This is a genomic window from Labedella gwakjiensis (genome assembly GCF_003014675.1).
GTDB classification, from domain to species: domain Bacteria; phylum Actinomycetota; class Actinomycetes; order Actinomycetales; family Microbacteriaceae; genus Labedella; species Labedella gwakjiensis.
Genome location: NZ_PYAU01000001.1, coordinates 170,018 through 400,703, shown reverse-complemented (window position 1 = coordinate 400,703; position 230,686 = coordinate 170,018). Strand labels below are relative to the sequence as shown.

The window sequence follows — 230,686 nt, the reverse complement described above, 5'->3', positions numbered from 1 at the left end:
CATCGAGCGGTCGACGCAGGACATGTCGCCCATCGCGGTCGACGACCGCATCGAGGTCCGCCCCGGTCGCGTCGTGAGCGTGCCGGTGCTCGCGAACGACTCGGACCCGAACGCCTACACGATCGAGCTCACGGACGAGCTGGGCGACGTGCCCTCGAACGTGACGGCGGAGGTCGACGGCGGCACTGTCGAGATCGAGGCTCCGGACGAGGAGACCAACTTCGCGATCCGCTACACGATCTCGAACGGGCACGGAGGCACGGACAACGCCTACGTGCAGGTGCGAGTGACCGAGCAGGCGCGCATCCAGCCGCCGGGTGTGGAGGACCACGTCGTCGAAGCCGACGAGGTCGTCGCGAAGCGCACGGTCGACATCGACCTGCGCGAGGGCGCGTCGAACCCGGGTGGACGCGCCGCCGATCTGGTCCCGACGGTCGAAGGCCCGAACGCCGGTGCCGTCGAGCTCCTCGAGGACGGCACGGCCAGGGTGACCCTGGGCGACACCCGCACGGCCATCACGTACCGCCTGACCAACGACGTCGACGACCTCAGCTCAGCGGCCTTCATCGTCGTGCCCCCGTTCTCCGACGGCCTCCCACCCCGACTCATCGAGGACGAGCGCATCGTCGAGAAGAACCAGACGAAGACGTGGAAGCTCAGCGAGATCGCCGAGTCGCCGACGGGCAAGGACATCGCGCTCACGAAGGCCGACAAGGTCACGAGTACGCGCAGCGACGGAACGCCGAACTTCGTCAACGACCAGACCGTGACCTTCACGCCGGCGAAGGACTATCGCGGACCCGCCTCGCTGAGCTTCGAGGTGAGCGACGGCACAGCTCTCGGTGTCGTGCTCCTCACGATGCCGATCACGGTCGGCGACCCGGAGATGAAGGACGAACCCCCGACCTTCACGAACCCCACCCTCTCGATCGAAGCCGACGGGACACCGTTCCCCATCGACCTGCGCGAATCGGCGGCGCACCCCAACGCCGAGGTGCTGCGTTCGATCTCGTTCGGGTCCCTCGGCCAGCCCACCGGAGGGATCCAGGCGAGCCTGAGCGGGTCGGAGCTCACCGCGAGCGCGCCCCTCGGCGTGCAGCCCGGAACGTCCACGACGATCCCCGTCACGCTGACCTACCGTGATTTCGAGGTGACGGGTCAGATCAACATCCGCGTCGTCGCGTCGTCGAGACCGCTCCCGCAGGCCTACGACGATTCGGCGGCGGACGCCCGGAAGAACAGCACGGTGACCATCCCGGCGACGGCCAACGACTTCAACCCGTTCCCCGACCAGGACCTCACCATCACAGACGTGGCCGTCGAGACGGGCGATGCCAGGGCCTCGATCAGCGGCGGGAACGTCGTCATCGCGACGGGCGCACCGAAGAGCCAGGACATCAGCGTCCTGTACACGATCCAGGATGCGACGAAGGATCCGTCTCGGACGTCGCAGGGCCGCGCGACGGTCACCGTGACGGACGTGCCGGACGCGCCTCCGGCCCCCGCCCTCACGGCGAGCGACCGCAACATCGCCGTCACGGTGAGCCCGACACCGGCGAACAACGGCTCGGAGGTCACCGGCTACACGGTGACCCGCAACGACGGCACGGTCAAGACGGACTGCTCGCCCGGCGTCCCGTGCAACTTCGCCGGCACGAACGGAACGACCTACAGCTTCACCGTGACGGCGACGAACGGGGTGGGCACGAGCGAGCCCTCGCCGGCGAACAGCGAGGTCTCCTACGGCAAGCCCGGTGCGCCCACCAACGCAGCGATCAACAAGACCAACCAGTACGCGCCGAGCACGTTCCGCCTCTCGTGGGCGGCTCCAGCCGACAACGGCGGCCGTATCGACCGCTACGAGTACCAGTTCGACAGCCAGCCCGTGCAGTCGACGACGGCGACGACGGCGACCTCCCCACGGGCCGACGCCGGCGAGCACTCCTTCTACGTCCGCGCCTGCGGACCGGGTGGGTGCAGCGACTGGAGCAACCGACCGAGCCAGACCATCGAGAACGAGCCGCCGCCGCCCGCGAAGATCGTCCTCTCCGAGGGTGACGGGTACAGCGGTGGAGGAACGGGCAAGCACTACCGCCTGGTCGTCACGGGATTCCCGGCCAACAGCAGCTTCGTCGTCGAGTGCTACGCGAGCGCCGGCAAGGTGATCACATCCCAGCGGGACATCAACGGCAACGTCTACCGGACCGACGGCGGTGGCGGGTGGACCGGACAGACCGGTTGCTACGACGGATTCAAGGGCGACCACTGGGTCATCATCACGATCGGCAGCGTCAGTGCCGAATCGAACAGAGTGAATTGGGGAGCTTGACAACAATGACCGTCACGACCGAACAGGCCACCTGGTTCCACGACGCCTTCGAGAGCCTCGTCGACAACGTCGACAAGGCGATCCTGGGGAAGAAGAACGTGATCAGGCTCGTCGTCGCCGCGATGCTGAGCGAGGGGCACGTGCTGCTCGAGGACTACCCGGGCACGGGCAAGACCGTGCTCGCCAAGGCCCTCGCGAACACCCTCGACGGCACGCACTCGCGCATCCAGTTCACGCCGGACCTCCTGCCCTCCGACGTGACGGGCGTCACGGTCTACAACCAGGAGTCGCGGACGTTCGAGTTCCACAAGGGCCCGATCTTCGCCCAGATCGTGCTCGCCGACGAGATCAACCGCGCGTCGCCCAAGACGCAGTCGGCCCTCCTCGAGGTCATGGAGGAGGCTCTCGTCACGGTCGACGGCGCGCCGCATCCCGTCGGCAGCCCGTTCATGGTGATCGCGACGCAGAACCCGGTCGAACAGGCCGGAACGTACAAGCTGCCCGAAGCCCAGCTCGACCGCTTCCTCGTGAAGACCTCGCTCGGATACCCCGACCGGGAGACGAGCGTCGACCTCCTGCTCGACGCCGCCAACCGCGCCAGGGCCTCACGCGTGTCGCCCATCATCGGACCGGAGTCGGTGACGGCCATGATCCAGCTGGCATCCGAGGTGCACGTCGAGCGCGCGGTCATGGAGTACATCGCCGATCTGCTCCAGGGCACGCGTGACGACGAGCATGCCGCCCTCGGCGTGAGCATGCGCGGCGGACTCGCCCTCGCGCGGATCGCCAAGACCTGGGCCCTGTCGCAGGGGCGCGTCTACGTGACCCCCGACGACATCCGCGACCTCGCCTCGCACGTGCTCGCCCACCGCATCATCGTCGACGCCGAGGCGGAGTTCGCCGGCACGACGGCGCAGGAGATCGTCGATCGCGTCCTCTCGCGGGTGACGCCGCCGGCCGCCCGGGCTGCGTAGCGATGGAGTGCACCGGACGATGACGAACGCGGCGACCGAGCTGTTCGGAACGGACGCGAAGCCCACCCGGCTCGCGTCCGTCCGGCGTGCCCTCGCGACGGCCGCTCGACCGGTCGCGTCCGCCGCGACCCCCGTCGTCCGTGTCGTGACCACGACGGGGTGGCTCGTCCTCGTCGCTGCCGTGGTGTTCCTCGTCGTCGGACTGCTGTTCTCCTGGTCGGAGTTCCTCGCGATCGCCTTCGCCGCGATCGGTGCTCTCGCCGTGGCTCTGATTTCGGTCCTCGGCCGGACGAGTTTCCGCGTCGACGTCACGCTCAGTCCCACCCGCGTCGTCGTGGGGGAGCGTGCGATCGGTCGCGTCGAGATCACGAACGTCGGAACGAGACGGACCTCCGCCACCCGACTGGAGCTGCCGGTGGGCGAGGGGCTCGCCGTCTTCGCGATCCCCGGGCTGTCGCCCGACGCCGCCACCGACGAGCTCTTCGCGGTCCCCACCCACCGACGTGCCGTGATCGACGCCGGTCCTGCCGTCACGGTGCGAGGGGACCAGGTCGGCCTCTTCCGTCGTACCGTGCGCTGGACGGACCCCATCGAGCTCTTCGTCCATCCCGTGACCACGCGACTGCAGCCGAGCGCCGCCGGACTCGTCCGCGACCTCGAGGGCCAGACGACGCAGAAGATCACCAACAGCGACATCGCCTTCCACGCCTTGCGCGAGTACGTCGTGGGCGACGACGTCCGGCACGTGCACTGGAGGAGCTCGGCGCGCACGGGCCAGCTCATGGTGCGCCAGTTCGAGGAGACGCGGCGGTCGCAGCTCACGATCCTGCACACGTCGGACGAGCGGTACTTCGCCTCGGCCGACGAGTTCGAGCTCGCCGTCTCGGTGACGGCGTCGGTCGCCACCCAGGTCATCCGTGAGGCGACGGCGATCGACGTCGTGACCGAGGACCGTCGACTGCGCACCCACACGGCCGGGGCCCTCCTCGACGACTCGTGTCGCATCGAGGTCCTGCGGGACGGCGCGGGGACCCCGCGCGACTTCGCCCGTGACGCCACCGCGATGCTCCCCGTGCCGAGTGTCGCCGTCATCGTCGCGGGCAGCCGCATGACGGCGACGGACTTCCGGGCGATCGAGAAGTTCTTCCCCTCGGAGACCCGTGTGATCGCCTTGCGCGTCGCCGCCGGCGAGAACCCGCAGGTGAAGATCGCCGGCGGTCTGCAGATCTTCACCGTCGGAACCCTCCGAGACCTGCCGAGAGTCCTGGCGAGGGCCTCGTGAGCGGGATCGAGGACACGTCGACGCAGGCGAACGCCGGGGTCGGGACGCGACGGGCGCGGCGGGCGGGGGCCGGGAGACCGCGGGCGGTCGGGCGCGGTGCGCGAGGCGCGGGCGGGTGGCGTCCACCCACCGCCGGGCTCGCGGGCAGCGCCGACAGGCGTTCCCTGATCGACCTCGGCGCGGTCTCCCTGCTCCTCGTGATCGCCCTCCTCGGTTTCGCCCCTGTCCTCGCGGGCGGATGGTTCGTCGTGGCCGGCGTGCTCGGCCTCCTCGTCGGCGTCGCATCCGGCTGGCTCTCGCGCGTCCTCGGCCTGTCGGCGATCCTCACAGCGCTCCTCGCGATCGTCCTCTACTTCCTCGTCGGAACACCGGCGGCCATCCCCGGGCAGTCGATCCTCGGTGTCCTCCCGACGCTCGGCTCGTTGCGCGGGCTCGCCATCGGGGCGGTGTTCGGCTGGGCCGACGTCCTCACCCTCGGCGCTCCGGCCGCTGCTCCCGACTACCTCCTCGTGCTGCCGTACGTCAGTGCCTGGCTCACGGGCCTCGTGACCGCCGTCCTCGCCCTCCGCTGGCTCCCGCGCGGCACCCGTTCACTCGGACGCGTCTCCGTGCTGCTCATCGCGCCGGCCGTGCTCTACGCCGCCACGGTCGTCATCGGCACGGACGAGCCGTTCTGGGCCGTCGTCCGCGGAACCGCGTTCGCCGTCGTCGCCCTCGTCTGGCTCGGGTGGCGCAATCCCTTCGGTCGCAACGCGAGCCTGCAGGACCGGGGGACCCTCGCACGTCGGAAACTCGTGGGCACCGCCGTGGTGGTCGCGGCCGGCGTCGCCGCCTCCACCCTCGGGGGCGCCGTGACGTCGCCGACGGTCGACGAGGCGCGGTTCGTGCTCCGCGACGTCGTGCAACCGCCCTTCGACCCGGTGGACTATCCCAGCCCGCTCGCCGGCTTCCGCAACTACACGGCGGACCTCGACGAGACGATCCTCTTCACCGTCGACGGCCTCGTCCCGGGCGACCAGGTGCGCCTCGCCACGATGGACCTGTACACGGGGCGCCTGTGGGACGTCGCCGGAGCGGATGTGGCCACGAACGGGTCCGGCTCCTTCCGACTCGTCGGCGGCACGTTCCCCGAGCCCGAGCTCTTCACGGAGGCGGACACGCGATCCCTCCAGGTGACCGTCGGAGGCTACTCGGGTGTGTGGATCCCCGGGGTCGGTGCTCCGTCGAGCATCACGCTCGAGGGTGCCGACACCGAGCGCGCCGAGAGCGTGCGCTTCAACGCATCGACCTCCACGACCGTCCTCATGTCGGGATTGTCGGAGGGGGACGAGTACGCGCTCACGAGCGAGACGCAAGTGGTGCCGTCGGACGACGCCCTCGCGAGCGTCGAGCCGGCCGCCGTCTCGATGCCGCCGGTCACCGACGTCCCCGAGGTGGTCGCGTCGAAGATGGCCGAGTACATCGGCAACGCGGCCACGCCGATCGAGCAGATGCGCGCCCTCGAGACCGCCCTGCACACGAAGGGCTTCCTGAGCCACGGACTCGCTTCCGACAGCGTGCCGTCGCGCGCCGGACACGGCGCCGACCGCATCGAAGAGCTCTTCACACGCAATCAGATGATCGGCGACCAGGAGCAGTTCGCCGCCGCCATGGCGCTCATGGTCCGCGAGCTCGGCTACCCGGCTCGCGTCGTGATGGGCTTCGCTCCGGAGAACGTCGTCGACGGCCAACCGACCGAGGTCCTGGGCGGTGACGTGACGGCGTGGGTCGAGGTCCCCTTCGAAGGTGTCGGATGGATCCCGTTCTACCCCACGCCGGACGAGACCGAGATCCCGCAGGATCAGAACCCGAAGCCCCAGACGGAGCCGCAGCCCCAGGTCCGTCAGCCTCCGCGCGTGGAGAAGAAGCAGGAGGACCTGCTGACGTCCGTCGACACCGAGGACGGCGACGAGGACGACAAGGACGAGGCGTTCGTGCTGCCGGCCTGGGTCGTGTGGACGGCCATCGGCGTCGCGTCCCCGTTCCTCCTCCTCGGACTCTGGATGCTCGTGATCGCGCTCGTGAAGAGTGCGAGACGGCGCCGTCGTCGTCGAGCGCCGACGGGTCACGAACGCGCCGTGGGTGCGTGGGAGGAACTCGTCGACGGCCACGCCGAACTCGGTTTCGCCGTCCCGGTCAACCAGACGCGGGCGGCCACGGCCTCGAGCTTCGCCGCCCAGCGTGCACGCGCCGGAGCGAAGAGGAGATCGTCCGCCGTCGAGGCGCCGGCGGCCGACCCCTCCGTCTCCGCCGCTCTCCGTGGTCTCGCGGCCCGTTCGGATGAGGCCGTCTTCGCCGGCGGCGATCCGTCCACAGAAGCGGTCGACGCGCTGTGGTCGGGGACGCGGAGCGAGGTGCTCGGGGCGACGCGCGGCGTAGGCTGGTGGAGGCGGCTGCGCAGTCGCCTCCGCGTCCACCGCTCGGGTACCGCCCGCTCGCATCGCGCGGACGCCGACCGATCACGACGACGGAAGGGGGCGACGAGCCGTGTCGCAACCGGACGCCCCTGAGCACTGGAACGGTGTTCCCATCCCGCCGCGCCCGCCCCTCCCCGGCGTGCCGGCGGCTCCTCCCGTCCCATCGCTCCCGCCCCTCGCGGCGGGACCAGCCGCGGCGGGACCAGCCGCGGCAGAGACGAACGCCGCCGTCGACTCATCCGCTCGCAACCAGCCCGCTCCTGGCCCGGCGACGGGTTCTGCTCCGCGTCCCGGCTTCATCGGGCTTCCCCCGGGCATGGGCGGGTCGGGCCAGCGCGCCCACGAATCATCCGCCGCCGCTCCCGCCGCCCCTCCACCCGCCCATGCAGACACAGACACGCACACAGACATGGACGCCCCTGCCGCGTCCTCTGAGCCTGCGGCACCTGTCGCACCTGCGGCACCCGTCCCACCTGCGGCACCCGTGATTCCTCCCGCATCCACGACTCCTCCGACGGTGGGGTCGTCCGCTCCGCCGTGGCCGGATGCGCCCTCGCTCGACACCGTGCGTCCGCCGATCGGCGGCGCCTCCGCTCCCCACCCGCCGGCCGACGTCCCGGTCACGGCTCCCACCACGATCGAGAGTCCTGTCCTCCACTTCCCCGACGGGTCGAGTGCGGTGATCGGGCGGGGAGTGCTGCTCGGCCGTGATCCGGTGACGCAGAGCGAACACCCCGCAGCCGTTCTCGTGCGCGTGCACGATGTCGCGAGGAGCGTCTCGAAGACGCACGCCCTCGTGACGTGGGAGCGGGGACACGTGTGGGTCTCCGATCTGCACTCGACGAACGGCACAGCGATCGTGGACGACGACGGCTTCGAGACGGCCTGCTCTCCGGAGGTCCCGACACCGGTGCCGAGCGGACACAGCCTCCTGCTCGGTGCCCTCCGCGTCGTCGTCCAACGCACCGGTCGGTGACCCTGACGGGTCCTCACCACGTGAGCCGATCGACCCCCCTTCCGTGGACTGCCGAGGGTCATGCCTCCCCACGTAGGCTGAGGAGTCAGGCTCGTGATCGAAAGGGTTCGAAAGTGTCGTCGCCGGGTTTCCGCTACAGTCTCGAGACTCCGGCCCCGTCGTGGTTGTACCTCGTCGGCGCCGAGACGGTCGTCGGCATGTTGACGCCCGTCGATCAGCCGGTCGTCGACGCCGTGTGGCGCGTCGTCTCCCGACCGGACACCCGCTTCGACGACGTCATCTCCGTCATCCCGGAGACGCTCGCCGACGGCCGACTCCTCTCGTTCGTCGCTCTCGCGGTGCGTCCGGACACGCAGGACACGGCGACGGTGTCCGCTCTGGTGCACGGCGACGGGATGCTCGACGTCGACGTCGTGGGAGGCTCCGCGCGAATCGCGCCGCCGGCCGACAGGGCGTGGGCGCGGTCGGAGCTCTCCGGGGTGATCGCCGTCAGTAGCATCACGCGCGGCGGCGCGGGCATCGGCGCATCCGTCGAGTTCCCCGTGGCCGGGGGGATCATCGTCGCGGATCGCATCGCCTGGGGTGCGCGGCGGATGCTCCCAGAGCAGCACGGCGTCGATCCCGACCGACTCGTGCGTGCGGCGGACCTCACGGGAGAGGTCGACAGGACGGTGCGGAGGGACGATCTCCCGACCGCGTCGGCGTCGGCGTCTGCGGCCGTGTCGGATCCCGCGACGTCACCACCCGGGTCAGGGGATCCGGCTGATGCGCCGGTCGGGCCGATCGCGACAGGATCGGTGCCCGTCGCCGCCGACGACATCCCGGACTCCATCCTGCATGACGGCCGAACCGTTCTGCGTTCGTCCCTCCGCACCGGTCAGGTGCGGTCGGCTGACGGGGTGGACCCGGGGACCCCCGACTCGGCGCCTCCCGCACCGCGGAGGCCGCCGACTTTCGCCTTCCGCGTCCGCGACGGCCAGCCGTACCCCCTCGACGTCGTGCACTACGTGGGACGCAATCCGAAGCAGCCCCGCATCCCCCTCAACGAGCCGGTGAGGCTCTTCTCCGTCGCCTCCCCGACCAAACTCGTGTCGTCGACGCACCTCGAGCTGCGGCAGCAGGGCGACTCCGTCGTCGTGACGGATCTGCGTTCGACGAACGGCACGTCCGTCATCCTCCCCGGCCGAGATTGGCAACGGCTGCGCGGTGGACAGGGCATCGCGGTGATCCCCGGGACCTTCGTCGACATCGGTGACGGAGTCGTCCTCGAGATCCTGCCACCGAGCTTGTCCGAGCAAGGCTCACGATAGAGGGGGCAACGGCGTCGAATCCGCCTAGGATTGTGCTCATTCGCGCGGCCGTCCAGCGGTGTCGTCGTCGGCGCGACAACCCGTGATCGGAGGTGACCCCGCATGAACTCCCGGCTGCCCTCCGCGCCGCCTGTTCTGCCCGGATTCACCTTCTCGGCCATCCTCGGTTCCGGCGGGTTCGCCGACGTGTTCCTCTACGAGCAGGATGCTCCGAGGCGACAGGTCGCCGTGAAGGTGATGCTGAGCGGATACGCCGACAAGGCCGCCAGGGACGTCTTCCGTGCGGAGGCCGACCTCATGGCGCAGCTCAGCACGCACCCGGCCATCCTGACGGTCCACCAGTCCGGCGTCTCGGCCGACGGTCGTCCGTACCTCGTGATGGAGATGTGCCCGACGAGCGTCGGAGACCGATATCGGGACCACCCGCTGAGCGTCGCCGACGTGCTCCGGATCGGCATCAAGATCGCCGGTGCCGCGGAGTCCGCCCACCGCGCCGGCGTGCTCCACCGTGACATCAAGCCGTCGAACATCCTGCAGACGGTGTACGGGAACCCGGTGTTGAGCGACTTCGGGATCGCAGCCGTCATCGGGACGGTCGCGCCCGACAGCAACGTCGGGCTCTCCGTCCCGTGGTCGGCGCCCGAGATCGTCTCCGGCGTCTCGACGGGTGGCATCTCGTCGGAGGTCTGGTCTCTCGGTGCGACGGTGTACTCGCTCCTCGCGGGACGGAGCCCGTTCGAACAGCCGGGCGGTGAGAATTCTCCGGCCGACCTCATGACCCGGATCGCTCGAGCCAAACTCCCCCCGCTCGGGCGCCCCGACGTGCCGGAACGACTCCATGACGTGCTGCGACGGGCGATGTCCCGACGTCCGGAGGCCCGGCAGTCGAGCGCCCTCGAATTCGCGAGGGAACTCCAGATGGTGGAGGCGGAGCTCGGCATCGCGCAGACGCACCCCGACATCGCGATCGACGGCTGGGCGCGAGCCGCCGTCTCCGATCCGGCGGATCGCACCCGCGCGAACGCCATCCGACAGGTGGACCCGGGGCGTCGTCCCCGCAAGACGAGGACGAGTCCCTCGGACGTCGCACCGGTCGAAGACGCGCGGACCGTGGTGCGCGAGTCGCTCGGATCCCGTGGTCGGTCGACCACAGGGGTGCGGGACGATCAGCGCAGAGGGTCGCGTCGTCGCACGGCCGTGATCGCCGTGTCGGCTGCCGTCGTGGTGCTCGCGGCCGCCGTCGCGACCGTCGTGCTCACCGGAGACCGCGGGGACGGGACCATCCCCGTCGTCAGCGACATCGCCGCCACCGTGGAGGACGGCACCGCCGTCTTCTCGTGGACCTCGGCTGACACCGTCGACGGTGACAACTTCGTCATCATGAGTTCCGACGGCAACGAGAGCACCCAGCGCACCTCCGAGTACCGCATCGACGGGACTCCGGGCGACTCCGTGTGCATCACGGTGGCCGTGCGCCGTTCCGGCCGCCTCGGGGAACCGAGCGCGGAGAAGTGCGTCCAACTCCCCGACGGGAGCGGATGATGCTGGGCGAATGGATCCGTCGTCGTCGCCGTCGACTGCTCTCGGGGACGGCAGCGGTGGGACTCGTCGCCGTGCTCGCGACGGTGGCCGTGACGTCCACGGGCTACCGGACGCAGAACACCGAGCTCGATGATGCCGCCGTCTGGGTCGTGAACGGCCAGGACGGCGCGGTGGGCCGGGCGAATCTCGAAGTGGGCGAGTTGAACAGCGCCTTCCCCGTGGAGTCCGCCGACCTGGACGTGCTGCAGAGCGGGGAGACGGTCGTCGTCGTGGACAGGGGAAGGTCGTCCCTGTCGCTCGTCGACGTGGCGAACGCCGTTCCGGGCGACGAGGTTCCTCTCCCGTCTGGCACCGAGACGGTCGGCCTCGCGGGCGACCGTGTGGTCATCGTCGCAGACGGCGACGTCTGGATCGTGCCGCTCGACGGACTGCGGGACTTCGACGCCACCACGGAGGCGACGCTGCAGTTCGGCGAGGGGGCCGTGTCCGCCATCACCCCCGGCGGACGTCTCGCGGTCTTCTCGCCGTCCGTCGGCGAGGTGAGCACATTCGACGCGGCGACCGAGGACGGGCCGAGCGAGTCGACGGAGGTCGATCCGTTCGACGGAGACGACATCGGGATCACGGTGATCGGTGAGACCGTCGCCCTGCTCGACAGGGAGAACGGGGTGCTCCAGGTCGGCGAGGAGCGCCGCACGCTCGACGAGTCGACGGTGGGAGCCGAGATGCAGGCCCCGAGCGATCAGGGCGACGCCGTCGCCGTCGCTCTCTCCTCTGGGCTCCTCGAGGTGCCCCTCGCCGGCGGGGACCCGAACCGTGTCGCGGACGCGCAGGGGTCACCGGTCGTCCCCTCGATGGTCGGCGGCTGCCTCTACGCGGCGTGGGGCGACGGCTCGCTGTGGGAGCGGTGCGGCTCGTCCGCGCCGCGATCGGCCGACCTCGACGGACTCGGGGAGTCGTCGGCCGCGACGTTCCGCGAGAACCGCGGTCGCGTCCTCCTGAACGACGGACGGTCCGGACGCTCCTGGGCCGTGCAGGACGGTGACGTGCTCATCGACAACTGGCAGGACCTCCTCGACGACGACGAGGACCGCCAGGACATCGAGCAGAACGACGAGGACGCACCGCGCGAGTACGACACCCGTCCATTGCCTCCGGTCGCGGTCGAGGACACCTTCGGCGCTCGCCCTGGACGCACCTCGCCGCTCCCCGTTCTTCTCAACGACTACGATCCGAACGGCGACGTCCTCGTGATCGACTCCGTCGGCGCGATCGCGGAGGACGCCGGCCGGATCGACATCGTCTCGGACGGACAGGCGTTGCAGGTCACCCTCTCCGAGGAGGCGAGCGGATCCCTCACCGTCGACTACACGGTGAGCGACGGCCGCGGCGGGTCGGCGACCGCCTCCGTCGAGGTGGAGGTGAGGGACGCAGAGGAGAACACGGCTCCCATCCAGGTGCGTGCACCGAAGACGCTCGTCGCCGCCGGCGGGCGTGTCTCGACCAATGCGCTCACCACCTGGTACGACCCCGACGGTGATCCGTTCTACCTCGTCTCCGCGACCGCGGCCGACCCGGAGCTCGCCGTGTCGAAGCCGGACGGCACCGTCGTCTTCACATCGTCAGGCGACACCATCGGTCGCTCCGACGTCGCGCTCGTGGCGTCCGATGGCAGCCTCGAACGCGCCGGACGGCTCTCGGTCACCGTTCGGGAGAGCGGGGACGTGCCCATCATCGTCGAGCCGTTCTCGGCCGTCGCGAATGCGAACGAGGAGATCACCGTCTCGCCCCTCGTCCGCGCTCGGGGCGGTGTCGACGCGATTCGTCTCGCCGGCGTGTCCGACAAGGACGGTGTCGCCGTCGTGCCCGACTACGACGCCGGCACGTTCCGGTTCACCGCGGCGGCGGCCGGCACCTACTACGTCGACTTCTCGGTCACCGACGGCACGAGCACGACGGCTGGTGTCGTGCGGGTCCAGGTCACGACGCCGCCGTCGGTCGGGGCCGCGCCGATCCCGGCCCCCCACACGGTCTTCGTGAGAGCGGGCACGCCTCACACCATCGACGTCCTCGAGACCGACAGGGATCCGGCCGGGGGAATCCTCCTCGTGACGGACGTCGACACCGAGGAGCTCGCATCGAGCATCCGGGTCGAGGTTCTCGAGCAGCGCTCGGTTCGCGTGGTCCTCACCGGTCCGCTCGCACAGCCCGTCACGGTGCCGTACACGCTCAGCAACGGATACGCCGAGGCGACCGGTTCGATCACGGTCATCGAGATCCCGGAGCCGACGAGACCGCAACCGCCGATCGCGACCGCCGATACGGTGTCCGTCCGCGTCGGCGACGTCGTCGACATCCCCGTCCTCGACAACGACGAGCATCCGGACGGCAGCCGGTTGACTCTGGCGACGGAGCTCCCGAGAGGACTGCCGGACGACCGGGGACTCGCCTTCGTGTCGGGAGACGTCGTCCGGTACCTCGCTCCGTCGACTCCCGGCGAATCCACCATCACCTATCGGGTGCTCGGACCGGACGGCCAGTGGGCAGATGCCGACATCACCCTGAGCGTGCGAGAGGTCGATCGTTCGTCGAACTCCGCCCCGGCTCCCCGGGCGGTCACCGCTCGCGTCTTCGCGGGGGAGACCGTGCGGGTGGAGATCCCCCTGTCCGGCATCGACCCGGACGGCGATTCCGTGCAACTCGTCGGCCAGTCGAGCTCGCCGGAGCGCGGAAGCGTCGTCGCGAGCGGTCCGACCTGGTTCGACTACCAGGCGGGTGCATACGAGGCGGGGACGGACACCTTCGAGTACACCGTCGTCGACGCCCTCGGCGCACAATCGACGGGCACGGTGCGCGTCGGTGTCGCGACGCGGGCCGACGCTGCACGCAATCCCATCGCCGTCGAGGACCTCGTGATCACGAGGCCGTCCCGCACGGTCACCATCCCGGTGCTCGACAACGACTCCGACCCGGACGGCGGCGCGCTGCTGATCGCGAGTGTCGAATCGACGGACCCCTCCATCGTCGCCTCGATCGTCGGCGACTCCATCGACGTCATCGTCCCCGCCGCCGAGGGCCGGTACGGCTTCGTCTACACGATCGCCAACGAGCGGGGAGGCACGTCGTCGAACTTCATCACGGTCGTCGTGGACGCCGATGCCGCGCCGGCGGTACCGGTCGCTCGCGACTCGATCGTGCGCGTCGAGGACGTGCTCGACCGAGACTCGGTCACGGTCGACGTCCGGGCGAACGTCCGGTACGTCGACGGCCCGGTGTCCGAGCTGTCCGTCGGCGTCCCCGATCGTTACGCCGACGTCGCGACCGTCGACGAGGACGGAGACATCGTCGTCCGGATCGGCGACGCGAGTCGGGTCATCCCCTTCCGCGTCTGGAACCCGGACGAGGAGGGCGTCGAGGGCTGGGCGTTCGTGCGTGTACCGGGACTCGACGACGCGCTGCCCCAGCTCCGCAGCACCGCAGCCCCGTTGACCGTGCGGAGCGGTGAGACGCTGCGCATCGACCTCGCGGACTACGTCGTCGCCATCGGTGACCGCGACGTGCGGATCACCGACAGCAGCGCCGTGCGTGCCACTCGTGCGAACGGGGACGATCTCGTCGTCGACGACGACACGCTCGCGTTCACGAGCGCCGACGCGTACTTCGGGCCGGCGTCGATCTCGTTCACCGTGACGGACGGAGCAGGCGCCGACGACCCGGCCGGACGCATCGCGACGCTCGTCCTCCCGATCACCGTCACCCCGCGGGACAATCAGCCGCCCGTGTTCGCCGGCGGAACGATCGACGTCGAGCCGGGTTCGACGCGCACGCTCGACCTCGCGCGCCTCACGACCTACCCGTACCCGGAGAACCTCGACGCTCTCTCGTACTCGATCCAGGCGCCCGCGCCCGAGGGGGTCGAGGCCTCGATCGACGGTCGCTCGCTCACGGTCGAGGTCGCGTCGACAGCCGACGTCGGTTCCACCGTGGCGCTCTCGATCGGTGTGGAGGACGACGCCAACGCCGGGACCGGCGGATCCATCGACCTCCGGGTCGTGCCGTCGACGCTCCCGCTCGCCGTCCCGCAAGCGGACACCGTGCAGCTGGCGCGCGGCTCGAGCGAGACGATCGATGTGCTCGCGAACGACGGGGCGACCAATCCGTTCCCCGACACGGCGCTGCGTGTCATCGACGTCAGGGGAATCGCCGGGGGCGGTCTGCCCGCGGGCGTCTCGGTCTCACCGTCGGCCGACCGGAGTCTGCTCACCGTGAGCGTCACGGCCGACGCGGCCATCTCCGATGCCGTGCTGCAGTATCAGGTGGCGGATGCGACCGGTGATCCGAGCCGGTTCGTGTGGGGGACCGTGCGCATCTCCGTCCAGGATCGTCCAGAGCCCGTGACGGCACTCGCCCTCCGTTCGGCGGGGGACCGGAGTCTCACCCTCGGCTGGACGCCAGGGAGCTTCAACAACGCGGCGATCCAGAACTTCACCGTGACGCTCATGAACGCGTCGACCGGAGCCGTGATCTCGTCGACTCCGTGCGCGTCGTCGACCTGTACCGTCCAGACGCCGGGAAACGGTCGAGAGAACGCCGTTCGGGTCCAGGTGACCGCGACGAACGCCGTCGGGACGAGCGAACCGACGACGCTCGGTACGCCCGTGTGGTCCGATCTCATCCCGCCGGCCCCCGAGAATCTCACATCGACTCCCCTCGACGGCGGGCTGCGTGTGTCGTGGACGAAGCCGTCGGATTCGTCGGCGGCCAGCCCGATCGTCGCGTACGACGTGACGGTCGGAGGGGTGACGCAGACGCAGACGGTGAGCCGGAGCGACCCAGCGGGAACGCGTTACGTACGGTCGGTCCAGTCCCCGTCCATCCCGAACGGGACGCCCGTGACGGTGACGGTGCAGTCCCGCAACGACTTCGCCGGTGCCACCCCGCAGTGGAACGCGGCCACGGGCTCGAACACACCGGCGGGCGCGCCGACAGCCGGGGCGGCACCGACGGCCGAGGCCGACCAGTCCTCCGGCACACGGGTCTCGGTGAGCTGGCCCGGAGTCTTCTCCGGCAACGGGGCGGCGATCCAGCGGTACTACGTCGCGTTGTCCTCCGACGGCACCCTCCCGTCGTGCCGGGTCGACGGTGTGACCGACGGGAACCCGCAGCTCCGCCTCTCCGATCCGGACGGTGAGCTCGTGGAGGTCGGCACCGCCACGTCGTACGTCTTCAGGGGGCTCACCCCGAACACCGACTACCGCGCCGTCGTGTTCGCCTACAACGGGCAGGGGTGCACGGAGAGCGCCCAGGTCTCCGCGACGCCGCTGCAGCGCCCCGGCACACCGACGGCGTCGTTCGGCCGGCTCGCGAAGTTCGGTGAAGGTCTCTACTCGTACGTCGCCGACGTGGACTTCGCCTCGAGCGGGGGCGCCCAGTCGACAATCGTCTCGTACCGGTCGACCGGTGGCGGGTTCTCCTCCGAGCGCACGCTCGACGACTCAGGGTTCATCATCCCGTCGGATCAGCAGTGGGGCTACGTGCTGCAGCTCCAGTTCCAGGTGTGCGAGACCTACGGAAGTACTCGGCTGTGCAGCGAGTGGTCTGGCGCGACCTCCACTCCGAATGCCGTCGTGAGCACGCGGGTGTCGCCGCAGACGAACGACCTCACGACGAGCTTCGCCGACGGTAAACCCATCGGCGGCGAGCCCGGCCCATACCTCCTGTTCAGCTGCGACAACTTCGCGACGGCTGGAACACCACTGGGTGTCACCGGGTCGTGCACGAACACGTCGGGCACTCGTGGCAACATCTGGGTGGAGGTCTCTCTCCCCGGTCAGCCCGTCCACAAGGACCAGTACAGGTCGTGACGGTGCAATGCCAGACTCCTTGAACCCGACGAAAGAGAACGCGACATGACGATGACCCCGGAGCAGGCCACGTGGTTCGCCGGCGTGTGCGATCGGATGATCGCGAACGTCGACCAGGTGCTCCTCGGCAAGAGTCACGTGATCCGGCTCGCGTTCGTCGCCCTGTTCAGCGGGGGACACCTGCTCCTCGAGGACGTGCCGGGTACCGGCAAGACCTCGCTCGCGCGGGCGATCGCGCAGAGCATCGACGGCAGCGCCAGCCGCGTGCAGTTCACACCGGACCTGCTCCCCGGCGACATCACGGGCGTGAGCATCTTCGATCAGAAGAGCCAGAGGTTCGAGTTCCACCAGGGCCCGATCTTCGCGAACATCGTGCTCGCCGACGAGATCAACAGGGCGAGCCCCAAGACACAGTCCGCCCTCCTCGAGGTCATGGAGGAGGGGCAGGTCACGGTGGACGGGGTCCGGCACCGCGTTGATGCCCCCTTCATGGTGATCGCGACGCAGAACCCGATCGAGCAGGCCGGCACCTACAGGCTCCCCGAGGCCCAGCTCGACCGCTTCCTCCTGAAGACGTCGATCGGCTACCCCGACCACCAGTCCACGATGCGCATCCTGGAGAACCCGCACGCGAGCGAGGCCCACGAGATCTCGGCCGTCGTGCCGGCCTCGACCGTCGCGGACATGGTCTCCCTCGTGTCGACCGTGCACGTCGACCCCTCGATCAACGACTACATCGCCCGCATCGTGGAGGGCACGCGATCGGCCTCGGAGGTGCGACTCGGCGCGAGCGTCAGGGCCGCTCTCGCCCTCGTCAGGGCGACGAGGGCCCTCGCAGCCTCCGCCGGACGCTCCTTCGTCATCCCCGACGACGTGAAGGCGCTCGCCGAAGCCGTGCTGGGCCATCGTCTCGTCCTCGACCCCGAGGCCGAGTTCGACGGCGTCACGCCGTCGAGCGTCGTCTCCCGCGTCCTCATCGACACGCCGCCACCCCAGGACCAGGGCTCGCGATGACGCTCCTCCGTCGCGCGACCGACGGCCCGAGCCAGGTCGGAGTGCTCGCTGCGGCGATCCGGGGTGTCGTGAGCGTGACGACGGCATGCGCCGACGCCGCCGTGTCGGGGTGGCGACGCGTCGCCGCCGTGGTCGAGCCGCTCGGATGGGTGATCGCAGGCGTCGTGTGCATCGCCTTCGTGGTCGGGTACCTCGCCGGCTGGACCGAGTTCGTCGCGATCGCCTGGACGGGACTCGTCGTCCTCCTCCTGGCCGCCGCGTTCCTCATCGGGAGGTCGAGTCACGAAGCCACGATGCGCATCCCCCTCGGCCGTGTCGTCGTCGGCGACCAGGCGGCGATCCAGCTCACGGTGACGAACCCGACGCGTCGCCGTCTGGGGCGCGTGCGCGTCGAGGTGCCGGTGGGGGAGTCCATCGCCGATTTCGCGATCCCCGGCCTCGCGGTCGGTGCGCGCTTCGAGGACGTCTTCGTGATGACGGGTGCTCGGAGGGGCGTCGTGCCGATCGGTCCGGTGCGCACGATCCGCGCCGACCCCATCGGTCTCGTCACACGCGAGCGCCGATGGGACAAACAGGTCGACCTCTTCGTCCACCCGCGGACGATCTCGATCCCGAGCATCAGTACGGGGTTCGTCCGCGACCTGGAGGGGATCCCCACGAGCGAGCTCACCGCGAGCGATCTGTCGTTCCATTCCCTGCGGGAGTACGTGCCCGGCGACGAGCGCCGGGCGATCCACTGGAAGAGCACGGCCAAGACGGGCCAGTACATGGTGCGGCAGTTCGAGGAGACCAGGCGCAGCCACCTCATGATCGTGCTCGGTCTCCACCCCACCGAGTTCGCGACGGATGAGGAGTTCGAGATGGCCGTCAGCGTCGCCGGCTCCCTCGGCACGCGCGCCATCGCGGACGGCCGCGAGGTCGCCGTTGTGGCGAGCGCGGTGACCCGTGCCGGTGTCGCGTCCCCGCGCCCGATCGAACAGCTGTCATCGCTGTCGCCCAGCCGACTGCTCGACGACCTCTGCCGCGTCGACCCCGCGGCCACCGCATTGCGACTCGGCGACGTCGTGCGTTTCGCATCCGACGGCGTCGCCGGTGTCTCCCTCGTCTTCCTCGTGTGCGGTTCGACGGCGACGGCCTCGTCCTTGAGCGCCGCCTCCGCGAACCTCCCCGCCGGGGTCGCGGTGGTCGCCGTGGTCTGCGACCCGGAGATCGTGCCGAGCATGCGGCGCGTCGGCGACTTGACGGTCCTCACCATCGGCTTCCTCGACGATCTCGGCAAGACCCTGCTCCGGGCGGGGACATGAGCACGGAGTCGAGGGGCCGTCGCGCGCGCCGGGCTGCGTCCCTGCGGCGGTCGCCGGACGGGAGCAGGCGGTACGTCGTGGGGACGCTCGTCGCGTCCTCGGCAGCGATCCTCGTGGCGGCGGTCGCTCTCTGGCCGATCTACGAGTCGCCTGCTCTCGTCCGAGTCGTCCTCGGTGCCGTCGCCGTGGGCCAGATCGTCGCCGTCGTCGGAACCGTCAGGCGGCTCGGTCCCTGGTGGCTCGCGCTGCTGTCGACGATCGCCGTCGCCCTCGTCGGCGTCCCGCTCGCCGTCCCCTCCCAGTCGATCGCCGGATTCCTGCCCTCGGCCGGGGGACTCGTCGCGCTCGCCGAGGGCGCCGTCCTGTCGTGGAAGCGGCTCCTCACGATCGTGACACCCGTCGGTGACTATCAAGCCCTCCTCGTTCCGGCGTTGCTGCTCGTGCTCGCCGCGACCGTCATCACGACGTCGGTCGCTCTGAGGGCGCGCGTGCCGGACACCGCCGCCATCGTGCCCGTGCTGCTCCTCGTGTCCGGAATCGTGCTCGGTCCTCGCGAGCCGGTCCTCCCGGTCGCGACGAGCGTCGCACTCGCGGCCGTCCTGCTCCTCTGGCTGACGGCACTGCGTGAGCGGCGGACGGCGATGGCCTCGCCCTCGTCCGGTGCGACGGGATCCATCGTCTTCACCGGTCGTGATCGACGCCGCTCGGCCGTTGCGTCGGTGCTCGCGGCCGTCGCGGTCGTCGCGGTCGCCGTCGGCGTCGGTGCTGGCGCGACCGCGCTCCTCCCACCGTCCGCCGACCGCGCGATCGCGAGGGACGCCGTGGAGAAGCCCTTCAGCCCGCGCGAGTATCCCAGCCCTCTGTCGACCTTCCGCGCCTACAACGCCGCGGGGGAGGCGGACTCCGTCGTGTTCACGGTCGATGGTCTCTCGTCGTCGCGGGTCCGGTTGGCCGTCATGGACGACTTCGACGGCGTCGTGTGGGGGGTCGGTGACGCCGAGGACCCGTCGGACTCCGGCTCGTTCGAGCGGCTCCCGTTCCGCCTCGATCCTGCCGTCGACGGCGCATCGTCGACGGTCACGGTCACGGTCGGATCCTACGACGGCGTCTGGTTGCCCGGCGTCGGATACCTCGGTTCCGTCGACTTCGACGGCGCCCGCACCGGAGTGCTGTCGGATTCGTTGTACTACAACGCGAACTCCGGAACTTCGGCCGTCACTGCCGGACTCCAGGAGGGCGACACCTACACGGTGGAGGGCGTCGAACCCGCGACCGCGACGATCGAGGAGGTCGCCGGCCTGGTCCCTGCGTCGACGCCTTCCCGGCCGCGGGATGCGCCGGACGCACTGCTCGACTTCCTCGACCGGTACGTCACGGCCGGCGACGGCGCCGGAGCGAACCTCTCATCGGTCCTCGACGGCCTCGCCTCGGTCGGCTACATCAGCCACGGCGTCGACCCTGACGAGCCGTCGAGCCCATCAGGGCATGGGCTCGACCGTCTCTCACGTCTCCTCTCCGACACCCCGATGGTCGGCGACGCCGAGCAGTACGCGTCGCTCGCGGCTCTCGCGGCGCGCCAGCTGGGCTTTCCCTCGCGGGTGGTCATGGGCTTCTCGCACGACGCCGGCGACGCGGAGTCCGGCGGCCCCGTCGCGTTCACCGGCTCGGACGTCGCCGCATGGATCGAGATCGAGGTGGCCGGGAGCGGGTGGGTCGCCGTCGATCCGACCCCGGCCGAGAGGCCGGTGCCCGAGGAACAGCCGGAGGACCCGTCCCTCATCGCACGGCCGTACCCGGATCTGCAGCCGCCGGCCGACGACGAGCCGGATCGGAGCGAGCAGACGGCTCCGGACTCGAGCGAGCCGGAGGACCAGGCGGCGGTGAATCCGATCCTCGAGATCCTGCTGCGCATCGCACGCGTGTTGTCCTGGGTCGTCATCGTGGTCGCCGTCATCCTCTCCCCGTTCATCGCGGTGGTCGCCGCGAAGGCCCGTCGTCGTGCGCTGCGTCGCCGGGCGCGCGACCCGGAGTCCCGGATCACCGAGGGGTGGCGCGAGTTCCGCGACGCCGTCGTGGACTACGGGATCGAGCCGCCACCGGCGTCCACCCGGCACGAGGTGGCGACCCTCCACGGATCGCGCGGCGCGCACAGGCTCGCTGTCCTCGCCGACCGCGTCGCCTTCTCGGACCTGGAGTCGTCGCCGGAGGACGCCGACCGCGCGTGGCGGCTCGTCGACGAGCTCCGACGCACGCTCGGGGAGCGCGTGGACAGGAGGGGCCGGATGCTCGCCCTCGTCTCGCTCCGATCCCTCGGGCTCCGGCGTGCACGATCGAGACCGGCCGGCCGTGCACCGCGGCGAGCACCCGGGCGGAAGGGGACGAGTGATGAGCGCTGACCGCGGTGGAAGCGGGGAGGACGGCGCTGGTCCGTTCGCGGGAGGCTGGCCGTCCGACCCGGAGCGGAAGCGTCGCGATCGCGACACGGTCGTCGCCGCGTTCGCGACGGTGCTCTACCTCGCGCTCGTGGTGTGCGCCTTCGGCTTCGTGAGCCTCCTCGCGGACGTCGACGTCGTGTCCCGCGGTGGAACGGGGGGACTCGTCGGTCCGGCGATGGTCGCGACGGCCGTTATCGTCGTCCTCGCCGCACTCGTGCGGGACGCCAGGCGAGCCGGCGGCGCCGCCGGTCGCGGGGCCGCGTGGTCGCTCCTCGTCGGTCTCGGCGCGACGGTCGGCTTCGTCGGCGTGGGAGTGGTGCTCGTCGCCGTCGAGGCCCGTCGGTGGTTCGACGGAGTCCTCTTCGCGTCGTCGACCCTCATGTCGGCTTTCCCCTGGATCGTCGGTGTGCTCGCGGCCGTGGTCGCCATCGCCTTCGCGGCCGTCACGGCCGGCTCGACGGGTCGTCGGCCGCGATGGCCGTGGGAGGCCCACGACGACTCCCCGTCGGAATGATTCCCACGCCGTTTCCGGGCGCGTCCCACCGCTGAGCCCCCTGCCGCACTACGGTGTACGCATGGAGCGGTCCCTCGAGACGACCGTCGCGCAGGCCGTCGACGCGTGGTTGCGGTGGCTGCCGCGATGGCGCCCGGCCACGACGCGTGGTCGCACCCGGTTGTGCCGTCGCTGCTTCGGCTCGCCCGTGATCGCGGCGGCCGGCCTCGACACGGACGTCCCTCACGCCGTCCAGCACGGCCTCTCCACCCGCATCAAGACCATCGTCGACACGGTCGTCGACGAGTACACGGAGCGCAACCTCCCTCTCCTCCACAAGGAGCTCCTCGATTCGGAGCGGAGGAAGGCCGCGGGGTACCGGCCCGACCAGGGACTCGATCCCGAGTTCGACGGCCTTCCGCTCGATCCCGAACCGGAACCGAACGAGCCGTACCTCTTCACGTTCGCCGAGTTGGCCGGCGAGTCTGATTCGGGACCGACCGCTCCGCCGAGGGAGCTGTCGGACGAGGAGAAGCAGGCGCTCCGCACCGAGTTGCGTCTCGCCGACGAGTGCGCCACCCATGCCGGTCGACTCGTGTGCATCGCACTCGAGGAGCATCGCGGGCGGATAGCCGAGGGCGTCAGGCGATACGTCGAACCCCAGGTGGAGGCGCTCCTCGCCGACCTGACGATCAACCTCGACACGCCGCCGTCCCGCTGGTCATGACGCGCGAATGACGGGTACTTCTGCCCCTGGTTCCCGCCTGCCCCGTCGATAGACTGGGCGAGCCGTATCGACGAAGGGGAATGTCATGTCGAACCCGCCCGGACCGTACCCCCAGGGGAACCCGCCATACCCGAACGGACAGCAGCCGCCGTATCCGCAGGGGCAGCCGCAGAATCCTCAGCAGTCGGCGTACGGCTCCGGGCAGCAGGGGCCGTATCCGCAGAATCCGCAGGGTCCCTACCAGGGTGCTCCCTCCGCCCAGCCGACGTCGGCGTATCCCACGCAGACCTACGCGACCACAGGCCAGCCGACGCCGACGTCTCCCTACGCTCAGACGGCGCCTCCGGCGAAGAAGCCGCGCAGTCGCGGTCGCGTCATCGGCTGGATCGCCGCAGCCGTCGTCGTCCTCCTGCTCGTGGCCGGAGGGATCGTGGGCAGTGTCGTCGGCACGCAGGCGAACGCTCCGGAGCGCGAGGTCGAGGAGTACCTGAATGCGCTGATCGCCGGTGACGCGGAGGACGCGCTCGCCGTCTCGAACGCCGAGGCGGGCGACGCCGACGTCCTCTTGACCGACGACGTCTACGGCGACACCGACGACCGCATCTCCGGCTACGAGGTCGGGGAGGCCGAGATCAGCGGGGACACCGCAGAGGTCCCGGTCGAGATCACCCAGGGCGACGAGTCCTACGACGCGACGTTCACGCTCGAGAAGGCGGGCAAGGCCTTCGTCGTGTTCGACACGTGGAGCCTGCAGGCGCCGGAGCTCGGTGTCGTCACGTACTCCGTCTCGGGTCCGGAGGACACCGCCGTGACGGTCTCGGGCGTCGACACGACGGGTGTGGCCGCGGCGGACGGCGCCGTCGCGCTGCCCGCCCTCCCGGGCACGTACACGGTCGCCCTCGCGGGGGAGTCCGAGTACCTCGCGGCCGAGCCTCTCACCGTCACGGTCCTGGGATTCGGTGCGGACGCCGCGACGTCCGTCAACGCGGCGGGGGAGGAGTCCACGGCCCTCACGGTCACCTTGACCGATGCCGCAGTGACGGCCGGCGAAGAGGCCGTCGAGGCATACATCGACACGTGCGCGGCCTCCACGGACTTCCGCCCGGAGGGGTGCCCCTTCACAGCGCAGGGCGAGACTCCGGGGTACGAGTACACCAACTGCGTATGGACCCTCGACCCGCGGCCCACCTTCACGATCGGGGAGTACGACGACGGCGAATGGCCGGTCTCGACGGACAGCTCCGGTTCGGCGAGTCTCGAGTGCGACGTCCGCGACCCCGGTTCGGGTGCGACGGGCACCGCGACGGCCGGCCCGATGGGCGTCGATGTCGGCGGTGCCATCACGGCGTTCGGCGAGGACGGCGCGACCTACGCTCCGTAGGATCCTCTCGTCATCGGACGACTCGCTCGCAGCCCCGGTCGGCCGGGGCTGCGAGCGTTTGACCGGTGCATCACCGGCGACTACACTTGACCGGGTGTGCGCTTCGGTGCGCCGGTGCGTGGTGCCTGAAAAGCCATGACGCCCCGACCGTGACGAATCGCACTCTCCCAGGGACTCTGATCTGCGTGAGCAGTCGAGACGCCCCCACGGCATACCCACCACACAAACCGGTCCTCGATTCCTTGAGGTCCCGGTGGGTCCAATTGAACTCGTCGCGATGGTGACGGTCCTCGTCCGCGAGTGATCGTCACGGCGGCGAATGCGCGAAATCCGCTGTCACCGTGCAGCACAATCAAGGAGAAGAAGTGCCAACCATTCAGCAGTTGGTCCGCAAGGGCCGGTCGCCGAAGGTCTCGAAGACCAAGGCTCCCGCCCTCAAGGCCAACCCGCAGCAGCGCGGCGTGTGCACCCGTGTGTACACGACCACGCCCAAGAAGCCGAACTCGGCGATGCGCAAGGTCGCTCGTGTGAAGCTCTCCAACGGGACAGAGGTCACGGCCTACATCCCCGGCGAGGGCCACAACCTGCAGGAGCACTCGATGGTGCTCGTGCGCGGCGGCCGTGTGAAGGACCTCCCCGGCGTCCGTTACAAGATCGTCCGTGGAGCGCTCGACACGCAGGCCGTGAAGAACCGCAAGCAGGCCCGTAGCCGCTACGGCGCGAAGAAGGGTTAAGCACAATGCCTCGTAAAGGACCCGCTCCCAAGCGCCCCGTCGTCGCCGACCCGGTGTACGGCGCCCCCGTGGTGAGCCAGCTCGTCAATAAGATCCTCCTCGACGGCAAGAAGGGCCTCGCCGAGCGCATCGTGTACGACGCGCTCGCCGGTGTCTCGTCGAAGAACGGCCAGGACGCCGTCGTCACGCTCAAGAAGGCGCTCGACAACGTCCGTCCGACCCTTGAGGTCAAGAGCCGCCGCGTCGGCGGCTCGACCTACCAGGTGCCCGTCGAGGTCAAGCCCCACCGGGCGAACACGCTCGCTCTCCGCTGGCTCGTGAGCTACGCGAAGGGTCGTCGTGAGAAGACCATGACCGAGCGTCTCACCAACGAGATCCTCGACGCATCAAACGGCCTCGGTGCCGCGGTCAAGCGCCGCGAGGACACCCACAAGATGGCCGAGTCGAACAAGGCGTTCGCGCACTACCGCTGGTAGTCGCGGATTCGGGGGTCGGCACTCGTGTCGACCCCCGACCTCGTTCGCATTCGAACCCCAACTTCCCCGGAGGAATACCCGTGGCACAAGACGTGCTCACCGACCTGAACAAGGTCCGCAACATCGGCATCATGGCTCACATCGATGCCGGCAAGACCACCACCACCGAGCGCATCCTGTTCTACACGGGTATCACCCACAAGATCGGCGAAGTGCACGACGGTGCGGCGACGATGGACTGGATGGCGCAGGAGCAGGAGCGCGGCATCACCATCACGTCCGCCGCGACGACCTGTTTCTGGAACAAGAACCAGATCAACATCATCGACACGCCCGGTCACGTCGACTTCACCGTCGAGGTGGAGCGTTCGCTCCGCGTGCTCGACGGAGCCGTCGCCGTCTTCGACGGCAAGGAGGGCGTCGAGCCCCAGTCCGAGACGGTGTGGCGTCAGGCCGACAAGTACGACGTCCCGCGCATCTGCTTCGTCAACAAGATGGACAAGCTCGGTGCCGACTTCTACTTCACGGTCGACACGATCATCAAGCGCCTCGGCGCCAAGCCCCTCGTGATCCAGCTCCCCATCGGTGCTGAGAGCAACTTCGAGGGCGTCGTCGACCTCGTCGAGATGCGCGCGCTCACGTGGCGCGGCGACTCGAAGGGTGACGTCGAGCTCGGTGCCAAGTACGACATCGAGGAGATCCCGGAAGACCTCAAGGAGAAGGCCGCCGAGTACCGGCAGGCACTCCTCGAGACGGTCGCCGAGACCGACGACGCACTGCTCGAGAAGTTCTTCGCCGGCGAGGAGCTCTCGGTCGCCGAGATCAAGGGCGCGATCCGCAAGCTCACCGTCAACAGCGAGATCTACCCGGTCCTCTGCGGCTCGGCCTTCAAGAACCGCGGCGTGCAGCCGATGCTCGACGCCGTCGTGGACTACCTCCCGTCGCCGCTCGACGTCCCCGCCGTCGAGGGTCACGACGTGAAGGACGAGGAGAAGATCGTTCTCCGCCACCCCGACTCGACGGAGCCGTTCTCGGCCCTCGCGTTCAAGGTCGCCGTCCACCCGTTCTTCGGTCGTCTCACCTACGTCCGGGTCTACTCCGGCCAGGTCGACTCCGGAGCCCAGGTCATCAACTCGACCAAGGGCAAGAAGGAGCGCATCGGGAAGATCTTCCAGATGCACGCCAACAAGGAGAACCCGGTCGACGCCGTCACCGCCGGTCACATCTACGCGGTCATCGGCCTCAAGGACACGACCACGGGTGACACGCTGTGCGACCCGACGAGCCAGGTCGTCCTCGAGTCGATGACGTTCCCCGAGCCCGTCATCGAGGTCGCCATCGAGCCGAAGACGAAGGCCGACCAGGAGAAGCTCTCCGTCGCCATCCAGAAGCTCGCGGAAGAGGACCCGACGTTCCGCGTCGAGCAGAACGCCGAGACCGGCCAGACGGTCATCAAGGGAATGGGCGAGCTCCACCTCGACATCCTGGTCGACCGCATGAAGCGCGAGTTCAAGGTCGAGGCGAACGTCGGTAAGCCCCAGGTGGCCTACCGCGAGACGATCCGCAAGGGCGTCGAGCGTCATGACTTCACGCACAAGAAGCAGACCGGTGGTTCGGGTCAGTTCGCGAAGATCCAGTTCGCGATCGAGCCCATGGAGGTCACGGCCGACAAGACCTACGAGTTCGTCAACAAGGTCTCCGGTGGTCGTATCCCGCGTGAGTACATCCCGTCCGTCGACCAGGGCTTCCGCGATGCGCTGAACGTGGGTGTCCTCGCGGGCTACCCCATGGTCGGCGTCCGCGCCACCCTGCTCGACGGTGCATCGCACGACGTCGACTCCTCGGAGATGGCGTTCAAGATCGCCGGCTCCATGGGCTTCAAGGAGGCTGCTCGCAAGGCGAGCCCCGTCATCCTCGAGCCGCTCATGGCCGTCGAGGTGCGTACGCCCGAGGAGTACATGGGCGACGTCATCGGCGACCTGAACTCCCGTCGCGGCCAGATCCAGTCCATGGAGGACGCCTCCGGCGTCAAGGTCGTCCGGGCCAACGTCCCCCTCTCGGAGATGTTCGGGTACATCGGTGATCTGCGGTCGAAGACTTCGGGTCGCGCGGTGTTCTCGATGACCTTCGAGAGCTACGCTGAGGTTCCCAAGGCTGTCGCCGAGGAGATCGTCCAGAAGGGCAAGGGCGAGTAGTTCGCCCGGAGGGCTCCTCGCGTCCACATTGTCGATGCAGGCAGTGTCTATGACGCGGGGAGACCCTTGTAACATGAATACACAAACCCCCGTAGAAAACCGGGCGCAATCCAGCGTCCGGGTACCTACACGAGTCCTGAGGAGGACCCACAGTGGCTAAGGCCAAGTTCGAGCGGACCAAGCCGCACGTCAACATCGGTACGATCGGTCACGTCGACCACGGCAAGACCACCCTGACCGCAGCGATCTCGAAGGTTCTCGCCGACAAGTACCCGTCGGCCACCAACGTTCAGCGCGACTTCGCGTCGATCGACTCCGCTCCCGAGGAGCGTCAGCGCGGCATCACGATCAACATCTCGCACGTCGAGTACGAGACGCCGAAGCGCCACTACGCGCACGTCGACGCCCCTGGTCACGCCGACTACATCAAGAACATGATCACCGGTGCTGCTCAGATGGACGGCGCGATCCTCGTGGTCGCCGCCACCGACGGCCCGATGGCTCAGACGCGTGAGCACGTTCTTCTCGCCAAGCAGGTCGGCGTTCCGTACCTGCTCGTCGCGCTGAACAAGTCGGACATGGTCGACGACGAGGAGATCCTCGAGCTCGTCGAGCTCGAGGTCCGTGAGCTCCTCTCCAGCCAGGACTTCGACGGCGACAACGCCCCGGTCGTCCGCGTCTCGGGCCTCAAGGCTCTCGAGGGCGACGAGCAGTGGGTCAACGCCATCGTCGAGCTCATGGACGCCGTCGACGAGTCCATCCCGGACCCGGTGCGCGACAAGGACAAGCCCTTCCTCATGCCGATCGAGGACGTCTTCACGATCACCGGTCGTGGAACCGTCGTCACGGGCCGCGCCGAGCGTGGCACGCTCGCGATCAACTCGGAGGTCGAGATCGTCGGCATCCGTCCGACGCAGAAGACGATCGTCACGGGTATCGAGATGTTCCACAAGCAGCTCGACGAGGCGTGGGCCGGTGAGAACTGTGGTCTGCTCCTCCGTGGAACGAAGCGTGAGGACGTCGAGCGCGGTCAGGTCGTCGTCAAGCCGGGTTCGGTCACGCCGCACACCCAGTTCGAGGGCACCGCGTACATCCTCTCCAAGGACGAGGGTGGGCGTCACAACCCGTTCTACGCGAACTACCGTCCGCAGTTCTACTTCCGCACCACGGACGTCACCGGCGTCATCACGCTGCCCGAGGGCACCGAGATGGTCATGCCTGGTGACACCACGGAGATGACGGTCGAGCTCATCCAGCCGATCGCCATGGAAGAGGGCCTCGGCTTCGCTATCCGTGAGGGTGGCCGCACCGTCGGTGCCGGTACCGTCACGAACATCCTCAAGTAGTCTTCCCGACTACCTGAACGAAGGGCCCCGGAGCATCCGCTCCGGGGCCCTTCGTCGTATCGCGGCCTGCCTGCTCGGCACGGGCGAGACCGCTGACGGGGCTGCGGGGGTGTGGACGATCCCGGCGAGAGGGAGCGCCCCGGCGGCACACTGGAGGAGTGGGGACGACGTCGGGGCTGGTGGGCGGACCGGCGCGTGGGCGCGTCGCATCAGCCGGTCGTCCTCTCGCCGCCCTCGGCGTTCTCGCTGTCCTCGCGATCGGCCGGTGGTACGTCCCCGCGCCGACAGCCGGGGCGGTCATCGCATCGAGTGTCCTGGTGAGTCTCCTCGCCCTGGTGACGGGTGCTCTGATCGCGGCACCCGAGCACCCGTTTCTCCGTCAGGTTCCCCCGACCCGGAGTCTAAACGCTCTCCTCGGAGGCGTCGTCGTCGGCGCGGGTGCGGTCTCCGTCGCCTCCGGCCTTCTCGTCGCGTCGTCGACGTATCGGCGCGGTCTCGAGCCGAGCCCGCCCCTCTCGATCATCGCCGCGCTCGCGGCGTTCGCGCTCGCGACAGCCGTGATCGAGGAGGTGGCCTTCCGGGGCGTCCTGTTCTCGCTCGTCGACCGCATCGGTGGTCCTCTCGTCGCGCTCGCGACGACGTCCATCGCCTTCGGGCTCGTGCACGTGTTCAACCCGGCCTCGTCGCCGTGGGCGTGTGTCGCCCTCGCACTCGGTCCCGGTCTCCTCTTCGGCGCGCTCGTCGTCCGAACCCGCAGGCTTCTCTCCGCCGTCGCAGCACACGCGGCCTGGAACGGCACGCAGATCCTGACGGGCGGCCCGGTGTCGGGCATCCGGCTGCCGGGTCTGGCGGTCGTCGAGGTCTCGGGGCCCGTGCTGCTGACGGGCGGTGCGTTCGGCATCGAAGGGTCGGTCGTGCTCGTGGCGACGAGCGCGCTGGCGTCGTTCCTGCTGCTCAGGTCGCCGGGCGGGGCCTGGAGAGGTCTGAGACGAGCATCCGGGGCTCGGCTGGGCTCGTCGGGGTGATCACCCAGAGAGCATCGTCGGTGTCCCGCGCCGCGTGACGGATCGCGTCGTACAGTGCGTCGAACTCCCTCGCCACGGCGTCGGTATCGCCGGCCGGCACGCGGACGTCGATGCCCGGGGTCGCAGCGGCGCCGACGATCTCCCACAGCACGAGCTGCGCCGCGAAGTAGGCGTAGCCGTGCAGGTCGTCGCGGAGGACGGAGGAGAGTGCGCGCACCATCGCGAACTGCTCGAGCGACAGCGTGCGCCCGTCCACGTCGAGGGCGCGTGTGGGTTCGGCGATACCCATCCCGTGCGTCACGTGGGGTGTGAAGGGATCGAGCATGAGGACCGGTAGAGGACCGGAGACGTTCGACGTCCACCACGTATGCACAGTGGCGGCGGGAGTGCGCTCTTCGGACTGGGAGAAGGCCACGTATTGCGGTGGCGTCTCCACGGGTCTGTCGGCATACCGCGTGCTCATCGATGCCGAGACCGGCCAGGCGGTGTCGGAGGGGAGGCTGATGAGGGGCACGGGAGGGGCCGGCGACGACGGCGCGACGTTCGGTGGCACGAGACCGGCGGGTGAGAGGCGCGTGGTCCGCTCGAGGTCGTCGAATCGCTCGTCCGTCGCCTTCCGGCTGGTCGACCGGTCCGCGGGACGATCGCCGGTCGTCTGACGCGCGCGGGTACGGCCCCGCCGGTCGACCGGGAGGACGGTTCGGCGCGTCGCGGCGGACCGGTGCTCTACGTCACCCGGGGCGTTCGGCCGTTCGCTCCGATGTGCGCCGACGGAGGACGGCGTCGAGCGCTGCGTCGTTCGCCCGACCCGGACGGCGTGAGGGGTCGGACGCTTCCGCTGGGCGCCCCCGGAGTGCAGTGAGGACGCGGTGCGAACCCGGCGATCCTCCGCATCGATGTCCGCCCGCTCCGCCCGCTCCGCCCGCTCCGCTGCGGCTGTATCGCGCCGCCCCCGGTGACCCTCCAACAGGCTGTACAGCACCGGGAGGACGATGAGCGTGAGGAGGGTCGACGAGACGAGCCCGCCGATGACGACGAGGGCGAGCGGACGGGAGATGAAGGCGCTGCTGTTCGTGAATCCGAGCGCCATGGGGACGAGGGCTGACACGGTTGCCGCTGCCGTCATCAGGATCGGGCGAATGCGTCTGGTCGCGCCGTCGAGGATGGCATCGTACAGGGCGACGCCGGCGGCTCGTCGTTGATTGACGAGATCGATCAGGACGATGGAGTTGGTCACCACGATCCCGACGAGCATGAGGCAGCCGATGAGGGACGGCACGCCGACGGGTTCTCCGGTGACGCGTTGGACGACGGCGCCCCCGGTCGCGGCGAAGGGCACCGCGACGAGCAGAAGCGCCGGCTGGAGGAGGGAACGGAACGTGGCGACCATGATCGTGTACACGATGAGGACGGCGATCAAACTGATGACCCCCATCTGCGCGAAAGCGTCGATGCGCGCCGTGACGGCTCCGCCGAGTCGGACCTGGGCGCCGTCCGGGAGATCGATGCCGTCGATCGCCGTCGCGAGATCGTCGGAGGTTGCGCCGAGATTGTCGGTGCGCGGTGAGACGGTGATGACGGCCGAGCGCAGACCCTGCTGACTCTGGACGACGATGGGGCCATCGACCTTCTCGACGGTCGCGAACGTCGAGAGGGGAACGTCACCGTGTACGGGGGTCGAGATCGGGACGTTCGACAGGTCTGCCGTCGTCGAGACAGTCCTCCCCGGCATGATGACGATCTGCACGGGATCTCCGTCGACGATCATGTCGCCGGCGTCCGTCATGGACAGAGCGTTCGCGACGGCCTCACGCACCTCCTGGTCGGTGAGACCGTATTCGACGGCTGTGGCGCCGTCGACGTCGACATCGAGCCGTTCGACGGTGCTCGCGAGCGTCGACTCGGCATCGGCCACGGAGTCGAGACCCTCGATCTCGGTCGTCACGGTCTGGACGGCCTCGGAGAGACTCGAGTCGTCGAGGGCGGTGACCGAGATCTCGATGCCGGCGGAGAAGTCCATATCGCTCGTGATCGAATAGTCGAGCTCCCCGAGGGAGCCGTCATCCGCGCGGTCCTCGAGGCGGTCCCTGATGTCGTCGATCATGGCCGTCTGGTCCACACCGTCGTCCGTGGACACGAGGTACGACGCGAGTCCGCCTCCACCGCCGAGAGCGGCGTCCCGCAGCACGGAACCGGAGGAACGGAGCGATGTCTGGACGCGTTCGACGCCGTCGATGCCCGTCAGCTCCCCCTCGACCACATCGGCGGCGGTCTTCTGCGCATCGATGCTCGTGGCCGGGTCGAGTCTCTGCAGGACGCGGATCTGGGTGTCGCCGAGAGGAGCGAGGTAGCCAGTGGAGAGTCCGGGAATGAGCGCGGCGGTCGCCGCGAGCACGGCCAGGCTGAACGCGACCACCCGACCACGATGGGCGAGCGACCACGTGAGGAGGGGGCGGTAGACATCGTCGAGGCGAGTGCGGACCCGTTCGTCGAAGCGGACGGCACTCGTGCCGAGCCCACGGGGACGGACGAACCAGTACGCGAGGACGGGGACGACCGTGAGCGACACGACGAGCGACGCGAGCATCGCGGCCGCCGCGGTGAGAGCGAATGGTCGGAAGAGCTCCCCGAGCGTGCCGGAGATGTAGGCGATGGGGAGGAAGACGGCGACCGTCGTGAGCGTCGAGGACAGGACCGCCCCGGCGACCGAGGAGACGCCGGTGGTGATCGCGGAGATCCGGTCGCTCGAGACGAGCATCTGACGCTCGATGCTCTCGACGACGACGATGGAATCGTCGACGACGCGCCCGATCGCGACCGTGAGTGCGGCGAGGGTGATCATGTTGATCGAGAAACCCACGGCGTTCATCGCCACTCCCGCGAGAAGGAGCGAGGCGGGGATGGACACCGCGGTGACGAGGGTCGTCCGAACCGAGCCCAGGAAGAAGAGGACCACGATCACGGCGCACACGAGGCCGATGAGGCCCTCCGTCGTCAGGGTTTCGATCGACTTCTCGATGTAGGGCGACTGGTCGAAGACGACCGTCGAGTCGAGATCGTACTGCTCGTCGAGCGACGCCATCTCGGCCGTCACCGATCGTGACAGCTCGACGGCGTTGGCGTTGGGCACCTTCGATACGAGGAGGACGACGGTCGGCTCCCCGTCGACCCGAGCGGCGACCGAAGCGCCGGCCACCATCTGTCGGACGCTCGAGACGTCGCCGACGGTCATGGTGCTCCCCGTGGCGGGGGCGACGACGGGAAGGGCCGCGACGTCGTCAGCCGAAGCAACGGCCTTCCCGCTCTGTACGGCGAACGTCCTGTCGCCTTCCGTGATCGACCCCGATGCCTCGACGAGTCCGCCCGACACGATGGCGGCCTTCAGCTCCTGCACCCCGATTCCCGTCTCGTCGCTCTTCGCCTGATCGATCTCCACTCTCATCTGATCGGGAGCGACGCCGACGAATCGGGCCTCTCTGACACCGTCGAGGCCCTCGATGCGCTGTGAGATGGAGTCCTGGAGGGTCGTCGTGAACTGGGTATCACCCGGGCTGACCGCGAACTGCATGACGGGGAAGTCGTCGACCGAGGCCCCGGACACCTGCGGTTTCACGTCGTCCGGCAGGAGAGCACTGTTCTCGGCCAGCTTGGTGGACAGCTGCTTCACGATCTCGGTCGTGTCGAGTCCGAGCTCGAACGTGGCCGTCACGAGGGACAGATCGGTGCCGCTGTACGTCGTCGTCGAGACGAGTCCGTCGACCGACTCGACGATGGTCTCGACGACCTGCGACACCTCCGTGTCCACGACGTCGGGCGCGGCGCCGTCGTACGAGGTGACGATGGAGACGTTGGCCGATGCCACCGCGGGGAGGAGGTCCTGACGCATCGAGGCGAAGGAGATGGCGCCGAATGCGGCGGCGACGAGGGCGAGCAGAGTGATCAGCGACCGATTGCGGAGGCTGAAGCCGGCGAGGTTGTTCACGAGGGGTTCCGCTTCTGATGGGTGCGATGGCGGGGGAGAGGGCGGCCGTCGAGACGGCGTCGCGGACGACGACGGTCGCGTACGGCCGCCCTGGACATCACCGCGACGAGCGCGGCTTGTCCCATTCCCAGTTCACGGTCTGGGTGGTTCCGTACGAGCCGTTCGCACCGCCGGTGCAACTCGCGGCGCCGCATGACACCCCGATTCCGATGAACAGGACGATGGCGACGGCGCGGAGCCCGCGGCCGCGGCGAACGGAGTGAGCGGAGCGGGCATCTTCGAGATCAGTTGCCACCGGACACGCTCCACCCGTGGGTCTGGGTCGTCCCGAGCGTGCCGCCCGTGATGTGAGCGCCGTCCGGAACGCCGGGCGCCGTGCGGTTGTCGTCACTGCATCCCACGAGTCCGGCGCCGAGGACGCCGGTGACGAGGATCGCCGCCGCGGCCCGGCCGGCCCATGGCTTCTTCAGTGTTTTCATCAGTAATCCCTTCGAATCCGCGGGGAGCGCCCGCGGGACTGGGTGGAGGTGGACGGTTCGAGTGTGGGGGCCGAGAGGCGTCTCGTGTAACCCGAACGGGGGTGATTTCGTCCCCCCGATTACTCCCCCCTCGCCTCGCCGCACCGGCTGTACCCCGTACTGGGGTGAGGGTTACTCACATATGGCAGTGAGGATCGCTCAGTTTTGCGTTACCGTGAGACCACTGCGATCCACTCGACAAAGGGGGAGATGCCGACGCAGCGGCAGCTCACACATGAACACTTCATCAGCCTTCGTCCGCACGTCGGCCGCCGCCGGGATCGTCGCTTTCGCGGCCCTCACGACGGCGTTCACGGGCGGAGCCGCCTTCGCCGCTGGCGAGGACTACGTACCCGACACCGGGCTCTCCAACGAAACTCCGACGCCGGCAGTGCTGCCCGCCGACTCTCCGGCCGTCCTCCCGGCGGAGGACCCGCAGGCCGATCCGGCCGACGGTCTCGCCGTCACCGGCTCCGACGCCGCGCTGATCGCCGGTCTCGCCGGTGCCTTCATCGTCGGCGGCGCCGCCATCACGATCGCAGGTTCCGCCGCGCGTCGCCGCGCCTCCCGAACCCGGGGCTGAGCCCGACGGGAGGAGATCCTCTGGATCCTTCCCTCTTCAGACACGGACGCCCTCCGAGCCGCTCGACGGTACGGGGGGCGTTCGTCATGTCCTCACGGGCGTTCGTCATGTCCTCACGGGCGATCGGCCCCGTCCGCCCATTTCGGCCCCGACAGGCCGTCACCGAAAGTCCCGGGAATCCGGGGGAGCGGCCGCGACACGCCCGGGTTGCAGGAATGCTCCGCGTCTCGTAGACTTTCCTAGTTCAACATTCCCAGGTCGTCGTGCGCCGTAACGCGCTCATCGGCCCGTGGATCACTGCCAGGCAGTGCATAGGCAAGGCCCTCCGATTCCTCGCGAATCGTGCACGGGCGCAACGTCTAGGCCGCGGGTAGCAGAACAACGACTCAACCGAATCCCACCGATCCGGCTACACGCATGTCCGATGTCAGTTTCATTCGATATCGGCAGCGAGGAGCGCGGGACGGGGCGGAGCGGAGCGGTTTGACAGAAGAACAGTGGTGCGACAGCAGGAGTGCCCGGCACGGACGTGCGAACGTCCGATGCGAACGAAGCGCGTCCAATGCGAGGGATCGTAAGACGCAAGACAGAGAGTGAGTCACACAATGGCGGGACAGAAGATCCGCATTCGACTTAAGTCGTACGACCACGAGGTCATCGACACCTCGGCACGCAAGATCGTCGACACGGTCACCCGCGCGGGTGCGACCGTCGTCGGCCCCGTGCCGCTCCCGACGGAGAAGAACGTGGTGGCCGTCATCCGTTCCCCCCACAAGTACAAGGACAGCCGGGAGCACTTCGAGATGCGCACCCACAAGCGCCTTATCGACATCATCGACCCGACGCCGAAGGCCGTCGACTCGCTCATGCGACTCGACCTGCCCGCCGACGTCAACATCGAGATCAAGCTCTGAGTCGATCGATCAGAGCCGGATAGGGACACAGAATATGTCAACGCAGAACAAGACCAGCAGGGGCCTGCTCGGCACCAAGCTCGGTATGACCCAGGTGTGGGACGAGAACAACAAGCTCGTTCCCGTCACCGTGATCCAGGTCACCCCGAACGTCGTGACGCAGGTCCGCACGCCCGAGGTCGACGGCTACGACGCCGTCCAGATCGCCTACGGGCAGATCGACCCCCGCAAGGTGAACCAGCCCGCCGGCGGTCACTTCGAGAAGGCCGGCGTCACGCCGCGCCGTCACCTCACCGAGATCCGCACCGCAGACGCCTCCGACTACTCACTCGGTCAGGAGCTCACGGTGGACGGGCTGTTCGAGGCCGGCCAGAAGGTCGACGTCGTCGGCACCTCCAAGGGTAAGGGCTTCGCCGGTGTCATGAAGCGCCACAACTTCAAGGGTGTCTCCGCTTCGCACGGTTCGCACCGCAACCACCGCAAGCCGGGCTCCATCGGCGCCTCCTCGACCCCCAGCCGTGTCTTCAAGGGCATGCGCATGGCCGGTCGCATGGGTGGCGAGCGCGTCACCGTGCTCAACCTCCACGTGCACTCCGTCGACGCCGAGAAGGGACTCATCCTCGTCAAGGGTGCCGTCCCCGGCGCGCGTGGTCGCCTCGTTTTCGTCCGCAACGCAGTGAAGGGAGCCTGACCCCATGGCTACTGAACTCGACGTTCTCGACACCGCAGGTAAGAAGGCCGGCTCCGTTGAGCTCCCCGCCGATCTCTTCGATGTCCAGACCAACATCCCGCTGATCCACCAGGTCGTCGTCGCGCAGCTCGCGGCCGCTCGCCAGGGCACGCACAAGACCAAGGGTCGCGGCGAGGTCTCCGGTGCTGGTCGCAAGCCGTTCAAGCAGAAGGGAACCGGTCGCGCTCGTCAGGGCTCGATCCGCGCCCCCCAGATGACCGGTGGTGGAATCGTCCACGGACCGGTGCCCCGCAGCTACGCGCAGCGCACCCCCAAGAAGATGATCGCCGCAGCCCTCCTCGGTGCCCTCTCGGACCGCGCCCGGGGCAGCCGTCTCCACGTGGTCGAGACGCTCTCGGTCGCCGACGAGCGCATCACCAAGGCAGCAGCCGTCTACCTCGGCGGCATCGCCTCCTCGAAGCACGTCCTCGTGGTGCTCGAGCGCGACGACGAGCAGAGCCTGCTCGCCGTGCGCAACCTCCCCACGGTCCACGTGCTCAGCCAGGACCAGCTCAACGCGTACGACGTGCTCGTCTCCGACGACATCGTCTTCACCAAGGCAGCCTTCGACGCGTTCGTCGCGGCGAAGTCGAAGAAGGAAGAGGTGACCGCGTAATGGCCGCCAACAAGGACCCGCGCGACATCATCATCAGCCCGGTCGTCTCTGAGAAGAGCTACGGACTCATCGATGAGGGCAAGTACACGTTCGTCGTGGACCCCCGCGCCAACAAGACCGAGATCAAGCTCGCCATCGAGAAGATCTTCTCCGTCGAGGTCGCGTCCGTGAACACCCTGAACCGTCAGGGCAAGACGCGTCGCACCAAGTTCGGCATCGGCAAGCGCAAGGACACCAAGCGCGCCATCGTCACACTCAAGTCCGGTTCCATCGACATCTTCACGGCTGTCGGCTAGGAAACGGGAGGAAGAAAACATGGCTATTCGCAAGTACAAGCCCACGACGCCTGGTCGCCGCGGCTCCAGCGTCGCCGACTTCGCCGAGATCACGCGATCGACGCCCGAGAAGTCGCTGCTCCGCCCGATCTCCAAGACCGGTGGACGCAACAACCAGGGCCGCATCACGACCCGTCACATCGGTGGTGGCCACAAGCGCCAGTACCGTGTCATCGACTTCCGTCGCAATGACAAGGACGGCGTGAACGCCAAGGTCGCTCACATCGAGTACGACCCCAACCGCACCGCCCGCATCGCGCTCCTCCACTTTGTGGACGGCACGAAGCGCTACATCCTCGCGCCGAACAAGCTCTCCCAGGGCGACATCGTCGAGTCGGGTGCCGGCGCGGACATCAAGCCGGGCAACAACCTGCCCCTGCGCAACATCCCCACGGGTACGGTCATCCACGCGATCGAGCTCAAGCCCGGTGGCGGCGCCAAGATGGCCCGGTCCGCCGGTGCGTCGGTGCGTCTCGTCGCCAAGGACGGCCCCTACGCGCAGCTCCGTCTGCCCTCCGGTGAGATCCGCAACGTCGACGCGCGCTGCCGCGCGACCGTCGGCGAGGTCGGCAACGCCGAGCAGTCGAACATCAACTGGGGAAAGGCCGGCCGCAAGCGCTGGAAGGGCGTCCGCCCGACCGTCCGCGGTGTCGCGATGAACCCGGTCGACCACCCGCACGGTGGTGGTGAGGGCAAGACCTCCGGTGGACGCCACCCGGTCAGCCCGTGGGGCCAGAAGGAAGGCCGCACCCGCCACCCCAACAAGGAGAGCGACAAGCTCATCGTCCGCCGTCGCACCGCCCTCAAGAAGCGCAAGTAGGAGTTGTAGAAGATGCCTCGCAGTCTCAAGAAGGGCCCCTTCGTTGACGACCACCTGTTTCGCAAGGTCGTCGCGCAGAACGAAGCCGGCTCCAAGAACGTCATCAAGACCTGGTCGCGCCGCTCGATGATCGTGCCGGCCATGCTCGGCCACACGATCGCCGTCCACGACGGTCGCAAGCACATCCCGGTGTTCGTCACCGAGACCATGGTCGGTCACAAGCTCGGCGAATTCGCGCCGACCCGTACCTTCCGTGGCCACGTGAAGGACGACAAGAAGGGCCGCCGCCGCTGACCGCGGTGGCAGTAGGAGGAATAGAAATGGTGGAAGCCACCGCACGCGTGCGACACATCCGCGTGACCCCCATGAAGGCTCGTCGTGTCGTCAACCTCATCCGCGGCAAGCAGGCTCAGGAGGCACTCGCCATCCTGAAGTTCGCCCCGCAGGCTGCGTCCGAGCCGGTCTACAAGCTCGTCGCGTCCGCTATCGCGAACGCACGGGTCAAGGCCGACGCGACCAACAGCTACCTGGACGAGCAGGACCTGTACATCGCCAAGGCATTCGTCGACGAGGGCGCGACCCTCAAGCGTTTCCAGCCGCGTGCCCAGGGCCGTGCATTCCGCATCAACAAGCGCACGAGCCACATCACGGTTGTGCTCGCCACTCCCGAGGAGGGGACGAAGTAATGGGTCAGAAAGTCAACCCGTACGGCTTCCGCCTCGGCATCACCACCGACCATGTGTCGCGTTGGTACGCCGACAGCACGAAGCCCGGACAGCGCTACGCCGATTACGTGGCCGAGGACGTGAAGATCCGTCGCCTGCTGAGCACCTCGCTCGACCGCGCCGGTGTCTCGCGCATCGAGATCGAGCGCACGCGTGACCGCGTCCGTGTCGACATCCACACGGCTCGCCCCGGCATCGTCATCGGTCGCCGCGGCGCCGAGGCGGAGCGGATCCGCGCCGACCTGGAGAAGCTCACCAAGAAGCAGATCCAGCTGAACATCCTCGAGGTGAAGAACCCCGAGGCCGACGCTCAGCTCGTCGCTCAGGGCATCGCCGAGCAGCTCACCGCTCGCGTGGCGTTCCGTCGTGCGATGCGCAAGGGACTGCAGGGCGCTCAGCGCGCCGGCGCCAAGGGTGTCCGCATCCAGGTGTCCGGTCGTCTCGGCGGCGCCGAGATGAGCCGCTCGGAGTTCTACCGCGAGGGCCGTGTGCCCCTGCACACGCTCCGCGCCAACATCGACTACGGCTTCTACGAGGCCAAGACGACGTTCGGTCGCATCGGCGTGAAGGTGTGGATCTACAAGGGCGACATCACGAACAAGGAACTCGCTCGCGAGCAGGCCGGCCAGAAGTCCAGCCGTCCCGAGCGCAGCGACCGCCCGCGTCGTGCCCCTCGTAACGAGGCGCCCGTCGCCGCAGGAGTTGAGGCATAACCATGTTGATCCCACGCAGAGTCAAGCACCGCAAGCAGCACCGCCCCGTGCGTACCGGTCAGGCGACCGGTGGCACGAAGGTCAGCTTCGGCGAGTTCGGCATCCAGGCCATGACGCCCGCTTACGTGACCAACCGTCAGATCGAGTCCGCTCGTATCGCCATGACGCGTCACATCAAGCGTGGCGGAAAGGTGTGGATCAACATCTACCCCGACCGTCCGCTCACCAAGAAGCCGGCCGAAACCCGCATGGGTTCCGGTAAGGGTTCGCCCGAGTGGTGGGTCGCGAACGTCAAGCCCGGCCGTGTGCTCTTCGAGGTCGCGGGAGTCGACGAGACTCTCGCCCGCGAAGCGCTCACCCGTGCAATCCACAAGCTGCCCCTCAAGGCACGCATCATCAAGCGCGAGGAGGGCGACGCATAATGGCGATCGGTTCCAAGGAGCTCAGCCCCACCGAGCTCGACACATTCGAAGACGAGCGACTCGTCGACGAGCTGCGCAAGGCCAAGGAAGAGCTGTTCAACCTGCGCTTCCAGGCGGCCACCGGCCAGCTCGAGACCCACGGTCGACTGCGCGCCGTCAAGCGCGACATCGCCCGTATCTACACGGTCATCCGCGAGCGTGAGCTCGGGATCCGGGCCACCCCCGCTCCCATCGAGGTGCAGGCCAAGGCCCCGAAGAAGAGCAAGAAGGCTGCGAAGGAGTCCGCTGAGGACACCACCGCGACGCCTGACGAGACGAAGGAGGCCTAGACATGGCTACTGCAACGGAGAAGGCTGCGCAGGGTCACGAGTCGGCCGAGCACGACGTCAAGGACGCCGCGAGCCGTGGTTACCGCAAGACGCGTCGCGGCTACGTGACGAGCGACAAGATGGACAAGACCATCGTGGTCGAGGTCGAGGACCGGGTGAAGCACCCGCTCTACGGCAAGGTCATCCGCCGCACCTCCAAGGTGAAGGCTCACGACGAGCTCGAGACCGCCGGCATCGGCGACCTCGTGATCATCTCGGAGACCCGCCCGCTCAGCGCCACCAAGCGCTGGCGCCTCGTCGAGATCCTCGAGAAGGCCAAGTAAGCCCCCCGGGCTTACTTCGTAGAAGGAGTACAGGATGATTCAGCAGGAATCGCGCCTGAAGGTCGCCGACAACACCGGCGCCAAGGAGCTGCTCACGATCCGCGTCCTCGGTGGCTCGGCTCGTCGCTACGCCGGCCTCGGTGACGTCATCGTCGCGACCGTCAAGGACGCCATCCCCGGCGGCAACGTCAAGAAGGGCGACGTCGTCAAGGCGGTCGTCGTCCGGGTCAAGAAGCAGACGCGTCGCAACGACGGGTCGTACATCAAGTTCGATGAGAACGCGGCAGTGATCCTGAAGGGCGACGGCGACCCCCGTGGAACCCGCATCTTCGGGCCGGTCGGTCGTGAACTTCGCGACAAGAAGTTCATGAAGATCGTCTCGCTGGCGCCGGAGGTTATCTAAATCATGGCGAAGATCAAGAAGGGCGACCTGGTCCAGGTCATCAGCGGCCCCAAGCAGGACCGTGGTGGCTTCCGTGGCAAGCAGGGACGCGTCATCGAGGTGCTCGTGGAGCGAAACCGCGTCATCGTCGAGGGCGTCAACTACGTCACGAAGCACGTCCGTCAGGGCCAGACGCAGCGCGGCACGAAGACCGGTGGTATCGAGACCCACGAGGCTCCGATCCACATCTCCAACGTGGTGCTGCTCGACCCCGACACCAAGAAGCCGGTCAAGGTCGGCTACCGTTCCGAGGAAGTCGTGAAGGACGGCGTCTCCAAGACGCGCCGCGTTCGCATCGACAAGAAGTCTGGTAAGGACCTCAAGTAATGACTGAAACTGCTGTGGCTGGCAAAATCCAGCCCCGCCTCAAGGAGAAGTACAAGGGCGAGATCGCCCCGAAGCTGAAGGGCGACCTCGGCTTCACGAACGTCCACCAGATCCCGACCCTGACGAAGATCGTCGTGAACATGGGTGTCGGCGACGCGGCCCGCGATGGCAAGATCATCGACGGCGCGATCGCTGACCTCACGCTCATCACGGGTCAGAAGCCGCAGGTCACCAAGGCCCGCAAGTCCATCGCGCAGTTCAAGCTCCGCGAGGGTCAGCCGATCGGTGCGCACGTCACGCTGCGCGGCGACCGCATGTGGGAGTTCCTCGACCGCCTCCTGTCGCTCGCCCTGCCCCGCATCCGCGACTTCCGCGGACTGTCGGACCGTCAGTTCGACGGCAACGGCAACTACACGTTCGGTCTCACGGAGCAGGCAGTGTTCCACGAGATCAACCAGGACAAGATCGACCGCGTCCGCGGTATGGACATCACGGTCGTGACCACGGCGAAGACCGACGACGAGGGACGCGCGCTGCTCAAGGCGCTCGGGTTCCCCTTCAAGTCGGCCGACTCCGCGAAGTAGGCTCTGCGTCCGCAGGGCTCACCGGGGTCCGGCAACCGCCGGACCCCACCACCACAGGTCGTCACTCGCGTAACGGGTGCCGAAACCTGGTGAACGAAGGAAATCCATCATGACGATGACAGATCCGGTCGCAGACATGCTGACCAGACTGCGGAACGCCAACTCGGCGTACCACGACAGCGTCTCCATGCCCCACTCGAAGCTCAAGGGGCACATCGCCGACATCCTCAAGTCGGAGGGTTACATCTCCGAGTGGACCGTCGCCGATGCGGCCGTCGGCCAGACGCTCACCCTGAGCCTCAAGTTCGGCCCGAACCGCGAGCGGTCCATCGCCGGCATCAAGCGGGTCTCGAAGCCCGGTCTCCGCGTCTACGCGAAGTCGACCGAGCTCCCCACCGTCCTCGGTGGTCTCGGTGTCGCGATCCTGTCCACCTCCTCCGGTCTGCTCACCGACCGCCAGGCTGAGAAGAAGGGCGTCGGCGGGGAAGTCCTCGCCTACGTGTGGTAATCCGTCATGTCCCGTATTGGAAGACTCCCCATCGACATCCCCGCAGGGGTGACCGTCTCGATCGACGGTCGTAATGTCGCCGTCAAGGGCCCGAAGGGCGAGCTCGCGCTCACCGTCGCCGCCCCCATCGAGGCCGCGATCGAGGACAACCAGGTCCTCGTCACCCGTCCGGACGACGAGCGCACCTCGCGCTCGCTCCACGGCCTCACCCGTACGCTCATCGCCAACCAGATCGTCGGCGTGACGCAGGGCTACACCAAGGGCCTCGAGGTCGTCGGCACCGGTTACCGCGTTCAGCAGAAGGGCAACTCGATCGAGTTCGCCCTGGGCTTCTCGCACCCCGTCGTCGTCGAGCCGCCGGCCGGCATCACCTTCACGGTGGAGGGCAACAACAAGCTCACCGTGTCGGGTATCGACAAGCAGGCCGTCGGTGAGGTCGCCGCCAACATCCGTAAGATCCGCAAGCCCGAGCCCTACAAGGGCAAGGGTGTGCGTTACGCCGGCGAGAACGTTCGTCGCAAGGCCGGAAAGGCTGGTAAGTAACCATGGCTGTCAAGACCAAGTCCGCTGCCCGTGGCCGTCGCCACGCGCGTCTGCGGAAGAAGATCGAGGGTACGGCTGTCCGTCCCCGTCTCGTCGTGACGCGCTCGGCTCGCCACGTCTTCGTCCAGGTCGTCGACGACGCCCAGGGCCACACGCTCGTGTCCGCTTCGACGCTCGAGACCGACCTGCGCTCCTTCGACGGTGACAAGACCGCCAAGGCCAAGCGCGTCGGCGAGCTCGTCGCAGAGCGTGCCAAGCAGGCCGGCATCGAGGGTGTCGTTTTCGATCGTGGCGGGAACCGCTACGCAGGACGCGTCGCGGCGATCGCCGAAGGTGCTCGAGAGGGTGGATTGAACCTGTGAGCGAAGAGACCAACAAGGAGAAGGTTGTGGCTGAGACCACTGAGCCTGCGAAGACCGTGGAAACGCCCGTGGCCGAGACCGCTGAGAAGCCGGTCGAGACCGCTGCCGGTAGCGAGAGCCAGACGCGCGACGAGCGCTCCGGCCGTCGCGGCGGCGGTGGCGGCGGTCGTGACCGCAACCAGGGCGGACGCGACCGTGGAGGCCGCGACCAGGACAAGAGCCAGTTCCTCGAGCGCGTCGTGACCATCAACCGCGTGTCGAAGGTCGTGAAGGGTGGACGTCGGTTCAGCTTCACCGCCCTCGTCGTCGTCGGTGACGGCAACGGTCTCGTGGGCGTCGGCTACGGCAAGGCTCGCGAGGTCCCCCTCGCGATCTCGAAGGGCGTCGAGGAGGCGAAGAAGAACTTCTTCCGCGTCCCCCGCGTCGGTTCGACGATCCCGCACCCCGTCCAGGGTGAGGCCGCTGCCGGCGTCGTGCTGCTGCGTCCGGCTGCCGCCGGTACCGGTGTCATCGCCGGTGGTCCGGTCCGCGCCGTGCTCGAGTGCGCCGGCATCCACGACGTCCTGTCGAAGTCGCTCGGTTCCTCGAACACGATCAACATCGTCCACGCCACGGTCACGGCCCTGCAGCAGCTCGAGGAACCTCGTGCCGTCGCAGCCCGTCGTGGTCTCGAATACGACCAGGTCGCCCCCGCGCGCCTCGTCCGTGCAGAAGCCGACGCCGCAGCTGCGGCCGCGGCGAAGGTAGGTGCCTGATGGCCGCTCGTCTGAAGGTCACGCAGACCAAGTCCAAAGTTAGTGAGAAGCAGAACCAGCGCGACACGCTGCGTAGCCTCGGCCTCAAGCGCATCGGCGATGTCGTCGTCCGCCCGGACGACGCGCAGAACCGTGGCTACGTCAACACTGTTGCTCACCTCGTGAAGGTTGAGGAGATCGACTAATGGCTGACGAGAAGAACGACGTCACCGAGGAGACCCCGAAGAAGAAGGCTGCGCCCAAGGCGAAGTCGACGACGACGGAGAAGGCTCCCAAGGCCGAGAAGGCAGCTGCTCCGGCGAAGGCGAAGGCCGACACGGCCGCAGCCGACAAGCCGAAGAAGGCGCCGGCCAAGAAGGCAGCAGCTTCGACGTCGGCATCGGCCGACACCACCGAGGCCGCGCCCAAGGCGGAGAAGAAGGCTGCGAAGCCGACCGAGGAAACCGTGGCTCGCGCTCAGGTCCTCAAGGTCCACCACCTCCGTCCGGCCGCCGGTTCCAAGAAGGCCAAGACCCGTGTGGGTCGTGGTGAGGGATCCAAGGGTAAGACCGCGGGCCGTGGAACCAAGGGCACGAAGGCCCGCTATTCCGTCAAGGCCGGTTTCGAGGGTGGCCAGCTCCCGTCGCACATGCGTGCGCCGAAGCTGCGCGGCTTCAAGAACCCGTTCCGCGTCGAGTACCAGGTCGTGAACCTGGAGAAGCTCGCCGAGCTCTACCCCTCGGGTGGAGACGTCACGGTGGCCGACCTGGTCCAGAAGGGCGCCGTTCGCAAGAACGAGCTCGTCAAGGTCCTGGGCGGCGGCGACGCCGACCTGAGCGTGAAACTCAACGTCACGGTCGACAAGGTCTCCGGTTCCGCACAGGAGAAGATCCTCGCGGCCGGCGGCTCGGTAAAGTAGTCCCGAAGTAATCCCGACCGGCTCCCCTTCGCGAGCGCCTCACCGTCACCGGTGGATGCTCGCGAAGGGGGACGTCAGTGGACCATGTACGCCAACGGGCCCGATGATCGGATAGATTCGATTGTCGGGCCCGTTCCGCGTGGTCCATCGTTCAGACCGGGACGACGAGCTCTCACCGGCTCGAAACCAGGAGGCCCCCTTTGTTCAGCGCCGTAGCGCGGATCTTCCGCACCCCAGACCTTCGTCGGAAGATCGGCTTCACCCTGGGCATCATCGCCCTGTACCGGCTCGGCACGTTCGTCCCTGCCCCGTTCGTGGACTTCCAGAACGTGCAGACCTGTCTGCAGCAGAACCAGGGGACGTCGGGCCTCTACGAGCTCGTCAACCTCTTCTCGGGCGGCGCGCTCCTCCAACTCTCCATCTTCGCGCTCGGCATCATGCCGTACATCACCGCGTCGATCATCGTGCAGCTGCTCCGCGTGGTCATCCCGCACTTCGAGACCCTCCACAAGGAGGGGCAGGCCGGCCAGGGCAAGCTCACGCAGTACACCCGCTACCTCACGATCTTCCTCGGCATCCTGCAGTCGACGACCCTCGTCACGGTGGCGCGTTCCGGTGCCCTCTTCGGCACGAACGCGAGCACCGAGTGCTCGCAGCTGCTCACGAGCGACACCTGGTACGCGGTCCTCCTCATGGTCGTCACCATGACCGCCGGTACGGGACTCATCATGTGGATGGGCGAGCTCATCACGGAGCGCGGCATCGGCAACGGCATGTCCCTCCTCATCTTCACGTCGATCTCGGCGACCTTCCCGTCAGCCCTCTGGGCCATCCAGCAGGCGCGAGGCTTCGAGGTCTTCCTCCTCGTCATCGCCGTGGGACTCGTGATCGTCGCCCTCGTGGTGTTCGTCGAGCAGTCGCAGCGGCGCATCCCCGTGCAGTACGCGAAACGGATGGTCGGTCGCCGCACCTACGGCGGGAACAACACCTACATCCCGATCAAGGTCAACATGGCCGGCGTCGTGCCCGTCATCTTCGCCTCGTCGCTGCTGTACCTCCCTGCGCTCATCGCGCAGTTCAATCAGCCCGCCGCCGGCGAAGAGCCCGCAGCGTGGGTCACGTGGGTCACGAACTACCTGACGCAGGGCGACCACCCGCTCTACATGGCGCTGTACTTCCTCCTGATCGTGGGCTTCACCTACTTCTACGTGGCCATCACCTTCAACCCGGAGGAGGTCGCGGACAACATGAAGAAGTACGGCGGCTTCATCCCCGGCATCCGTGCGGGACGACCCACGGCCGAGTACCTCGACTACGTGCTCACGCGCGTCACGCTCCCCGGCTCGATCTACCTCGGTCTGATCGCCCTCATTCCGCTCGTCGCACTCGCACTCGTCGGAGCGAATCAGAACTTCCCGTTCGGCGGCGCGTCCATCCTGATCATCGTGGGCGTGGGTCTCGAGACGGTCAAGCAGATCGACTCGCAACTCCAACAGCGCCACTACGAGGGGCTGCTCCGGTGAGCGGGGCCGAGACGGCGGGTGCACGGCTACTCATCGTCGGACCTCCCGGTGCGGGCAAGGGCACCCAGGCCAAGCTCATCGCGTCGTCGTTCGCCGTACCCGCCATCTCGACGGGCGACATCTTCCGAGACAACATCAAGAACGGTACGGAGCTCGGCCAGCAGGTGCAGTCGATCGTGTCGAGCGGCGGCTACGTCCCCGACACGCTGACGAACGAGATCGTGCGCGACCGACTCCACCAGGACGACGCCATCGACGGCTTCCTGCTGGACGGCTACCCTCGTACGACGGAGCAGGTCGCCGAGCTCGACCGGATCCTCGGCGAGACCGGCACATCCCTCGACGCCGTCGTCCTCCTCGTCGCCGACACGGATGAGGTCGTCGCACGACTTCTCAAGCGGGCCGTGGAGCAGGGACGAGAGGACGACACCGAAGACGTCATCCGGCACCGCCAGGACGTCTACCACGAGCAGACCGAGCCCGTCATCGCGCTCTACCGGGAACGCGGCCTCGTGGCGGAGGTCGATGGCCTCGGAGGTGTCGACGAGGTCGGTTCGCGCGTCACTCAGGCTCTCGCCGAGCGCGGCATCGAGCCCGCCGGCGTCGACGCCGTCTGACTCTTGTGTTCCGCAAGTCTCTGTACAAGTCGCCGGCGCAGCTCCGGCTGATGATCGAACCGGGTCTGGTCACCGCGGCGGCCCTCGACGCCGTCCGGGCGGCGATCCGACCAGGGGTGACGACCCTGGAGCTCGACGCGATCGCCGAGAGCACCATCCGGGCGTGCGGCGGCATCCCGAACTTCCAGCTCGTGCCCGGCTACGTCCACACGATCTGCGCGTCGGTCGGAGCCGATGTCGTCCATGGGATCCCCAACGACGTTCCGCTCCGACCGGGCGACATCGTGTCGATCGACTGCGGGGCGGAGGTCGACGGATGGAACGGAGACTCGGCGTTCACCGTGGTCCTCGACGACGACGATCGGCCTGAGCTCGTCGCCGAACGGCGACAGCTGTCCGACGTCACCGAGGCATCGATGTGGGCCGGTATCGCCCGTCTGGCGTCCGCTCGTCACCTCAACGAGGTCGGGATCGCCGTCCAGGAGGCGATCGAGAGTCGGAGCGAGTACGGCATCATCACCGACTACATCGGCCACGGAATCGGTCGCTCGATGCACGAGGCGCCGCCCGTGTTCAACTACCGTGTGGCGCAGAAGGGCCCGGAGGTCAAGACGGGCCTCGCTGTGGCGATCGAGCCCATGGTCGTCACAGGAAGTCCGGAGACCTTCGTCCAGGACGACGAGTGGACCGTGACGACGGTCGACGGCGGAATGGCGTCCCATTGGGAGCACAGCGTCGCCGTCCACGACAGGGGGGTGTGGGTCCTCACCGCCGGTGACGGGGGAGCGGCAGGTCTCGCGCCCTTCGGAGTGACGCCCGTCCCTCTCACCTGACCGCCTCGTGCGGAGGCGTCGCGTCGAGCGATCCCGGTATCGCGTTCGGCGTAGGGTCGGAGCATGTCGAATCCGTCCGCTGCGCGCGTCTTCTTCCTGTCCCCGCTTCCGGCCGATGCCGAGCCGGACGACGCCGCGATCGCGGCGTCCATCGCCGAGTCCGACGCCCGCGACCCGCGTCTGAGCGTCCTCGACCTCGGGGCGTCCCGGGGCGACGGCATCTTCGAGACGCTCGGCGTGATCGACGGGCGTGCTCACGGCATCGAGGACCACCTCGGGCGGCTCGTCCGCTCCGCGCGGATGCTCGATCTCCCGGCTCCCCACCTCGGACAGTGGCGGGCGGCGATGGAGCGCGCCGTGGCGAGCCTCCCCTCGACGGGCCAGGGCTCGCTCAAGATCGTGCTCACGCGGGGGATCGAGGGATCCGGGACCCCGACGGCGTGGATCGTCGCTCGCGCCTCGACATCGGACTTCGCGGAGCGCCGCACTGGCATCCGCGTGGTGACGCTCGACCGAGGCTGGCCGCTCGACGTGGCCGATCGTGCGCCATGGCTGCTCGCGGGAGCGAAGACGCTGTCCTATGCCGTCAACATGGCGGCCATCCGTGAGGCGAAGCGGCGCGAGGCGGATGACGCTCTCTTCGTCTCCTCCGACGGCTTCGCGCTCGAGGGGCCGACGTCGAGCCTGCTCGTGCGCTTCGGCGACACGATCGTGACGCCGTCGACCGACGGGGGCATCCTGCCCGGGACGACCCAGGCCGCGATCTACCGCTGGCTGGAGAGCGAGGGCAGGCTCGCGGAGTACGACACCGTGCCGGCTGCGCGACTCGCCGAGGCGGACGCCGCCTGGTTCGTCTCGAGCGTGCGCCTCGCGGCCCCGATCACCGCCATCGACGATCGGCAGCTCGCAATCGATCGCGATCTGACGGACGGGATGAACGCGATGCTCCTCTCCCGCTGAGGCCGCTCACGCGTCCATCGTGTGGACGAGTTCGTCGATGAACGACGGAAAGTCCACGGACCCCTTGATGATGCGCTGCACGTCCTCGCGACCGGAGAAGACCTCGACGATCTGATCGAAGACCGGTTGGAAGCGCGCGCGACCGTCCGCGCTGAACGCGATGAGAGCGACGACGTTCACCCGGGCCTCGCCCCACGGCATGCTGTGCTCGTTCACCGCGATCGCGATCGCGGTGCGCTTCGCCGACATCGCCATCGCGTGAGGGACGGCGAGGGTGTCGGTGAAGGCCGTCGATGACATGCGTTCGCGCTCGACCACACCGTCGAGGTAGTCCTCGTCGATCGCTCCGTCCGCGATCATGAGCTCGCCGAGCCGTCTGATCATCGCCTCTTCGTCCGCCGCCGTCTCGTTGCGGACGAAGAAGGCGGGGGAGAAGTATTCGAGCAGTTCGGTCGCGATCTCCGAGCGGCGCCTGCTCCGACGCACTCGTGACACGGCGCGACGCACGCGATCGCCGTCCGCTTCGCCGAAGAACGGTCCGATCACGAGGACGGAATCGTCGGGGACGGGAGGCTCGATCGTCGAGAGCACGAGGTCAGCCCCGAGGGACGACCAGGGGACGTCCGAGCGCGTGACGACGCGGTCGACCGCGACCACGTCGCCTACCGACGCGATGATGCGTGCGCGGAGCACGCTCTGCAGGTCGTAGTAGTTGGGGCAGACGAGGACGACGGGCTCCAGATCCTCGCGACGCGCCTCCTGCTGCAGGTGCGCCCCGACGTGCATGGCGATGTACGCGATCTCGTCGTCGTCGATCTCCACTCCGCTGAGGTTCCGCAGCTCGCGCGCGATGAAGACGGCGAGCTCGTAGATCATCGGATAGGACGTCTTGATCGATCGGGTCAGGGGATTGCGGGAGAAGGATCGATCGCTCGCGCGCTCGAGGAGGTTGTGGACGTGGAGAGCGAGTCGGGTGTTGAAGTCGTCGTCCTCGAGATCGACGGCGTACTCCGCACCGGCACGAGCCGTGATGCGGCGCACACGTTCCAATTCCTCGTCGGCGAGGTAGCGCCGCCGCCCGGTCTCTCCGCCGTCGGGCTGCTCCTCCGGTTCCGCGCCGGGGGCGACGGCCCTCGTCGACAAGAGGTATCCGAGGTACTCGGCGTCCCCTCGACCCAGCGTGACGCCGAAGTGCTCGCGGACGAGCCCGTCGAGGAGGGCGGGGAACTCCTCCCCGTGGAAGTCCTCCGATCGCGTCGGCCGTTCGTCGTCCGGAACGCGGTTGTCGTGGGATACCCGATCCACCGCGATCGCGATGTGCAGGAGGACATTGTCCGTGCCGTAGTCGTTCACGTAGTACGAGCGCGCCTCGAGCTCGCCGAGGAGCGCTGTCTTGAACGCGCTGAGACTGTCGGAGGCGAACGCCCGCTCGACGGCATCGAGGTCGATGCGAGCCTGGGCGGTCTCGTCCCGGAAGAGACGGCTGATGAGGCGACGGCGGTCACGCTCGGCGCCGGCGATCGAGACGATCGGTCCCGAACGGGTGATCTGCAGATCCACGTCAGCGACGATGGGGCGGATCTTCGCGAGATCCGCTTCGATCGTGGAGTCGCTGACGTGCAGCCGCTGGGCCAGAGCGAAGACGTCGACGCCGGCAGACTCCGCGAGGAGGGCCCTGATGATGCGCGTGCTGCGTTCCCGCGGCGTCTCGGTGCTGCCGATGGTGCGTTCGAGACGGCGGAAGCGCGCATAGGCGTCGTCGTCGAGGCGGTAGCCGCTCGGGCCCGAGACGACGAGGTCGTCGGCGCCCGGACGGCTACGGAGACGGGCCAGGTAGGTCCTCACGCTCCGCGGCGTGACGCCGAGCGCGTCCGCGAGTTCTGACGCGGTGACCCACCCGGAGGCGCGCGCGAGATGCGCGAGGATGCGATCCTGTCTCTCGCGTGTCACGGTGGCTCCTCGGGGTTCGACGATCGTTCGTCGGTGCGTACTGTCGGTGCGTACGCTCGGCGCGTACGGTCGAGTCAATCATCTCGGACGCCGTCGTGGTCCCTCGGTGCAAGGAGTGAGACTTTCCGCCCCTGCGGAAGCTTTCCTGGTGGCACTCCATCTCGGGAGGGACGAGACTTCCGGTACGGGTGCGTTCAGCATCCGCAGAACCACGACGGAAAGCGCAGGGGCGGATCGATGGAGATCCTCGTAGTGTGTGGAGTTGGCGCGTCCTCGACGTTCGTCGCCCTCCGTCTGCGACGCTCGGCCGCGGAACGCGGCATCGACCTGAGTGCTCGCGCCGGCTCCCTCGAGCTCCTCGACTCCGCCATCATCGGAGCGGATCTGGTCCTCGTCGGGCCGCATCTCGCCGCGCGCCTCGCCGACGTCCGCGCCACGGCCCGCGCCGTCGACGAGAGGATCGTCGTCGCCCTCCTTCCCGAATCCGCCGTCACGTCTCGCGACGGCGACCTCGCTCTCCAGACCGCCCTCGACGCCGCCGGGGTGGGATCATGAGCGACGGCCGGAGCATCGACACGGGTGCACGAGCCGCCGATCGTGCAGGAGAACGTCAGCAGGCGGCTGCTGAGGAGCCCACCATGGTCACACGCACCGTTCGCATCGGATCGTCGCACGGACTGCACGCACGCCCCGCGAAGCTGTTCACGCAAGCGGCCGCAGCCGCCCCGGGCGCCGTCACCATCGCGAAGGGCGACGGCAAGGCCGTCAACGCCGCGAGCATCCTCGGCGTGATCTCTCTCGGCGTCGAGTACGGCGACTACGTGACGCTCTCGACGGAGGGCGACGGGGCCGAGGCGACCCTCGACGAGCTCACGGAGCTCCTCGTCACCGACCACGACGAGGCCTGATCCCCACATGACGACCGCCGCCACAGCACAACGAGGAGACCGCTCATGCGCATAATCGGAACCGGAATCGGCCAGGGGGTGGCGACGGGTCCCGTCGTCCGCATGCCCGAACCGCTCGCGACGCCATCGGACGTCCAGAGCACGATCGGCGCCGAGGCCGAGAAGGCCCGCACCGTCGAATCACTCGCCCGGGTCGCGCGAGCGCTCGAGGAGCGGGGCGCGAAGGCGGGCGGAACGGCGCGAGACGTGCTGGAGGCCCAGGCGATGATGGCGGAGGACCCGACCCTCGCCGACTCGCTCGACGAGCTGCTCGCCCAGGGGAAGACCGCCGAGAGGGCGGTCTCGGAGGCCTTCGCGGCTTTCCGTGACCAGCTCGCGGCCATGGGCGGCTATCTCGGTGAGCGTGCGGCAGACCTCGACGACGTCGCGCAGCGCGTCATCGCCGACCTCCTCGACGTGCCCGCACCCGGTGTCCCCGATCTCGAGGAGCCGTTCGTGCTCGTCGCGCGTGATCTCGCACCGGCCGACACGGCGCTCCTCGACCTCGACAAGGTCCTCGCGCTCGTGACGAGCGACGGCGGCCCCACCTCTCACACCGCGATCCTCGCGCGGGAGAAGTCGATCGTGGCGATCGTGGGCGCAGCCGACGCGCTCTCGCTCGGGGAGGGGACGACCGTCGTCGTCGACGCCGCCGCGGGAGTCGTCATCGCCGAGGCGTCGGCCGAGGAGGTCGCCGATGCGAAGGCCCGCATCGCCGAGCGCGCCGCTCTCGTCGACGCCCCGGCGACCCCCGGGGCGCTCGCCGACGGAACGTCCATCCCGCTCCTCGCGAACCTCGGCTCCTCGAAGGCGGCGAAGGCTGCTGCGGAGGGCGGCGCCGAGGGTGTCGGATTGTTCCGCACCGAGTTCCTCTTCCTCGACGCTGGTGGCAGTGCCCCGACCATCGAGGAGCAGCGGGCGCACTACGTCGAACTGCTCGAGGCGTTCCCCGGTCAGAAGGTCGTCGTCCGCCTCCTGGACGCCGGAGCCGACAAGCCGCTCGCCTTCCTCAACGACGCGCACGAGGAGAACCCCGCTCTCGGCCTGCGCGGTCTGCGGGCCCTGCGCGTCAGCGAGGACATCCTCCGCGAGCAGCTCACGGCGCTCGCCGAGGCGGACAAGCTCACCTCCGCCGACCTCTGGGTCATGGCCCCGATGGTGTCGACGGTCGAGGAGACCGCGTACATCGTGGCTCTGTCGAAGGAGCTCGGCCTCAAGACGGCCGGCATCATGGTCGAGGTCCCGTCGATCGCGCTGATGGCCGACAAGGTGTTCGAGATCGCCGACTTCGCCTCGATCGGCACGAACGACCTCACCCAGTACACGCTCGCGGCCGATCGCCTCCTCGGCTCGGTCGCCTCCTTCCAGGACCCGTGGCACCCCGCAGTGCTCCGCCTCGTCGGCGAGGTCGGCGCGGCCGGCGGGCGTGCAGGGAAGCCCGTCGGGATCTGCGGGGAGGCAGCGGCCGACCCGCTCCTCGCCGTCGTGCTCGTCGGCCTGGGTGCCACCACTCTCTCGATGTCGCCGTCCGCTCTCGCGGACGTGCGCGCATCGCTCCTCCGTTACACCCTCGACGAGGCGAAGAGCCTCGCCGAAACCGCCCTGGCCGCCTCGGGTGCGGCCGAATCCCGAGCCGCGGTCACCGCCGCGGTCGAATCCCTCAAGGAGACACACTCATGACAACGACGTCCACCACGTCGACGCAGAGCGGCGGCGCGCGCGTCGCCGTTCAGCGCTTCGGCACGTTCCTCTCCGGCATGGTCATGCCGAACATCGCGGCGTTCATCGCCTGGGGCATCATCACCGCCTTCTTCATCGAGACCGGCTGGACCCCCGTGGCGCAGCTCGGCGGGTTCGAGGGCGCCGACGGTACCGCCTATCCCGGCATCGTCGGCCCGATGCTCACCTACCTGCTCCCGCTCCTCATCGCCTACACCGGCGGCAAGATGGTCTACGACACGCGTGGAGGCGTCGTCGGCGCCATCATGACCATGGGCGTCATCACCGGTGCGAACACGACGATGATCCTCGGTGCGATGATCTGCGGCCCCCTCGGCGGCTGGCTCATCAAGCAGGTCGACAAGATCTGGGACGGAAAGATCCGCCCCGGCTTCGAGATGCTCGTGAACAACTTCTCGGCCGGCATCCTCGGCTTCGGCCTCTCGATGCTCGCCTTCTTCGGGCTCGCCCCGGTCCTGTCGTTCGTGAGCCAGGTCCTCGGCAACGCCGTGGAATGGCTCCTCTCGGCCGGCCTGCTGCCGCTCGCGAGCATCTTCATCGAGCCCGCGAAGGTCCTGTTCCTCAACAACGCCATCAACCACGGTGTCCTCACGCCCCTCGCGGCCGACCAGGTGGCCGAGTCCGGCAAGTCGATCCTCTTCCTCCTCGAGGCGAACCCCGGCCCCGGCCTCGGACTGCTGCTCGCGTTCTCGTTCTTCGGCATCGGCGCGGCCCGCGCGACGGCTCCTGGCGCGATCATCATCCAGTTCTTCGGCGGGATCCACGAGATCTACTTCCCGTACGTCCTGAGCAAGCCCCTCCTGCTCCTCGCGGTCATCGCGGGTGGTGCGACAGGTGTCGCGACGAACGTCGCGTTCAACTCGGGGCTCGTCGGCGTCGCCTCGCCCGGCTCGATCTTCGCCGTTCTCGCAGCCACGGAGCGCAACAGCTTCCCCGGTGTCATCCTCTCGGTGATCCTGTCGGCGGCCGTCTCCTTCCTCATCGCGTCGATCATCCTCCGCGCCTCGCGCAAGCGTGACCTCGCGTCCGGCAACGCCGGCGACCTGTCGGCCGCCGTCGCGAAGACGCAGGCCAACAAGGGCAAGGAGTCGAGCGTCCTCGGCAACCTGGCCGGCCAGCCCGTCGCCGCCGCCGGCGACCCGCAGACCGCGCGTCTCGTCTCGAACATCGTGTTCGCGTGCGACGCCGGCATGGGGTCGAGCGCCATGGGTGCGTCGGTCCTCCGCAACAAGCTGAAGAAGGCGGGCGTGGAGGGTGTCACCGTCACCAACCAGGCCATCGCCAATCTCACGGGAGATGCCGACCTCGTGATCACGCACAAGGACCTTACGGACCGCGCACGCCAGAAGTCGCCGAACTCGCAGCACGTCTCGGTCGACAACTTCATGAACTCGCCGAAGTACGACGAGGTCGTCGGCCAGGTCCAGAACCAGAAGGAGACCACCAAGTGAGCGACGACATCCTGACCCGCGCCAACGTCGTGTCGGAGGGATCCGCGACGACGAAGGACGACGCGATCCGCGAAGCCGGTGCCCTCCTCGTCTCGTCGGGAGCGGTCGATGCGAGCTACGTCGACGCGATGCTCGAGCGCGAGACCAGCGTGTCCACCTACATGGGCAATCTGCTCGCGATCCCGCACGGCACGAATGAGTCGAAGGACGCCATCAAGACGTCCGCCCTCTCGCTCGTGCGGTACGACCACCCGATCGACTGGGACGGCGAGGAGGTGCGCTTCGCCGTCGGCATCGCCGGTGTCGGAGACGAGCACCTCGGGATCCTCTCCAAGATCGCCGTCGTGTTCTCGGACGAGGACGAGGTCGCGAAGCTCGTGGCGGCGAAGGACGCGGACGAACTGTACGCGCTCCTCGAGGAGGTCAACGCGGAATGAAGGCCGTTCACTTCGGCGCAGGCAACATCGGGCGCGGCTTCATCGGGCTCCTCCTCCACGAGGCGGGCTACGAGGTGGTCTTCGCCGATGTGAACGCCGACCTCATCGATGCGATCCAGTCGGCCGACTCGTACGACGTCCACGAGGTGGGCGAGGGCGGCCGGACGAAGACGGTGACGGGCTTCCGCGCCATCAACAGCGCGGTCGACGAGGAGGCACTCGTCTCGGACATCGCCACGGCCGACATCGTCACGACGGCCGTCGGTCCGAACGTGCTGCGCTTCGTCGCGCCCGTGATCGCGAGGGGGCTGCTGGCCCGATCGGCCGGCTGTGCGCCCCTCGCGGTCATGGCGTGCGAGAACGCGATCTCCGCGACCGACACCCTCGCCGCCGAGATCCGTTCGGCGGCGGGGGAGCGGGCGACCGAGGTCGAGAACGGAGCGGTCTTCGCCAACACGGCCGTCGACCGCATCGTGCCCGGCCAGGATCCGGCGGCGGGGATCGACGTCACCGTCGAGACCTTCTGCGAGTGGGTCATCGAGGCCGAGCCGTTCGCGGGTGCGGCTCCGGTGATCCCGGGCGCGACGTTCGTCGACGCTCTCGGACCGTACATCGAGCGAAAGCTCTTCACCGTGAACACGGGGCACGCGACGGCGGCGTACGCCGGCTTCGCCGCGGGTCACACGAGGATCGCCGAGGCCTTCGCCGACCCGGCGGTGCGCGACCTGGTCGAGCGCGTCCTGCGTCAGACCTCAGCGCTCCTGGTGGCGAAGCACGAGCTCGATCCCACGAAGCAGGACGCGTACCGCGAGAAGATCCTGGTCCGCTTCGCGAACGACGCGCTCCCCGACACGGTGGTGCGGGTGGGACGGCAGCCGCTGCGCAAGCTCTCACGCGATGAGCGCTTCATCGGCCCTGCCGCCCAACTCGCCGAGCGGGGGATGCTCACAGACGACCTCGTCGAGGCGGTCGGCGTGGCCATCGGCTTCGACGTGCCGGAGGATCCGGAGAGCGTGGAGATGCAGCAGCTCCTCCGCGATCTCACTCCCGAGGAGTTCGTGGAGAGGGTCACGGGGTTGTCCGCCGACCACCCCCTGAGCCCGGCGCTCGTCGAGATCGTCTCGACGCGCTGACCGCGCCGCCACGCACGCTCGGACCCACGGCCCGGCCCTCGATCGCGAGGAGCCGGGTCGTGTCGTGTCGAGAGACCCGGCGAGTGGCGGAACGGCGCGGAATGGCATAGGATATCCCTTTGGTGCCGTGTGCCATCGTCCAGCATGTCTGTCGACGGTCGGCCGAGGCTCCACCATCACCCGCACGACCAGTGCGGATCTACCCCCAGCGACAGTAACGACAGTGAGGCTATGGCCAAGAAAGACGGTGTCATCGAGATCGAAGGCTCGGTGGTCGAAGCGCTGCCCAACGCGATGTTCCGCGTTGAGCTGACGAACGGCCACAAGGTCCTCGCCCACATCTCCGGAAAGATGCGGCAGCACTACATCCGCATCCTCCCAGAGGACCGGGTGATCGTGGAGCTCACGCCCTACGACCTCACCCGTGGTCGAATCGTCTATCGCTACAAGTAGGTCTGCGCTGTAAGTAACGGCCGGGATCTCTCCCGGTACGAGGACAGCGAGAACGAGGAAACACGATGAAGGTCAACCCCAGCGTCAAGCGGATCTGCGAGAAGTGCAAGGTCATCCGCCGCAACGGACGCGTCATGGTCATCTGCGAGAACCCGCGCCACAAGCAGCGCCAGGGCTGAAAGCCCGCGGTTCTCCAGAGCCACGCACACTCACAACTGAACACCTGATACAGCGGTTCCAGAAACCCACAAGAGCGGCACTCGTGCCGATCGGTGGGGGACACCCAGGGTCGGAGGCCCTGGCACCGGAATCGCTCCACACCTCCACTCACTCCTAGGAGAGCCACAATGGCACGTCTCGCCGGCGTAGACATTCCCCGCGACAAGCGCGTGGAAGTCGCACTGACGTACATCTACGGAGTCGGACGCACGAGGGCCCTCAAGACCCTCGCCGACACCGGAATCAGCGGTGACATCCGCGTGAAGGACCTGACCGACGAGCAGTTGGTCTCCCTCCGCGATTACATCGAGGGCAACTACAAGGTCGAGGGTGACCTGCGCCGCGAGGTGCAGGCCGACATCCGCCGCAAGGTCGAGATCGGTTCGTACCAGGGCATCCGCCACCGTCGCGGCCTCCCGGTGCACGGACAGCGCACCAAGACGAACGCTCGCACCCGCAAGGGCCCGAAGCGCACCGTCGCCGGCAAGAAGAAGGCGCGCTAACCAGCGCCCGCCACCAGGATTCCAGGGAGTAGACATGGCAGCACCGAAGACGGCAGCTCGTAAGCCGCGCAAGAAGGAAAAGAAGAACATCGCCGTGGGCCAGGCCCACATCAAGTCGACGTTCAACAACACGATCGTCTCGATCACGGACCCGTCAGGCGCGGTCATCGCGTGGGCGTCCGGTGGAGACGTCGGATTCAAGGGTTCGCGTAAGTCGACCCCGTTCGCCGCCGGCCTCGCCGCCGAGTCCGCCGCCCGCAAGGCGCAGGAGAACGGCATGAAGAAGGTCGACGTCTTCGTCAAGGGACCGGGCTCCGGTCGCGAGACGGCGATCCGCTCGCTGCAGTCGGCCGGCCTCGAGGTCGGTTCGATCAACGACGTCACGCCGCAGGCGCACAACGGGTGCCGCCCGCCCAAGCGCCGCCGCGTCTGAGCCGCTCACACGGCCTTCCCGCGCTCCGGGCCCGCCGTTCTCTCGGCGGGCCCGCTGCGCGGCCGACGACAACTCAATACCTCACCAACGCAAGCGTCATATAGCGGACGCTTGGCCGAAAGGAATCAACAGTGCTCATCGCACAGCGCCCTACGCTCTCTGAGGAGAACATCTCCGAGTTCCGTAGCCGGTTCATCATCGAGCCGCTCGAGCCCGGCTTCGGCTACACGCTCGGCAACTCGCTCCGTCGCACCCTGCTCTCCTCGATTCCCGGCGCCGCTGTCACCAGCATTCGCATCGACGGCGTGCTCCACGAGTTCAGCACGATCCCCGGTGTGAAGGAAGACGTCACCGAGATCATCCTGAACATCAAGGGTCTCGTCGTCTCGAGCGAGCACGACGAGCCCATCACGGCCTACCTGCGCAAGACGGGTGACGGCGCCGTGACGGCTGCCGACATCTCGGCGCCGGCCGGTGTGGAGATCCACAACCCGGACCTCGTCATCGCGACGCTCAACGACAAGGCGAAGTTCGAGCTCGAGCTCACGATCGAGCGCGGCCGCGGCTACGTGTCGGCGACGCAGAACCGCAACGAGTTCTCCGAGGCCGGTCAGATCCCGATCGACTCGATCTACTCGCCCGTCCTCAAGGTCACCTACCGTGTCGAGGCGACGCGTGCCGGTGAGCGCACCGACTTCGACCGTCTCGTCGTCGACGTGGAGAGCAAGCCGGCGATCACGCCGCGCGACGCGATCGCGTCGGCCGGTAAGACGCTCGTCGAACTGTTCGGTCTGGCCCGCGAGCTCAACACCGCAGCCGAGGGCATCGAGATCGGCCCGGCGCCGGTCGACGCCGTCCTCTCGAGCGAGCTCTCGATCCCGATCGAGGACCTCGACCTGTCGGTCCGCTCGTACAACTGCCTCAAGCGCGAGGGCATCAACACGGTGTCCGAGCTCGTGGCGCTGTCCGAGAACCAGCTCATGAACATCCGCAACTTCGGTCAGAAGTCGGTGGACGAGGTGCGCGACAAGCTCACCGAGATGGGCCTCTCCCTCAAGGACTCGGTCCCCGGTTTCGATGGGGCCCACTTCTACTCGGGCTTCGAAGAAGAGACCAACTAGGTTTCGCCAGCTTTCCCACTGACACAGGAGTAATACACCAATGCCTACGCCAACCAAGGGCCCCCGTCTCGGAGGCGGTCCCGCCCACGAGCGTCTCATGCTCGCGAACCTCGCGGCTGCTCTCTTCACGCACAAGCGCATCACCACGACCGAGACGAAGGCGAAGCGTCTCCGTCCCGTCGCCGAGCGTCTCATCACGTTCGCGAAGCGCGGCGATCTGCACGCTCGTCGTCGCGTGCTCGGCATCATCACCGACAAGTCCGTCGTGCACGAACTCTTCACGGAGATCGCGCCGCTCGTCGCCGAGCGTGAGGGCGGTTACACCCGCATCACGAAGACGGGCTTCCGCAAGGGCGACAACGCGCCCATGGCCGTCATCGAGCTCGTCCTCGAGCCCGTGACGCCGAAGGTCAAGCGCTCCAAGACCACGGCGGCTGCGTCTGCCGCTCCGGTCGAGGAGAAGAGCGAGCCTGAGTCCACCGAGGTCGAGGAGACCGAGACGGTCGAGGAGCCCACGGTCTCCGAGGAGACCGAGACCGCCGAGTCGACCGAGGTCGAGGAATCGGCTGAGGCGAAGTCGGACGACTCCAAGTAGTCCACACGCATCACCACGAGGTCCCCCGGAGCCAGGCTCCGGGGGACCTTCTGCATACGGGGGCGCCATCTCGAGGTCGTGGCGGCGTCGTCTCAGGACGGCGCACCCGGTCCACGAAAGGAATCGCCGGTGCGCTGCTCTGGGGAGCAGCACACCGGCGATCCGACGTCGACGTCGTTCAGGAGACGACGAGCGACTCCCTGCGTTTCGGCGCCGGCGTCGTCGAGACGGTGAGGTCACGGCGCGCGGTGCGCAGGAACTCCGCCGACTCGAGAGCGATCGCTCGTTCGGACGGGCTGATGCGCTCCCAGGCCCCTTCGCGCACGTAGCGAGCGACGCGAGCCGGCACGATGGGAGGGGAGCCGTCGGCCGTCTCGAGCACAGCGAGGTGGACGGCGTGTGCCCGTCCTTCCAGAACGACCCGGCGGAGCCCGTCACCGGTTTTCGGCGCGGGCTGATCCTGGAGCTGCTCCGCTCGGGAGAAGACGCGAGAAGGAGCCGTCTCCTCAGGGATCCGGAGGAGACGATCCATGAGCGAGCCGTCCGCGGCAATCCCTGCCGTCCATGCCGTGAGAAGGGGAGCACCGAGGAGGGCGACGATCATGAGCGCGAGCCAGGGGGCGATGCCGGGGATCATGACGGCGGCGGCGGCGAGCGCCAGACCGAGGAGGAGGTGCGGCCAGTGGACGCGGAGCAACTCGGACACCCCTGGGACGTCACCGTCGCGACGCTGAGTGCCCCATGAGATGCGTGCGCCCGTGAGGATGCCGACGATCGAGATGGTCTGCATCATCATCGTGACGGGCGCCATGAGGGCCGATACGAGGATCTCGACGATGCCGCTCAGGACGACGATGCCGGCGCCGCCGAGGGCACGCCTCATGTCCTGGTCCCGCAGCACGAGGGCGACCCCGAGGACCCGGGGCGTGAAGACGAGGATCATGGACAGGACGAAGACCGCTCCAGCTGTCGCGGGATCGACTCCGGGCACTCCGGGGGTCGCGGTGTCCGTGGCCGCCGCGAGCAGACCGGCGCCGATGAACAACAGCCACAGAGGCGACACGAGGTACGACATCGCACCCAGGAACAGGTGTGTCCGACTCATGGGGTGGAGTCCCGCGGTGCCGAGGAGCCGCACGTGCTGCAGATTGCCCGCGGCCCATCGCCGGTCTCGCTGGGCGTAGTCGAGGAGTGTCGGAGGGAGCTTCTCGTAGCTTCCACTGAGTGCAGGGAGCATCCAGACCTCGTAGCCGGCACGCCGCATGAGGGCGGCCTCGACGAAGTCGTGGCTGAGGATCTCTCCGGAGAACGGCCCAGAGCCGCTGAGGACGGGGAGTCCGCAGTAGCGGGCGAACGCCTCCGTCCGGATGATCGCGTTGTGGCCCCAGTAGTTCGACGACCCGCCCTGCCACGCCGACATCCCGGCCGTCACGACCGAACCGTAGGCGAAGCCGGCGAACTGCTGCAGGCGGGCGAACCTCGTGCGCCCGCCGATCGCCAGAGGCGGCGCCTGGACGATCCCCACGCCGGGATTGAGCTCCATGATTCGGGTCATCGTGATGATGGTGTCCGCTTCCATGAGGCTGTCGGCGTCGAGCACGATGAAGTAGTCGTACGCTGCGCCCCATCGCCGACAGAACTCGGCGAGGTTCCCCGCCTTCTTCCCGCCGTTGTCGGTGCGACGACGGTAGAAGACCTCGCAGACACCCGCGAGGTTCCCGCGGAGCTCCGTCCAGGCGAGTTCCTCCGCGACGAGGATGTCGGGGTCGACGGTGTCGCTCAGGATGAAGAAGTCGATCAATTCGGGATGGCGGCTCCGGCCGATCGATTCTCCGATGGCACGGAGGTTCGCGAAGACGGCGTGCGGGTCTTCGTTGCGGACGGGGACCACGAGAGCGACCCGACTCGTGATCGCTTGCGCGTCGGACGCGCTGGCCGGTCCCACGAGGCCCGTGACGGGTCTGCGGGCGACGAGATGCGCGAACCCGGCGACGGCGGTCCAGAAGGCGAACGCGATCCAGGAGAAGCAGAGAAGGAAGAGGACGAGTCCCGCCACCTCCGCGAGGGTGAGGCCGGCTGGAGCCACGGCACGCCACGCGGCGATCGTGCCCAGGACGGTCGTGATGCCTGTCGCGATGAAGAGGGGCGCTGCGGCGGAGCCGCTGGAGCGCTCGGAGTCGGACGCCGCGAACGCCACAGAGGTCGTCCCGTGACGGCCGCTCATCGTGACGGCACCCAGCTCAGGCGACGGACGGTCGGCTCGACTCGAGTGCGACGACGGCCCCAGCGGGGACCGTCGAGGCTCTGCGGCGGCATGGCGAGCGGACGTTCCGCCGGCACGACGCGGGGTCGGCGCGCAGAGAGCGCGGTGCGGTGCGCGCCGGAGATCGTCGACGGATCGGCGAACAGGACATCGACGTTCCACATGCCCGCCCCGCTCATGACGAACGCCGAGACGGCCTCGTCGACGGAGACGGGGGACCCGTTCCCGTGACCGTGCTCGTCGCGAACGCGAGTGATCCAGTCGGCGAGGTGGACACCCGCCTCGTGAGCGGTCATGGCGCCGCGTTCGCGCCGGAGCCGGAAGATGACGGCGTCCGAGACCGCGGCCGGATAGCCGAGGTCGCGCACGAAGCGCTCGAGGAGACGGTGCCGGTCGGCTTCCCCCGAGCTGTCACCGCCCGTGTTCGTCGTGATGGCCGCGTGTGCGCGCGCGTCGGAAGAGCATCGAATCATGTGGTCCCCCCAGGTACCGATGATGAGTGAGTATCCGCGCGCCATCGAGCGGCACCGGCTACGTCCGGCGTACGAAAGTGTAGTAAGCCTCATGTTTTGGTGGAGAAGCCTGTGGATAAGCATCCTGGGGACGACGGGTTGCGCACGATGGGTGCAGCGCCGCTGTCATAGGCTCGGATCATGTCGAACGCCACGCCCCTGTCCGAGAGGGTCCCGGTTCCGGCCGCCCTCCCCGTCCCGTCGCACCGCGACGTGCGCGAGTGGCGGGCGGCGACAACCGATGACATCGACGCGATCCTCGCGACGCAGAGGCTCATGGACGCCGTCGACCACCCTTCGTGGACGACGCCCCGTTCGGAGATAGCCGAGGATTTCGAGAGCACCCACATCGACCCGACGACGGATTCGCTCATCGCGCTCTCCGCCGACGGGACGGTCCTCGCGTGGGGGATCACGTCGCTCGGACCGGGCCAGGAGACACGCGTCCAGTCGTACGTCCTCGGGGGAGTGCACCCCGAGTGGCGCGGACGGGGGATCGGACGGGAGCTGATGGCCTGGCAGGTCGCACGATCGCGGCAACAGCTCGCCTCGTCGGGCAAGGCGCTTCCCGGATGGACGGTCTCGTACCAGGAGGAGTCGAACACGACCGCCGTCGCCCTCGCCGGGCGTCTCGGGATGCGTCTCGAGCGCTACTTCACGTCGATGGAGCGTCGGATCTCCGAGCCGATCCCGGACATCGAACTCCCCGACGGCGTCTCGGTGGTTCCTTTCAGCGAGGACCTCGCGGAGATGACGCTTCTCGCGCGCAACGACGCGTTCCGCGATCACTGGGGAAGCCAGCCGACCCTCGCCGAACGGTGGCGGCAGTTCACAGAGGGGGAGGAGTTCCGAGCGGACCTGTCGTGGGTCGCCGTCGAGGACCAGCCGGACGGTGCCCGTCGTGTGATCGCCCTCGCGCTGTCCACGGTCAATGAGGACGACTGGGGTGTCCAGGGGTTCTCGAGCGGCTACGTCGCGCTGATCGGTGTCGTGCGCGACCGTCGCGGTCGGCGGCTCGCCCCCGCATGCATCTCCGTACTCCTCCGCTCGTACGCGTCGGCGGGATTGGAGAGGGCGATCCTCGACGTCGACACGGAGAGTCCGACGGGAGCGCATTCGTTGTACACGGGCATGGGCTTCGTCGCCACGACCCGATCCGTCGCACTCGTGATCGAGTACTGAGCATCGACGGAATGAACGCAGACATCTCGGAGCACGACCGATCGACCCGGTTCCGGCTCGACGTGGCGTATCAGGGCTCGGACTTCGCCGGATGGTCGCGCCAGCCGGGGCTCAGAACGGTACAGGGCGTCCTGGAGGAGGCGATCGCGACGTCGTTCGGAGGTTTCATCGGCCGGCCGGCGCTCGTCGTCGCCGGGCGGACCGACGCCGGAGTGCACGCCGTCGGTCAGGTGACCCACCTCGACCTCTCCCCGGACGCCCTCGACAGGCTCGCCCGTCAGCGTGGGGGCCGTGCGGACCCTGCCGGTGCGCTCGCCCGGCGGACGAACGGCGTCCTCGGAACGTACTCGGACGTCGCGGTGACGCGAGCCTCTGTGGCGCCGGCGGGCTTCGACGCTCGCTTCGGGGCGCTGTGGCGGCGCTACGAGTACCGGGTCGCCGATCTCGTCGCCGGGCGCAACCCGCTCCAGCGTGCCAACACGGCGTGGGTGCCGACCGCGCTCGATCTCGATGCGATGAACGACGCGGCGGCCGTTCTCCTCGGTCTCCACGATTTCGGTGCGTACTGCAAGCCGCGCGAGGGGGCGACGACGATCCGCACCCTCCTCGACTTCTCGTGGCGTCGCGACGAGGACCGGGTGCTGCGCGCCGACGTCCGCGCTGACGCGTTCTGCCACAGCATGGTCCGCTCGCTCGTCGGTGCGACCGTCGCCGTCGGAGGGGGGCGTCTGTCCATCGCGGAGGTCGTCCGGCTCCGCGACGGCGCGACGAGGGACGACGCGTACGCCGTCATGCCGGCTCGCGGGCTCACGTTCATGGAGGTCGCGTATCCACCGGACGATCAGCTCGCCGAGAGGGCGGCGCTCACGCGCGCCCGCCGCTCCCTCTTCCCGCAGTTTGCTCAGACGGAAGACGTCGAGTAACGTAGACCCTTGGTGTGCGTCCATCTGAGACGCATTCCCGAAGTTGAGCCCTCCACCTGCGGCGTTCTCCTCGAGAACTCCCAACGGAGCGGGATTCACGATCGACCAACTCCGATAGAAAGCAGCACTCCTGTGACGCGCACATTCACCCCCAAGCCCGCGGAGATCCAGCGCGACTGGGTCGTCATCGACGCGGAGGACATCGTCCTCGGCCGTCTGGCGAGCCACGCCGCCGTCCTCCTCCGCGGCAAGCACAAGCCGACCTTCGCGCCGCACGTCGACACCGGTGACTTCGTCATCATCGTCAACGCCGACAAGGTCGCCCTCACGGGCTCGAAGGCTCTTCAGAAGAAGGCCTACCGCCACTCGGGCTACCCGGGCGGTCTCAGCTCCGTGACCTACGCAGAGCTCCTCGAGAAGAACCCCGTCCGCGCCGTCGAGAAGGCGATCCGCGGAATGCTCCCGAAGAACTCGATCGGCCGCGCCCAGCTCCGCAAGCTCAAGGTGTACACCGGCAACGAGCACCCCCACGCTGCCCAGCAGCCCAAGACGTACACCCTCGGCCAGGTCGCGCAGTAAGCGCCGGCGAAAACGACAAAGGATTCCACACCGTGGCTCAGATCAGCGATTCCATCGACCAGACCTCCGACAACTTCTCGACCGAGACCCCCGCGACCGAGAGCACGACGCCTCGTCCCGTGCTCAACGTCCCCGGCGCGGCCGTCGGCCGTCGCAAGCAGGCCATCGCCCGCGTGCGCATCGTCCCGGGTGCCGGGACCGCGACCGTCAACGGTCGCGAGCTCGCCGAGTACTTCCCCAACAAGCTGCACCAGCAGCTCATCAACGACCCGTTCAAGGTGCTCGACCTCCTCGGCAGCTACGACGTGATCGCCCGCATCTCCGGCGGTGGCCCCTCGGGTCAGGCCGGTGCCCTGCGTCTCGCGATCGCCCGTGCGCTCAACGAGATCGACCGTGAGAACAACCGCCCGACGCTCAAGGCTGCCGGCTTCCTGACGCGTGACGCTCGCGTCATCGAGCGCAAGAAGGCGGGTCTCAAGAAGGCCCGTAAGGCCTCGCAGTTCTCGAAGCGCTAGTCGCGGGCGAGAACCACTACTCGTGGCACGTCTGTTCGGAACGGACGGCGTCCGCGGCCTCGCGAACAAGGACCTGACCGCCGATCTGGCGCTCAGGCTCGCGCAGGCCACGGCCGTCGTCCTGGGCAAGGGACGCAGCGCCGAAGCCCGACGGGCCGCCGGAAGGCGGCCCGTCGCGGTTCTCGCGCGTGACCCTCGCGTCTCTGGAGACTTCCTCTCGGCCGCCGTCGCGGCGGGGCTCGCGAGCTCCGGCATCGATGTGCTCGACGCCGGCGTGCTCCCGACGCCTGCAGCCGCGTTCCTGATCCAGGACATCGGTGCCGACTTCGGCGTCATGATCTCCGCCTCGCACAACCCGGCGCCCGACAACGGCATCAAGATCTTCGCGCGCGGCGGGACGAAGCTCCCCGACGTGGTCGAGGAACGCATCGAGTCCTACCTCGAGCGCGACATCCTCATGCCGACGGGGGGAGATGTCGGGCGGATCCGCCGATTCGCCGACGCGGAGGACCGGTACGTGGTCCACCTCCTCTCGAGCCTCGAACGGCAACGGCTCGACGGCATCCACGTCGTGCTGGACTGTGCGAACGGCGCAGCATCCGGGGTCTCTCCCGAGACCTTCCGAGACGCTGGTGCACAGGTCACCGTCATCGGCAACGAACCCGACGGCATGAACATCAACGAGGGTGTGGGATCGACCCACCTCGATTCCCTCGCCTGCACGGTCCGCGAACTCGGCGCCGACGTGGGTATCGCTCACGACGGGGACGCCGACCGCTGCCTCGCCGTCGATGCCGACGGTCACGTGGTCGACGGTGACCAGATCATGGCGATCCTCGCCGTATCGATGAAACGACGGGGTGTGCTCGCGTTCGACACCCTCGTCGCGACGGTCATGAGCAATCTCGGTCTCAAGATCGCGATGGCCGAGCACGACATCGCGATGGTGGAGACGCGCGTCGGCGACCGCTACGTACTCGGGGCCATGAGCGACGGCGGGTACTCCCTCGGAGGGGAGCAGTCCGGGCACGTCGTCATGAGTCGCTACGCGACGACGGGCGACGGCATTCTCACGGGACTCCACATCCTCGCCGAGATGGCCCGTTCTGGCCGGTCGCTCGCCGATCTCGCGTCGGTGATGACCGTGTACCCGCAGATCCTCGTGAACGTGACGGGCGTCGACCGGTCGGCCCTCGACTCCGACGAGGTCCTCGCGGCCGCCGTCCGGGCCGTCGAAGACGAACTGGGCGACTCCGGACGCGTCCTCCTCCGCCCGAGTGGCACCGAGCCGCTCGTCCGGGTCATGGTCGAGGCGGCCGACCAGACGACGGCCGACGAGCACGCGCACGCACTCGCTGCGATCGTTCGCGAGCGGCTCGCCGTCTGACGTCCGCTCTGGACCCGCCCCGTCCGGTGGGGCGCGACCGGCGGTTCGACGCGCTCAGATCTTGCGGAGGAGAACCTTGCGCACCGTGTGATCCGAGTCCTTGACGAGGACGAGCTTCGCCCGCGCTCGCGTCGGTCGGATGTTCTCGAGCAGGTTGGGCTCGTTGACGGTCGTCCAGAAGTAGCGGGCGCGTTCCCTGGCCTCGTCGTCGTCCAGGTCGGAGAACACCTGGAAGTACGAATTGGGATTCGTGAAGGCGCCGCGCTTGAGCGCCATGAAGCGCTCCTCGTACCAGGCCGCGATGTCCTGTGTCCGCGCGTCGACGTAGAGCGAGAAGTCGAACAGATCCGAGACGCTCATCTGTCCGGCCGCTGGAGCCTGGAGGACGTTGAGGCCTTCGACGATGAGGACGTCCGGCCGGCGCACCACGACGCTCGCCGACGGCACGATGTCGTAGACGAGGTGCGAGTAGAACGGCGCCCGCACCTCGGGGGCCCCGCTCTTCACCTCGGTGACGAAACGCAGGAGTGCCCGGCGATCGTACGACTCCGGGAAGCCCTTACGATCCATGATCCCGCGTCGTTCGAGCTCGGCGTTCGAGTACAGGAACCCGTCGGTGGTCACGAGTTCGACGTGCGGGGTGTCCGGCCAGCGCGACATGAGCTCGCGCAGAAGTCGCGAGACCGTCGACTTCCCGACGGCGACCGATCCCGCGACGCCGATTACGAACGGCGTGCGCGCATTGTCCTCTCCGAGGAACGCCGTCCGCTCGTCGTGGAGCCGCCTCGCGGAGCGGGCGTAGAGGCTCAGGAGCCGACTGAGTGGGAGGTAGACCTCGGCGACCTCGCGCATGTCGAGACGATCCCCGATACCGCGGAGTTGGACGATCTCGGCATCGGTGAGCGGAGACACCGCGCCGGGCGCGAGACGCGACCAATCGGCGCGGTCGATCTCGTCGAACGGTGTCGTCTGTGTGGATGCAGCGTGAGAGTCGGGCATAGATCGCCCAGTCTATTGTTCCGGGTAGGCTGGAGCGCATGTGTGGAATCGTGGGTTACGTCGGTCCGCTCGACAGCATCGATGTGCTCATGGGTGGCCTCGGGCGTCTGGAATACCGGGGCTACGACTCGGCGGGCGTCGCCGTCATCGACGGTCACGGTGACCTCCATACCCGCAAGCGCGCCGGCAAGCTCGCCGTGCTGAGCGGCGATCTCGCGTCCGGGAACCTGCCCGAGAGCCACACGGGGATCGGCCACACGCGATGGGCCACCCACGGCGGCCCCACCGACGCGAACGCGCACCCGCACCTCGGGGATGATGGCCGCCTCGCGCTGATCCACAACGGCATCATCGAGAACTTCGCGACGATCAGGGCGGAGCTCATCGAGGCGGGGGAGACGTTCCTCAGCGAGACGGACACCGAGGTGGCCGCTGTGCTCCTCGGGCGGGTCTACCGCGAGACGGGCGACCTCCGCGAGGCATTCCGCCGCGTCGTCGGTCGGTTCGAGGGTGCGTTCACGTTGTTGGCCGTGCACCAGTCCGAGCCGGGACTCGTGGTCGGAGCGCGCCGCAACTCGCCGCTCGTGATCGGGCTCGGCGACGGCGAGAACTTCCTCGGTTCGGATGTCGCCGCGTTCGTGGAGTACACCCGTCGCGCGCTCGCGATCGGCCAGGATCAGATGGTCGCGATCACCACGTCGGGCGTCGAGATCACCGACTTCGACGGCAACTCCGTCGAGGCCGAGCCGTTCGAGGTGAGCTGGGATGCGTCGGCCGCCGAGAAGGGCGGTTGGTCGAGCTTCATGGCCAAGGAGATCAGCGAGGAGCCGGAGGCCGTCGCCAAGACGATCCTCGGTCGCGTCGACGATCGGGGCGCGGTCTCGATCCCCGAACTGGACGGACTCGACGGCCTCTTCCTCGACATCGATCGGATCGTCGTGATCGCCTGCGGCACGGCGTCGTACGCCGGCCAGGTGGGCAAGTACGCCATCGAGAAGTGGGCTCGCGTCCCCGTCGACGTCGAGCTCAGCCACGAGTTCCGCTACCGCGAGCCGGTCATCACCCCCCGCACGCTCGTCGTGTCGATCAGCCAGTCCGGCGAGACGATGGACACGCTCATGGCGGTGAAGTTCGCCCGCGAGTCCGGCGCACGCACGGTCTCGATCTGCAACACGCAGGGAGCGACGATCCCGCGCGAGTCGGACGCCGTCGTCTACACCCATGCGGGACCCGAGGTGGCGGTCGCGTCCACGAAGGCCTTCGTCGCACAGATCACCGCGCTCTACCTCCTCGCGCTGCACGTCGCGCGCGTCCGCGGCGCGCTGTCCGCCGAGGAGATCGCCCCTCTCGCACGGGAGCTGCAAGCGGTTCCCGACAAGATCGCGGCGGTCCTCGAGAACAACGAGAGGATCGAGGAGCTGGCTCGCTGGATGGCCGACACCCGCGCCGTGCTCTTCCTGGGCCGCCACGTCGGATTCCCGATCGCGCTCGAAGGTGCGCTGAAGCTCAAGGAGCTCGCCTACATCCACGCGGAGGGCTTCGCCGCCGGCGAGCTCAAGCACGGCCCGATCGCCCTCATCGAACCCGGACAGCCGGTGTTCGTGATCGTCCCGAGCCCGCGTGGCTCGCAGACGATCCACTCGAAGGTCGTCTCGAACATCGAGGAGATCCGTGCACGGGGCGCGCGCATCATCGCCATCGTCGAGGAGGGCGACGTCGCCGTCCTCCCCTCGGCCGATGAGGTCATCCGGATCCCGCTCGCCGGGCCGCTCTTCGAGCCGCTCCTGAGCGTCGTGCCGTTGCAGGTGTTCGCGATGGCTCTCGCGAGCGCGAAGGGTCTCGACGTCGATCAGCCGCGGAACCTCGCGAAGTCCGTCACGGTGGAATAGGGCCGTCGTGGGGCGGGGATCACGATGATCGTCGGTATCGGGGTCGATGTCGTGGATCTGGCGCGCTTCGAACGCGCCGTCGGGCGGACGCCGGGTCTGCGCGACCGCCTGTTCGCTGAGAGCGAACGCAGCCTCCCTCTGCGTTCGCTCGCCGGCCGGTTCGCCGCGAAGGAGGCGCTCATGAAGGCTCTGGGCACGGCTGAGGGTCTCGTCTGGGTCGATATCGCGGTCGTCTCGGCTCATGGAGGCGCGCCGGCGTTCGCCCTCTCGGGCTCGACCGCGCGGGCTGTCGAGGCGCGCGGAATCGACGTGTTGCACCTCTCCATGAGCCACGACGCCGGTGTCGCCATCGCGTACGTCGTCGCCGAATCGCGAGGTGGCGCGTGACCGGCCTGCGGGAGGCCGTGGTCGACCTCGACGCGGTCAGTTCGAACGTCCGTCGGATGCAGTCGCTCACGGGTGGCCGGATCATCGCCGTGGTCAAGGCAGACGGGTACGGACACGGGGCGCAGCAGGTAGCGCGAGCGGCCCTCCGTGGGGGAGCGGAGATCCTCGGGACGGCGGACGTCGACGAGGCGCTAGCCCTCCGGGCCTCGGGGATCGACGCGCCGCTCCTCAGCTGGCTCCATGCGCCCGACCAGGACTTCGCGCCCGCCGTCGCCGCCGGTGTCGCGCTCGGGGTGTCGAGCGAGCGCGAGCTTCTCAGGGCCGCCGATGCCTCGACGGACGGAGCGCCGGCGCACATCCATGTGAAGTTCGACACGGGACTCAGCCGGAACGGTGTGCCGCGGTCCGAATGGACGCGTGTCGTCGACGCGACGGCGTCCCTCGTCGGTACCGGCCGCGTCGACCTCGACGGAATCTTCACCCATCTCTCGAACACGTCCGACGACGACGACCGCGCGGCCGTGCGCGTCTTCGAGGAGGCGATCGAGCTCGTCGGGTCGCGCGGACTGAACCCCGGCATGATTCACGCTGCGGCGACGGCTGCGGCGATCGCCGTGCCGGAATCGCGCTTCGACACGGTCCGGCTCGGCATCGGGATGTACGGCTTCTCGCCCGTTCCCGGTGTCACGGGAGCGTCCCTCGGACTGGTTCCGGCGATGAGCCTCGTCTCGCGCGTGGCGTCCGTCAAGACGGTCGCTCCCGGCACGGGAGTGTCGTACGGATACCGGTACCGGACCACCGATCGGTCGACCCTCGCCCTCATTCCCGTTGGGTATGCCGACGGGATCCCCCGGCAGGCGTCCTCGCTGGGCGAGGTCGCGATCCGCGGGCGTCGGCACCGCGTTGCCGGGCGGATCGCGATGGACCAGTTCGTCGTCGACGTCGGCGACGAGGCCGTCGAGGTGGGAGACGAGGTCATCCTCTTCGGCGACCCGGCGACGGGCGTGCCATCGGCCGCCGAGTGGGCCGAGCACGCTGGCACGATCGACTACGACATCGTGACGCGGATCGGTCCGCGGGTGCCCAGGCGCTACACGGGAGGCGCCTGATGGCAGGCGAGCGCCACGACGTCGCGACCTCCGACGCCATGCACGCCCTCGGCGTCCGCCTCGGGTCGTCCCTCGCCGCCGGCGACCTCCTCGTCCTCACGGGCCCGCTCGGTGCGGGGAAGACGACGCTCACGCGCGGGATCGGAGAGGGGCTGGGTGTCCGTGGGCCCGTGCAATCGCCGACCTTCGTGATCGCTCGCACCCATCCGAGCCTCGTCGGAGGCCCTCCGCTCATCCACGTCGACGCATACAGGCTGGGCGACCCGCTCGAATTCGACGACCTCGACCTGGACCTCGCCCACTCCGTCGTCGTCGTCGAGTGGGGGCGCGAGGTGGCGGCGGTGGTCGCTGACGAGTGGCTCGACATCGAGATCGAACGACCGACGGGAGCGACCGACCGGGTCGACGGAGCGGACGAGATCGACCCCGTCGACGAGCCCCGCGTCGTCACCGTCCGAACCGTCCGGGTCGACCAGCCCCGCGGGTAGGCTGGCAGGCGTGATTCTCGCCATCGATTCGTCCATCGGGACCTCCGTGGCACTCGCCGACGGCGACGGCCGTCTGCTCGCCACCGCCGGCGAGACCGACCACCTCTCCCACGCCGAGGTCATCGGCACCCTCATCCGCCGCGTCCTCGACGAGGCGGATGCCGCACCGGCCGACGTCTCGGCGGTCGCGAGCGGGATGGGCCCCGGTCCGTTCACGGGGCTTCGCATCGGCATCGCGGCAGCCCGCGCGTTCGCCGTCGCACGCGGGCTCCCCGTGATCCCCGTGGTCAGCCACGACGCCGTCGCCGCAGAATTCCTCGAGTCCGGCGTCTCGCGGGACCTCGTCGTCGTGACCGACGCCCGTAGACGGGAGGTGGCGTGGTCGCGATACGCCGCGGCGAGCGGTTCGCGTGCCCCCGTGCGTGCGGTTGGGCCACTGCTCGCGGCGCGGGAGTCCTTCACCGTCGAGGACGCGGATCGCGTCGACGCCGTCGAGGTGTCGGCCGCCCACATCGCTCTCCTCGCAGCGATGACCCTCAGCGGCGAACGCGCGAGCGATGCCGATGAGCCCGTCTACCTCCGAGCCCCCGACGTGACTCTCTCGACCCGGAAGAAGGTGTCCCAGTGAGCATCTCGATCCGGCCGGCCACCGACGCGGATCTCGAGGACATCACACGTCTCGAGGACGAGACTTTCGTCTCCGATGCCTGGTCACACGAGCAGATGGCCGCCGAGCTCCGCAGCGAGCACACGTCGTACGTCGTCGTCGTGGACGACCAGGAGGGCATCGTGGGGTACGGGGGAGTCCTCGCTCCCACGGCGTCCTCCGACGCCGACATCCAGACGATCGCCATCGCACCGTCGTTCCGACGGGCGGGCCTCGGCCGGGCCGTCATGGCCGAGCTGATCGGTGCCGCGCGTCTCGCCGGGGCTGAACGCGTCTTCCTCGAGGTGCGTGCCGACAACCCGGCGGCGCACACGCTCTACATCGACCTCGGATTCGTCGACGTCGGGGTACGAGCCCGCTACTACCAGCCCGACGACGTCGACGCCATCGTGATGCGACTCGAGTTCGAGCCGCCGGCCGGGGTCGGGCCGGTCGGGAGCGCCTCGTGAGTGCCGACGAACCGCTCGTCCTCGGCATCGAGACGAGTTGCGATGAGACCGGCATCGGGATCGTCCGCGGACGCCGGCTCCTGTCCAACCGCATCGCCTCGTCCATGGACGAGCACGCCCGCTACGGCGGTGTGGTGCCCGAGGTCGCGGCGCGGGCACACCTCGAGGCGCTCGTGCCGACCATCGAGTCGGCGGTCGCCGAGGCGGGGATCGATCTCGACGACCTCGACGCCGTCGCCGTGACCATCGGTCCGGGACTCGCGGGAGCCCTCATGGTGGGAGTGGGCGCGGCGAAGGCGCTCGCCGTCTCGCTCGGAAAGCCCTTGTACGCCGTCAATCATCTCGTGGGGCATGTCGGTGCCGACCTCCTCGCCCCCGACGCCGACGACATCGAGTACCCGACGGTGGCGCTGCTCGTGTCGGGCGGGCACACCTCCCTCCTGCTGGTGAGGGATCTGGTCGACGACGTCGCGCTCCTGGGCGAGACCATCGACGACGCAGCCGGCGAGGCGTTCGACAAGGTGGCCCGCGTCCTCGGGCTGCCCTACCCCGGCGGTCCGCAGATCGATCGTGCGGCTGCGGCGGGCGACCCGGCAGCGATACGTTTCCCGCGGGGGCTGACGTTGCCGAAGGACCTGGAGCGGCATCGCTACGACTTCTCCTTCTCCGGTCTGAAGACCGCCGTCGCCCGGTGGGTCGAGAAGCGCGAGGCGGATGGCGAGCCGGTCCCCGTCGCCGACGTCGCGGCTTCGTTCCGCGAAGCGGTCGTCGACGTCCTCATCACGAAGGCGATCGCGGCCTGCCGGGACCACGACGTGCCCCGCCTCCTCCTCGGGGGAGGGGTCGTCGCCAATCGTCGCTTGCGGGAGGTGGCTGGCGAGCGTGCGGCCGCCGCCGGCGTCGCGCTCCGCATCCCGCCGCTGGACCTCTGCACCGACAACGGTGCGATGATCGCCGTGCTCGGGGCTGAGCGGTTGCGTGCGGGCAAGCCGCCGTCGTCGCTCGGCGCCGCGGCCGACTCGACGCTTCCCGTGACCCTCATCCAGGTGCCGTGACGCCCGATCGGCACGCCTCGGCGTCGACTACGCTGGGACCGTCGACGAGGAGGACAGCGTGAGCGGCACAGGCGAATGGGGACGTGGGCCGGAGACGCCGCCGGCGGGTCCCTCGAGTCCCGATCCCTTCGTGCCGCCGTCGAACCCCGCTTTCGGTGCTCCGCGCCCGTCCGCGCAGGGAGCACCCCCGTCGTCCTGGCCGTCGGCCGGGTCCGTCGCCTTCACCCCCTCGGTCGGCGCGCCCACCGGGTCCGCCATCGCGGCGCTGGTCCTCGCGATCGTCGGCGCTGTCGTGGGTCTCGCGATCGGGTGGGGCTTCCCCCTCTCCGTGATCGCTCTCGTGCTCGCCCTGAAGTCTCGAGCGGCATCCCGGACGCTGGCGACCTGGTCGATCGTGCTCGTGGCGGTCAGCGCTCTCGGATCGATCGCCTGGCTCGTCTACAGCGCCGTCTACCTGCTCGGGTAGGGCGGCGTCGCGCACCGTCGTTGTGGAGGAGGGCGACGTGGTGCGACCATGAGTCCATGACGAATTCCGAGGGTGGCGCTCCGAACGGCTCGATCCCGCAGCAGGGAGGCTACCCACAGCAGCCCGGGGGATATCCGTCGGCCCCCGGCGGTCAGCAGGCGTACGGCGGTGCTCAGCAACCGTACGGCGGTGCTCAGCAGCCGTACGCCGCGTACGGCTCGCCCTACCCTCCGGCGCGTCCGACCAACACTCTCGCGATCGTCACGATCATCGCAGCGTTCGTGGTGCCGCTCGTCGGGATCGTGACGGGGCACATCGCCCTCAACCAGCTCAAGACCTCGGGAGAGCAGGGGGAGGGGCTCGCGAAGGCCGGCCTGATCATCTCCTACGTCTACTCGGGGATCGTCGTCCTCATCCTCCTGATCTCGATCGTGGCGCCGTTCCTCTTCCTGGCGGCGTTCCTCCCGGCTCTGGACTCCATCCCTACGAGTCCCTGACGCTCGTCTCGTCGGACGGGACCCGCTCGACGAGCAGGGCGCGGTGTCGGCCGGCGACGCGCGTCAGCACGATCGTCGCGGACTCCGGGCCTGAAAGGGACATCTTTCGCCGGAACACGGCCGGATCGATGTCGGCTCCCCGCTTCTTCACCTCGAGGACGCCGACGCGACGCGTCCGCAGCTCCTTCTTGATGGTCTTCTCATCGAGCGGCAGGTCGGCGATCACTCGGAACGCCTGGGCGAACGGTGTCGCGACGAGCTCGTCCGACGTGAGGTAGGCGATCCGCTCGCTCAGGATCCCTGCACCGGTCCGGCGCGCGAGATCGCCGATCAGTCGCGCTCTGATGACGGCGCCGTTCGGCTCGTAGAGGTAGGAGCCGATGGGGCGCACGTGCTCGTCCTCGCTGTCTCCGTCCGACACCATCTCCGCGGCCCCCGCGTCGGAGACGACGAGCGCCGATCGCCTGACTCCCTCTCGTGCGAGGACACCTGTCCACAGGCCGAGTTCGACGACGTCGCCGTCGACGCTGACCCACTGCGCCTCGACATCGTCGGGGATGCGCGAGCGGTCGAAGCCCGGGCCGAGCTTGATGCCGACGGGCTTCCGACCGGCGATCTCCCAGAGGAGGTCGAGCGACGGCGTGTACTCGTCCGGGTCGGTCACGCGCGTCGTCTCGGAGTGTCCGGCGGACCGTCGTGCCGGGTCTGCGTACACGGCGTCGAACCCGTCGATGTCGACGTCGCGGGCATCGGCGTGGACGACGCTCGACGACGGGAATGGGGCGAGGTTGTAGCTCGCGATAGCGGCGGTGACCTCATCGATCTCCACGGCGGTCACGGCGATGTCGAGGCTCGCGAGGGCGAGTGCATCGCCGCCGATGCCGCACCCCAGATCCACGACGCGGGTGAGCCCGGCCGAGGCGAATCGGCCGGCGTGCAGGGCGGCGACGCGAAGGCGGGTCGCCTGCTCGAGGCCTGCCTGGGTGAAGAGCATGCGTTCGGCGAACGGTCCGAATTTGCGCGACGCACGTGCGCGGAGTCGTGCCTGGCCGAGGACGGCGGACACGAGCGCGGCCGGGTGCCCCTCCGCGCGGAGGCGGGTCACGGTCGAGACGAGCTCGGACGGCGTGCCGGCGGCGACGGAGTCGAGGAGGGCGAGGCCCGACGGGGTCAGCAGTTCGACGAGTTCGGCCCTGTCCATCCGGCAACGCTATCAGCGGGTCGGCCGAACGTTGGCACTCACGTTGCACGAGTGCCAGGGCATCCGTAGACTGGCATTAGCACTCTCAGGGTGAGGGTGCTAACCCATTCTTCGCAATAAGAAAGAGGTCAACCGTGTCGGTCTCCATCAAGCCGCTCGAGGATCGCATCGTCATCCAGCAGGTCGAGGCGGAGCAGGTGACTGCTTCCGGCCTGGTCATCCCGGACACCGCCAAGGAGAAGCCGCAGGAGGGCGAGGTCATCGCCGTCGGCCCCGGCCGCATCGATGACAACGGCAACCGCGTGCCCCTCGACATCTCCGTCGGCGACCGCGTCCTGTACTCCAAGTACGGCGGAACCGAGGTCAAGTTCGGCGTGGACGAGTACCTCGTCCTGTCCGCTCGCGACGTCCTGGCGGTCGTCGTCCGCTGACACTCCTGCTCACCGCAGTGATGAGAAGGTCCGCTCGATTCCGATCGAGCGGACCTTCTCCCGTCGTCGGGCCTTGCGGCCATCGATGCGCGGCAGGATATCCACGGGTGTCGGCGGTCGGCGGGCGGCGCGGTCGGCCTCTCGCTCAGTAGGATCGATCTGTGGCCAATCGCTCTGACGTGAACCGGAGCGAGGCCGGACCGCTCGGCTCCGATGCGCCCACGACCCCGGCCGGGCCGGGGCGTGGGCTCGCCTACGCAGCGTCAGCGTACGGTCTCTGGGGTCTGCTGCCCGTCTTCTTCCTGGCTCTCAAGCCGATGGGCCCGGTCGAGCTGGTCGCGTGGCGCATCGTCTTCTCGCTCGTCTTCTGCGCGCTCCTCCTCACGGTCACGCGCCGGTGGGGCGCCTTCCGTGTGATCGCCCGGCACGGCAGGACGATGGCGATCATGGCGGTCGCCTCCGTCCTCATCTTCTGCAACTGGCAGACGTACGTGTTCGGCACCCTGAGCGGCCACGTCGTCGACGCGGCACTCGGCTACTTCATCAACCCGATCTTCACCGTCCTCATCGGCGTCGTCCTCCTGAGGGAGAGCCTCCGGGTGGCACAGTGGATCGCCGTCGGGATCGCGGCGGTCGCCGTGGTCGTCCTCGCTGTGGGGTACGGGAGTGTGCCGTGGATCGCCCTCGTGCTGGCCACGTCGTTCGGGCTCTACGGCTACATCAAGAAGCGAGTCGGCGGTACCGTGGACGCCCTCTCGGGACTCACCATCGAGAGCCTCTACCTGCTGCCCGTCGCCGGAGTCGCCCTCGTGATCGTGTCGACCACCTCGGGTCTGCTGATCGGGGCACCCGGCCCGTGGCATCTCGCCCTCACGGTCCTGTCCGGTGTCATCACGGCCGTCCCGCTCCTCTTCTTCGCGGCCGCGTCGCGACGTCTTCCCCTCGTGACGATGGGCCTCGTGCAGTTCGTCGCGCCGCTCCTGCAGTTCATCGTGGGCGTCGTCTTCCTCCACGAGGCCATGCCGCTCGAGCGGTGGATCGGATTCGGCCTCGTCTGGGTCGCGCTCGTCGTGCTCATGATCGACCTCGCGGCGGCAGCCGGTGCCGCACGGCGTACGCCTCCCGTCCTGCCCTGAACGACGGATTTCGTCGTCCGGACCGCCTCGATTCGCGGAATGTAACGATTGGGTCGCGTTACACGGCCGTAACGCGACCGTATTGTGTCTGGTTCCACCCGCCGTTAGCTTTGGCTGCACGCGTCGATAGACCCTGCCGACGCGAAACTTCTCTATCAGAGGCAATTGAAGGAGCACCATGAGCGTATTCGCGAGCCCCTCGCGTTCACTCCGCCGACGCGTCGGCGTCGGTATCGCCACGGTCGGAATCGGCACCCTGCTGCTGGCCGGCTGTTCGGCGTCCGGAGGCGGTACCGAGGAGTCGGCCGACCCGAGCGCCGAGGCGTGCGGACCCGAGGCCGTCGAGACCACGGCGGTCGAGCCCGCGGAGATCACGGCAGCTCAGGACCGTGACACGTCCCTGACCATCGGATCGATCCTGCCGACCACGGGAACGCTGGCGTTCCTCGGCCCGCCCGAGATCGCGGGTGTCGACCTCGCCATCGCAGACATCAACGCCTCCGAGTCCGGCGTGCTCGGCGGCAACGCCGCTGTGATCCACCGTGACTCCGGTGACACCACCACCGACATCGCGACGCAGTCCGCGTCCGACCTGCTCAGCCAGGGCGTCTCGGGCATCGTCGGAGCCGCGTCCTCCGGCGTCTCGTTCACCTTCATCGACCAGGTGACGGGTGCGCAGGTCGTCCAGATCTCGCCGGCAAACACGTCGCCCGACTTCTCGGACTACGACGACGGCGGCTACTTCTGGCGGACCGCTCCGTCCGACGTCCTCCAGGGCCGCGTGCTCGGAAACCTCATGGTCGAGGACGGTGCCACCAACATCGGCCTCCTCTACCTCAACGACGCCTATGGAACCGGCCTCGCCGAGAACGTGAAGACGGCTGTCGAGTCGGCCGGTGGAACGATCGTCGCCGAGGAGGCCTTCAACGAGGGTGACAGCCAGTTCAGCTCGCAGATCGACGCGATCATGGCCGAGGACCCCGACGCCATCGCTCTCATCGCGTTCGACCAGACGAAGGTCATCGTGCCCGAGCTCGTCGGAACCCAGGGCTACCCGGGTGAGGACGTCTACTTCGTGGACGGCAACCTCGCCGACTACTCGGCCGACTTCGACGAGGGAACCCTCAACTGCGCGAAGGGCACCCTCCCGGGTGTGCTCGCGACGGACGACTTCCGTTCGCGTCTGCTCGGCATCAACCCCGACCTGACCGACTACAGCTACGCGGCCGAGTCGTACGACGCCGTCATCCTGATGGCGCTCGCCGCCATCGCCGCTGACGACGCATCGGGCCCCGGCATCCAGAGCCAGATGCAGGCCGTCTCGGAGGGTGGCACCAAGTGCGAGACCTTCGAAGAGTGCTCAGCACTGCTGGCCGACGGTGAGGACATCGACTACGACGGCATCTCGGGTCCCATCACGTTCGACGAGAACGGCGACCCGACCGAGGCGTACATCGGCGTATACCAGTACGGCGAGGGCAACACCTACGCACCGCTCGACTCGCAGTTCGGTTCGCTCGGCTAGACCACGCACCACCCGTGACGGGGCGTCGGATCTTCGGATCCGGCGCCCCGTTCGTCGTGCGGGCGACACCCCGGGCCGGCGCGGCCGCCTTCCCTCGTGACCGATCGGCGCAGCGGGTGGCCGGCCCGCCGTGTGCAGGCACTCGACCGGACCCGCGGAGCCGGCCGAATGGGTCAGGACCATCGGGCCCTCGTCGTCCGGGGGACCTGTTGTGACCGTGCGCCGACCGGTAGGCGGCCCCGTGACCGACGTCGTCCGGAACGTGCCGTAGCGTCCGTCCAGGGGGCGTCGGGATCGCGATGGTGCCGGATGGCGAGCGCCGGTCGTGCAGCTGAGACGACGAAGGCCCTCCGGACGGTGTCCGGAGGGCCTTCGTCGTCAGTAGTCGACGGCGCGGTGCGTCAGGCCGTCAGTGGCCCTGATCGGCCGCGAGGGTACCGAGGTAGAGCTCGATGACCTTCGGATCCTGGGAGAGCTCCTTGCCGGTGCCCGTGTAGGCGTCGCGGCCCTGATCGAGCACGTACGCCCGATCGCAGATCTGCAGGCAACGACGGGCGTTCTGCTCCACCATGATGACGGAGACGCCCGCGCGATTGATCTGGTGGACGCGCAGGAAGGTCTCGTCCTGACGCACGGGAGAGAGGCCGGCCGACGGCTCGTCGAGGAGGAGGACCGACGGGTCGATCATGAGTGCACGACCCATGGCGACCATCTGACGCTCACCGCCCGAGAGCGACCCGGCGCGCTGCTTCCGCCGCGAACCGAGCTCCGGGAACAGCGTGGCGACGAACTCGAAGCGCTCCGCGAACAGCGACGGCTTCTGGAAGAGCCCCATCTCGAGGTTCTCCTCGATCGTCAGCGTCGGGAAGACGTTGTTGTTCTGCGGCACCATCCCGACGCCCTTGGCGACGAGCTTGTTCGCCTTGAGTCCTGTGATGTCCTCGCCCTTGAGCGTCACCTTGCCGCCGCGGATGTTGACCTGCCCGAAGATCGCCTTCAGGAGGGTCGACTTGCCGGCGCCGTTCGGGCCGATGATCCCGATGAGTTCGCCCGGGTAGGCGTCGATCGAACATCCGTTGAGGATGTTCACGCCGGGCAGGTAGCCGCCCACGAGGTTCTCGGTGCGGAGGACCGCGTCCGTGCGCTCGGCGGTCGCCGCGCCGGACGCGCTGCTGCTCGTGTCACTCATGCCTTGTCCTCCTTGGACTTCTCGTGCACCTCGTGGGCCGCAGCCAGGGCGTCCTCCACGATGCTGTGGCCACCGGTGAGGTCGCCGAGGTCCGTGTCGTGGTGGGCGCCCAGGTAGGCGTCGATCACAGCGGGGTCCTTCATCACCGTCTCAGGCGGCCCCTCCGCCACGACCTTGCCCTCGGCCATGACGATGACCCAGTCGGAGATGTGCATCACCATGTGCATGTCGTGCTCGACGAACAGCACGGAGGTGCCGTCGGACTTCAGGTTCTTGATGTGGCCGAGCAGCGACTGCGTGAGGGCAGGGTTCACACCGGCCATCGGCTCGTCGAGCATGATGAGCTCCGGGTCGCTCATGAGCGCCCGGGCCATCTCGAGGAGCTTGCGCTGACCGCCCGACAGGGAGGCGGCGTAGTCCTCGCGCTTCGCATCGAGCTTGAAGCGCTCGAGCAGCTCGTCGGCCTTCACGGTGATCTCGGCCTCGCGCGCCTTCCACAGCGGACGGACGAGCGCCGTGAAGACGTTCTCGCCCGGCTGCTTCGTCGCGCCCAGGAGCATGTTCTGGAGCACGGTGAGGCGACCGAGGGACTTCGTGAGCTGGAACGTCCGGACCATTCCCGCACGAGCCACCTTGAAGGCAGGGACGTTCGCGAGCGAACGACCGTTGAACGTCCACGTGCCGGTGTTCGGCTTGTCGAACCCCGTCAGGAGATTGAACATGGTCGTCTTGCCCGCGCCGTTCGGTCCGATCAGAGCGGTGATCTTGCCGCGGGGGATCTCGAGGTGCGCGACGTCGACCGCCGTGAGTCCGCCGAAGCTGCGGGAGACGGCGTCGGCGACGACGATCGGATCGACCTTCTCGCATCCGGGGCCGACCTGCCCCTTCACGAAGGGATGGGTCGTGGGGATGGCATCGGGGGGCGTCGTGCCTCCGGTGGTGGGATCAGACACTGAAGCTCAGCTCCTTCTTGTTGCCGAAGATGCCCTGTGGACGGAATATGACAAGCAGCATGAGAGCCACACCCACGAGCATGAAGCGGATCTGACCGGCCTGCGTGGTGGAGAGGAAGCCGAGGAAGCCCGACTCGATCGCCCCGTAGAGCACGCCCTGCGTGAGCGAGAGCACGACCCAGAAGATCATGGCGCCGATGATCGGTCCGAAGATCGTCGCGGCTCCTCCGAGGAGCATGATCGTCCAGATGAAGAAGGTGAGACCGGTCGTGTAGTTGGCCGGCTGCACCGCGCGGGGGAGGATGAAGATGATGCCGGCGACCGACCCCATCACGCCACCCATGACGAGCGCCTGCATCTTGTAGGAGAAGACGTTCTTGCCGAGGCTGCGCACGGCGTCCTCATCCTCACGGATGCCCTTGACGATGCGGCCCCACGGGCTGCGCATCAGGAGGAACACGAGCACGCTCGCGAGGATGACGAGGCCCCAACCGACGATGCGGACCCACCAATCGTAGGCGTTGTACGTGAACGGACCGAAGCCGTAGGTGCCGTCAGGGATCGGATTGCTGGCCGCGAACGTGCCCTTGAACCCCGAGAGCCCGTTGGCGGCGCCGGTGACGTCGGTCAGACCCGTCGTCGTGACGATGTACCGGACCACTTCTGCGGCCGCGATCGTGACGATCGCGAGATAGTCGGCTCGGAGCCTCAACGTCGGGATGCCGAGGAACAGCGCGAAGAGAACCGACGCGATGAGTGCGCAGAGGACGGCGACCGGGAGAGGAGCCCCGAACTCGATCGTCGGGATGGCGAAGCCGTAGGCGCCGATGAGCATGAAGGCCGCCTGGCCGAAGTTGAGCAGACCGGTGTAGCCGAAGTGCACACCGAGACCGATCGCCGCGAGGGCGTATGCCGCGGTGGTCGGGCTGATGAGCTCGCCGACGGCATTGCTGAAGATGTTTCCCCAGTCCATGATTTCCTTCCTAGCCGATCCGCTCGCGGCGTCCGAGAATCCCCTGGGGGCGGACCAACAGCACGACGATCAAAACGATGAGAGCCGCCGCGTACTTGAGGTCGGCGGGGATGAAGAGGGTCGAGAGTTCGACGAAGAGCCCGACGACGATGGATCCCACGAGAGCACCGTACGCCGATCCGAGGCCGCCGAGGGTCACGGCGGCGAACATCAGGAGCAGCACCTGCTGTCCCATGTCCCACGAGACCTGCCGGTACAGGGCGAGCATCACACCGGCCAGTCCGGCGAGACCACCGGCGATGATCCAGACGGTGCGGATGATGCGATCGACGTCGATGCCCGATGCGGCCGCGAGCGACGGGTTGTCCGACACTGCTCGCGTCGCCTTGCCGGTCCGGGTGCGGGTGAGGAACAGACCGACGGCGACGAGGACGACCACCGAGAGCCCCATGCTGAGGAGCGAACCGGTGGTGATGCGCACGGGCCCGATCACGATGGCGTCCGACAGGCCGACGTTCATCGTCTTGGTGTCACCGCCGACCATGAAGAGGTAGAAGTAGCGCAGGAAGATCGCGAGACCGATGCTCACGATCATCGCTTGAACGAGCTTCACCCCCTTCCGCCTCAGTGGTCGCCAGAGGACCGTGTCCTGCAGATAGCCGAATGCGGCTCCGAGGATCACCACGATGGGGATGGCGATGAAGATGTTGAGGCCGAGGAGGACCGCGAAGACCCACGAGAGGATCCCGCCGAAGGTCACCATCTCGCCGTGGGCGAAGTTGTTGAGCCCGGTCGTTCCGAAGATCAGCGTGATACCGATCGCTGCGAGCGCGACGAGGAGGCCGAAGTTGAGGCCCGAGACGAGGCGCTGGAGGAACAGGTCGGCGAACCCGGACGTCTGCCGGGTGTCCTCACCGAGCGGGAACAGTCGCGAGATGGAGTTCGTCTGCCATTCGTCGGCCGAGACGTTCGCGGTCGTCCTCTCGGGGTCGCGGAGGTCGAGTCCGTCCGGCAGGGTGTCGGGGTCGAGGGTGACGGTGTAGTCGCCTTCCTCGGGGACCTCGACGCTCCAGCGTCCGTTCTCGTCCGAGATCGCCGTCTGCTCGAAGCCGCCGCCCTCTACGGTGATCTCGACCCCTTCGACAGGATCGTCGCCGTCGCGGAGGATGCCCCCGATCGAGAGGACGGGGCCGGAGGGCTCCTCGCTCGGGTCCGTGGACGCGGATGCGACCGACGACCCCACGCCGAGGAGGGCGAGGGCCGCGAAGAGCGTCGCCAGAACGAGTGCGACGGGTCGCGGAACGCGTCCCGATGTCTTACCTGCGTGCAAGGAATTACCTCCCAGGAGGCGACGGCGATGTCGCCGTAGCCTCGTCCAGTGCCATGTGACGGTGCTTGAGGCTACGGCCTCAACATGACGGTCATGTTTCGCGCCCCTGACGAGTGGCGTTGGGCAATTATGCACTGTGGGAATAGCACTCCGTGCATTGCGCTTTAAGATGGTACAAACAGGCCGGGCCCGACGAGTGCGCCCGCTCGCCCGCGGGAACATCGCACACTGAGAGGCGCCAATGGACACCGACCCCTTCGGCTTTATCGGACTCACCTACGACGACGTCATGCTGCTTCCGGCGCATACCGACGTGATCCCGAGCGAGGCTGACACCTCCTCTCGGCTGACGAAGCGCATCAGAGTGGCCACTCCGATCCTCTCGAGCGCCATGGACACGGTCACCGAGGCGCGCATGGCGATCGCCATGGCGCGCGAGGGCGGCATCGGAATCATCCACCGCAACCTCTCGATCGCGGATCAGGCCGAGATGGTCGACCGGGTCAAGCGGAGCGAGTCGGGCATGATCACGAACCCCGTCACGACCACTCCGGACGCCTCCGTCGCCGAGGTCGATGCGCTCTGCGGGCAGTTCCGGGTGTCCGGTCTCCCCGTCGTGAACCCGGACGGCACGCTCGTCGGTATCGTCACCAACCGCGACATGCGATTCGTCGCCGGCTTCGAGAAGTCGACGACGAAGGTCTCCGAGGTGATGACGAGCGACGGCCTCATCACGGGTGCTGTCGGGATCAGCCCGGAGGACGCGATCGCTCTGCTCGCTCAGCACCGTATCGAGAAGCTCCCCCTCGTCGACGCGGCCGGCAAGCTCAAGGGACTCATCACCGTCAAGGACTTCGACAAGAGCGAGAAGTATCCACTCGCCACGAAGGACGAGAGCGGACGCCTCCGCGTCGGCGCGGCCATCGGTTTCTTCGGTGATGCCTGGCAGCGGGCTCAGGCCCTGCTCGAGGCGGGCGTCGATGTGTTGGTCGTGGACACGGCCAACGGCGATTCCGCCGGTGTCATCGACCTCATCCGTCGATTGAAGTCCGACCCCGCCTTCGCGGGCGTCGACGTGATCGGGGGCAACGTCGCCACGCGCGAGGGCGCCCGCGCGATCGCCGAGGCCGGAGCCGACGCCATCAAGGTGGGGGTCGGGCCGGGCTCGATCTGCACCACCCGCGTGGTCGCCGGGGTCGGCGTTCCCCAGGTGACGGCCGTCTACGAGGCCTCACTCGCCGCGCGCGAGTTCGACATCCCGGTCATCGCCGACGGCGGCCTCCAGTACTCGGGCGACATCGCGAAGGCCATGGTCGCGGGCGCCGAGACGGTCATGCTCGGCTCGCTTCTCGCCGGTTGCGACGAGAGCCCCGGCGACCTCGTCTTCGTCAACGGCAAGCAGTTCAAGAACTACCGCGGCATGGGATCGCTCGGGGCCATGCAGACCCGCGGAGAGCGCACGTCCTACTCGAAGGACCGGTACTTCCAGGCCGACGTGCCGAGCGACGACAAGCTGATCCCCGAGGGGATCGAGGGCCAGGTTCCCTACCGCGGTCCGTTGTCCGCCGTCGCCTACCAGCTCATCGGAGGACTTCGCCAGTCGATGTTCTACGTGGGGGCGCGCACGATCGACGAGCTCAAGCAGCGCGGCAAGTTCGTGCGCATCACTCCTGCCGGTCTGAAGGAGAGCCACCCGCACGACGTCCAGATCGTCGTCGAGGCGCCGAACTACCGTCGCTGATCCATCCGCACCATCACCCTGATCGGGCCCCGAACGCGTATGCGTTCGGGGCCCGATCGGCGTCCGTCGGTGCACGCCGGTAGGCTTACCCCGTGAGCATGGAAGTTGAGATCGGCCGCGCCAAGCGCGCCCGCCGGGCCTATTCGTTCGACGATGTCGCCATCGTGCCGTCCCGCCGCACGCGCGACCCCGAGGACGTCTCGGTGACGTGGAGCATCGACGCGTTCCAGTTCGCGACCCCGATCCTCGCCGCCCCGATGGATTCCGTGGTGTCGCCGAGGACGGCGATCATGATCGGACAGCTCGGCGGACTCGGTGTCCTCGACCTCGAGGGCGTCTGGACGCGTTATGACGACCCGGAGCCCGTGCTCGCCGAGATCCGGTCGCTCCCTGCCGCCCAGGCGACAGCTCGCATGCAGGAGCTCTACTCCGCGCCGATCCGTCCGGAGCTCGTCACACAGCGCCTCGCCGAGATCCGCGAGGCCGGTGTCACCGTGGCCGGCGCCCTGTCGCCTCAGCGCACGCAGGAGCTGTACAACACCGTCGTCGAGGCGGGTGTCGACATCTTCGTCATCCGCGGGACCACGGTCTCGGCCGAGCACGTCTCCAAGAACCAGGAGCCGCTCAACCTCAAGGAGTTCATCTACGAGCTCGACGTCCCGGTCATCGTGGGCGGCGCGGCCACCTACACGGCGGCGCTCCACCTCATGCGCACGGGCGCGGCCGGCGTCCTCGTGGGCTTCGGCGGGGGAGCGGCGTCGACGACGCGCGCGTCCCTCGGGATCCACGCGCCGATGGCGACGGCCGTCGCCGACGTCGCGGGTGCCCGACGCGACTACCTCGACGAGTCCGGCGGCCGGTACGTGCACGTGATCGCCGACGGCGGTCTCGGATCATCCGGTGACATCGTGAAGGCGATCGCGTGCGGAGCCGACGCGGTCATGCTCGGAACGACGCTGGCGCGCGCCTCCGATGCGCCCGGTGGCGGGTTCCACTGGGGGACCGAGGCCTACCACTCGCAGCTTCCGCGCGGACGCCGTGTCGAGGTCGGCCAGGTCGGGTCGCTCGAGGAGGTCCTCTACGGGCCGGCGACCACGGTCGACGGCACGGCGAACCTCGTGGGAGCGCTCCGGAGGTCGATGGCCACCACCGGGTACAGCGATCTCAAAGAGTTCCAGCGGGTAGAGGTGGTTGTCGCCCCCTACCCCGTGCAGTAGCGTCGAAAACGGGGCCGTCGGGTCCCTCTGCTGACGTCCTTTTGGAGGCGATGATGGCCCAGAATTCTGTTTCACGGTCCAACAAGATCGGGCCGGAGGAGCGACTCGCAGCGATCGAGGCCTTGAAGTCGAAGGAGCTCGACGTCCTCGTCGTCGGAGGCGGCATCGTCGGCACGGGCGCGGCGCTCGACGCCGTGACCCGCGGACTCTCCACGGGTCTCCTCGAGGCCCGCGACTGGGCGAGCGGAACGTCGAGCCGGTCGTCGAAGCTCGTGCACGGCGGCATCCGCTACCTCGAGCAGCTCGACTTCGGACTCGTCCGCGAGGCGCTCATCGAGCGCGGGCTCCTCCTGCAGAGGATCGCCCCCCACCTCGTGAAGCCGGTGCGGTTCCTGTACCCGCTCACCAAGCCCGTATGGGAACGGTTCTACATCGGTGCGGGCATGTTCCTGTACGACATCTTCAGCTACTCGGGAGGACGCCCTCCCGGCGTCCCGCACCACCGTCACCTCAGCAAGCGTCAGATCCAGCGCTCGATCCCCTCCCTCGCGGCGAACGCCTTCACGGGTGGGCTCACCTACTACGACGCGCAGGTCGACGATGCGCGCTACGTCTCGTCACTCGCCCGCACCGCATCGTTCTACGGCGCCCACGTCGCGAGCCGCGTGCGCGTCGAGGGCTTCATCAAGGTCGGTCAGAGGGTCGTCGGCGTCACCGCGCACGACTTGCAGACCGGCGAGACGTTCGAGATCCGCGCGAAGCAGGTCGTGAACGCGACGGGTGTCTGGACGGACGACACCCAGGCCCTGGTGGGGGAGCGCGGTCAGTTCAAGGTGCGTGCGTCCAAGGGTGTCCACCTCCTCGTGCCGCGCGACCGCTTCCAGTCGACGATGGGCATGATCCTCCGCACCGAGAAGAGCGTGCTGTTCGTGATCCCGTGGGGTCGGCACTGGATCATCGGCACGACGGACACGGACTGGAATCTCGACAAGGCGCACCCGGCGGCGACGGCGGCGGACATCGACTACATCCTCGAGCATGTCAACCAGGTGCTCGCCGTACCGCTCACTCGCGAGGACGTCGAAGGCGTCTACGCCGGTCTCCGCCCCCTGCTGGCGGGCGAGAGCGACCAGACGTCGAAGCTCTCCCGGGAGCACATCGTCACCCACTCCGTCCCCGGACTCGTCGTGGTCGCGGGCGGCAAGTGGACCACCTATCGGATCATGGCGAAGGACGCGATCGACGCGGCCGCCGACGCCCTCGACGGACGGATCCCACCCTCGACCACCCAGGACATCGCCTTGCTCGGTGCTGAGGGATACCAGGCGGCGTGGAACAAGCGGGGCAAGATCGCCCGGGCGTTCGGCGTCCACAAGGTGCGTATCGAGCATCTCCTGAACCGGTACGGGGTTCTCACCGACGAACTCCTCGACCTGATCCGGAACCGACCGGAGCTCGCCGAGCCCCTTCCGGGAGCCGACGACTACCTGCAGGCGGAAGTCGTCTACGCGGCATCGCACGAGGGGGCCCTTCACCTCGAGGACGTGCTGGCGCGACGCACCCGCATCTCGATCGAGGCATGGGATCGCGGAGTGTCGGCCGCGCCGATCGCCGCGGCACTCATGGCCGACGTCCTCGGCTGGGACGAGGAGCGCACGGAACGCGAAGTGCAGAACTACCTCAAGCGTGTCGCGGCCGAGCGGGCGTCGCAGGAGCAGCCGGACGACGAATCCGCCGATCGTGTGCGTCTCGAGGCCCCCGATATCGCGGCCGTCACCGACTGACGAAGGAGCTACTCACGATCGAGGGCGCCAGGTATACCTGGCGCCCTCGATGCCGATCTGCGGCCGTCGAGTGACTCCTGCGGAAGCGACCATCGCCACGACGGCGGGGTTCTGCCCGCCGAGGTCCTCCCAGGTGACACGGAGAACCTGGAGGCCCAGCGCGCGGAGTCGATCCTCGCAGCGCTTCTCCGCCCAGACGACCTCCTCCGGAGTTCGTCCTGCCGCGAATTCTGCGGCGGAGTACTTCCGTCGACCATCGAACTCGAGGACGATTCCGAGGTCGGGCCACGCGAAGTCGACGTATCCCACGAGGCCCGCGTCGTCGTCATAGCGATGTTGCAGCCGCGGAGGCACGAAGCCGGCGTCGTGGAGAAGGAGACGCACGAAGGACTCTCCGCCGTTCGCGGAGAGGGACGACGCCATCGAGAGCAGTGCCGGCTCTGCTGAGATCCACGGCCGGGACCGAGGGCCGAGTCTTCATCCAACAGGGCCCTGGCGCTCGTCATGCCCCGCGACATTGCGTGATCCGCCATCGCGAGCGCCGAGGCGCGCGCTCCCGAGCGGGCGACGTCGACGATGGTCCGCTCGAGAGCCGTGCAGTTGACGCCGCCCACGACCACGATCGCAGGTGGTCGGGACGTCCGGTGCCGGCTGTAGAGCCCAGAGGAGCGACCCCGGACGCCTCATCGATGATCGTGTGCACGGTCTCCGGCCACGACCCGACGATCGGTAGGTGATGGATCGCTGCGGCGGAGAAGTGGCTGAGAACAGGCGCGGTCGGCGAGCAGGCCAGCGTGGCATGGATGAACGCGCGATACCTGTCGTCCGGATCCATCGCCGACCACTTCTCGGTCGGCACGTACACCCCGCGCCGAACCCGGTGCAGGCCCTCGGCTGCTGGCGACGGCGGTGTGCGTCCTCCACTGCGTCGGGTCGCGGTGAAGTCGAACGGGTAGTCGGGTGCGTCGAAAACGGATGGCATGCGTCGACGTTCCTCCTTCGCTCGTGCTCGCGGGCCGGGAATGGCCGCCTCGGGGGAGACGAGCGCCGGGTTGCCGCTGTGGACGACGAGGGAGGCGTCGACGGCTACACATCTGTGCCGAGGGCGTCAGCTGAAACTAGGGCCCTCGCTCGGGAGTAGCCCTTTCGCTGAGGGCGTGGAGGAGTGGCGCCGTCCGGGGAGGGTGTGTTCGGGGGGCGGGTAGGCTGGAGGGGTAGTCGGACGAAGGGATTGAGCGATGGTCGACGTGCGGCGGGTCAAGCTCCCGGGTGTCGGTGTCCTGCACTCCTTCATCACGGACGACGGCGGAAAGGTCGGCGTGATCGCCCACCGGTCCGGGCACAGCGACCTCGTCACGTTCTCGGACGACGAAGACGGATCCAACGCCACCAAGGTGTCGCTCAGGCTCTCGGAGGACGAGGCGCACACCCTCGCAGAGCTCCTCGGCGGAACCCGCATCACCGAGTCGCTCACGGCGCTCGATCAGCTCCCCGGCCTCTCCATCGACTGGTTCACCGTCGACTATGAGGACCACATCGCCGGACAATCCCTCGGCGACCCGGCCGAGCACGGCATCATCGGCCTCACCGTCGTCGCCGTGGTGCGCGGTGAATCCACCAACCCGGCCCCGGCGGCCGACTTCCGCGTCTTCCCCGGCGACATCCTGGTCGTCGCCGGAAGCCCGGAGAAGGTGGCGAAGGCCTTCTCGTTCTTCCGCACGGGAGAGACGAAGAAGGCCCCCGTCGACTCGTCCTCCGGGAACTGACGGATGCCGCTTGCCGCTGCCGCCGTCGAGGGATCGCACTTCGGCGCCGACATGGTCGTCGTCGGCCTGCTCTTCCTGATCGCCTACGGGCTCGGCCGTCTCGGAAAGCTCATCGGCCTCCCCGCGATCCCCGTGTACATGATCGTCGGGCTCCTCGCGTCGCCGTACACGGGATGGTTCCCGCTGACGCTCGAGGGCGACTACATCGGCCTCATCGCGGTCATGGGACTCGTCCTCCTGCTCTTCAACCTCGGTCTCGAGTTCGATCAGGACGAGTTCTTCGGCAACGCGGGGAAGCTCCTCGTGTCGGGCGGGACGTACATCCTCGTCAACATGGCCGCCGGGCTCGGCTTCGGCTTCCTCGTGGGGTGGGGGACGCCGGAAGCCCTCATCATCGCGGGGATCACGGCCACCTCCTCGAGCGCGATCGTGACCAAGCTCCTCATCGAGCTCGGCCGCCTGACCAATCGCGAGACGCCGATGATCCTCGGCATCACGGTCGTCGAGGACGTCTTCATCGCGATCTACCTCGCGATCGTCGGCGTCGTCCTGTCGGGGCAGACGGAGCTCTGGCCCGTCGTCGGCCAACTCGCTCTCTCCTTCACGTTCATCGTCGTGATGTTCAGCGTCGCCCGCTTCGGCGGTCGGGTCGTCTCGCGGCTGTTGCGCACGAAGGACGACGAGCTCTTCACGATCCTCTTCTTCGGCCTCGCCGTCCTGTTCGGCGGGATCGGCGAACTGCTGGGCGTGACCGATGCCATCGGCGCATTCCTCATCGGGCTCGTGCTCGGCGCCACGCGCTTCCGGAACCGGATCGAGACGATCGCCGTTCCGCTCCGCGACGTCTTCGGCGCCTTCTTCTTCCTCAACTTCGGTCTGGCTCTCGATGCCTCCAAGTTCGGCGGCGTCCTCCTCCCGGTGCTCGGCGCCGTGCTCATGACCGTTCTCCTGAACGTCGTCGCCGGACAAGTCGTGTCCCGCCTCAACGGACTCGGGGCGCAGGAGGGGATCAACACCACGGTCATCCTCCAGAACCGCGGGGAGTTCGCTCTGATCCTCGCGACGCTGTCGCTCTCGGCCGGTCTCGACGAGCGCATCCAGCCGTTCGCCGGCCTCTACGTGCTCATCCTCTCCATCGGCGGACCGATGATCGCTGCCCAGTCTGAGCGGATCGGAGCGGTCATCCTGCCGTCGAAGCGACGGCGACGGCGCGCTCAGGCGCTCGCAGCCGCGACAGGCGGGGTCGTGCCGGGGGAGTCGCGTCGCGGCGCGATGACGGACGAGGAGATCGCCCTCGTCGAGGCGGCGATGGCGGGCGACGCCGGTTCGAGCGACGACACCGACGACCGACGCCGGGGAGGCCGCGATGACTGACGACACGGACACCGAGGCCCGGATCGTGCCGGATACGCCGCTGTGGCGCACTCTCGTGCGGCCGCGGTGGATCGCTCTACTCGCGCTCGCGCTCGTCGTCGCCGGCGCCTTCGCGGCGCTCGGACACTGGCAGCTCTCGCGAGCGGTCGAGTCGAGCGACACCGGAACCGTCGCGGGCGTCGCCGAGACGCCGACTCCGCTCGCCGACGTGTTGGAGGCGCCGACCGACGTCATCCGCACCGACGACGTCGGGCGTCTCGTCGAGGTCGAGGGCGTCTGGGTGGAGGGCGACTTCCTCGTCATCTCGGAACGTGTCAACGACGGTCCGACGGGGTGGTGGGTCGCCGGGCACCTCGCAACGGGGGCCGACGGTACCGGTCCGTCCCTCGCCGTCGCGATGGGATGGACGGACGACGAGGACGTCGCGAGGCAGACGGCCGCGGCCTGGAACGCCGGTGGAGCCCCTGACGGAACGGTGGAGCTCACGGGTCGCATCGTCGACTCGGAGGCACCGATCGTCCCCGACGAGCAGGGCGACCCGCACGAGATGACCACGCTGTCCGAGGCGGCGCTCATCAACATCTGGCAGCCGACGGCCTCTCCCGACATCTACAGCGTCAACCTGATCTCCGCCGAGGCGCCGAGCGGGCTCGAGAAGATCTACTCGCCGCGCCCGGAGTCCGCGACGACCGTCAACTGGCTCAACATCTTCTACGCCGTCGAGTGGGTGGTGTTCGCGGGCTTCGCCGTGTACTTCTGGTACCGACTCGGGCGGGACGCCTGGGAGCGCGAGGCCGAAGAGAAGGCCCTCGTGGAGGTATCCGGGCCGTGACGATCCGCAGGGGCACGGGCGTCTAAACTGGACGCATGCCCCTCGAACCCCGCGAGAGCGACCTGCCTCGCATCCGCGGCGCGCTGCGCTTCTACAAGATCGCGTCCATCATCACGGGCGTCATGCTCCTGCTGCTCTGCCTGGAGATGATCGTCAAGTACGGACTCGGCTACGAGCTCGAACTCGCCGGTCCCTACGGCTTCCTGGCGTTCGTCCCGCGGGAGACGGCAGTGGCCGTCAACCTGTCGACGGGCATCCTGATCGCGCACGGGTGGTTCTACGTCGTCTACCTCTTCAGCGACTTCCGGCTCTGGTCCCTCATGCGCTGGCCGTTCTGGAAGTTCCTCCTCATCGCCAGCGGTGGAATCGTGCCGCTGCTCTCGTTCTTCCTCGAGGCCCGTGTGGGCCGAGAGGTCACCTCGTACCTCGAACGCCGAACCGCGGCGTCGACCCAGAAAGTGGAGGCCCCGACCGCATGAGCGAACTGCCCGATGGCCCGCGGCCCGTCCTCGTCGTCGACTTCGGAGCGCAGTACGCGCAGCTGATCGCGCGGCGCGTCCGCGAGGCCGGCGTCTACTCCGAGATCGTCCCGCATTCGATCTCCGCCGACGAGATCGCGGCGAAGAACCCCGTCGGGATCGTGCTGTCGGGCGGACCGTCGAGCGTCTACGAGGAGGGTGCGCCCTCGCTCGACCCGAAGGTCTTCGACCTCGGGGTGCCGACGCTCGGCATCTGCTACGGATTCCAGGTGATGGCGACGGCCCTCGGCGGCACGGTCGCCCGCACGGGTGCGCGTGAGTACGGGTCGACGGCCGCGAACGTCGCCATCGAGGGCGGCACGCTGCTGCACGACCAGCCGACGGACCAGACCGTGTGGATGAGCCACGGCGACTCGGTCGCCACGGCCCCCGAGGGCTTCGACGTGCTCGCCTCCACCGCGTCGACGCCCGTGGCCGCGTTCGCCAACGACGAGCGTCGGCTCTACGGCGTGCAGTGGCACCCCGAGGTCAAGCACTCGGCGTTCGGCCAGCGCGTCATCGAGAACTTCCTGCACCGGGGGGCGGGTATCGCCGCCGACTGGAACGCGGGCAACGTCATCGCCGACCAGGTCGACCGCATCCGTGCCCAGGTGGGCACGGGCAAGGTCCTGTGCGCCCTCTCCGGCGGCGTGGACTCCGCTGTCGCGGCGGCTCTCGTCCACGAGGCCGTCGGAGACCAGCTCGTGTGCGTCTTCGTCGACCACGGCCTCCTGCGCCAGGGCGAGCGCCGCCAGGTCGAGGAGGACTACGTCGCGGCCACGGGTGTGCGCCTCGTCACGATCGACGCGCGGGAGCGCTTCCTCGAGGCTCTCGCCGGTGTGAGCGACCCCGAGCAGAAGCGGAAGATCATCGGCCGCGAGTTCATCCGCACGTTCGAGCAGGCACAGGCAGACCTCGTCGCGGAGTCGTTCGAGCAGGACGGCGACCCCATCCGCTTCCTCGTCCAGGGCACGCTGTACCCGGACGTCGTGGAGTCGGGCGGCGGCACGGGGACGGCCAACATCAAGAGCCACCACAACGTCGGTGGTCTGCCGGAGGACCTGCAGTTCGAGCTCGTCGAGCCGCTCCGCACCCTCTTCAAGGACGAGGTGCGCGCGATCGGCCGCGAGCTCGGGCTTCCCGAGGTCATCGTGGGTCGCCAGCCGTTCCCCGGTCCCGGACTCGGCATCCGCATCGTCGGCGAGGTCACGCAGGAGCGTCTCGACCTCCTGCGCGAGGCCGACGCGATCGTGCGGGCAGAGCTCACGGCGGCCGGCCTCGACGCGGAGATCTGGCAGTGCCCCGTCGTGCTGCTCGCCGACGTCCGCTCGGTGGGGGTGCAGGGCGATGGCCGCACCTACGGTCACCCCATCGTGCTGCGTCCCGTCTCGTCCGAGGACGCGATGACCGCCGACTGGACACGCCTGCCCTACGACGTGCTCGCCCGCATCTCCAACCGCATCACGAACGAGGTCGACGGCGTGAACCGCGTCGTGCTCGACGTGACGTCGAAGCCGCCGGGGACCATCGAGTGGGAGTGATCCCCGTCCCGTCGAGATGACGGGAACGACGAAGGGCCGGGAGCGATGCTCCCGGCCCTTCGTCGTTGTCGATCAGTCGATCATCAGTTGCGAGCGATCGCGAACATCCGCAGGAGCTCCGTGTAGAGCCAGATGACCGTGACCATGATGCCGAACGCGCCCGTCCAGCCGTACTTGCGCGGAGCGCGGTTGCGCACGCCCTGTTGGATCATGTCGAAGTCGAGCACGAGCGAGTACGCGGCGAGCAGGACGACGAACACGCCGAGGACGAGGCCGAGCGGGATGCCGGCGATCTCGACCTGGCTGTTGAGGCCGAAGGCGCTGTCCGTGACGCCGAACATCATGAGGCCGACGTTGACGAGCGAGTACAGCGCGTAGCCGACCATGGCGATGAGGAAGATCTTCGTGGCCCGCTTCGAGGCGCGCACCTTGCCGCTCGCGAAGAGCGCGAGGGTGACGCCGACGACGGCGAGCGTCGCGATCGTCGCCTGGCTGACGATGCCCGGCCAGCGCATCTCGAAGAAGCTCGAGATTCCGCCGACGAAGAGTCCCTGCGCACCCGCATAGGTGAGGATGAGGGCCGGGGACGGCTCCTTCTTGAAGATGTTGACGAGCGCGAGCACGAACCCGACGATCGCAGCGGGGATAGCCAGGGCGGGGACGGCCCAACCGACGACCGCTGCGACGAGCAGCACGCCGAAGGAGATGCCGGTCTTCATGACCGTGTCCTCCACCGTCATGCGGTCCGTCTGCGACGGAGCGGCGGCGGGGCGGTTGTACATCTCGACGAGCTCTTCAGCGCTCAGCCCCTGCTGTGCGGTCGCGACCTGACCCCCCTGGAAGGCGTTGTTTCTAAAGGCGGGGTTGTTCGATGCCATTGCTGTAGTCCTACTCTCAGTCAGTGCGGCTGGGATGCGGCGCCCCCTGTGTAGGAGCGATGCGTCCACGCTATCTCACAACGCTGGGAGACAGCTTCCGATTCCCGCGGATTTCCGCGGCTTTCGGCGCCTCCGAGGCATCCAGGAGCGGAGGCCCGTCACCGTTTGTCGGCTCGTTAGGCTGGACGCATGGAACCCGGTGCGCGACCCCGTCCTCTCGTGATCGGCCACCGCGGAGCCCCCGGGTATCGTCCGGAGCATTCGCGTTCCGGCTACGAGCTCGCCTTCGCCCTCGGCGCCGACTCCGTCGAGCCCGACGTCGTGGCGTCGAAGGACGGCGTCCTCGTCATCCGACACGAGAACGAGATCTCCGGCACCACGGATGTCGCGAGCCGCGCGGAGTTCGCCCACCTGCGCACGACGAAGACCATCGACGGCGACGAGCACACCGGCTGGTTCACCGAGGACTTCACGTGGCAGGAGCTCTCGACGCTGACCGTGCGGGAGCGGCTGCCGTCGATCCGCCCGTCGTCGGCCTCGTTCGACGGGAAGCAGGGCATTCTGCGTCTCCGCGATCTCGCCGAGATCGTCGACGCGGCCGCGGAGCAGCAGGGTCGTTCCCTCGGGATGACGGTCGAGATCAAGCACGCGACGTACTTCGAAGGGGTCGGGCTGCCGCTCGACGAGCTCGTCGCCGCCGAGTTGCGCGACACCGGGTGGGGGAGCGGGCGGCCCCTCATCGTCGAGAGTTTCGAGAAGACGGTGCTGGCCGGGGTGCGTGCCCGCGGGATCGGCGCGGAGGTCGTGTACCTCGTGGAGCGGTCGGGGGCGGCCGCCGACCTCGTCGCTCGAGACGGCTCCGCCGCAGTCACGTACGAGCAGGAGCTGTCGGACGGTGGCCTCGACACCCTCGTCGGCCTCGTGGACGGGGTGAGCGCCGACAAGGCGCTCGTCCTCTCGCTCGATGACGACGGCGTGGCGAGTGGCGCGAGCGATCTCGTCGACCGGCTCCATGCGCGCGGCCTCACCGCCTACGCCTGGACCCTCCGCCCGGAGAACCGCTTCCTGACGACCGGGTTCCGTCGTGGCCCGACCGATTCCTTCGGAGACTGGCAGTCCGAGTTCGACGTCATCCTCCGGACAGGGATCGACGGAGTGTTCCTCGACCACCCGGACCTGGGCGTGTCCGCACGCGACGCGCTCGCCGACCGACGGTAGCCCGCCGCGAGAGGCCTCCGCCCGCTCCTGGGGCCGAGCCGATGTCTGAGGCCGTCGGTAGACTGTCGGGGACATGTCGAGCTCTTCTTCCTCCGCCGAGAACACGGCCGAAAACACCCCTGAAACGGCCGCATCGGCCGCCGCTCCATCCGTGACTCCGCTGATCGTCGACTGGCCCACGGCGGCCGTCCCCGGTGGAGGGACGCCCGGCTCCGGACCCGACCCGCTCCTGGACGGACTCAATCCCCAGCAGCGAGCCGCGGTCGAGTATCGCGGCCCCGCGCTGCTGATCGTGGCGGGCGCCGGCTCGGGCAAGACGAGCGTGCTGACCCGACGGATCGCGAGCCTCCTGCGCTCCCGCGAGGCGTGGCCGAGCCAGATCCTCGCCATCACGTTCACGAACAAGGCGGCAGCCGAGATGCGCGAGCGAGTCGGCCACCTCGTCGGCCGCGCGGCCGACGGCATGTGGATCTCCACCTTCCACTCGGCGTGCGTCCGGATCCTCCGTCGCGAGGCCGAGAACTTCGGCTTCAAGCCCGGGTTCACGATCTACGACTCGTCCGACACCCGCGTGCTCCTCAAGCGGATCATCAAGGAGCTCGACGCCGACGTGCTCGGGTTCACCCCCGCCAACACGAGCGCTCGCATCTCCAAGCTCAAGAACGAGCTCGGCGACGTGGACTCCTTCGCGCGCAACGTGAACGTGAGCGACCCGAACGAGGTCGCCTTCCTCGAGATCTTCCGTCGGTACACGCGAGCCCTGTCATCGGCCAACGCGTTCGATTTCGACGACCTCATCGGTCAGGTCGTGTTCCTCTTCCGGGCCTTCCCGCACATCGCCGCGCACTATCAGCGCAGATTCCGCCACGTGCTGGTGGACGAGTACCAGGACACGAACCACGCGCAGTACGCGCTCATCCAGGAGCTCACGCGCCCGGTGCCGGCGGACGTCGTGGCCAGGGCAGGCTTCGACACCCCCGTCTCCTCGGGAGACGGCACGATCCCCGGCGCATCGCTCACCGTCGTCGGCGACTCCGACCAGTCGATCTACGCCTTCCGTGGCGCGGACATCCGCAACATCGTCGAGTTCGAGCGCGACTTCACCGGCGCGACCGTCATCCTCCTCGAGCAGAACTACCGCTCCACGCAGAACATCCTGTCTGCGGCGAACGCGGTGATCGCCAACAACTTCGACCGCAAGGACAAGAAATTGTGGACCTCGGTGGGCGACGGCGACAAGATCGTCGGATACACGGGCTACACCGGGCACGACGAGGCGCAGTTCGTCGCCGACGAGATCGAGAAGCTCCACCGCGAGGGCATGCCGTACAGCGAGATGGCGGTCTTCTACCGAACGAACGCCCAGACGCGAGCGCTCGAGGAGATCTTCATCCGATCGGCGCTGCCCTATCGAGTGATGGGCGGCACGAAGTTCTACGAGCGTGCCGAGATCAAGGACGCGATGGCGTACCTCACGGCTGTCGTGAACCCGGCGGACGCCCTGGCGGTCCGTCGCATCCTCAACACCCCGAAACGCGGCATCGGCCCGGCCACGGAGACCCAGCTGCAGAGCTTCGCCGACAACGCCGAGACGTCGCTGCGGGAGGCCCTCCGAGAGGCCGGTACCCTCGGCTTCGGGCCGAAGGTCGCCGGTGCCATCCGCGCGCTCAGCGAGCTGCTCGACGAGGCGTCGGCGCTCGCCGCCGAGGGCAAGGTGAGCGACGTCCTCACCCTGCTCGTCACGAAGAGCGGCCTCGTCGACGCACTCCGGATGAGTCGCGACCCGCAGGACGAGGCTCGCGCGGAGAACATCGAGGAGCTCATCGCCGTCACGAAGGAGTACGAGCGGAACAATCCGGAGGGGACACTCATCGACTTCCTCACCGAGGTGTCCCTCGTGGCTGCGGCCGACGAGCTCGACGACTCTTCCGGCACCGTCTCCCTCATGACGCTCCACACGGCCAAGGGACTCGAGTACGACGCGGTGTTCCTGACGGGCGTGGAGGAGGAGCTGCTGCCGCACAAGATGTCGGCCAACGAGCCGGGAGGTCCCGCCGAAGAGCGACGGCTGTTCTACGTCGGCATCACCAGGGCGCGGAAGAAGCTGCACCTGTCGCTCGCGATGTCGCGGGCCCAGTTCGGCGAGACCGCCGTGGCGATGCCGAGCCGCTTCCTCCAGGAGATCCCCGACGAGCTCATCGAGTGGCGCCAGTCACCGGGCACGGCGCGCTCGCGCGGCGGCTACGGGCAGGGAGCCCTCAACGGCCCTCGCGGCTGGAAGGGGCCGAACAACGACAGGGACGGCGGCTTCGCTCTGCCGCGGGCGGAGAAGAAGGTCTGGCCGAACGCCGTCACCGGCACAGTCCGCGACAACGGCGATCTGGAGCTGGCCGCCGGTGACCGCATCCGGCACACCGACTTCGGCGAAGGACGGGTCCTCGCGGTCACGGGGGAGGGCTCGAAGCGCGTCGCCCACGTGGCCTTCGACTCAGCCGGCCAGAAGAAGCTCCTCATCAAGATCGCGCCGATCGACAAGCTGTAGCCGCTCTCTCCCGTGGCCGGCCGATCCGGCTCAGTGTCGGTTTTCCGGGTGCCGGGTATCCCGCGCCCGGAACCGACGCAGCGAACGGATGGCCGGCGCGTGGCGGACACGAGCGGGCAGGAGCGGCCACACCAGCCGGGTGAGCATGAGGACGGCATCGACGAGCCGCTGCCGACGAGGGCTCCACGGGAGACCGAAGCCCGAACGCATCCGGTCGTCCAGGAGACCCGTCGTGAGGAGCCGGGCGAGCGGCATGACGATGCGCAGCCAGATCGGAGCGCCGGGACCGCGTGGGTGGAGGAGGTCTCGGGCCACGCGCCTGGCGTCATCGCTCACCTCGAGGGCGGCGAGGCGTTCGTTCCACCAAGCCGCGAACGCCGCGCGGTTCGCCGGCCAGAGCTCGGCCGGCATGCCGAGCGCGGTTCCGAGCACGGCGTACTCGCGGTAGACCCGCTCGGCGTCCGCCTCAGGGATCGGCGGGAGAACGCGTTCCTGCATCGCCATCGCCGAATCGTAGAGCGTCGCCGCCACCCACAGTTGCAGATCGGCATCTCCGGCCGAGTACCCGGGGGATCCGTTCTCCGGAGTCCCCCTCACGGGAGTGTGGGCCTTCTCGACGTATCGGGCGGCGGCCACGCGTTCCGTGGCAGATCCGTACACGACCAGGTAGATGTAGTCGAGGGTTCCCGTGAGGCGGCGGAGGGGTGCCCCGACGAAGTCGCTGTGCTCGGCCACGCCGCGAGCGACGGAAGGATGCGCCAGCTGGAGCAGTATCGCTCGGCCCCCGGCGGCGACGAGCACCGATTCCGCCGCGACCGCTCTGATCCCCGTTCTCCGTCCCATGCGCCCAACCATACGGACATCGCTCTCGGGCGGTCCCTGCACCCCCGGTCCGTGTGGACGGGGGCGACGCGGGCGCGGAGTAGAGTGGGACGCGGCTTTTTACCCGCCCTCCACGTCCGTCGAGCGGGGGAAGCCGAACCGGTCACGACCACAAAATGCATCGACGCGGATAGGAACATCACGTGGACCTCTACGAGTACCAGGCACGAGATCTTTTCGAGAAGTACGAGGTGCCGGTGCTCCCGGGCATCGTCGCGACCACGCCGGAGGAGGTGCGGGCGGCGGCCGAGAAGCTCGGTGGTGTCGTCGTCGTCAAGGCGCAGGTGAAGGTCGGCGGCCGCGGCAAGGCCGGCGGCGTCAAGGTCGTGAAGACCCCCGATGAGGCTGAAGAGGCCGCGAAGGCGATCCTCGGGCTCGACATCAAGGGCCACGTCGTCCGCACCGTCATGGTCGCGGCCGGCGCGCGCATCGCGCAGGAGTTCTACTTCTCGGTCCTCCTCGACAGGGCCAACCGCTCCTACCTCTCGCTCACGAGCGTCGAGGGCGGCATGGAGATCGAGCAGCTCGCCGTCGAGAAGCCCGAGGCGCTCGCGCGCATCGAGGTCGACCCCATCACGGGCATCGACGCCGCGAAGGCCCGCGAGATCGCCGTCGCCGCGAACTTCCCCGCTGAGCTCGTCGACAAGGTCGCCGATGTCTTCGTGAAGCTGTACGCCGTCTACACCGGAGAGGACGCGACGCTCGTCGAGGTCAACCCGCTCGTCCTCACCGAGGACGGCGACGTCGTGGCGCTCGACGGCAAGGTCTCGCTCGACGAGAACGCCGACTTCCGCCACCCCGACCACGAGGCGCTCAAGGACACGGCCGCCGAGGACCCCCTCGAGCTCAAGGCCAAGGAGAACGACCTCAACTACGTGAAGCTCGACGGCCAGGTCGGCATCATCGGCAACGGAGCCGGACTCGTCATGTCGACGCTCGATGTCGTGGCCTACGCCGGCGAGGCGCACGGCGGCGTGAAGCCCGCGAACTTCCTCGACATCGGCGGCGGAGCGTCCGCCGAGGTCATGGCGGCCGGCCTCGACGTCATCCTCGGCGACGAGCAGGTCAAGAGCGTCTTCGTCAACGTCTTCGGCGGCATCACCGCGTGCGACGCCGTCGCGAACGGCATCGTCAAGGCCCTCGAGATCATCGGGGACGGGGCGACGAAGCCGCTCGTCGTCCGTCTCGACGGCAACAACGTCGAGGAGGGGCGTCGCATCCTGCAGGAGGCGAACCACCCCCTCGTGACCCTCGCCGCCACCATGGACGAAGGCGCCGACAAGGCCGCCGAACTGGCGAACGCGTAACCGGACGACCACCACAGAAGGAATCAGAAGAACATGTCGATCTTCCTCAACAAGGACTCCAAGGTCATCGTCCAGGGCATCACCGGCGGCGAAGGCACCAAGCACACCTCTCTCATGCTCAAGGCGGGCACGAAGGTCGTCGGCGGCGTGAACGCTCGCAAGGCTGGCACGACCGTGACGCACGGCGACGTCGAGCTCCCCGTCTTCGGAACGGTCGCCGAGGCGATCGAGAAGACGGGAGCAGACGTGTCCATCGCGTTCGTGCCGCCGGCCTTCGCGAAGGACGCGGCGATCGAGGCGATCGATGCGGGCATCCCGCTCCTCGTCATCATCACCGAGGGCATCCCCGTCGGCGACTCGGCCGAGCTCTGGGCATACGCGCAGAGCAAGGGCAACACGACCCGCATCATCGGGCCGAACTGCCCCGGCATCATCACGCCAGGCGAGTCCCTCGTCGGCATCACCCCGGCGACGATCGCCGGATCCGGCCCCATCGGTCTCGTCTCCAAGTCGGGCACGCTCACGTATCAGATGATGTACGAGCTGCGCGAGATCGGCTTCTCGACGGCCATCGGCATCGGCGGCGACCCGATCATCGGGACGACACACATCGACGCGCTCGCCGCGTTCGAGGCCGATCCCGACACCAAGGCCATCGTCATGATCGGTGAGATCGGCGGAGACGCCGAGGAGCGCGCTGCCGACTTCATCAAGGCGAACGTCACGAAGCCCGTCGTGGGCTACGTCGCCGGCTTCACCGCTCCCGAAGGCAAGACCATGGGGCACGCAGGCGCCATCGTGTCCGGTTCGGCCGGCACGGCTCAGGCCAAGAAGGAGGCCCTCGAGGCCGCCGGCGTCAAGGTCGGCAAGACGCCGTCCGAGACCGCCGACCTCATGCGCGAGGTCATCGCCGGGCTCTAGCAGCGCCAGCGCGCATCGCCCCCGACCGGTTCTCCGGTCGGGGGCGATGCGCGTTCCTCCGACGTCGGGGCGGCGGCCGATCCACCCCGTCTCATCCGGGTAGGCTCGCGGAGCAATGAAACGAACGACCGTCGCGCTTCTCGCCGCCCTCGAGGCGTTCATCGTCGTCGCGATCGGCATCGCCATCGCCCTCGTGCCGCTCACGCTCCTCTGGGCGATCCAATTCGGTTTCGCCGTCGACTGGCTCGTCTTCTGGCGGGCGGCCGTCGACATCTGGCTCCTGGGGCACGGCACAGACATCTCGGTCACCCTCGATCCGACCACCGTGGCGCGGGTGGGCGTGCTCGCGGCCGGCGACCCGTTCACGGTGTCGCTCGCCCCGCTCGGGATCGGACTCGTGACCGTGCTGCTCGGGTCGCGGACGGGCGGCCGCGCGGCCGAGTCCGGTGCCTGGCTCACGGGTGTCGTCTCCTCCGTCCTCACCGTGCTCGTCCTGTCCGCCGTCGTCACCCTGACCGCCGCGAACGGGCTCGTGAGCCCATCACTCGTCGGTGGGGTGTTCTCTCCAGCGATCGTCTATCTGGCCGGACTCGCCGTCGGTCTCATCGGGGCACGCGTGCGCGGGGGAGATCTCGTGGTCGGTGGCCGACTGGGAGACCGGCTCGCGGAGCTCGGCGATCGCCTCGGAGCACGGACCATCGGCATCGTCGTGGCGTCGCTGCGTGGTGGCACGATCGTCGCAGCCGGGATCGTGGGGGTCGCGGCGATCGTCGTGGCCGTCATGCTCATCGCCTCCTTCGGCACGGTCGTCGGACTCTATGAGAGCTCCGGCGTCGGGGTCACAGGCGGCATCGCTGTCACGATCGCCCAGCTCGCCTACCTTCCCAATCTGGTGGTCTGGTGCGCGTCGTGGCTTCTCGGACCAGGCTTCGCGATCGGCGTGGGAACGAGCGTGTCGCCGGCCGCGACTCTCCTCGGTCCCGTGCCGGGAATCCCCGTGCTCGGCGCCATCCCGACGGGCGACCTGCCGTTCGGCTTCCTCGGGCTCATCGTGCCCGTCCTCGTCGGCTTCCTCGGTGCTGCCGCGGTCAGGCCCGCCGTCGTGCGTGCCGCGGACGGACACGGTCTCGTTCGCTCCCTCGTTCTGACGGCTCTCGGCATCGCCGTGGTCGCGAGTGTGCTGATGGGTGCTCTCGCCCTCGCCGCGAGCGGCGCCATCGGCCCGGAGCGCCTGCAGGAGGTGGGCCCGTCGGCTCTCGCTGTGCTGCTCGCGACCCTCGCCACGACGACGGTCTCTGCGCTCGTGGGCATGGCATCCGGACGGTACGGCCCCGCCGACGACTGACCGTCCCGGTCGGAGGCGGCCCGCGGGCCCCGGTAGGCTAGCGGCGTGCTGTCGCTCGTCGTCCTCATCTCCGGAGGTGGTTCCAACCTCCGCGCGCTCCTCGAAGCGCAGGCCGATGCGGCGTACCCGGCCCGGATCGTCGCCGTCGGCGCGGATCGCGAGGCCGACGGTCTGGCGCACGCCGAGGAATTCGGTATCCCCACCTTCACCGTCCCGTACGGCTCGTTCGCAAGCCGGGAGGAGTGGGGTGACGAGCTCCTCGAGCAGATCCGCGTCTGGAACCCCGACCTCGTGGTCCTGTCCGGTCTCATGCGCCTCCTGCCCCACCGTGTGGTGGCGGAGCTGTCGCCTCGCCTCATCAACACGCACCCGGCCTACCTGCCGGAGTTCCCGGGAGCCCACGCCGTCCGTGACGCGATCGCGGCGGGCGCCGACCAGAGCGGCGCCTCGATCATCGTGGTCGCCGATGGGGTGGACGACGGACCCATCATCGTCCGTGAACGGGTGGCCGTGCTCCCCGGGGACACGGAACACTCCCTCCACGAGCGCATCAAGCCCGTGGAACGACGTCTGCTGGTGCAGACCGTTCTGGACATCGCCAACGGCCTCGATCTCGAGACCCTGTAACCAAGGAGCACTTCAATGGCCGGCCCCCGCCACGACTCGAGCCTCTACCGCGACCGCGACTTCGTCGAGATCAAGCGCGCCCTCCTCTCCGTCAGTGACAAGACGGGCCTCCTCGATCTGGCGGCCGCGCTCGCCGACGCGGGTGTCGAGATCGTCTCGACGGGCTCCACGGCGGCCACCATCCGCGCGGCCGGGCACGATGTCACGGACGTCGCGAGCGTCACCGGCTTCCCCGAGTCCCTGGACGGGCGGGTCAAGACCCTCCACCCGAGCGTGCATGCCGGTCTCCTCGCCGACCTTCGGCTCGAGTCCCACGAGGAGCAGCTGGCCGAACTCTCGATCGAGCCGTTCGAGCTCGTGGTCGTGAATCTCTATCCGTTCGCCGAGACCGTCGCGAGCGGAGCGGCCCGTGACGACATCGTCGAGCAGATCGACATCGGCGGTCCGGCAATGGTGCGCGCCGCGGCCAAGAACCACCCGAACGTCGCGATCGTCGTGTCGCCCGACGCGTACGCCGGGCTCGTCGATTCGATCCGCGAGAAGAAGGGCACGACGCTCGCGGAGCGCCGTGAGCTCGCCGCGCGCGCGTTCGCTCACACCGCGGCGTACGACACGGCGGTGGCCGGCTGGTTCACCGACGCGGCCGAGGGCTTCGGCGCATCCCTCACCATCCAGGCGGAACTCGGCAACGTGCTCCGCTACGGCGAGAACTCGCACCAGGAGGCCGCCATCTACCTCCGCGCCGGCGGACAGGGCATCGCCCAGGCCACGCAGTTGCACGGCAAGGAGATGAGCTACAACAACTACGTGGACGCGGACGCCGCCGTGCGTGCCGCCTTCGACTTCGCGGAGCCCGCCGTCGCCATCATCAAGCACGCGAACCCCTGCGGTATCGCCGTCGCGACGCCCAAGGCGCCCGACGCGATCGCCTCCGCGCATCTCCGCGCCCACGAGTGCGACCCGGTGTCCGCGTTCGGCGGCGTCATCGCCGCCAACCGCACCGTCACGCTCGGTATGGCGGAGACCGTCAAGGAGATCTTCACCGAGGTCATCGTCGCCCCCGACTTCGAGGAGGCGGCCCTCGACGTCCTCCGCACGAAGAAGAACCTGCGCATCCTGCGGCTGCCGGAGTCGTTCGAGCTCGAGCCGCTCGAGTCGAAGCAGATCTCGGGAGGCGTGCTCGTGCAGGAGGCCGACCGTTTCACGGACGGGGACGTGCAGGCGTTCACCGAGGGGTGGGAGCTCGTCTCCGGCGAACCGGCGGACGAGGACACCCTCGCCGACCTCGCCTTCGCATGGAAGGCATGCCGTTCGGTGAAGTCGAACGCCATTCTGCTCGCCTCCGGGCGCGCATCGGTCGGCGTCGGGATGGGGCAGGTCAATCGTGTCGACTCCTGCCACCTGGCCGTGTCACGGGCGGGGGAGCGGGCCACGGGATCGGTCGCCGCGTCCGACGCCTTCTTCCCGTTCGCCGACGGACTCCAGGTGCTCATCGACGGCGGTGTCCGGGCCGTCGTCCAGCCGGGCGGATCCGTGCGCGACGAAGAGGTCTTCGCGGCTGCTCGGGCAGCCGGGGTCACCATGTACGTCACGGGAGAGCGTCACTTCTTCCACTGATCGTCGCGCGTCGAGGACCGCGGCGGATCCGTCGCGGTCCGTTGTCCGGAGATCCATAGCCGGCCTCGGATAGGCTCGACGACATGTCCGTCTCCTGGGGCCACCGCCTCCTCGCCTCCGTCCTCAGCGCCCTCGCCTCCGCCGGGCTCGTGCACCTCACGATGCTCCTCGCGTTCTGGATCTCCGACTCCTCGAACGCTGCGATCATCGGTGCTGCGCACCAGTACTTCCTGAGCGGCACGTTGATCTCGTTCGTCGTGGTCTTCGCGTTCGGCGTCTTCGGGCTCCTCGGACGTTGGTGGGGCGCGCTCGTCGCCGGCATCGTGGCTGGTCTGGTCGCACCGCTCGCGGGAACGTCGTTCCAGGTGCTCACGCAGGGCATCGCGATCGACGAGACGTTCGTCCCCTCGGTCGCCTCGACCCTCCTCACGGTCAACTTCGGCTTCCTGGTCACGACCATCGCGGTGGTCCCCACCGTGGGGCGCCTCGTGTACCGCTCGCTCGTGGGCGCTCAGTCCTCGACGACGGCCGACGCGCGCGTCGCTCTCGTCCGCCTCCCGGCCAAGAACCTCACGGACGGTCAGGTGACGCACATCGACCGCTCGCCGATCGACACCGATCTGGCGGACCGCCAGTGGGACGCGTACGTCGCGGCCTTCGCCGAGCACGGCTGGACGACACAGGAGGTTCCGTACGCCGAACGCCTCGCCGACTCCGTCTTCGTGGAGGACGCCGTCGTGGTGATCGGAGGACTCGCCGTCATCGCCCGTTCGGGCAGCGAGGAGCGCCGGGGCGAGACCGACGGCGTCGAGGAGGTCCTCGCCGCGCGGCGATACCCGATCGAGCGCATCATGAGCCCCGGGACGCTCGATGGCGGCGACGTCCTGGTGGTCGGCACGACCGTCTACGTCGGGCGATCGAGTCGTACGAACGCCGACGGCATCGCTCAGCTCCGCGCGCTGCTCGGCGCGCGCGGCTTCGATGTCGTGGCCGTTCCCGTCACGCGGGCGCTCCACCTCAAGTCGACGGTCACGGCCCTTCCGGACGGAACCGTCATCGGCCACGATGAACTCGTCGACGAGCCGCGGCTCTTCGGCCGCTACCTCCCCGTGCCCGAGAAGGAGGGCGTCGCCGTCGTCGCCCTCGACGAGGAGACGCTCCTCATGTCGGAGGCCGCCCCGGAGACCGCTGAGCTTCTGAGGGAGCTCGGCTATGACGTCGTCACGGTGGACATCTCCGAATTCGAGAAGCTCGAGGGGTGCGTCACCTGCCTGTCCGTCCGTCTCTCCTGACCAGGACGGCGTCATCGACGCCGGTCGGTTTCTCCGCGCCTCTTGCGCACCCACGCTCACTGTGAATATCCTGTAAGGCTGTGCGCAACACCTTCCAGGGGGTGGAGCCGCGGCTCACGAGTCGTCGAGTTGGGGAGGGTCACATGTATACAGTCATCGCGCCGAATCGGGGCCTGACCGCTGCCTCCGGCCCGTTCGCCCGCCCGCTTCTCGACCCGCGCCGCCCTGCCGGTCGCGTCCGCGCGAGCCGATAGCGGACGAGACAGCCCGCACTCCTCCGGTCCGCCAGCGGACCGCGCCGCCGATCCGGACCCCACTCGGGTGGTCCTGTGGATCCGGCCGCGCCCTCACTTCGACACCATCACCGACGTTCGACGCGACCCGTCGACCGTCTCCGCACGCGCGAGGAACATCCATCCATGCCTGAACGCACACCGTCGTCATCACCTCCCCGGAAGCTCGGCACCGCCGCAGCGCTCTGGCGCATCTATCCCTGGGCGAAACCCGCCATCCCGAGCATCGCTCTGGGAATGGTCGCCGCACTCATCGCCGCCCTCGTCGCTCTGTCGATCCCGCTCGTGCTCGAGAACCTCGTGGACAGCGCTCTCGAGAACGGTGACGGCGCGGGCATCTGGCCAGCGGTCCTCGTCGTCGCCGGTCTCGGCATCGTCGAGGCGATCATGATCGCGCTCCGCCGCTGGTTCGTGCTCACCCCGGGCACACACGTCGAGGCTCGGCTCCGCAACTCGTTCTACGCGAAGCTGCAGGACCTGCCCGTCGCCTTCCACGATCGGTGGCAATCCGGGCAGCTGCTGTCCCGCGCGATGAGCGATCTCAACCTCATCCGCCGGTGGCTCGCCTTCGGCCTCGTCCTCTTCGTCGTGAACACGGTGACCATCGTCGTCGGCGCAGCCGTGCTGTTCACCTGGAGCCCGCTGCTCGGCGCGATCTTCATCGCGTGCGCTGTGCCCATCTGGATCTACGGGTTCGTCTTCGAGAAGAAGTACTCACGAATCGCCCGCCGCAGTCAGGACCAGGCCGGCGACCTCGCGACGGCCGTCGAGGAGTCGGTGCACGGAATCCGTGTTCTCAAGGCGTTCGGTCGCGGGAAGTACGCGCTCGACAACTTCGCGACCCAGGCGGAGAGTCTGCGCGGGACGGAGATCGAGAAGGCCAAGGCCATCGCGGGGATCTGGTACTGGCTGCTCCTGCTGCCCGACATCGCGTTCGCGCTCTGTCTCTTCGCCGGCGTGTGGCTCGCCGCCTCCGGCGACCTCACCGTCGGGCAGCTCTTCGCGTTCTTCGCCACCGCCGCGATCCTGCGCTGGCCCATCGAGTCGATCGGGTTCCTCCTCGCGATGACCTTCGACACGCGTACCGCGAGCGACCGCTTCTTCGAGGTCATGGACGAGATCAACACGATCACCGATCCGGCTGAGCCTCTGCACGTCCACGAGCCGAAGGGGCATCTCGTCTTCGACGACGTGCACTTCCGGTTCCAGGACACCCCTGATGGGCAGCCGGATCTGCTCGACGGGGTCACGCTCGACCTGGAGCCGGGCGAGACGATGGCGCTCATCGGCGTCACGGGGTCCGGCAAATCGACTCTCACGGCTCTCACGACACGGCTCTACGAAGTGACCGGAGGTCGTGTCACGATCGACGGCGTCGACGTCCGCGACCTCTCCCGTACCGAGCTGCGGCGTCACATCGCGATGGCCTTCGAGGACGCGACCCTCTTCTCGGCGACCATCCGCGAGAACGTCCTCCTCGGTCGAGACGATCTCGAGCTGCGCTCGCCGGAGGCCGACGCCGTGCTCGAGGAGGCCCTCGACATCGCGCAGGCCGGGTTCGCGCGGCAACTCCCCCAGGGAGTGGAGACGACGGTGGGCGAAGAGGGCCTCAGCCTGTCGGGCGGCCAACGTCAGCGGTTGGCGCTCGCACGCGCCGTCGCGGCGAAGCCGGAAGTGCTGGTCCTCGACGATCCTCTCTCGGCCCTCGACGTGGATACGGAGGCGCTCGTCGAGGCGGCGCTCCGCCGCGTGCTCGCGAGCACGACGGCGCTCATCGTCGCGCACCGACCATCGACGGTCATGCTGGCCGACAGGGTCGCCCTGCTCGAGCGCGGGCGCATCACCGCGGTCGGCACCCACAGCGACCTGCTTGCATCGAGCGAGCACTACAGGTTCGTGATCTCGAGCCTCGACGACGACGAACCGGTCGTCTCGGCGGGAGCCGACGACGACGGACGACAGGAGGTGACCTCATGAGCTCTGCTTCAGTACTGGGCGTCAGCGGCGAGGAACGCGACGATCTCTCGAAGGCGGAGTCCCGGCAGATCCGCCGCCGGTCGCTGCGGCTGCTCGGCTCGCTTCTCGCCCCGCTCAAGGTCCGCGTGATCTTGACGATGGTCGTCGTCGTCGTCTCGACGGCCGCCCAGGTGGCGGGGCCCGCTCTCATCGCGTTCGGGATCGACACGGGACTGCCGGCCGTCCTCGACCGCGCTGACTGGATGCCGATCGTCGGCATCGTCGCGATCTACCTGGTCACGGGAATCATCGGCGCTGTCCTGATCGCGTGGTACACCGTGCTGAGCGCGCGCATCAGTCAGGCGATCCTCATCGATCTGCGCAAGAGGGTCTTCCTCCACACCCAACGGCTCAGCCTCGAGTTCCACGAGAGCTACACCTCAGGGCGGATCATCTCGCGCCAGACGAGCGACCTCGACTCGATCAAGGAACTGCTCGACTCGGGAATCAACCAACTGGTCTCCGGGCTGCTGTACATGACCTTCACAGGCATCGCGTTGTTCCTGCTCGACTGGACGAGCGGTCTCGTGCTGCTCGTCTCGCTCGTGCCGTTGCTCCTCCTCACCCGATGGTTCCAGAAGCGCTCGCAGTCGGTGTTCCGGGAGACGCGTGTGACGTCGGCGCGCGTCATCGTGCAGTTCGTCGAGACGATGACGGGTATCCGGGCGGTCAAGGCGTTCCGGAAGGAGAAGCGCAACGAGGACACCTACGGGGATCTCGTCGAGGACTACCGTGACGCGAACGCCCGGGCGATCCGTCTCTTCGGCTTCTTCGACCCCGGACTCGTGCTGATCGGCAACCTCACGGTCGCCGCGGTGCTGCTCGTCGGCGGTTTCCGGGTCGTCGACGGAGCGATCGAGATCGGTGCTCTCCTCGCCGCCGTGCTCTACACGCGGCGATTCTTCGATCCGATGGAGGAGATGGCGATGTTCTACAACTCCTACCAGTCGGCGGCCGCAGCGCTCGAGAAGATCTCGGGGGTGCTCGAGGAGCAGCCGAGTGTTCCCGACCCGACGAGCCCGATCGATCTGTGGACTGCTCGCGGTCACGTGGCGTTCGAGGACGTGCGGTTCGCGTACAACGCCGACAGCGTCGTGCTGCCGCAGTTCACGCTCGACATCCCTGCGGGGCAGACGATCGCGCTCGTCGGCACGACGGGTGCGGGCAAGTCCACGCTGGCCAAGCTGATCTCGCGCTTCTACGACCCCACGGAGGGGAGGGTGCTGCTCGATGACGTCGATCTGCGCAAGCTCCATCCGAAGGACCTCCGACGCGCGATCGTCATGGTGACGCAGGAGGCCTACCTGTTCTCGGGAACGGTCGCGGACAACATCGCGCTGGGGAAGCCCGGCGCGTCGGCGGACGAGATCGAGCGGGCGGCACGGGCCGTCGGTGCGCACGAGTTCATCGAGGCCCTCCCGAACGGCTACGAGACCGACGTGAACAAGCGCGGCGGGCGCGTCTCCGCCGGTCAGCGTCAGCTGATCTCGTTCGCGCGCGCGTTCCTGGCCGACCCGTCCGTCCTGATCCTGGATGAGGCGACGGCGTCGCTCGACATCCCGAGTGAGCGCCTCGTCCAGGAGGCGCTCCAGACGCTGCTGTCCGACCGGACCGCCGTGATCATCGCGCACCGACTGTCCACCGTGGCGATCGCCGACCGCGTGCTCGTCATGGAGCACGGTCAGATCGTCGAGGACGGGACTCCGGCCGAGCTGATCGCGGGAACCGGGCGGTTCGCGCGGATGCATGCGGCCTGGCGCGACTCCCTCGTGTGACCGAGGGGTCGGAGAAGGGGGAGGGTGCACGTCTCGCCGTGCGCCCTCCCCCTTCTCGTGTCAGGTGGAGGGACTCCCGTCGGCCACCGTTCCCGGGCTGAAGGCGTAGATCGTGTCGCCGTCGGTGAACGCCGTCCAGCCCCCGTCGCACGAGAAGAGCGATGACGGAATCGTCTCGGGCCACCACGAATCGTCGATCGGAACCCCCGTCTCGGCCGTGGATGCCGACGCTCCCGCCGACATCAGCTCACACGTGCCTGCGACGAAGTGCGTCGGCGACTGGAACGTCAGGATCGAGGCGTGGTCGGCGAGATCCGTCGTGTAGCGGATCGCCGATGCATCGTCGGGGACCCAGGAGGGCGCCGGCAGTGTGTCGTCGTCGCGGAAGCCGTCGATCGCCCCGTACGCGCCCCCGACGGTCGAGCCGAAGGCGAGCTGCAGGCTCGAGCACGAGCACAGGGCTGGGACGATCGCGAGGGCGAGTGCTGCCGCCGCGATGCGCCGGAGATGTCGAGGTGCCATGGTCTCAAGCCTCGCCCGCCGACCCCGCACTGGTCGTCCCTCGGTGGGCTGAAGGGCCTCATCCTCCAGGCCGATTCACGGTCGCATGTCCACGATTGCGTCGACGCGGCATCGACGATCAGATCCAGGCGGACCGGGCGATCCGATAGCCCGATGGCGTCTCGACGATCGGGGTGCGCTCGGCGAGGTAGTGGGGGAGCGCCTCCTGCTCGAGGCCCCGCGGCGGGAAGCCGCCGGATCTCACGACGCGCCACCAGGGCACTGTCGATCCGGCGTGAGCCATGACCCGTCCGACGCCGCGGGCGGATCGGGACCCGATGGCGGCGGCGACGACGCCGTAGCTCATGACGTGACCGGACGGGATGGCCGCGACGACGGCGAGGACCTCCTCGACGAACTCGTCACCGCTCGGCGGCCCGTCGTCCTCGGGGGCCACGAAGGCCGAGGGCCCGTTCAGAGCGTGAGTTCCGCGATCGTCTCGCCGTAGGAGGTCTCTCCGACCGGGGCGAAGCCGACCCGGAGGAAGAACGCCTCCGGTCCGCTCTCGCCCGGCTCGTAGATGACGTCGAGGTGGTTGAAGCCGCGAGCCGTGGCCTCGGAGCGGAGCGCCTCGACCGCGAACGTACCGATACCGCGGCCCTGGTCGTCCGCGTCGACGTTGATGCGCCAGAGGATGCTGCGGAACTCGTCCTGCGGGGCGTTCGGATCGAAATTGCCTTGAATGAATCCCACGACCTCGTCGCCGTCGAGGATCACCCGCTGCCAGCTCGTGGTCGGATCGACGACCGCGGCGGCGACGGCGTACGAGACGGGGGCGACGAACTGCTCCTGGCCGGGTTTGAGCGAGAGCGCGTTGACCGCGACGATCGTGGACGCCGACAGTTCCTCGAGTCTCAGCTCAGCCATGTCCCCAGGCTAGCGTGGAGGGCCGTCGCCGCGGAAGGACGAGACCGTAACGCGACGACGCCGTGCACTGGAGATGTCTCGACATCGAGATATCTCGGCCGCGCGGTAAGCTGGTGCGGCGAGATCCGCCCGTAATCCCTCAGGAGTTGCTTTGTCGAAAATCAAGGTTGAAGGCACCGTCGTCGAACTCGACGGCGACGAGATGACCCGCATCATCTGGCAGGCCATCAAGGACACCCTCATCCACCCGTACCTCGACGTGAACCTCGAGTACTACGACCTCGGTATCGAGAAGCGCGACGAGACCGACGACCAGATCACCATCGATGCAGCCGAGGCCATCAAGAAGCACGGCGTCGGCGTCAAGTGCGCCACCATCACGCCAGACGAGGCGCGTGTCGAGGAATTCGGCCTCAAGAAGATGTGGCGCTCGCCCAACGGCACCATCCGCAACATCCTCGGCGGCGTGATCTTCCGTGAGCCGATCATCATCTCGAACATCCCGCGCCTCGTCCCCGGGTGGAACAAGCCGATCATCATCGGCCGCCACGCGTTCGGCGACCAGTACCGCGCCACCGACTTCCGGTTCGCCGGCCAGGGCAAGCTCACGGTCGAGTTCACCCCGGACGACGGCTCGGAGCCGCAGAAGTTCGAGGTCTTCCAGTCGCCCGGCGACGGCATCGCCCAGGTGCAGTACAACCTCGACGCGTCGATCCGCGACTTCGCTCGCGCGAGCCTCAACTATGGCCTCACCCGCAACTACCCGGTCTACCTCTCCACCAAGAACACGATCCTCAAGGCGTACGACGGCCGCTTCAAGGACATCTTCGAGGAGATCTTCCAGGCCGAGTTCAAGGAGCGGTTCGACGCCGCCGGGCTCACATACGAGCACCGTCTCATCGACGACATGGTCGCGTCGGCCATGAAGTGGGAGGGCGGATACGTCTGGGCCTGCAAGAACTACGACGGCGACGTCCAGTCCGACACCGTCGCGCAGGGCTTCGGCTCGCTCGGCCTCATGACGAGCGTCCTCGCGACGCCGGACGGAAAGGTCGTCGAGGCGGAGGCCGCCCACGGCACCGTGACGCGTCACTACCGCCAGCACCAGCAGGGCAAGCCCACGTCGACGAACCCGATCGCCTCGATCTTCGCCTGGACCCGCGGGCTGCAGCACCGCGGCAAGCTCGACGGCAACCAGGAGCTCATCGACTTCGCGTCGACGCTCGAGGACGTCGTCATCAAGACGGTCGAGTCGGGCAAGATGACGAAGGACCTCGCGCTCCTCGTCGGCCCGGACCAGCCGTACCAGACGACCGAGGAGTTCCTCGCGACCCTCGACACCAACCTGCAGGAGCGCATGGCCGCCTAGTCGGTCATGCCGCAGCACGACGAAGCCCCTCCCCGGTTGCCGGGGAGGGGCTTCGTCGTTGCGCGATTCGGGTGGAGCGTCAGGATGCTTCGTTCACCTGGAGCGTCGCCTCGTCGCGCCGCTCTGACGCAGAGCCGACGGCGATCTTGCGCGGCTTCGCCTTCTCGCTCACCGGGATGGTCACGGAGAGCACGCCGTTGTCGTAGTGCGCCGTGATGTTCTCGGTGTCGATGCCCTGGCCGAGGTTGAGCTGGCGCAGGAAGGAACCCGACTCGCGTTCCTTCGCGAGCCAGGACACGCCCTCGCCCGTGGTGAGGGTGCGCTCGGCACGGATGGTCAGCAGCTGACCGTCGACGTCGATGTCCACCGAGCCGGGGTCGATACCCGGGAGGTCGGCTGCGAGGACGTAGTGGTCGCCGTCGCGGTAGAGGTCCATCGGCATCAGGCGCGGTCCCCGGCGGGTGTCGAGGAATGCACCGGCGACGCGGTCGAGCTCGCGGAACGGATCGAAGTTCATGGCCATCGTTTTCTCCTTCGTCGGGGCCGCATGGGGCGGCCGGATCGGCTGGTTCATGAAGTTGAGTCGATGTGACTCAACCTGGAATTCAGATTAGCACTCTACCTCTGCGAGTGCCAGTATCTCCGTTCGCTGTGCGCGATCGGTGCGTCGAGCGCGGGGATCCGGGGATGGGGCGCGCCGTCACGGAGGAGCGCGTCGACAGTCGACAATCGATCCGTCGTGGCGGTCGCCACGCCACCATGGCGCCCGTAACGCGACGTTTACACGTGGCCCTCCCTCGGGGGCCAGTTCTGCGCTAGTTTCGCTCTTGGGTACCCGAAGCCCTCGCAATACGACGCCGTATATGCGTGGCGTCGACCGCATCACATGACGGGAAAGGTATCCGTGAGATATACAGATTCGCGTAGCCCACGAGGCGGCGCACAGAAGCGCGGAGCACGTACGCTCCTCGCCGGCGGGCTTACAGCCGCACTGGCGATCACCAGCATGGGCTTCATCGGGGGGACGGCGGCGAGTGCCGCTCCGACCACCCCGTTCTCTCAGCAGAGCGGGAAGACGACGTACGACGCGGGGCGGTACGTCGTGACTCTCGTCGACGATGCGGCCGCCACGTACGACGGCGGGGTATCCGGCTTCGACGCGACGAAGCCCGGAGCGGGGGACAAGCTCAACCCGGGCGCGAAAGACGTGACCGAGTACACGGACTACCTCACCGACGAGCAGAAGGACGTGGCGGCCGAGGTCGACGCGACCATCGACTACTCGTACACGCTCACGGTCAACGCTTTCGCCGCTGACCTCACGAGCGCGCAGGCGAGTGCCCTCTCCGCCGACAAGCGCGTGGTCGCTCTCGAGGCCGAGGAGATCCTGCACCCCACGGCTCAGTCGTCCACGGACTTCCTCGGGCTCTCGGGTGAGGGTGGAGTCTGGGAGGGCGTCGGCGGTGTCGACGCCGCCGGGGCCGGCGTCGTCGTGGGTGTGCTCGACACAGGCATCGCCCCCGAGAACCCCTCATTCGCCGGTGACCCGCTCACCACCACGCCGAGCGACGAGCCGTTCCTCGACGGCGACGAGGTCATCTACACCAAGGCGGACGGTGGGACCTTCCGCGGCATCTGCGAGGAGGGCGAGCAGTTCTCGGCCTCCGACTGCTCCACCAAGGTGATCGGTGCGCGCTACTTCCTCGACGGATTCGGTGCCGACCGCATCGGCGACGCGAGTGTCGGCGAGTACGTGTCGCCGCGCGACGGCGACGGCCACGGCTCGCACACCGCGAGCACCGCTGCCGGCAACTACGGAGTCGATGCGAGCGTGAGCGGCGTCGACTACGGACAGATCTCCGGCGTGGCGCCGGCCGCGAAGATCGCGGCGTACAAGGTGTGCTGGTCGGGTCCCGACCCCGCCGTCACGACGGACGACGGCTGTGCGTCCACCGACCTCCTGGCCGGTATCGAGCAGGCCGTCGCCGACGGCGTCGACGTGATCAACTACTCCATCGGCGGTGGTTCGGCGACCACGACGGTCTCCGCGACCGACTACGCATTCTTCGGAGCGGCGGCCGCCGGCATCTTCGTGTCGGCCTCGGCCGGTAACGACGGCCCCGACTCCTCGACGCTCGACAACGCCTCGCCGTGGATCACCACGGTCGCCGCGTCGACCATCCCGAGCTACGAGGCCACCGTCGAGCTCGGTGACGGCTCCGCCTACCCGGGTGCGTCCATCACCGTCGACCGCACCGAGGGGGCAGAGCCTCTCGCGGGCGAGCTCGTCTGGGCGGGCGATGCGGCGGCCGACGGTGTCGCCGACGCGAACCTCTGCGGACCGGACTCGCTGAACGCCGATCTCGTCGCGGGCCAGATCGTGGTCTGCGACCGCGGGACGTACGACCGGGTCGCCAAGTCGGCAGAGGTCGCACGTGCCGGCGGTATCGGTCTCGTCCTCGTGAACCCGATCGCCGGGTCCATCGACCTCGACGAGCACAGCGTGCCGACGGTGCACGTCGACGTCACCTACCACGACGCCATCGTGACGTACGCCCAGACGGAGGGCGCGACCGCGACCTTCCTCCCGGACAACGTCTCGGACTACCCGTCGCCTCCGTCTCCGCAGGTCGCGGGCTTCTCGAGCCGTGGTCCCGTGCTCGCCGACGGCAGCGACATCCTGAAGCCGGACGTCTCGGCTCCGGGCGTCGCGATCCTCGCCGGTGGCGCGAACGCCGAGGGTGCCGATCCCACCTTCAAGTTCCTCTCCGGAACGTCGATGGCCGCACCGCACGTCGCGGGTCTCGGCGCGCTGTATCTCGGCGTGCACCCCACGGCGACGCCGGCCGAGATCAAGTCGGCGCTCATGACGACGGCATCGAACACGGTCGACGCCGACGGCGATGACGTGACCGACCCGTTCGTCCAGGGTGCCGGCCAGGTCGAACCGACGAGCTACTTCGATGCCGGGCTGCTCTACCTCAACGACGTCGACGACTGGGCGTCCTACATCGAGGGTGTCGGCTACGAGCTGTCGCCCGACGTCGAGCCGATCGATCCGTCGAGCCTCAACCTGGCGTCGATCGCGATCGGTTCGCTGACCGCTCCCGAGACGATCACCCGAACGGTGACGGCGACGAAGGCCGGGAGCTACACCGCCCAGCCGATCGAGATCCCCGGCATCACCGCAGAGGTCACGCCGTCGTCGTTCACGATCGCCGAGGGCGAGTCGGTCTCCTACACGGTGACCTTCACCCGGACGGACGCGCCTCTCGACGAATTCTCCACGGGCTCGCTCGTGTGGAAGGGCACGGACGGCACGACCGTGCGTTCGCCGATCGCCGTCCAGCCGGTGACGATCGTCGCGCCGGACGAGGTCTCCGGAACGGGCATCACGGGGAACGTCGCCGTCGAGGTGACGCCCGGCGGAACCGGACCGATCCCGCTCGAGGCTCAGGGGCTCGCTCCCGAGACCCTCGTCGCCGGTGACGGCTCCGCCGAAGGCCACACGGGTTCCGGTTCGGGAGGGGACGAGTTCGAGTACCCCGTCTCTGTGCCGGAGGGTGCCTCCCTCGCGCGGTTCTCATTGATCGCGGTGGACAAGACGGCGGACCTCGACCTCATCGTCTACCAGCTCGATGGCGACGGGAACCCCGTGGCGGGCTGGCAGTCGGCGACGGGTTCGGCCGATGAGCAGGTCGATATCTGGGCGCCGGAGGCCGGCGACTACCTCGTGATCGCCCAGGTCTACAGCGGCACGACGGCGTTCGACGTCCGGACAGCCGCAGTGGTCCCGGGTCAGGGAGAAGGCGACTTCGCCGTCGACCCGACCGAGCTCGCTGGCGTGCAGGGCGAACCGTCCACCTACACCGCGTCGTGGGCCGGTCTCGAGCCGCTGACGAACTACGTCGGACTCGTCCTCTACGGAGACACGGGTGAGGCGACGGTCGTCTCGGTCGCGAGCGGGGAGGCTCCGGAGCCGGAGGCCCCCGTCAACGTGGTCGCCCCGACGATCTCCGGCACGCCGGCCGTGGGCAAGAAGCTCACGGCGACCCCGGGGGAGTGGGACACCGAAGGGCTGACCTTCGCCTACCAGTGGCAGGCCGACGGCGTCGACATCGCGGGAGCGACGTCGGCGACGTACACGGTCAAGCGCGCGGATCAGGGCAAGAGCCTCACCGTCGTCGTCACGGCGTCGGCCGAGGGGCTCCCCTCCGGGACGGCGACCTCCGCTGCCGTGACGGTGCTGTTCGCCTCGAAAGTGTCGCTCTCGGTCTCGCCGGTCGTCGGGTTCAGCTGGTCGACCTACACCGCGACGGTGAAGGTGACGAGTTCGTCCGACACCCCGGCGACGGGCAAGGTCGTCATCACCGTCGGCTCGAAGAAGATCGAGGCGGTACTCGATGCGAACGGGACGGCGAAGGTCAAGCTGCCGAAGCTGCGCTCCGGCATCCACACCGTGAAGGTGAGCTATGCGGGCGACGCGACCCACACGGCCGCGACGAGCTCGCCGCGCTTGGTGCTCGTGATCATCTGATCCACCTCACCCCATAAAGATGGCGATCCTGCACGGAATTCCGTGCAGGATCGCCATCTTTTTGGGGTAGGCGGGGGAGGGGTCAGGAGCCGCAGGCCTCGTTGAACGCCGAGGTCTGGGTCTGGAAGTTCTCGATTGCATCGGTGAGCGCCTCGCTGTCGGCGTTCTCCGGGTCGTCGACCGCGTCGGACGTGGCCTCGATGTAGTCGGCGAGAGCGTCCTCGGTGTTCTCGCCGAGGTCCTTGATCTCCTCGTTCGTGATGCCGTCGACCGTCTCGGAGAAGCTGGCCTGGAACGTCTCGAGAGCGGCGATGGCGCCCTCCGGGTCCGATGCCATGTTCGAGATGCTGGAGGTGAGTTCCGTCGAGGCGTCCTCGAGCTCGGAGTTGAGCTGCGCGCAGGCCTCCGCCGTCGACTGTCCGCCGGAGCAGCCGGTGAGCAGGAGTGCGGTGACGGCGAAGAGGCCGGCGACGGTCCGGGCCGTGCGAGTGGTGGCGCTGGTCATGGTGGGGGGTCCCTCGTTCAGGTGAATGTGACGCCCCGACCCTAACAGCGCCGAGCGGAACGGGCCGAGGGGTGGCGGGGGCGAGCCGGACGGCCACGGTGACGATCGGGTAACGGGCGGTCGGACGGCGAGAAGACTCTTGCGCGTATTTAGTTCGTAAGGTTTACTAACAAACATGTCGCCGACCCTCACCTCCGATACGAGCGGGCTCCTCAGCCGCGAGCGGGAGGATCACACGGGCTTCACGCGCTCGCTCCGCCCCCGCGGCAAGGTGCTCCCGGAGCACGCGAGGACGCACAACCGGTCGCTCGTCCTGCAGACGCTCTATCGCGCCGGCGCCATGAGCCGAGCCGACGTCGCACGGGCGACGGGGCTCACGCGGGTCACCGTGTCGGACCTCGTGGCCGAGCTCATCCTCGACGGGATCGTCCTCGAGCGCGGCCCGAGCGAGTCGGTGAGGCCCGGGAAGCCCGCGACGATCATCGATATCGACCGGACCGGTTTCCAGATCCTCGCGCTCGACCTCTCCGAGTCGACCCGGTTCCGTGGTGCGCTCCTCTCCCTCGACGGTGACATCGAGGCTCGCCGCGACATCCCGCTCGCGGGACTCGCGGGCACCGCTGCCGCCACCGCGGTCATCGACCTCGCTCGCCTGCTGCTCGCCGACGCGACGAAGCCCATCCTCGGCGTCGGGGTCGGGTCCCCCGGCATCGTGGATCCCGAAGGACGGGTGCTCAGCGCTCCCAACCTCGGGTGGACGGACGTGGCGCTGCGCGCCGACCTCGAGCACGCTCTCGGACACCCCGTGACCGTCGTGAACGACGCGAACGCCGCTGTGCTCGCCGAATACAGCTTCGGCGACATCGACGGAGACGTCATGGTCGTGAAGGTCGGCCACGGTGTCGGTGCAGGGGTCCTCCTCGGGGGATCCCTCGTCCTCGGACGGAACGGGGCGTCCGGCGAGATCGGGCACGTGACCGTGGGAACGGATGGTGGACTCGAGTGCGCATGCGGCAAGCGTGCGTGCCTCGAGACCTGGTTGGCCGTCCCCCGGCTCGAAGCGCAGCTCGCAGCCCGGCCGGACGACCTGGATCTCGAGGGTCATGACGCCGTGCTCCGCGAGGCGGGGGAGCGGCTCGGGATCGCTCTCGCCCCCGTGGTCGGCACGCTCGGACTGGAGGACATCGTTCTCGCCGGTCCCGCAGCCCTCCTCGACGGCGTGCTCGCCGACGCCGTGGCCGACACCATCACGGCTCGGACGATCACACGCATGAGCGGCGGACTCTCGCTGCGCATGACCTCCCTCGGCGACGACATCGTGCTCCTCGGGGCCGCAGTCCTCGTGCTCTCCGGCAGTCTCGGCGTCTCCTAGCCCGACCACGATCCCAACCGCACCACGCACCTCGCACCACGGCACCACCTCATCCGACCGGCGACCGCCGGTCGTCATCCCACCAGAAAAGGACACGACACATGAGGAAGCTCGGTACCCTCGCGCTCGGCACCGTCGCAGCGCTCGCCCTCGCCGGTTGCAGCGGCGGCTCGACGACGGGAGGCGGCGGCGACGCGTCGGCCGAGATCCGCGTCTGGCTCGTCGGGACCGACACCCCTGACACCGCCCGCGAGTATCTCAAGGAGACGTTCGAGGCGGAGAACCCCGGCTCGACCCTCGTGATCGAGGAGCAGCAGTGGAACGGTCTCGTCGACAAGTACACGACGGCACTGTCCGGTTCCGATTCGCCCGACGTGGTCGAGATCGGCAACACCCAGGCCGCGGCCTTCACGAGCGCCGGGGCCTTCACCGACCTGACCGAGAAGTACGAGGAGCTCGGCGGCGACGACCTCCTGCAGGGATTCGTGGAGGCGGGCAGCTACGACGGCTCCTTCTACGCCGCGCCGTACTATTCGGGCGCCCGTGTGGTGTTCTACAGCCCGTCCATCGTGGGCGATTCGGTGCCGACGACCCTCGACGAGTACGTGGAGCAGGGCGTCGCGCTCAAGGAGGGCGGCCTCGCCTCCGGCATCTACGCGCCGGGCAAGGACTGGTACAACGTGCTCCCGTTCGTCTGGGAGAACGGCGGCTTCGTCGCCGAGCAGGCGGACGACGGCACCTGGGAGGCCGGGTTCTCCACCGAGGGCGGCATCGCGGGCCTCGAGCAGATGCAGGAGGTGTATTCGTCGGCGTCCGGTGCCCCGAAGGACGGTGACGAGACGAACGCGCAGGTCCCGTTCTGCGAGGGATCGGTCGGCTTCCTGTCCGCCCCCAGCTGGTTCCAGTGGTCCATCAAGGCCGCGGCCGACGCGGAGACGCCCGGCTGCCCCGACACCTACGGCAAGGACATCACCGCCATGGCCCTCCCGGGCAAGGACGGCGGCGCGGCTGCGGCGTTCGCCGGAGGCTCGAACATCGCCATCCCCGCGAAGTCGGCGCACCAGGACCTCGCCTACTCGGCGCTCAAGATCATCCTCTCCGAGGACTACCAGAAGCTCCTCGCCGAGAACGGACTCATCCCCGCGATCGCCGGTGCGGAGGCCGCGCTCCCCGACGACGCGGTCACCGCCGCCGCGGCCGAGGCCGCGAAGAACGCCCGACTGACGCCGGCCGCGCCGAAGTGGGCCGACGTCGAGGCCGCGCAGATCCTGCAGGACGCATTCGTCCAGCTCGCGCAGGGTGCAGACGCCGCCGAGATCGCCGCCTCCCTCGACGAGCAGATCGAGGACATCCTCAACAGTTGAGGATGCCGCGAGGGGCCGACCGGCGACCGGTCGTCCCCTCGCGACACGACCACGATCTGCCGAGACGACGGACGGACCGCGAGAGGACACGATGACCACGACAGCACCGCCGCCCACAGATCCCCGGAGGGGCGAGCGCACAGCGATACCGGCCCCGTGGCCGGGCGGACGGAGACGACCGCTCCGTGTCCGCCTCGCACCGTGGATGCTGCTGCTGCCGTCCGCCGTGATCCTCCTGGTCATGACGGGGTACCCGCTCGTGCGGATGATGCTCAACTCGCTCCAGGAGTACGGCAAGGCGCAGATCTTCGGCGCACCGCCCGAGTGGGTCGGCGTCGACAACTACGTCGCGATCCTGACGGACCCGGAGTTCTGGGCCGTCGCGCTGCGGAGCTTCGCTCTGATGGCGGTTCTCGTCGTCGTGACGATGGTGCTCGGCATCCTCATCGCGCTCCTGATGACCCGGCTCGGACGCGTCCTGCGCCTGCTCGTGCAGATCGGGCTGCTGCTCGCCTGGGCGATGCCACCCCTCTCTGCCGTCGTGGTGTGGGGCTGGATCGTGGATACGAAATACGGACTCCTCAACTGGGTGCTCAACGCGGTGACGGCGAGCGACACCTTCACCGGGCACTCCTGGCTCATCGATCCCGTGTCGTTCTTCGCGGTGCTCGTCGTGATCATCACGTGGCAGTCGGTTCCCTTCGTCGCCTTCGTCGTCTACGCGGGACTGACGCAGGTGCCGGACGAGATCCTCGAGGCCGCGCAGCTCGACGGGGCCGGCGGGCCGAAGCGCTTCTTCCTCATCGTGGTGCCGTACATCAGGAGCATCCTGCTCGTGACCGTCGTCCTCCAGATGATCTGGGACCTGCGCGTCTTCACGCAGGTCTTCACCCTCCAGGGCATGGGCGGCATCTCCAGCCAGACCGATGTCTTCGGGACGTACATCTACCACCTCGGAACCTCCAACCTCGGGGCCGCAGGTGCCGTCTCGTTCGTGATGGTCGCGATGCTCCTCGTGATCTCCCTCTACTACGTGCGCAAGACCGTGAAGGACGAAGAGCAATGAGCACCTCCCTCTCCACTGCCGCGGCATCGTCAACGGTCGCGCCCGTCGCGGCGGCGACGGCGCTCGTCGGCGCGCCCCGCCCTCCCGCCCGACGTCCGCGCGCCGGCCGCGTCCGATCCGCCGGTGCCCGCGTGGCCCTCGGCATCGCGGCCGTCGTCGTCTTCGTCTGCTCGGTGTTCCCGGTGTACTGGATGCTCAACACGTCGTTCAAGCCGAACGCCGACGTCATCGCTCCGACGCCGCAGTGGTGGCCGGAGAACTTCACGCTGCGCAACTACGTGACCGTGCTCTTCGAGCCGGCTCGCCCCGACCGTGCGAACTTCCCGTCGTCCTTCGTGATGTCGCTCGGCGTGACGGGACTGACCCTCGTCATCTGCCTCGTCTTCGCGTTCCTCGGGGCGCTCGCGCTCTCCCGGTTCCGATTCCGGGGGCGCCGGCAGTTCGTGATCGCGCTTCTCGTGGTCCAGATGATCCCGGGGGAGGCGATGATGTTCACGCTCTTCGGGATGATCGACGGCTGGCGATTGCTCAACACGATCATCGGTCTCACGATCGTCTACCTCGCGGGCGTCCTCCCGTTCACGCTCTGGACGCTGAGGGGCTTCGTCGCCGGGGTGCCGGCCGACCTCGAGGAGGCGGCGATGATCGACGGCTGCAGCCGCGGCCAGGCGTTCTGGCGCATCACCTTTCCCCTCCTCGCCCCCGGGCTCGTCGCGACGGGTGTCTTCGCGTTCATCCAGGCGTGGAACGAGTTCCTCATGGCGCTCATCATCATGCAGAGCCCCGGCTCGTACACGCTTCCGATCTGGCTGCGTGCCTTCCAGCAGTCGACGCAGGCGACGAACTGGGCGGCCATCATGGCGGGATCGACGCTCCTCGCCGTGCCCGTGGTCATCTTCTTCCTCATCGTGCAGGGGCGGATGACGGGCGGACTCGTCAGCGGCGCGGTGAAGGGATGAGCGGCGGGCACCTCCGCATCGGGCTCGACATCGGAGGCACGAAGACCGACGCCGTCCTCATCGACGACGAGGACGCGATCCGCCACCGCGTGAGGAGCGCGACGAGCTGGGGCCCTGCCGGCGTCATCGACACCGCCGTCCGCGCGGTCGAGGAGCTGACGGAGCTCTCCGGGGCCGGGGCCGCCGACATCGTCTCCGTCGGCGTCGGGGTACCAGGTCAGGTGGGGGAGGGCGGCGCCGTGCGGCACGCCGTCAACCTCGGGGTCGAGGACCTCGACCTCGCGACCATCCTCCGCGAACGGACGGGCCATCCCGTCGTCGTCGAGAACGATGTGAAGGCGGCGGCCCTCGGAGCCGCACGCATCCTCGGCGCCACCGGGTCGTTCGTCTACCTGAATCTCGGGACGGGCGTCGCGGCCGGTCACGTTCTCGACGGGCGGCTCCACCGGGGCAGGCGGGGGACAGCCGGGGAGGTCGGGCACATCGCCGTCGACCCCGAGGGGCACGCATGCCGTTGCGGGCAACGCGGCTGCATCGAGACGCTCGCAGGCGGCGCGTACGTCGCCGAGCGCTGGGGTCAGGTGAGCGATTACCCCGTGCTCGCCGTCTTCGACGCAGCGGACCGCGGCGACGAGCTGGCCCTCCGCATCCGTGACGGGATCGCGCGCGGAGTCGCGTGCGCCCTGACCGTGTTGACGCTGTCGGTAGATCCGGATCGCCTGGTCGTGGGGGGAGGCGTGACCGCCTTGGGCGAGCGGCTCGTCGAGGCCGTCAGGCTCGAGCTCCGGACATCGGCCGCGGGATCGGACTTCCTCGCGTCTCTCGATCTGGCCTCGGGGATCGACCTCCTTCCCCGTGCCCTGCCCGCCGCCGCGTTCGGGGCGGCGATCGTCGCGGATCGGGAAGGCGCCGACGTCCACTGACGCGACGCCGTGAGATCCGCTCTCAGCCGGCGACGAGGGGCGTGAAGACCTTGCCGGGGTTGAGGATGCCGAGCGGATCGAAGACCGCCTTGATCCCGCGTTGGAGCTCGACCTGATCGGCGCCGAGTTCGTCCTCCAGCCAGCGGCGCTTGAGGACGCCGATGCCGTGCTCACCGGTGAGTGTTCCGCCGAGTGCGAGGGCGGCGCTGAAGAGGGCGTCTGCGGCCTCCCAGATGTGGTCGGGAACGACATCGCCCTCGAACACGAAGTTGGGGTGCAGGTTCCCGTCACCGGCGTGCGCGACGGTGGGGATCGTCACCCCGAAGCGCTCCTCCACGTCGGCGATGGCCGCGAACATCGCGGGCAGTGCGCTCCGCGGGACCGAGACGTCTTCGATGAGGGTCGTGCCGAGCCTCTCCATCGCGGGGTGCATCGCACGGCGCACGGCGAGGAGGCGTTCGCCCTCCTCCGGCTCGGTCGTGAGTTCGGCTGATCCGCCGAGGGACTCGATGATGGCCAGGGCCTCCGCCGCTTCGGTCGACGCGGCCGGTCCATCCGTCTGCACCGCGAGGTGTGCGGCACCGGCTGCTCCCATGGTCGTACCGAGGAGCGCGTCGACGGCGGCGAGGGACCTCGCGTCCATGAGTTCCATGACCGCGGGCTGCACACCGGCGGACGAGACGGCGGACGCGGCCCGTGCGGCGCTCGCCGCGTCGGGGAAGAAGGCCGCGATCGTGGCGACGGCGCCCTCGACGCGACGTCGGATGCGCACGACGGCCTCGACGACGACGCCGAGGAGTCCCTCCGACCCGACCATGAGCGCTGTCAGATCGAGACCGGTGACGCCCTTGACGCTCCGGTGTCCCGTCCGGATGATCCGGCCGTCCGCGAGCACGACGGTGAGGCCGAGCACCGCGTCCCTCGTCACCCCATACTTGGCGCAGAGAAGACCGCCGGCACCCGTCGCGATGTTGCCGCCGATCGTCGAGATGGCGCGGGATGCCGGGTCCGGGGCGAACCAGAGTCCACGCTCTCCGAGGATGTCGTTGAACCGCCCGTTGAGGATGCCCGGTTGCACGACCGCCACGAGGTCGTCCTCGTCGATCTCCAGCACCCTGTCCATCGCGAGAGTCGAGAGCACGATCTCCCCGGTCGTCGCGAGGGCTGCTCCGGCGAGGCCGGTGCCCGCGCCGCGTGTGACCACGGGGGTCCTGGTGGCGGTGGCGACCCGCATCGTCGCCTGCACGTCCTCGATCGACCGTGCATCGACGATCGCGAGAGGCGGTGCGGCTGAACGATGGCCCGACTTGTCACCTCGGGCGGCGTCGAGCCGGGCGGGATCGGTGACGACGGCGTCGCCGAGGGCGGACCGCAACGCGTCGAGCACGGCCGCCGATCCGGTCATCGCGACAGTTCCTTGCGGCCGGCGACCACGCCGCTGACGACGGCGACAGCGGCGTAGACGATCCCGACGACGGGTTGCCCGAGGTCGAGCCAGGCGAGCGTCGCGGCGGCGACGACGAGGAGCTCCACGAGCGACTTGCCGAACACGTCGATCGAGAACACGGCCTTCGGCGAGCGGAAGAGCGCCCAGAGCAGGATGGCGACGGCAGGGGCTCCGAGCCCGACCACGATGTTGAGGGGGAAACCGAAGGCGACGAAGCCCCAGATACCGAGCGTCACGAAGGCGAACAGCTCGAGGACGAGACGGAGGACGTCGTTGACGCCGATGCGCTGGGGGGAGGTCGTTGCGGTCACGCCTCGATTTTAGGCGCGCGAGTGACCGTCGGCGTGCCGCCCGTGGCTCAGCGGAAGATGATGGTGCGTGCTCCGTCGAGCAGGACGCGGTCCTCGGAGAACCACTTGACCGCCTGAGTGAGCGTTCGGCTCTCCTCGTCCTGACCGATCGCGACGAGTTCGGAGGCCGATCGCGAGTGGTCCACGCGCACGACGTTCTGCTCGATGATCGGGCCTTCGTCGAGGTCGCTCGTGACGAAGTGGGCGGTGGCGCCGATGAGCTTCACGCCGCGCGCGTGCGCCTGGCGGTAGGGGTTGGCGCCCTTGAATCCGGGCAGGAAGGAGTGGTGGATGTTGATGGCCCGGCCGGCGAGTCGCTCGCACAGCTTGGGGGAGAGGATCTGCATGTAGCGGGCGAGGACGACGAGCTCGATGTCGTGCTCCTCGACCGCCTCGATGATGCGCCGCTCGAAGGCCGCCTTCTGCTCGGCGTTCGTGACGGGGGCGGACTCGAACGGTACGCCATAGAACTGGGCGAGGTCGCGCAGGCTCCCGTGGTTCGCGAGCACGAGGGGGATGTCGACGGCGAGTTGGCCGGCACGCTGACGGAACAGCAGGTCGTTGAGGCAGTGCGCGGCGGTGGACGCGAGGACGAGCGTCTTGAGGGGACGACCCACGACGTCGAGCCGCCACTCCATCGTGTAGCGCTCGGCGATCGGCTCGAGGGCCGTGCGGAACGTCTCGCGGTCGGCGGCGGACTCCACCTGGAGTCGCATGAAGAAGCGACCCGTGTCGGCGCTCGAGAACTGCTGGCTCTCCGTGATGTTGCCGCTGGCCTCGACAACAGCGCCGCTCACCGCGTGCACGATGCCGGGTCGATCGGGGCAGACGATGGTGAGGACCCAGTGGTTGAGGGTCGGAATGGCGTCGGTCACCGTCCTAGGGTATTGCCACGCCGGGCGGTAGACTGCCAGTGGTCGGTGATTCCCCCCGGCCCTGGGCGCGCACATCGGCGCGCAGACGAACTCGAGCGGTCGCATCGCCACCAGCCGAGTGAACGCCAAACGTCTCCTGCCCCTTCCGATGATTGTCTGTGCCGCGCCATGAGTTCTTCATCCACTCCCTCCCTTCTCACTCCGACCGGATCCGTACCCGCCGGTACCCGCTTCCCCTGGTGGGGCATGGTCGCCCTGTCCGTCGCGACCTTCCTCTCCGTGACCAGCGAGATGATGCCGACGGGCCTCCTCCCGCAGATGAGCGCCGATCTCGACGTGACCCCAGCGGCCGTCGGGCTCCTCGTGACCGTGTTCGCGTTCACCGTCGTCGTGTCGAGCGCCCCCCTCACGGCTCTCACCCTCCGCATCCCGCGGAAGCCGTTCCTCCTCGGCGTCATCGCGGTGCTCGGGTTGTCGAACCTCCTGACCGCCCTCGCCCCCGATTACACGCTCGTCGTGGCGAGCCGGATCCTCGGCGGGATCGCCCATGGACTCTTCTGGTCGACCGTGCCAGCCTATGCAGCCCGTCTGGTCCCGAAGGAGCTGATCGCGCGCGCCGTCTCCGTGACGATCGCCGGCGGGACGCTCGCGTTCGTGCTCGGGGTCCCGCTCGGCACGGCGCTCGGCCAGGCGATCGGGTGGCGGTGGGGCTTCGTCGCGGTGGCCGCGGCCTTCGCGCTCGGCGTCGTCGCCGTCGCGATTCTCCTGCCAGGGGTCGGACCGGCGGAACGACGGACGCCTCACCGTGCGGCGGACGGACGTCGTGCGCTCGACCCGACGACGCTGCCCGTGGCTCTCGTGTGCCTCACCGTCGGAATCGTCATGGTGGGCCACTATGCGATCTACACGTACATCGCCCCGTTCCTCGTGGAGCGCGTCGGCGTCGAGGAGGGCCTCTTCAGCGTCGTCCTCTTCGGCTACGGGATCGCAGGAGCCGTGGGGCTGGCCCTTTCGGGCACGGTCTTCGCGCGTCGCCCGAGCGTCGGCCTCGTCGCGGCACTCGCGGGTTCAGCGGTGTTCGTGACGATCGCGTCGCTCTCCGTCGGCAACGTCGTGGTGGCCCTCGTCGCCGTCATGCTGTGGGGTGTGGCGTTCGGCATGATCCCGCCGCTGATGCAGACGCGCATCCTCCAGGTGGCGAGCACCCGCATCCGCGACACCGCGACGGCGTTCTACACGACGGCGTTCAACATCGGGATCGGAGGAGGCGCGCTCGTGGGGGCGTGGCTGCTCGAGGCGGGCGGGCTCGGAGCCCTTCCTCCGACGCAGATCGTCCTCACGCTCGTGGGGCTCGTCCTCGTCGTCCTCGTCGGCCGTCAGGCGTCCGTCAGTCGCCGTTGACGCCGGCCGGGTCCGTCGCCGCCGCGTTCGCGGCGAAGAGGCTCGCGACGACGTCGATGGATCGCTGCGGGCCGAGCCTGCCGTGGCTGTCCGAGTGGGCGATGGAGATCGTGTGCGGGCCGAGGCCGAGCTGCATCCAGTTGACCCCGTCGTTCCAGTCGCAGGCCGAGTTGGTGCCCGCCGCATCCATCGTGCAGCTGAAATAGGGCGTGCCGTCGACCCAGCCCGCGACGGTGGAACCGGGTGCGCCGTCGCTGAGTCGCAGAGTGAGATCGAACGGCGAGATGACATCGCCGTCTGTGGGACTCACGAAGGTGGGTGCGTCCGAGACACGCGTCTCGATGGAGCTCGCGGGTGATGTGCCCTTTTCGGTGGTCTGTCGCACCGACACGGTGTTCGTCCCCGCCTCCAGATCGCTGAGCTGCGGTGACGTCCATGCGCCCGAGGCGTCGCTCGTGAACTGGGAGAGGACGTCGCCCTCTCCGTCCACGACGGTGATGAGTGCCTCGGGCTCGGACGTTCCGGACAGGATCGGGAAGAACTCGCCGTGTGGTCCAGAGTCGGCTGAGGCGATCAGCGGTGCGGCCGGGAGCGCGGGTTCCGTGGGTGTGGGCTCCGGCGTGGGGGCAGGCGTGGGCTCCGGTGTGGGTGCCGGGGTGGGGGCAGGTGTGGGTGCGGGCGTCGGGTCAGGCGTCGGCTCCTGACCTGACTCGTCCTGCGTCGGTTTCGGGTCAGGGCTGGACGCCGGTGGATCGCTCGCGACCGGTGCCTGAGTCTCCTCCGGTCCGGGAGTGAACGTCATCGGTGAGCCACCACCGGAAGAGGGGATCGAGCCCCCGCCGTCGTCGGAAGGAGGCTCGGAGTATTCGCTGTTCCCGGTCGTCGTCCCGTCGGCGACGGGCTCGGCCGATGACGTGGCGGCGGAGGGGCTGAACGCGAACGCCGCGGCAACGGCGCCGGCCGCGACGAGGGCGATCGCGCCCGACACGATTCCCGTCGAGATGGCTCCGGCTGAGACGGCGCCCGTCGACACGACGGCCGCACTCGAGGCGGCCGCCCCCGAGCCTGCTGCACCGGCACCGGTACCGGCACCTGAGCCGGCAGCACCTGAGCCGGCAGCACCTGAGCCGGCAGCGGCACCGGCGGACCCGCCGATCGAGGCGAGGGCCGTCGGGTCGAGGGGGACGCCGAGCGACATCCCGTGTCCGCCGATGACGGCAGCGGGCATCGCCACCGTGGTGAGCGCGGTGTGAGCGCCCGTCTGCAGCCACGCGAGGTAGCCGGAGGCGCCGACGGTGCCGGCCGCCAGGGGGAGGAGGACGAGCGCGATCCGGGACCCGACCTCCTTGGCCTCGGCCGCGACGATCGTGCAGCGCGCACATGCGTCGAGGTGGGCCTCGATCTTCGAGGTGTCGCGCTTACCGAGCGACCCCCGCGTGTACGAGCCGATGCGCTCGATCGTCCACCGATGCTCGGAGTCCTCCGGAACCGCCGCGATGTGCGCCTGGATCCACGCTTGTCGCAGTCCCTCCCGCGCGCGATAGGCGAGGGCTGCGACGGCGTTCGGCTTCATGGCGAGAAGGGGTGCGACCTGCTGAGGTGTCATCTGCTCGACCTCGCAGTACCAGAGCACCTCCTGCCAGCGCGTGGGCAGGCTGCGGAAGGCTGTGGCGGTGAGGCTGCGGTCGAGCGCCGCCATGGTCTCCTCATCCCGCGACGCCGGGTCCTCGAAGGACTCGAGAGTGTCGATCGACGCCTCGCGTCGCGCCCGACCCCACGCGGACGCCGTGTTGCGGATGGTCGTGAAGAGGTACGGGCGGAACGCGCCGGTGGGTCCGCCGCCCTTCTGGAGCGCCTGGTAGATCTTCGCGAAGGACTCCTGGACGAGGTCGTCGGGGTCGAGGGACGACGTGAACGAACGCGCGACCGTTCGACCGGCGCGGGCGTGTCGTCGCCACAGCTCCCCGTATGCGCTGCCGTCGCCCGCACGCGTGTACAGGATGAGGTCGCCGTCCGACGTGTCCTGCCACGGGGAGTACGCCGAAGCGTCGCCTGAGGCGGCGGCGGCTGCGGCGTCCGGCGATTCTTCCGGCGAGGGGGTGTGGTCGTCGTGCACGACTTCTCCGTCTATGGATCGTGAGCTCGGGGCTGTGGATTCCGAGGCTCTGACTCGTGAGCCCGAGGATGGGCGCATATGGCTTCACCCTGAGAGATGCGCCCGGGTTCCGATCATGACGCCGGTTTCCGATTCTCCTCCACTCCGGACCTCAGTGGAGAGGAATGTTCCACCTGTGGATGACCGTCTCGGAAAAAAATCTCAGAACACGCGTCATGATTCATCGCCATGCCCCTCTCTCAGGGTGACAGCGAGTTCGCGACGACCGGTCCGCCGGGAACACGGCTCGCTCGCCGTCGCCGAGTTTTGCATTCGCGGCGACGGAAGCCGGCACCATCATTCGGCCACGCCGGCACAGACCTGCCTAGTCCTTCGGGACGCAGGACCCGGAGCATCAGGGGACGCGTGAAGCGGAGGCTCCGGATCTCCGGCGGAGGCGGTGGAGCTCGGGGGAGCCCACCGCCTCCGCCCCTCTCCATCGGCGGAACGACCGTTCATACCATGAGCGGAATGCGTCCGTTCCGATCCCGTCCTCGCGGACCGTCTCCTGCAAACGGCTGATAGATTAATAGGGACACCAGGCCGACCACCCCTAGGGACCCCCATGGCGATCATGACAGTGCTCTTCGCGGCTCTGTCGTTCGCGGCCCCTCTCATCGTCCGCCTCCTCGGTCGACGCTCCTTCCTCGTCCTCGCGCTCGTACCCATAGCGGCATTCGTCCATACCCTCGCGGCCACGCCCATCGTCTCGGCGCCCGAAGGCACCGTCACGGAATCGTGGTCGTGGATACCTCAGCTCGGCATCGAGCTGAGCTTCCGGATGGATGCGCTCGCGTGGTTGCTCGCGCTCGTCGTGACGGGTGTCGGAGCCCTCGTCCTCATCTACTGCGCGTCCTACTTCTCCGACAACGAACCGTCGCTCGGGCGTTTCGCCGCACTCCTGCTCGGGTTCGCCGGCACGATGTACGGTCTCGTCACGTCGGACGACGTGATCGTCATGTTCATGTACTGGGAGATCACGAGCGTGCTCTCCTACCTCCTCATCGGCCACTACACGGGTCGTAAGGAGAGCAGGGGAGCGGCACTCCAGGCGCTGCTCGTCACCACGCTCGGCGGGCTCGTCATGCTGGTCGGCGTCGTCATCCTCAGCATCGAGGCCGGGACGACCCGCATCTCCGAGCTCGTCGCGAGCCCGCCGGAGGGGGTCGCGCCGTCGATCGCGATCGTCCTCGTCCTCGTCGGCGCGATGTCCAAGTCGGCGATCGTCCCGTTCCACTTCTGGCTCCCCGCCGCCATGGCAGCCCCGACGCCTGTGAGCGCCTACCTGCATGCCGCAGCGATGGTCAAGGCCGGCATCTACCTCGTGGCGCGCTTCGCCCCCGGATACGCGGAGTCGCCCGGGTGGATCCCCGTCGTCGTCGGCTTCGGCGTGTTCACGATGCTCGTCGGAGCCTGGCGGTCGTTACGTCAGTACGACCTCAAGCTCGTGCTCGCCTACGGGACGGTGAGCCAGCTCGGTTTCCTGTTCGTCATCGTGGGATTCGGGACGCGCGACGCGGCGCTCGCCGGCGCGACGATGCTCCTCGCCCACGCCGTCTACAAGGCAGGGCTCTTCCTCACCGTCGGCATCATCGACCACCGCACGGGCACGCGAGACTGGAGGAAACTCTCGGGGCTCGCCCGGTCGATGCCCGTGCTGGCCGTGTCCGCGGCGATCTCCACGGCGTCGATGGCCGGCATCATCCCGCTCATCGGCTTCGTCGGAAAGGAGGCGGTGTTCACCGCGTTCATCGAGGCGGGCCTGGGCGGCGACGTCTGGGCGTGGGTCGCCCTCGTCGGAACCGCCGTCGGGTCCGTGCTCACCGTCGCGTACAGCGCGCGGTTCCTGTGGGGCGCCTTCGCCAACCGGAAGACGAACGAGCCCGTCGAGATCCATCGCGACAGCGGCATGATCGTCGCCGCGCCGCTCGTCCTCGCCGTCGCCGGTATCGCGCTCGGCGTCACGGTCTCGCTCCTCGATCCGCTCCTCGCCGCCTACGCCGACACGCTCGGCGACGGCGACTATCACCTCGCCCTCTGGCACGGTCTCGAGCCGGCTCTCTTCCTCTCCGCCGCGGTCATCGCCCTCGGTCTCGGCCTGTTCGCCGCCCGTCGCACCGTCGCTCGTCTCCAGGCCACGGTGCCGGATACGGTCGATGCCTCGCGCGGCTACTGGACGACGGTGAACGCCCTCGACCGCACGGCGGCGCGCATCACCCTGTTCGCGCAGCGCGGAGGTCTCCCGCAGTACCTCACCACGATCGTCGTGGTCTTCATCCTCGTGGTAGGCGGTGCGCTCATCGCCACGAGCACGTGGCCGACGGCCATCCGTCTCTACGACTATCCGCTGCAGGCCGTGATCGCTGCCTGCATGATCGTCGCGACGATCATGGCCGCACGCGCACGACAGCGCATGACCGCCGTCCTGCTGGCCGGAGTCACGGGCTTCGGGCTCGTCGCCCTCTTCGGCCTCCACGGTGCACCGGATCTCGCGCTCACTCAGGCGCTCGTCGAGCTCGCGACGATCGTGACGTTCATCCTGGTGCTGCGCCGCCTTCCCCACAAGATCTCGCAGCACAACAAGCCGGTGAGGAAGCGTCGTCGTGCCGTCATCGGCATCCTCTTCGGCGCGACGATGTCCGTGATCGCCGCCGTCGCCCTCTCCTCCCGGCAGGCGGAGAGCATCGCGGGCGAGTTGCCGCGCCTGTCGCTCGAGGAGGGCCACGGTCGCAACATCGTCAATGTGATGCTCGTCGACATCCGGGCCTGGGACACGATGAACGAGATCGCCGTGCTCGTCGTGGTGGCCACCGGAATCGCGAGCCTCCTCTTCGTCTCCGGGCGTTCGGGCACCCCCCAGCGCATCCCGGGAGCACGCCGGCAGCGCGCGAACCGGCGGTCCGTGCCGACCGATCTCGCGGGATCGACGGGACTCTCCGGGGCGAGCGAGTCGCCGGCGGCCATCGCCGCAGGACACGACGGCGGCGAACACGTCGACCGCTCGGACGACGAGACGCGCCACGCACATTCAGAGCCCGCCGAGAACGAGCCGAAGGTCGCGACGACCACGACCCCGGCCGAGCGGCTCGCCTCGGGCGAGCGGCAGTCGTGGCTCCTGGCCGGACGCACGATCCGGGACGAGAACCGATCCGTCCTGCTCGAGATCCTCGTCCGCCTGCTCTTCCACCCCGCGATCGTCGTCTCGATCTTCCTGCTCTTCACCGGGCACAACACGCCGGGAGGCGGCTTCGCCGGTGGGCTCCTCGCCGGCCTCGCCCTCGTCGCCCGGTACCTCGCGGGCGGTCGGTACGAGCTCGCCGAGGCTGTCCCGATCGACGCGGGCAAGCTCCTCGGCGCCGGAATCCTGCTGGCGGTCGGCACGGCCGCCGCGTCGCTGTTCTTCGGGGCCGACGCGCTCACCTCCGCCTACCTCGAGACGGACGTCCCCATTCTCGGACACCTGTCGATCGGCACCTCCACGATCTTCGACATCGGCGTGTACCTCGTGGTCGTCGGCCTCACCGTCGACATCCTCCGGAGCCTCGGCGGGGAGATCGACCGTCAGCAGGAGGACGCGGAATTGGACCCCGAGGCCGAGGACGACTTCTCGACGACGGAGGCGAGTCGATGAGCGCATCCCTCACCCTCGTGATCCTCATGGGCGTCATGTACGCCGTCGGGATCTACGTCATGCTCGAGCGCAGCCTGACGCGCGTGCTCATCGGTTTCCTGCTCGTGGGGAACGCCACGAACATCCTGATCTTCATCATGAGCGGGGGGAGCGGCAGCCCTCCCCTCGTGACGGGCACCGAATCCGACGCCGACATGGTCGATCCCGTTCCGCAAGTGCTCATGCTCACCGCGATCGTGATCAACTTCGGCATCACGGCGTTCCTCCTCGCGCTCATCTACCGCTCCTGGTGGCTCGCACAGCTCGGCGAGGAGGGCGACACGTTGCCCGACGAGCACGAGGGCGAGACGAGGGCGCAGACCGAGTCGAGCTTCGACCCCCTCGACCTCGACGACGCAGCGGTGCACGACGTCCTCCGAGCGAGCGACGAGCGTCCGGGCGAAGACGACGCACCATCGACCACGCCTCATGACGACACGAGGGAGGAGCGCCGATGAACGCCATCGTCCCCCTCGTGGTGATGCTGCCGCTCCTCGGAGCGGCGGTCGCCCTGACCCTCGGCAAGCACCCGAAGATCCAGATCGCGGTGAGCACGATCGTGCTCACCGCGGTGTCGGCGCTCTCCATCATGCTGCTCGTGTACGTCGACAGCACCGGTCCGGCCGTCGTCCACGTGGGCGGATGGGAGGCGCCGTTCGGGATCGTCCTCGTCGCCGACCGTCTCGCCGCGATCATGCTCGTGGTCTCGTCGCTCATGCTGCTCGGCGTGCTCATCTTCGCCGTCGGGCAGGGCATCGCCGACCGCGACAGCAACCCGCCGCCCGTCTCGATCTTCCACCCGACGTATCTCGTCCTCGCCGCTGGAGTCTTCGACGCCTTCGTCGCAGGCGACCTCTTCAACCTCTACGTCGCCTTCGAGATGCTGCTCGCGGCGAGCTATGTCCTCCTCACGCTCGGCGGCACCGGTGCGCGGATCCGCGCAGGCGTCACCTACATCGTCGTGAGCCTGATGTCGTCGATCATCTTCGTGGCGTCGATCGCGCTCATCTACGGAGCAACGGGAACGGTCACGATCGCGCTCATCTCGGAGCGTGTGCGCGACCTCCCGCCCAACATCCAGCTCGTGCTCTGTCTCGCGCTGCTCGTGGGCTTCAGCGTGAAGGCCGCCCTGTTCCCCCTGTCGTTCTGGTTGCCCGACTCGTACCCGACGGCGCCGGCCCCCGTCACGGCGGTGTTCGCCGGACTGCTGACGAAGGTGGGCATCTACGCGATCATCCGGGTCGACACCGTCCTCTTCGTCGATGTGCCGCTCCAGACCCCGCTCCTCATCGTGGCGGCCGTCACGATGGTCGTCGGCATCCTCGGGGCGGTCGCACAGGCCGACATCAAGCGATTGCTGTCGTTCACGCTCGTGAGCCACATCGGATACATGGTGTTCGGCATCGCGATCGGCAGTGAGGCGGCGACGACCTCGACGATCTACTACGTCGTGCACCACATCGTCGTGCAGACAGCGCTCTTCCTCGTCGCGGGGCTCATCGAACGGGTGGGAGGGTCGACATCGCTCAGCCGGCTCGGGGGTCTGTTGACGGCCGCTCCCGTCGTCGCCGTGCTGTACTTCATCGGCGCGCTCAACCTCGGGGGGATCCCGCCGTTCTCCGGATTCCTCGGGAAGGTCGGCCTCTTCCGGGCGGGCGCCGAGTCCGGCACGCCCCTCGACTACGTCGTCATCGCCGCCGGCGCCGCGACGAGCCTCGTGACCCTCTACGCGCTCGCCCGTGTGTGGAACATGGCGTTCTGGCGTCGTCGTCGCGAAGTCGAGGGCTACTCGTCCTCGCTCATGGCGTCCCTCAACGAGAACCCGGAGGACGACGGCCGCGTCGCGCTCAAGACGGTCTCCCCGCTCATGGTCTCGGCGACCGCCGGCCTCGTGGCCCTCACCGTCGCCCTCACGGTCTTCGCCGGTCCGCTCTTCGGCCTCGCCGAACGGGCTGCGGAGAACGTCGAGGATCCGTCCGTCTACGTCGGAGCGGTGTTCACGGAGGAGGTGCCCTGATGCAGCAGCGGGAACACGCGAGCTTCGGGAGCCGGGTCCTGCTCTTCGCCGGCCTCGTCCTGCTGTGGGCGATGCTGTGGGGTCAGTTCACGGTGCTGTCGCTGCTCACCGGTATCGGGGTCGCCGCGATCGTGACGATCCTCTTCTACCTTCCGGCGATCCAGTTCTCGCGGCGCTTGAACCCCCTGCGCGCGGCCTACTTCTTCGTCCGACTCATGGTCGACATCCTCATCGCCTCCTTCCAGGTGGCGTGGATCGTCCTGAAGCCGGGGAGCCCGCCGCAGAACTCGATCGTGGCCGTGCAGCTGCGGACGCGCTCCGATCTGATCACGATGTGGGTGGCCGAGGCGCTCTCCCTCGTTCCGGGCTCGATCGTCGTCGACCTCGACAGGGGGGAGTCGATCCTGTACCTCCACGTGCTCGACACGGATGACGACCACGACGTCGAGGTCGCTCGGCAGCGGGTGCTCGCGACGGAGAAGCGGATCGTGCGCGGCTTCGGATCCGCGCACGACGTCGAACTCGTGTGCGGCCGGACGTCGCCGCCCGCGCCGGGCAGCGGATTCGCTCCCGCCGAAACGGAAGGGAAGCGCTGATGGAGATCGCTCTCGTCGTGGCCGGAGTCATGTTCGGTATCGGAGCCCTGGCATCGATCTACCGGATCGTGGTCGGCCCGAGCCTGCTCGACCGGGTCATCGCGTCGGACGTGCTCGTCGTCACCATCATGTGCGTGCTCGGAGCAGAGATGGCGGTCAACCATCACACGGACACGCTGCCGGTGATGTTGGCCCTCGCGATGTTCGGCATCGTCGGTTCCGTGAGCGTCGCCCGCTTCATGGCGAAGCAGGACACGACATGAGCGCCGAGTGGAGTGAGGCCATCACCGCGTCGTTCATCGTGGTGTCGGCGTTCCTGTGTGCTGCCGCCGGTATCGGACTGCTGCGGTTCCCCGACGTCCTGTCGCGACTGCACGCCGCGACGAAACCCCAGATCCTCGGTCTCGGACTCATCGTCGTCGACGTCGCGGTGTCCAACGTCAGTCTCGGAACCGTGGCGTTCGCCATCGCGATCCTCTTCTTCCAGGGGCTCACCGCGCCGATCTCCGCCCACATGGTGGGGCGGGCCGCCTACCGCGGCGATCACCTTCGCCGCGACCTGCTCGTGACCGACGAACTCGCTGACGCCGTGCGTCGAGCGGATGCACGGACGGAGAGTCGGCGGTCGGACGATACCGCTGCCGACGAATCGTCCGACAACTGACGTTTTCCGTCCCGAGCGGCCATCGTATGCGGGACGGCCGAGCTGTGGGACGGCCGGGGCCGGACGCTAGGACTCGCGTTCGCCGGCGACCCAGACGGCGTCGACCGTGAGGTCGTCGGCGAGGAGGACGGCGTCGCCCGCACTGCCGACGGCGAGCGAACCCAGCTCGGGTGAACGGCCGACGACTCGGGCCGGGGTCTCCGTGAGGGCGCGGACGGCTTCGACCATCGGCACGCCGGCCGCCAGGACGGTGCGCAGTGCTCCGTCCTGGGTGAGCGTGGATCCCGCTATGACGTCGGTCCCGGTGAGGCGCGCGACCCCCTCGTGCACGGTCACGGAGAGCCCCCCGAGCTCGTAGTCGCCGTCCGGCGCATCGGCGGCCGCCATGGCGTCCGTGACGAGGGCGATGTGTCCAGGTGCCGCGGCGAAGGCCAGTGCGAGGACGGGTGGGGAGACGTGCACGCCGTCGGCGATGAGTTCGAGCACCACGTCGTCGTTCCCGATCGCGACCGGGATGGGGCCAGGGTGACGGTGGTGGATCCCGGGCATCGCGTTGAACGCGTGTGTGAGGAGGGTCGCCCCTGCGGAGAATGCCGCGCGGGCGACGTCGGCATCGCCCGTCGTGTGACCGACGGCTACGATCACGCCGGCGGCCCGCAGCGTCCTGATCGCCTCGAGGACGCCGGGGAGCTCCGGCGCGATCGTGATCTGCAGGAGGTGACCGCGTGCGGCTTCGAGGAGGAGCGCCACCGCTTCGGGCGTCGGAGGGATGAGCGCTGCGGGATCGTGCGCTCCCCGGTTGTCCTGCGACAGGAACGGTCCCTCGAGGTGGGCGCCGAGGATGGTGGGGTCGGTCGATGCGAGGTCGGCGACGGCGGAGAGTCGCGACGCGAGTTCGTCGAGGGGGGCCGAGACGAGGGAGATCGCGCTGCGCGTGGTGCCGTGCAGGCGATGCGTCGCCAGGACGCGCCGCATCGCGTCGGCTCCGTCGTCGACGGAGGCGCCGCCGCCTCCGTGCACGTGCAGATCGATGAAACCGGGCACGAGGAACCGACCCGCGGCGTCGACGACGTCCGATCGGCCGTCTTCGGCATGAGTCAGCCACCCGTCGCCTGTTCCCCGTCCCTCGACGCTGCCGTCGTCTCCGCCGCCGAGGAGGACCCAGGCGTCGTCCGTCTCGAGGCCGTCGCTCACGAGCCGGGCGGAATGGATGATCGTCCGAGAGCTCATGACCAGTCGACCCCCTCTGCGCGTGTGTAGCCGATACCGAGGGCGTCGAGCCGCGGTTGCCATCCGACCAGGCGTCGACGGAACGACGACCACGTGCGTTCGGGCGACTCGGAGGGGCGCGGGGACCACGCGATCTCCGCCGCGGCCAGCAGTCGGGGGAACGCGAGAGCGTCGATGTCCGCGAGCGACTCGATCGTCTCCGACCAGAGAGGGGCCTCGATCCCGAGGATCGCGTCGGGGGACAACCCGGCGATCACCTCGTCGGGCTCCCAGGAATAGGACGTCTCGACGTTCGTCGGGCCGTCGGCCCAGACCAGGCCGAGGGGGTCGTCGTCCGCGTGCTTCATGTCGACGTAGATGGCGTCGGCGGGGGAGAGGATCACGGCTCCGGCGTTCTCGACGAAGCGCCGTGTCTGATCCGCCGACCGGCCGCGGGGGATGAGGTAGTCCCAGTACTGCCCGATCGTGCCGGGCGGCAGCTCGGCACTCGCGCCCGCCTCGTGCCAGAACACGAGGGTCTTGCCCGTCGTGGACGCTGCGGCGCTCGCGCGGGCGAGGAAGTCGAGGTAGTCCTCCTCCGACGTGGAGAGGGATTCGTCGCCGCCGAGGTGCAGGTACGGCCCGGGTGTGAGCGCCGCGATCTCGCGGGTGACGTCAGCGACGAACCGATGGACGACGTCCGACCGGGTGTCGACGGTGGAGAAGCCCACCTCGACACCGCCGTAGGGTGCGAACTCGGGAGCAGGCGTGTCGTCCTCCGGACGTTCGGCCGAATCGGGAGCACCGGCGTAGAGGGGGGGAGCGAGCTCGGGGTAGGCGACGATCGCGGCGTGGGTGTGGCCGGGGAGGTCGATCTCGGGCACCACCGTGACGAAGCGTTCGGCGGCGTAGGCAACGATCTCGCGGTAGTCGTCGTGCGTGTAGAAGCCGCCGGCGCCCCCTCCGACGGCACCGGAGGAGCCGCGTTCGGTCAGGCGGGGCCACGAGTCGATGTGCAGCCGCCACCCCTGGTCGTCGCTCAGGTGCAGGTGCAGGTGGTTGAGCTTGGCGAGTGCGATGCGGTCGATGTAGGACTTCACGGTGTCGACGTCGAAGAAGTGGCGGGCGACGTCGAGCATCGCCCCGCGGTACCGGAAGCGCGGAGCGTCGTGGATGTGGAGGGCTGGGATGCTCCGAGCCCCTCCGCGGCCGCTCGACAGGAACTGCGCGAGGGTCTGCGCTCCGTAGAAGATGCCGGCGGGGGAGGCCGCCGTGATGCTGATGCCGCGGTCGCTCACGCTGAGGGCGTACGCCTCGGAGTCCTGGGTCCGATTCGCGCCGCCGTCGGCATCGGGGCGGAGCTCGAGGCCGAGGGTCGCCGGCCCGATCGCGTCGTCCGGCTCTGCATCGACGAGCGTGACGCCCTCCGCGCGCAGGAGGTCGACGACGAGGGGCGTGACGGTCGCGAGCCCGGCGTGCGGGGACGAGAGCCGGAGTCGATCGCCGACGACGAGCGGCCCACCGTCCCCGGCCGTGAGCGATCGCGGCGTGGGGATGAGGAGGTCGTGGAGGGGAAGGGCCGCGTTCTCGGTCGGATGCGTCATTCGCCGACCGCCCCGTCGAGCAGTTCGCGCAGGATGTCGATGTGTCCGCAGTGGCGGCCCGTCTCCTCGATCATGTGCACGAGGATCCACCGCAGGTGGTACCGCCCGTCGCGACCGGCCGAGGGATCGTCGAGATCGAATCGCGCCGCGACCGTGCGAGACTCGGCGCACGCCGCCTCGTAGTCGGCGACGACCTCGGCGAGGGTGTCGTGCTCCGTGACCCGGAACTCGCCATCGCGGTCCTCCTCCGACCACCGGGACGGGACATCAGCTTCCCCCGCCATCGCCTCGCGGAACCAGGACCGCTCGACATCGGCGAGGTGGCGGATGAGCCCGGAGACGGTGGTGAGGCTCGGGAGCACGCGGCGTGCGGCATCGGCGTCCGACAGCCCCGTGGCCTTGTAGACGACACTGGCGCGGAGGAAGTCGAGGAACCCCTCGATCGTCTCGCGTTCTCCGCCCCGCTCGGGAGGCTCCGGTCGGGTGTCCTCCGGAAGTGCGCCCGTCGAGCTCGTCATGCCCACACGGTATCGCGAGCCCCCGACACCGGGCGGTCGACACCCGACGTCGGGCCGATCCGGGGTCAGCCGACCCGTGCGATGTCGGAGGTGTCCGTCAGACTCGTCCCATGGCCCGTCGCACCCCTCCATCCCGCACCTCACCGGAACCCCGCATCTCACCCGTCCGTCTTCCGTCTCTCGACGACGGCGATCGGGTCGAACTCGCCGAGGGCTCGTCGCACGACGCACGTCGCTACAGCGATCTCGACCTCTCCGGTCTCGACCTCGCCGACGTGCGCTTCAGCGAGTGCGCGTTCGACACCGTCCGCTCCGACGCGGCGAAGCTGAGGGGTGCGCGACTCAGCGACTGCACGATCGATCGCCTCGAGGCGCCCGTCGTCGACGCGCCGTCCTCGTTCTGGCGTGACGTCTCGATCACCGCCTCGCGCTCCGGCTCGAGCGATCTGTACGACGCCGAGCTGCGGTCCGTCGCGATCAGGCAGTCCAAGTTCGGCTACCTCAACCTCCGTGGAGCGCGGATCACCGACGTCCTCATCGAGGACACGGCGTTCGAGGAACTCGATCTCGGCGGGGCGGAGGTCACGCGACTCGCCCTTCCGGGCTGCCGCATCGGGGTGCTCGACGTGTCTCGTGCGCGGCTCGTCGACCTCGATCTGCGGGAGGCCGAGTTCTCGTCCATCACCGGTGTCGAGACCCTGCGAGGCGCCATCATCTCGGAGACCCAGCTGGCCGAGTTCGCGCCCCTGTTCGCGGCAGCGCTGGGGGTCCGCGTCGAGTGAATCCGACCGCCCCTCGAGTGAATCCGACGGAGGAGCCGAGTGCCGTCCTGTTATGCTGATCCCGTCGCAACTGGCGTTTGGCTGATGCCTCGCATCTGCCGGAGATGGTCACCATCGGGGAGCGACTGACACGGATTCGGCCGTACGCCTGGGCCGATACGGAGCACCCCCACGTCCGCCGCTGTCAGAAGGAGTCAGCCTCAATGACCACAGAATCGTCGACACCCGTATCCACGGGCCAGAACCTCTTCAACGCCCCGCTCAGCGAGGTCGACCCGGAGATCGCCGCCGTCCTCGAGCAGGAGCTCGGTCGCCAGCGCGACTACCTCGAGATGATCGCGAGCGAGAACTTCGTTCCCGTCTCGGTCCTGCAGTCGCAGGGCTCCGTGCTCACCAACAAGTACGCAGAGGGCTACCCCGGCCGCCGCTACTACGGCGGATGCGAGTACGTGGACATCGCGGAGTCGCTCGCGATCGAGCGGGCCAAGAGCCTCTTCGGCGCGGCATACGCGAACGTCCAGCCGCACTCCGGCGCGAGCGCCAACGCCGCCGTCCTCTCCGCCATCGCGCAGCCCGGCGACACGATCCTCGGCCTCGAGCTGTCCCACGGCGGCCACCTCACGCACGGCATGAAGCTCAACTTCTCCGGCAAGCTCTACAACGCCGTCGCCTACGGCGTCGACCCCGAGTCGATGCTCGTCGACATGGAGGATGTGCGCGCGAAGGCTCGCGAGCACAAGCCCCGCGTCATCATCGCCGGGTGGTCCGCCTACCCGCGCCAGCTCGACTTCGCCCTCTTCCGCGAGATCGCCGACGAGGTCGGCGCCACGCTCTGGGTCGACATGGCGCATTTCGCCGGTCTCGTCGCCGCTGGCCTCCACCCGTCTCCCGTGCCCCACGCGCACGTCGTCAGCTCCACCGTGCACAAGACGATCGGCGGACCGCGCTCCGGCTTCATCCTCACCAACGAGCAGGACCTCGCGAAGAAGCTCAACTCGAACGTCTTCCCCGGCCAGCAGGGCGGGCCGCTCATGCACGTCATCGCGGCGAAGGCCACGGCGTTCAAGCTCGCCGCATCCGAGGACTTCAAGGACCGCCAGGCGCGCACCATCCGCGGCGCGCAGATCCTCGCGGAGCGCCTCACGGCCGACGACTCGAAGGCCACGGGCCTCGACGTGCTCACGGGGGGCACCGACGTGCACCTCGTTCTCGCCGACCTCCGCAACTCGGAGCTCGACGGCAAGCAGGCGGAGGACGTGCTGCACGATGTGCGCATCACGGTGAACCGCAACTCGGTTCCGTTCGACCCGCGACCGCCGATGGTCACGTCGGGCCTCCGCATCGGCACGCCGGCTCTCGCCACGCGTGGTTTCGGCGAGACCGAGTTCACCGAGGTCGCCGACGTCATCGCGCTCGCGCTGCGTCCGGGTGCCGACGTCGATGGGCTGCGTGACCGGGTCGCGGCGCTCGCCGACGCTTTCCCGCTCTACCCCGGCCTTCAGCAGTAGGCGCCGGAATGACGGCTCTGAAGCTCGACGGCCTCGCGGCCGCGGCCGCCATCAAGTCCGAACTCCGAGCGCGCGTCGATGTCCTGCGCGAACGCGGAATCGTCCCAGGGCTCGGCACGCTCCTCGTAGGCGACGACCCCGCCTCCCGTAGCTACGTCGCGGGCAAGCACCGCGACTGCGCGGAGGTGGGCATCGAGTCGATCCGCGTCGACCTTCCCGCGACCGCTTCGCGAGAGGACGTGCTCGCCGCCGTCCGCGACCTCAACGCCGCTCCCGAGGTCACGGGCTACATCGTGCAGCTGCCGCTGCCGGCAGGCATCGACGAGAACGAGATCCTCGAGGCGATCGACCCGGACAAGGACGCCGACGGCCTCCATCCCACGAACCTCGGGAGACTCGTGCTCGGTGTCGCGGGCGAGCTCACGTCGCCGCTTCCCTGCACCCCCGCCGGCATCGTGGAACTCCTGCGTCGGAACGACGTCCCCCTCGCCGGACAGCATGTGACCGTGATCGGTCGCGGCCTCACGGTGGGTCGCCCGCTCGGGCTTCTCCTCACCCGCAAGGGCATCGACGCGACCGTCACCCTCACGCACTCGCGCACGCCCGATATCGCCGCCGAGGTCCGCCGCGCCGACATCGTGGTCGCGGCCGTCGGGGTGCCCCACCTCGTGAAACCCGAGTGGATCAAGCCGGGCGCCGCTGTGGTGGACGTCGGGGTGACGCGCGTCGGCACCACCGAGAGCGGGAAGGCGAAGCTCTCCGGCGACGTCGACCCGGCTGTGGCGGACGTGGCGGGATGGCTGTCGCCGAACCCCGGGGGAGTCGGTCCCATGACCCGAGCCCTCCTCGTCTCGAACGTCGTGCAGTCGGCGGAACGGGCCTGATCGCGCCCGTGACCGAGCAGAGAACCCATCCGGCTGTCGAGCGCGTCCGTTCTGCGCTCGCCGCCTCGGGCGTCCCCGCCGAGGTCGTGTGGTTCGACGACAGCGCGAAGACCGCGGCGGAGGCCGCCGCGGCGATCGGCTGCGACGTGGGCGCGATCGCGAACTCCCTCGTGTTCACGCTCGACGGGGAGCCCGTCCTCGTGATGACGAGTGGCTCCCACCGGGTCGACACGGCCTTCCTCGGCGCGCTGATCGGTGGCCGGCTCAAGCGCGCAGACGCCGACGTGGTCAAGGCCGCGACGGGTCAGGTGATCGGCGGCGTCGCGCCCGTGGGTCACCCGTCGCCGATCCGCACCTGGGTGGACACGACTCTCGCCGAGTACCCCGAGATCTGGGCAGCGGCGGGTCACGCCCACACGGTGTTCCCGACGACCTTCGACGAGCTCGTCCGCGTCACGCGCGGCACGCCGACACCGGTCGTCGCCGACTGACGGCGCCGGTCGGCGGTGTTCGATCACGGCAGGGTGCTGTACGCCTCCATCATCGTCGCGAGACGGTCCGTCTCCTCTGGGGAGAGATCATCGGCGTAGTAGCGATAGATGTTGCCCGTCGAGATGGCGGCGGCCTCGTGAGCCCGACCGTCACGGATCGCGGACACGAGGGCGCGCGCATCCCGCGCACTCGTCCGCACACGGGCGCTCCGATCCGTGTCGCTCGTGAGGCGACGGTCGATCATCTCCGCCATGACGCCGCCGACGACGTTGCCGCAGATCTCGAGCATCTGGTTGTGCGAGGCGCGCCGGATCGCCTGGTGGAACCGATTGACGCGCTCGCCGAAGCGTCCGTCCGGCTGGTCGGCGAGGTCGGCGATGTCCTCTCCTCGTGCGGTGATGTCGGCGAGCTCGTCGTCGGTGCGTTCCGTCGCGGCGAGGAGGCTCGCGTGGCCCTCGAGCAGCAGGCGGAACTGCAGGAGCTCCACGCGCGACACCGAGTCGAGCTGGGCGAGCTTCGCCATCGACTTCTCGAGCACGCGGGGCGAGAACGCCGTGACGACGGGGCCGCGCGGGTCGCCCGGTCGCGACTCGACGACACCGGTCGCCTGGAGGACGCGCATCGCCTCGCGGACGGTCGCGCGACTCACGCCGAAATCGGCCATGAGCTGGCGTTCGCTCGGCAACCGGTCTCCCGCGCCGTACGTGCCGTCACTGATGGCCTGTTCGATCTGACCGACGATGATCTCGTACGCGTTGACCTTCTGCACGGGTGTGAAACTCATCGTCCTCCTCCTCGGCGCCGACCGCTGATGGGCGGTGTCCAGTGGTCGATCCGCCCGACGATGATCTCGTGCGCGTTGACCTTCCGCACGGGTGTGAAGCTCATCGCTCTTCCTCTCGGTGCCGATCGACGGCCGGTTCGTGGACGTGACGGACCGGTGTGTTTCGAGAAATGGGGACGGACGTTACATCTATGTTTCCCCGCTTGACGCTCTCTTCGGCGTCAGCCTAGCGTGTCCGTTACTGGTCTGACCAGTAACCCGGCTCCTCGTTCCACGCCGGTCTCCTCGACTCCCTCCCCGACTTCCAAGGAGCTCCATGAACGCCCGCACTCCCCGCCGTTTCCTGGCGACGACGGCCGCCGTCGCGGCCGCCGCGCTCACCCTGTCCGCCTGTTCGGCCGGGAGCTCGTCCGGCGGTGGAAGCACCGAGTCCGACGCGGTCGTCATCGGTCTCACCGGTGAACCCGTCAACCTCGACTTCACGACCACGTCGGGCGCCGCGATCCCGCAGGTCGTCATGAACAACGTGTACGAGGGCCTCGTCACGATCGACCAGGACGGGAACCTCCAGCCGCAGCTCGCCGAGAGCTGGGAGGTGAGCGAGGACGGGACCGTCTACGACTTCGCCCTGCACGACGGCGTGACCTTCTCCGACGGCGAGGACTTCACGGCCGCCGACGTCGTCTTCAGCATCGAACGGGTGCAGAGCGACGCCTGGCTCAACGGGACGAAGACCAAGATGGACGTCGTCGACTCGGTCGAGGCCGTCTCCGACACCGAGGTGCGCGTCACGCTCAGCCGGCCGAGCAACGCGTGGCTCTTCGACATGGGCACGTACGTGGGCGCGATGTTCTCCGAGACGGGCGTCGACGATCTCGCCACCTCGCCGATCGGAACGGGCCCGTACACCGTCGAGAGCTTCGTGAGCGGCGACCGCATCACGCTCGCCGGCCGCGACGACTACTGGGGCGAGGAGCCCGACATCACCGACGTGACGCTGCGCTACTTCGCGGACGCCGTCGCGAGCACGAATGCGCTCCGGTCCGGGGACATCGACATGGTCTACAACATGCAGGCGCCCGATCTCATGGGCCAGTTCGAGTCCGACGACGCCTTCCAGGTGATCGAGGGAACGTCGAACGGCGAGATCCTCCTCTCGATGAACAACAGGATCGCCCCCTTCGACGACGTGCGCGTGCGCCAGGCCGTCATGTACGCGATCGACCGTCAGGCCGTCATCGACGCCGCGTGGGCCGGCTACGGAACCGAGATCGGCGCCATGGTGCCCCCGACGGACCCGTACTACGAGGACCTCACGGACATGTACCCGTACGACCCCGAGAAGGCCCGCGAGCTCCTCGCCGAGGCGGGGGCGGAGAACCTCTCCATCACGTTCGACGTGCCGACCCGTCCATACGCCACGGCCGTCTCCGAGATCGTCGTCTCGCAGCTCGCCGAGGTGGGGATCGACGCGTCGATCCAGTCGTCCGAGTTCCCCGCGGTGTGGCTCGACAAGGTCTTCACCCAGGCCGACTACCAGATGTCCGTGATCCTCGCCGTCGAGGCCCGCGACGTGCTCGCGACCTTCAACAACCCCGACTACTACATCGGCTACGACAACTCGAAGATCGCAGACGAGGTCATCGCGGCCGACTCGGGCACGCCGGAGGAGTACGAGAGCGGCATGAAGGAGGTCGTCCGCACCATCACGGAGGACGCCGCCTCCGACGTGCTGTTCCTGTTCCCGAACCTCGTCGTGGCGAAGGCCGGTCTCGGCGGGATCGCGGCGAACGCGGTGACCGAGTCCCTCATCCTGTCGGGTCTCACCTGGTCGGAGTGATCCGAGAACACCACCACCTCGAGAGATAAGGAGAGCGGGTATGGTGCGACGACTGCTCAGCAGCCTCGGACAGTTCCTGGCCACGCTGCTCGTCGCGACGGCGCTCATCTTCGTGATGCTGCGCGTGATGCCGGGCGACCCCGCCGTGGTCGCCCTGGGCATCAACGCGACCCCGGAGGCGCTCGCCCAGTGGCGGGCGGAGTACGGGACGGACCAGTCGCTCGGTCTGCAGTACCTGCAGTGGATGGGCGGCCTCGTCCGCGGTGACTTCGGTACGTCCTACGTGACGTCGCAGGACCTGTCGCCGCTCATCGCCGACCGGGTGCAGGTGACCCTCATCCTCGTGGGTCTCTCGATGGTCGTGGCCCTCCTCGTGGCCGTCCCGCTCGGGGTGCTGGCGGCGGTCCGCCACCAGCACCCCTCAGGGGTGGTCCTCTCCGGCATCTCGCAAGTGGGTGTCGCAGTCCCCAACTTCCTCGTCGGCGTGCTCCTCGTGGCCGTGTTCGCTGTGCACCTCGGGTGGTTCCCATCGGGCGGCTGGGTCGCCCCGGCCGACGATCCCGTCGAGTTCCTCCGCCGCCTCGTCCTGCCCGTGATCGCGCTCGGTTCGGTGCAGGCCGCGATCATCACGCGCTACGTGCGCTCGGCCGTGCTCGAGATCATGCGGGAGGACTTCCTGCGCACGGCCCGCGCCAAGGGGCTCACGAAGGGTGCCGCGCTCGTGCGTCACGGGCTCCGGAACGCCGGAGTCCCCGTGGTGACGATCGTCGGCGTGCAGCTCGCGGCCATGCTCATCGGCTCCGTCGTGATCGAACGCGTCTTCGTGATCCCGGGCCTCGGGAGCCTCCTCGTCGATTCCGTCGGCAACCGCGACCTCCTCGCGGTGCAGGCGATCGTCGCGGTGCTCGTGCTCCTCGTCATCGTCATCAACCTCCTCGTCGACCTCGCCTACACCGTGCTCGACCCCCGACTGAGAAAGGCGGCGTGAGGATGACCACGCAGCTTCCCACCCCCGACGCACTCGGCGTCTCGGTGCCGCCTCCCGCGACGGAGGCGCGACGTCGCCGAGCCCGTCCCGGGACCCAGCTCGTGATCGGAGCGTCGCTCATCGGGCTCGTCGCGATCGTCGCGCTCGTGTCCCTCGTGTGGACGCCCTACGATCCCGTGGCGACCGTCGCCTCCGACCGCCTCCAGTTCCCGAGCGCCGAGCACTGGTTCGGCACCGACCGCTTCGGACGTGACGTGTTCTCGGCCGTGATGGTGGGATCGCAGATCACGCTCCTCGTCGGCTTCATCGCCGTCGGCATCGCGGTCGTCGTCGGTGTGCCGCTCGGCATCCTCGCCGGCATGCGGCAGGGGCGCCTGGGCGACCTCATCATGCGCGGCAACGACATCCTCCTCGCGTTCCCCGGGCTCCTCCTCGCGATCATCTTCGGCGCCGTGTTCGGAGCCGGAACGGTCACGGCGATGGTCGCCCTCGGAATCGGCTCGATCCCGGCGTTCGCCCGCGTCGCCCGCAGCGGCACCCTTCAGGTGATGAAGACCGACTACGTCTTCGCCGCCCGTGCCGCGAACCGCTCGGAGCTCCGCATCGCCCTCCGGCACGTCCTCCCGAACATCAGCGGCATGATCGTCGTGCAGTGCTCGGTGAACTTCGGCATCGCCGTCCTCGCCGAGGCTGGCCTGTCGTTCCTCGGCCTCGGCACCATGCCCCCCACCCCGTCGTGGGGTCGCATGCTGCAGGAGTCGCAGCAGTTCCTCGGCTCCCACGACTACCTCGCCATCGCCCCCGGTCTCGCGATCGCTGTCGCGGTGCTCGGGTTCAACCTCCTCGGAGACGGTCTGCGCGACCGCTTCGACCCCAAGATGAGGAGCAACCGATGACCTCGACAGACTTCGCGGTCGACGTCCGTGGCCTCACGGTGACCGCCGGACGCACGACCCTCGTCGACGACATCTCGTTCCGCATCGCTCCGGGCGAGCGGGTGGGCCTGATCGGCGAGTCCGGTTCGGGCAAGTCGGTGACCTCGACGGCCATCATGGGGCTTCTGCCCGACACGCTGCGGACGAGCGGGAGCGTGACCGTCGCCGGCGCAGAGGACAACCTCCTCGGCCGGAGCGACGCTCGCCTGGCGAAACTCCGCGGCTCGGCGATGTCGATGGTCTTCCAGGAGCCCATGACGGCACTGAACCCGCTCATGCGAGTCGGTCGCCAGGTCGCCGAGATCATGACCATCCACCGCACAGCCTCGGCAGCCGAGTCCGAGAAGCGTGCGGTCGAGCTGCTCGCCGACGTGGGCCTGCCGAGCCCGGCCGAGTCGGCGAAGGCCTACCCTCACCAGCTGTCGGGAGGCCAGCGGCAGCGCGTCATGCTCGCGATGGCCCTCGCCAACGACCCGGCTCTTCTCGTCTGCGACGAACCGACGACGGCGCTCGACGTGACGGTGCAGAAGCAGGTCCTCGACCTCGTGCTCCGCTCGGTGACAGAACGCGGCACCGGACTCCTCTTCATCACGCACGACCTCGCCGTCGTCGCGAGCGTGTGCGAACGCGTCCTCGTCATGAACGCGGGTGTCGTGGTGGAGGAGGGGCCGATCGAGACGGTCTTCACCCGCCCGCAGCACCCGTACACGCGGGGCCTCCTCGCGGCGTCCGACCTCACCGCGACCGACGCGGACGGCCGGCTGTTCACGATCGCCACGGCAGCGGGATACGACCCCACGCGGTTGCGTGCGGCGGACGAGACGCCGGCCGAGAACGAAAGGACAGCCGAGAACGATGTGACAGCCGAGAACGAGGTGACAGCCGAGAACGAGGTGACAGCCGAGAACGAGGTGACGGCCGCCCTCGCTGCCGCCTCGATCGCGGAGCCGGAACCGGACGACACGGAACCGGAGGCTTCGCAGGCACCGGCCCCCATCGTGAGCGTGCGCGGACTGACGAAGACCTACGTGCGCTCCCGGAGCGGCATCTTCGGCCGCGCCACCCGGGTCGAGGCGCTCCGCGGTCTCGACTTCGACATCCACGAGGGCGAACGCTTCGGCATCGTGGGGGAGTCCGGCTCGGGGAAGTCGACTCTGCTGCGCATCCTCTCGGGACTCGACCAGCCGACCTCCGGAGAGGTCGAGGTCGTCGGGACGTCGCTTCGCGGTGCGAAGGAGAAGGACCTCGGCGAGCTGCGGCGCACGCTGCAGATCGTCTTCCAGGACCCGATGGGATCCCTCGACCCGCGGATGACGGTCGGCGACATCGTGGCCGAACCTCTCCTCAACCCGGCGAATCTGCGCTCGGGCATCGCCGCGTCGAAGACCGAACGCCGCCGCCTCGTCGCGGAGATGCTCGACCACGTCGGCCTCCCCGCTTCGTCGGTCGAACGCTTCCCGCACGAGTTCTCGGGGGGTCAGCGGCAGCGCATCTCCATCGCGCGAGCCCTCGTCTGCCGTCCCCGCGTGCTCGTCGCGGACGAACCCGTGAGCGCTCTCGACGTCTCGGTGCGCGCACAGGTCCTCAACCTGCTCGCCGACCTCGTCGACGAGTACGGGCTGACGCTCATCTTCGTCTCGCACGATCTCGGCGTCGTGCGCCACCTGTGCGACACCGTCGCGGTGATGCGCGAGGGCGAGATCGTCGAGACGGGCCCGACCGAGCAGCTCTACGACGCCCCTGCCCACGACTACACCCGTCAACTCGTCCTCGCGACGCCGACCCTTCAGCACACATTGGAGCACGCGTGAAAGCCTCGACCACGACCGTCAGAATCAGTGCGCTCGACGCCGCCGACATCGCCGCGGGTTACCGCAGCGGAGCCTTCACCCCGGTGGACGTCGCCCGCGACGTGCTCGACGCCGTCGCCGCGCGCAACGACGAGCTCAACGTCTTCGCGTCCCACGTCCCGGCAGAGGTCATCGCCGACGCGGAGGCGAGCGCTCGCCGGTGGGCTGCCGGCGAACAGCTCGGCGCCCTCGACGGCATACCCGTGACGGTCAAGGAGAACATGCACCGCCGGGGCGTCGCCTATCAGTCGGGGACGGCCGCGGGCAGCCCGGAGTTCCCCGAGTCCGACAACCCGGCGGTCGAGCGGCTGCTCGAGGCCGGTGCCGTGATCGTCGGATCCACGACCATGCCCGACTGGGGCATGCTCTCGTCGGGGGTGTCGAGCCTTCATGGCATCACCCGGAGCCCGTGGAACCCCGACTGGACCGTCGGCGGCTCGAGCGGGGGCGCTGGTGCCGCGGCCGCAGCGGGCTTCGGGCCGATCCACATGGGGAGCGACATCGGCGGATCGGTGAGACTCCCGGCGACGTGGGCCGGACTTGTGGCGCTCAAGCCGAGCGACGGACGCATCCCGCACGACACCCCGTACTTCGGGCGCTCGCTCGGGCCCATCGCGCGCAGCGTCGCCGACGTCGCGCTCGCGATGACCGCCGTCGCGCGCCCGGACTGGCGCGACCACACGTCGCTCCCCGCCGCCGACCTGCCGTGGACGGCACTCGAGGGCGACGTCCGCGGATTGCGCGTGGGCCTGCAGCTCGACCCCGGAGCCGGGATGCCTGTCGATCCCGAGGTGACGGCGTCGGTCAGCGCGGCCGCCGAGCTCTTCGCCTCCGCCGGGGCGGAGGTCGTCGAGGTCGCGCCCGCGCTGACGCCCGAGATGCTCGACGCCGTCGACCTGTTCTGGCGGGTGCGGTTCTGGAACACCTACTCGAAGCTCTCCGTCGCGGACCGGCAGCGGGTGCTCCCGTTCATCGTGCAGTGGTGCTCCGGCGGTGCCGACGTGGCCGGCCGACGGGTGCTCGAGGCGTACGACACGATCCAGGCGATGCGGGCCGCGACCGTCGCCTCCACGCAGCCGTTCGACGTCGTGCTGTCGCCGGTGTCCCCGGTGGCCGCGTTCCCCGCCGAGTGGCCGATGCCCTTCGGCGACGGCGACGAGGGGATGGCGCACATCGCGTACTGCGTGCCCTACAACATGTCGGGTCAGCCGGCCTCGAGCATCAACAGCGGTTTCACGAGCGACGGGCGCACGATCGGCCTGCAGATCTCCGGTCGCCGCCACGACGACCTCGGCGTCCTGCGTGCCTCCGCCTGGTACGAGGCTGCTCGCCCGGCGTCCGCGTCCCCGGAGTTCCCCATCCGCTGACCCGAGCGTTCGCGCGATACTGGGGAAGCCGGACCACGGGGGTCCGGAGGCACGGCGACGGTGAGGAGCGGCCATGGAATACGTCCGGTTGGGTCGGAGCGGTCTGAAGGTCTCGGCGGTCACGCTCGGCTGCATGAGCTACGGCGAACCCGGCCGCGGCTCGCACGAGTGGAGCCTGCCGGAGGACGAGAGCCGCCCGTTCATCCGTCGGGCGCTCGAACTCGGCATCACGACCTTCGACACCGCCGACGTCTACAGCGACGGTTCGAGCGAGGAGATCGTCGGGCGCGCGCTTCGCGATTTCGCTCATCGCGACGACGTCGTCATCGCCACCAAGGTGCACGGCCGGATGCGGCAGAGCCCCAACGGCGGAGGGCTCTCGCGTGCACACATCCTCTCCGCGATCGATGCGAGCCTCGAACGCCTGGGCGTCGACCACGTGGACCTCTACCAGATCCACCGCTGGGACCCCGAGACGCCCATCGAGGAGACGATGGAGGCTCTCCACGACGTGGTGCGCTCAGGGAAGGCGCGCTACATCGGGGCGTCCTCGATGTGGGCGTGGCAGTTCGCGAAGGCGCAGCACATCGCGGACCTCGGCGGCTTCACGCGTTTCGTCTCGATGCAGGACCAGTACAACCTCATCAACCGCGAGGAGGAGCGGGAGATGCACCCGCTGTGCCTCGACCAGGGCGTCGGGGTGCTTCCATGGTCGCCGCTCGCGCGGGGCCGCCTCACGCGGGAGTGGGACGACCGGACCGTCCGCAGCGAGACGGACGTCTTCGGGCAGACCCTCTACGGGCAGCGGGAGGAGAGCGATCGAGCGGTCTCGGAGGCCGTCGCGTGGGTGGCTGAGGAGCGCGGGATCCCGCGCGCCCAGGTCGCCCTCGCGTGGGTCCGCCAGCAGCGAGCCGTGACGTCGCCGATCGTCGGGGCCACGAAGATCGAGCACCTCGAGGACGCCGTGGCCTCGGTCGACATCACCCTCACGGAGGCCGAGACCACGGCGCTCGAGGCGATGTACGTCCCGCGCGACCCCGAAGGCTTCTGACCCCTCCCTCGTCCGCACCTCGGCGGAGGGGGATCTCCGTCGGTCGAGGGACGCGCCGGCTGGGTCTCGAGTGATGCGATGGGGGTATGAGCATCGCACCCTCTCGTCCGACCGATCGCCGACCCCGGAGGGCCCGTACCGTCGCCGGGGCGCTCGCCGCGGCGACCGCCCTCCTCCTCTCCGCGTGCGGAGTTCCGGGCGACGCCGAGGCCACATCGACGCCGACGATGGTCTCGATTCCCGACACCGTCGTCGGTGAGCACATCACCTGGACGCTCGACGCGCTCAACGGGAAGATCGAGCCCACGGCCGCGGATGTCGAGGAGCGGCTCGACGCCGACATGCTCGCGGCCGTGTCGGGCGATCAGATCGTCGACATCATCGGGCAGCTGGGTGCCGGGAAACCGTGGACGCCGACCGCCTACGAGGGCACCGACACACAGGCCTCCGCGACGATCGTGAGCGAGAGCCAAGGGTCGCTCGACGTCCAGGCCTCCGTCGACGGCGACGGGCTGCTCTCCGGACTCCTCTTCACGCCGACACCGGCCGAACGCACGCCCGCGGCGGGCTGGGACGAGCTCGAGGAGAACGTCGGGGCCCTCGATGCGCCGACGAGCCTGCAGGTCACCGAGGTGTCCGGAGGCGAGGTCGGTGAGACCGTGTTCACCGCGGGCGACGACGGTCCGCAGCCGCTCGGCTCGATCTTCAAGCTCTACGTCCTCGGTGCCGTCGTGACGGCGGTCGAGGACGGTCGCCTCGCCTGGGACGATCCGCTCGAGATCACCGACGACCTCAAGAGCCTGCCGTCTGGTGAGCTGCAGGACGAGGAGAGCGGCACGACCGTCACGGTCCAGGAGGCGGCCGAGAAGATGATCGCGATCAGCGACAACACCGCGACGGACATGCTCATGAACGCCGTCGGTCGGGAGGCCGTGGAGGCCGCTCTCGCCGACATGGGGCATTCCGATCCCTCGCTCAACACCCCGTTCCCCTCCACTCGTGCCTTGTTCCAGATCGGCTGGGGCGACGACGCGCTGCGTGACCAGTGGAGGGACGGCGACACCGAGGAGCGTCGCGCGCTGCTCGATGGTCTGCCCGGCGGCCTCGTCGATGTGAAGGCGTCTGACCTGGTGGACGCGGTCTGGGTGGACGGGATCGACTGGTTCGCCACTCCGGACGACCTCGTCGCGGCGCACCTCGCCCTCCAGGAGCTCGCGACGACGACGGCCGGCGAGCCGGTGCGCGACATCCTCTCGGCGAACCCCGGGTTCTCGCCGTCGACGGTGGAGGGCTGGGACTACGTGGCCTTCAAGGGTGGGAGTTCCGTGGGTGTGCTGGCGGGCAGCTGGTACGTCGAGAAGGGAGATGAGGCCTTCGTGATCACTATCCAGTCATCGACGGAGGACCCGGCGGCGCTCGTCGACCAGTCGCTCTACTTCGGCCAGGCGGAGGACGCGTTGACGCTGCTCGCCGACTGATCGGGGCGCGCCGGAGGCCGCCTCGGCGGCGAGGGATTCGAGTTCGCGACGCGCCGCAACCGGATTGACTTATTCGAACATGTGTTCGAATGTTTAACCCATGGCGCAGGCGGTGATCTCTCTCGACTCCAGTATGGAGTCCACCCCTGACTCTGCCTTCGGCGGGGGCGAGGGCGTCGCCGTCGGCGGGGGAGGAGGCGCTGCCTTCGGCGGGGAGAGCGGTGCCGTCGCCGACGCGCGGGCGTCGCTCGACCGCATCCTCGAGCTCCAGGCGCGCATCCGGGGGATGCAGGAGACGACGCTCGACAGCCGGGCGCTCCCCACCGTGCCGGCGCTCACCCCGCTCCTGCCCGGGGGCGCGTTGCGGGCGGGCTCGAGCTACTCGGTGCATCGCTCGTCGTTCCTCGCGATGGCGATGCTCGCCGGACCGAGCGCTGCGGGGTCGTGGTGCGCCGTCGTCGGAGTACCGTCCTTCGGGGCCGAGGCAGCGGCGAAGCTCGGCATCGACCTCGAGCGTCTCGTCCTCGTGCCGGAGCCGGGGGAGCAGTGGCTCGGCGTCACCGCCGCGATGGCCGACGTCGTCACGGTCGTGCTCACCCGATCGCCCGGCCGGGTGAACCCCGGTGACCTCGCTCGGCTCTCGGCCCGCCTCCGTCAGCGCGGCGCCGCTCTCGTGGTGCTCGGCGACTGGCCGCAGAGCGAGGCGACGCTGCGCGTCTCGAGCGCGTCGTGGGAGGGCCTCGGACAGGGCCACGGGCACCTCGCCGCGCGACAGGTCACCGTCACCTCCGAGATCCGTGGGGCTGGCCGTCCGGTCAGCACCACGCTGTGGCTGCCCGACGCACGAGCGGCGGTGAGCGCGGTCGACCCCGTCGCGGAGTCCGGCCGTCCCGGCTCGCTTCACCACCTCGACGAGCACGAGCACGAGCGCGACCAGACCACGAGACCTCCCGTGCGTCACCTTCACCCCGTGGAGGTGGCCTGATGGCGCGCCGCGGATCTGCGGGGGTCGTCCCGGCCACAGCGCCACCGCGTGTCCTTTTGCTGTGGTGCCCCGACTGGCCGGTGATCGCCGCGGCCGTCGCCGCGGGGCTGCCGCCGTCCGCCCCTCTCGCTCTCGTCGTGAAGGGTCTGGTCTTCGCGTGTTCGGCCGCTGCCCGCCGTGAGGGCGTCGCGCGCGGCCTGCGGGTGCGCGAGGCGCAAGCGCGCTGCCCGGCCCTCACAGTGATGCCGTACGACGCCGATCTCGACCACCGCGCGTTCGAACCGGTGATCGCGGCCGTCGAGGCGATCGTGCCAGGGGCCCAGCTCATCCGCCCCGGCACCCTCGCGGTGAAGGCGCGCGGGCCGAGCCGCTATTACGGGGGCGAGGCCGAAGCCGCTACGGCCGTGCTGGCCGTGGTCGCGGACGCGCACCCGACGGCCGGAGAGGAGCCAGCGCCCCCCGGTGTCATCGCCCGGGTGGGCATCGCCGACACCCTCTTCGCCGCCGAGCAGCTCGCGAAGGCCCGGATGCGGGGGCCGGAGGACGCGATCCGCGTGGTCCAGCCCGGCGGTGCTCGCGCGTTCCTCGCGCCTCTGCCGCTGTCCATCTTCGACCGCCCGGAGCTCACCACGGTGCTCCGCCGGCTCGGTGTCGTGACGCTCGAGCACTTCGCGGCCCTCGACGCCGTCGACGTGCGCGACCGGTTCGGGGAGGAGGGCGAGCGGCTGCACCTCCTCGCGAGAGGCCTCGATCCGCGCGACGTGGATGCCCGCACGCCGCCACCCGATCTCGGAGGCGAGGTCGTCTTCGAGACCGCGCTCGACCGCGTCGACCAGATCGCCTTCGCCTTCCGGCAGATGGCCGACGACATCGTCGGCCGGCTGCGTTCAGCGTCGCTCGTCGCCACGGCCATCCGCGTCGAGATCGGCATCGAGGACGTCGGTGTCCGGGAGCGGTCGTGGCTGCACCCGCGCTGGTTCACAGCGTCCGACATCGTCGATCGCGTCCGCTGGCAGATCCAGGGCAACGGTCGTACGGAGGGGCTCGAGGCGGCCGTCGAGCGCATCCGGGTGGAGCCCGAGAGCGTCGACGCGATGTCGCGTCACGAGCAGGGCCTCTGGGGCAGCGGCACCGACGAACGGGTGCACCACGGCTTGTCGCGCGTGCAGAGCATGGTGGGGCACGAGGGGGTCCTCACCGCGCGGGTCACGGGTGGTCGGATGCCGGGGCAGCGGCAGGTACTCGTGCCGTGGGGAGACCGACCACCGGGAGGGGACAAGGCCGTCGAGGAGTCGGCTACCCTGCCATGGCCTGGAGCGATCCCCGGTCCCGCGCCGAGCATCGTCTTCCCGGAACCGCGCCCCGTCCAGGTCATGGGTCCTGACGGACGTTCCGTCGACGTCGACGACCGCGGCGCGTTCACGACTCCTCCCGCCCGCTTCGGCGTGGGGGAGCGGCCAGAGCGCACCTCTCCCGTGAGTGCGTGGGCCGGACCGTGGCCCGTCTCTGAACGCTGGTGGGACTCGGCAGCCCGCAGCCTGCAGAGGGTGCAGCTCGTCGACGAGACGGGAAGAGCCTGGTTGCTCGTCCTCGCCGCCCACCGCTGGTGGGCCGAGGCGGTGTACGACTGATGGGCTACAGCAACCCTCCGATCCCGTGGTCGGAGTTCGAGAAGCAGCTCTCCGACCGCAGACGGCCGGGTGCCCCTCCCGTCGGCGCGGACGGCGGCGACGCCCCGGCGTGGTCGCGGAAGCGCTCGCCGTACGTGCCGGACGAGCCTCGCCCCCTCGAGAGGGTCGGCCCGCGCATCCCCTACGCCGAGCTCCACGCACACTCCACGTTCAGTTTCCTCGACGGCGCATCGCCGCCGGAGAGGCTCGTCGAGGAGGCGGCGCGTCAGGGTCTCGACGCGATCGCCCTCACCGACCACGACGGCCTCTACGGTGTGGTGCGCCTCGCGGAGGCGGCCGACGCGCACAACGCGGCCCGCTCACACCTCGACGGTCCGGCGGAGGGGGCGGATGCGCCCGAGCTCGGCACCGTCTTCGGGGCGGAGCTCTCCCTCGGGCTGAGCGGCCCGCAGAACGGCATGCCCGATCCCGAGGGGCGTCACCTCCTCGTGCTCGCGCGTGGGCAGGAGGGGTATCACCGCCTCGCTGCGGCCATCACATCGGCGCAGCTCTCGGCCGGCGCGGAGAAGGGGCGGCCCCTCTACGACCTCGACGACCTAGCGTCGGCAGCCGACGGCACGTGGCAGATCCTCACGGGATGCCGGAAGGGCGCCGTCCGCCACGCCCTCGATCGTGAGGGACCCGACGCGGCCGACCGCGAGGTGCGGCTGCTGCTCGATCGTTTCGGTCGCGAGAACGTGGCGGTCGAACTCATCGATCACGGGAACCCGGGCGATAGCGCGGCGAACGACGCCCTCGCCCTCGTCGCCGCGCGGTTGGACCTCCCCGTGGTCGCGACAGGGAACGTGCACTACGCGACCCCGCAGGACTTCCCGGTGGCCACGGCTCTCGCCGCCGTCAGGGCACGCCGCAGCCTCGACGAGCTGGACGGGTGGCTGCCGGCGGCCCCGACGGCCCATCTGCGGAGCGGCGCGGAGATGGCCGCCCGGTTCGCGCGCTACCCCGGTGCCGTGGAGCGCACCGTCGACTACGCGGAGGAACTCGGCTTCCGGTTGAGGAGCCTCAAGCCCGGCCTCCCGAAGCAGGACGTGCCCGAGGGGCACACCCCCATGAGCTGGTTGCGCGAGCTCACGTGGCGCGGGGCCGAGCGGCTCTACCCGGGTATGGACGAGGCGAAGCGCGTCCGCATCGAGCGCGAGCTGCAGGTGATCGAGGAGAAGGACTTCCCCGGGTACTTCCTCATCGTCCACGACATCGTGCAGTTCGCCCGGAAGCGCGGCATCCTCTGCCAGGGCCGGGGCTCCGCGGCGAACTCGGCGGTCTGCTACCTCATCGACATCACGGCGGTCGACTCGATCCGCTACGGGCTGCCCTTCGAGCGCTTCCTCTCGAGCATGCGCGACGAGGAGCCCGACATCGACGTGGACTTCGACTCCGACCGGCGGGAGGAGGTCATCCAGTACGTCTACGAGAAGTACGGTCGCTTCAACGCCGCCCAGGTCGCGAACGTCATCACCTACCGACCGAAGGGCGCCGTGCGCGACATGGCGAAGGCGCTCGGGCACAGCCCCGGCCAGCAGGACGCGTGGTCCCGGCAGGTGGAGCGGTGGGGCGCTCTCACCTCCACGGAGGATCACGACATCCCCGACGCCGTGATCGACCTCGCCCAGGAGGTGCTCGGGTTTCCTCGACACCTCGGCATCCACTCGGGCGGAATGGTCCTCACCGATCGCCCCGTCGGCGAGGTGTGCCCCATCGAGAACGCCCGCATGGAGAAGCGCACGGTGCTGCAGTGGGACAAGGACGACTGCGCATGGATGGGGCTCGTGAAGTTCGACCTCCTCGGCCTCGGGATGCTCGCAGCCCTCCAGTACTCCTTCGACCTCGCCGACGAGCATTGCGGGGAGCGCTGGGATCTGCAGACGATGCCGAAGGAGGAGAAGGGCGTCTACGACCAGTTGTGCCACGCCGACTCCATCGGGGTGTTCCAGGTGGAGAGCCGGGCGCAGATGGGCACGCTCCCGAGGCTGCGCCCCCGACGCTTCTACGACCTCGTGATCGAGGTGGCGCTCGTGCGCCCCGGCCCGATCCAGGGTGGGGCCGTGCACCCGTACATCCGGCGCCGCACGGGGGAGGAGGACGTCTCCTACCTGCATCCGTCGCTCGAACCGGTGCTCGAGCGCACCCTCGGGGTCCCGCTCTTCCAGGAGCAGCTCATGCAGATGGCGATGACCGTCGGCGGCTGCACGGGGGAGGACGCCGACCTGCTGCGCCGGGCCATGGGGTCGAAACGCGGGCAGGAGAAGATCGAGACGCTGCGGGAGAAGCTCTACGCGGGCATGGCGGGCAACGGCATCGTCGGAGAGGACGCCGACACGATCTACGCGAAGATCCAGGCGTTCGCGAACTTCGGCTTCGCGGAGAGCCATTCGATCAGCTTCGCGCTGCTCGTGTACGCGAGCGCATGGATGCGGCTGCACTACCCTGCGGCCTTCCTCGCCGCCCTGCTGCGCGCGCAGCCGATGGGCTTCTACTCGCCGCAGAGCCTCGTGGCCGATGCGCGCGCCCACGGCGTGACGGTGCTCCGTCCGGACATCCTCCTCTCGGGTGTGGAGGCCGGCCTCGAGACGATGGGATCGGAGACGGGGGGCACGGGTCCCGACTCGTGCGTGTGCGGCGAGCAGCCTCCGGTCGGCCTCTTCGATCGGGACGCCCCCTTCGATACGCGCGATCATCGTCGTGACGGGAACCACGCCGTCCGGCTCGGGCTCGCCGAGGTGGGCTCGATCGGCACACGCAAGGCGGAGCAGATCGTCGCCGAACGCGACCGCGGCGGCGCCTATGCCGACATGTCGGATCTCGCGCGCCGGGTGGGGCTGACGACGCCGCAGCTGGAGGCGCTCGCAGCGGCCGGTGCGTTCGAGGGTCTGGGGGAGTCCCGGCGCTCGTCGATGTGGGGCGCGGCGCACGCGGCGGCCGAACGTCCGGATCAGCTCGCAGGCACCCAGATCACGGTGCAACCCCCGCTCTTCGGTTTGATGTCGGACGCCGAGCGGCTCATCGCCGACCTGTGGTCGACGGGCATCTCGCCGGACGACCACCCGATGCGACACCTGCGTCCTCCCCTCGACGACCGCGGTGTCCTCGCCGTCGAAGCGCTCCGTACGGCGGAGTCGGGCAGGCGGATCGAGGTGGCCGGCGTCGTGACGCATCGGCAGCGTCCCGCGACCGCGAGTGGGATCACCTTCATGAACCTCGAGGACGAGACGGGGCTCGTCAACATCGTGTGCAGTGTCGGCGTGTGGGGGCGCTATCGTCGGGTCGCTCGCGAGGCTCCGGCGATGATCGTCCGGGGCGTGCTCGAGCGGTCGCCCGACGGCGTCATCAACGTCGTGGCCGACCGCATGGAGTGGCTCACCATGTCCGCCAAAACCACCTCCCGCAACTTCCAATAACCCACAGGGCTACTCCCGAGCGAGGGCGCCAGATGTATGTGGCGCCCTCGACGCGGATCTGTCGCCCTCGACCGCCATCCATGATCGGCCCGACCAGGGAGATCAGGTCAGCGCATCGGCCTTCCGCAGCAGCACGGCTCGCTCGCGCTCATTCCTCGTGAGCCGTGCAGCCATCTGCAGCTCTTCCCGAGCCTCGGCAGCGCGCCCGAGTCGGTCGAGAAGCTCGCCGCGCACGCTCGGCAGCAGGTGGTACCCCGACAGGCGACCGGACGCCACGAGCTCGTCGACGATGCGGAGCGCCGTCGCCGGACCCTCGGACATCGACACGGCCACCGCGCGGTTCAGATCGATGACCGGGGACGGCGCGAGCCTCCCGAGCGCCTCGTACAGGAGGACGATCCGCTCCCAGTCCGTGTCGGCGGCACGGGCGGCGGTGGCGTGGCATTCGGCGATCCCGGCCTGCAACCCGTAGTAGCCGCGTCCACGACCGAGGGCGTCCTGTCGTGCGAGAGCCGCTGTGCCGCGCGCGATGAGTGTGCGGTCCCATCGCGTCCGATCCTGATCGGGGAGGAGGACGGGCTCGCCGTCCTCCGTGGTCCGGGCTCCGAACCTCGACGCTTGGAACTCGAAGAGCGCGACGAGACCGTGCACCTCCGGCTCTCGAGGGACGAGGCGGGAGAGGGACCGAGCGAGCCGCAGGGCTTCGAGGGACAGCTCCGGCCGCATCCACTCGTCGCCGGCGCTCGCCGCGTATCCCTCGTTGAAGATCAGGTACAGCACCCCGAACACCGAGGCGAGCCGATCGGGCAGCTCCTCGCGCGCGGGGACCTCGAACGGCACGTGCGCGGCGCTCAGCGTCTTCTTCGCACGGACGATGCGCTGCTGCACCGTCGCCGTGGGCACGAGGAACGCGCGGGCGATCTCCTCGGTGCTGAGACCGCCGACCACGCGAAGGGTGAGGGCCACCTGGGCATCCCGTGCGAGCACGGGGTGGCACGAGATGAAGACGAGGCGCAACACGTCGTCGTCGATCGTGTCGGGGTCCCAGGGCGGGGCGTTCGGGTCGGTGCGCGTGTCGAGGTCGTGGGCCATGGCCGCGTACCGTTCGTCCAGTCGTTCACGTCTCCTCCATCCGTCGATCGCCTTCCTCTTCGCGACGGCAGTCAGCCATGCGCCGGGAGACGCGGGGACTCCGTCGCGAGGCCACTGGCGCAACGCATCGACCACGGCTTCCTGAGCGAGATCCTCCGCGAGGCCGACGTCACCGACGTACCGGGCCAGGGTGGCGACGATGCGCGCGGACTCGATCCGCCACACCGCCGCCACCCTCCGTCGTACCGCCTCGGCGGACGCGGCTACCGGGTCGTCCATCCGCTGGACCTACTCGTCGGCCTTCGCACGCTCGGCGTCGGCGATCCACTCGGCTTCCTTCTGGATCCACTCGTTGTCCTGCGGGAAGTCGGAGAGCTCGGTGACTCGGCGCACCTCGAGCTTCGATCCGGGACTGAGCGGGCAGCGGCTCGCCCATTCGATCGCTTCCTCGCGGCTCGACACCTGCAGGATCCAGAACCCGTTGAACAGCTCTTTCGTCTCCCCGTACGGGCCGTCCGTCACCGTCGGCGGCTGCGAGGAGAAGTCGACGACGACACCCTCCGAGGCATCCGTCAGCCCTTCGCCCGCGGCCATGACACCGGCGTTGATGAGTGACTCGTTGTAGCGTCCCATCTGTTCGATGACCTGCTCGAACGGGATCTCGTTGTACGCCTCGACGGCCTCGTCGTTCGACCGCATGATGAGCATGTACTTCATGATGTTCTCCTTCGTCGGTTCGGACCCGATGTGATGTCCTCACCTCTGCGTCGAACGTACTGGAGGAGGATCGACACGTCAGCGGAACTTTCTCGCAACAGTTCCTGCGGGCGTCCCAAAGACGTGTCGGCGACCGCCTGACGCCCGGAACGCATGAGTCGGACTGGCGCCTTCAGGGGCGGACGCGAACCGACCGTCCGCCGAACGTGACGAGGTCTCCGTCGACCAACTGGCGTCCTCGTCGGAACTCCCGCTCGCCGTTGACGCGGACCTCGCCGTCGGCGATGACGGCCTTCGCGTCGCCTCCCGAGTCGAGCAGGCCCGAGAACTTCAGGAACTGTCCGAGGCGGATGACGTCGCTACCGATGGAGACGTCGTCGACCGGGCCGGGGTTCCTCATCCCGCTGTTCCGGCCGCAGGCGCCACGATCGATGCGTACACGATCACGAGACGAGGGCGTCGAGCGCGTCCTCGACCTCGGTCGAGCCCGACAGCGCCGTGAAGGTGACGCCGGCGAGGTCGTCTCGCTCGAGCAGAGCCGCGATGACGATCGCCACGTCCCCGCGGGAGATGTCCCCGCGCGTGTCCTCCGGCGTGAGCGTCACCGTTCCGGTCGGCTCGTCGTCGGTGAGGGAGCCCGGCCGGATGATCGTCCAGTCGAGGGGGAGCTCGCGCACGCCCTCCTCCGCCGCCTTCTTGGCCTCGAGGTAGACGCGGAACACCTCATCCGTGCCCTCGGGCGGAGGTGAGGAGACGCCGATGGACGAGATGAGGACGTAACGACGGACGCCCGCGGCGACGGCGGCCCGTCCGAGGAGCACGGCGGCGTCGCGGTCGACGGTGAGCTTGCGGTCGGCCGTGCTTCCCGGGCCGGCCCCCGCGGCGAACACGACGGCGTCGACGCCGTCGAGCTCGGTCGCGAGGGTGTCGACGTCCGTGGACTCGAGGTCGAGGACGATGCTCAGAGCGCCGTGCGCGGCGAGATCAGCCCGTTGGTCCGGGTTGCGGACGATGCCGCGGACGTCGTGACCGGCGCTGGACAGGGTGCGCGAGAGGAGCAGAGCGATCTTGCCGTGCCCTCCCGCGATTGCGATGGTAGCCATGGCGCGATCCTACGTCGCACACATCGACGACCGCCGGGGGTCGCGATGCCTCCCGTGGTGTGGGAGGACCCGATCCAGCGGGGTCCCCGTCGGCGTCAGCGACCGCCGGCGTCAGCGCCCTGCGGCATATCCCTGCAGACCGCGGGGGTTGGCCGCCGCGGAGAGCTCGCCCGTGGCCGGGTCTCGCCGAACACTCGAGAGGCGGCCGAGCGACCAGTCCCCGGCCCGGGAGACCACGTGACCGCGGGACCGGAGTTCCGCGATCGTCCCCTCTCCCACACGGTCTTCCACCACGAGGCCGCCGGGTTCCCAGATGCGGGGCCAGAACGAACTCACGTGCGAGGTCGTGTGGAACGCCGGGGCATCGATCGCCTGCTGCGGCGTGTAGCCGAACACGATCGTTCGCAGGAGGTACAGGAGCTGCCACTGGTCCTGCTGGTCACCGCCCGGTGTGCCGAGCGCCTCGACGGTGACGCCGTCGCGCACGAGTATGGTCGGCGACAGCGTCGAGCGCGGGCGGCGCCCGGGAGTGAGCGCAGAGGGTGATGCCGGGTCGAGCCAGGTCATCTGCAGCCGGGTACCGAGGCAGAACCCCAGCTCGGGGATCGTCGGCGACGACTGGAGCCACCCGCCCGACGGCGTCGCGGAGACGAGGGAGCCCCACCGATCGACGACGTCGACGTGGCAGGTGTCTCCGCGCGTGTACCCGGAGGCGTCCTCGTCCGGGGTGATGGCGTCGTCGGCACGTGCGGATCCCACGGTGGGCTCTCCGGTGGCCGCCGATCGTCCTCCCGCTGGCGGGGTGGCGGACGAGGGGGCCGTCCACGCGGTCCGTCCGGGGAGTGATCCGGCCCGGAGCTCATGCGACGCCACCGGTTCGATGAGCGCGCGCCGCGCCGCCGCGTACTCGGCCGACAGGAGCTCGTCGAGGGGCACGTCGGACGCGTCTTCTGGGTCGCCGTACCAGGCGTCCCGGTCGGCGAGGGCGAGCTTGAGGGCCTCCGCGATGGTGTGGATGCCCTCGGCGGTATCGGGGTCGATCCGGTCGTCGGAGAACCCGTCGAGGATCGCGAGGGCCTGAAGGAGCACGGGCCCTTGCGCCCACGGCCCGGTCTTCGCGATGTCGACGCCACGGAAACGGAACACCGTGGCGTCCTCGTACGACGCGTCGAAGTCGGCGAGGTCCGCGAGGGCGAGGACGCCTCGGTGGTCGGTTCCGCTGGAGTGACGGTGGGGCGTGGCGACGAAGCGTTCGATCGCCTCGGCGACGAAGCCGTGTGACCATTCGTGTCGAGCGGCCTGGATGCGGCCCTCCCGCGTCGACTCGGCGGCGCCCGCGGCGATGAGCCGTTCGAGCACGTCGGCCCACGCCGGGTAGGTGATGATGTCGCCGGCGCGAGGTGCGCGGCCCTCGGGCATCCACAGCGCCGCGGATCCCGCCCAATGCTCCGAGAAGTGCCCGGCCATGCGGTCGATCGTGCGGGCGGCCGTCGCTCCGATCGCGTGGCCCGTCCGTGCGTAATGTACGGCGTAGGAGAGCACGTCGGCCAGCTCCAGCGTGCCGTGGTCCTCGAGCAGGCGGAACCACGCCATCACGGAGCCGGGTACGGCCGCGGCCAGGGCTCCGGCTCCCGGCACCTCACTGAGGCCCTCGGAGAGGTAATGATCGATCGTGGCCGCGGCCGGCGCGGGGCCCTGCCCGACGACCACGTGCGGCGCGGATTCCGTCGGCAGGGACACGATGGCGTTCATGTCGCCGCCCGGCCCGTTGAGGTGTGGCTCCACGAGGTGGAGGACGAATCCTGCGGCGACGGCGGCGTCGATCGCGTTGCCCCCGCGCTCCAGCGTGGACTGGCCGGCGGCGGTGGCGAGCCAGTGCGTCGATGCCACCATCCCGAAGTTGCCGCGAAGGGTGGGACGGGTCGTGAAGGCGTCGGCGCCTGGTGCGGTCATGTGGTGGTGGCTACTTCCGTGCGGAGGGTGATCGAGGGGAGGGGCTGGGGCGGTGCGGCGGGATCAGCCGACGTCGCTCGACATGCAGGACACGATGCCGAAGGCTCCGTCGGCGGTGTCCTCGGCCACGATCTCCCCGTCCACGGTGATGCTGCAGGAGATCTCGCCGGTGTCTTCTGCGCCATTCGTCGCGGTCACGTTGAACGCCGTGTAGTCATACTCCCCGCCCACGGTCGCGTCGAGCTCCTGAGTCCACGGCAGCGACTGAGCTGTGAGTGTCTCGATGTCCGTGCCCGAGTCGCCCGCCGTGACGGAGAGGTAGACGATCGTCACATCGGTGCCGTCGCCCGACACCTCGTACACGACGTCGACATCGCGTGCATCGGGGTCGATCGTCGCCCCGTCAGACGGTGCGCTGGAGACGTCGGGCGCATTGTCGGAGATGCCCGTGGCGACGGAGCCCACGAAGCCGACCGTGTAGACGATGGCGAGCACGATCGACAGGACCAGGCCGATGATCGATGTGATGACACCGGCGATCGCGAGCCCACGTTTGCGGTTCTTGAGGACGAGCCCCACGATGCCGAGCGCCAGGCCCACGAGGGCGAGAATCCAGCTCACGTAATTGATGATCGGGACGAACGCCAGGATGAGGGAGACGCCGCCGATGATGAGGCCGACGAGCCCGAACGTATTGCTGCGCGGAGGTTCGCCGTTCCCGCCGGACGCCGCACCGTAGGGCGGCTGCCCGCTACCGTACGTCGGCGGAGTTCCGCCGGGCTGGTACCCCTGCGGGCCGCCGTACTGCTGCCCGCCGTACTGCTGGCCGCCGTATTGCTGCGCCCCCGGCGGCTGCTGGCCGTATGGCGACGCCGCCGGAGGCGGGGTGGACGCACCGGTCGGCCCACCAGGGGATACGAAACCGCCGTTCTCAGGAGTCTGCGGGTTCTGGTCGGAGGGGTCGTTCGGCGAGGACATGACTCGAGTCTTCCAGATGCCCCCGACAGTCGCATGTGCGCGCCGCACCGGAGGGATCACACCGGGGATCCACGACGTCCGAGGACGTCAGGGGCGGTTCAGGCGCCGCGAGCACGCATGAGGCTCGCGAGCAGTTCCGGCCCACGCCGTTCGAGCAGCGCGCCGCCGCGCCGGATGCCGACGATCATGAGGACGAGACCGAGGGAGACGCCCACCGCGAGTGCGACGACACCGAGGACGATACTGCCGGTGACGATCGCGGCGATCCCGAGCGCCAGCTCGGGGATGGCCAGGGCGAAGACGATCAGCCACGCGGCGTACATGCCGAGCTGGGCACTGAACGTGGACCCGGGTGGGGTCTTGAACGGACTCTCGCCGGCGGCCGGCACCGGCATGAGGAATCGCGCAGACGCGACGCTCGACACCCCGAATCCGGTGAGGAGGAGACCGAGACCGATACCGAGGATCGCCGGGATCTGTTCGGCACGACCGAGCACCACGAGCGGCGCGATCGTGCTGAGCAGCACGAGGGGCACGGAGATGATGGCGAGAGTGATGACACGACCCGCGCGGTCCGCTGCGCCGCTCACCCCCGTCGAGAGGTGGGAGGCGAACGCCGTGCCGTCGTAGGCCACTTCCGCGCACAGGGTGATCGCCAGGGTCGCGGCGATGATCGGGCCGAGGGCGGCGAGGAACCAGTCGGAGCCGGTGATCGCCACGAACACGGCGATCACGACGAGGACGGGGATCATGATGAGTGACCCGCCGTAGCGCGGGTCGCGCAGCCAGTACACGGAGGTGCGGGCGGCGACGGCGCCTGTCGGTGTCGCGGGGTACCAGGAGAACGGGCCGAGTCCCTTCCGTCCGCCGGAACCGGCCGCCGACCGCGGCGGCGTCGCGAGCAGGGTCGTGAGACTGCGGCGCCACGCGATCACGAGGACCACGAGTGTCGCCACCGCGATCGCCGCCTTGGCGAGGGCGTCGAGCGGGCGACCGAGCGCGACGTCTCCCGGGATGGACCAGGCGGCGCCGAGGGGCGTCCAGGAGACGATGCGAGCGATCGCCGGCAGGTCGGCCGACGCGTTCGCGAGGGCTGGTCCTCCGAGACCGATGATCGGACCGAGCAGGAGGATGGGGATGAACACGACGACGCTCATGATCTCGCGATAGCGGCGACCGGCGGCGAGGGACGCTCCGACCGACTCGAACGCCCGGGAAGCGACGACGCACGTGAGCACGGCGAGGAGGGCGGCGAAGGGGGCGACGGCGACGGCTGCGGGCTCGCCGATCCACCCGAGGGTCGTCGACAGTCCGGCGATGACCGTCACGATCCCCGGAACACCGAGCAGCCCGACGACGAGGAGTCCGACGAGGAGACGTCGCGGCGGGATGGGGAAGACGCGCAGTTTCGCGACGCTGAGGGAGTTGTCGTATCCGCGCAGGAGGATGGGGGCGACGACCCATCCGAGGACGGCGACACCCCCGGCGAGGACGGAGACGACCCACACGAGCTCCGGCTCGGTGAACGACAGGGCGATCATGCCGACCACGATGCCGACGAGGATGAGGAGCCCGTAGGCGACGCCGATAACCGCCGAGACGAGGGACCAGGTGCTCCGTTTGAACCCGTTGAGGAGGAGGCGATAACGCAGGCTCAGGAGGTGTGCAACCATGACGGTCCCTCCCCGGTGTGGCGGCCGCCCACGAGCTCGACGAATCGGTCCTCGAGGGTCGAGCCGGCGCGGACCTCGTCGGTCGTGCCGGCGGCGAGCAGGCGTCCGGATCCGATGATGGCGACGTGGTCGCACATGCGCTGAACGAGGTCCATCGAATGGCTCGACACGATCACGGTGCCGCCGCCGCGCACGTAACCGGCCAGCAGATCGCGGATGTTCGCGGCGGATACGGGGTCGACGGATTCGAAGGGCTCGTCGAGGACGAGGAGCCGTGGAGCGTGAACGAGAGCGGAGGCGAGCGCGATCTTCTTCGTCATGCCGGCCGAGTAGTCGACCACGAGGGTTCCGCCGGCCTCTCGGAGGTCCAGGAGGTCGAGGAGGTCGGCCGTCCGCTGCGCGACCGTCTCCCTGTCCATGCCGTGGAGGAGGCCGTGGTACGTGACGAGCTGCTCGCCGGTGAGGCGATCGAAGAGGGCGACGCCGTCGCTCAGGACACCGACGAGCGATTTCGCTTTGACGTTCTCGCGCCACACGTCCGTACCGAGGATCTCGATCGTGCCGGCATCCGGACGGAGCAGCCCCGTCGCCATGGACAGGGTCGTCGTCTTCCCTGCACCGTTCGGCCCGACGAGGCCGTAGAAGGACCCGGACGGGACGGTGAGGTCGAGGTGTTCGACGGCGATCTTCTCGCCGAACGACTTCCGCAGCCCGGCGATGCGCAACGCGGGTGCTGAGGTCGTCTGGGCAGGGACGGGGACGACGGAATCGGCTTCGGCTTCGGTCATGCCCTCAAGGCTAGGGAGCGAACCGTCCTCGCGCCTCCTCCGAGAGACGGACTCCCCACGGGGGAGGCGAGCCCGCTCCGCGGACTCGCCTCCCGCCCAGCCGTGTGCTCAGGCCGAGGGAACCGGGGTGGCCTCTCGCTCCGGTGTCGCGACGGCGCCGTGTGACAGCGACAGTCCCTGCGACCGCCGACGGAAGACGATCGCCGACATGACAGCGCCGAGGGCGAAGAAGCCGGCGCCCCACCAGTAGGCGGTCTGGTATCCGGCGATGGCGGCGTTGATGCCGATCGTCTCGGTCACGACCGGGTGGTCGACGAGATAGTCGGCCGTCGCCGTCGCGGCGAGGGTGTTGAGCAGCGCCGTGCCGATCGATCCGCCCACCTGCTGGCTCGTGTTCACCATCGCCGAGGCGACCCCGGCGAACTGGCGATCGACACCGAGGGTGGCCGTCTGCATGGATGCCGGCATGATCGTGCCCATCGCCGCGCCGAGCACCATGAGGGCAGGGAGGACGTTCGCGGCGTACGAACTCGATGCGTCGAGGAACGTCAGGAGGATCATGCCGGTCGCACCGAGCGTCATGCCGATGGGCACCATGACCTTCGGCCCGAAGCGGGGAACGAAGATGTTCGTCCCGAGCTGGGCGGCGAGTACGAGCATTCCGATCATCGGAAGGAACGACAGCCCCGTCTGGATGGGCGAGTAGCCGAGCGTGATCTGCAGGTAGTAGGTCACGAAGAGGAAGATGCCGAACATGCCGGCTCCCGCGATCAGCACCGAGCTGTATGCGGCACCGCGGTTGCGGTCGAGCACGATCGAGAGGGGGAGGAGCGGGTGCGCCGCTCGACGCTGCCACGCGACGAACGCGACGAGGAGCACGGCGGCTCCCGCGAGCATGCCCCACGTGGCCGGGGAGTCCCAGCCGTCGGTCTCGGCGTTCGAGAACCCGTAGACGAGTCCGAAGAGCGCTCCCGAGACGAGGATCGTGCCGGGGACGTCGAGCTTCGGTCGCGGGCCCGTGCGCGTGATGTTGGGGACGAAGAGGAAGGCGCCGACGAGGGCGACGGCCGCGATGAAGACGTTGATGTAGAGATTCCAGCGCCAGTCGAGGGCTTCCGTGAGGAAGCCTCCGAGGAGCAGCCCCACGGCGCCGCCGGCGCCGGCGATCGCTCCGAAGACGCCGAACGCCCTCGCACGTTCCTTCGGGATGACGAAGGTGGTGGTGAGCACGGCGAGGGCCGTGGGGGCGAGCAGGGCGCCGAACACGCCCTGCAGGGCGCGGGCGGCGACGAGGAGTTCGAAGGAGGTGGCCGCGCCGCCGAGGGCCGAGGCGATGGCGAAGCCGACCAGCCCGATCACGAAGGTGCGCTTGCGGCCGATGAGGTCGGAGAGGCGCCCGCCGAGCAGGAGGAGGCTCGCGAACGCGAGGGAGTAGGCCGTGATGATCCACTGGCGTTCCCCGTCCGAGAAGCCGAGGTCCTGCTGGGCGGAGGGGAGGGCGATGTTCACGACGGTGGCATCGAGCACGACCATGAGCTGGGCGAGCCCGACCACGACGAGCGTGATCCAGCGACGGCGACCCGTCGATGATGAGGTTTCAGACATGCGGATCACTATATACGGTACTATCGAGTTCCGGATATAACTCGTTCTGGAATTAATCCACCGGTAACCTGGAGAACGACGAAAGGAGGCCGCTGCGATGACGCAGACAGACCTCGACGAGACGAAGCCGAAGCTCGGCCGGAAGCGCGACCACACGAGAGATTCCGAGATCCTCGATTCGACGCTCGAGGTGCTGGCGGAGACCGGCTACGACGGGATGACCATCGACATGGTCGCCGCTCGGGCGAAGGCCGGAAAGGCCACGCTGTACCGGCGCTGGTCGTCGAAGGCCGAGCTGGTGCTCGATGCGGTCGCGTGCCTCAAGGCGAGCGAGGTCGACCTCGACGCCCTTCCCGACACCGGCACGCTGCGTGGCGACCTCATCGCCATGATCAAGGCCCCGACGATCCGCGACGCCGACCGCAAGCTCAAGGTCATGGCGGGGATCGTCTCGATGATCGCGCGCAGTCCCGAGATGGCCGCCGCGGCCCATGCCGCCCTCGTGGAGCCGCGCGCTTCCGCGAACCGGGTCATCTTCCGCCGCGCCATCGAGCGCGGCGAGATCGATGCGGACTGCGACGTCGAGCGGCTGTGCATGATCGGCCCGGCGATGGCGGCCTACCGTGTGCTCATGCTCGGCCGCCCCGTCGACCGGGAGTTCCTCATCGGAAACATCGACGGCGTCATCCTTCCGGCGGCCGGCCTGCCGCGAGCATCGTCCTGACGCTCCGCCCGTCCGCGGCGCCGAGTCGTGAGGCGTGCGGCTGACGGCCCGGCGGACGGTCAGCTCGCGAGGCGCTCCGGCTCCGCCACCGTTGCGGGCACGGTGACCGTCGCGGCCGTGTCCGGCTTCGCGATCGCGGACACGCGGGCTTTGCGCTGGGGTGCGTAGACCACGAGCGAGTGGAACGTGAAGCGCACGACGAACGCGATAGCGAGGGTGACCGTCGTGGCGACCGTGCCGTGCATGATGCCGGCCGAGACCGCTGCCGTGGCGATCGGGATGCGGATCGCCGACTCGATGTTGTTGAAGGCGAACGACTTCCAGAGTCGCTTCCACATGGAACCGGACTCCTGGCGGAGGTCCGAGAAGACGAAGCGCTCGAGCAGGGCGAAGTTGCCGAGGATCGTGACTTCGGCCGCGATGACGGATGCGACGAGATAGGACATTCCGAACGAGGACAGGAGCGCGACGATCGCGATGTTCGCGACCGCGCCGAGCCCGCCGACGAGCGCGAAGCCGGACATCCGGCCGAAGCGCAGCATGGCGAGCTGCATGAGGAACCGGAAGCCCTGGACGAGGCTCGCCTTCGACTCGCCGCCGAAGCGCTGCGCGAAGTCGAACGGCACCTCCGCGACACGGAAGGGGCGGCGGGCCAGCAGTTCGAGAAGGATCTTGAAGCCGCGGGGCTGCAGCTCGTCTGGCACGACCGAGGGTCGGTGCACGAGGAAGAATCCGGTCATCGGGTCGGTGCAGTCCTGCAGGCGGATGGGGAACATCGCCTTCGTCACGAGGGTCGATGCGCGGGAGACGAGGGTGCGGATCCCGTTCGCGAGGCCATGTGCCGTGCCGTCGCCGACGTAGCGGGAGGCCACGACGACGTCCACGCCGCCCCGGCGTGCGCGGGCCACGAGGGAGGGGATGACCTCCGGCGGGTGCTGCAGGTCGCCGTCCATCACGAGGCACCAGTCGGACTGGGCGATGGCCATGCCCTCGAGCACCGCACCGCTGAGTCCGCCCTGCGGGTCGTCGCGGTGCAGGAGGCGGACGGGCATCGAGGCGGCAGCCGCCACCTCCTCGATAACGCGAGGCGTGTCGTCGTTCGAGTCGTCGACGAACACGATCTCAGCGTCGGTTCCCGCCACGGCGAGCTGGATGCGGCGGACGAGCTCCGCGACGTTGGGTGCTTCGTTGAACGTGGGGATGATGATGGTGAGATCCATGGGGGTCTCCCTGAGGCAGGGCAACGGCGATCATCGTTGCGACGGTGACGCCGGACCGGGCGCACGGGATGTTTCCTGAACAACCCTCAGGTTATCGGGACGTGAGGAAGCCTCGCAATCGCAACCCACCGAAATATGAGCGGGGCTCACCCCCCAATTCGTGGGGGTAGGTGAGCGGTGAACGGTGGGCCCCGTGGGGCTCGAACCCACGACCTACGGATTAAAAGTCCGCTGCTCTACCGACTGAGCTAGAGGCCCGCGGTCACCCAATCTACCGTCACCGCCGCTCTCACGAGAACGACGCGGCGGGAGCGTACCGGGCTCCGACGGGCGATGTAGCGTTGAACGGTGCGCATCCCAGGCGCACGCGACGGAGGGAGAGACATGGCGGAGGAGTTCCACAAGCCGACGAAGTTCCCGAGCTCCGTCTTCGAGGCCTTCCAGGGTGGTGCCGACCCCGCCGAGACGAGTCGGGTGGCGCACGAGACATCGCAAGCGCTCCTCGCGCGGGTGCGCGCCGACCCGGATGCCGACGTCGTCGAGCGGCTCATCGCCTACACCGACGAGAACGGGATCGACGCCATCGCCGAGCTGTGGGCGCGGGCGCCCGCTCGCAGCCTGCCGGGTGCCCTCTGGCGCATCTACCTGCTGAGGCTCCTCATTCGTCAGGATCCCGTGTCGGCGAGCTACTACTTCCAACGCGGAGTGACCCTGTCCACGACGATCGACCCGGTCGTCGCCGGGGCGGAGGCCCCCACGGGGCCGGACGAGATCATGGTGCTCGCCGACGAGATCCTCCGCGGCATCTTCGAAGGCGACTTCGCAATCGCCCTCGACCGTGCCGCCGCATACTGCCGCGTCGCAGGAATCGGCTGCGCCTCGGTCGCCGACGACCTCGACGTCACCGAGCCTTCTCGATCGAGCGAACTCACGACCCGGGCCCTGCGGTACTCGACGCTCGCCGCGGAGCTCACGTCGTGCGGTCGGCTGTGGCGTACCGGCTCGCTCGACTGACCGCGAGCGCCAGGCCCACACCCGGCGTCACTAGCGCGATCGCCCGTTTCCGGTCAAACGTGTTCGCTCAGCGCAGACCGCGCACGAACCCCGCCGGAGGTTGGCTACACTTGAACACGGCCGGGCCGCAGTAACCCCGGGCTCCAAATTTAGCCGCTCCGAGCGGCCTCGCGCCGAGAGGCGTTCTGCGGCCCGGCCTTTTTGGTTCCCTTTTCGAGGTGGTGCCGCGTCGAGTGGGTGTGCGGCCTCGCGCCGAGAGGCGTTCTGCGGCCCGGCCTTTTTGGTTCCCTTTTCGAGGTGGTGCCGCGTCGAGTGGGTGTGCGGCCTCGCGCCGAGAGGCGTTCTGCGGCCCGGCCTTTTTGGTTCCCTTTTCGAGGTGGTGCCGCGTCGAGTGGGTGTGCGGCCTCGCGCCGAGAGGCGTTCTGCGGCCCGGCCTTTTCTGTTCCCTCGGTGCCCTACGTTCTCGGGCCGCTCTCGGTTGCGCCTGCACGTGCCCGCCCCGTTTTGGGGGGAGGTGAATCCGGTGGACACCCCCGCTTGTGGCATCCACGTCTCGGTAGACTCCTTCAGACGTGAGGGATCCTCGAACGCGAGTGCATCCTCCTCATGAGGGGTGGGATCGATTCAGCCCCTCCGGGTGGCCGACGTCCCGTCATCACGGTCACGCGTCAACACAACACCGCACCTCACCGGATGATCGTGCCGCCTCGACCGGCACGACGTCGACGTTTCGAAGGAGGCCGACGTGGCCGTCACCGCATCCCGCACGCAGCCCGTCGCGCCGGGGGACCCGTCGCCATCGGCCCGCCGGCGGGTCCTGCTGCCGGCCATCCTCGGCGTCATCGCCGTCGTGCTGTCGTCGATCCGTTCGGCCGACGTCTCGTCGTGGACAGATGAGGCGATCACCGTCTCGGCCGCGACCCGCTCCTGGTCCGAACTCTGGGAGATGCTCCAGAACATCGACGCCGTCCACGGCGTCTACTACGCGTTCATGCATGTGTGGATCGGGCTGTTCGGCGCGTCCGAGTTCGCGATCCGCTTCCCGAGCGCACTCGCCGTGGGCGGAGCGGTGGTCGGTACGTACGTCCTGGGTCGCCGTTTCGGCGGCGAACGCCTCGCGGTGGTGGGAGCCGTCGTCACGATGCTCCTGCCTCGTCTCCTCTGGGCGGGCATCGAGGGGCGTCCATTCGCGTTCACGGCTGTCGCGGCCGTCTGGGCGACGGTCGCCCTGGCCCGTGCGCTCGACACCCGCAACTCGGCAGCGCGCTGGGCGCTCTACGCGATCCTCGCGGCGGTGGGTGTGCTGCTCAACGTCTACCTCGCTCTCCTCGTGGTGGGCCACCTGATCACGGTGGTCATCCTCCACCGCACCGACCGCCGGGTCGTTGGCTCATTCGTCGGCTCGGCGATCGTCGCGGCCGTCCTCAGCGCGCCCGTGATCCTCCTCTCGTTCGGACAGCGCGGTCAGGTGGGTTCCGAGGGCGACCGCAGCGCCGTCGGTGTCATCCGGCGTGTGCTTCTCAACCAGTGGTTCCTCGGAGAGACTCCGGACGACGGGGCGCTCCCCGGCTGGTTCGACTCGGTATGGCGCGCATCGGGCATCGTGCTCGCCGTCGTCGGCATCGCGCTCATGGCGTGGCTCGTCCTGCGCTCGCGCTCCGCGCGGCCGTCGCCCGTCCGCGAGCTCCTCGCCTACGCCCTTCCCTGGATGCTCGTGTCGACGCTCGTCGTCGCGGCGTACACGATCGCGTCGTCCCCGATGTACTCGCCCCGCTACTTCACCTTCACCGTGCCAGCCGTCGGGCTCCTCATCGCAGCGGGCCTCCTGGCCGTTCCGAGACGCGTCATCCGGTGGTCTATCGCCGTCATCGGGATCCTCGCCGTCACGGCGGTCTATGCGTCGCAGCGCGCGGACTATTCCAAGAGCGGCAGCGACTGGTCGACCGTCGCCGAGGTGGTCGAAGCCGCTGAGCCCGGCGACGCCGTCTACTTCATGCCTCGCTACGAGCCGGTCGACGGAACCGCCAAGTGGACGGCTCGTCGAATCGAGTACGTCTATCCCGAACCCTTCCAGGGGCTCGACGACATCACTCTGCGTGAGACCGGAGCGGAGACGGGCACGCTCGACGGCGAGTCAGACGACCTCGACGATGTCCTCGACCGTCTCGACGACGAGCAGGTCGTGTGGGTCATCTACGGTGACGTCTACCCTGCTGACATGGTGGCGGACGACCTGGCCCTCATCGAGTCCCTCGGCTTCACGGCATCGTCCGAGTGGTCCGGTCCTCGGAACGTCGTCGTCCGTTACGAGCGCTGACGACCGTCGACTCGTGGAAGAACCCCCTGGGCGCATACCCAGGGGGTTCTTCCACGTTTCGGACGGTCGTGCGGATCAGCCGATGAAGTCCATACCGTCGATCCGTGCGTCGAACTGCTCGAGGTGCGTGTCGGTCTGGGGGACGTGGACCTTCGCCGTGATCGTGCCCGTCTCGGTGTCGATCTCGATGAGTTTGACGGGGTTCGCCGTGCTGTGGAAGCCGCCGAGGAATGAGGCGATGGTGTTGCCGTTCTTCCCGACATCGGTCCGCTGCTGCGAGTCCCCGACGTGGCCGGAGAAGACCATCTTCACGTTGGGGTAGACGGACACCAGCTCGTCGAACAGCGACTGCGGCGAGGTGACGCCGTATCCCGAGGACTGGGCGATGGAGCCGTCGTAGTCGAGATAGAAGTGGGTGTTGATGATGACGTTGTGCTCCGGGTGGGTCGCGACCACGTCCTTCGCCCACTCGACGACATCCTGCCGCGGCCACAGCTCGAGCGTGAGGATGAGGAAGTCCGCGCCCCCCGCCGAGAACGTCTGGAAGTTGTTGTCCACGCGTGCCTGCTCGAAGACTCCCTCGATACCGGTGTAGCGCGTCGCGGGGAAAGTGGAGTTGAACAGCTCCGTCTTGCGGAGGGTCACGGAGGCGTCAGCGCCTCGGCAGCCACCACCACCGACGCAGACGGCGCTCGAGTCGTGGTTTCCGATGGCGATGGCGGCCGGGATGCCCCCGTCGTCGAGTACCTTCATGGCGTCGGACGCCACGCGGTACTGCTCGGGAGCCGTCTCGCCCCAGTTGGTGACGTCGCCCGTGTGGATCGCGTACCGGATGTCGAGCTCGTCCTTGTTCTCGACGAGCCACTCGTTGCGCTGCGCGAATCGGGTGGAGGTGAAGACCTCTTGCTGCGTGTCCGGGATGATCGCGAGGGAGAACGTGGAGTCGGTGTCGCCGGGTTCGGAGCCCGGGCGCTCTGGTTCGGGCGCGGGAGCCGGTTGAGGAGTCGGCTGAGGTGCGGGTGCCGGCGCCGGGGCGGTGGTCTCGGCTCGCGACGCCCAGAACTTCGGGCCCTGGTCGGCCCATCCGTCGGCGACGAGATCGGAGATGCGGCCGGCATCCGCTTCCATGCGGAAGACGCCCTTCTTGTACATCCGATGGACGGCGACTCCGCAGTCGATCGCGGTGGGGGAGGCCCAGAACTCGATGGCCTGCGCCTGGTACCCGTACTTCGACTGCGCCTTCTGCCACTCACTGGATCCCTCCACGCGGGGGATCCAGACGAAGCGCTCGTCCTGGTACATGCGGTAGACGGGAACGAGCCCGTCCTTCTCCTTGGGCGAGGCGTCGAAGACGTCCCCACGACGTTCGGTGAAGCCCCACACCTCGTCGGCCTTCTGGATCTCGGTGCTACTGAAGGTGATAAGCGACTGCCGGCTCGTCGGGTTCACCGACTGTCGCACGGGCTGGTGCATGGAACTGCAGGTGGCCGTACTCGCCGACGCCGGCGTCGAGACGACGACGGTGCCAGCAGCGACGAGGGCTGCGGCGGCGACGATGGTCAGCGTTCTTCGGAGGGATCTCATGAGACGGGTGTTGCCCTTCGACATTCGGAGGCGCGAGGAGGGGGGTGTCGCCGGAGCGGTGCGGGACCGGGCCCGGCGGCGCCATGCAGGGACGACGCCGTGCACACTCTAGCCAGAATGTCCCCCGAATGGGTGACATTCTGGGGGACCCTGTGGGAACCGTCCGTGAACGCCGCAAGGGTGGTCGCGGCAGGAGCCGCGACCACCCTCGTGTGGTTGCTGTGTTGCGGTGATTACTCGGTCGGCGGCATGAGGATGCCGTCGATGAGGTACACGGTCGCGTTGGCCGTGGTCACGCCACCGCAGATGACGTTGGCGTCGTTGACCATGAGCTCGTCGCCGGAGCCGGTGACCTCGAGGTTCGCGCCGTTGACCGTAGCGTGCTCGCCGACGACAGCGTCAGGAGCGAGCTGGCCCTCGACCACGTGGTAGGTGAGGATCGACGTGAGCAGGTCGGCGTCCGTCTGGAGCGCCTCGAGCGTTGCGGCGTCGACAGCGGCGAACGCGTCGTCAACCGGTGCGAAGACCGTGAACTCGCCACCGTTGAGGGTGTCGACGAGGTTCACGTCGGGGTTGAGCTCACCGGAGACGGCGGCCGTGAGCTGCGTGAGCAGCGGGTTGTTGGAGGCAGCAGTCGCCACCGGGTCAGCAGCCATGCCGGCGACCGATCCGTCGCCGTCCGGAACGGCAGCGGCGTAGTCGGCGCAGCCGGGTCCGACGAGGTTCGCCGCGGGGTCCATCTCCTCGGCGCTGGGGGACGTCGACTCCTCGGACATCGAGGGCTCGCTGCTGGCGTCGTCCGACGAGGTGCCCGTCGAACAGGCCGCCAGGCCGAATGCCGCAACGGCACTGATGGACAGGACGGCCATGAGATTGCGCTTCTTCACTCGCATGAGAAAACTCCTTGTGATTGGGACCGGCGGTGCGCCGGCTGAGTAGCCGCTGGACCGCGACTCTCGAAAAGGCATTCGGAACATGTGCCGGAGAGGATTGGACGATCGGGGCGACTTTTTTCAGAGTGTGGAATCCGCTCCTCTTAATGAGCGATCACGGATTCGCTGCAAATCTCCCTCGACTCGTGATCCCGTGACCGATCTTCCGCTGAGCACCAACCCGTTCGGGGGGCGGCGCCGAACGGCTTCGTGAGCGACCCTCGACCGTCCGACCGGCTGAACCACCGTGTAGATCGGGCCGGAACGGGTGAGGACATCGCGGACCGGAGAGGACCGAATCGATGCAGACGCTGGACATCGCCCCTTCACGTTCGCGTAACGGGCCTGCCCGAACGGGCGAGTGGATGCCGGACTTCTCGGATTTGTTTGGCATGCTTGACGCTGTGGCAAGCGAAGAGACGAGCACCGAGGCGCGAGCCCAGCAGATTCCCGCCGTCGACTCCGCCGCAGCCGAGCTCCAGCAGCTCGTGGCGCGGATCGCGTCGGGGGACCAACTCGCCTTCGGCGACTTCTACGATCGACTCGCCCCACGCGTCTTCGCCATCGTCCGTCGCGTCCTGGTCGACCCTTCCCAGTCGGAGGAGGTCACACAGGAGATCTTCGTCGAACTCTGGCAATCCGCCCCCCGATACGCTCCGAATAAGGGGGGAGTGACCACCTGGGTCATGACGATCGCACACCGCCGGGCAGTAGACCGGGTGCGGGCGTCGCAAGCGAGCCGGGACCGCGATCTCCGAGTGGGCATCAGAGACCACTCGATCGACTATGACAGCGTCGCCGAGACCGCGGAGCTCCGTTTGGAGAACCAGCGCGTCAAACGAGCGCTCGAGAAGCTCACAGACCTCCAGAAGCAAGCGGTCACGCTCGCCTACTACGGCGGATACAGCCACAGCGAGGTCTCAGAAATGCTCGGCGTGCCACTCGGCACGGTGAAGACACGAATACGTGACGGCATGATCCGTCTGAGAGATGAAATGGGGGTGGCATCATGACCCGGAACGACGACCCGACGTCCGACGCGAGCGTGTATGCCGCTGGGGGTCTCGACGCCGACGAATCCGCGGCGTTCGAAGCATTCCTGGAATCGTCGGTCGAGGCGCGAGACGAACTCGAATCGTTCGAGGGCGTGTCAGCCTCGCTCGGACTCGCGATCGAACCGGAAGACCCTCCTGCGGACCTGAAGGCGAGCCTGATGGCCCGCATCGCGGCGACACCGCAGCTCGCACCCGAGTCCCGCTCGCGTCACGCGGCGGGCGATGACGCGAGCAGGATCACCCCGGTCCCGGCTCCGGTCGGTCCCGTCGCCGTCCCGGCGCTCGCATCCGACGAGCCTTCCACCCCGGCTGCCGCTCCTCGACGTGCCCAGCCCACTCCCGGTCAGATCCGGAAGGCGCAGGAGCGCGCGAATCGTCGTTGGTACTCCAAGCCGTTGTCCTACGCCGTCGCCGCGGCCGCCGTCGGCGTCGTCATCGTGGGCTCGAGCCTGTTCGTCGGCGTGGTGGAGAACGGCAACCAGCTGCCGCAGGCCGTCGCCCTGGCCGAGGTCAACTCGGCATCCGACGTGCAGCGCACGACGGTGGAGCTCGATGACGAGGGCGGCACGGCCACGCTCGTCTGGTCCGGTGAACTCGGAAAGTCCGTGCTCGTCGTGAACGGCCTGCCCCAGCTGCCGTCCGACAAGACCTACGAGCTCTGGTACATCAACGAGGGGGGTCCGGTGTCCGCCGGCATCTTCCACACCGGAGCCGACGGCACGGGCTGGGGCATCCTCGCCGGTCAGATGACCGACGACGACGTCGTGGCTGTCACGATCGAGAAGGCCGGCGGTTCGGGTGGCACTCCCACGACCGACCCCGTCCTCGTGGTCGAACCGGCCTGACACCGGTCCGCCCCGCACACACGAAGGCGCCGCACCCCGAGGGGTGCGGCGCCTTTCTCGTTGCGCAGTTCGCGGATCAGCCGAAGCGGCCCGAGACGTAGTCCTCCGTCGCCTGCACGGAGGGCTGCGTGAAGATCGTGTTCGTGTCGTCGTACTCGATGAGCTTGCCGGGCTTGCCCGTGCCCGCGATGTTGAAGAACGCGGTGCGGTCGCTCACGCGGCTCGCCTGCTGCATGTTGTGGGTCACGATCACGATCGTGTACTCCTTCTTCAGCTCCTCGATGAGGTCCTCGATCGCGAGCGTCGAGATCGGGTCGAGGGCGGAGCAGGGCTCGTCCATAAGGAGGATGTCGGGGGAGACGGCGATCGCACGCGCGATGCAGAGACGCTGCTGCTGGCCACCGGAGAGGCCGGAGCCCGGTCGGTCGAGCCGGTCCTTGACCTCGTTCCAGAGGTTGGCCCCCTGCAGGGACTTCTCCACGAGGCCGTCCGCCTCGGACTTCGACATGCGACGGTTGTTGAGCGAGACGCCCGCGAGGACGTTCTCCCTGATCGACATCGTCGGGAACGGGTTGGGGCGCTGGAAGACCATGCCCACCTGGCGACGAACGAGCACGGGGTCGACGCCGGCGCCGTAGAGGTCGTCTCCGTCCACGAGGACCTGGCCCTCTACGCGCGCGCCGGGGATGACCTCGTGCATGCGGTTGAGCGTGCGGAGGAACGTGGACTTGCCGCAGCCGGACGGCCCGATGAACGCCGTGACGCTGCGGGGTTCGATCGTAAGGCTCACACCTTCGACGGCGAGGAACTTGGAGTAGTAGACGTTGAGGTCGTTGACTTCGATGCGCTTGGACACGTGTGTGGTCTTCCGATTCGGGTTAGCGGCTGAGCTTCGGCGAGAACGCGCGGGCGATGAAACGTGCCAGCAGGTTGAGCGCCATGACGATGAGGATGAGGGTGAGTGCTCCGGTCCAGGCCCGGTCGAGGTAGGCCTGCGCCTCGGTTCCCTGGCTGACGTACGAGCTGTAGACGAACACGGGGAGGCTCTGCATGCGACCGTCGAAGAGGTCGTAGTTCATGTTGTTCGTGTAGCCGGCGGCGACGAGCAGCGGAGCGGTCTCGCCGATCACGCGGGAGATGGAGAGCATGATGCCCGTGGTGAGGCCCGCGATAGACGTGGGAAGCACCACCTTGAGGACGACGAGCCACTTCGGGACACCGAGCGCGAAGGCGGCCTCGCGCAGTTCGTTCGGGACGAGCCGCAGCATCTCCTCGCTCGACCTCACGACCACGGGGATCATGAGCACGGCGAGGGCGATGGCGCCCGCGATCCCGAGGCGGATGCCCGGTCCGAAGATGATCACGAAGAGCGTGTAGGCGAACAGGCCGGCGACGATGGACGGGATGCCCGTCATGACGTCGACGAAGAACGTGATGGCCTGGGCGAGGCGGCCGCGACCGTACTCCACGAGGTAGATCGAGGTGAGAAGGCCGATCGGGATCGAGATGATCGCCGCGGCACCCGTCATCAGGAGTGTTCCCGTGATGGCGTGGAGAGCACCGCCACCCTCGCCGACGACGTTCCGCATCGAGTTGGTGAAGAACGTGAGGTCGAAGCGCGCGGTTCCGTTGAGGAGGACCGTCGACAGGAGCGAGATGAGGGGGAGCAGGGCGACGACGAACGCCAGAGTGACGAGGGTCGTCACCAGTCGGTCCGTAGCCCGTCGCGGTCCCTCGATCATGCGGGCGACGCCGTAGAGGACGATTCCGTAGAGCACGACAGAGAGGAACACGGCTCCGGCGACATTGAAGCCGCCCTCGGGGTCGGCGCTCGCGAAGAGTGCGAAGATCGCGCAGACGATGACGAACGACGCCGCGAGGATGGCCCAGGGGACGAAGCGGGGGAGTTTGCCCGTCGCGTACGAGTTGGGCATGGCCTGCGGTGCTGCGCCGGACTTCGGCGGTGCGGTGAGCTGGGACATCAGTTCGCTCCTGAGAAGTCTTTGCGCCGGTTCACGATGACGCGGGCGATCGTGTTCACGAGCAGGGTGATCGCGAAGAGGATGAGACCCGAGGCGATGAGGACGTTGACGTTCACGCCGTACGCCTCGGGGAAGCTCAGCGCGATGTTGGCGGCGATCGTGCTCGGGTTGCTCGAACTGATCAGATTGAGTGTCACGCCACCGGAGGCGGAGAGCACCATGGCCACGGCCATCGTCTCGCCGAGGGCACGACCCAGGCCGAGCATCGACGCGGAGACGATTCCGGCCCGTCCGAACGGGAGGACGGCCATGCGGATCATCTCCCACCGCGTCGCACCGAGGGCCAGAGCGGCCTCCTCGTGGAGGACGGGGGTCTGCAGGAAGACCTCACGGCAGATGGCCGTGATGATGGGGAGGATCATGACCGCGAGGACGACCGACGCGGTGAGGATCGTGCGGCCGGTGCCCGAAGCGGGCCCGGCGAAGAGGGGGATCCAGCTGAAGTTCTGCTCGAGCCAGGTGTAGAACGGCTGCACGGCGGGGGCGAGGACGTTGCCGCCCCAGAGGCCGAAGACCACGGACGGCACGGCGGCGAGCAGGTCGATGACGTATCCGAGACCCTGCGCGAGACGGCGCGGTGCGTAGTGGCTGATGAAGAGGGCGATGCCGATCGCGACGGGGACCGCGAGGATCAGCGCGATGAGGGCAGCCCAGAGCGTTCCGAAGACGAGGGGCCAGATGTACTCGACGAGGTTCTCGCCACGCAGGATCGAGATGTCGTCAGGCGACGTGGTGACCGCCGGGATGCTCTGGATGACGAGGAAGGCGGCGACGGCCGCGAGCACGGCGAGGATCAGGGAGCCGGCGACGAGTGTGCTCGTGGAGAAGATGCGGTCGCCAGGCCGCTGTTTCGCGGGTATCAGCGCGGTGGGGGCTGGAGCGGTCATGACGGGCTCTCTCGGTCGGGTCGGAGTCTCGCGTGGGGCGAGGGTGCGTCCGCCGCTTCTCGCGAAGCGGCGGACGCACCCTCGGGGGTGTTACTTGATCAGCTCGATGGCCGCGGAGGCCTTGTCGAACAGGTCGGCGGAGATCGGAGCGGAGCCGGCGGCGTCTGCGGCCGTCTGCTGTCCCTCGTCACTCACGATGTAGCTGAAGTAGGCCTTGACGAGCTCGGCGCTCGCAGCGTCCTGGTACTCCTCGCAACCGATCAGGTAGCTCACGAGGACGACGGGGTAGACGCCGGCCTCTTCGGTGGTGCGGTCGATCTCGAGGGCGAGGTCGCCCTCGCCACGGCCTTCGACGACCGGCGATGCGTCGACGATGGCAGCAGCGGCCTCGGCGGAGTACGGGACGTACTCGTCGCCGACCTTGACGGCGACGGTACCGAGGTCACCGGCGCGCGATGCGTCGGCGTATCCGATGGTGCCGGTGCCGCCGGAGACGGCGTCGATCATGCCGGAGGTCTGCGAGGCGGCCTCGCCACCGTCGAGCGGCCACACGCCGTCGGCCTCGTCGGTCCAGACGTCGGGTGCCGCAGCACCGAGGTACTCGGTGAAGTTCTCGGTCGTGCCCGAGTCGTCCTGACGGTGGACGGGCGTGATGGCCGTGTCGGGCAGGTCGGCGTCCGGGTTCTGCGACGCGATCGCGTCGTCGTTCCAGGTCGTGATGCTGCCGTTGAAGATGCCGGCGATCGTCGGGGCGTCGAGGTTCAGCGAGTCGATGCCGTCGAGGTTGAAGATGACGGCGATCGGGGAGATGTACGCGGGGATCTCGACGATGCCCGTGTCGGCGACGCACGAGCCGAACTCGCCGGCGGCGACCTCTTCGTCGTTGAACGCACGGTCGGAACCGGCGAACGCGCTACCACCGGCGATGAACGTGTCGCGACCCGCGCCGGAACCGGCCGGGTCGTACTCGACGGTGACATCCGGGTTCGCGGTCTGGAAGGCCGTGGTCCAGGCCTCCTGAGCCGACTGCTGCGAGGACGCGCCGGCTCCGACGAGGGTACCGGTGAGGTCGCTCGCCGATTCGGAGCTGCCGCCGCCGGCGGTTCCGCCTTCGTTCGCTGCACAGCCCGAGAGGGCGAGTGCTGCGAGTGCTGTGACGGCCGCGGCGCGACCGAACGTGTTGAACTTCACGTGATGTCCATTTCTTCGGGAGGTTGCGGGCCGGTGCATGGCCCGCCCTCACGCTAGGTCCGAGGCCTTACGAGCCTCCATCACCTCGGTAAACAGCAGGTGAACGACTTCTGTCCGCTGGACGTGGTCCGCGGAGCGGCCGAGGACGAACGGAGAGGTCAGACGCGTGGCTGGTGGGTCTCGATCGAGATGATGCCGGAGGCCGGCGCGAGGGCCGACACGTGCACGACCGAGAAGGCCGCGGGCTCGAGGTGCGCGGCGCTCGAGAGGTACGATCCGGCCGGCGTGCCCGTGGCGAGGGCGATCTCCCGGAGGATGAGGGGGATGACCGGTCCGTGGCTGCACAGGACGGCTGGCTTGCGCGAGGCGACGCGTTTACCCACGACGGCTCTGACATCCGATTCGCCGAGCTCGTAGGCGTTCTGGCTGAGGTCGTCGGTGGAGCGCGACTTCCGTTCCAGGGCCGCCGCGAGGGGCGCCACCGTGGTGATGCAGCGCGTGGCGGTGCTCGTCACGATGCGTCGCGGTGCGAACGCCCGGAGCGCCGGGACGATCGCGTTCGCCTGCGAGACCCCGCGAGAGGTCAGAGGACGCGTCGCGTCCGATCCGTTCCAGTCGGAATGCGGGGTCGCCTTCGCGTGACGGAGCACGATGAGGGGGAACGTCGAGGTGACGCCTTCATCGACGAGCTTCTCGAAGTGTCGGAGAATCTCCACGTCCTGGTCGTAGCTCGCATAGCTGAGCGCGCGCTTGACCGTGACCCACTCGAGGGCGGCGATCTCCGCGTTGGGCACGAAGGTCGACGCGCGCACGGCCTCGTCCGAGACCTCGGCAGCCCAGTAGTGCACGATCTTCTCGCGCCCGGAGTGCACGCGGTACTGCGCAGCACCGAGCGGCACGCCGAGGGCGACGGAGAGACCCGTCTCCTCCTTGATCTCGCGGACGGCCGTCTCCGGGAGGGTCTCACCCGGGTCGACCTTGCCCTTGGGGATCGTCACGTCCCCGTACGCCGTGCGGTGCACGAGAAGGACCTTGAGTTTGCCGTCGACGATCCGCCAGCAGACGGCGCCGGCGGCGTAGATCGCGGAGTGGTCGTGGTGGGTCACCGGCGCGACCGCGATCGCCGACGTGTCGCGATACTGCGCATGACCTTCTCCTGGAGGTCGATCAGTCGCTGTCCCTCACCACCGGTCGCGTGCCGGACCCAGGTGCCGTCGGAATCGAGGTACCAGGACATCGTGCCCTCGTCCATCGCGAGATCGAAGAGCGACTGGATCTCGCTGAGGTGCTTCGGGTCGGTGAGCCGGACGAGGGCCTCGACGCGGCGATCGAGGTTGCGGTGCATCATGTCGGCGCTCCCGATGTACGTCTTCGGGTCGCCGTCGCCGGCGAAGCTGAAGATGCGGGAGTGCTCGAGGTAACGTCCGAGCACCGAACGCACGCGGATGGTCTCGCTCATCCCGGGCACGCCCGGCTTGAGGGCACAGATCCCTCGCACCCAGATGTCGATCGGGACGCCTGCCTGGCTGGCGCGGTAGAGCCCGTCGATGATCGCCTCGTCGACGATGGAGTTGACCTTGATACGGATACCGGACGGCCGGCCCGCCTCGGCGTTGCGGCGCTCGGCGTCGATAGCCTTGAGCAGCCCCTTCCGCAAGTGCAGGGGGGCGACGAGGAGTCGCTTGAACTTCTTCTCGATCGCGTAGCCGGACAGCTCGTTGAAGAGGCGTGTCAGGTCCTTGCCCACCTGGTCGTCGGCGGTGAAGAGGCCGAAGTCCTCGTAGATCCGGCTCGTCTTCGGGTTGTAGTTGCCCGTTCCGATGTGCGAATAGTGGCGGAGGGTGTTGCCCTCCTGACGGATCACGAGAGCGAGCTTGCAGTGGGTCTTGAGACCCACGAGGCCGTAGACGACGTGCACTCCGGCCTTCTCGAGCTTGCGCGCCCACGTGATGTTGTTCTGCTCGTCGAAGCGCGCCTTGATCTCGACGAGGGCGAGGACCTGTTTGCCGGCCTCGGCAGCGTCGATGAGCGCCTCGATGATCGGGGAGTCGCCCGACGTCCGGTAGAGCGTCTGCTTGATGGCGAGGACGTTCGGGTCGGCCGCGGCCTGCTCGAGGAACGCCTGCACGCTCGTGGCGAAGGACTCGTACGGGTGGTGCACGAGGACGTCGCCTGCGGAGATCGCGGCGAAGAGGTCGGCCTTGCCGTTGGGCTCGCTCGGCTGCAGCTGCAACGCCGTCGCCGGGACGTGCTTCGGGTAGCGCAGGTCTGGCCGGTCGAGGCTCCCGAGGCTGAAGAGCCCTCCGAGGTCGAGAGGAGCGGGAAGCCGGTAGACCTCGCGGTCCGTGATGTCGAGTTCGCGCACGAGAAGGCCGAGCGTGACGTCATCCATGTCGTCGGTGATCTCGAGACGGATCGGCGGGCCGAACCGCCGGCGCAGCAGCTCGCGTTCGAGGGCCTGGATGAGGTTCTCGGCCTCGTCCTCCTCGATCTCCACGTCCTCGTTGCGGGTCACGCGGAACACGTGATGCTCGATGACCTCCATGCCGGGGAAGAGATAGTCGAGGTGGTTGGCGATGAGGTCCTCGAGGGTGATGTACCGTACCCGCTCCGGCTCGGTCGCCGTGTCGACCGCGACGAAACGCGGGAGCATCTGGGGCACCTTGAGGCGCGCGAACTCCTCGCGTCCCGTCTTCGTGTTCCGGACACGGATCGAGAGGTTGAGGGAGAGACCCGAGATGTACGGGAACGGGTGCGCCGGGTCGACGGCGAGCGGCATGAGCACGGGGAAGATCTGGGAGGAGAAGTAGTCGCCGAGGTTGCTCTTCACCTGGTCGTCGAGACTGTCCCATGTGACGACGGTCACGCCGGCCTCGTCGAGCGCAGGGGCGACGAGGTCGTGCCACACGGCTGCGTGGCGGGACTGGAGCTCGTGGGCCGCCACGAGGATGTCGGCGAGGGCCTCGCTCGGGGAGCGTCCGTTGTTCGTCGGGACGGCGATCCCCGTCGCGATGCGCCGCTTGAGTCCGGCCACGCGCACCATGAAGAACTCGTCGAGGTTCGAGGCGAAGATGGCGAGGAAGTTCGAGCGCTCGAGCGTGGGGAGCGACTCGTCCTCCGCGAGCTCGAGCACGCGCTTGTTGAAGGCGAGCCAGCTCAGTTCACGATCGAGGTAGCGATGGTCCGGGAGCGCCGGGTCGTCCTCCTCGAAGACGGGATCGAAGTCGTCGTCGTCTCGATCGAGTCCGGCGTCTGTCGCGAAAGTCTCGGGAACCATTCCCACATCTTGTCACCAGCGCCGGACCGGTATCGACAGTGGCGGTGAACTTCCCGTTAACGCGGAGTCGAGCCGGGGGTGCGACGGCGGTATTGCACGTCGGTCGTGTGGTCGCCGAAGCCGAGAGATCGGTACAGCCCCGTGGCGCGCTCGTTGTCGGCCTCGACGTAGAGGGCGGCCGTCTCGACCCCCGTCTGGGCGAGACGCTCGAGCCCGGCGTTCATGAGCGTTCTTCCCAGCCCGGCGCCCGTGCTGTCCGGGTGCACGCCGATCGCGTAGACCTCGCCGATGCCGTCCTCCACCTTCAACCAGATGGAGCCGACGAGGCGCCCGGTGGCGTCGCGAGCGAGGAGGAAGTCGTCGGCGGAGAACCAGCCTTCCGCCTCCCGCGCGAGCACGTCATCGACCGTGATCTTGCCCTGCTCCGGGTGGTCGGCGAACGCGAGGGCGTTGAGGGCCACCCACTCGGCCTCGTCACGGCCGGGGACGAAGGGGGAGATGGCGACGCCCTGCCCGGTCGGGGCGGACGCGGGCGTGCGCGAGGCGAGCGGCATCCGCAGCTGCAGGAGGGTGCGCACCCGGTCGAAGCCGTGACGCGCGGCGAGCGACGCGGCGGCGGGATGGTCACCGTGCGCCCAGGCGGAGAGCGCGGGAGGCGCACTGCCGACGAGCCCGCCGAGCGCGGCGTCACCGTAGCCGTAGGAGCGCCATTCGGGGTCGATCGTGAACTCGAGCTCGCCCTGGCCGAGGATCGCGGCGCCGATCATCGTCTCCGAGTCGTCGTCGTCGCTCGGGACCACGGCAGTGATGAGCGTTCGGGAACCGGCGCGCGCGTCGAGCTTCGCCTGGTCGTTGAACGGCGGCTGGCCGTCGACGGCGAGAGCACGGCGGACGAGCGTCGCGACGCTCTCATTGACGTCGGGCTCGTTCAGATCACGAACTCGGAGCCGGAGTCGGCGCATTGTCGTCCTCGTAGACGTTGAATCGGTAGCCGACGTTGCGGACGGTACCGATGAGCTGCTCGAGATCGCCGAGCTTCGCGCGCAGGCGCCGCACGTGCACGTCCACCGTGCGGGTGCCGCCGAAGTAGTCGTATCCCCAGACCTCGCTCAAGAGCTGCTCGCGCGTGAAGACGCGAGAGGGGTGTGTGGCGAGGAAGCGCAGGAGCTCGAATTCCTTGAACGTGAGGTCGAGTGGGCGGCCCTGGACCTTCGCCGAGTAGCTCGCCTCGTCGATGACGACGCCGGAGGTCTGGATCTTGCTCGCCGACTGCTCCTGGGCCTGGCGACCGATCGCGAGGCGGATCCGCGCGTCGACCTCGGCAGGGCCTGCGGTGTCGAGCACGACGTCGTCGACTCCCCAGTCGGCGCTGACGGCCGTGAGGCCGCCTTCCGTGAGGATGAGGAGAAGCGGAACCGCGATCCCGGTGGTCGTGAGGATCTTGCACAGGGACTTCGCCGCGGCGAGGTCGCGCCGCGCATCGACCATGATGAGGTCGCTACCCGGGGCGTTCACGAGTTGCGCCGGTTGCGCCGGAATCTGGCGCACGCGGTGGCTGAGCAGTCCGAGCGACGGGAGCACCTCCGCGCCAGCCGTCGATGTCAGGATGAGTAGCTGCGCCAAGCGTGTCCTCCGGGTCGTGACTGCGACAATACTACGCCAGTGGTCACGTCGCCCCACGCCGTCGGGCATCATTGAGGCATGAGCGAGCCCGTGACAGAGGTGCAGGAGCGGTCCTGGGTGGGTGTCGTCGCGGTCTGGATCGCGGCGGTCCTCGCTGCGGTCGCCATCGGAGTGTTCGTCGACGAGGGTGCCCAGTTCGCGTCGCTCGGCATCGCCCTCGCGGGCAGCGTGCTCCTGACGTTCGCCATCCAACTCGCCGGCGGCGTCACGGCCGGGTACCTCACGCGCGTCGCGATCAGCGTCGCCGGCGCCGTCGTGGTGCTCGTCCTCTGCTCCGTGGTGATCGGAATCGCCGCCCTCTTCGCCGGCTGACGGGTAGACTCGACCCATGCTCGCGCTCGAACTCTTCTATCTCGGACTCCTCGGACTCGCCAGCCTCGCGATCGCGTTCGTCTCGGGCGTCGTCGTCTGGAACCTCTACCGCGGTCAGCGCTGACGCGACCATCGTGATCGAGATCCCGGTCGACCTCCCGTCCGAGCTCGTCCCGCTGTCGTGGCTCATCGGCGTCTGGGAAGGGCGCGGCAACGTCGAGTACGCCATCGGCGACGAGACCGTGTCGCGCACCTTCGGTCAGCGCGTGTCCTTCAGCCACGACGGCCTGCCGTACCTCAACTACACGTCGTACACGTGGCTCGACGACGAGGATCGCACCCCTCTCGTCGCCGAGAGCGGCTACTGGCGGCTGCATCGGGCGCAGCTCGAGGGTGACCCGGGGCCCGCCATGCTCCCGCCGACGGCGCCGCGTCCGTTCACGACGGCGCAGTCGGTCGAGACCCTCCGCAACTCCGACGGCGGCTTCGACCTCGAGGTCGCGCTCGTGCACCCCGGGGGAGTGAGCGAGCTCTACCTCGGCCAGATCAAGGGCCCACGCGTCGACCTGGCCACCGACGCCGTCATGCGGACGGCGGGCTCCAAGCCGTATGCCGCCGCCACGCGCCTCTACGGGCTCGTCGAGGCCGATCTGCTCTGGGCATGGGACATCGCGGCCCTCGGCCAGGATCTGCGGACCCATGCGTCCGCCCGCCTGACGAAGGTCGACTGATGACCGGGACGGACGGCTCCGGCACGGTTCCGGCGTCGGCTTTCGCATCCCTTCCGGGCGCCGTCGTGCCCGAGTTGGACGCCGGCGTCCTGCCCCTCGTGCCGCTCCACTACGGCGATCCGTTCCGCGAGCAGCGCGAACTGGAGGCCGGGCGCGCGATCGTGGACGCATCGGATCTCGGCATCGTCGCCCTCGTCGGCGACGATCGGCTGCAGCTCCTCCACGCGCTGACGTCGCAGGATCTCGCCCACCTGGCCCCCGGCGAATCGGCGGAGACCCTCGTGCTCGATCCGCAGGGACGTGTCGAGTACGCGGTGCGCGTCGTCGACGACGGCGAGACCTCCTGGCTCATCGTCGACCCCGGTCTGGCCGCCCCGCTCGCTGTCTTCTTCGACCGCATGCGGTTTATGCTGCGCGTCGAGGTGTCCGACCGTTCGCTCGAGTTCGCCGTCGTCGCCTCCGCGGCCGAGGTCCCCGGTCTGCCCGTCGCCGCACCCACCGGGGTGCCGCTCACGTGGAGCGACCCGTGGTCGGCCGTCGTCGCCGGCGGGTGGCAGTACGCCGAGGGCGCGCACCCGGGTGTCGACCGCACGTGGCTCGAGTCGATCGTCCGACGGGACGCACTCCACGAGGTCGCCGCGCTCGTCCGTTCCGGTTCCATCGGTGTCGCCGGCTCTCTCGCGGCTGAGGCGCTGCGCATCGCCGCATGGCGACCGCGCCAGGCCCTCGACGCGGACGAGCGCACCATCCCGCACGAACTCGACTGGCTCCGCACCGCTGTGCATCTCGAGAAGGGCTGCTACCGCGGACAGGAGACCGTGGCGAAGGTCCACAACCTGGGTCGCCCGCCGCGCCGTGTCGTGATGCTGCACCTCGACGGCAGCGATGCCGTCCTGCCTCCGCACGGCGCAGAGATCACCGCGGAGAAGGACGGGGAGCCCCGGGAGGTCGGTCGCGTGACGTCTTCCGCCATCCACTACGACCTCGGTCCCATCGCCCTCGCGGTCGTGAAACGAGCCGTTCCGATCGACGTGGCTCTGTCCGTCAGGGTCGGTGACGACGCCGTCGCCGCGTCGCAGCAGGCGATCGTTCCTCCCGGCGCCGGCGCCACCGCCGACGTCCCGCGGCTCCCGCGGCTCGGCCGCGGCTGAGCGGGTGACGACGGGCGCGCGTCCCGACCGTGAGCGGGGTCCGCGGCGGCGGCTCCCCGGCACATCGGGCGTCTCGCTGCGGAGGGTGTCGACCTCCCTTCCCGCGATCCTCCAGATCACGGCGGCCGCCGTCATCGCCTACCTCTTCGCGCGCGAGGTGCTCGGTCACGACGTGCCGCTCCTCGCGGTGACGGTGTCGCTGTCGAGTCTGGGGTTCGTCCGGGACGCCCGCCCGGTCCGCGTGCTCGAGACGGCTGTCGGTATGACGCTCGGGATCGCCGTGGCCGAGGCCGTCGTCCTCACGTTCGGGCAGGGCATCGTTCAGCTCGCCGTGGTCCTGTCTGCCACCCTCGTGATCGCGCGTCTCCTGTCGCCTGCCGCCGCCTTCGCCATCGCGGCGGCGATCCAATCGGTGCTCGTGTCGCTTCTCCCGGCGCCCGACGGAGGCCCGTTCGTCCGGGTCGTCGACGGGGTCGTCGGCGGCGTCGTGGCGCTCGCCGCCACCGCACTCATCCCGCGTGACCCCCGTCGCGCGGCGATACGTGAGGCACGCGCCCTCTTCGCCGAGTTCGAGGCGGTCACAGCCTCTCTCGTCTCGTCGCTGCGATATGCCGACCATGAGGAGTCGGAGCGGGCGCTCGTCCGCGTGCGCGGCACCCAGCCTCTCCTCGATGCGTGGCGCGGCTCGCTCGACTCGGCGCGCGCCATCGTCAGTGTCTCGCCGATCGTCCGACGTCATCGCGCTGAGCTCGAGCGGCAGGCCGTGGTGCTCGACGGGATGGATCTCGCGACCCGCAACCTGCGCGTCATCGCGCGGCGTCTCGATTTCGTCGGGCGGGACGGGCAGAGCAGACCGGCCGTCGCCGATCTGCTCGCACGGGTCTCGGCGGCCGTGTCGCTCCTCTCGGCGAGCCTCGATGACATCGAGCAGCTACCGATCGCCCGGAGGGCACTCGAGGAGCTCGCCCGTCATCTCCGGCCGGAGGAGGTGCTGGGAGGCGACGCCCGCGTGTCGGAGCAGGCGCTCGTCATCGCGCTGAGGCCCCTCGTCGTCGACCTGCTCGTCGCTGCCGGCATGCCCGTCGGCGAGGCGCAGGCGCTCCTGCCCCCCACCTGACCGTGGAGGGAGCGGTCAGGGGGTGACGGCGCCGCCGACCGGTGCGACCTCCGACCAGGGCACGGTGACCTCGCCGAGCCTCCAGACCGACCGGTTGCCGAGCACCGTGCGCCCGGCTGCGCGGAGACCCTCGACGCTCGCGACGAATCGCTGGACCGGTCCGTAGCTCGCGAGTGGCGCGTGCAGGGTCCACTGGCGGTCGAGATCGCGGAGGAGGTCGTGGATGGCTTCCCCCGGGACGTTCCGATGGATGAGCGCCTTGGGGAGTCGCTCCGCCACGATCGACGGCCGTTCGAGTTCGGCCAACCGGAGTGAGAGCGAGAACGTCGGGGGAGCGTCCCGGGGGATCGTCACCCAGCTCGCGATGCGGCCCACCTCGTCGCACGTGCCCTCGACGAGCGCGCCCGTCGGCGAGAGCCGGGAAGCCATGCGGGCCCACGCGTCGCTCACGGCCGATTCGTCGTACTGGCGCAGGACGTTGAAGGCGCGGATGACATCCGCTGGTCGCCCGTCCGGGGTCGGCGTCTCGAACCCGCCGAGCCCGACCGACACCGAGAGGTCGGAGGGGAAGGACGAGCGCCCGGCGGCGACCTCCTCGAGCTGGCCGAGCGCCGTCCGCACCCGGGTGGGATCGATCTCGAGCCCGTGGACGTGCACGGGCGCCTTCGTCCGGCGGAGGCGGGCAGCCGTCTCGAGAGCGGTCACTGCGCTCGCCCCGAATCCGAGGTCGACGACGAGGGGTGCGTCCGGTCGGCGGAACGCTGTGGACCGGGCGATGAAGCGGTCGACGCGGCGGAGACGATTCGTGTTGGTCGTCCCGCGGGTGATCGCTCCGATCGGCATGGATCCATCATCCCAGCGACAGCGGCCCGTGCTGCCCTCCCGATAGGCTGGAGACATGTCTGAGCCTTACACCCTCGTGCTTCTGCGGCACGGAAACAGCGACTGGAACCAGAAGAACCTCTTCACCGGATGGGTCGACGTCCGCCTGAGCGACCAGGGCGTCGCCGAGGCCAAGCGGGCGGGCAAACTGCTCGTCGACGCGGGCATCGATGCCGACGTCCTGTACACCTCCGTCCTCACCCGTGCGATCCAGACGGCCAACCTCGCCCTCGAGGTCGCTGACCGCGCCTGGATCCCCGTCAAGCGGTCGTGGCGGCTCAACGAGCGTCACTACGGCGCGCTCCAGGGCAAGGACAAGGCGCAGACGCTCGCCGAGTACGGCCAGGAGCAGTTCATGACCTGGCGTCGTTCCTTCGACGTGCCGCCGCCCCCCATCGACCCGACGGACGAGTACTCGCAGGCCAACGACCCCCGCTACGCCGACATCGACGGCGAGATCCCCGCGACCGAGTGCCTCAAGGACGTCATCGAGCGCATGCTCCCGTACTGGGAGTCCGACATCACGGGAGACCTCGCCGCAGGCAAGACCGTGCTCGTCACGGCCCACGGCAACTCGCTCAGGGCGCTCGTGAAGCACCTCGACGGCATCTCGGACGACGAGATCTCCGAGCTCAACATCCCGACCGGCATCCCGCTCGTCTACAAGCTCGACGCCGACTTCCGCCCGCTCGGACCGGGGGAGTACCTCGACCCCGACGCCGCGGCCGCTGGTGCGGCCGCCGTGGCCGCCCAGGGCAAGAAGTAACGCGCCACCCCGTCATAGCGAAAGTGCGGGCTTTCGTCCCTTCCCCATCAGGGGAGAGGACGAAAGCCCGCACTTTCGCTATGACGAGGAACGGCCGGCGATGGCCGGGTCGGTCAGTTTCCGATCGTCTCCGTCGCGGGGAGGGGCGTGATGCTCTCGGCGCTCCAGTCGCCCGTCGCGAGGTACTGCACCTTCTTCGAGATCGAGACGGCGTGGTCTGCGAAACGCTCGTGGTAGCGGGATGCGAGGGTGGCATCGACGGTCGCGGCCGTCTCGCCCTTCCACGTCTCGCCGAGGACCTTGTCGAAGACGCTCAGGTGGAGGTCGTCGATCACGTCGTCCTCGTCGCGGATCTGTTCAGCGAGCTCGATGTCCTCCGTGCGGAGGAGCTCGGCGAGCTTGCGTGCGATCTCGACGTCGAGGCGGCCCATCTCGGCGAACGTGGAACGCAGGCCCTTCGGCACGGCGCGCTCGGGGAAGCGCGACCGGGCGAGCTGAGCGATGTGTTCGGCCATGTCGCCCATCCGCTCGAGCGACGCGCTGATCCGGAGCGCACTCACCACGATGCGGAGGTCGCGGGCGACGGGCTGCTGACGGGCGAGGATCGTGATGGCGAGCTCGTCGAGCTCGACCGTGAGGCCGTCGATACGGCTGTCGTTCTCGATGACCTCCTCGGCCCGCGCCACATCGGACTCGTTGAAGGCGTGGACGGCGCCCTCGATGGACACGGCCACGAGCTCGGCGATCTCGACGAGACGGTGCTGGACTTCGTGCAGCTCCTGCTGGAAGACTTCGCGCATTAAAGGGATCACTCTCTCGTTCGGGTGCGGGCGCCGACGGTCCACCAGAGGGCGACCGACCGTCGAATCAACCCTGCCGTCGGAAGGTTAACGGACGGTGCAGGGACGATGAACAGTCCACGACGGCCCTCGCAATTCCGGTGGTCCCGGTCAGGTCGGCTCGTCGTGGTACCCCTAATCTAGTCTCATGCAGTCCCCCTGGGTGGTGCTGGCCGCCGTGGCTCTTGGAGCTCTCATGGGCGCAGCGTTCACGAGCTTCGTCTATCTGGCGTTCCGTCGGAGCGAACGCGTCGCGAACGTCGCATCCCCCAAGGTGCCCGACGGCGTCGACCAGGTGCTCGATGCGCTCGAGAGTGCCGGCATCGTGCTCGACCCCTCCGCGAACGTCGTGAAGGCGTCCCCTGGAGCGGTCGCGATGGGCCTCGTCCGGAGAGGTGTGCTCGTCCACGAGGAGATCGACCGCCTGGCCGTCTCCGTACGATCCACGGGGGAGCGCGCCGTCATCGAGCTCGAACTCGGTCGCGGTCGCTTCGGGGAGTCGAGTATGACGGTGCGTGTCCGCGCGGCCCGGCTCGGAACGCGATTCATCCTCGTCCTCGCCGAGGACATCACGGAGTCGAAACGACTCGACGAGGTCCGTCGGGACTTCATCGCCAATATCAGCCACGAGCTCAAGACGCCGATCGGCGCGGTGGGGCTCCTCGCGGAAGCTCTGCAGACGGCGGCGGACGACCCGGAGCAGGTGCGGCGCTTCGCCACGAAGATGACGGCTGAGGCGGCGCGGCTCGCGAAGATCACCGCCGAGATCATCGAGCTCTCGCGGCTGCAGGCCGCGGATGCGCTCGCCCGACCAGAGCTCATCCGTGTGGACCACATCGTGACGTCGGCGATCGATCAGAGCCGGGTGCTCGCCGAATCGTCGGGGGTCGAGCTCGTCGGCGCCGGTGGCAAGGGTCTGGCCGTCTTCGGCGACGAGGCGCTCCTCACCGTCGCCGTGCACAACCTCGTCACCAACGCGATCGCGTACTCGTCACCGGGAGGTCGCGTAGGCGTCGGTGCGCGCGCGACGGACGACGCGATCGAGATCGCCGTCACCGATCAGGGCATCGGGATCGCCGAGGAGGACAAGGATCGGGTCTTCGAGCGGTTCTTCCGCGTCGACGACGCCCGCTCCCGGCGGACCGGCGGCACCGGTCTCGGTCTGTCGATCGTCAAGCACACCGTGCAGAATCACGGAGGCGAGGTCAAGGTCTGGTCGCAGCTGGGCCGGGGCTCGACCTTCACCATCCGGCTTCCCCAGGCCGCACAGGAGTCCCCGTCCCCGAGTGGACGATCCAAGAGAAAGGTGTCGCGATGACCAGCATCCTGCTCGTCGAAGACGAAGAATCGCTGAGCGAACCGCTCGCCTACCTGCTCGGTCGTGAGGGCTACGAGGTGCGTGTCGCGGCCGACGGTCCCACCGCTGTGGAGGAGTTCGTGACGCATGGAGCTGATCTCGTCCTCCTCGACCTCATGCTCCCCGGGATCCCCGGCACCGAGGTGTGCCGGCAGATCCGCGCGGTCTCGTCGGTCCCGATCATCATGCTGACCGCCAAGGACTCCGAGGTCGACATCGTCGTGGGGCTCGAGCTCGGGGCGGACGACTACGTGACGAAGCCGTACTCCACACGCGAACTCCTCGCACGGGTCAGGGCCGTCCTCCGACGCCGGGGCCCCGACGTCGACGAGGCCGAATCCGTTCTCGAGGCCGGAACCGTGCAGATGGACGTCGATCGCCACACGGTCACGGTGAGGGGTGCAGAGGTCTCGATGCCGCTCAAGGAGTTCGAGCTCCTTGAGCTGCTGCTGCGCAACGCCGGACGCGTCCTCACGCGCGGTCAGCTCATCGACCGCGTGTGGGGGAGCGACTACTTCGGCGACACCAAGACGCTCGACGTGCACATCAAGCGCATCCGCTCTCGCATCGAGGAGAAGCCGTCCGATCCCGTCATGCTCGTGACGGTCCGCGGGCTGGGCTACAGGTTCGAACCCTGATCTCTCGAAAATTGGACGGGGATGGTGCGCGTCGAATCGCGCACCATCCCCGTTCCCGTTGTCCCCTCGCTGAGGGGGAGGATCACTCGGACGGAGCCGGCGTGGGTGTGAGGGTCGCGTACTCCGAGAACGTGTCCTGCTCGAGGACGGGGACGTCGATCTCGACGCCCTCCTCCTGGCCGTACTGGACGAAGAGCGGGATGACGGCGCCGGCTGGCTCCTGCAGGGGGTCGAGCTCGAGTCGTCGCTCGTCGCCCGCGCTGAAGGTCGTCGTGGAGCCGCCCGCCACTGTGAGGGTGAACTCCTGGCGATCCTCGCCCGATCCCACCTGGACCGTGACGGCGTGGGGAGAAGAGCCGTTGTTGATCACCGTGACGAGCAGGAAGCCCGTGTCTTCGCTGTCGGCGAGCACGAGCGCGTTGCGCAGGGCGACGTCGCCGACCGTGGCGCTCACTCCGTCGCTCGGGTCGTAGACCTTGAGCGTCGCCTGCGGGGCGAGCAGATTGCACGAAGTGGTGCCGAGGGCGACGGCCGCCGCGAGGACGATCGACGCGGTCAAGCGGGCGCGGGTTCTCACGGGTGCCTCCAGCGGACGGTGCGCAGTCCGGGGCGATGCCTTCGGTGCTGCCGGTTCGGTTCGCTCCTAGCCTAGCGTTCGCGCGCGCGTGCGCCGGTTAGGCGGACCTAACCGGGAGGTCGCTGTGGTATCCTGGGAGACGCTGAAGGGATACTATTCCATGCTTTTTGAGGTTGGCGAAACTGTCGTTTACCCCCACCACGGAGCCGCGACGATCGCGGAAGTCAAGACTCGGATCATCAAAGGTGAAGAGAAGCTCTACTTGAAGCTCCATGTCACCCAGGGCGATCTCGTGATCGAGGTCCCCGCCGAGAACGTCGACCTCGTCGGCGTCCGCGACGTGATCGGTAAGGAAGGTCTCGAGCGCGTCTTCGACGTCCTGCGGGCTCCTTTCACCGAGGAGCCCACCAACTGGTCCCGTCGTTACAAGGCGAACCTCGAGAAACTCGCCTCCGGCGATGTCATCAAGGTGAGCGAGGTCGTCCGCGACCTGTGGCGCCGCGACCAGGATCGCGGACTCTCCGCCGGAGAGAAGCGCATGCTCGCGAAGGCACGCCAGATCCTGGTGTCCGAGCTCGCGCTCGCGGAGAAGACCGATGAGGAGAAGGCGTCGACCGTCCTCGACGAGGTCCTCGCCTCCTGACCGAGGCCTCTATCGGTTCGCGATCGCATCGCTTCGCGATCGCACGATTCACCATCGCCCGCCGGGTTCCCGGCGGGCGATGTCCGTCTTCGGGGCGATGAGGGCGGCGGGAGGGCGCGCGTGTCGGTAGTCGGTACTGTCGAGGCATGAGCCCCGCACCCACCCTCGCGGTCATCGTCGTCGCGGCCGGCGACGGCACGCGCCTCCTGGCCGGCAGCCCGAAGGCCCTCGTCCCCCTCGCCGGCCTGACCATCCTCGAGCATGCCCTGCACGCCGTCTTCGGGATGCGCGAACCGGCCATCGTCGTGGTTGTCGCCCCTCCAGCCGACGTCGAGGAGACGCGGGCGATCGCGGAGCGCGCGGCCGGAGTCGCTGCCGGGCACCTTCGTGTGATCCCCGGAGGCTCGAGCCGTTCACGATCCGTCCGGGCCGGGCTCGCCGACCTTCCGTCGTCCGTCGACACGGTCCTCGTCCACGACGCCGCTCGGGCGCTCGCTCCGTCCTCCTTCCTCGACACGGTGACGGCTGCCGTCCGCACGAGCGGCGAGGCCGTCATCCCCGGACTCGCCGTGACGGACACCATCAAGCAGGTCGACGGAACCGGTGCTGTCGTCTCCACCGTGGATCGCGACAGGCTCCGCGCCGTCCAGACCCCCCAGGGCTTCCCGCGGGACCTCCTCGAGCGCGCCTACGCGGATCCGGACGCCGAGCACACGGACGACGCCGCGACCGTCGCAGCCGTCGGTGGCGTCGTGCGGATCGTTCCCGGAGACGAACGGGCGTTCAAGATCACGACCCCGTGGGACCTCCGGAGGGCCGAACTCCTCGTGTCGCGGGGTGATCTGCGCACCGGGATCGGGCTCGACGTGCACGCCTTCTCGGAGGACGGCATATTGCGTCTCGCCGGCCTCGAGTGGCCGGGGACGCAGGCTCTCTCGGGTCACAGCGACGGTGACGCCGTCGCCCACGCGATCGTGGACGCTCTCCTCAGCGCCGGAGGCCTCGGTGACATCGGTTCGCTCTTCGGCACGGACGATCCTCGCTATGCGGGGGCCGCCGGCGACGTGTTCCTCACCGGAGCCGTCGACGCGCTCGCCGAGGCGGGACTCGTGCCCGTCAACGTAGCGGTACAGCTCGTCGGCAACCGCCCGCGATTCTCCGCCCGTCGTGCTGAGGCCGAGTCCCGACTGTCGGGAATCGTCGGTGCGCCGGTGACGATCGCGGCGACCACGACCGACGGACTGGGTTTCACCGGCAGGGGAGAGGGCGTCACCGCGATCGCGACCGCGCTCGTGCGAGCGCAGGCGGGGCCCGTCCTCGAATAGGCTGTGGAGGTGACACTCCGACTCCACGACTCGCGCACGGCGACGCTGCGCGACTTCGTCCCGCTCGTCCCCGGCCGCGTCGGGATGTACGTGTGCGGTCCGACAGTGCAGTCGTCCCCTCACATCGGCCACCTGCGCTCGGCTCTCGTGTACGACATCCTCCGTCGATGGATGAGCGCGTCGGGCCTCACCGTCACGCTCGTCCGCAACGTCACGGATATCGACGACAAGGTCCTCCAGAACGCGACAGACACGGAGCAATGGTGGGCGCTCGCCTACCGGATGGAGCTCGAGTTCACGGCGGCTTACAGCGCCCTGGGCATCCTGCCCCCCACGTACGAGCCGCGCGCGACGGCGAGCATCCCGCAGATGCACGAGATCATCTCCCTCCTCGTCGACCGAGGTCACGCCTACCCGTCCTCCGACGACTCCGGTGACGTCTACTTCGATGTGCGCAGCTGGCCGACCTACGGCGAGCTCACGCGCCAGAGGGTCGATGCGATGGAGGCGGCGACGGACGCGGATCCCCGCCGCAAGCGCGACCCCCACGATTTCGCGCTCTGGAAGGGGGCGAAGGCTGGTGAGCCCTCGTCGGCCGTCTGGGAGAGTCCGTGGGGCCCCGGTCGACCGGGATGGCACATCGAGTGCTCCGCGATGTCGCGACGGTACCTCGGCGACCGCTTCGACATCCACGGCGGTGGGTTGGACCTGCGATTCCCGCACCACGAGAACGAACTCGCCCAGTCCGCCGCCGCCGGTTTCGGCTTCGCCGAGTTCTGGGTGCACAACGGCCTCGTGAACGTGGGCGGGCAGAAGATGTCGAAATCGCTCGGCAACTCGGTCTTCGCCGCCGACCTGCTCGCCTCCGCGCGACCGATCGCCGTGCGTTACGCACTCGGCTCGGCCCACTACCGCTCCACGATCGACTTCCACGACGGTGCGCTCGCGGAGGCTGAGGCGGCGATCGACCGTATCGAGAGCTTCCTCGAACGGGCCGAGCGACGACTCGCCGGCACCCGTTTCGCCGGGAGCGTCCTCCCGACCGTTCCCGTGGAGTTCGGGGAGGCCCTCGACGACGATCTGGCTGTACCCCAGGCGCTCGCCGTGCTCCACGACACGATCCGATCGGGCAATCAGGCCATGGACGCGGACGACCCGCAGGCGGTCGCCGTCGCGGAGGCGCATGTCCGTGCGATGACCGAGGTCCTCGGGATCGACCCCCTCTCGGCGGAGTGGCGCACGGCGGAAGGCGGGGACGCCACGGCGCGGGCGCTCGACGCGCTCGTGCTCCGGCTCGTCGAAGAGCGTCGCATCGCGCGCGCGAACAAGGATTTCGCCACCTCTGACAGGATCCGCAACGATCTGTCCGCGGTCGGCATCACGATCGAAGACACACCCTCAGGCACACACTGGAGCATCGATGGCAGCAGGTAAGAACCGCGCAGGTGCTGTGCGGAAGACGAAGAAGGGCCCCGTCAAGGGCACGGGCGGCAACGGGCGGCAAGCCCTCGAGGGCAAGAAGCCCACTCCCAAGGCGGAGGACCGCCCGTACCACCCCGCGGGCAAGCGCAAGCTCGCTCAGGACCGGCTCGAGCAGGCCCGTGGTCGCGGGGGCGCCGCTCCTCGGGGTGCCGCGAGCGTCACGCAGAACCGGCGGCAGGACCAGCAGCGCAAGGCCCGCAACCAGGACGACACCGAGATCGTCACCGGTCGTAACGCCGTCGTGGAGGCGCTGCGTGCACGCATCCCGGCGTCGGCGCTGCACATCGCTGCGCGCATCGAGACCGACGACCGCGTCAAGGAGATCCTCCAGATCGCGACGAAACGCGGGATCCCCATCATGGAGGTCATGCGTCCAGAGCTCGACCGGCTCGCGGGGCACGACGGCGTCCACCAGGGTGTGGCGCTGAAGGTCCCGGCCTACGAGTACGCCCACCCCGTGGATCTCCTCGAGCAGGTCGTCGCCTCCGGCAAGACGCCGCTGTTCGTGGCTCTGGACGGGATCACCGACCCCCGCAACCTGGGCGCGATCATCCGTTCGACGGCGGCGTTCGGCGGCCAGGGCGTCATCGTCCCGCAGCGCCGGTCCGTCGGCGTCACGGCATCGGCGTGGCGCACCTCGGCCGGAGCGGCGGCTCGAGTGCCCGTGGCGATGGCCACGAACCTCACGCAGACGCTCAAGGCCTTCAAGGAGGCCGGAGTGTTTGTCGTCGGACTCGATGGCGACGGAGACGTCGACCTCCCTGGTCTCGACCTGGCCGATCGTCCCCTCGTGGTCGTCGTCGGCAGCGAGGGCAAGGGGCTGTCACGGCTCGTCACCGAGACGTGCGACGCGATCGTGTCGATTCCGATCGGCTCAGACACCGAGTCGCTCAACGCGGGCATCGCGGCGTCGGTCACGCTCTACGAGATCTCGACGGCGCGCGCTCGAGCAAAGAAGAAGTAGCACCCGACATACAGACGGCGGGAGCACTCGAGTGCTCCCGCCGTCTCGTTGTCGGTGACGCCGCCTGCCGGCCGTTGGATCAGACCCGCTCGCGCCAGTCCACGTCGTCCTCGTCCGCGTCGAGATCGGACGGAATCGCGATCGACTCGGTCGGCGGGTTGATCACGGTGGCCTCGTCGCGTCGGTGGCGCAGCACGTCGTTGACGTAGGCGGTCTGCGCCTCCGCCAGGGGGACGTCCCGCTCCTCGCGCTGCGACATGAACCACCGGTGCTCGAGGAGCTGGTGGAAGACCTCGGCCGGCTCGAGCTTGCCGCGTAGTTCGCGGGGGATCGACGTCACGACGGGCTCGAACACTCGGATGAGCCACTCGTGGGCCATCTGCTCCTCGTCCACCTCCTGCCCTTCACGCGCGCGGGTGGCGGAGTACGAGTCGAGGTCGTTGAGCAGTCGCCGCGCCTGGTTCTCGCCCGTGTCGAGGCCCGTGAGCCGGATGAGGCGGCGCTGGTGGTGACCCGCGTCGACGACCTTCGGCTGGATGCGCACCGTCGTTCCGCCGGCGTCCGTGCGGATGGCGAGCTCTTCGATGTCGAAGCCCAGTTCGTTGAGACGCTGGACGCGCTGGTTGATCCGCCACCGCTCGCTCGACGCGAACGACTCGGAGCCCGTGAGTTCCTTCCAGAGCGACCGGTAGGACGCGACGATTCCAGCCGACACCTCCACGGGGTCGAGCTCGTCCTCGACGCGGCCCCCGGCCTGGAGGTCCATGAGCTCGCCGGCGATGTTCACCCGGGCGATCTCGAGATCGTTCTCGCGCTGACCGTTCGACAGGCCGCCGTCGAACAGCTTGCCCGTCTCGGCGTCGACGAGGTAGGCCGCGAACGAGCCGGCGTCGCGGCGGAAGAGGGTGTTCGAGAGCGAGACGTCGCCCCAGAAGAACCCGACGATATGGAGGCGGACGAGCAGCACCGCGAGTGCGTCGACGAGGCGTGTGGCCGTGTCGGGGCGGAGCATCTGGGAGAACAAGGCGCGGTAGGGGAGGGAGAACTTGAGGTGCCGCGTCACGAGCACGCTCGCGAGCGGGGCGCCGTCCTCGTTCAATCGTCCGGCGACCACGGCGAGCGGGTCGACGCACGGGATGTCGAGACGCTGGAGCGTGCGCAGCATGTCGTACTCTCCGCGCGCCATCTCCGTCGTGGTCTCCTTGACGGCGATCACGTAGCCGGAGAGGTAGGCGAACCGGACCAGGTGGCGCGAGATGCCCTTCGGCAGGGAAGCGATGGTCTCGCTCGGCCACTCGTCGAGGGGCAGGTGCCACGGGAGGTCGAGAAGGGCCGGATCGACCGTTGCTGAGGTGATGCTGAGGGAAGCGCTCATGCTGCCGCCTGTTCTCGAGAAAAGGAGAACGCCGGCCGGCGGGCAGAAGCCCGGCCGACCGGCGTCATCGATGGGTGTGTCAGGCGCTGACGATGGCCTTGTTGAGGCGCTCGCCGGACTCCACGTCGAACGCGTGGATGTGGTTCGGGGCCGGCACGAGGTGGACCGTGTCGCCGATGGAGGGGTGGAGGCGGCCGTCGACGCGAGCGACGATGTCGGTGCGCTTGCCCTCGACCTCCGAGTGGCCGTAGAGGTAGCCGTCGGCGCCGAGCTCTTCGACGAGGTCGACGACGACCTCGAGACCCGCACCCGGGTCGGTCGAGACGACGATGTCCTCGGGGCGCACGCCCACGGTGACCTGCTTGCCGCTTGCGGTGCTGAGGATGTCGCGGTCGACCGGGACGACGCTCGCGCCGAACTTGATGCCGCCCTCGGCGAGGTCCGCCGTGAGGAGGTTCATGGCGGGGGAGCCGATGAAGCCGGCGACGAACACGTTCTGCGGGGCCTCGTAGAGGTCGCGCGGGGTGCCGACCTGCTGGAGGAGGCCGTCCTTCAGCACGGCGATCCGGTCACCCATGGTGAGGGCCTCGGTCTGGTCGTGCGTGACGTAGACGGTCGTGACGCCGAGACGACGCTGGAGCGACGCGATCTGCGTACGGGTCTGCACGCGGAGCTTGGCGTCGAGGTTCGAGAGCGGCTCGTCCATGAGGAACACCTGCGGCTGACGGACGATCGCGCGACCCATGGCGACGCGCTGACGCTGACCACCGGACAGCGCCTTCGGCTTGCGGGTGAGGTACTCCTCCAGGTCGAGGAGCTTGGCGGCCTCGAGGACGCGGGTAGCGCGCTCCTCCTTGCCGACGCCGGCGATCTTGAGGGCGAAGCCCATGTTCTCCGCGACGGTCATGTGCGGGTAGAGCGCGTAGTTCTGGAACACCATCGCGATGTCGCGGTCCTTCGGCGGGACGTCCGTGACGTCGCGGTCGCCGATGAGGATGCGGCCGTCGTTGACCTCTTCGAGGCCCGCGAGCATGCGGAGCGAGGTCGACTTGCCACAGCCGGAGGGGCCGACGAGGACGAGGAATTCGCCGTCCGCGACGTCGAGGTTGAGCTTGTCGACCGCGGGGCGGGTGCCACCGGGGTACAGACGGGTGGCGTTGTCGAACGTTACTGATGACATGTGCTGTCTTCTCCTTCACCGGCAGGTACGTGCCGGACGATCCGAGTGAATGGAAGCGCGGCCGTCGACCGACTCCGGACGGAGTCGATCGGTGGGGCGACGCACGCGACGTCCTCGTCGCGCCTTGTCATTATGCCACGACTCCCGTGAACGGGGGACGTGGGGTGCGAGATGTCCACCGCCCTCAGCTACTGCGTGGCCGACGTCCAGGCGACGGGCCTACTATCGGTGGGTGCGTCGAGCCCGCCCCAGGGTCGACGCCTCATCTCTGTACGACGTCGAAGCGAGGATCCATGAGCACCGGAGACCCTGCCGGCCAGGACGAGCCCGTGAGCAAGCAGGACAAGCCCGTGGGCAAGAACGAACGCCGCGAGGCTGCCCGAGAGAAGGCCAAGGAGCTGCGCGCAGCGCAACGCAAGAGGGACCTGCGCAACCGCGTCCTCGTTCAGGGCGGCATCATCGTGGGCGTGCTCGCTGTCGTGGCCATCGTCGCGGTCATCGTCGTCACCTCCATCCGGCCGGCCTCGAAGGGCCCGGCCAACATGGCGAGCGACGGCATCGTCATCGGCCAGGGCCTCACCGCCGTGCCCACGGAGGCGCTCGCGGCGGGTGCCGATCCGATCCCGACGGCCGACGACCCGGCCGTCGCCCAGATCCGCGTCTACCTCGACTATCTCTGCCCGTATTGCGGAGACTTCGAGCGGGCCAACGGCGAGCAGATGGAGTCCCTCGTCGAATCGGGCGCCGCGACCGTCGAGATCCACCCGATCGCGATCCTCACGGCGCGGTCGGCCGGAACGCAGTACTCGCTCCGCGCTGCGAATGCCGCGGCGTGCGTGGCCGACTCCTCCCCTGACAGTTTCTGGGCATTCAATTCGGCCCTCTTCGCCGACCAGCCGGCGGAGGGATCGGAGGGGCTCACCGACGATCAGCTCATCGAGATCGCGGGCACCGCCGGTGCCACGGGCGTCTCGGACTGCATCGAGGATCGGGACTTCGCCGGGTTCATCCAGTCGGCGACCGACCGTGCGAAGGAAGGACCGATCCCCGGATCCTCCGTCGCGCAGGTGCAGGGCACGCCCACGATCCTCGTGAACGGGAAGCAGTACACCGGGTCGCTCGAGGACTCCGACGAGTTCCGCGCCTTCGTCCTGCAGGCGTCGAGCGAGACGTATTCCACCTCCACTCCGACCCCGACGCCCACCGAGACGGCGCCGGCGGACGGATAGGACGCGTCGGCACCCTCCGCCGAGTGGTTAGGATGGGTGCTCGTCGGCCGACTTGGCGCAATTGGTAGCGCAACGCTCTTGTAAAGCGTAGGTTGCGGGTTCGAGTCCCGCAGTCGGCTCCAGTTTCGAGGCGCGAGCCTCGTCGTGACGGCACGCTGCTGAGAGGATGTCCCCATGGGCGAGTCCCCCGTCGTCCTGTTCGTGTGCGTTCACAACGCCGGGCGATCACAGATGGCCGCCGGCTACATGACGGCGCTGTCCGGCGGTGCCGTGGACGTGCGGTCTGGCGGATCCGAGCCGGGGGAGTCGATCAACCCCACGGCGGTCGCCGTGATGGCCGAGGAGGGCATCGACATCTCGCGGGCCGTTCCCCAGCTCATGACGACCGAGCAGGTCCGAGGCGCCGACGCGGTCATCACGATGGGCTGCGGCGACGCATGCCCGATCTTCCCAGGCAAGCGCTACGAGGACTGGGAGCTCGACGACCCGAAGGGGCGCCCGATCGACGAGGTCCGGGCCATCAGGGACGACATCAGGTCGCGGGTCGAGCGCCTCCTCGCCGACCTCGTTCCGTCGGCACACTGACCGCACCGACGCGTTCACCCGGCGGAGTAGACTCGCCAGGTTTGAGTGCAACGGAACGATCGGGCGGTTCGGCGTGACTGAAGGTGTGAAGCGGGCGTTCCCGCAATGGCTCGGGCTCGTTCTCGCCGTCGTCACCGGGACGTTCGTGGCCGCCCAGGCCCGTATCAACGGCGCCCTCGGGGCTGCGCTCGACGACGGCTTCGCCGCGGCCGCTGTGTCATTCGGATCCGGTCTCATCATCCTCACGATCGTCATGGGATTCTCGCGGCCGGGCCGCCGCGGTCTCGCTCGGGTCGTCGGTTCGCTGCGCGACCGGACGGTCCCGTGGTGGACCGTCGCCGGTGGCGCGGCCGGTGCCTTCCTCGTGCTCTCCCAGGGCATCGCCGCAGCCGCCCTCGGAGTCGCGCTCTTCACCGTCGCCATCGTCGCCGGTCAGACGATCTCGTCTCTCGTGCTCGACCGCATCGGGTTCGGTCCGCACGGGGTGGTTCCGTTCCGGACCTCGCGCGTCCTCGGGTCCGTGCTCGCCCTCGTCGCCGTCGCGTGGGCCGTCTCGACGGAGTTCGGGGGAGACAAGCCGCTGTGGCTCCTCGTCATGCCGCTGCTCGGCGGCATCGGCATCGGCTGGCAGCAGGCCGTGAACGGTCGGGTCCGACAGGTGGCGTCGAGTGCGCTCACGGCGACCTTCATCAACTTCACCGTCGGAACGGTGGTCCTTCTCGTGGCGATGGCGGTGCACTTCGCCGCCGTCGGTCTCCCTGACGCATTGCCGAGCGATCCGATCCTGTACATCGGCGGAGCGATCGGTTGCGTCTTCATCGGCGTCTCGGCGTTCCTCGTGTCTCACACGGGACTGCTCGTCCTCGGCCTTGGCACGGTCGCCGGCCAGCTCGTCGGCGCCGTCCTGCTCGACCTGCTCGCGCCGGGAGCCGGTGGGCTGCACTGGACGACGGTCGCCGGAGCGGGACTCGCCCTCGTCGCGGTGGCGATCGCGAGCATCCGCCGCTGACGAAGCCGCTGACGCCGCCGCTCGGTCGTGGTCAGAGTTCGGTGATGAACCGCTCGCCGTCGACGGGACGACGCGAGCCGCGGCGTTTACCCTCGGGGACGCCGCCGACGTAGAGCCACCCGAGCAGTTCCTCGTTCTTGGCGAGGCCGTGGGCCTTCCGCATCGCCTTGTGACGCGTGTACCAGCCGGTGCGCCAGAAGACGCCCCAGCCGGCGGCGTCGAGGAGGAGGCTCACGGTGTGGGCGACGCCCGATGCGACGGCCTCCTGCTCCCACCGGGGGACCTTGTGGGACTTCTTCTCCGTCACGACGACCGCGAGGATCAGCGGTGCCTTGTGGGGTTTGTCCGACGGCTTGCGATCCTTCGACGCCTTCGCGATCGCCTTTCCGAGGCGACGGCGAGCATCGCCTCGGAGTGCGACGATCCGCCACGGGCGGAGAGAGCTGTGATCGGCGACCCGTCCGGCCGCTGACACGATCCGTGAGAGCTCGTCATGGCTCGGGGCGTCCGAGGTGACACTCGACCAGGATCGGCGCGTGGCGACGGCGTCGAGGACGGTCTCGAACCTCTCGGCCCGATCGGCGGGCGAGAGGGGCTGCTCCGACGTGCTCACTCCGCTGCGGGCGTGAAGCCCAGGGCGAGGGAGTTCATGCAGTAGCGGTCTCCCGTCGGGGTGCCGAATCCGTCGTCGAAGACGTGGCCGAGGTGCGAGTCGCACGTCGCGCAACGGACCTCGGTCCGCTTCATTCCGAGCGAGGTGTCCTCGATGAGGGTGACGGCCTCGGGGCGGACCGATTCGTAGAAGCTCGGCCACCCGCAGCCGGAATCGAATTTCGTACCGCTCTTGAAGAGCTCGGCCCCGCAGGCCGCGCACGTGTAGAGGCCCGAACGGGCCTCGTCGAGGAGTTCGCCCGTCCACGGGCGCTCGGTCGCCGCCTCACGCAGCACCGCGAACTGCTCGGGGCTCAGCTCGTCGCGCCACTCGGCGTCGCTCTTCTTCACTTCGTGCGCCATGGGTGTCCTTCCATCGGTGTCCTCCTCCATTCAACCGCACGCGAGCCACGTTGTTCCCCGCTCGTCACGTGGCGAAAGGGAGTCGGCGACCGGCCGTCGCACGAAACCTCCGCGACACGTGGCGTGATTATGATGTGGCCGAGAGGAGGGCGACATGGCGGCGAGCGAGACGACCGGGGGATCGGACGGCGCACGTGATGCCGGCGCGCTCGACGATCGCGAACGGGCCATCCTCGACTTCGAACGCCAGTGGTGGAAGCACGCAGGCGCCAAAGAGGATGCGATCCGTTCAGAGTTCTCCCTGTCGGCCGCCCGGTACTATCAGGTACTCGGCGCGCTCATCGATCGTCGCGAAGCGCTCGTCTACGATCCCATGCTGGTGAAGAGGCTCCAGCGCATGCGGGACGCACGATCGGCCGCACGAGCAGCACGATCCACTCCCCAGTCCTCGAGCTGATGGCTCGAGACGCCTGAACCGGAAGACACCGCCAGCGCAATGACCCGCAGCCATTCCCGTGACCGCTTCGACGTGAAGGGTCCGTCGGAGCCGGCCCGCGTCGGTGCCCACCGAGCACCTGAGAGGCGCGGGCGTGGATGGATCGCGTTCGCGTGGGCTGCGGCGGCCACCGTGGTCCTGGTCGTCGTCGGGATCGTCGGATTGCAGCTCATCACCGACCGTCTCGACCTGGATGCGGTGTTCCCTCAGCAGGAGGCCTCCGAGGCGGCGTCGGAGACGCCTGCGACGACCCCACCGGCCGAGGCCGTCGTCGACACCGCGGCCATCGTGACCGTCTTGAACGGCACATCGACGGCCGGCCTCGCGGGCGATGCGGTCGAGCAGCTGGCCGCCGCCGGCTGGTCGCAGAACATCGCGGTGAGCAACGCCGATCAGTCGACGGTCGAGACGACGATCGTCTACTACCAGGACCCGTCGCAGGAGGGCGCTGCTCGAGGCCTCGCCGAGGCGCTCGGCGTCGGGACCATCACTCTTTCCGACGACTTCGCGATCGAGGCGGGCGAGGGCGAGGAGCCGATCCTCCAGCTCGTCGTCGTGCTCGGCGCCGACTACGTCCCGCCGGCCGCCGGCTGATCATCGGCGGGCCTCCGACCGCCCTGTGTTTCCCGCGTGTTTCCGGGGTGAGCACCCTCTGTAACCATTTCCTGCAGCACGTGTACGTGCCTGCACGCGGTGGCTACTATCTGGAAGTGGTCGCGCATGCTGGCTCGAGCGTGCGACCGGCCCGGCGACGGCAAGAGCCGGCTGCCGTGAGACACAGCAACATGGGAGTAGGCATGGCGAACGGGACCGTGAAGTGGTTCAACGCGGAGAAGGGCTACGGTTTCATCACCGTGGACGGCGGAGGACAGGACGTGTTCGTCCACTACTCCGCGATCGACATGAGCGGCTACAAGGCTCTCGAGGAGGGCCAGCAGGTCGTCTTCGAGGTGGGGACCGGCTCGAAGGGCCCCCAGGCGGAATCGGTTCGTCTCGCGTAAACACCAACCGAATGACATCCAGACGAACGCCGTCGACTCCGGTCGACGGCGTTCGTCGTCGTGCCCCGCCTAAGGGTCAGCCTCCCGCCCCTCCGCGCGGCTTGCACTCCCCGGTCGAGAGTGCCAGAATCGTGTTAGCACTCCCGATATCGGAGTGCTAAAAAAACGTTCTCAACGTCCGGGAGGGACGAAAAACCACATGGCAAAGATCATTGCTTTCGACGAAGAGGCCCGGCGCGGTCTCGAGCGCGGACTCAACCAGCTCGCCGACGCCGTCAAGGTCACGCTCGGCCCGCGCGGCCGCAACGTCGTCCTCGAGAAGAAGTGGGGCGCTCCCACGATCACGAACGACGGTGTCTCCATCGCCAAGGAGATCGAGCTCGACGACCCGTTCGAGAAGATCGGCGCCGAGCTCGTCAAGGAGGTCGCCAAGAAGACCGACGACGTCGCCGGTGACGGCACGACCACGTCGGTCGTCCTCGCTCAGGCTCTCGTCCGCGAAGGCCTGCGCAACGTCGCGGCCGGCGCCGACCCGATCAGCCTGAAGAAGGGTATCGAGAAGGCCGTCGCCGCCGTCAGCGCCGAGCTGCTCTCCTCCGCCAAGGAGATCGAGACCCGCGAGGAGATCGCCGCCACCGCCGCCATCTCGGCCGCCGACACGCAGATCGGCGAGATCATCGCCGACGCGATCGACAAGGTCGGCAAGGAAGGCGTCGTCACGGTCGAGGAGTCGAACACGTTCGGCACCGAGCTCGAGCTCACCGAGGGCATGCGCTTCGACAAGGGCTACCTGTCGGCGTACTTCGTGACCGACACGGACCGTCAGGAGACGGTCTTCGAGGACGCATACATCCTCATCGTCAACTCGAAGATCTCGAACATCAAGGACATCCAGGCGATCGCCGGGCTCGTCATCGACTCGGGCAAGCCCCTCCTCATCATCGCCGAGGACGTCGACGGCGAGGCTCTCGCGACCCTCGTCCTCAACAAGATCCGCGGCATCTTCAAGTCGGTCGCCGTCAAGGCCCCCGGCTTCGGAGACCGTCGCAAGGCGCAGCTCCAGGACATCGCCATCCTCTCCGGCGGACAGGTCATCTCGGAAGAGGTCGGCCTCAAGCTCGAGAACGTCACGCTCGACCTCCTCGGCCGTGCACGCAAGGTCGTCATCACCAAGGACGAGACCACGATCGTCGACGGTGCGGGCACCAAGGAGCAGATCGACGGCCGCGTGGCTCAGATCCGCAAGGAGATCGAGAACACCGACAGCGACTACGACCGCGAGAAGCTCCAGGAGCGCCTCGCGAAGCTCGCCGGTGGCGTCGCCGTCATCAAGGCCGGAGCCGCGACCGAGGTCGAGCTCAAGGAGCGCAAGCACCGCATCGAGGACGCCGTCCGCAACGCGAAGGCCGCCGTCGAAGAGGGCATCGTCGCCGGTGGTGGCGTGGCGCTCATCCAGGCCGGAAAGACCGCGTTCGAGAGCCTCCAGCTCACGGGCGACGAGGCGACCGGTGCCAACATCGTCAAGGTGGCCATCGAGGCTCCGCTCAAGCAGATCGCGCTCAACGCCGGTCTCGAGCCGGGCGTCGTCGCCGCCAAGGTGCGCGAGCTGCCCGTCGGACACGGCCTCAACGCCGCGACCGGCGAGTACGTCGACATGCTCGCCACGGGCATCAACGACCCGGTGAAGGTCACGCGCTCCGCGCTGGTCAACGCCGCGTCGATCGCCGGTCTCTTCCTCACCACGGAGGCCGTCGTCGCCGACAAGCCGGAGAAGTCCGCTCCGATGCCGGCCGACCCCTCGGGTGGCATGGACTTCTAGTCCGCACAGCACCACAGAGGTACAGCAGCACCGCGACGGCGGGGCGTCTCCTTCGGGAGGCGCCCCGCCGTTTCGCTTGCGCCAGGGGTCGAGGCTCAGTGAGCGCCGAGCTCGGCCCCCGTCAGCGTCAGCGGAACATCGCTGCGTTCTGCTGCTCGACGTCCACGTAGCTCTGGACCGATCGGTCGAGTGCCGTGTTGATGCTCGCGAGTGACTCCTCGACGCGCTGCTGCGTCGATCGCCACTCGGCGACCACTCCCTGGAAGGCCGCGGAGGCCGAACCCGTCCACGAGCCCTGGAGCTCCGTCAGCTGAGCGTGGAGCGCGGCGCACTCGGTGCGCACGCGCTCCGCCGTCGATCTCATGCTGCCCGCAACGCCGGCCGCGGCCTCGCTGTCGACCTGGAACCTCGTCATGTCCACTCCGTTCGTCTTCCGCACGCCGTGTGCGTACCAGAGCGACGGTAATCCGGGCCGTCAGAAAGTCGCCGGTATCGCTCGACGTTCGGTGCGTAACCGGATCGTGGACGGCCTGTGGACGACGTTCTCAGGCGACCGTCTCGAGGATGTGGAGGCAGCGCGGCGGATCGATCGTGAGTCCATGCTCGACCCCCCACAACAGGTACGACATCGAACGGACCGCGATCCAATCGTGGGCACGTGGAGCCGGTACGCCGGCGGCGTCGACGAGGCGATCGATTGTCGCCCGGATGGTCGCGACGTCCGTCGACTCGTCGAATCGCGACCAGAGGAGGCGGGCGAGGTCGTACTCCGGGTCCCCGCGGAGAAGCAGTGGGTCGACCACGGTCCACTCGGTGACCCCTCCCCGGAGGAACTGCCCGTCGTGAAGGTCTCCGTTGACCGCGAACGCTCCGCCCGACCCGGCGAGCCTCTCGGCTCGACGCACTGCCGTGTCGAGGATCGTCCGCGGCGCGGGACGGCCGAGTCGTTCCCACTCCGTCTCGAACGAGACCGCATGGGCGTGCGCGATCGAGGACGTCGAGCGCACGCTCGAGGGGACGGGGACGGCGAGCCGTCGCGTCATGGCTCCGATGACGTCGGCCGCACTGTCGACGGACTCCTCCGCCAGGGTGCGGGATCCGTCGAGCCTTTCGAGGAGGAGCGCGCGAAGGTCGACGTTCCAGTCCTCGAGGGCCACCGTCCCGCGTCCAGACCAGAGGCGGAGCGCTCCGACCTCCGCCTCGACGTCGTCGCCCGGAGGCGAGAGACGGAGGGCCAAACGGTGTCCACCCCGCTCGGCGGCGATGACAATCGCGTTCGAACCGTGCCAGACCTCGCCGGTGAGGGTGAGGCCCCATCGGGCGGCGACGAGGTCGGCGAGGCGCGGGATGTCATCGAGCCACCGGCGGCCGTCCTCGTCGAGCCACCAGCGCGGCTGCTCGCGGAAGCTCTGCGGGACGATCACGCGCTCAGCGGAGGGGTGCGACACGGACCCGCGACCGCATTTCGAGTCAGAGCTCGCCCGGGCGCTCGGCCTGGGGCTCCGTGCCGGACTCGTTCGTCTCGTCGGAGTCCACGAGCTCCGTCTCCTCGGCCGGTGCGGCGAGCGGCAGCTCGACGCGGAAGGTCGCTCCGCCGCCGGGCGTCTCGACGACCGTCACCGTGCCCTGGTGAGCCGCGACGATCGAGGAGACGATCGCGAGCCCGAGGCCGCTTCCGCCGGTCTCACGCGTACGCGAGCTGTCGGCGCGCCAGAAGCGCTGGAAGATCTTGTCGCGGATCTGCGGAGGGATCCCCTCGCCGTGGTCGATGACGGCGATCGTGGCGCGTCCCGTGACAGGGTCGGCCGACACCCCCACCTCGAGCGGCGAGTCGGACGGCGTGAAACGCAGGGCGTTGCCCATGAGGTTGGCCACGACCTGGCGCAGCTTGTTCTCCTCGGCGAACACCACGGCGGGAACGGTGAGAGTGGGCGACGTCGTGTGGGCGATCGGGTTCAGGGTCAGGAGCTGCTGCTCCTCCTCCGATCCCTTGCGGGGGCGCCGGGACCGCAGACGGGCGAGGGTTCCGGCGGCGAGGGCCATCGGCCCGGTGGCCGTCGTCGAGCCGTTCCGCGGTCGCGCGATCGCCGGAGGGGGCGGTGCCTGGACGGGAATGTCCTCCGGGCGCGTGATGGTGGTGAGCCGCGGGGGAGGGGTGTCGCGGATCACGCGGATGTCGCGCCCGGGTGACGCCGCCCTGGCGTCCATGACGGCGTCTCGTGCGATCGGAGTGAGATCCACGCGCTCGAGGCGCATGGGCTTCGTCTCATCGAGGCGCGCGAGCTCCAGGAGGTCCTCGACGAGGCCGCCCATGCGGATGGCCTCCTTCTCGATCCGTTCCATGGCCTGAGCGACGTCCTCGGGCTTCTGAAGGGCACCCATGCGGTAGAGCTCGGCGTAGCCGCGTACCGTGACGAGAGGGGTGCGCAGTTCGTGGCTCGCGTCGCCCACGAAACGCCGCATCTGTTCGTTCGCCCTGGCTCGATCGCGGAACGCGCGGTCGATCCGGGCGAGCATGGTGTTGAGCGACCGATTGAGTCGGCCCACCTCCGTGTTCGGGGTGGCGCCGGACAACCGCTGACTGAAGTCGCCGTCGGCGATGCGCGCGGCGGTGTGCTCGACCTCGCGGAGGGGGAGGAACGTGTTCGTGACGAGGATGCGGGTGAGGAGAGCGCCGAGCACGATCACACCGAGGCCGAGGCCGAAGAAGATCGTGAGGTACGTGGCCACGATCGTGTCGGTGTTGCGCATCGATGCGGCGACGTAGACCACGTAGCAGGAGTCGCACCCGCCCACGGAGACGGACACCCAGCGACCGCGGAACTCGGTTCCACCGGTCTCGCTCCGGGTGATGACCGGGTCCGTGTCGCCCACAGCCGCGAGCGCCATGTCGAAGTGGATGTTCTCGGCGACCCGGGGGGCGAGAGCGTCGCCCGACGACCACGACTGGTCGATGAGAGCGCCGTCGCGGCCGTACAGGGCCATATAGAGGTCGTTCTGCGACTGCATCGCGAAAGCGCTCGCGTCGCCCTCGAGGTATGCGCGCACCTTGCTCTCGGACATCGTGCTCACCTGAGCATCGACCTGGTAGACGAGGGCCTGCTTCAGGATCGCCATCGTGCCGGTACCCGCGATGAGCAGACCGAACGTGAGAACGAGGACCGTGACCCCGGTGATCTTCGTCCGGAGGGAGACTCCGTTCCACCACTCGCCCGTGCGCTCCACGAACGCGTGCCAGGATTCCCGCTTCGGGGTCGCCTCCGTCACGGGAGCGCCGACGGTCAGGGCTTCGCCGCGGCGGTCTTGAGCATGTACCCGAATCCGCGCTTCGTCTGGATGAGCGGCTCGCCCGAGAACTGGTCGAGCTTGCGGCGGAGGTACGAGATGTAGCTCTCGACGATGCCGGCGTCGCCGTTGAAGTCGTACTCCCAGACGTGGTCGAGGATCTGCGCCTTGCTGAGCACGCGGTTGGGGTTGAGCATGAGGTAGCGCAGGAGCTTGAACTCCGTCGGGCTGAGTTCTACCGGTGTGGTGCCGACGAGGACCTCGTGCGTGTCCTGGTCCATCGTCAGCTCGCCGGCGCGGATCACCGCGTCCTCGTCTGCCTGCATCGTGCGGCGGAGGATGGCCTTGATGCGCGCGACGATCTCGTCGAGGCTGAACGGCTTCGTGACGTAGTCGTCACCACCCACGGTGAGGCCCGTGATCTTGTCCTCGGTGTCGTCCTTCGCGGTGAGGAACAGGATCGGAGCCGTGTACCCGGCCGAGCGGAGGCGCTTGGTGACCCCGAAACCGTTCATGTCGGGGAGCATGACGTCGAGGATGATGAGGTCGGGCTCCTCTTCGAGGACGGCCGAGATGGTCTGGGCGCCGTTTCCGACCGCGCGGACGGCGAAGCCCGCGAATCGCAGGCTGGTGGTGAGGAGGTCGCGGATGTTGGGCTCGTCGTCGACGATCAGGATGCGGGGGCCGGTCATGAGGACAGTATCTGCGTGTTTCCTGAAGCATTCCTGAATGTCCTGGTCGCTCCCAGCGGCGCGTGCAGGACGTCCGAGAGAATGGCGGCATGCCCCCTTCGCTTCCCCCGCTCGATTCCCTCACGCGGGGGCTGGAGATCCGTCGTCCACAGCGTCGGATCGGCGCCCGCACCTTCGACTTCACTCGCCAGGTTGCGGTGATGGCCGTGGTGAACAGGACGCCGGACTCCTTCTACGACCAGGGGAGGACCTTCGCCCTCGAAGCGGCGGTCCTCGCGTGCGAGCGCGCCGTCGAGGCCGGGGCCGACTGGGTCGACATCGGAGGGGTTCCGTTCGCGCCGGGTCCCGCCCTTTCGGCAGAGGACGAGATCGAGCGGGTCCTGCCGGTCGTCCGGGCCGTGAGGGAGCGATCCGACGTCGTCATCTCGGTGGACACGTTCCTCCCCGCCGTCGCACGCGCCTGCATCGACGCGGGAGCCGACGTGATCAACGACACCACCGGACTCCACCACCCCGACCTGCTCCCCGTCGTGAGCGACAGCGATGCGACCCTCGTGCTCACGCACAGCCTCGCCGCGCCGCGAACGGCGTACCCGCGGCCGCAGTACGACGATGTCGTCCGCGATGTGGCCGCGTTCCTCGAGGAGCGGGTGTCCCGGGCGCTCGACGGGGGAGTGCCGGAGGAACGACTGGTTATCGATCCCGGCCACGACCTCAACAAGAACACCCTCCACAGTCTCGAGCTCACGAAGCGGCTCGGCGAGATCGCCGGCATCGGCCTGCCGACGCTCGTCGCCGTGTCGAACAAGGACTTCGTCGGCGAGAGCATCGGAGCCCCGAAGCCCGAACGGCTCGAGGGATCTCTCGCCGCCATGGTCCTCTGCATCGCGCAGGGAGCCCGCATCGTCCGGATGCACAACGTGCGCGAGTCCGTCGCCGCCGTGCGGATGACCGAGGCCGTCCTCGGGATGCGGCAGCCGGTGGAGCTTCGACACAACATGGGAGACGTCAATGACTGAGGCTCCGCTCGAACGCGTGTGGTCGCGCTCCGGACACGCGGGATGGGACAGCGGCGATCGCGACGTCCTCGACTGGTACGAGGAGTCCACTCCGTCAGACGGTTCCCCCTGGTTGCGCATGAACTTCGTCGCGAGCGTCGACGGCGCCGTGACGGTGGACGGCCTGAGCGGCGGGCTCGGATCGGACGCCGATCGCCGGGTCTTCGACCTTCTCCGCGTGCCGTGCGACATTGTCGTGGTCGCCGCCGGCACCGTGCGCACCGAAGGCTACGGTCCGCTGCGTGTGGGTGGGCATCACTCCCGGCTGCGGACCGATGCCGGGTACGCCGAGCAGCCTCGGTTCGGGATCGTCTCCCGGTCGCTCGATCTCGACCCCGATGACCGGATCTTCACGGAGGCGCCCGTGCGTCCGCTCGTTCTCACGACGCGAGCGGCCGACCGCGATCGGATCGTGGCACTGTCCCGAGTCGCCGACGTGATCGCCTGCGGTGACGAGTCGGTGGACGGGGAGGAACTGCGCACCGCCCTCGCAGCCACCGGACTGCCGCGCATCCATTCGGAGGGGGGACCTGCGCTCTTCGGGGCGTTCATCGCGAGCGGCTCCGTCGACGACGTGTGTCTCACGGTGAGCCCGCTCCTCGCGAGCGGCGACGCCGGCCGTATCGCGCAGGGGCCTCCGCCGTCCGCCCCCGTCGGTCTCGCGCTCGCCCACGTGGCGCGCGCGGCCGACGACACCCTGCTGCTGCGCTACACGCGGCCCGCCGCGGCCTAAGCGGCGATGGAGTCGGCGTCGAGGATCGTGTAGCTGTAGCCCTGCTCGGCGAGGAACCGCTGCCGGTTCTGGGCGAAGTCCTGGTCGACGGTGTCGCGCGCCACGAGCGTGTAGAAGTTGGCGGGCAGACCCGACTCCTTCGGTCGGAGGAGCCGGCCGAGACGCTGGGCCTCCTCCTGGCGCGATCCGAACGATCCGGACACCTGGATGGCGACGGTGGCCTCGGGGAGGTCCACGGAGAAGTTCGCGACCTTCGACACCACGAGCACCTTCTCCTCGCCGACCCTGAACGCCTGGTAGAGCCGCTCGCGCTCGTCGATCGGGGTCGACCCGGTGATGCTCGGGGCGCCGAGGGAGGTCGCGATCTCGTCGATCTGATCGAGGTACTGCCCGATCACGAGGATGCGCTCTCCTGCATGCCGCTCGATGAGTCGACGGACGACCCCGAGCTTCACGGGCGCTGTGGCCGCCAGCCGGTACCGCTCATCGTCGGCCGACGCCGCGTACGTCATGCGCTCGCCGGAGGGCAGATCGACCCGCACCTCGTAGCACGTGGCGGGGGAGATGTAGCCCTGGGCCTCGATCTCCTTCCACGGAGCGTCGAAGCGCTTGGGTCCGATGAGGCTGAAGACGTCGCCCTCGCGCCCGTCCTCGCGGACGAGGGTGGCGGTGAGGCCGAGACGACGGCGTGCCTGCAGCTCGGCGGTGAGCTTGAAGACGGGCGCGGGGAGGAGGTGCACCTCGTCGTAGATCACGAGGCCCCAGTCGAGCGCATCGAGCAGCGCGAGGTGGGCGTACTCGCCCTTCCGCTTGGCCGTGAGGATCTGGTAGGTCGCGATCGTGACCGGCTTGACCTCCTTGGACTCGCCGGAGTACTCGCCGATCTCCTCGGCGGTGAGACTCGTGCGGCGGAGGAGCTCGTCGCGCCACTGACGGGCCGAGACGGTGTTCGTGACGAGGATGAGCGTGGTGGTGGCCGCCGTCGCCATCGCCCCGGCTCCTACGATCGTCTTGCCTGCACCGCACGGCAGCACCACGACTCCGGAACCGCCGTCGAAGAAGCTCGAGACGGCCTTCGACTGGTAGTCCCGCATGCCCCAGCCGCTCTCCGCGAGGGAGATGGGGTGAGGGGTGCCCGGCGTGTAGCCGGCGAGATCCTCGGCCGGCCAGCCGAGCTTCACGAGTTCCTGCTTCAACTGGCCACGTGCCCAGGGCTCGACGAGGAACGTGTCGGGCGCCGGGTGACCGATCAGCAGGGGCGCGATCCGCTTCGCCCGCGAGACCTCGGTGAGGACGGCCTCGTCCGTCGACCGCAAGACGAGCTGCTTCTCCTCGTCGCGCTCGATGACGAGGCGCCCGTATCGCGAGACCGTGTCGTGGATGTCCGTGACGACGCTCTGCGGCAGAGGGAACTTCGAGAAGCGCTCGAGCGTGTCGATCATGCCGGCGGCCTCGTGACCTGCGGCGCGCGCGTTCCAGAGCCCCAGGCGGGTGATGCGATACGTGTGCACGTGTTCCGGGGCGCGCTCGAGCTCGGCGAACACAGCGAGCTCGTGCCGCACGTCCTCAGCGAGGGGATGGGCGACTTCGAGGAGAACCGTGCGGTCGCTTTGAACGATGAGCGGGCCGTCTGACATGAGGGTCAAGTCTATTCGTCCCCGATGGGAACGGGTGCACGGCGGTGCGATCCGACGCCGAACGCGTCAGGCGGGTCGGACGGAGACGATGCTCCGGACGGGCACCGTACGCTCCACGTCGGCGTTGGCGTCGCGACCGCGGAGTCGACCGCCGGAGAGTCCCGTGGCCTCGAGGACGAACTCGCGGTCCTGCCCGTCCGGGAATCGGACGACGATCGTGATGGTGCTCTTGCGCTTGACGGCCTCGTCGAGCTGGCGGGACAGCCAGGCGGCGTCGGTCGCCTCCCCGTCGTCGCCCACCGACGCCACGAGTCGCCGGAGGAGCGCGTCGGAGGTCGACGCCGGCGAATCGACCCGGGCGGCGAGATGCTCCCTCGTCAGTTGGACGATGGCGCCGTCGGATGTCTCGGCGGCGACGGGGTAGCGCGCCCCCTGCAGTGCCCAGAAGACCACGTCCGGCGCGAACCGAGTGACGAGTTCGCTTCCCCCGTCCGCGGTCGTGGACGCGGAGAGAGACAAGGACCCGAGAGACTGGTCGACCCGGATCGCGTCGAGGTAGTCGCGGTCCGTCGAGCGGACGGTCGAGGATGCCGCGGCGTTCGAGCCGTCGAGCGCGGAGAACGGCCCGACACGGATCAGGCCATGCCGTGAGGCGGCTTCCGAGACGACGTACTCGACGGGTTGGGGGACGCCCGTCAGGGAGATGCCTCGGAGGAATCCGAGGATCGTCTCCCGTGTGGTGCCCTGCGAGAGGGCGCGTCCGACGCTCATCGGCGAGATCCGATAGGTCGAGGCGTGCGAGCGCGACTCGAGATCGGCGAGGCTGCGGAGCGTGCGGTCGAGATCGGGGAGGAGCGGACCGGGCGCGATGATCGTGAGGTCGTTCTGGATGTAAACCTTGTCGACCTCCTCCGGCAGGGACGGAGCAAGGGTGGCGGAGGCCGCGTCGATGCCGTCGGTGAGGAGGGAGACGGCCGCGGGACTCCACACGCCGTCGACGGTGAGACCGAGAATGTCGGAGCGCGCCGCGAGCTGTTCGATGCGTCCCCCGAGCCAGTCCCCGCCGGCCGGGAACCACCAGCGGGCGAACGCCTCGAGCCTGTCGCCGAGGTGGCCGTGACGCGTCGAGCTCATGATCGACAGGATCTCGGGGGAGATGCTCGACCGCCACGAGTCGGCGAGGACCCGCCATCGCTCGGCGATGCGGAGCCCCATCCACTCGATGCCGGCGGTGGTGACGAGCCACGAGCGGTCCTCGAGCGAGACGAGGTCGGCCGCGGACGCCAGCTCCATGAGGGGGCCGACGGCCGCCACGTCCGTGCCGATGATCGTCGAGAGGTGGCGGGCGTCCGGCAGAGAGAGTCCGCCGCGGCCGAGTTCTCTCGCCGGGTGGCGGAGGAGCGCGTCGAGGAGGTCGCCCGTCCGGGCGGAGGCGAGGAAGGCGCGCTCGGCGGAGACCGCGGAGACGACGTTCGGGTCGTCCGCGACGGCGAGAGTCCGTGGCCGGTCCTCGCCGACGAGCGTCGCGAGGCTCAAGGACGGCCCGACGGCGGCGAGAGCGGACCCGACGGCCGCGATCGGCACGTCCAGGTCCTCGTCCAGCAGGAGGGCGGATCCCGTGGCCGTCGCTCGGGCCTCGGCGAGGATGTCCTCGTCCCACAGCGTCGAATCTCCGGCGGTGTGGGCGACGTGCGCGAGGAGCTCTTCGAACGCGAACGGGCGATTCAGCTCGGCGGCGGCGGCGAGCAGGATGAGGACACGGCGATCGAGTCGACGCACGACGGCTTCGAGGCGAGCGCGGTCGAGAAGGTACTCGGAGAGGTCGAAGAGGTCGTCGATGGCCGGGTCGTCCGGCACCTGGCGGAGCGCGACGAGGCGGCGGAGACGACCTTCGTCCCACTGGCGGAGCGCGCCCGCGAGCGCGAGAGTGTCGGTCACTCTGGCCTGCTCAGCGGGTCGGCCATGCTCAGGACCCGTCGTCGCGTCTGGCTGCTCGCGCTCGCCGCACCGTGGCGATGATGAGGAGCGCGAGGAGCAGGAGGAAGGCGAAAGGCAGCCCGAAGTATGGCGTCATGGCCACGACGGGCCAGAAGCTGCCGCCGAAGTCGGTGGCGCCGGCCCAGGTGGCGATGAGCACCACGAAGAGGGCGACGATGGAGACGAGGAAGACGCCGATGAGCATGAAGGCGAGGATGCGCTCCACGCGGCTCGGTGCAGACGTCGACGATGTGCTCACACTGTCAGGATAGGCCCACGCGGGTCCGAGCGGTCGCGGCGCCTCGCGAGAGACCGGAAGCTCGGGCGGGAGGGATGTCCGGGGTGGGGCCGACTAAACTGGCGGGGCGGCGCGAACGTCGTGACGCTCCGGGCTCCCGAAGCGACCACCACAGACGCCGACACGAATCGGCGTTCGAAACACAGCGAGGTCCCCATGCCCACCGGCAAGGTCAAGTTCTACGACGAGGACAAGGGCTTCGGCTTCATCGCCGGAGACGATGGTCAGGAAGTGTTCCTGCACGCGTCTGCTCTGCCAGCGGACGTGACGAGCGTGAAGACGGGGTCGCGGCTCGAGTACGGCATCGCCGACGGCAAGCGCGGCGCGCAGGCGCTCTCGGTCCGGCTGCTCGAAGCGCCGCCGAGCCTCGTGAAGATGAAGCGCAAGTCCGCCGACGACATGGCGATCATCGTCGAAGACCTCGTGAAGCTCCTCGACGGACTCGGCACCGGGCTCCGGAAGGGTCGTTACCCCGAGGGTGCCCAGGGACGGAAGGTCGCGGCTGTTCTCCGCCGCGTCGCCGACGAGCTCGATGCCTGAGCAGGTCGAGCCCGTCGAGGCGACCGCTGAGGCCGTCGTCTCTGGGGATGCAGCCGTCGAGGCGGTCGATGGGGCCGCCGACTCCGTGACGGACGTCGAGACGCCTCTCGTCGCCGACGAGACGCTCGTGGCCGCCAGGGGGCTCGCGCGGACGGCGCTCCTCGAGGTGACCCCTGAGCGCACCGTCGGACCGGACGCCGGCCACACGGTCGAGGCGGAGCACGTCCTGTCGCTGCGCTTCTCGAGCCGCGTCGAAGGCTACGTGGGCTGGTTCTGGACCGTCACGATCGCCCGTGTGGGGGACGAGGCGCCGACGGTGCTCGAGATCTCGATGATGCCGGGCGAGGGCGCCCTGACGGCACCGGACTGGGTTCCCTGGTCGGATCGGCTCGCCGATTACCGCGCGTCGCAGGAGGCGGCGGAGGCCGCGGCCCTCGACGCCGAGGGTCTCGAGGACGACGACGACATCGACGAGTCCGACCTCGACGAGGATGACGACGACCTCGACATCGACGAGGCGGCCGTTGCGGACGACGACGAGGATTCAGATGACGACGAGTCGGACGACGACGACTTCGACGACGATTCCGACGATGACGATGACGACGACCACGACGACGACTCCGACGAGGAGGAGCGCGTCCGCTGATCCGCTGACGGATGCACGACGAAGGGGCCGGTCGAATCGCGACCGGCCCCTTCGTCGTGCATCCAGCGGATCAGAGGGCGTCGACCACGAACTCGATCGACCGGACGAGCTGCTCGACGTCGGCCGGGTCGATCGCCACGAACGTGGCGACCCGGAGCTGGTTGCGGCCCAGCTTGCGGTACGGCTCCGTGTCGACGATCCCGTTCGCGCGGAGTGCCTTGGCGACGGCGGAGGCGTCCACCGCATCGTCGAAGTCGATCGTGACGACGACGTTCGAACGTGCATCTGCCTCGGTGACGAACGGCGTCGTGTAGGAGGTGCGCTCAGCCCAGTCGTACAGGGTGGCCGAGGACGTGGCGGTGCGTGCGCTCGCCCAGGGGAGTCCGCCGTTTCCGTTCATCCACTCGAGCTGTGAACGCAGCATGACGAGGGTCGCGAGGGCCGGGGTGTTGAGGGTCTGCTCGAGCCGTGAGTTCGACACGGCGTTCGACAGGGCGAGCGTCTCCGGGATGTAGCGGTCGCTCGCCGCGATGCGCTCGATGCGCTCGATCGCCGCGGGGGAGACGGCCGCGAACCACAATCCTCCGTCCGACGCGAAGTTCTTCTGCGGTGCGAAGTAGTAGACGTCCGTCTCGGCGATGTCGACGTCGAGTCCGCCGGCGGCGCTCGTGGCGTCCACGACGGTGAGCGCGCCCTCGTCGCCGTGCACGCGCCGGACGGGTGCCATGACGCCGGTGGAGGTCTCGTTGTGGGGCCACGCGTAGACGTCGACGCCCTCGACGGCCTCCGGTGCGACGATGCCGCCGCCGGGTGCCTTCCGCACGTCGGGTGCCTCGAGCCACGGGGCTGCGGCAGCCGTCGCGAACTTCTGACCGAACTCGCCGAACGCCAGGTTCTGGCTTCGACGTTCGATGAGGGAGAACGCCGCGGCATCCCAGAACGACGTGGAGCCGCCGTTCGCGAGGAGGATCTCGTAGCCGTCGGGCAGCGAGAAGAGGTCGGCGAGGCCGCGACGGACGTCCGCCACGAGAGACTTCACGGGCGCCTGGCGGTGGGAGGTTCCGAGGAGGGCGGGACCCGCCTCCTGCAGGGCCGCCACCTGCTCGGGGCGGACCTTGGACGGGCCGCAGCCGAATCGTCCGTCGGCGGGCAGGAGATCACGGGGGATGACGAGCTCAGGCATGGCTCGATTCTAGAGGCGAGCGACTCTCTGCAGCGGACGAGCCGGTGCGCCGGAGGAGCCGCGGGAAACAGTAGGCTGAGAGTCGACGTGCGCGAATTCGAAGGGGTTGTCGATGACCGACCTTATTGACACGACGGAGATGTATCTCCGCACCATCCTCGATCTCGAGGAGGAGAACATCGTGCCTCTGCGCGCGCGCATCTCCGAGAGGCTCGGTCACTCCGGCCCGACCGTGTCCCAGACCGTCGGACGGATGGAGCGGGACGGCCTCGTCGTCGTGTCGGGCGACCGCCACCTCGAGCTCACGGATCAGGGTCGACGCCGTGCGGTCCACGTGATGCGCAAGCACCGCCTGGCCGAGCGTCTCCTCAGCGATGTGATCGGACTCGAGTGGGAGTTCGTGCACGAAGAGGCGTGCCGCTGGGAGCACGTGATGAGCGAGCAGGTCGAGCGCAAGCTGCTCGAAGTGCTCGGCCACCCCACGGAATCCCCGTACGGCAACCCGATTCCTGGCCTCGAGGAACTCGGTGGCTCGGCCGCGGCCGCGTTCACCACGGGAGTGATCAACATCGTCGACGTGGTGCGCGGGTCCGAGACCCCCGTCGTCGCGACCGTCCGCCGACTCGCCGAGCCCGTCCAGTTCGAGCCGGAACTGCTTCTGCAACTCAAGCAGGCGGGTGTCACGCCCGGCGCCACCGCCACGTTCTCCCGGTCCGGTTCGTACGTCCTCGTGCGCGTCGAGGGCCAGGGTGACGGCCTCGAACTGCCCACAGAGGTGGCCGGCCACATCTACGTCTCGATCGCGTAGGCAGGTCGTCCCGATCGGACCGGCGACTCCTTCGTCGTCGAATTCGGGTTAAAACCCGGATCAGATAGGTATTCGTCGTTACCGCACCGTTACTATCTCGGTTTTCACCCCGGTTGAGACGTGCTTTTCCGCGGAATCTCCCGTATTCTCGGGGAAGTCCAAAGGTCGACAAGCCGACCGACGGACCCTCCGCGAGTCGTCCCGAGACTCGTCACATCGCGGAGAGAGGCCAACACTTTGGTTGTGACGAGAGCTGCCCGCAAGGGTTCGGGACGCCGGAGGTCACCTATTGGTCCTGTCATCCGCCTCGACTCCTGAGGACTCGGCACCCGAGCGATCGAATGATCCGACTCGTACCGAGCCGACCACATCGGAACTCCCCTCACGGCGGTCGCTGCGTCGAGACGCCTCCATGGCTGCATCGGCTCGCCCGCAGAAGCGGACGTCGTCACCGGCCGTCCCCACGTCGAACTCTCGCTCCACCGACGGCGCCCAGCGCTCCGCACGTGTGCCTGCGCAGACCGCCCCGGCTTCGGCGATCAAGCGCGCTCCTGCGCGCAAGTCGTTCCGTTCCACGGCGATCGTCGCCCTCGTCGTCCCCGGTCTGTTCGCGACCGTCGCTCTTCCGGCCTACGCCGTCGCACCCGACGTCAGCACCACCGAGACCGCCCACTCGGTCGCCGAAGGCTCTGCGCAGACCCTCGTGGTCTCGTCGGCCTCCGGTGCGCTCACGGTGAACCGCGACGTCTATGCCGCGACGACTCCCGAGGAGATCGCAGCGGCGAAGAAGGCGAAGGAAGAGGCCGAAGCCGCAGCGGCAGCGAAGAAGGCCGCGGAGGCCGCCCTCGCAAGCGGCTCGAGCGGCTCCACCTCATCGGGCGGCTCCGCGATCTTCGGAGCGATCGCCGGTTCCGGTGCCGTCCGCTACCCGCTTGCGGTCACCGCGACCATCGGTGACGGCTTCGGCTCGCGTGGCGGAGCCCACAACGGTGTCGACATGCTCTGCGCCGGCGGCACTGCGATCGGCGCCATCGCCGACGGTGTCGTCCGCATCTCGTCGGAGAGCTACTTCGGATACGGCGTCGCCGTGGTCATTGACCACGTCATCAACGGACAGACCGTCTCGACGCTGTACGGCCACATGACGTACGGCACCCGCACGGTGCAGGTCGGTCAGACGGTCTCGGCCGGCCAGATCATCGGCCAGGTGGGCAGCACGGGACGCTCGACGGCGAACCACCTCCACCTCGAGGTCAAGATCAACGGCTCGCTCGTGGACCCGATGGCCTGGCTGCGCGCGAACGGCGTCGCCTGACTCGATCGGACCGCCGCCGTTCTTCCTCCGAGTTCGCTGGTAATTGTTACCGATCCGTGATCTGAGCCTGTGGACAATTCGCTCATCCTCTGATCCTGCCTTAGGGTAGTGCGAGTCCGCCTCCCCACCCGATGGGCGGACTCGGACCCGGGTGCTCGCGCCTCGCCCCGGAGCCGATTCCAGAACCACCGAGCGAGGCGGCGAGTGGCTCACGCCGCGCCGCGCGGGCGCTGGAGAGTCATTCGTGAATTCCACCGACGCCCGTCGTTCCACCCGTGCCGAAGCCACCTCCTTCGGCGCGATGCAGCCGCTCTCGCGGGCAGCCCGACGGGAGGCCGAGCGTCGCTTCGCCGCCGCACGTCGAGCGCGACAGGCTCGTGCGCGCATCATCGGAACCGCGATCGTCGCCGGCCTGTTCAGTACCACCGCCCTGCCGGCGTTCGCGACGGAGCCCGGCCCCGTGACTCCGACGACGTATGAGGCGGCCGCGATCGAGACGCAGTCGCTCACGGTGAACGGCGACACGGCGCTCGCCGGAGCATCGGCAGGCGGTTACTCGGCGACCACCACTGAGGAACTCGCGGCAGCGGAGGCCGCAGCTGAGGCGGAGGCCGCGGCTCGTGCCGCCGCCGCATCGGCTGCCACGACCACGACGACGAGCGCCGCCTCCACAGGATCGACCTCCGCCCCCACGACGTCGTTCAGCCTCTCGGCCGTCTTCCAGAAGGCGCTCGAGTACCGCGGCACGCCGTACGTCTTCGGCGGTTCCACGCCGTCCGGATTCGACTGCTCCGGTTTCGTCATGTACGTGTACGCACAGTTCGGTATCAACCTGGCCCACTCGGTGAGCGCGCAGGCCGCGGCCGGTACGCGCATCTCCCTGGCGGAGGCCCAGCCGGGTGACCTCGTGATCATGAACGGTCACGACGGGTTCTACGCCGGCAACGGCATGATCCTCGACGCTCCGCGTCCCGGCAAGGTCGTGCAGATGCGCGCCATCTGGACCAGCGACTACTACATCGTCCGCATCAACGGCTGACCTCCCGGTTCTCGGTCCGCCGTGTGAACTCTGCGTGACGACACGTCGACGATCCGCAGGTCCGCGGACGATTCCCGACGGATTGGGGTTACTCTGATGCTCTGACACTTCTCGAGGAGAAGGGGAGCCGAATGGACAGGGTTACGGGTATCCACCCCACGGATGCGCGCGGCCTGTACGTCCTGAAGCATTTCAGCCAACTGTGCCTCGGTCTCGAACCGAGTGAAGAAGGGCGCCGTCCACGTGACGGTGCCTTTTTTGTTGCCTGAAACCCTACGATCCTCGTCTCGTGTCGGTGCAGTTCGAATTACCGGAAACCCAAGCGGCCGTTCGAGAGGAACAACCGATGCGCACACTCGTGCTGAACGCAGGATACGAACCACTCGCCGTGGTGTCGTTCAAACGGGCCCTCATGCTCGTGATGAACGACAAGGCGACCGTCGTCGAAGTCGACACGGGGCACCCCGTCTGGGCCGCCTCCGGGTCGTGGGATCGGCCGAGTGTGATCGTCCTGACGCGCTACGTGCGCATCCCGCACTCCCGGCGAGTGCCCGTGACCCGCCGCGGAGTCCTGCGGCGCGACGGTCAGCACTGCGGATACTGCGGCAAGAGCGCGACGACCATCGACCACATCCTCCCGCGCTCGCGCGGGGGAGAGGATTCGTGGGAGAACCTCGTGGCCTGCTGCCTCAAGTGCAACAACCTCAAGAGCGATCGCACGCCCGCCGAGATGGGCTGGAGCCTCCGTGTCACGCCGAAGACCCCGCACGGCCCCACGTGGGCGGTCCGGGGAGTGGAGCGCACGACCCCCGTGTGGGACCAGTACCTCGACATCGTCGCGGCCGCCTGACACGGCGCTGCCCCTGACGGACCACCCTCCCGCCGTCGCCAGATGCAGCGTTTGAGCGTGATTACGCCGCTATAACGGTGCAATCACGCTCAAACGCTGCTTCTCAGGAGGCGCCGGGAGGCCCCGCTCGGCACGCGGACGGGGCCTCCCGTCGTGTGCTGTCAGTCGGCCGTGTGGTGGCGTCGGTGTCGAACGCGCGCGATCAGGAGCGCGGCTGCTCCCAGGACCAGGGCGATCCCGGCTCCGAGGAGCCAAGGAGCCGTGTCGGCACCGGTGACGGCGAGGTCTCCGTCTGGTGCGCTCCCGGTGCCGTTGCCTGCGTCGTCTCCGCCGCCGGTGCCCGGGTCGGACGGGTCGGTGCCGGGCGCTGTCGGCTCCGTCGTGGGTTCGCCGGGCGCCGCCGCGATGGCGAAGTCGAACGCGACCGCGTCGGACGCTCGGGCGCCGAGCGCCTGGACGACGGCGCCCGAGTAGGACCCGGGCGGCAGTGCCGCGTCGAGCGACATCGTCCAGGTGCCGTCCTCCGCGACCGTCGTCGTGCCGGCGAGCTCACCGGCCGCGCGCGCCGCCACGGCCGCTGCATCCGTCGACTCGGGGGCGTCGCCGAGCGTGACCTCGGCTCCGGGGAAGCCCGTGCCGGTGAGCTCGGTGATCTCCGTGTCCCACGGCAGGGTTCCCGTGGGAGCGTCGACCGTGAGGGTGCTGAGGTCGGCGCGCTGGGTGAGCCACTCGGTCTGGTCGGTCGCGTGGTCGATCACGCGGGTCTCGCCGATGCAGCCGTTCCAACCGTTGCGGGCGGCTTCGTCCACGAAGTCGGCGCCGAAGAGCCACGTCGTGTCCTCGTTGATGCTCTGGCCGAGGGTATCGGTCGCGTTGCGGAGCACGGGGGCGCCGTCGACGTACATCGTGGTGGTCGAGGTGTCGGGGTCGTTGACGATGGCGACGTGCGCCCAGCTGTCGACCATGATCTCGCCGGACCAGGCGGTGCGGTCGCCCTTCGTGGTCTCCGTGGGGACCTCGGTGTACTGGAACTCGCGGAGGTTCGAGATGCCGAGGGCGGCGGGGGAGGCGGTGTAGTCCCACTGCGACCACGGCATGCCGGGCAGCTCGGAGCGGTTGCCGGAGCGGACGATGGCCTTCGACCAGCCGTTCGCCTCGGCCGTCCAGCTGGCGTCGAGCTTGATGAACGTCTCGAGCGTGTAGCCGTCATCGAAGGTCTCGTCGTTGGCGGGGGCATCGTCGGCCGTCTCGAGGTAGCTGAAGCGGCCGGCCGCCTGGTCGGCGTTCGCGAAGCACATCGCGGCGCCGTCGGAGGAGAAGTCGTGCACGTCGTCCTTCACGATGGTGACGTCGCCCACCTCGGCGGTCGAGGAGCCGGAGTCGGCGATCGAGACGCGTGTGAGGTCGTTGCCGTTCGCGACGTCGGGCACGACGCCGCCCTCGGGGAGCACACCCTCGTCGAGCGAGCCCATGCGCCAGTGCGCGACGGTGCCGTCGGCCTCGACGTAGTCGAGCTCGTTGCCCGGGATCTCGGTGGAGATCGGGTCGGGTCCTTCGAAGCCGTCGAGCAGGATGTCGCGCGCGGCCTGGGTG

The 230,686-nt window shown here is 68.7% G+C and carries 214 protein-coding genes, 2 tRNA genes and 1 riboswitch (2 of these 217 cut by a window edge); of the genes, 151 read left to right on the top strand and 65 right to left on the bottom strand.

All coding sequences use genetic code 11. From position 1 onward, the window contains the following. The 19 genes from CLV49_RS01850 to CLV49_RS01760 all read left to right on the top strand — a co-directional run. Positions 1–2,329, top strand: partial view of an Ig-like domain-containing protein gene (locus CLV49_RS01850; protein ID WP_106562017.1) — the end only. It extends 2,900 nt beyond the left edge of the window; only the last 2,329 of its 5,229 coding nucleotides appear in the window; its start codon lies beyond the left edge, outside the window; its stop codon occupies positions 2,327–2,329. Between the two features lie 5 nt (positions 2,330–2,334). Next, positions 2,335–3,303, top strand: a complete 969-nt coding sequence (locus CLV49_RS01845; protein ID WP_106562016.1) for an AAA family ATPase — start codon at positions 2,335–2,337, stop codon at positions 3,301–3,303. Positions 3,304–3,322: 19 nt separating this feature from the next. Next, on the top strand, positions 3,323–4,585 hold the full coding sequence (locus tag CLV49_RS01840; RefSeq protein ID WP_106562015.1) for a DUF58 domain-containing protein: 1,263 nt from the start codon (positions 3,323–3,325) through the stop codon (positions 4,583–4,585). Beyond that, positions 4,582–7,134, top strand: a complete 2,553-nt coding sequence (locus CLV49_RS01835) for a transglutaminase TgpA family protein (protein WP_106562014.1) — start codon at positions 4,582–4,584, stop codon at positions 7,132–7,134. Before CLV49_RS01840 ends, CLV49_RS01835 begins: the two co-directional genes overlap by 4 nt. Before the next feature lie 424 nt (positions 7,135–7,558). Continuing rightward, a complete protein-coding gene (locus CLV49_RS01830) occupies positions 7,559–8,017 on the top strand; it encodes an FHA domain-containing protein (RefSeq protein WP_158261879.1) in 459 nt (152 codons plus the stop codon). A 113-nt stretch (positions 8,018–8,130) separates the two neighbouring features. Next, positions 8,131–9,327, top strand: a complete 1,197-nt coding sequence (locus CLV49_RS01825) for an FHA domain-containing protein (protein ID WP_106562012.1) — start codon at positions 8,131–8,133, stop codon at positions 9,325–9,327. A 102-nt stretch (positions 9,328–9,429) separates the two neighbouring features. Next, positions 9,430–10,869: a serine/threonine-protein kinase gene (locus CLV49_RS01820; RefSeq protein ID WP_106562011.1), complete on the top strand. Its 1,440-nt coding sequence runs from the start codon at positions 9,430–9,432 to the stop codon at positions 10,867–10,869. Further along, on the top strand, positions 10,866–16,733 hold the full coding sequence (locus CLV49_RS01815) for an Ig-like domain-containing protein (protein ID WP_106562010.1): 5,868 nt from the start codon (positions 10,866–10,868) through the stop codon (positions 16,731–16,733). The genes CLV49_RS01820 and CLV49_RS01815 overlap by 4 nt, the downstream gene beginning before the upstream one ends. 45 nt (positions 16,734–16,778) lie before the next feature. Next, positions 16,779–17,747 (top strand): AAA family ATPase, encoded by a 969-nt coding sequence (locus tag CLV49_RS01810; protein ID WP_106562009.1) that lies wholly within the window; start codon positions 16,779–16,781, stop codon positions 17,745–17,747. Continuing rightward, positions 17,744–19,051 carry a DUF58 domain-containing protein gene (locus CLV49_RS01805; RefSeq protein ID WP_106562008.1) on the top strand — a complete coding sequence of 436 codons (1,308 nt, stop codon included), beginning with the start codon at positions 17,744–17,746 and terminating at the stop codon, positions 19,049–19,051. The genes CLV49_RS01810 and CLV49_RS01805 overlap by 4 nt, the downstream gene beginning before the upstream one ends. A 77-nt stretch (positions 19,052–19,128) precedes the next feature. Beyond that, positions 19,129–21,447, top strand: coding sequence for a transglutaminaseTgpA domain-containing protein (locus CLV49_RS01800; RefSeq protein ID WP_127054500.1), 2,319 nt, complete (start codon positions 19,129–19,131; stop codon positions 21,445–21,447). Next, positions 21,437–22,000 carry a DUF6121 family protein gene (locus tag CLV49_RS01795; RefSeq protein ID WP_106562006.1) on the top strand — a complete coding sequence of 188 codons (564 nt, stop codon included), beginning with the start codon at positions 21,437–21,439 and terminating at the stop codon, positions 21,998–22,000. The genes CLV49_RS01800 and CLV49_RS01795 overlap by 11 nt, the downstream gene beginning before the upstream one ends. Positions 22,001–22,061: 61 nt before the next feature. Then, positions 22,062–22,706 (top strand): spermidine/putrescine ABC transporter substrate-binding protein, encoded by a 645-nt coding sequence (locus CLV49_RS01790; RefSeq protein WP_106562005.1) that lies wholly within the window; start codon positions 22,062–22,064, stop codon positions 22,704–22,706. Between the two features lie 85 nt (positions 22,707–22,791). Next, positions 22,792–24,087 (top strand): zinc ribbon domain-containing protein, encoded by a 1,296-nt coding sequence (locus CLV49_RS01785; protein WP_106562004.1) that lies wholly within the window; start codon positions 22,792–22,794, stop codon positions 24,085–24,087. Positions 24,088–24,452: 365 nt separating this feature from the next. Beyond that, positions 24,453–24,821 (top strand): 30S ribosomal protein S12, encoded by a 369-nt coding sequence (rpsL, locus tag CLV49_RS01780; RefSeq protein WP_106562003.1) that lies wholly within the window; start codon positions 24,453–24,455, stop codon positions 24,819–24,821. 5 nt (positions 24,822–24,826) lie between these two features. Continuing rightward, entirely contained in the window at positions 24,827–25,297 is a 471-nt protein-coding gene (gene rpsG, locus CLV49_RS01775; RefSeq protein WP_106562002.1) for a 30S ribosomal protein S7, read from the top strand. An 80-nt stretch (positions 25,298–25,377) separates the two neighbouring features. Further along, on the top strand, positions 25,378–27,492 hold the full coding sequence (fusA, locus tag CLV49_RS01770) for an elongation factor G (RefSeq protein ID WP_106562001.1): 2,115 nt from the start codon (positions 25,378–25,380) through the stop codon (positions 27,490–27,492). Positions 27,493–27,644: 152 nt separating this feature from the next. Then, a complete protein-coding gene (gene tuf / locus CLV49_RS01765) occupies positions 27,645–28,838 on the top strand; it encodes an elongation factor Tu (protein ID WP_106562000.1) in 1,194 nt (397 codons plus the stop codon). 158 nt (positions 28,839–28,996) lie between these two features. Next, a complete protein-coding gene (locus CLV49_RS01760; protein WP_158261878.1) occupies positions 28,997–29,863 on the top strand; it encodes a CPBP family intramembrane glutamic endopeptidase in 867 nt (288 codons plus the stop codon). Here the strand turns inward: CLV49_RS01760 and CLV49_RS01755 are convergent. The 3 genes from CLV49_RS01755 to CLV49_RS01745 all read right to left on the bottom strand — a co-directional run bounded on the left by CLV49_RS01755 (position 29,793) and on the right by CLV49_RS01745 (position 34,324). Continuing rightward, positions 29,793–33,845 carry an efflux RND transporter permease subunit gene (locus CLV49_RS01755; protein WP_106561998.1) on the bottom strand — a complete coding sequence of 1,351 codons (4,053 nt, stop codon included), beginning with the start codon at positions 33,843–33,845 and terminating at the stop codon, positions 29,793–29,795. The genes CLV49_RS01760 and CLV49_RS01755 overlap by 71 nt on opposite strands. Positions 33,846–33,942: 97 nt before the next feature. Next, entirely contained in the window at positions 33,943–34,140 is a 198-nt protein-coding gene (locus CLV49_RS18095; RefSeq protein ID WP_127054498.1) for a hypothetical protein, read from the bottom strand. Further along, complete coding sequence (locus CLV49_RS01745) at positions 34,130–34,324, bottom strand: hypothetical protein (protein WP_106561996.1); 195 nt, start codon at positions 34,322–34,324, stop codon at positions 34,130–34,132. The genes CLV49_RS18095 and CLV49_RS01745 overlap by 11 nt, the downstream gene beginning before the upstream one ends. Before the next feature lie 274 nt (positions 34,325–34,598). On the opposite strand from CLV49_RS01745, the gene CLV49_RS01740 reads away from it, so the two are divergent. The 25 genes from CLV49_RS01740 (at position 34,599) to CLV49_RS01620 (ending at position 49,225) form a co-directional block, all read left to right on the top strand. Further along, a complete protein-coding gene (locus CLV49_RS01740; protein WP_106561995.1) occupies positions 34,599–34,946 on the top strand; it encodes a hypothetical protein in 348 nt (115 codons plus the stop codon). Between the two features lie 605 nt (positions 34,947–35,551). Next, positions 35,552–35,860, top strand: coding sequence for a 30S ribosomal protein S10 (gene rpsJ, locus CLV49_RS01735; RefSeq protein ID WP_022895514.1), 309 nt, complete (start codon positions 35,552–35,554; stop codon positions 35,858–35,860). Positions 35,861–35,894: 34 nt separating this feature from the next. After that, positions 35,895–36,551 (top strand): 50S ribosomal protein L3, encoded by a 657-nt coding sequence (gene rplC / locus CLV49_RS01730; RefSeq protein ID WP_106561994.1) that lies wholly within the window; start codon positions 35,895–35,897, stop codon positions 36,549–36,551. A 4-nt stretch (positions 36,552–36,555) separates the two neighbouring features. Further along, complete coding sequence (gene rplD / locus CLV49_RS01725; protein ID WP_106561993.1) at positions 36,556–37,206, top strand: 50S ribosomal protein L4; 651 nt, start codon at positions 36,556–36,558, stop codon at positions 37,204–37,206. Continuing rightward, positions 37,206–37,502, top strand: a complete 297-nt coding sequence (gene rplW, locus CLV49_RS01720; protein WP_106561992.1) for a 50S ribosomal protein L23 — start codon at positions 37,206–37,208, stop codon at positions 37,500–37,502. Before rplD ends, rplW begins: the two co-directional genes overlap by 1 nt. A 19-nt stretch (positions 37,503–37,521) precedes the next feature. After that, positions 37,522–38,361 carry a 50S ribosomal protein L2 gene (gene rplB / locus CLV49_RS01715; protein ID WP_106561991.1) on the top strand — a complete coding sequence of 280 codons (840 nt, stop codon included), beginning with the start codon at positions 37,522–37,524 and terminating at the stop codon, positions 38,359–38,361. A 12-nt stretch (positions 38,362–38,373) separates the two neighbouring features. Beyond that, positions 38,374–38,655, top strand: coding sequence for a 30S ribosomal protein S19 (gene rpsS, locus CLV49_RS01710; protein ID WP_106561990.1), 282 nt, complete (start codon positions 38,374–38,376; stop codon positions 38,653–38,655). Positions 38,656–38,681: 26 nt separating this feature from the next. Next, positions 38,682–39,047, top strand: a complete 366-nt coding sequence (gene rplV / locus CLV49_RS01705; protein ID WP_106561989.1) for a 50S ribosomal protein L22 — start codon at positions 38,682–38,684, stop codon at positions 39,045–39,047. Then, positions 39,047–39,799: a 30S ribosomal protein S3 gene (gene rpsC / locus CLV49_RS01700; protein ID WP_106561988.1), complete on the top strand. Its 753-nt coding sequence runs from the start codon at positions 39,047–39,049 to the stop codon at positions 39,797–39,799. Before rplV ends, rpsC begins: the two co-directional genes overlap by 1 nt. A gap of 2 nt (positions 39,800–39,801) precedes the next feature. Beyond that, entirely contained in the window at positions 39,802–40,221 is a 420-nt protein-coding gene (gene rplP / locus CLV49_RS01695) for a 50S ribosomal protein L16 (RefSeq protein ID WP_106561987.1), read from the top strand. Then, positions 40,221–40,550: a 50S ribosomal protein L29 gene (gene rpmC / locus CLV49_RS18600; RefSeq protein ID WP_106561986.1), complete on the top strand. Its 330-nt coding sequence runs from the start codon at positions 40,221–40,223 to the stop codon at positions 40,548–40,550. Before rplP ends, rpmC begins: the two co-directional genes overlap by 1 nt. Positions 40,551–40,552: 2 nt before the next feature. Continuing rightward, a complete protein-coding gene (gene rpsQ, locus CLV49_RS01685; protein WP_106561985.1) occupies positions 40,553–40,873 on the top strand; it encodes a 30S ribosomal protein S17 in 321 nt (106 codons plus the stop codon). Positions 40,874–40,907: 34 nt separating this feature from the next. After that, positions 40,908–41,276 carry a 50S ribosomal protein L14 gene (gene rplN, locus CLV49_RS01680; protein ID WP_106561984.1) on the top strand — a complete coding sequence of 123 codons (369 nt, stop codon included), beginning with the start codon at positions 40,908–40,910 and terminating at the stop codon, positions 41,274–41,276. Positions 41,277–41,279: 3 nt separating this feature from the next. Further along, the gene (rplX, locus tag CLV49_RS01675) at positions 41,280–41,642 is read left to right on the top strand and encodes a 50S ribosomal protein L24 (protein WP_106561983.1); all 363 of its coding nucleotides are present in this window, start codon (positions 41,280–41,282) and stop codon (positions 41,640–41,642) included. Further along, positions 41,642–42,226: a 50S ribosomal protein L5 gene (rplE, locus tag CLV49_RS01670; protein WP_106561982.1), complete on the top strand. Its 585-nt coding sequence runs from the start codon at positions 41,642–41,644 to the stop codon at positions 42,224–42,226. The genes rplX and rplE overlap by 1 nt, the downstream gene beginning before the upstream one ends. A gap of 109 nt (positions 42,227–42,335) precedes the next feature. Beyond that, the gene (gene rpsH, locus CLV49_RS01665) at positions 42,336–42,734 is read left to right on the top strand and encodes a 30S ribosomal protein S8 (protein WP_106561981.1); all 399 of its coding nucleotides are present in this window, start codon (positions 42,336–42,338) and stop codon (positions 42,732–42,734) included. Between the two features lie 6 nt (positions 42,735–42,740). Next, entirely contained in the window at positions 42,741–43,277 is a 537-nt protein-coding gene (gene rplF / locus CLV49_RS01660; protein WP_106561980.1) for a 50S ribosomal protein L6, read from the top strand. Between the two features lie 2 nt (positions 43,278–43,279). Then, positions 43,280–43,639: a 50S ribosomal protein L18 gene (gene rplR / locus CLV49_RS01655; protein WP_106561979.1), complete on the top strand. Its 360-nt coding sequence runs from the start codon at positions 43,280–43,282 to the stop codon at positions 43,637–43,639. A 26-nt stretch (positions 43,640–43,665) separates the two neighbouring features. Then, positions 43,666–44,394 carry a 30S ribosomal protein S5 gene (rpsE, locus tag CLV49_RS01650; RefSeq protein WP_424978937.1) on the top strand — a complete coding sequence of 243 codons (729 nt, stop codon included), beginning with the start codon at positions 43,666–43,668 and terminating at the stop codon, positions 44,392–44,394. Then, positions 44,394–44,579 (top strand): 50S ribosomal protein L30, encoded by a 186-nt coding sequence (rpmD, locus tag CLV49_RS01645; protein ID WP_106561978.1) that lies wholly within the window; start codon positions 44,394–44,396, stop codon positions 44,577–44,579. Before rpsE ends, rpmD begins: the two co-directional genes overlap by 1 nt. Then, the gene (gene rplO / locus CLV49_RS01640) at positions 44,579–45,292 is read left to right on the top strand and encodes a 50S ribosomal protein L15 (RefSeq protein ID WP_106561977.1); all 714 of its coding nucleotides are present in this window, start codon (positions 44,579–44,581) and stop codon (positions 45,290–45,292) included. The genes rpmD and rplO overlap by 1 nt, the downstream gene beginning before the upstream one ends. Positions 45,293–45,492: 200 nt before the next feature. Next, positions 45,493–46,815 carry a preprotein translocase subunit SecY gene (gene secY, locus CLV49_RS01635; RefSeq protein ID WP_106561976.1) on the top strand — a complete coding sequence of 441 codons (1,323 nt, stop codon included), beginning with the start codon at positions 45,493–45,495 and terminating at the stop codon, positions 46,813–46,815. Beyond that, positions 46,812–47,432 carry an adenylate kinase gene (locus CLV49_RS01630; RefSeq protein ID WP_106561975.1) on the top strand — a complete coding sequence of 207 codons (621 nt, stop codon included), beginning with the start codon at positions 46,812–46,814 and terminating at the stop codon, positions 47,430–47,432. The genes secY and CLV49_RS01630 overlap by 4 nt, the downstream gene beginning before the upstream one ends. A gap of 5 nt (positions 47,433–47,437) precedes the next feature. Beyond that, a complete protein-coding gene (gene map / locus CLV49_RS01625; protein ID WP_106561974.1) occupies positions 47,438–48,265 on the top strand; it encodes a type I methionyl aminopeptidase in 828 nt (275 codons plus the stop codon). Between the two features lie 63 nt (positions 48,266–48,328). Further along, positions 48,329–49,225: an aminodeoxychorismate lyase gene (locus tag CLV49_RS01620; RefSeq protein ID WP_106561973.1), complete on the top strand. Its 897-nt coding sequence runs from the start codon at positions 48,329–48,331 to the stop codon at positions 49,223–49,225. Between the two features lie 6 nt (positions 49,226–49,231). On the opposite strand, the gene CLV49_RS01615 is transcribed toward CLV49_RS01620, so the two are convergent. Beyond that, positions 49,232–51,175 (bottom strand): BglG family transcription antiterminator, encoded by a 1,944-nt coding sequence (locus CLV49_RS01615; RefSeq protein ID WP_106561972.1) that lies wholly within the window; start codon positions 51,173–51,175, stop codon positions 49,232–49,234. Positions 51,176–51,412: 237 nt separating this feature from the next. Between CLV49_RS01615 and CLV49_RS01610 the strand changes: the two genes are divergently transcribed. From CLV49_RS01610 to rplQ, 12 genes are all read left to right on the top strand, one after another. Next, positions 51,413–51,730 (top strand): PTS sugar transporter subunit IIB, encoded by a 318-nt coding sequence (locus CLV49_RS01610; protein ID WP_106561971.1) that lies wholly within the window; start codon positions 51,413–51,415, stop codon positions 51,728–51,730. 83 nt (positions 51,731–51,813) lie between these two features. Continuing rightward, positions 51,814–52,083: an HPr family phosphocarrier protein gene (locus CLV49_RS01605; protein WP_106564815.1), complete on the top strand. Its 270-nt coding sequence runs from the start codon at positions 51,814–51,816 to the stop codon at positions 52,081–52,083. 45 nt (positions 52,084–52,128) lie between these two features. Beyond that, positions 52,129–53,802 carry a phosphoenolpyruvate--protein phosphotransferase gene (ptsP, locus tag CLV49_RS01600; RefSeq protein WP_106561970.1) on the top strand — a complete coding sequence of 558 codons (1,674 nt, stop codon included), beginning with the start codon at positions 52,129–52,131 and terminating at the stop codon, positions 53,800–53,802. Continuing rightward, on the top strand, positions 53,799–55,313 hold the full coding sequence (locus CLV49_RS01595) for a PTS mannitol transporter subunit IIBC (protein WP_106561969.1): 1,515 nt from the start codon (positions 53,799–53,801) through the stop codon (positions 55,311–55,313). Before ptsP ends, CLV49_RS01595 begins: the two co-directional genes overlap by 4 nt. Continuing rightward, entirely contained in the window at positions 55,310–55,750 is a 441-nt protein-coding gene (locus CLV49_RS01590; protein ID WP_106561968.1) for a PTS mannitol transporter subunit IIA, read from the top strand. Before CLV49_RS01595 ends, CLV49_RS01590 begins: the two co-directional genes overlap by 4 nt. After that, positions 55,747–56,883: a mannitol-1-phosphate 5-dehydrogenase gene (locus tag CLV49_RS01585; RefSeq protein WP_106561967.1), complete on the top strand. Its 1,137-nt coding sequence runs from the start codon at positions 55,747–55,749 to the stop codon at positions 56,881–56,883. The genes CLV49_RS01590 and CLV49_RS01585 overlap by 4 nt, the downstream gene beginning before the upstream one ends. A 231-nt stretch (positions 56,884–57,114) precedes the next feature. Continuing rightward, a complete protein-coding gene (gene infA / locus CLV49_RS01580; protein ID WP_106561966.1) occupies positions 57,115–57,336 on the top strand; it encodes a translation initiation factor IF-1 in 222 nt (73 codons plus the stop codon). A gap of 65 nt (positions 57,337–57,401) precedes the next feature. After that, entirely contained in the window at positions 57,402–57,515 is a 114-nt protein-coding gene (gene rpmJ, locus CLV49_RS01575) for a 50S ribosomal protein L36 (RefSeq protein ID WP_077055107.1), read from the top strand. Positions 57,516–57,683: 168 nt separating this feature from the next. Then, positions 57,684–58,058: a 30S ribosomal protein S13 gene (gene rpsM, locus CLV49_RS01570; protein ID WP_106561965.1), complete on the top strand. Its 375-nt coding sequence runs from the start codon at positions 57,684–57,686 to the stop codon at positions 58,056–58,058. A gap of 34 nt (positions 58,059–58,092) precedes the next feature. Next, on the top strand, positions 58,093–58,491 hold the full coding sequence (gene rpsK, locus CLV49_RS01565) for a 30S ribosomal protein S11 (protein WP_106561964.1): 399 nt from the start codon (positions 58,093–58,095) through the stop codon (positions 58,489–58,491). A 131-nt stretch (positions 58,492–58,622) separates the two neighbouring features. Then, positions 58,623–59,612, top strand: a complete 990-nt coding sequence (locus CLV49_RS01560; RefSeq protein ID WP_106561963.1) for a DNA-directed RNA polymerase subunit alpha — start codon at positions 58,623–58,625, stop codon at positions 59,610–59,612. A 40-nt stretch (positions 59,613–59,652) separates the two neighbouring features. Next, on the top strand, positions 59,653–60,207 hold the full coding sequence (gene rplQ, locus CLV49_RS01555; RefSeq protein WP_106561962.1) for a 50S ribosomal protein L17: 555 nt from the start codon (positions 59,653–59,655) through the stop codon (positions 60,205–60,207). Between the two features lie 178 nt (positions 60,208–60,385). Here rplQ and mdoH read toward each other — a convergent pair whose 3' ends face one another. Then, positions 60,386–62,431 carry a glucans biosynthesis glucosyltransferase MdoH gene (gene mdoH / locus CLV49_RS01550; RefSeq protein WP_106561961.1) on the bottom strand — a complete coding sequence of 682 codons (2,046 nt, stop codon included), beginning with the start codon at positions 62,429–62,431 and terminating at the stop codon, positions 60,386–60,388. Further along, complete coding sequence (locus tag CLV49_RS01545; RefSeq protein WP_127054496.1) at positions 62,428–62,943, bottom strand: hypothetical protein; 516 nt, start codon at positions 62,941–62,943, stop codon at positions 62,428–62,430. Before CLV49_RS01545 ends, mdoH begins: the two co-directional genes overlap by 4 nt. Before the next feature lie 180 nt (positions 62,944–63,123). On the opposite strand from CLV49_RS01545, the gene CLV49_RS01540 reads away from it, so the two are divergent. The 5 genes from CLV49_RS01540 to glmM all read left to right on the top strand — a co-directional run bounded on the left by CLV49_RS01540 (position 63,124) and on the right by glmM (position 67,568). Continuing rightward, the gene (locus tag CLV49_RS01540; RefSeq protein WP_106561959.1) at positions 63,124–64,164 is read left to right on the top strand and encodes a GNAT family N-acetyltransferase; all 1,041 of its coding nucleotides are present in this window, start codon (positions 63,124–63,126) and stop codon (positions 64,162–64,164) included. An 11-nt stretch (positions 64,165–64,175) separates the two neighbouring features. Beyond that, positions 64,176–65,087, top strand: coding sequence for a tRNA pseudouridine synthase A (locus CLV49_RS01535; protein WP_106561958.1), 912 nt, complete (start codon positions 64,176–64,178; stop codon positions 65,085–65,087). Positions 65,088–65,219: 132 nt separating this feature from the next. Next, positions 65,220–65,666 carry a 50S ribosomal protein L13 gene (gene rplM / locus CLV49_RS01530; RefSeq protein WP_106561957.1) on the top strand — a complete coding sequence of 149 codons (447 nt, stop codon included), beginning with the start codon at positions 65,220–65,222 and terminating at the stop codon, positions 65,664–65,666. A gap of 32 nt (positions 65,667–65,698) precedes the next feature. Beyond that, on the top strand, positions 65,699–66,181 hold the full coding sequence (gene rpsI / locus CLV49_RS01525; protein WP_106561956.1) for a 30S ribosomal protein S9: 483 nt from the start codon (positions 65,699–65,701) through the stop codon (positions 66,179–66,181). 22 nt (positions 66,182–66,203) lie between these two features. After that, a complete protein-coding gene (gene glmM, locus CLV49_RS01520; RefSeq protein WP_106561955.1) occupies positions 66,204–67,568 on the top strand; it encodes a phosphoglucosamine mutase in 1,365 nt (454 codons plus the stop codon). Positions 67,569–67,622: 54 nt separating this feature from the next. Here the strand turns inward: glmM and coaA are convergent, their stop codons facing one another. After that, positions 67,623–68,567, bottom strand: a complete 945-nt coding sequence (gene coaA / locus CLV49_RS01515) for a type I pantothenate kinase (protein WP_106561954.1) — start codon at positions 68,565–68,567, stop codon at positions 67,623–67,625. A 38-nt stretch (positions 68,568–68,605) separates the two neighbouring features. Between coaA and glmS the strand changes: the two genes are divergently transcribed. From glmS to CLV49_RS18240, 9 genes are read left to right on the top strand one after another with little or no spacing between them, the layout of a single operon-like run. Continuing rightward, a complete protein-coding gene (gene glmS / locus CLV49_RS01510; protein ID WP_106561953.1) occupies positions 68,606–70,456 on the top strand; it encodes a glutamine--fructose-6-phosphate transaminase (isomerizing) in 1,851 nt (616 codons plus the stop codon). Between the two features lie 24 nt (positions 70,457–70,480). After that, positions 70,481–70,843, top strand: a complete 363-nt coding sequence (locus tag CLV49_RS01505; RefSeq protein WP_106561952.1) for a holo-ACP synthase — start codon at positions 70,481–70,483, stop codon at positions 70,841–70,843. Positions 70,844–70,899: 56 nt separating this feature from the next. Next, complete coding sequence (alr, locus tag CLV49_RS01500) at positions 70,900–71,952, top strand: alanine racemase (RefSeq protein WP_106564814.1); 1,053 nt, start codon at positions 70,900–70,902, stop codon at positions 71,950–71,952. Then, positions 71,952–72,440 carry a tRNA (adenosine(37)-N6)-threonylcarbamoyltransferase complex ATPase subunit type 1 TsaE gene (gene tsaE, locus CLV49_RS01495; protein ID WP_106561951.1) on the top strand — a complete coding sequence of 163 codons (489 nt, stop codon included), beginning with the start codon at positions 71,952–71,954 and terminating at the stop codon, positions 72,438–72,440. Before alr ends, tsaE begins: the two co-directional genes overlap by 1 nt. Positions 72,441–72,450: 10 nt before the next feature. Beyond that, complete coding sequence (tsaB, locus tag CLV49_RS01490) at positions 72,451–73,068, top strand: tRNA (adenosine(37)-N6)-threonylcarbamoyltransferase complex dimerization subunit type 1 TsaB (protein WP_106561950.1); 618 nt, start codon at positions 72,451–72,453, stop codon at positions 73,066–73,068. Then, a complete protein-coding gene (rimI, locus tag CLV49_RS01485; RefSeq protein ID WP_243696751.1) occupies positions 73,065–73,556 on the top strand; it encodes a ribosomal protein S18-alanine N-acetyltransferase in 492 nt (163 codons plus the stop codon). Before tsaB ends, rimI begins: the two co-directional genes overlap by 4 nt. Beyond that, positions 73,553–74,611 carry a tRNA (adenosine(37)-N6)-threonylcarbamoyltransferase complex transferase subunit TsaD gene (tsaD, locus tag CLV49_RS01480; protein ID WP_106561949.1) on the top strand — a complete coding sequence of 353 codons (1,059 nt, stop codon included), beginning with the start codon at positions 73,553–73,555 and terminating at the stop codon, positions 74,609–74,611. Before rimI ends, tsaD begins: the two co-directional genes overlap by 4 nt. Positions 74,612–74,669: 58 nt before the next feature. Then, complete coding sequence (locus CLV49_RS18245) at positions 74,670–75,077, top strand: hypothetical protein (protein ID WP_158261877.1); 408 nt, start codon at positions 74,670–74,672, stop codon at positions 75,075–75,077. 56 nt (positions 75,078–75,133) lie between these two features. Continuing rightward, positions 75,134–75,574 carry a DUF4190 domain-containing protein gene (locus tag CLV49_RS18240; protein ID WP_158261876.1) on the top strand — a complete coding sequence of 147 codons (441 nt, stop codon included), beginning with the start codon at positions 75,134–75,136 and terminating at the stop codon, positions 75,572–75,574. Here CLV49_RS18240 and CLV49_RS01470 read toward each other — a convergent pair. Then, the gene (locus tag CLV49_RS01470) at positions 75,561–76,775 is read right to left on the bottom strand and encodes a THUMP-like domain-containing protein (protein WP_106561947.1); all 1,215 of its coding nucleotides are present in this window, start codon (positions 76,773–76,775) and stop codon (positions 75,561–75,563) included. The genes CLV49_RS18240 and CLV49_RS01470 overlap by 14 nt on opposite strands. A 134-nt stretch (positions 76,776–76,909) precedes the next feature. On the opposite strand from CLV49_RS01470, the gene groES reads away from it, so the two are divergent. The 3 genes from groES (at position 76,910) to CLV49_RS01455 (ending at position 79,867) form a co-directional block, all read left to right on the top strand. Continuing rightward, complete coding sequence (groES, locus tag CLV49_RS01465; RefSeq protein ID WP_106561946.1) at positions 76,910–77,206, top strand: co-chaperone GroES; 297 nt, start codon at positions 76,910–76,912, stop codon at positions 77,204–77,206. Positions 77,207–77,367: 161 nt separating this feature from the next. Then, positions 77,368–78,342, top strand: coding sequence for an EamA family transporter RarD (gene rarD, locus CLV49_RS01460; RefSeq protein ID WP_243696750.1), 975 nt, complete (start codon positions 77,368–77,370; stop codon positions 78,340–78,342). Between the two features lie 178 nt (positions 78,343–78,520). Next, entirely contained in the window at positions 78,521–79,867 is a 1,347-nt protein-coding gene (locus CLV49_RS01455) for an ABC transporter substrate-binding protein (RefSeq protein WP_106561945.1), read from the top strand. 409 nt (positions 79,868–80,276) lie between these two features. Here CLV49_RS01455 and CLV49_RS01450 read toward each other — a convergent pair whose 3' ends face one another. The 4 genes from CLV49_RS01450 to CLV49_RS01435 are packed head-to-tail and all read right to left on the bottom strand — an operon-like array spanning position 80,277 to position 84,312. Continuing rightward, entirely contained in the window at positions 80,277–81,056 is a 780-nt protein-coding gene (locus tag CLV49_RS01450; protein ID WP_106561944.1) for an ABC transporter ATP-binding protein, read from the bottom strand. Beyond that, on the bottom strand, positions 81,053–81,967 hold the full coding sequence (locus CLV49_RS01445; RefSeq protein WP_106564811.1) for an ABC transporter ATP-binding protein: 915 nt from the start codon (positions 81,965–81,967) through the stop codon (positions 81,053–81,055). Before CLV49_RS01445 ends, CLV49_RS01450 begins: the two co-directional genes overlap by 4 nt. A gap of 34 nt (positions 81,968–82,001) precedes the next feature. Further along, a complete protein-coding gene (locus tag CLV49_RS01440) occupies positions 82,002–82,982 on the bottom strand; it encodes a branched-chain amino acid ABC transporter permease (protein ID WP_106561943.1) in 981 nt (326 codons plus the stop codon). Positions 82,983–82,992: 10 nt separating this feature from the next. Continuing rightward, the gene (locus CLV49_RS01435) at positions 82,993–84,312 is read right to left on the bottom strand and encodes a branched-chain amino acid ABC transporter permease (RefSeq protein WP_243696749.1); all 1,320 of its coding nucleotides are present in this window, start codon (positions 84,310–84,312) and stop codon (positions 82,993–82,995) included. Positions 84,313–84,553: 241 nt separating this feature from the next. Between CLV49_RS01435 and guaB the strand changes: the two genes are divergently transcribed. The 3 genes from guaB to CLV49_RS01420 all read left to right on the top strand — a co-directional run bounded on the left by guaB (position 84,554) and on the right by CLV49_RS01420 (position 89,054). Further along, positions 84,554–86,053: an IMP dehydrogenase gene (gene guaB, locus CLV49_RS01430; RefSeq protein WP_106561941.1), complete on the top strand. Its 1,500-nt coding sequence runs from the start codon at positions 84,554–84,556 to the stop codon at positions 86,051–86,053. A 98-nt stretch (positions 86,054–86,151) separates the two neighbouring features. Next, positions 86,152–87,270: a GuaB3 family IMP dehydrogenase-related protein gene (locus tag CLV49_RS01425; protein ID WP_106561940.1), complete on the top strand. Its 1,119-nt coding sequence runs from the start codon at positions 86,152–86,154 to the stop codon at positions 87,268–87,270. Positions 87,271–87,323: 53 nt separating this feature from the next. After that, entirely contained in the window at positions 87,324–89,054 is a 1,731-nt protein-coding gene (locus CLV49_RS01420; RefSeq protein ID WP_106564810.1) for a glycerol-3-phosphate dehydrogenase/oxidase, read from the top strand. 12 nt (positions 89,055–89,066) lie between these two features. On the opposite strand, the gene CLV49_RS01415 is transcribed toward CLV49_RS01420, so the two are convergent. After that, on the bottom strand, positions 89,067–89,438 hold the full coding sequence (locus CLV49_RS01415) for a hypothetical protein (protein ID WP_127054494.1): 372 nt from the start codon (positions 89,436–89,438) through the stop codon (positions 89,067–89,069). Between the two features lie 854 nt (positions 89,439–90,292). Between CLV49_RS01415 and CLV49_RS01405 the strand changes: the two genes are divergently transcribed. The 5 genes from CLV49_RS01405 to guaA are packed head-to-tail and all read left to right on the top strand — an operon-like array spanning position 90,293 to position 95,085. Further along, a complete protein-coding gene (locus CLV49_RS01405) occupies positions 90,293–90,820 on the top strand; it encodes a cation:proton antiporter regulatory subunit (protein WP_106561937.1) in 528 nt (175 codons plus the stop codon). A gap of 3 nt (positions 90,821–90,823) precedes the next feature. Next, positions 90,824–92,194 carry a cation:proton antiporter gene (locus CLV49_RS01400; RefSeq protein ID WP_106561936.1) on the top strand — a complete coding sequence of 457 codons (1,371 nt, stop codon included), beginning with the start codon at positions 90,824–90,826 and terminating at the stop codon, positions 92,192–92,194. Next, positions 92,187–93,026: an SURF1 family protein gene (locus CLV49_RS01395; RefSeq protein WP_106561935.1), complete on the top strand. Its 840-nt coding sequence runs from the start codon at positions 92,187–92,189 to the stop codon at positions 93,024–93,026. The genes CLV49_RS01400 and CLV49_RS01395 overlap by 8 nt, the downstream gene beginning before the upstream one ends. Before the next feature lie 35 nt (positions 93,027–93,061). Continuing rightward, positions 93,062–93,505, top strand: coding sequence for a DUF3817 domain-containing protein (locus tag CLV49_RS01390; protein ID WP_106561934.1), 444 nt, complete (start codon positions 93,062–93,064; stop codon positions 93,503–93,505). Beyond that, the gene (gene guaA, locus CLV49_RS01385) at positions 93,502–95,085 is read left to right on the top strand and encodes a glutamine-hydrolyzing GMP synthase (RefSeq protein WP_106561933.1); all 1,584 of its coding nucleotides are present in this window, start codon (positions 93,502–93,504) and stop codon (positions 95,083–95,085) included. Before CLV49_RS01390 ends, guaA begins: the two co-directional genes overlap by 4 nt. Positions 95,086–95,168: 83 nt before the next feature. Here the strand turns inward: guaA and CLV49_RS01380 are convergent, their stop codons facing one another. After that, positions 95,169–95,963, bottom strand: coding sequence for a Bax inhibitor-1/YccA family protein (locus tag CLV49_RS01380; protein WP_106561932.1), 795 nt, complete (start codon positions 95,961–95,963; stop codon positions 95,169–95,171). Positions 95,964–96,152: 189 nt separating this feature from the next. Here CLV49_RS01380 and CLV49_RS01375 point away from each other — a divergent pair, with 189 nt between their 5' ends. Both CLV49_RS01375 and CLV49_RS01370 read left to right on the top strand, forming a co-directional pair. After that, positions 96,153–97,181: a glycerophosphodiester phosphodiesterase family protein gene (locus tag CLV49_RS01375; RefSeq protein WP_106561931.1), complete on the top strand. Its 1,029-nt coding sequence runs from the start codon at positions 96,153–96,155 to the stop codon at positions 97,179–97,181. A gap of 73 nt (positions 97,182–97,254) precedes the next feature. Further along, a complete protein-coding gene (locus CLV49_RS01370; RefSeq protein WP_106561930.1) occupies positions 97,255–99,723 on the top strand; it encodes an ATP-dependent helicase in 2,469 nt (822 codons plus the stop codon). Positions 99,724–99,753: 30 nt separating this feature from the next. Here CLV49_RS01370 and CLV49_RS01365 read toward each other — a convergent pair whose 3' ends face one another. Beyond that, positions 99,754–100,566, bottom strand: a complete 813-nt coding sequence (locus tag CLV49_RS01365; RefSeq protein ID WP_106561929.1) for an oxygenase MpaB family protein — start codon at positions 100,564–100,566, stop codon at positions 99,754–99,756. 182 nt (positions 100,567–100,748) lie between these two features. On the opposite strand from CLV49_RS01365, the gene sucC reads away from it, so the two are divergent. The 8 genes from sucC to CLV49_RS01325 all read left to right on the top strand — a co-directional run bounded on the left by sucC (position 100,749) and on the right by CLV49_RS01325 (position 111,798). Further along, positions 100,749–101,912: an ADP-forming succinate--CoA ligase subunit beta gene (gene sucC / locus CLV49_RS01360; RefSeq protein ID WP_106561928.1), complete on the top strand. Its 1,164-nt coding sequence runs from the start codon at positions 100,749–100,751 to the stop codon at positions 101,910–101,912. Positions 101,913–101,945: 33 nt separating this feature from the next. After that, positions 101,946–102,833: a succinate--CoA ligase subunit alpha gene (gene sucD, locus CLV49_RS01355; RefSeq protein ID WP_106561927.1), complete on the top strand. Its 888-nt coding sequence runs from the start codon at positions 101,946–101,948 to the stop codon at positions 102,831–102,833. Positions 102,834–102,948: 115 nt separating this feature from the next. Continuing rightward, positions 102,949–104,178: a cell division protein PerM gene (locus tag CLV49_RS01350; protein ID WP_106561926.1), complete on the top strand. Its 1,230-nt coding sequence runs from the start codon at positions 102,949–102,951 to the stop codon at positions 104,176–104,178. Positions 104,179–104,223: 45 nt separating this feature from the next. Further along, positions 104,224–104,805, top strand: coding sequence for a phosphoribosylglycinamide formyltransferase (gene purN / locus CLV49_RS01345; protein WP_106561925.1), 582 nt, complete (start codon positions 104,224–104,226; stop codon positions 104,803–104,805). 15 nt (positions 104,806–104,820) lie between these two features. After that, positions 104,821–106,422: a bifunctional phosphoribosylaminoimidazolecarboxamide formyltransferase/IMP cyclohydrolase gene (gene purH / locus CLV49_RS01340; protein ID WP_106561924.1), complete on the top strand. Its 1,602-nt coding sequence runs from the start codon at positions 104,821–104,823 to the stop codon at positions 106,420–106,422. Between the two features lie 83 nt (positions 106,423–106,505). Next, the gene (ddaH, locus tag CLV49_RS01335; RefSeq protein WP_106561923.1) at positions 106,506–107,714 is read left to right on the top strand and encodes a dimethylargininase; all 1,209 of its coding nucleotides are present in this window, start codon (positions 106,506–106,508) and stop codon (positions 107,712–107,714) included. Positions 107,715–108,133: 419 nt separating this feature from the next. Further along, entirely contained in the window at positions 108,134–109,984 is a 1,851-nt protein-coding gene (locus CLV49_RS01330) for an ABC transporter ATP-binding protein (RefSeq protein ID WP_106561922.1), read from the top strand. After that, on the top strand, positions 109,981–111,798 hold the full coding sequence (locus CLV49_RS01325; RefSeq protein ID WP_106561921.1) for an ABC transporter ATP-binding protein: 1,818 nt from the start codon (positions 109,981–109,983) through the stop codon (positions 111,796–111,798). Before CLV49_RS01330 ends, CLV49_RS01325 begins: the two co-directional genes overlap by 4 nt. 60 nt (positions 111,799–111,858) lie before the next feature. Here the strand turns inward: CLV49_RS01325 and CLV49_RS01320 are convergent, their stop codons facing one another. From CLV49_RS01320 to CLV49_RS01310, 3 genes are all read right to left on the bottom strand, one after another. Beyond that, on the bottom strand, positions 111,859–112,320 hold the full coding sequence (locus CLV49_RS01320) for a hypothetical protein (protein WP_106561920.1): 462 nt from the start codon (positions 112,318–112,320) through the stop codon (positions 111,859–111,861). Between the two features lie 118 nt (positions 112,321–112,438). Continuing rightward, the gene (locus CLV49_RS01315) at positions 112,439–112,756 is read right to left on the bottom strand and encodes an MGMT family protein (RefSeq protein WP_106561919.1); all 318 of its coding nucleotides are present in this window, start codon (positions 112,754–112,756) and stop codon (positions 112,439–112,441) included. Positions 112,757–112,773: 17 nt separating this feature from the next. Next, on the bottom strand, positions 112,774–113,226 hold the full coding sequence (locus CLV49_RS01310; protein WP_106561918.1) for a GNAT family N-acetyltransferase: 453 nt from the start codon (positions 113,224–113,226) through the stop codon (positions 112,774–112,776). Between the two features lie 151 nt (positions 113,227–113,377). Here CLV49_RS01310 and CLV49_RS01305 point away from each other — a divergent pair, with 151 nt between their 5' ends. Further along, positions 113,378–114,595 carry an NADP-dependent isocitrate dehydrogenase gene (locus CLV49_RS01305; protein ID WP_106561917.1) on the top strand — a complete coding sequence of 406 codons (1,218 nt, stop codon included), beginning with the start codon at positions 113,378–113,380 and terminating at the stop codon, positions 114,593–114,595. Between the two features lie 79 nt (positions 114,596–114,674). Here the strand turns inward: CLV49_RS01305 and CLV49_RS01300 are convergent, their stop codons facing one another. Continuing rightward, positions 114,675–115,118, bottom strand: coding sequence for an Hsp20/alpha crystallin family protein (locus CLV49_RS01300; RefSeq protein WP_106561916.1), 444 nt, complete (start codon positions 115,116–115,118; stop codon positions 114,675–114,677). Positions 115,119–115,601: 483 nt separating this feature from the next. On the opposite strand from CLV49_RS01300, the gene CLV49_RS01295 reads away from it, so the two are divergent. Continuing rightward, on the top strand, positions 115,602–119,132 hold the full coding sequence (locus CLV49_RS01295) for a S8 family serine peptidase (protein ID WP_106561915.1): 3,531 nt from the start codon (positions 115,602–115,604) through the stop codon (positions 119,130–119,132). Positions 119,133–119,214: 82 nt separating this feature from the next. On the opposite strand, the gene CLV49_RS01290 is transcribed toward CLV49_RS01295, so the two are convergent. Further along, the gene (locus CLV49_RS01290) at positions 119,215–119,637 is read right to left on the bottom strand and encodes a hypothetical protein (RefSeq protein ID WP_106561914.1); all 423 of its coding nucleotides are present in this window, start codon (positions 119,635–119,637) and stop codon (positions 119,215–119,217) included. A gap of 175 nt (positions 119,638–119,812) precedes the next feature. Here CLV49_RS01290 and CLV49_RS01285 point away from each other — a divergent pair, with 175 nt between their 5' ends. The 5 genes from CLV49_RS01285 to CLV49_RS01265 all read left to right on the top strand — a co-directional run bounded on the left by CLV49_RS01285 (position 119,813) and on the right by CLV49_RS01265 (position 125,321). Continuing rightward, a complete protein-coding gene (locus tag CLV49_RS01285) occupies positions 119,813–121,009 on the top strand; it encodes an ROK family transcriptional regulator (protein ID WP_106561913.1) in 1,197 nt (398 codons plus the stop codon). A gap of 101 nt (positions 121,010–121,110) precedes the next feature. Continuing rightward, positions 121,111–122,373, top strand: coding sequence for an extracellular solute-binding protein (locus CLV49_RS01280; protein ID WP_106561912.1), 1,263 nt, complete (start codon positions 121,111–121,113; stop codon positions 122,371–122,373). A 91-nt stretch (positions 122,374–122,464) separates the two neighbouring features. Then, positions 122,465–123,439, top strand: a complete 975-nt coding sequence (locus CLV49_RS01275) for a carbohydrate ABC transporter permease (RefSeq protein WP_106561911.1) — start codon at positions 122,465–122,467, stop codon at positions 123,437–123,439. Next, on the top strand, positions 123,436–124,398 hold the full coding sequence (locus CLV49_RS01270; protein ID WP_106561910.1) for a carbohydrate ABC transporter permease: 963 nt from the start codon (positions 123,436–123,438) through the stop codon (positions 124,396–124,398). Before CLV49_RS01275 ends, CLV49_RS01270 begins: the two co-directional genes overlap by 4 nt. Next, positions 124,395–125,321 (top strand): ROK family protein, encoded by a 927-nt coding sequence (locus CLV49_RS01265; RefSeq protein ID WP_106561909.1) that lies wholly within the window; start codon positions 124,395–124,397, stop codon positions 125,319–125,321. The genes CLV49_RS01270 and CLV49_RS01265 overlap by 4 nt, the downstream gene beginning before the upstream one ends. Before the next feature lie 22 nt (positions 125,322–125,343). Here the strand turns inward: CLV49_RS01265 and CLV49_RS01260 are convergent, their stop codons facing one another. Genes CLV49_RS01260 through purU form a run of 3 tightly spaced genes read right to left on the bottom strand, consistent with a single transcriptional unit; the run spans position 125,344 to position 127,981 of the window. Then, positions 125,344–126,726 (bottom strand): FAD-binding oxidoreductase, encoded by a 1,383-nt coding sequence (locus CLV49_RS01260; RefSeq protein WP_106561908.1) that lies wholly within the window; start codon positions 126,724–126,726, stop codon positions 125,344–125,346. Next, positions 126,723–127,079, bottom strand: a complete 357-nt coding sequence (locus CLV49_RS01255; RefSeq protein WP_106561907.1) for a YrdB family protein — start codon at positions 127,077–127,079, stop codon at positions 126,723–126,725. Before CLV49_RS01255 ends, CLV49_RS01260 begins: the two co-directional genes overlap by 4 nt. Before the next feature lie 47 nt (positions 127,080–127,126). After that, positions 127,127–127,981 (bottom strand): formyltetrahydrofolate deformylase, encoded by an 855-nt coding sequence (gene purU / locus CLV49_RS01250; RefSeq protein ID WP_106564809.1) that lies wholly within the window; start codon positions 127,979–127,981, stop codon positions 127,127–127,129. Positions 127,982–128,161: 180 nt separating this feature from the next. On the opposite strand from purU, the gene CLV49_RS01245 reads away from it, so the two are divergent. After that, a complete protein-coding gene (locus CLV49_RS01245; RefSeq protein ID WP_106561906.1) occupies positions 128,162–129,394 on the top strand; it encodes an MFS transporter in 1,233 nt (410 codons plus the stop codon). Here CLV49_RS01245 and CLV49_RS01240 read toward each other — a convergent pair. Further along, entirely contained in the window at positions 129,381–131,510 is a 2,130-nt protein-coding gene (locus CLV49_RS01240) for a sigma-70 family RNA polymerase sigma factor (RefSeq protein WP_158261875.1), read from the bottom strand. The genes CLV49_RS01245 and CLV49_RS01240 overlap by 14 nt on opposite strands. Positions 131,511–132,114: 604 nt before the next feature. Here CLV49_RS01240 and CLV49_RS01235 point away from each other — a divergent pair. The 6 genes from CLV49_RS01235 to mnhG are packed head-to-tail and all read left to right on the top strand — an operon-like array spanning position 132,115 to position 138,496. Beyond that, the gene (locus tag CLV49_RS01235; protein WP_106561904.1) at positions 132,115–135,180 is read left to right on the top strand and encodes a Na+/H+ antiporter subunit A; all 3,066 of its coding nucleotides are present in this window, start codon (positions 132,115–132,117) and stop codon (positions 135,178–135,180) included. Next, positions 135,177–135,677 (top strand): sodium:proton antiporter, encoded by a 501-nt coding sequence (locus tag CLV49_RS01230; protein ID WP_106561903.1) that lies wholly within the window; start codon positions 135,177–135,179, stop codon positions 135,675–135,677. Before CLV49_RS01235 ends, CLV49_RS01230 begins: the two co-directional genes overlap by 4 nt. Next, positions 135,674–137,236 (top strand): Na+/H+ antiporter subunit D, encoded by a 1,563-nt coding sequence (locus CLV49_RS01225; protein ID WP_106561902.1) that lies wholly within the window; start codon positions 135,674–135,676, stop codon positions 137,234–137,236. Before CLV49_RS01230 ends, CLV49_RS01225 begins: the two co-directional genes overlap by 4 nt. Further along, entirely contained in the window at positions 137,236–137,832 is a 597-nt protein-coding gene (locus tag CLV49_RS01220) for a Na+/H+ antiporter subunit E (protein WP_106561901.1), read from the top strand. The genes CLV49_RS01225 and CLV49_RS01220 overlap by 1 nt, the downstream gene beginning before the upstream one ends. Then, entirely contained in the window at positions 137,832–138,095 is a 264-nt protein-coding gene (locus CLV49_RS01215) for an MrpF/PhaF family protein (RefSeq protein ID WP_106561900.1), read from the top strand. Before CLV49_RS01220 ends, CLV49_RS01215 begins: the two co-directional genes overlap by 1 nt. After that, the gene (gene mnhG / locus CLV49_RS01210) at positions 138,092–138,496 is read left to right on the top strand and encodes a monovalent cation/H(+) antiporter subunit G (protein WP_106561899.1); all 405 of its coding nucleotides are present in this window, start codon (positions 138,092–138,094) and stop codon (positions 138,494–138,496) included. The genes CLV49_RS01215 and mnhG overlap by 4 nt, the downstream gene beginning before the upstream one ends. A 66-nt stretch (positions 138,497–138,562) precedes the next feature. Here mnhG and nagA read toward each other — a convergent pair whose 3' ends face one another. Genes nagA through CLV49_RS01195 form a run of 3 tightly spaced genes read right to left on the bottom strand, consistent with a single transcriptional unit; the run spans position 138,563 to position 141,827 of the window. Further along, on the bottom strand, positions 138,563–139,726 hold the full coding sequence (nagA, locus tag CLV49_RS01205) for an N-acetylglucosamine-6-phosphate deacetylase (protein ID WP_106561898.1): 1,164 nt from the start codon (positions 139,724–139,726) through the stop codon (positions 138,563–138,565). Continuing rightward, the gene (locus tag CLV49_RS01200; protein ID WP_106561897.1) at positions 139,723–141,309 is read right to left on the bottom strand and encodes a family 20 glycosylhydrolase; all 1,587 of its coding nucleotides are present in this window, start codon (positions 141,307–141,309) and stop codon (positions 139,723–139,725) included. Before CLV49_RS01200 ends, nagA begins: the two co-directional genes overlap by 4 nt. After that, on the bottom strand, positions 141,306–141,827 hold the full coding sequence (locus tag CLV49_RS01195; protein ID WP_106564808.1) for a DinB family protein: 522 nt from the start codon (positions 141,825–141,827) through the stop codon (positions 141,306–141,308). Before CLV49_RS01195 ends, CLV49_RS01200 begins: the two co-directional genes overlap by 4 nt. 110 nt (positions 141,828–141,937) lie before the next feature. On the opposite strand from CLV49_RS01195, the gene CLV49_RS01190 reads away from it, so the two are divergent. The 4 genes from CLV49_RS01190 to CLV49_RS01175 all read left to right on the top strand — a co-directional run bounded on the left by CLV49_RS01190 (position 141,938) and on the right by CLV49_RS01175 (position 145,492). Beyond that, on the top strand, positions 141,938–142,609 hold the full coding sequence (locus tag CLV49_RS01190) for a pentapeptide repeat-containing protein (protein WP_106561896.1): 672 nt from the start codon (positions 141,938–141,940) through the stop codon (positions 142,607–142,609). A 56-nt stretch (positions 142,610–142,665) separates the two neighbouring features. Further along, positions 142,666–142,770, top strand: a riboswitch (ZMP/ZTP riboswitch). A 42-nt stretch (positions 142,771–142,812) separates the two neighbouring features. Next, on the top strand, positions 142,813–144,117 hold the full coding sequence (gene glyA / locus CLV49_RS01185) for a serine hydroxymethyltransferase (RefSeq protein WP_106561895.1): 1,305 nt from the start codon (positions 142,813–142,815) through the stop codon (positions 144,115–144,117). An 8-nt stretch (positions 144,118–144,125) separates the two neighbouring features. Then, positions 144,126–145,001, top strand: coding sequence for a bifunctional methylenetetrahydrofolate dehydrogenase/methenyltetrahydrofolate cyclohydrolase (locus CLV49_RS01180; protein WP_106561894.1), 876 nt, complete (start codon positions 144,126–144,128; stop codon positions 144,999–145,001). A gap of 8 nt (positions 145,002–145,009) precedes the next feature. Continuing rightward, on the top strand, positions 145,010–145,492 hold the full coding sequence (locus tag CLV49_RS01175) for a YbaK/EbsC family protein (protein WP_424978909.1): 483 nt from the start codon (positions 145,010–145,012) through the stop codon (positions 145,490–145,492). A gap of 23 nt (positions 145,493–145,515) precedes the next feature. Here CLV49_RS01175 and CLV49_RS01170 read toward each other — a convergent pair whose 3' ends face one another. Further along, positions 145,516–146,277, bottom strand: coding sequence for a FadR/GntR family transcriptional regulator (locus CLV49_RS01170; protein WP_106561892.1), 762 nt, complete (start codon positions 146,275–146,277; stop codon positions 145,516–145,518). 316 nt (positions 146,278–146,593) lie between these two features. Here CLV49_RS01170 and CLV49_RS01165 point away from each other — a divergent pair, with 316 nt between their 5' ends. From CLV49_RS01165 to CLV49_RS01120, 10 genes are all read left to right on the top strand, one after another. Beyond that, on the top strand, positions 146,594–148,117 hold the full coding sequence (locus CLV49_RS01165; protein WP_106561891.1) for an ABC transporter substrate-binding protein: 1,524 nt from the start codon (positions 146,594–146,596) through the stop codon (positions 148,115–148,117). 40 nt (positions 148,118–148,157) lie between these two features. Beyond that, the gene (locus CLV49_RS01160; protein WP_106561890.1) at positions 148,158–149,105 is read left to right on the top strand and encodes an ABC transporter permease; all 948 of its coding nucleotides are present in this window, start codon (positions 148,158–148,160) and stop codon (positions 149,103–149,105) included. Positions 149,106–149,107: 2 nt separating this feature from the next. Further along, complete coding sequence (locus tag CLV49_RS01155) at positions 149,108–150,001, top strand: ABC transporter permease (RefSeq protein WP_106561889.1); 894 nt, start codon at positions 149,108–149,110, stop codon at positions 149,999–150,001. Then, on the top strand, positions 149,998–151,851 hold the full coding sequence (locus CLV49_RS01150) for a dipeptide ABC transporter ATP-binding protein (RefSeq protein WP_106561888.1): 1,854 nt from the start codon (positions 149,998–150,000) through the stop codon (positions 151,849–151,851). Before CLV49_RS01155 ends, CLV49_RS01150 begins: the two co-directional genes overlap by 4 nt. Beyond that, complete coding sequence (locus CLV49_RS01145) at positions 151,848–153,257, top strand: amidase (protein WP_208019889.1); 1,410 nt, start codon at positions 151,848–151,850, stop codon at positions 153,255–153,257. The genes CLV49_RS01150 and CLV49_RS01145 overlap by 4 nt, the downstream gene beginning before the upstream one ends. 73 nt (positions 153,258–153,330) lie before the next feature. Next, on the top strand, positions 153,331–154,308 hold the full coding sequence (locus tag CLV49_RS01140) for an aldo/keto reductase (protein WP_106561887.1): 978 nt from the start codon (positions 153,331–153,333) through the stop codon (positions 154,306–154,308). An 86-nt stretch (positions 154,309–154,394) separates the two neighbouring features. Further along, the gene (locus CLV49_RS01135) at positions 154,395–155,786 is read left to right on the top strand and encodes a serine hydrolase (protein WP_106561886.1); all 1,392 of its coding nucleotides are present in this window, start codon (positions 154,395–154,397) and stop codon (positions 155,784–155,786) included. A gap of 100 nt (positions 155,787–155,886) precedes the next feature. Then, the gene (locus CLV49_RS01130; protein WP_106561885.1) at positions 155,887–156,771 is read left to right on the top strand and encodes a hypothetical protein; all 885 of its coding nucleotides are present in this window, start codon (positions 155,887–155,889) and stop codon (positions 156,769–156,771) included. Next, positions 156,771–158,402, top strand: coding sequence for a DNA polymerase Y family protein (locus CLV49_RS01125; RefSeq protein WP_106561884.1), 1,632 nt, complete (start codon positions 156,771–156,773; stop codon positions 158,400–158,402). Before CLV49_RS01130 ends, CLV49_RS01125 begins: the two co-directional genes overlap by 1 nt. After that, on the top strand, positions 158,402–161,857 hold the full coding sequence (locus CLV49_RS01120) for an error-prone DNA polymerase (protein WP_106561883.1): 3,456 nt from the start codon (positions 158,402–158,404) through the stop codon (positions 161,855–161,857). Before CLV49_RS01125 ends, CLV49_RS01120 begins: the two co-directional genes overlap by 1 nt. A gap of 102 nt (positions 161,858–161,959) precedes the next feature. Here CLV49_RS01120 and CLV49_RS01115 read toward each other — a convergent pair whose 3' ends face one another. From CLV49_RS01115 to CLV49_RS01075, 9 genes are all read right to left on the bottom strand, one after another. Beyond that, entirely contained in the window at positions 161,960–163,228 is a 1,269-nt protein-coding gene (locus CLV49_RS01115; protein WP_106561882.1) for an RNA polymerase sigma factor, read from the bottom strand. A gap of 9 nt (positions 163,229–163,237) precedes the next feature. Then, the gene (locus CLV49_RS01110) at positions 163,238–163,666 is read right to left on the bottom strand and encodes a YciI family protein (protein WP_106561881.1); all 429 of its coding nucleotides are present in this window, start codon (positions 163,664–163,666) and stop codon (positions 163,238–163,240) included. A 172-nt stretch (positions 163,667–163,838) separates the two neighbouring features. Continuing rightward, positions 163,839–164,066 carry an RNA-binding S4 domain-containing protein gene (locus tag CLV49_RS01105; protein ID WP_106561880.1) on the bottom strand — a complete coding sequence of 76 codons (228 nt, stop codon included), beginning with the start codon at positions 164,064–164,066 and terminating at the stop codon, positions 163,839–163,841. 43 nt (positions 164,067–164,109) lie between these two features. Next, positions 164,110–164,769, bottom strand: coding sequence for an SDR family oxidoreductase (locus CLV49_RS01100; RefSeq protein WP_106561879.1), 660 nt, complete (start codon positions 164,767–164,769; stop codon positions 164,110–164,112). 111 nt (positions 164,770–164,880) lie between these two features. Continuing rightward, positions 164,881–166,722, bottom strand: a complete 1,842-nt coding sequence (locus CLV49_RS01095) for a gamma-glutamyltransferase family protein (RefSeq protein ID WP_106561878.1) — start codon at positions 166,720–166,722, stop codon at positions 164,881–164,883. Between the two features lie 63 nt (positions 166,723–166,785). Further along, positions 166,786–167,700 (bottom strand): MmpS family transport accessory protein, encoded by a 915-nt coding sequence (locus CLV49_RS01090; RefSeq protein ID WP_106561877.1) that lies wholly within the window; start codon positions 167,698–167,700, stop codon positions 166,786–166,788. A 98-nt stretch (positions 167,701–167,798) separates the two neighbouring features. Further along, positions 167,799–169,373 (bottom strand): hypothetical protein, encoded by a 1,575-nt coding sequence (locus tag CLV49_RS01085; protein WP_106561876.1) that lies wholly within the window; start codon positions 169,371–169,373, stop codon positions 167,799–167,801. Next, complete coding sequence (locus CLV49_RS01080) at positions 169,355–170,161, bottom strand: ABC transporter ATP-binding protein (protein ID WP_106561875.1); 807 nt, start codon at positions 170,159–170,161, stop codon at positions 169,355–169,357. The genes CLV49_RS01085 and CLV49_RS01080 overlap by 19 nt, the downstream gene beginning before the upstream one ends. A 108-nt stretch (positions 170,162–170,269) precedes the next feature. Next, a complete protein-coding gene (locus CLV49_RS01075; RefSeq protein ID WP_106564806.1) occupies positions 170,270–171,766 on the bottom strand; it encodes an MFS transporter in 1,497 nt (498 codons plus the stop codon). Between the two features lie 97 nt (positions 171,767–171,863). On the opposite strand from CLV49_RS01075, the gene CLV49_RS01070 reads away from it, so the two are divergent. After that, on the top strand, positions 171,864–172,490 hold the full coding sequence (locus tag CLV49_RS01070) for a TetR/AcrR family transcriptional regulator (RefSeq protein ID WP_106561874.1): 627 nt from the start codon (positions 171,864–171,866) through the stop codon (positions 172,488–172,490). A gap of 59 nt (positions 172,491–172,549) precedes the next feature. Here CLV49_RS01070 and CLV49_RS01065 read toward each other — a convergent pair whose 3' ends face one another. Continuing rightward, complete coding sequence (locus CLV49_RS01065; protein ID WP_106561873.1) at positions 172,550–173,710, bottom strand: glycosyltransferase; 1,161 nt, start codon at positions 173,708–173,710, stop codon at positions 172,550–172,552. A 185-nt stretch (positions 173,711–173,895) separates the two neighbouring features. Further along, a tRNA-Lys gene (locus CLV49_RS01060) sits at positions 173,896–173,968 on the bottom strand. Between the two features lie 126 nt (positions 173,969–174,094). Here CLV49_RS01060 and CLV49_RS01055 point away from each other — a divergent pair. Beyond that, positions 174,095–174,724: a DNA-directed RNA polymerase subunit beta gene (locus CLV49_RS01055; RefSeq protein ID WP_106561872.1), complete on the top strand. Its 630-nt coding sequence runs from the start codon at positions 174,095–174,097 to the stop codon at positions 174,722–174,724. 745 nt (positions 174,725–175,469) lie between these two features. After that, the gene (locus CLV49_RS01050) at positions 175,470–177,041 is read left to right on the top strand and encodes a glycosyltransferase family 39 protein (protein ID WP_106561871.1); all 1,572 of its coding nucleotides are present in this window, start codon (positions 175,470–175,472) and stop codon (positions 177,039–177,041) included. A 75-nt stretch (positions 177,042–177,116) separates the two neighbouring features. Here CLV49_RS01050 and CLV49_RS01045 read toward each other — a convergent pair whose 3' ends face one another. Further along, entirely contained in the window at positions 177,117–178,625 is a 1,509-nt protein-coding gene (locus tag CLV49_RS01045) for a metallophosphoesterase (RefSeq protein ID WP_158261874.1), read from the bottom strand. A gap of 233 nt (positions 178,626–178,858) precedes the next feature. Further along, positions 178,859–179,518 (bottom strand): fasciclin domain-containing protein, encoded by a 660-nt coding sequence (locus CLV49_RS01040; RefSeq protein ID WP_106561869.1) that lies wholly within the window; start codon positions 179,516–179,518, stop codon positions 178,859–178,861. 404 nt (positions 179,519–179,922) lie between these two features. Here CLV49_RS01040 and CLV49_RS01035 point away from each other — a divergent pair, with 404 nt between their 5' ends. Continuing rightward, positions 179,923–180,570 carry a sigma-70 family RNA polymerase sigma factor gene (locus CLV49_RS01035; protein ID WP_243696480.1) on the top strand — a complete coding sequence of 216 codons (648 nt, stop codon included), beginning with the start codon at positions 179,923–179,925 and terminating at the stop codon, positions 180,568–180,570. Then, a complete protein-coding gene (locus CLV49_RS01030; protein WP_106561868.1) occupies positions 180,567–181,457 on the top strand; it encodes an anti-sigma factor in 891 nt (296 codons plus the stop codon). Before CLV49_RS01035 ends, CLV49_RS01030 begins: the two co-directional genes overlap by 4 nt. A gap of 76 nt (positions 181,458–181,533) precedes the next feature. Here CLV49_RS01030 and pstB read toward each other — a convergent pair whose 3' ends face one another. The 8 genes from pstB to CLV49_RS00990 form a co-directional block, all read right to left on the bottom strand. Beyond that, on the bottom strand, positions 181,534–182,313 hold the full coding sequence (pstB, locus tag CLV49_RS01025; RefSeq protein WP_106561867.1) for a phosphate ABC transporter ATP-binding protein PstB: 780 nt from the start codon (positions 182,311–182,313) through the stop codon (positions 181,534–181,536). Between the two features lie 22 nt (positions 182,314–182,335). Then, on the bottom strand, positions 182,336–183,439 hold the full coding sequence (pstA, locus tag CLV49_RS01020) for a phosphate ABC transporter permease PstA (RefSeq protein ID WP_106561866.1): 1,104 nt from the start codon (positions 183,437–183,439) through the stop codon (positions 182,336–182,338). Further along, a complete protein-coding gene (pstC, locus tag CLV49_RS01015; protein ID WP_106561865.1) occupies positions 183,439–184,386 on the bottom strand; it encodes a phosphate ABC transporter permease subunit PstC in 948 nt (315 codons plus the stop codon). The genes pstA and pstC overlap by 1 nt, the downstream gene beginning before the upstream one ends. A gap of 90 nt (positions 184,387–184,476) precedes the next feature. Further along, positions 184,477–185,577: a phosphate ABC transporter substrate-binding protein PstS gene (locus CLV49_RS01010; RefSeq protein WP_243696481.1), complete on the bottom strand. Its 1,101-nt coding sequence runs from the start codon at positions 185,575–185,577 to the stop codon at positions 184,477–184,479. A gap of 158 nt (positions 185,578–185,735) precedes the next feature. Further along, on the bottom strand, positions 185,736–186,683 hold the full coding sequence (locus CLV49_RS01005) for an NUDIX hydrolase (protein ID WP_106561863.1): 948 nt from the start codon (positions 186,681–186,683) through the stop codon (positions 185,736–185,738). Beyond that, positions 186,680–188,854, bottom strand: a complete 2,175-nt coding sequence (locus CLV49_RS01000; protein WP_106561862.1) for an RNA degradosome polyphosphate kinase — start codon at positions 188,852–188,854, stop codon at positions 186,680–186,682. Before CLV49_RS01000 ends, CLV49_RS01005 begins: the two co-directional genes overlap by 4 nt. 56 nt (positions 188,855–188,910) lie before the next feature. Further along, complete coding sequence (gene mshD, locus CLV49_RS00995; RefSeq protein WP_106561861.1) at positions 188,911–189,816, bottom strand: mycothiol synthase; 906 nt, start codon at positions 189,814–189,816, stop codon at positions 188,911–188,913. Beyond that, on the bottom strand, positions 189,788–190,477 hold the full coding sequence (locus CLV49_RS00990; RefSeq protein WP_208019751.1) for a response regulator transcription factor: 690 nt from the start codon (positions 190,475–190,477) through the stop codon (positions 189,788–189,790). Before CLV49_RS00990 ends, mshD begins: the two co-directional genes overlap by 29 nt. Positions 190,478–190,555: 78 nt before the next feature. On the opposite strand from CLV49_RS00990, the gene CLV49_RS00985 reads away from it, so the two are divergent. The 4 genes from CLV49_RS00985 to CLV49_RS00970 all read left to right on the top strand — a co-directional run bounded on the left by CLV49_RS00985 (position 190,556) and on the right by CLV49_RS00970 (position 193,848). Further along, complete coding sequence (locus CLV49_RS00985; protein ID WP_106561860.1) at positions 190,556–190,849, top strand: hypothetical protein; 294 nt, start codon at positions 190,556–190,558, stop codon at positions 190,847–190,849. Between the two features lie 134 nt (positions 190,850–190,983). Next, positions 190,984–191,580, top strand: coding sequence for a heme-binding beta-barrel domain-containing protein (locus tag CLV49_RS00980; RefSeq protein WP_106561859.1), 597 nt, complete (start codon positions 190,984–190,986; stop codon positions 191,578–191,580). Further along, positions 191,580–192,731 carry a CAF17-like 4Fe-4S cluster assembly/insertion protein YgfZ gene (gene ygfZ, locus CLV49_RS00975; RefSeq protein WP_106561858.1) on the top strand — a complete coding sequence of 384 codons (1,152 nt, stop codon included), beginning with the start codon at positions 191,580–191,582 and terminating at the stop codon, positions 192,729–192,731. The genes CLV49_RS00980 and ygfZ overlap by 1 nt, the downstream gene beginning before the upstream one ends. 4 nt (positions 192,732–192,735) lie before the next feature. Beyond that, positions 192,736–193,848, top strand: coding sequence for an FUSC family protein (locus tag CLV49_RS00970; RefSeq protein ID WP_127054189.1), 1,113 nt, complete (start codon positions 192,736–192,738; stop codon positions 193,846–193,848). A 15-nt stretch (positions 193,849–193,863) separates the two neighbouring features. Here CLV49_RS00970 and CLV49_RS00965 read toward each other — a convergent pair whose 3' ends face one another. Continuing rightward, positions 193,864–194,691 carry an SAM-dependent methyltransferase gene (locus tag CLV49_RS00965; RefSeq protein ID WP_106561856.1) on the bottom strand — a complete coding sequence of 276 codons (828 nt, stop codon included), beginning with the start codon at positions 194,689–194,691 and terminating at the stop codon, positions 193,864–193,866. 55 nt (positions 194,692–194,746) lie between these two features. On the opposite strand from CLV49_RS00965, the gene CLV49_RS00960 reads away from it, so the two are divergent. Then, positions 194,747–195,496 carry a phosphoglyceromutase gene (locus CLV49_RS00960; RefSeq protein WP_106561855.1) on the top strand — a complete coding sequence of 250 codons (750 nt, stop codon included), beginning with the start codon at positions 194,747–194,749 and terminating at the stop codon, positions 195,494–195,496. 113 nt (positions 195,497–195,609) lie between these two features. On the opposite strand, the gene phoU is transcribed toward CLV49_RS00960, so the two are convergent. Next, the gene (phoU, locus tag CLV49_RS00955; protein WP_106561854.1) at positions 195,610–196,296 is read right to left on the bottom strand and encodes a phosphate signaling complex protein PhoU; all 687 of its coding nucleotides are present in this window, start codon (positions 196,294–196,296) and stop codon (positions 195,610–195,612) included. Between the two features lie 187 nt (positions 196,297–196,483). On the opposite strand from phoU, the gene CLV49_RS00950 reads away from it, so the two are divergent. Beyond that, positions 196,484–197,653, top strand: a complete 1,170-nt coding sequence (locus CLV49_RS00950) for a sensor histidine kinase (RefSeq protein ID WP_106561853.1) — start codon at positions 196,484–196,486, stop codon at positions 197,651–197,653. Next, entirely contained in the window at positions 197,650–198,330 is a 681-nt protein-coding gene (locus CLV49_RS00945) for a response regulator transcription factor (RefSeq protein WP_106561852.1), read from the top strand. Before CLV49_RS00950 ends, CLV49_RS00945 begins: the two co-directional genes overlap by 4 nt. An 82-nt stretch (positions 198,331–198,412) precedes the next feature. Here the strand turns inward: CLV49_RS00945 and CLV49_RS00940 are convergent, their stop codons facing one another. After that, on the bottom strand, positions 198,413–198,907 hold the full coding sequence (locus CLV49_RS00940; RefSeq protein ID WP_127054192.1) for a hypothetical protein: 495 nt from the start codon (positions 198,905–198,907) through the stop codon (positions 198,413–198,415). 160 nt (positions 198,908–199,067) lie between these two features. Here CLV49_RS00940 and CLV49_RS00935 point away from each other — a divergent pair, with 160 nt between their 5' ends. From CLV49_RS00935 to rlmB, 4 genes are all read left to right on the top strand, one after another. Further along, the gene (locus tag CLV49_RS00935; RefSeq protein WP_106561850.1) at positions 199,068–199,550 is read left to right on the top strand and encodes a CarD family transcriptional regulator; all 483 of its coding nucleotides are present in this window, start codon (positions 199,068–199,070) and stop codon (positions 199,548–199,550) included. 146 nt (positions 199,551–199,696) lie between these two features. Then, entirely contained in the window at positions 199,697–200,875 is a 1,179-nt protein-coding gene (ispD, locus tag CLV49_RS00930) for a 2-C-methyl-D-erythritol 4-phosphate cytidylyltransferase (RefSeq protein ID WP_106561849.1), read from the top strand. Between the two features lie 9 nt (positions 200,876–200,884). Beyond that, complete coding sequence (gene cysS / locus CLV49_RS00925; protein WP_106564803.1) at positions 200,885–202,309, top strand: cysteine--tRNA ligase; 1,425 nt, start codon at positions 200,885–200,887, stop codon at positions 202,307–202,309. Next, positions 202,296–203,321, top strand: a complete 1,026-nt coding sequence (gene rlmB, locus CLV49_RS00920) for a 23S rRNA (guanosine(2251)-2'-O)-methyltransferase RlmB (protein WP_106561848.1) — start codon at positions 202,296–202,298, stop codon at positions 203,319–203,321. The genes cysS and rlmB overlap by 14 nt, the downstream gene beginning before the upstream one ends. 79 nt (positions 203,322–203,400) lie before the next feature. Here the strand turns inward: rlmB and CLV49_RS00915 are convergent, their stop codons facing one another. Beyond that, on the bottom strand, positions 203,401–204,696 hold the full coding sequence (locus CLV49_RS00915) for a DUF4032 domain-containing protein (protein WP_106561847.1): 1,296 nt from the start codon (positions 204,694–204,696) through the stop codon (positions 203,401–203,403). 79 nt (positions 204,697–204,775) lie between these two features. Beyond that, positions 204,776–205,876 (bottom strand): ABC transporter ATP-binding protein, encoded by a 1,101-nt coding sequence (locus tag CLV49_RS00910; protein ID WP_106561846.1) that lies wholly within the window; start codon positions 205,874–205,876, stop codon positions 204,776–204,778. Between the two features lie 293 nt (positions 205,877–206,169). On the opposite strand from CLV49_RS00910, the gene CLV49_RS00905 reads away from it, so the two are divergent. From CLV49_RS00905 to CLV49_RS00890, 4 genes are all read left to right on the top strand, one after another. Next, complete coding sequence (locus CLV49_RS00905) at positions 206,170–207,105, top strand: DsbA family protein (RefSeq protein ID WP_106561845.1); 936 nt, start codon at positions 206,170–206,172, stop codon at positions 207,103–207,105. A gap of 46 nt (positions 207,106–207,151) precedes the next feature. Next, a tRNA-Thr gene (locus CLV49_RS00900) sits at positions 207,152–207,227 on the top strand. Positions 207,228–207,279: 52 nt separating this feature from the next. Then, positions 207,280–207,690, top strand: coding sequence for an arsenate reductase ArsC (locus CLV49_RS00895; protein ID WP_106561844.1), 411 nt, complete (start codon positions 207,280–207,282; stop codon positions 207,688–207,690). 73 nt (positions 207,691–207,763) lie between these two features. Continuing rightward, on the top strand, positions 207,764–208,699 hold the full coding sequence (locus tag CLV49_RS00890; RefSeq protein ID WP_243696482.1) for a DMT family transporter: 936 nt from the start codon (positions 207,764–207,766) through the stop codon (positions 208,697–208,699). 31 nt (positions 208,700–208,730) lie between these two features. Here the strand turns inward: CLV49_RS00890 and CLV49_RS00885 are convergent, their stop codons facing one another. Together CLV49_RS00885 and msrB are read right to left on the bottom strand one after the other, a co-directional pair. Then, positions 208,731–209,312, bottom strand: coding sequence for a nitroreductase family protein (locus tag CLV49_RS00885; RefSeq protein ID WP_106561842.1), 582 nt, complete (start codon positions 209,310–209,312; stop codon positions 208,731–208,733). Continuing rightward, positions 209,309–209,713, bottom strand: coding sequence for a peptide-methionine (R)-S-oxide reductase MsrB (gene msrB, locus CLV49_RS00880; protein ID WP_106561841.1), 405 nt, complete (start codon positions 209,711–209,713; stop codon positions 209,309–209,311). Before msrB ends, CLV49_RS00885 begins: the two co-directional genes overlap by 4 nt. Before the next feature lie 154 nt (positions 209,714–209,867). On the opposite strand from msrB, the gene CLV49_RS00875 reads away from it, so the two are divergent. The 4 genes from CLV49_RS00875 (at position 209,868) to groL (ending at position 213,029) form a co-directional block, all read left to right on the top strand. Next, a complete protein-coding gene (locus tag CLV49_RS00875) occupies positions 209,868–210,170 on the top strand; it encodes a DUF3263 domain-containing protein (RefSeq protein ID WP_106561840.1) in 303 nt (100 codons plus the stop codon). Between the two features lie 39 nt (positions 210,171–210,209). Further along, entirely contained in the window at positions 210,210–210,803 is a 594-nt protein-coding gene (locus CLV49_RS00870; protein ID WP_106561839.1) for a LytR C-terminal domain-containing protein, read from the top strand. 203 nt (positions 210,804–211,006) lie between these two features. Further along, complete coding sequence (locus CLV49_RS00865) at positions 211,007–211,210, top strand: cold-shock protein (protein WP_106561838.1); 204 nt, start codon at positions 211,007–211,009, stop codon at positions 211,208–211,210. Between the two features lie 199 nt (positions 211,211–211,409). Continuing rightward, the gene (groL, locus tag CLV49_RS00860) at positions 211,410–213,029 is read left to right on the top strand and encodes a chaperonin GroEL (RefSeq protein WP_106561837.1); all 1,620 of its coding nucleotides are present in this window, start codon (positions 211,410–211,412) and stop codon (positions 213,027–213,029) included. 127 nt (positions 213,030–213,156) lie between these two features. Here groL and CLV49_RS00855 read toward each other — a convergent pair whose 3' ends face one another. The 4 genes from CLV49_RS00855 to CLV49_RS00840 all read right to left on the bottom strand — a co-directional run bounded on the left by CLV49_RS00855 (position 213,157) and on the right by CLV49_RS00840 (position 217,006). Continuing rightward, positions 213,157–213,444: a WXG100 family type VII secretion target gene (locus tag CLV49_RS00855; RefSeq protein ID WP_106561836.1), complete on the bottom strand. Its 288-nt coding sequence runs from the start codon at positions 213,442–213,444 to the stop codon at positions 213,157–213,159. Positions 213,445–213,574: 130 nt separating this feature from the next. Then, a complete protein-coding gene (locus tag CLV49_RS00850) occupies positions 213,575–214,453 on the bottom strand; it encodes an aminoglycoside phosphotransferase family protein (protein WP_158261873.1) in 879 nt (292 codons plus the stop codon). Positions 214,454–214,499: 46 nt separating this feature from the next. After that, positions 214,500–216,296 (bottom strand): sensor histidine kinase, encoded by a 1,797-nt coding sequence (locus CLV49_RS00845; protein WP_243696483.1) that lies wholly within the window; start codon positions 216,294–216,296, stop codon positions 214,500–214,502. 14 nt (positions 216,297–216,310) lie between these two features. After that, the gene (locus tag CLV49_RS00840; protein ID WP_106561834.1) at positions 216,311–217,006 is read right to left on the bottom strand and encodes a response regulator transcription factor; all 696 of its coding nucleotides are present in this window, start codon (positions 217,004–217,006) and stop codon (positions 216,311–216,313) included. Positions 217,007–217,095: 89 nt separating this feature from the next. Between CLV49_RS00840 and folP the strand changes: the two genes are divergently transcribed. Beyond that, positions 217,096–218,025, top strand: coding sequence for a dihydropteroate synthase (gene folP / locus CLV49_RS00835; protein WP_106561833.1), 930 nt, complete (start codon positions 217,096–217,098; stop codon positions 218,023–218,025). After that, on the top strand, positions 218,018–218,797 hold the full coding sequence (locus CLV49_RS00830) for a pyrimidine reductase family protein (protein WP_106561832.1): 780 nt from the start codon (positions 218,018–218,020) through the stop codon (positions 218,795–218,797). The genes folP and CLV49_RS00830 overlap by 8 nt, the downstream gene beginning before the upstream one ends. On the opposite strand, the gene CLV49_RS00825 is transcribed toward CLV49_RS00830, so the two are convergent. From CLV49_RS00825 to CLV49_RS00815, 3 genes are all read right to left on the bottom strand, one after another. After that, positions 218,794–220,434, bottom strand: a complete 1,641-nt coding sequence (locus tag CLV49_RS00825; protein ID WP_106561831.1) for a DNA repair helicase XPB — start codon at positions 220,432–220,434, stop codon at positions 218,794–218,796. The two genes, CLV49_RS00830 and CLV49_RS00825, sit on opposite strands and share 4 nt — an antisense overlap. A gap of 66 nt (positions 220,435–220,500) precedes the next feature. Continuing rightward, the gene (locus tag CLV49_RS00820; RefSeq protein ID WP_106561830.1) at positions 220,501–222,372 is read right to left on the bottom strand and encodes a helicase-associated domain-containing protein; all 1,872 of its coding nucleotides are present in this window, start codon (positions 222,370–222,372) and stop codon (positions 220,501–220,503) included. A gap of 28 nt (positions 222,373–222,400) precedes the next feature. Next, positions 222,401–222,670 (bottom strand): multidrug ABC transporter ATPase, encoded by a 270-nt coding sequence (locus tag CLV49_RS00815; protein WP_243696484.1) that lies wholly within the window; start codon positions 222,668–222,670, stop codon positions 222,401–222,403. A 195-nt stretch (positions 222,671–222,865) separates the two neighbouring features. Here CLV49_RS00815 and CLV49_RS00810 point away from each other — a divergent pair, with 195 nt between their 5' ends. Together CLV49_RS00810 and CLV49_RS00805 are read left to right on the top strand one after the other, a co-directional pair. Beyond that, on the top strand, positions 222,866–223,249 hold the full coding sequence (locus CLV49_RS00810; protein WP_106564800.1) for a cold-shock protein: 384 nt from the start codon (positions 222,866–222,868) through the stop codon (positions 223,247–223,249). Further along, entirely contained in the window at positions 223,242–223,898 is a 657-nt protein-coding gene (locus CLV49_RS00805; RefSeq protein ID WP_106561829.1) for a DUF3027 domain-containing protein, read from the top strand. Before CLV49_RS00810 ends, CLV49_RS00805 begins: the two co-directional genes overlap by 8 nt. 70 nt (positions 223,899–223,968) lie before the next feature. Here CLV49_RS00805 and serC read toward each other — a convergent pair whose 3' ends face one another. Then, positions 223,969–225,081: a phosphoserine transaminase gene (gene serC / locus CLV49_RS00800; protein WP_106561828.1), complete on the bottom strand. Its 1,113-nt coding sequence runs from the start codon at positions 225,079–225,081 to the stop codon at positions 223,969–223,971. A gap of 112 nt (positions 225,082–225,193) precedes the next feature. Between serC and CLV49_RS00795 the strand changes: the two genes are divergently transcribed. The 4 genes from CLV49_RS00795 to CLV49_RS00780 all read left to right on the top strand — a co-directional run bounded on the left by CLV49_RS00795 (position 225,194) and on the right by CLV49_RS00780 (position 229,093). Further along, a complete protein-coding gene (locus tag CLV49_RS00795; protein ID WP_106561827.1) occupies positions 225,194–225,889 on the top strand; it encodes an iron-dependent transcriptional repressor DtxR in 696 nt (231 codons plus the stop codon). A gap of 412 nt (positions 225,890–226,301) precedes the next feature. After that, positions 226,302–227,204, top strand: coding sequence for a M23 family metallopeptidase (locus CLV49_RS00790; RefSeq protein ID WP_106561826.1), 903 nt, complete (start codon positions 226,302–226,304; stop codon positions 227,202–227,204). Between the two features lie 244 nt (positions 227,205–227,448). Then, positions 227,449–228,243: a C40 family peptidase gene (locus tag CLV49_RS00785; protein ID WP_106561825.1), complete on the top strand. Its 795-nt coding sequence runs from the start codon at positions 227,449–227,451 to the stop codon at positions 228,241–228,243. A 346-nt stretch (positions 228,244–228,589) separates the two neighbouring features. Continuing rightward, positions 228,590–229,093, top strand: coding sequence for an HNH endonuclease (locus CLV49_RS00780; protein ID WP_106561824.1), 504 nt, complete (start codon positions 228,590–228,592; stop codon positions 229,091–229,093). Positions 229,094–229,254: 161 nt separating this feature from the next. On the opposite strand, the gene CLV49_RS00775 is transcribed toward CLV49_RS00780, so the two are convergent. Further along, a protein-coding gene (locus CLV49_RS00775; RefSeq protein WP_106561823.1) for a LamG-like jellyroll fold domain-containing protein crosses the window boundary here: on the bottom strand, positions 229,255–230,686 show its 3' portion. It continues 1,130 nt past the right edge of the window; 1,432 of the gene's 2,562 nt are visible here — the last part of the coding sequence; the start codon falls outside the window, past its right edge; its stop codon occupies positions 229,255–229,257.

Coding starts and splice junctions, on each gene's coding strand:
- CLV49_RS01805 (WP_106562008.1), top strand. CDS start 17,744: ATGACGCTCCTCCGTCGCGCGACCGACGGCCCGAGCCAGGTCGGAGTG.
- CLV49_RS01280 (WP_106561912.1), top strand. CDS start 121,111: ATGAGGAAGCTCGGTACCCTCGCGCTCGGCACCGTCGCAGCGCTCGCC.
- CLV49_RS00795 (WP_106561827.1), top strand. CDS start 225,194: ATGACCGACCTTATTGACACGACGGAGATGTATCTCCGCACCATCCTC.
- rpsH (WP_106561981.1), top strand. CDS start 42,336: ATGACGATGACAGATCCGGTCGCAGACATGCTGACCAGACTGCGGAAC.
- CLV49_RS01035 (WP_243696480.1), top strand. CDS start 179,923: ATGCCGGACTTCTCGGATTTGTTTGGCATGCTTGACGCTGTGGCAAGC.
- CLV49_RS01055 (WP_106561872.1), top strand. CDS start 174,095: ATGGCGGAGGAGTTCCACAAGCCGACGAAGTTCCCGAGCTCCGTCTTC.
- rplO (WP_106561977.1), top strand. CDS start 44,579: ATGGCTGACGAGAAGAACGACGTCACCGAGGAGACCCCGAAGAAGAAG.
- CLV49_RS01170 (WP_106561892.1), bottom strand. CDS start 146,277: ATGAGTTTCACACCCGTGCAGAAGGTCAACGCGTACGAGATCATCGTC.
- CLV49_RS01795 (WP_106562006.1), top strand. CDS start 21,437: ATGAGCGCTGACCGCGGTGGAAGCGGGGAGGACGGCGCTGGTCCGTTC.
- CLV49_RS00840 (WP_106561834.1), bottom strand. CDS start 217,006: ATGACCGGCCCCCGCATCCTGATCGTCGACGACGAGCCCAACATCCGC.
- CLV49_RS01620 (WP_106561973.1), top strand. CDS start 48,329: ATGTCGAATCCGTCCGCTGCGCGCGTCTTCTTCCTGTCCCCGCTTCCG.
- CLV49_RS00870 (WP_106561839.1), top strand. CDS start 210,210: ATGACCCGCAGCCATTCCCGTGACCGCTTCGACGTGAAGGGTCCGTCG.
- CLV49_RS00915 (WP_106561847.1), bottom strand. CDS start 204,696: ATGAGCGCTTCCCTCAGCATCACCTCAGCAACGGTCGATCCGGCCCTT.
- CLV49_RS01110 (WP_106561881.1), bottom strand. CDS start 163,666: ATGAAGTACATGCTCATCATGCGGTCGAACGACGAGGCCGTCGAGGCG.
- CLV49_RS01370 (WP_106561930.1), top strand. CDS start 97,255: ATGTCGAGCTCTTCTTCCTCCGCCGAGAACACGGCCGAAAACACCCCT.
- CLV49_RS01120 (WP_106561883.1), top strand. CDS start 158,402: ATGGGCTACAGCAACCCTCCGATCCCGTGGTCGGAGTTCGAGAAGCAG.
- CLV49_RS01285 (WP_106561913.1), top strand. CDS start 119,813: ATGTCGCCGACCCTCACCTCCGATACGAGCGGGCTCCTCAGCCGCGAG.
- CLV49_RS01400 (WP_106561936.1), top strand. CDS start 90,824: ATGCCGCTTGCCGCTGCCGCCGTCGAGGGATCGCACTTCGGCGCCGAC.
- rpsK (WP_106561964.1), top strand. CDS start 58,093: ATGGCAGCACCGAAGACGGCAGCTCGTAAGCCGCGCAAGAAGGAAAAG.
- rpsQ (WP_106561985.1), top strand. CDS start 40,553: ATGGCTACTGCAACGGAGAAGGCTGCGCAGGGTCACGAGTCGGCCGAG.
- rplB (WP_106561991.1), top strand. CDS start 37,522: ATGGCTATTCGCAAGTACAAGCCCACGACGCCTGGTCGCCGCGGCTCC.
- CLV49_RS01195 (WP_106564808.1), bottom strand. CDS start 141,827: ATGACGAGCTCGACGGGCGCACTTCCGGAGGACACCCGACCGGAGCCT.
- CLV49_RS01160 (WP_106561890.1), top strand. CDS start 148,158: ATGGTGCGACGACTGCTCAGCAGCCTCGGACAGTTCCTGGCCACGCTG.
- CLV49_RS01165 (WP_106561891.1), top strand. CDS start 146,594: ATGAACGCCCGCACTCCCCGCCGTTTCCTGGCGACGACGGCCGCCGTC.
- guaA (WP_106561933.1), top strand. CDS start 93,502: ATGAGCGAACTGCCCGATGGCCCGCGGCCCGTCCTCGTCGTCGACTTC.
- CLV49_RS01545 (WP_127054496.1), bottom strand. CDS start 62,943: ATGATTCGATGCTCTTCCGACGCGCGCGCACACGCGGCCATCACGACG.
- CLV49_RS01810 (WP_106562009.1), top strand. CDS start 16,779: ATGACGATGACCCCGGAGCAGGCCACGTGGTTCGCCGGCGTGTGCGAT.
- CLV49_RS01365 (WP_106561929.1), bottom strand. CDS start 100,566: ATGGGACGGAGAACGGGGATCAGAGCGGTCGCGGCGGAATCGGTGCTC.
- rplE (WP_106561982.1), top strand. CDS start 41,642: ATGACTGAAACTGCTGTGGCTGGCAAAATCCAGCCCCGCCTCAAGGAG.
- CLV49_RS00865 (WP_106561838.1), top strand. CDS start 211,007: ATGGCGAACGGGACCGTGAAGTGGTTCAACGCGGAGAAGGGCTACGGT.
- rplV (WP_106561989.1), top strand. CDS start 38,682: ATGGTGGAAGCCACCGCACGCGTGCGACACATCCGCGTGACCCCCATG.
- CLV49_RS01535 (WP_106561958.1), top strand. CDS start 64,176: ATGAACGCAGACATCTCGGAGCACGACCGATCGACCCGGTTCCGGCTC.
- msrB (WP_106561841.1), bottom strand. CDS start 209,713: ATGGCGCACGAAGTGAAGAAGAGCGACGCCGAGTGGCGCGACGAGCTG.
- CLV49_RS00825 (WP_106561831.1), bottom strand. CDS start 220,434: ATGTCAGACGGCCCGCTCATCGTTCAAAGCGACCGCACGGTTCTCCTC.
- infA (WP_106561966.1), top strand. CDS start 57,115: ATGGCCAAGAAAGACGGTGTCATCGAGATCGAAGGCTCGGTGGTCGAA.
- CLV49_RS01130 (WP_106561885.1), top strand. CDS start 155,887: ATGGCGCAGGCGGTGATCTCTCTCGACTCCAGTATGGAGTCCACCCCT.
- CLV49_RS01295 (WP_106561915.1), top strand. CDS start 115,602: ATGGGCTTCATCGGGGGGACGGCGGCGAGTGCCGCTCCGACCACCCCG.
- CLV49_RS01300 (WP_106561916.1), bottom strand. CDS start 115,118: ATGGCCATGAACTTCGATCCGTTCCGCGAGCTCGACCGCGTCGCCGGT.
- ispD (WP_106561849.1), top strand. CDS start 199,697: ATGAGCCCCGCACCCACCCTCGCGGTCATCGTCGTCGCGGCCGGCGAC.
- CLV49_RS00790 (WP_106561826.1), top strand. CDS start 226,302: ATGGCTGCATCGGCTCGCCCGCAGAAGCGGACGTCGTCACCGGCCGTC.
- CLV49_RS01155 (WP_106561889.1), top strand. CDS start 149,108: ATGACCACGCAGCTTCCCACCCCCGACGCACTCGGCGTCTCGGTGCCG.
- CLV49_RS18240 (WP_158261876.1), top strand. CDS start 75,134: ATGACGAATTCCGAGGGTGGCGCTCCGAACGGCTCGATCCCGCAGCAG.
- rlmB (WP_106561848.1), top strand. CDS start 202,296: ATGGCAGCAGGTAAGAACCGCGCAGGTGCTGTGCGGAAGACGAAGAAG.
- CLV49_RS01420 (WP_106564810.1), top strand. CDS start 87,324: ATGGCCCAGAATTCTGTTTCACGGTCCAACAAGATCGGGCCGGAGGAG.
- CLV49_RS01740 (WP_106561995.1), top strand. CDS start 34,599: ATGAACACTTCATCAGCCTTCGTCCGCACGTCGGCCGCCGCCGGGATC.
- CLV49_RS00950 (WP_106561853.1), top strand. CDS start 196,484: ATGCAGTCCCCCTGGGTGGTGCTGGCCGCCGTGGCTCTTGGAGCTCTC.
- CLV49_RS01310 (WP_106561918.1), bottom strand. CDS start 113,226: ATGGCTGAGCTGAGACTCGAGGAACTGTCGGCGTCCACGATCGTCGCG.
- CLV49_RS00945 (WP_106561852.1), top strand. CDS start 197,650: ATGACCAGCATCCTGCTCGTCGAAGACGAAGAATCGCTGAGCGAACCG.
- mshD (WP_106561861.1), bottom strand. CDS start 189,816: ATGCGCCGACTCCGGCTCCGAGTTCGTGATCTGAACGAGCCCGACGTC.
- CLV49_RS01085 (WP_106561876.1), bottom strand. CDS start 169,373: ATGGTTGCACACCTCCTGAGCCTGCGTTATCGCCTCCTCCTCAACGGG.
- CLV49_RS01095 (WP_106561878.1), bottom strand. CDS start 166,722: ATGACCGCACCAGGCGCCGACGCCTTCACGACCCGTCCCACCCTTCGC.
- CLV49_RS01470 (WP_106561947.1), bottom strand. CDS start 76,775: ATGGACAGGGCCGAACTCGTCGAACTGCTGACCCCGTCGGGCCTCGCC.
- CLV49_RS01815 (WP_106562010.1), top strand. CDS start 10,866: ATGATGCTGGGCGAATGGATCCGTCGTCGTCGCCGTCGACTGCTCTCG.
- folP (WP_106561833.1), top strand. CDS start 217,096: ATGCCCCCTTCGCTTCCCCCGCTCGATTCCCTCACGCGGGGGCTGGAG.
- CLV49_RS01030 (WP_106561868.1), top strand. CDS start 180,567: ATGACCCGGAACGACGACCCGACGTCCGACGCGAGCGTGTATGCCGCT.
- CLV49_RS01220 (WP_106561901.1), top strand. CDS start 137,236: ATGCAGCAGCGGGAACACGCGAGCTTCGGGAGCCGGGTCCTGCTCTTC.
- CLV49_RS01235 (WP_106561904.1), top strand. CDS start 132,115: ATGGCGATCATGACAGTGCTCTTCGCGGCTCTGTCGTTCGCGGCCCCT.
- CLV49_RS01275 (WP_106561911.1), top strand. CDS start 122,465: ATGACCACGACAGCACCGCCGCCCACAGATCCCCGGAGGGGCGAGCGC.
- groL (WP_106561837.1), top strand. CDS start 211,410: ATGGCAAAGATCATTGCTTTCGACGAAGAGGCCCGGCGCGGTCTCGAG.
- CLV49_RS00875 (WP_106561840.1), top strand. CDS start 209,868: ATGGCGGCGAGCGAGACGACCGGGGGATCGGACGGCGCACGTGATGCC.
- CLV49_RS01140 (WP_106561887.1), top strand. CDS start 153,331: ATGGAATACGTCCGGTTGGGTCGGAGCGGTCTGAAGGTCTCGGCGGTC.
- CLV49_RS00960 (WP_106561855.1), top strand. CDS start 194,747: ATGTCTGAGCCTTACACCCTCGTGCTTCTGCGGCACGGAAACAGCGAC.
- CLV49_RS01215 (WP_106561900.1), top strand. CDS start 137,832: ATGGAGATCGCTCTCGTCGTGGCCGGAGTCATGTTCGGTATCGGAGCC.
- rpmD (WP_106561978.1), top strand. CDS start 44,394: ATGGCCGCTCGTCTGAAGGTCACGCAGACCAAGTCCAAAGTTAGTGAG.
- CLV49_RS01540 (WP_106561959.1), top strand. CDS start 63,124: ATGTCGAACGCCACGCCCCTGTCCGAGAGGGTCCCGGTTCCGGCCGCC.
- CLV49_RS01230 (WP_106561903.1), top strand. CDS start 135,177: ATGAGCGCATCCCTCACCCTCGTGATCCTCATGGGCGTCATGTACGCC.
- pstA (WP_106561866.1), bottom strand. CDS start 183,439: ATGTCCCAGCTCACCGCACCGCCGAAGTCCGGCGCAGCACCGCAGGCC.
- CLV49_RS01105 (WP_106561880.1), bottom strand. CDS start 164,066: ATGAGGAACCCCGGCCCGGTCGACGACGTCTCCATCGGTAGCGACGTC.
- rplX (WP_106561983.1), top strand. CDS start 41,280: ATGGCGAAGATCAAGAAGGGCGACCTGGTCCAGGTCATCAGCGGCCCC.
- CLV49_RS01070 (WP_106561874.1), top strand. CDS start 171,864: ATGACGCAGACAGACCTCGACGAGACGAAGCCGAAGCTCGGCCGGAAG.
- CLV49_RS01375 (WP_106561931.1), top strand. CDS start 96,153: ATGGAACCCGGTGCGCGACCCCGTCCTCTCGTGATCGGCCACCGCGGA.
- sucD (WP_106561927.1), top strand. CDS start 101,946: ATGTCGATCTTCCTCAACAAGGACTCCAAGGTCATCGTCCAGGGCATC.
- phoU (WP_106561854.1), bottom strand. CDS start 196,296: ATGCGCGAAGTCTTCCAGCAGGAGCTGCACGAAGTCCAGCACCGTCTC.
- rplF (WP_106561980.1), top strand. CDS start 42,741: ATGTCCCGTATTGGAAGACTCCCCATCGACATCCCCGCAGGGGTGACC.
- purH (WP_106561924.1), top strand. CDS start 104,821: ATGGCCGGCCCCCGCCACGACTCGAGCCTCTACCGCGACCGCGACTTC.
- CLV49_RS00910 (WP_106561846.1), bottom strand. CDS start 205,876: ATGTCATCAGTAACGTTCGACAACGCCACCCGTCTGTACCCCGGTGGC.
- CLV49_RS01610 (WP_106561971.1), top strand. CDS start 51,413: ATGGAGATCCTCGTAGTGTGTGGAGTTGGCGCGTCCTCGACGTTCGTC.
- CLV49_RS01270 (WP_106561910.1), top strand. CDS start 123,436: ATGAGCACCTCCCTCTCCACTGCCGCGGCATCGTCAACGGTCGCGCCC.
- CLV49_RS01290 (WP_106561914.1), bottom strand. CDS start 119,637: ATGACCAGCGCCACCACTCGCACGGCCCGGACCGTCGCCGGCCTCTTC.
- coaA (WP_106561954.1), bottom strand. CDS start 68,567: ATGCCCGACTCTCACGCTGCATCCACACAGACGACACCGTTCGACGAG.
- rplN (WP_106561984.1), top strand. CDS start 40,908: ATGATTCAGCAGGAATCGCGCCTGAAGGTCGCCGACAACACCGGCGCC.
- CLV49_RS01090 (WP_106561877.1), bottom strand. CDS start 167,700: ATGTCCTCGCCGAACGACCCCTCCGACCAGAACCCGCAGACTCCTGAG.
- glyA (WP_106561895.1), top strand. CDS start 142,813: ATGACCACAGAATCGTCGACACCCGTATCCACGGGCCAGAACCTCTTC.
- CLV49_RS00985 (WP_106561860.1), top strand. CDS start 190,556: ATGAGCGAGCCCGTGACAGAGGTGCAGGAGCGGTCCTGGGTGGGTGTC.
- CLV49_RS01380 (WP_106561932.1), bottom strand. CDS start 95,963: ATGGCATCGAACAACCCCGCCTTTAGAAACAACGCCTTCCAGGGGGGT.
- CLV49_RS00810 (WP_106564800.1), top strand. CDS start 222,866: ATGCCCACCGGCAAGGTCAAGTTCTACGACGAGGACAAGGGCTTCGGC.
- ptsP (WP_106561970.1), top strand. CDS start 52,129: ATGCGCATAATCGGAACCGGAATCGGCCAGGGGGTGGCGACGGGTCCC.
- CLV49_RS00780 (WP_106561824.1), top strand. CDS start 228,590: ATGCGCACACTCGTGCTGAACGCAGGATACGAACCACTCGCCGTGGTG.
- CLV49_RS01075 (WP_106564806.1), bottom strand. CDS start 171,766: ATGTCTGAAACCTCATCATCGACGGGTCGCCGTCGCTGGATCACGCTC.
- pstC (WP_106561865.1), bottom strand. CDS start 184,386: ATGACCGCTCCAGCCCCCACCGCGCTGATACCCGCGAAACAGCGGCCT.
- alr (WP_106564814.1), top strand. CDS start 70,900: ATGCAGTCGCTCACGGGTGGCCGGATCATCGCCGTGGTCAAGGCAGAC.
- CLV49_RS00935 (WP_106561850.1), top strand. CDS start 199,068: ATGCTTTTTGAGGTTGGCGAAACTGTCGTTTACCCCCACCACGGAGCC.
- rplP (WP_106561987.1), top strand. CDS start 39,802: ATGTTGATCCCACGCAGAGTCAAGCACCGCAAGCAGCACCGCCCCGTG.
- CLV49_RS01325 (WP_106561921.1), top strand. CDS start 109,981: ATGAGCTCTGCTTCAGTACTGGGCGTCAGCGGCGAGGAACGCGACGAT.
- rplC (WP_106561994.1), top strand. CDS start 35,895: ATGTCAACGCAGAACAAGACCAGCAGGGGCCTGCTCGGCACCAAGCTC.
- CLV49_RS01180 (WP_106561894.1), top strand. CDS start 144,126: ATGACGGCTCTGAAGCTCGACGGCCTCGCGGCCGCGGCCGCCATCAAG.
- rpsS (WP_106561990.1), top strand. CDS start 38,374: ATGCCTCGCAGTCTCAAGAAGGGCCCCTTCGTTGACGACCACCTGTTT.
- rpsM (WP_106561965.1), top strand. CDS start 57,684: ATGGCACGTCTCGCCGGCGTAGACATTCCCCGCGACAAGCGCGTGGAA.
- nagA (WP_106561898.1), bottom strand. CDS start 139,726: ATGAGCTCTCGGACGATCATCCATTCCGCCCGGCTCGTGAGCGACGGC.
- rplW (WP_106561992.1), top strand. CDS start 37,206: ATGGCCGCCAACAAGGACCCGCGCGACATCATCATCAGCCCGGTCGTC.
- CLV49_RS01405 (WP_106561937.1), top strand. CDS start 90,293: ATGGTCGACGTGCGGCGGGTCAAGCTCCCGGGTGTCGGTGTCCTGCAC.
- rpsC (WP_106561988.1), top strand. CDS start 39,047: ATGGGTCAGAAAGTCAACCCGTACGGCTTCCGCCTCGGCATCACCACC.
- mnhG (WP_106561899.1), top strand. CDS start 138,092: ATGAGCGCCGAGTGGAGTGAGGCCATCACCGCGTCGTTCATCGTGGTG.
- CLV49_RS01605 (WP_106564815.1), top strand. CDS start 51,814: ATGGTCACACGCACCGTTCGCATCGGATCGTCGCACGGACTGCACGCA.
- CLV49_RS01265 (WP_106561909.1), top strand. CDS start 124,395: ATGAGCGGCGGGCACCTCCGCATCGGGCTCGACATCGGAGGCACGAAG.
- rplR (WP_106561979.1), top strand. CDS start 43,280: ATGGCTGTCAAGACCAAGTCCGCTGCCCGTGGCCGTCGCCACGCGCGT.
- CLV49_RS01425 (WP_106561940.1), top strand. CDS start 86,152: ATGGAAGTTGAGATCGGCCGCGCCAAGCGCGCCCGCCGGGCCTATTCG.
- CLV49_RS01390 (WP_106561934.1), top strand. CDS start 93,062: ATGCCCCTCGAACCCCGCGAGAGCGACCTGCCTCGCATCCGCGGCGCG.
- CLV49_RS01260 (WP_106561908.1), bottom strand. CDS start 126,726: ATGACCGGATCGGCGGCCGTGCTCGACGCGTTGCGGTCCGCCCTCGGC.
- CLV49_RS01190 (WP_106561896.1), top strand. CDS start 141,938: ATGGCCCGTCGCACCCCTCCATCCCGCACCTCACCGGAACCCCGCATC.
- CLV49_RS01455 (WP_106561945.1), top strand. CDS start 78,521: ATGAGCGTATTCGCGAGCCCCTCGCGTTCACTCCGCCGACGCGTCGGC.
- CLV49_RS01115 (WP_106561882.1), bottom strand. CDS start 163,228: ATGGACGACCCGGTAGCCGCGTCCGCCGAGGCGGTACGACGGAGGGTG.
- CLV49_RS01785 (WP_106562004.1), top strand. CDS start 22,792: ATGTCGAACCCGCCCGGACCGTACCCCCAGGGGAACCCGCCATACCCG.
- CLV49_RS00905 (WP_106561845.1), top strand. CDS start 206,170: ATGAGCACCGGAGACCCTGCCGGCCAGGACGAGCCCGTGAGCAAGCAG.
- rplQ (WP_106561962.1), top strand. CDS start 59,653: ATGCCTACGCCAACCAAGGGCCCCCGTCTCGGAGGCGGTCCCGCCCAC.
- CLV49_RS00830 (WP_106561832.1), top strand. CDS start 218,018: ATGACTGAGGCTCCGCTCGAACGCGTGTGGTCGCGCTCCGGACACGCG.
- CLV49_RS01225 (WP_106561902.1), top strand. CDS start 135,674: ATGAACGCCATCGTCCCCCTCGTGGTGATGCTGCCGCTCCTCGGAGCG.
- mdoH (WP_106561961.1), bottom strand. CDS start 62,431: ATGAGCGGCCGTCACGGGACGACCTCTGTGGCGTTCGCGGCGTCCGAC.
- CLV49_RS01080 (WP_106561875.1), bottom strand. CDS start 170,161: ATGACCGAAGCCGAAGCCGATTCCGTCGTCCCCGTCCCTGCCCAGACG.
- CLV49_RS01790 (WP_106562005.1), top strand. CDS start 22,062: ATGGAGCGGTCCCTCGAGACGACCGTCGCGCAGGCCGTCGACGCGTGG.
- CLV49_RS01330 (WP_106561922.1), top strand. CDS start 108,134: ATGCCTGAACGCACACCGTCGTCATCACCTCCCCGGAAGCTCGGCACC.
- serC (WP_106561828.1), bottom strand. CDS start 225,081: ATGCCTGAGCTCGTCATCCCCCGTGATCTCCTGCCCGCCGACGGACGA.
- CLV49_RS01845 (WP_106562016.1), top strand. CDS start 2,335: ATGACCGTCACGACCGAACAGGCCACCTGGTTCCACGACGCCTTCGAG.
- CLV49_RS01440 (WP_106561943.1), bottom strand. CDS start 82,982: ATGGACTGGGGAAACATCTTCAGCAATGCCGTCGGCGAGCTCATCAGC.
- CLV49_RS01040 (WP_106561869.1), bottom strand. CDS start 179,518: ATGCGAGTGAAGAAGCGCAATCTCATGGCCGTCCTGTCCATCAGTGCC.
- tsaE (WP_106561951.1), top strand. CDS start 71,952: ATGGCAGGCGAGCGCCACGACGTCGCGACCTCCGACGCCATGCACGCC.
- CLV49_RS01125 (WP_106561884.1), top strand. CDS start 156,771: ATGGCGCGCCGCGGATCTGCGGGGGTCGTCCCGGCCACAGCGCCACCG.
- CLV49_RS01065 (WP_106561873.1), bottom strand. CDS start 173,710: ATGGATCTCACCATCATCATCCCCACGTTCAACGAAGCACCCAACGTC.
- rpsJ (WP_022895514.1), top strand. CDS start 35,552: ATGGCGGGACAGAAGATCCGCATTCGACTTAAGTCGTACGACCACGAG.
- CLV49_RS01450 (WP_106561944.1), bottom strand. CDS start 81,056: ATGAGTGACACGAGCAGCAGCGCGTCCGGCGCGGCGACCGCCGAGCGC.
- CLV49_RS00895 (WP_106561844.1), top strand. CDS start 207,280: ATGGGCGAGTCCCCCGTCGTCCTGTTCGTGTGCGTTCACAACGCCGGG.
- rpmJ (WP_077055107.1), top strand. CDS start 57,402: ATGAAGGTCAACCCCAGCGTCAAGCGGATCTGCGAGAAGTGCAAGGTC.
- CLV49_RS01350 (WP_106561926.1), top strand. CDS start 102,949: ATGAAACGAACGACCGTCGCGCTTCTCGCCGCCCTCGAGGCGTTCATC.
- CLV49_RS01045 (WP_158261874.1), bottom strand. CDS start 178,625: ATGAGATCCCTCCGAAGAACGCTGACCATCGTCGCCGCCGCAGCCCTC.
- CLV49_RS01320 (WP_106561920.1), bottom strand. CDS start 112,320: ATGGCACCTCGACATCTCCGGCGCATCGCGGCGGCAGCACTCGCCCTC.
- guaB (WP_106561941.1), top strand. CDS start 84,554: ATGGACACCGACCCCTTCGGCTTTATCGGACTCACCTACGACGACGTC.
- CLV49_RS01505 (WP_106561952.1), top strand. CDS start 70,481: ATGATCGTCGGTATCGGGGTCGATGTCGTGGATCTGGCGCGCTTCGAA.
- CLV49_RS01820 (WP_106562011.1), top strand. CDS start 9,430: ATGAACTCCCGGCTGCCCTCCGCGCCGCCTGTTCTGCCCGGATTCACC.
- glmS (WP_106561953.1), top strand. CDS start 68,606: ATGTGTGGAATCGTGGGTTACGTCGGTCCGCTCGACAGCATCGATGTG.
- ddaH (WP_106561923.1), top strand. CDS start 106,506: ATGTCCGTCTCCTGGGGCCACCGCCTCCTCGCCTCCGTCCTCAGCGCC.
- CLV49_RS01000 (WP_106561862.1), bottom strand. CDS start 188,854: ATGGTTCCCGAGACTTTCGCGACAGACGCCGGACTCGATCGAGACGAC.
- CLV49_RS01745 (WP_106561996.1), bottom strand. CDS start 34,324: ATGAAAACACTGAAGAAGCCATGGGCCGGCCGGGCCGCGGCGGCGATC.
- rplD (WP_106561993.1), top strand. CDS start 36,556: ATGGCTACTGAACTCGACGTTCTCGACACCGCAGGTAAGAAGGCCGGC.
- CLV49_RS01840 (WP_106562015.1), top strand. CDS start 3,323: ATGACGAACGCGGCGACCGAGCTGTTCGGAACGGACGCGAAGCCCACC.
- rpsG (WP_106562002.1), top strand. CDS start 24,827: ATGCCTCGTAAAGGACCCGCTCCCAAGCGCCCCGTCGTCGCCGACCCG.
- CLV49_RS01100 (WP_106561879.1), bottom strand. CDS start 164,769: ATGGCTACCATCGCAATCGCGGGAGGGCACGGCAAGATCGCTCTGCTC.
- CLV49_RS00965 (WP_106561856.1), bottom strand. CDS start 194,691: ATGCCGATCGGAGCGATCACCCGCGGGACGACCAACACGAATCGTCTC.
- CLV49_RS00855 (WP_106561836.1), bottom strand. CDS start 213,444: ATGACGAGGTTCCAGGTCGACAGCGAGGCCGCGGCCGGCGTTGCGGGC.
- rpmC (WP_106561986.1), top strand. CDS start 40,221: ATGGCGATCGGTTCCAAGGAGCTCAGCCCCACCGAGCTCGACACATTC.
- ygfZ (WP_106561858.1), top strand. CDS start 191,580: ATGACCGGGACGGACGGCTCCGGCACGGTTCCGGCGTCGGCTTTCGCA.
- CLV49_RS01135 (WP_106561886.1), top strand. CDS start 154,395: ATGAGCATCGCACCCTCTCGTCCGACCGATCGCCGACCCCGGAGGGCC.
- CLV49_RS01245 (WP_106561906.1), top strand. CDS start 128,162: ATGAGTTCTTCATCCACTCCCTCCCTTCTCACTCCGACCGGATCCGTA.
- CLV49_RS01200 (WP_106561897.1), bottom strand. CDS start 141,309: ATGACGCATCCGACCGAGAACGCGGCCCTTCCCCTCCACGACCTCCTC.
- CLV49_RS01585 (WP_106561967.1), top strand. CDS start 55,747: ATGAAGGCCGTTCACTTCGGCGCAGGCAACATCGGGCGCGGCTTCATC.
- CLV49_RS01595 (WP_106561969.1), top strand. CDS start 53,799: ATGACAACGACGTCCACCACGTCGACGCAGAGCGGCGGCGCGCGCGTC.
- CLV49_RS00805 (WP_106561829.1), top strand. CDS start 223,242: ATGCCTGAGCAGGTCGAGCCCGTCGAGGCGACCGCTGAGGCCGTCGTC.
- CLV49_RS01150 (WP_106561888.1), top strand. CDS start 149,998: ATGACCTCGACAGACTTCGCGGTCGACGTCCGTGGCCTCACGGTGACC.
- CLV49_RS01395 (WP_106561935.1), top strand. CDS start 92,187: ATGACTGACGACACGGACACCGAGGCCCGGATCGTGCCGGATACGCCG.